This is a genomic window from Hymenobacter busanensis, from assembly GCF_008727865.1.
Lineage (GTDB): Bacteria > Bacteroidota > Bacteroidia > Cytophagales > Hymenobacteraceae > Solirubrum > Solirubrum busanense.
This window is the reverse complement of record NZ_VTWU01000007.1, coordinates 57672-288357: the sequence shown is the minus strand read 5'-3', so window position 1 is coordinate 288357 and position 230686 is coordinate 57672. Positions and strand designations below refer to the sequence as shown.

Below are 230686 nucleotides of genomic sequence, written 5' to 3'. Positions count from 1 at the left end.
GCTTTACCCTTGTCGCACATGGAAAAGCCCTCGGTTTTCTTTTCAATTAGCCCGGACAACCACATTATAACTACTGATCACTTTTTTGTGATCAGGGATGGATACCCGGTTAGCCCCGGGCATTCTCTAATTATCACCAAGCAACTGCGCAGGGATTATTTCGAGCTTAGCGAAGAAGAACTACAGGAGTTGCCCGCCGTAATCAAGATGGTAAAAGCGAACATCGAAGAAAGCCACCGCCCCGACGGCTACAACTTGGGAATGAACTGCGGGCAAGCTGCTGGGCAGACGGTTTTCCACTTCCACTGCCATGTCATTCCTCGTTATTTGGGGGACATGGAAAGTCCTAGGGGTGGGGTACGGCACTGTGTAGCCGGGAAAGGCGATTATTAGAGGGAAGCACGTAAGCCTTGCCCTTGCAAACAGATGTAGCCTCAGCCTCCGCCCTGATGCTGCGAACAAGCCACTTGTCACCGCCTTCGTAAAAGCTCTTACCCAACAACAAGAAACCGCCTGTTTGCGGATAGTATTCGCCCATCCTAGGGAGCCAAGCAAGACCGGAAAGAGTAGAAAGCTAGGCCGCCCAGCTTTCTACTCTTTCCGGTCTTGCTCATGACCTAGCTAGGATCATTAACCTCAGCACTTGACAGGACACGCTCTGCGTCTGCAACGTACTCGTTCAATACCAATTCCAGACGTTTCAATACCTGCACAAATCCAGCAAGGTCAAAGTTACCGTCGCCACCATCGGCAAAAGCGTTTTTGACAACGGCCAGCGTAGACGTGTCGCCTGTTCTGTACTTGTCTGGTTTCACAAGGGTAAGCTCGTGCTTCACTGCGTATGGCTGCAACTCCGCAACAATCCGGTAAAGCGTATCAATAGTGGGCTCCCAGTCGCCAATCTTGACAACCACTTTGATGCCGCTATCAAATCTATTCTCGATCTGGATGTAGAGGCTATAGTCGTTGGTTTCTGCCCAGTTGTACCAGAAACCCAAAAATCCCCCCGTGGGGTTGGATACATACCCCCAATCGCTCCATTTACCTAACTGCTCTTGCAATTGTAGGTAAAACCCCTCTGCTGCTCTCCAATCGGAAATGATATTCTGAATGGTGCTGTAAGTCTGGGTTTGGTTTTCGATGGTTGCGAGATATTCGACGAAATCGACGAATATCTCGTTGTTAACGCCCTTGGCCTGTAACACGCCCAAGATGGCCTTCCGGCCGATTACAGTATAGCCCTTGTCCGTTATTTTCTTCAAGGTTGTAAGGCTTTCGTTGCCGGTCTTCAAGTAGATGAAAACAAGCTTAAAACCAGTTTCCTTGTAGTGTTCTTCAGCAGCTCTCTTGTACTTCTCCAGTTGCTCGGAATGCTCACCGGTTGTCGTCTTGTCTTCGATGGCAATGAAATATTCCCCATTGACTTCCGCCCATACATCGATGTTCTTCCACTGCCGCCCCGCTTGGACTTGGTTCACAATGTAGTCGCTGGACTCGCCCAGAAGAAGCTGGACAAAAGCTTTGGCTACTTGGTGAAGCTGTTGATCGAATGAGGCTGCACTTTGGTCGGCCCATTGCAACAGCCAGGTGAAAAAGGCATCCTGAGACAGCTCTTTGGTGGCAAGGCTGAAGAGATTTGGTTTGGTGTTCATGGGAATGACAGGTAAATACAGCTTAAGCCAAAACAGAATTGGCGAGTTGATACAGGCGCTCGACTCGCTCCGTTTTAGCCTTTTCGATCTCGTTCACAAAAGCGATTACAGCTTCTCTTTTCAGTCCTTTGGTTTCAAAACCAATGCGGGTTCCGCCATCCGAGGTGATACTGACGATGTGCCTTCTGGTAGACAAATAGGCTACGATTAGTACGAGGCCTAATACAATTGCCAGCACACCAAACAGCTGGATAGTCCCCCCTGCAAACAGGGCCATGCCTCCCAGGATAGCGAAAAGCGAGCCGATAACCCACAGTCCGGGTTGACTTTCATAGCGAACCTCGCACGAGCTGACCTTATCCAGCATCATCGAAACGAGGCGAGAGTGGCTGGAGTTAGCTGCGCTGTACCGTAGCCGGTGCGTTGTCAGCACGACAACGTTGTTCGGTGTGTGCCTGATTAATTCTTCACCGTCAAGTAAAAAGTTTTCCATGCAAGCGGGTTAATGAGTGTCTAGCGAATCCACTACACCAGCGCCTGGGCAAGCATCTTGAGTTCTAGAGGGCAGGTTCAATGTGCGACTCAAGCTGATCGAGTAGCCAAGCTGTCGTAGAACTGGCTAGTTGTTAATGCGCCGGGAGCGGGGTAACAATGTACAGTACTTCCCGACTGGAAACCAAGGAAAAATAAACGCCTACTTCCGACTCATGGGCTGCTGCCCTTACGGCAGAGCTGATGTAGGATCAAATCGGCTCCTGTATCGCATTCTGTCCTCTAAGCAAGCAGAAAGGCTAGTCCAGGCATCCGGGCTCAACAGACGAGCCGAAATGCGTGCTTAATAGTGTTTTAACCGGCTCAGAGCGATTCAGCAGCTCTAAACCGAGCGAGAAGTAACTCGACTAGAAACTTAACAAGCACAAAAAAGCCCTGTAAGTACTTGACTTACAGGGCGTTCTGTGATTCCGCTGGGATTCGAACCCAGGACCCGTACATTAAAAGTGTACTGCTCTACCAGCTGAGCTACAGAATCATTTCCTTTGCGATTCAGCGACTAGTTGTTGTTGAATTGCGGGTACAAAAGTAGCGGGCTGAAGCATTGATGCCAAACTTTAGACAGAAAAAAATCACGTTTTTTTTAGCGCTACTAGCGTTTTTTACTCAAATTGCTCAAGCTCAAGAAACTAGCAAAGCACTGCTTCGAGCAGATTCTTTGACTACACACGGACAAGCTGAGCGGGCTTACCCCCTTTACCGGAAGATCCTCAAACACCAGCAAGCAAGCCCGCGGATGTTATTGCGAATGGCTGCTACCCAAGAAAGCCACAACCGTAGTGCTTCGGCGCTGTACTACTTAAGCCTATACCAAGCCCGCTACCCCACTTGGGCTGTGTGGCGCAAAATGGTCGAGATGGCGCAAAACCGTCAGTTGACAGGCTATCCGAGCACTTGGCAGCAGCAGTTGATGGTTTCGGTGAGGCGCTATTACCCGGTTGTGCTACAAAGCCTGCTCACCGTGGCCGTGGTAGTGGGCATGCTATTGCTATTGCGGCAACGCCGGGTGGGGCGTGGTTGGTGGGTGGTATATGGTTGCTACCTGCTGCTGGTGGGAGCATTTATGGAGTTGCTGGCTCCGCCGACTGCAGGCTTGGTTTGCCAACCTCATGCAGCACTTATGGCAGCCCCGAGCGCTGCTAGCGACTGGCTGACTACCGTAGCCAGCGGGGACCGGCTCTTGGTAAGAGGCAAGCGCGACATCTGGTACCAAGTGGTGTGGCGCGGCCGCATGGCCTACATCCGTCAGCACGATTTGCTGCTGGTCCAGTAATAGCCTTCCATGAGCCTGATGCCACTGAAGCCCATTAGGCTGGCTCAGTATCCAGCAGAATAGGGACCCGGCGGTTCAAGTTTGGCCCGTTGAAGCCATGACCAGAGCATTACCAGCAACGAGGCATAGACACAAGTGAGGAACACCTAAAGCCAAGCCGCAACGGTGCTGACGGAAACCATCAGCCGCGCAGCCCGGCCATGGACTCATAATGTCTACTAGTCGATGGCCGGGGCTCAGAGGTAGTTAGGGACGTTGCATACAAAGGCTGCTGCGTGGCCACCTTTGTTACTTTACTTACCTACTCCACCTCTATTGCCTCGACCTAAACCAGCCGCTTACTGGCTGGGGGCGGGCTTGTGACCAACCGGCGAATTTTTCTCTTTTTGAAATTCGTTGAGCACGAGGCGGTCCATTATACTGGCGGGCAGCCACTTGTTGAGAAAGACCGTCAACCTGCCCTTGCCCGTCAGCACCAGTGTGGGCTTGCGGGTTTGCACGGCGTGCAGGATATGCCGGGCCACCTCCTCGCTGCTCATCATCTGGTTTTCGTCGCGCGGCGACTCGCCTTGCTGGGAGCCGTCGGCGGCCAGGGCGGTATTGCGGATGTTGGAGCTGGTGAAACCCGGGCAGGCCGTCAGCACGTGCACGCCCTGCGGGTGCACTTCGGTGCGCAGCGCTTCCAGAAAGCCCTGCATGGCAAATTTGGAAGCCGAATACCCGGTGCGGCCCGGCAAGCCGCGGTAGCCAGCAATGCTCGACACGCCCACGACACTACCCCGCGCCGCCAGCACGTGCGGCAGGGCGTATTTGGTGGTGTACACGGTGCCGAAAAAATTGGTTTGCATCAGCCGCTGAATTACCTCCAACTCGGCATCTTGGAACAGGGCGCGCATAGAAATGCCGGCGTTGTTGAGCAGCACGTCGAGGCGGCCAAACGCCTGCACAGTTTCCTCCACGGCGCGGCGGCAGTCGGCTTCCGAAGCCACGTCGGCCCGAATGGTGCGGGCGTCGATGCCCAAAGCGCGGAGTTGCTCGGCGGTTTCGCGCAGGCGCGCTTCGTCGCGGCCGGTAACGGCAACGCGGGCGCCCGCCTGACCAAAGGCTACGGCGCAGGCGCGCCCAATGCCCGAGGTACCACCCGTAATCAAGACTACTTTTCCTTGCATATGCTGGATCAATTGGAACGCGCAACCCTGCGGCTGCGGGCCCGCAAAGCTACGGGCTTTGGAAACGGCGGCCCAATCGGGCGCGCCCATACGATTAATCACATAAGAGGTTGCATTGTCGGTATGGTTGATTGGATTTAGTCGCTACCTTTAACGACCCGAATTCCCCACTCTCACTGGGACTTTCTATGCCACACATGCTACCCCTACGGCGCTGGGCGCCGGCTATTTTACTGCCTTTGTTGACGTTGCTGGCACCTGCAGTGCAGGCGCAGTGCCCAGTGGCGGCGTGCGTGCCGGGCTCGGCCCCGGCGGCAAACTACCCCTTTAACATGGGGATTCTGAACGTGACGCTCAACACGATCAACAACACCACGGCGGGCGTGCGCGACGGCTACAAGGATTATTCCTGCGCCGTGGGCCCGGTACCGGCCGTGGCCACCACCCTCACCGTGGGTGTGGACTACGTGATGCGGGTGACGACCAACGCCGGCGCGGCCGAGAACGTGCGCGCCTGGCTCGACCTCAACAACGACGGGCAGTTCAACACCAGCACGGAGGAAATCTTCGCCTCCTCGGGTACGGGCCTGCAAACGCGCACGGTGCGCATCGGGGCCGGGGCGGCGGTGGGCGTGCCGCTGCGCCTGCGCGTGGCCGCCGACTACAGCCTGACGACCCTTCCGGGGCCCTGCACCACGTCGCAGTACTCGCAAACCGAAGACTACGCCGTGACGCTGCAGGCCAGCACGGCCGCGCCCGTGGCCGCTTTCGTGGGCGACCAGCCGCTGACCTGCTCGGGCTGCGTGCAGTTCACCGACCAAAGCCAGAACGCGCCCACGTCGTGGCTCTGGAATTTCGGCGACAACACCACCAGCACCCAGCAGAACCCGCGCCACTGCTACACCACGCCCGGCACCTACACTGTGACGCTGACGGCCACCAACGCGGCCGGCAACAACTTGAGCACCCGCGCGGGTTACATCACCTACAACACCCAGGTGCCGGCCCCGGCCGCCGCCACCTGCGCCGCGGCCACCGTCAACTACTGCTGCGGCTACGGCATCACCGGCTTCGCGCTCGGCTCGCTCTCCAACTCGTCGGCCGACGGCTCGGTGGGCTACCAGGATTTCACCTGCACCAAACGGGTAAGTTTGATAGAGGGCAACAGCTACACCGTTAGTGTACAGACCGGCAACACCAACGCCCAGGATACGCGGGTGTGGCTGGATTTGAACAACGACGGCACCTTTACGAGCAACGAGCTGCTGCTGACGGCCCTGAACCGTACCACGAACGTCTTCGCTACCCTTACCATCCCGGGAAGCGCCCTCAAGAATACGCCCTTGCGCCTGCGCGTCATTTCCGACTTCGCCGGCTCTATCGTCAGCCCTTGCGGCAGTGTGCAGTTCGGGCAGGCCGAAGACTACTCGGTGACGGTGCTGCCCAACACGCAGCCGCCCATTGCCAACTTCACCTCGAACTACTCCAGCACCTGCGCCAGCACGGTGCAGTTCACCGACCAAAGCCAGAACGCGCCCACGTCGTGGCTCTGGAATTTCGGCGACAACACCACCAGCACCCAGCAGAACCCCACCCACGCCTACACCACGTCGGGAGTATACACTGTGACGCTGACGGCCAGCAACGCGTTTGGTCAGAACATTTCGACCAAAGCCAACTACATAGCCGTAGCCGTGCCGTGTATCACGTACTGCGCCTCGACTTCCTCCGGCACCACCGCGAACATCTGGATTGCCAACGTAACGGTGAGCGGCTCGACGTTGCCCACACCGTTTTCCAACAGCTCGGCCGCCGAGGCCAACGGCTACGGCGACTACACTACCAAGGTCATGTCGCTGCGCCAGGGAAGCACCTACAACATGTCGGTGGTGTCGGGCACCACGTTCAACCGCACCACCACGGCCTGGATTGACTACAACCGCAACGGGGTGTTCGACAACGCCAGCGAAATCCTATACAACACGCAGTCGGGGGCCGCGCTCAGCGCCAATTTCACCGTGCCCAACCTTGCCAGCGTGGTTGGCTTCACCCGCATGCGCATCATCACCCGGCTGAACAACAACGCCCCGTTTGCGTGTCAAGTCAACCAGGCAAACGCCGAAACCGAGGACTACTCGGTGAATATTACCCCGCTGCTGTCGGCGCAGGAAGCGCGCAGCCTAGCTAGCCTGAGCGTGTACCCGAACCCCACCCCCGACGGTCGTGTGCACCTGCAGCTGGCCGAGGGACGCGCCACCGACACCTACGCCCTGACGGTGGAAAACACCCTGGGTGCCGTGGTGCTCCGCTCGCAGGTGCGCCTGGTGCCCGGCACCGCCGCGGCTGTCGACCTCTCGACCCTGCCGCGCGGGCTGTACCTGCTGCGCCTGCAAGGCACCGACGGCCAGCCGCTGGTGCGCCGCGTGCTGCGCGACTAACTCTCCTTGCCGTGGCCGGATGCTGCTCGCGGGCGAGCGGCGTCCGGCCATTTTTCCTTGCTTTTCTCCTCTGCTTATATGCGAACAACTCTACTCCGCAGCTTGCTGGTGCTGCTTGCGCTGTTGGGCCTTGCCACGGGCCAGGCAGCGGCTTCCCACTTAATGGGCGGCGAAATGACGTATCGTTACCTCGATGCCAACGGCCCGGCCGCCGCGCCGTTCCGCTACGAAGTGACCGTGACGATTTACACCGATAACGTCCGGGGGCTGGGGGTAGGCGGTATCAACGGGACCCGCCCCGCCGTGGAAGTGGCTATTTACAACCGCTCCCAGGGCAACGTCCGCATTCCGATGACGGCCGTGAACGGGCCGACCTGCAGCCCGGCACCGCCGAACATGGCCGTCGACAATGCCAACGACCTGTGCATTGCCCGGGGTGCTTCGGTGGTGGCCTTGCCGCCCACACCCAGCGGCTGCACCATTCCCAACGGCAACATTCCGGTGCGCATTACGCGCTACACCACCATCGTGAACCTGCCGCTCTCGTTTGCCGGCTACTACGCGGTGTATTCCGACAACGCCCGCAACGATGGCCTCGAGAACATTGCCAACTCGGGCGGCACCCGCATGACGCTGTACATGGAAATGGCCCCGCCGCTGATTCCCAACAGCTCGCCCACGTTTGCCGATACCGCCGTGGCCATCATCTGCCAGGGCGACACGAGCCTGGTGCTCAACAACGCCGTGGATGCCGACGGCGACCGTCTGATTTACTCGTTTGGTACGCCTTCGGGCGGGGTTATTCCGCCCGGTACCTTCACGCCTCCTCCTACCCCGGCCACCTACAACACCGGCTTCAGCGCGGCGCAGCCGTTCGGCCCCGGCGCGGGCAGCTACGCTTCGCTCAATGCCAGCACCGGCCTCTCGAAGTACGCCGCTCCGCAGATTGGCGAATACGCCGTGGCGGTTGACGTGCGCGAATACCGCCGCATCAACGGCACGGAGGTGTTAGTAGGCGTAACCAGGCGCGACGTGCAGCTGGTGTCGCGAACATGCCCGCCCAACAACGCCCCGCAGCTTACGCCCGCCAGCACTAGTCAGCGCACCTTTACGCTGGAAGAAGGCGAAACCATCAGCTTCCCCGTTGCCGCGACCGACGCTGACGGCAACAACCTAAACCTGCGCGCCGGCAGCGTCCTGCTCGATGGCGCCGGGGGCTTCAACGCAACGTTTAACAACCAGGAAGGCGTAGTTCCGGCAGGCAGTAGCGTCGGCAACGCTTCGGTTACGGGCACGGGCGGCAACGTCAGCGGGGTATTCCGCTTCACGGCCCGTTGCGGCGACGGCCGCCCCACGCCCTACGACGTATCGATTACGGCTACCGACAACGGCTGCCCGATTAAGCTGGTGGCCGACGTGTTCCAGATTTTCGTGAACAAAGCCGCCGCGCCCACGCGCATTAACGGCGACACCACCATCTGCGACCGGACGGTGGTGCGCACCTACACCGCCGTGGGGCCGGTTCCCACGGGCGGCTACAACTGGCGCGTAACGGGCGGCACCATTCAGGGCCCCGCCACCGGCAACAACGTGCAGGTGTTGTGGAGCAACACCGGCCAGGGCCGCATCACGCTCAAGAACGTTTCCGCATTCGGCTGTTTGAGCGACTCGGTAAGCCGCGACATTCAGATTCAGCCGGCCAGCACCCTGGCCGTGAGCGGCAACACCAGCATCTGCCTGGGTCAGTCGGCAATTCTGACGGTAACGGGCGGCAGCGGCACCTACGTGTGGACCGCCGGCTCGCAAACCTTCACGGGGCCGCGCATCAGCGTTTCGCCTACTCAAACCACTACCTACACCGTAACCAGCACCACCGGCACCTGCACCGACACCCGGCAAATTACCGTAACGGTCAGCCCGGTAGCCGTGGCCAATGCCGGAGCCGATGCCACCGTGTGCTCGGGTACTTCGGTTACGCTTGGTGCAGCCTCGGTAGCGGGCCAAACCTACCAGTGGAGCCCGGCCACCGGCCTGAGCAGCGCCACCGCTGCCCAGCCTACGTTCAGCCAAACGCTGGCGCCCGGCTCGGCCCCGCAAACCATTACCTACACCGTAACCACCACCACGGGCCAGGGCTGCACCGCCACCGACCAGGTGACGGTGACCCTGAACCCCGCGGCCGTGGCCAATGCCGGCACCGACCCCAGCTTCTGCTCGGGCGCTTCGGCCCAATTGGGCGCGGCTCCGCAGCCGGGCTACTCCTATCAGTGGAGCCCCGCTACCGGCTTGAGCAGCCCGACGGTGGCCCAGCCCACGGTTTCGCTGATTAACACCACCTCTGCCACGCAGTCGTTTACCTACACCGTAACCGTGACTACCGCCGAAGGCTGCACCGCCACCGACCAGGTAACGGTGACGGTGAACCCGGCTGCCGTAGCCGAGGCAGGCTCAGATCTAAGTCTTTGCTCGGGTGCTACGGTCCAGCTTGGCGCCCTAGCTCGCGCGGGCTACCGCTACCAGTGGAGCCCGGCCACCGGCCTAAGCAACGCCACCATAGCTCAGCCCTTCTTCAGCCAGACGCTGGGTCCGGGTTCGGCGCCGCTTACGACGGTATACACCGTCACGGCTACGACGGCAGAGGGCTGCACCGCTACCGACCAGGTAACGGTGACCCTGAACCCGGCCGCTTCGGCCAACGCCGGCGCCGATGCCACGCTGTGCTCGGGTGCTTCGGCCGCCCTCGGCACGGCTGCGGCCTTTGGCCAGAGCTACCAGTGGAGCCCAGCCACGGGCCTGAGCAGCGCCACCGCCGCCCAGCCTACCTTCTCGCTCACGAACACAACCGGCACGGTTCAAACCTTTACCTACACGGTAACGGCGACTACGACCCAGGGCTGCACCGCTACCGACCAGGTGACCGTGACCCTGAACCCCGCCGCTGTGGCCGCTGCCGGTCCGTCCCGCGCGTTCTGCTCGGGCACCACCACGCAAATTGGCACACCCGCCTTGCCGGGCTACACCTACCAGTGGAGTCCCGCTGCCGGCCTCAGCAGCGCCACCGCCGCGCAACCGACGGTGACACTGACCACCGGCTCCACTCCCACCGTGCAGACGTACACCGTTACGGCCACTTCGCCGGAGGGCTGTACTGCCACCAGCCAGGTAACGGTAACGGTAAACCCGGCCGCCATTGCGCAAGCTGGCGCCGATGTGGCCTTCTGCTCGGGCGCTTCCGTCCAGTTGGGTACGGCAGCCACCGCCGGCTCTACGTATGCCTGGAGCCCGGCCACGGGCCTGAGCAGCGCTACTACGGCCCGCCCGCAAGTGACGCTGACCAATACCGGCACTACCCTGCAGTCGACTACCTACACCCTGACCGTAACCACGACCGAAGGCTGCACTGCCACCGACCAAGTGGTGGTGACGGTGAACCCGGCCGCTGTGGCCGCTGCCGGCCCCAACCTGACGCTCTGCTCGGGTGAATCCCGGCAGTTGGGCTCGGCGCCGCTGCCCGGCTACACCTACTCCTGGAGCCCGTCGACGGCACTTAGCAACCCGACCGTTGCGCAGCCAACCTTCTCGGCCACCACTAACCCCACCGGCGCCCCGCTGACGTTTACCTACACCCTCACGGCTACCACGGCCGAAGGCTGCAGCGCCACCTCCCAGGTAACCGTGACGGTGAACCCGGCCGCCGTGGCCAGCGCCGGCACCGACGCGACGTTCTGCTCGGGCGGCACCGCCCTGCTGGGCAACGCGGCCTCGGTAATAGCGGGCACCACCTATCAATGGAGTCCGACTACTGGCTTGGCTAACCCGACCTCGGCCACTTCGGCCGTTACCCTCACGCACGTCTCCAACGTCTCTACCGCGCCGCTGGTAACGAAGTACGTGCTGACGGCAACTACCACCCTGGGCTGCGTAGCGCGTGACACGGTAGAGGTAACCGTGAACCCGAAGGTGGTGGCTTTTGCCGGCACCGACAAAACCGTGTGTTCCGGCCAGAGCACCCCCATCGGCACCACGGCCTTGTACCCCACCGGCACCACGTTTGCCTGGAGCCCGACTACCGGCGTGGCCGGTCCCACAGCTTCGTTTACTTCTGTTACCCTCACCAACACTACCGCCAGCCCCCTTGTCTCCCGCTACGTACTGACGGCAACCACGCTGGCCGGCTGTGTGAGCCGCGACACAATTGATGTAACTGTGAATCCGGCCGCCGTAGTCAATGCCGGGGTCGACGCGACGCTGTGCTCGGAGAAGTCGACGCGCCTGGGCACGCCGGCACTGGCGGGCTACTCCTACCAGTGGAGCCCTGCTGCCAACCTGAGCAGCGCCACCGCCGCCCAGCCCACGTTTACGGCCAACGTGGCCACCGCTCAAACCATTACCTACACCGTCACCGCTACCAACCCGCAGGGTTGCACCGCCACCGACCAGGTACTGGTGACGGTGAACCCGCGCCCGGCCACGGATAGCATCCAGGGCAGCGCCTCGGTGTGCCCGCAGGTAACGGGCGTGGCCTACACCATCCGCAACCCGCGCAATACCGCCTACCAGTGGAAAGTAACGGGCGGCACCATCGTCAGCGGCCAGGGCACGCCCGCCATTACGGTGGACTGGCAGGGTGCTTCGACCACGGCCAAGGTGGAAGCCTTCCAATTGAACCAGTTCGGCTGCTCGTCCGACACGGTGGTATTCCCGGTGCGCATCAACCAAATTCTGGCTACCCAGAAACCGGCTGGTCCGCTGCAGGTGTGCCAGGCCGAAGGCCCCTTCACCTACCAGACCCAGTACACCAACGGCTCGGTGTATTCCTGGCAGATCATCGGCGGCACCCAGGTCAGCACCAACCTGGCCTCGGTGCAAGTGCAGTGGACACGTCCCGGCATCAACAAGATTGTGGTGACGGAAAACAGCTCTACGGCCGGCGGCACCATCCGCTGCTTGGGCGTATCCGATACGCTTTACGTAACGGTGAACCCCTCGCCGGTGCTGCAGCAGTTGGTGGGTCCCACGCGCTTCTGCACGGGTACCACGGCTACCTTCACCCTGCCGCGCGTCAGCAACGGCCTCTACCAATGGTCGTTGAACAACGTGGTAATTCCCGGTGTAACGGGCATCACCGTCTCGCTGCCGTCGTTGGCCCCGGGCACGTACCTGCTCACGGCCCGCGAAACCAACGCCGCGGGCTGCCAGGGCTTGGCGGCCAGCCATCCGTTTACCGTTGATCCGCTGCCTGCCGCCGCCACCGTGGTGGGTCCGCGTCAGCTCTGCCCCGAGTCCCTCAGCGGCCTGAGCTACACCATCAACAACGCCAGCAGCAGCAGCACCTTCCAGTGGACGGTAACGGGCGGTACCATCGTCAGCGGCAACGGCACGGGCAGCATCACGGTGAACTTCAACCCGACGGCCGCCTCGCGTACCGTGGTGGTGCAGGAAACCTCGCAGTTCGGCTGCGCCGGCCCGGCTACCACCATTACCCTGCCGCTCGACAACGCCACCGTGGCCCTGAACACGGCCTCCGTCGACCAGACCGACGACCGGAAAGTGGTGGTGGCCCTGAGCGTGCCCAACAACGCCGGCAACACCAACCAGGTGCGCATCCTGCGCCGCGACGCTGGCACGGGCACCTTCGCTCAGGTGGGCACGGCTCCGAACACGGCTACCTCCTTCACCGATACCGGCGTGGATGCCGATGCCAAGTCGTACGACTACCGCGTGGAACTGACCAACGCCTGCGGCACCCTGCTCAGCAGCACCCAGCACACCACCATCCGCGCCACCATCCAAAGCACCGAACCCGGCGCGGGCCGGGCCGAGGGCACGGTGAAAGTGGGCTGGAACGCCTACGCGGGCTTCCCCGTGAAGCAGTACGAGCTGTACCGCCAGGCCGACGGCGGCGCCCTGGAGCTGGTGAAAACGGTACCGGCTACGGCCGCTGCCACCTACACCGAGGAGTTTGCCTCGTCGCGAGCCGGCTTTGCGCAGAGCTTCCGCGTGAAGGCCATCAGCACCGACGCCCAGGCCCGCACGGCGTGGTCGAACGGGGCCGATGCCAGCTTCGAGAACAAGCTGGAGTTCTTCAACGTGATTACCCCCAACAACGACGGGCTGAATGAGACGTTCTACATCCGCAGCGTGGAGCTCTACCCCGGCAACACGCTCACGATTCTGAACCGCTGGGGCCGCGAGGTGTACAAAACCACCAACTACCTCAACACCTGGAACGCGCCCGACCAGCCGGCCGGTACCTACTATTTCCTCTTCAAGCAAGCCAACGGCACCGTAACCCGCGGCACGTTTGAAGTGGTGAAGTAAGAACCTCGCTATTCTAAAAAGGCCGCCCGGAGCTTCCGGGCGGCCTTTTTTTATGCCCGCATCAGCAACTCGCTCGAAGGCCCTTTTCTATACCGGGCTGGCAGGGACGAAAGCTGCTTAGAAGTGCGCGAAACCGTCTTAGAAGCAACAGAAACCTACTTAGAAGCCCCACAATGGATGTAGAACCAACCGGAGGCTTCTTGGTAACAACTGAAACGGTCTTAGAAGCGGCCGAAAGACTCTTAGAAGCTGCGAAACCGTCTTAGAAGCGGACAAGACCAACGTAGAAACACGCGAAACGGATGTAGAACCAATCGAAGCTACTAAAGCACCTTCTTACACGAGCGGAAACCCGTTTATAGCTTGTTCATCAGGTATACCAGCGGTTCGAGCAGCAGCCCGGGCCGTCCACAAAATCCGCGAAATCCAGAAAAATCCGCTCGCATCCGTGGTTTATCTTTGCACCCGTGAACGATGTAATGCCCAACCCGAAGAAAATCCCCGCGGAGGACCTCCGCGAAGTGGTCATTCAAGACATGGTCGCCGAAGGCAAGTGCCTGGTGCGCCACAACAACCTGGTCATCTTCGTCTCGGGCGTAGCGCCCGGCGACGTGGTCGACCTGCGCATCACCAAGTCGAAAAAGAGCTTCCTGGAAGCCGTGCCCGTGCACTTCCACAAGTACTCCGAGCTGCGCGTGCAGCCCTTCTGCATTCACTTCGGTACCTGCGGCGGCTGCAAGTGGCAGCACCTGGGCTACGAAACCCAGCTCCAGTACAAGCAGCAGCAGGTGAGCGACACCTTGCAGCGCATCGGCAAAGTGGAACTGCCCGACATCATGCCCATCCTCGGCTCGAAGGAGACGACCTACTACCGCAACAAGCTCGAATACACCTTCAGCTACAATGGCTGGCTGACCTCGGAGCAGATTGCGGACGAAACGCAGCAGTACGACCGCCGCGTGCTGGGCTACCACCTGCCCAGCCGTTTCGACAAGATCATCGACATCCAGCACTGCTGGCTGCAGCCCGACCCAAGCAACCAGATTCGCCTGGCCTTCCGCGACTACGCCCGCCAGAACAACCTGCGCTTCGGCAACCTCTTCAAGCATACCGGGCTGCTGCGCACGCTCACCATCCGCACCGCCAAGAGCACCGGCGAGCTGATGGTGGTGGCCGTGTTCTACCGCCAGCACCAGCTCATTCCCGTCATTCTCGACCACCTGCTGGAGCTGTTCCCGGAAGTCACGTCGATGAACTACGTGCTCAACGACAAGGGCAACGACTCGCTCGACGGCCTGGACGTGGTGTGCTACAAGGGCCTGCCCTACATCCACGAAGAGATGGAAGGCCTGCGCTTCCGCGTGGGGCCGAAGTCGTTTTACCAAACCAACTCCGAGCAGGCCTACGAGCTGTACAAAATCACCCGCGACTTCGCCGGCCTGACGGGTACCGAGCTGGTGTACGACCTCTACACCGGCGCTGGTACCATTGCCAACTTTGTGGCCAAGCAGGCCCGCGAGGTCATCGGCATCGAGTACGTGGAGCAGGCCATTGAAGACGCTAAGCTGAACTCGGAAATCAACGGCGTGCCGAACACCAAATTCTACGCCGGCGACATGAAGGACGTGCTCACCAAGGACTTCACCGACGAGCACGGCCGCCCCGACGTCATCATCACCGACCCGCCCCGCGCCGGCATGCACCCCGACGTGGTGCAGCGCCTCATCGAGCTGCGCGCCCCGCGCGTGGTGTACGTAAGCTGCAACCCCGCCACCCAGGCCCGCGACCTGGAGCTGCTGGCCGATACCTACCGCGTAACCCGCGTGCAGCCGGTGGACATGTTCCCGCACACCCACCACGTAGAAAACGTGGTGCTGCTGGAGCTGAAGTAGAACGGAAGCCAGCATAGAAGTTATTCGTCATCCTGAGGCGTAGCCGAAGGACCTTATGCCAGTTGAACGGCTGTCGTAAAGACGGCTCGGTTTACCATGAGAAGGTCCTTTGGCTACGCCTCAGGATGACAGAATTTATTTTACCGTCATCATGCCGTATTACGTGTACATCACTACTAACCCGGCCAAGTCGGTACTGTACATTGGCGTGACGAATAATCTGACCTCTCGATTGGCTCAGCACTACGAAAACCGAGGCCAGCCAGCAACCTTTGCCGGGCGGTATTTCTGCTACAATCTGGTTTATTTCGAAGTGCATCAGAGCAGCATGACGGCTATTGCCCGCGAGAAGGAATTGAAAGGCTGGACGCGCGCTAAAAAGGAGTTGTTGATTGATTCGCTCAACCCAGAACGAGAGTTCTTAATTGTCTAATTGTTTTCCAGTGACACGTGATAAGGTCCTTCGCTTCGCTCAGGATGACACGCTAAACACGATTAACGCACCCCACCCATGGATTATGCCAATGACCCCGAACTGAGCGGCAAATACCTCGGCACCATCACCAAGGACTTCGCCGTGGTATCGGATACGCTCAAGGAAGCCTCCTACCAAATCCGCAAGCGCGGCATCTCGAAGTACCCCATCTTCGTGTTTGCCCGCATGCCCGTGCCCTTCGGCTCCCTGCTCATCTCGCCCGATGAAATGGCCACCGAGTGGTACGTGCTGGCCTCTTACCTCGACATTTTCGTGCAGCAGGGTGGCATCGCACCCGAGCGCATCGACGACTTCCAGGCCGCCTACAAAGACCCCGACGAATTCTGCTGCCTCTTCGTCGCCGACGGCGAGTTCACGAAGTTCGTCTTCGTGCCCTACCCGGAGGATTAGGCCGGAAGCAGAACCAAACAGAAACGCTCGCGACAACTGCCGCGGGCGTTTCTGTTTTTCACAAGGTGCAGTGCCTATCTTCCGAAGTGCGACCAGCCCTGCGCCCGCAGTGGCACGGCGTTGCCGCCCTTCGCCGCCAGAATAGCGCCTTCCGATGCCTCGGTGATTTTGCCGATGATGGTCACGTCGGGGTGGTTCTTGAGCTTGTCGAAGTCGGTGAGCGGCACGGTGAAGAGCAGCTCGTAGTCTTCGCCGCCGTTTAGGATGCACATCACCGGGTCGAGGCGGAATTCGTCGGCCACGTTGTACACCTGCTGGTCGGCGGGCAGGCGGTCGGAGAAGATGGTGGCGCCCACGCCCGAGGCGGCGCAGAGGTGCATGATTTCGGAAGCCAGCCCGTCGGAAATGTCAATCATGCTGGTGGGCGTCACGTTCAGGTCGCGCAGCATGTGAATCACGTCCATGCGGGCCTCGGGGCGCAGCTGGCGCTGCACTACGTAGTCGTAGGCGTCAAGTTTGGGCTGCGTTTCGGGGTCGGCGAGGTAGGCCTGCTTTTCGCGCTCCAGAATCTGCAGGCCGAGGTAGGCCGCGCCCAGGTCGCCGGTCACGCAAATCAGGTCGTTGACGCGGGCACCCGAGCGGCGCACGGCCTGCCCGCGGGCCACCGTGCCCAGCGCCGTGACGGAAATCACGAGGCCACCGCGCGAGTTGGTGGTGTCGCCGCCCACCACGTCCACGCGGTAGGCCTCGGAGGCCAGGCGCACGCCTTCGTAGAATTCCTGCACCGCCTCCACCGAAAACCGGCCGGGCAGGGCCAGGCTCACGGTAATCTGGGTGGGCAGCGCGTTCATGGCCGCAATGTCCGACACGTTCACGGCCACGGCCTTGTAGCCGAGGTGCTTGAGCGGGCAAAACGAGAGGTCGAAATGCACGCCTTCCACCAGCAAATCGGTGCTGACGACGATGTCGTGCTCGGCGGGTGGCGCCAGAATGGCGGCATCGTCGCCGATGCCGAGCACCGAGCTGGGCTGGTGCAGCGTGATGGTATCCTGAATGAGGCGAATCAGGCCGATTTCGCCGACTTGATTGAGCGGGGTGACTTGTTCTGACATAGCAACGGACACTACGGTGAGCGGGGCGCAAAGGTAACAGCTGCGCCTGCCCAATATCACCCCTCAGCCTCTACCTCGATGCCGTTGGGCATAATACTGGCAATTCTGAGCGTCCCCGATTCCTCGACAACTTCGAAATCCAAGTAGCCACTGCTCGGAAGGTACAGCCGTACCCGAGTTTGCCCCTCTGGTGTTGCAGTGACTTCCGTTGTTTTCGCCCGCAAGGCATTGGCCAGTACTTTGCCAGGTTGAGGTGTGTAAAGCAGCCAACCGAACTCAAAGCCAACCGGTGGCCCGTAGGCCTGCCGGGTGCGGAAAAGAGTCGCGTTGCTGCGTTGAAATTGGGCTCGTTGGTCTGCCAGAAACTGGTTGCTGAACAACTTCGATTCTGCCAAGGTGAGTACGTAGCGTTCGGCCAACGCAAAATTCACCTGATAATGCGCGGTGTCTCCTTGACCCTGCTTGCTCACTGTCGCCGCCAATTGCGCCTCTAGTTGCGGCATGTGTACCTGATACCACTGCAGAAATTTACTTACCGCCTCTCTTGACCCTTTTTCCAAAGCCGGCTCAACTTCTTTAGCCGCCTTTGGATGGCTAATAAATGCATCAGCTCCATTATTTGTAGGCGAAGAGCCGGAATCGGAAGCACAACTGGCCAGCCCACATACCAAAAGCAATTGCGTACAGAACTTCATTTCTCAACATTAGAATCAGCCTGCAAACAACAAATAAGCAGGAATACTCCTTAGTTCTTGCCGTTAAATAGATGCCAACAAATTGTTGCTAACGAACGTTAGGAACCATACATTTGTTGGGACTTCAGCACTGTATGGAAACCGCCTCTCCCACCCTCTCGCGCAAGGCGCAAATCGACCAGACGGCCACCGCGCTGTTTCGGCGGCGCGGCTACGCGGCCACCAGCATGCGGGAGTTGGCCGCGGCGCTGGGCATTGAGGCGGGCAGCATCTACTCGCACATCCGCTCGAAGGAGGAAATCCTGCACCGCATCTGCTTCCGGCTGGCCGACGAGTTTATGGCCGGCTGGCGCAACGCCACCGCCGATGCCTCGGCGCCCGTGGCCACGCAGCTGCGCCGCGCCATCGAAAGCCACGTGCGCGTGCTCATTCACCACGTCGACGCGTCGGCGGTGTTTATGCACGAGTGGCGGCACCTTTCCGAACCCGCCCACGGCGAGTTCCTGCAGCTGCGCCACGGCTACGAGGTTGGCTTCCGGGAACTGATTGCCCGCGGCGTAGCAGCCGGCGAGCTGCACACCCCCGACCCCGCTTTTGCTGCCCTCACCCTGCTGGCCAGCCTCGCCTGGCTGCCCTCTTGGTACCGCCCCGATGGCAAGCTGGGCGCCGAGCAAATTGCCGAACGCCTCGCCGACCAATTGCTGGGCGGTTTGGCCAATTGATCTGCCCGTTCTCGTTTCCCCTCGACTTCCTACGCACTCCACACCACCAACGCCATGTACGGATCTGCCAGCACCCACGACATTCCGGCCAACGCCTCCACGGGCCTCGAAAACGAGGACCCGCAGCTGCTGGCCGCGTTTGAGGCCCGCATTGCCCGCGGCGAGAAAATAGAGCCCGACGACTACATGCCGGCGCTCTACCGCAAGCAGCTCATCCGCATGATTGAGCAGCACGCGCACTCTGAAATCATCGGCTCGTTGCCCGAGGGGACATGGATTACCCGTGCGCCCGGCTTCCGCCGCAAAATGGCCCAGATGGCCAAGGTGCAGGACGAAGTGGGCCATGCGCAGCTGCTGTACTCGGCGGCCGAAACCCTCGGCAAAACGCGCGAGGACATGATTACCGACCTCATCAACGGCAAGTCGAAGTACTCAAACGTCTTCAACTACCCCACGCCCACCTGGGCCGACTCAAACGTCATTTCCTGGCTGATTGATGCCGGCGCTATCGTCAACCAGATGGCCAACGCCAAGGGCTCGTATGGTCCCTACTGCCGCGCCCTGGAGCGGATTTGTGCCGAGGAGTCGTTTCACCTCAAGTACGGCCACGACGCCGTGGTGCACATGGCCACCGGCACGCCCACGCAGCGCCGCATGATGCAGGAAGCCCTTAACCGTTGGTGGCCGCCCATCATGACGTTCTTCGGCCCGGCCGACAAAGCCAGCCAGCACACCGAAATTCTGATGCGCTGGAAGGTAAAAATGGCCTCCAACGACGATTGCCGCCAGCAGTTCCTCGACATGTACGTGCCGAAGATTCTGGAAATCGGCCTGACCATTCCCGACCCGAACCTGCGCAAAAACGAGGAAACCGGCCGCTGGGAATACACCGAGCCCGATTGGGAGGAGCTGAAGCGCGTGATTAACGGCGACGGTCCCTGCAACAAGGAGCGCCTGGCCGTGCGCCGTGCGGCCGAGGACAACGGCGCCTGGGTGCGCCGCGCCCTCAAAGCCAAGCAGCAAGCTCCCAAGTACGTTCGCCCGCTGGCCTAAGCCTGTTGGCGACGGGTTGAATGAGCAACGAACTCGCGGCGGAAGGTTTTCCCCACTTTGGCCGCGGTTCGTTCGCTCGTTCTGCCGTTTCTCCCCTGCCCTTTCCCCGTTATGCTGACTTCCCTCGACCCGCGCATTGCCCGGCTCGGGCTGCCCGACTCGCAGCCGACCATCGAGCCCAAAGAGGCGCTGGACCAGTTTGAGACCTTCGAGGTCTTTCACCAGAAAAAAGACGGCACCGCCTACGCCTACGTGGGCCCGGTGCACGCGCCTTCGGCCGACGTGGCGTTTCTGTTTGCCAAAGAGCAATACAGCCGCCGATTCCCATGCACCGGCATGTGGGTCACGCCCACCCGCGCCATCAGCCTGACTAGGTACGTCGGCGATACCGAATCGGTGTACGACACGCTGACGGAAAGCCTGCCGACCCATGCTGGCGCGGCACCCGACGAGAGCATGCAGCAAGCCGAAGCCTATGCCCGCGGCGAAGAGGATTACGCCATTTTTCACCTCAAGAAGCGCGGCAAGGCACACGTGCACGTGGGCATGGTGCGTGCCGCCTCGCCGGCCGAAGCGCTGCTGCAAGCCAAGGCGGCTTTTGGCGAGCAGCGCCCGGTGGTGAACGTGTGGGTGGTGCGTTGGGCCGATGTGCTGACTTCCGACGAGGAGGACCGCGACATCTGGAGTACCACGCCCGAGAAGAAGTACCGCGACGCCATTGCCTATAAAGTGCAGGACCGCATCGACCGATTCAAGCAGGAACAAGCTGCCTCCCCTGCCAACTGATTTCTGCCTCCCCCGATGAACACCGACGCGCTCAAAGACCTGCTCTACCGCCTCGCCGACGACCAGCTCATCCTCGGCCACCGCAACTCCGAATGGAACGGCCTCGGCCCCATTCTGGAAGAAGACATTGCGTTTTCCTCGATGGCGCAGGACAAGCTGGGGCACAGCCTGCAGCTCTACGGCCTGCTGCACCAGCTGGGCGAAGCCGAGCCCGATACCGTGGCCTTTACCCGCAACGCGCCGCAGTTTCACTGCTGCCAGCTGGTAGAGCTGCCCATCGGCGACTACGCCTTCAGCCTCATTCGTCACTTCCTTTTCGACCACGCCGAGCTGTTGCGCTTCGAACTGCTGGCTACCAGCAGCTACGAGCCGCTGGCCCAGGTGGCCCGCAAGCTGAAAGGTGAGCTGAAGTACCACGTGCTGCACGCCAACACCTGGGTGAAGCAACTGGGTACCAGCACTGAGGAAGCCATTGGAATGCTGCAAAAGGCGCTGAACGACACGCTGCCCTACGCACTGGGCATCTTCGAAACCACGGCGCAGGAAGCAGCCATCATTGCCGAGGGTATCTTTCCCGGCGAAGACGCGCTGAAAGCCCGCTGGCAGGAAAGCATCACGAAAGTGCTGGCCCAAACCAGCTTGGAGCTGCCCGACCTGACCACGCTCACGCCCGTTTTCGGCGGCCGCGGCGGCGCACACACCGAGCACCTGCAACCCCTGCTCGACGAAATGGCCGAGGTGTTCCGCCTCGACCCTACCGCCGACTGGTAATTGGAATTGTCTGTTGCGGGTTACGAGTTGTCCGTTCGTTCCAAACTTACGACCACCTCAAAACTCCCAACTGGCAACGGGCAACCCGCAACTGGCAACTAAAATGGACAAGGCAACCGTACTCGACTGGCTCCTGGAAGTCAAAGACCCCGAAATTCCCACGATTTCGCTCGTGGATTTGGGGGTCATCCGCGACGTGCGTATTGCTGACACCGGCCACGTGACCGTGCGCATGACGCCGACCTTCTCGGGTTGCCCGGCCATGGACTACATGCGCCGCGACGTGGAGCGCGTGCTGCGGGAACACGGCGTGGCCGATTTCACCGTAGAAATGTCGCTGGAAGAAGCCTGGAGCAGCAACTGGGTGACCGAGCGCGGCCGCGAGGCCCTGCGTGCCCACCGCCTCTCGCCGCCGCCCATGCACCAGGGCATCGTCGATCTGGACATTCTGGAATACGCTGAGTGCCCCAACTGCGGCTCCCACAACACCACGCTCCGCTCGCCCTTCGGCCCCACGCTGTGCCGTGCCCTGCACTACTGCAACGACTGCCGCCAGGGCTTTGAGCAGTTTAAGCCGGTGTAGGCGCAGCCGAATAGGTTTGCTGCTGGTTTTGCCTTTTCTTCGCTAACTACGCTCGGTGCGGAATAATCTTGTGCGGCCCGGCGTTGTGCCTGTGTTATGCGTAAACTGCTGATCTACCTTCCGCTGCTGCTGTTGCTGGCAGCTGCCTCGTGCCGCAAAACGGCCGATACCCCCGTCCTACTCGACCCTACTTCCCCTACCGCCGCCCGCACCCAACTCAAGGTGCTGCGCGACACCGTGGAAGCCCGCTGGCGCGTGATGCGCGACAGCGACAACCAGAAGCTGGTGGCCACCAAGGCCGTGTTGCAGGAGTTGCGCCGCCTGCCCGGCAGCAACAAAGACCTGATCCGGCGCCTCGACAACGCCAACGACCAGTTGGTGGGCATCCGTTACGACCAGGAAACCATGGCGTCGTCTGAGCGCATTGATGCCTACGACTTGGCCCAGGATTCGGTGCTGCGGGCGGTGTACAACCTAGTGGAGCCCCAAGTCAATAAAAACAAAGACGTGGAGGCCCTGACCGCGGCCATTCGGGCTGCCGACGACGAAGTAATTGGCTACCGGGTGCGCTACGACCGCGCCGCCAAGATGTACAACAACTACCTGCAACTGCACGCCGAAACGCTCAAACAAGCCGGCCGCAAATACGCCAACCTGCAGCCGCTGCCGCTGTTCGAGTTGAAAAACTAAGCCTTGCCAACGCAGGTGTTCGAAAGCCGGCAATACAGCATTGCCGGCTTTTTTACGGCTGTTTCGCTACGGGATGCAACCTTACTCAACTCGTCCGCCATCTTCAAAGCACACCCAACCTGCTTTCGTTATGCGTCGTCGACTTCCGGTTCTGCTGCTCGTCATGGCTTGCACCCAATTTGCCTTCCAGTGCCAAACTATGTGCGGAGAAGGCGAAGAGCCCATTCCCGCCTGCACAACGGCCGCCACGGTGCGCAACCTCGCCGGCCTCGATGGCTGCGGCTACGTGCTGGAGCTGGCCGACGGCAAACGACTGGAGCCGGCCGGCGCCATGTGGGAGGCCTACCCCAAGCACGACGGCGAGAAAGTAACCATTGCCTACGCCGATGACCCACGCGGCAGCATTTGCATGGTGGGCACCACCGTCAAACTCAGCTGCATTCAGCAAGCCAACGGACAGACTCCCTCCGCCTCCAACTAGCCCATAAAACTAACCGTCAACAGCAAGGCCCCGGCCGGACAGTATCGTCTGGCCGGGGCCTTGCTGTTGTAGGCACTACGTCTATAGCTGAGCCATTTCTTCGCGCACGAAATCGGCGAGGCTGCGCAGGTACTCCGTGCTGAAGTCGAAGCGGATGCCCGCGGCCTCGTAAATCTCGCCGATGGAAGCCGTGTAACCCAACGCCAGGGCGCGCTTGTACGCTTCGAGGCCGGCTTTCGGGTCGTGGCGGAAGTTGCGCCATACGGCAATGGCGCCCAACTGAGCCATGGCGTACTCGATGTAGTAGAACGGCACTTCGTAGAGGTGCAGCTGCTTCTGCCACAGCCACGGCTTGTAGTTTTCCAGCCCCTGCCAGTTCACCGTGCGCTGATTAAACTCGTCGAACACCTCCACCCAGCGGGCTTGCCGCTCGGCCGAAGTATGCGTGGGATTCTCGTACACCCAGTGCTGAAACTTGTCAATGGTAGCCACCCAGGGGAAGGTTTCGAGCACTGATTCCAAGTGGGTTTGTTTGGCGCGGCGCAGCTCGTCGGCATCCTGGAAAAACACGTCCCAGTGGTCCATCGAAATCAGCTCCATCGACATCGAGGCCAGTTCGGCTACTTCGCTTGGCGGGTGCTTGTCGGCACCCATGGGCAGGCGGCGCGTCAGGAACGAGTGCACGGCGTGGCCGCCCTCGTGGAGCATCGTAATAACGTCGCGCAGCGAGGAGGTGGCGTTCATGAAAATGAACGGCACGCCGGTTTCGTCGAGCGGGTAGTTGTAGCCGCCGGGTGCCTTGCCCTTGCGCGATTCGAGGTCGAGGTGGCCCATGTCGCGCATCGTGGTCAGGCAGTCGCCCAAAAACGGGTCGAGGCGCTGAAACACGGTGATGGTTTTTTCTAGCAGCTCCTGTCCCGTGCCAAACGGCCGCAACGGCGCCTTGCCCGACACGTCCACGTCTAAGTCCCAGGGACGCAGGTCGCTCAGGCCCAGGTCGCGGCGGCGGTGCCGGTCCAGCTCGTCGATGAGCGGCACCACGGTTTCGTGAATGGCCTGGTGGAAATCGAAGCAGTCCTGCGGGGTATAGTCGAAGCGGCCGAGGGCGGCAAACATGTAGTCGCGGAAGTTCGGGAAGTCTGCGTTCAGCGCCATCTGGTGCCGCAGCTGCACCAGCTCGGCAAACAGCGCGTCGAGCGGCTGCACATCCTGGGCGCGGCGCTCCTGCACAGCCCGCCACGCCTCCTCGCGCTTGGCGCGGTCGGTGTCTTTGAGGCGGTCGGAGGCGCGCTGCAAGGTCATTTCCTCGCCGTCGAGGGTCACCGTCATGGCCCCCACGGCGGCGGCGTACTGCTGCTGCTTGGTGCTGATATCGGTTTTGAGCGGGATGTTTTCGGCCCGATAAATTTCCAGTGCCCGGCGCACGGAGCGGAGGAAAATGCGGTACCGCTCGGGGTCGAGGCCGGCAGCGTAGGGCGACTGCACCAGCTTCTCGTTCAGGGCGTGGTCGTAGGGCGCGGCGTTGGGCTCGATTTCGCTCACGAAATACTGGAAGGCCGTGCTGCGCTCCTCGTCCTGGGTGTCGCAGGTCATGCGGATGTAGCGCCAGGCCAAGTCTTCGCTCAGCACCGATTCCAGCTCCGAGCGGTCGAGCAGCCAGCTTTCCAGCTCCTCGGCCGAATTGATGGCCCGGTCGCGCAGCTCAATGAAATACGGTTCGATGGCTGCCCAGTCGGTAACAACAAAGGACTCGGGCAGGTACCGACGCGGCGGCCGGGCTTGGGTGGTTACGTCGGCGGTGAGTTCTGGTGTGGAGTAACTCATAGAAAGGAAACGACAGCGAAGACAAAGAAGGTTTTCTACGTAGAAAACGGCCGAGGGGCACAGTTTACACAGCAGAAAATCGGTTGCGGCTGGTGAATGTAAGAACTCTGGCGAAAAGCAACCGGTGGGCGCGGCCCCCAACGCAGAAGCCCCGCAGCGGCACAACCGGCGGGGCTTCGACAACGGTTGCCGAAAAAGGAAACACGGCAACGAGCCGCTTGGTTACCCGATTTCGATGACGACGTCGGAGGTGAGCGGGTGGCCGACGCACACGAGCACGTAGCCTTGCTTCAGCTCCGAGTCGGACAGGCCTTCGCGCTCGTCGAGGTGCACTTTGCCCGAAAGGCACTTGCCGCGGCAGGCGGTGCACAGGCCCGCCTGGCAACTGTAGGGCAGGTCGATGTCGAGGTCGAGGGCGGCTTCGAGAATGGTTTGGTTGGGCTGCACCTCCACCTGGTAGTCGGTGCCCTCGTACTGAATGGTGACGGTGCGCGTCGTAATGGCGTCGTCGTCGTCGGCCGTCACGGTGCCGTGGCCGTCGGGCTGGCTAGCCGCGGTTTCGGCCGAGTCGGCCGAGGCCACGAAACTCTCGCGGCGGATGTGGTTGGCGGGCACGCCCAGCAGCTCCAGCGCGGCGCGGGCTTCGGTCATCATGCCCTCGGGGCCACACATAAAGTACTCGGCCTGGGCGGCCGGAAACTGGTGGCGCTGCTCCAGAATGCGCAGCAGCATGGTGCGGTTCAGGCGGCCTTTGTGGGCCACGGCCGCCGGGTTTTGCGGCTGGCTGTACACGTGCTCTACCTGGAAGCGGCCCGCGTACTGTTGCTCCAGCGCCTGCAGCTGGTCTTTGAAAATAACGGAATCCTCGCTGCGGTTGCCGTACACCAGCAGCACGTGGCTCTGGGGCTCGGTGTGCAGCACCGATTTCAGAATGGACATGAGCGGCGTGACGCCCGAGCCCGCCCCGATAAGCACCAACGACCGTGCCGCGCCGGCTTTCGGCTCCACCGTGAAGTTGCCCATCGGCGCCATTACCTCCATTTGCTGGCCCACCTGCACGTTGTCGAGCAGGTAGTTGCTTACCAAGCCGCCCGGCACGCGCTTCACCGTTACCGAGAGGCGCGGGGATTCGTGGGGCGTGCTGCTGAGGGAATACGAGCGGCGCTCGGGGCGCGTGCCCGCGCCGCAGGGCACGATGAGCGTCAGGAACTGACCCGGCTGGCTGGCAATGGGCTGCCGGTCGGGGCGCTCGAGGTGGATGGTAACGCAGTCGTCGGTTTCGCGCGTCAGGTCGACGACGGTAAGGGTGAGGTACGGGCTGGTGCTCATGCGGTTCTCGGCCACTAGGGGCGGCGTGCGAAAACGGGGTTCGGTGGAACAGGGAAACAGACCGCCGGCCAAACGGTTTTTCTGCGCGGCCAACGGGCGTGCAAGGTACGGCAAAAGGGCTTGTCAGTTGTCAGTTGCCGGGGGCGAGTTGTCGGGTGCTTGTCGATTGGTGCGTCATCCTGAGCGTGAACGAAGGCGTTTTTCACCACGCAGCGAGTCGGGCTGGCGGAAGAAGGTCTTTCGCTGCGCTCAGGATGACGTTACTTTACTGCTAACTCGCAACCGACAACCACCCCCGCATGCTCCTTCCCGATCTGCTCCGCCGTCACCAAGCCGCTTTCGGCCCGGTTTTGCCCGTCGACCTGAATGCGCCCGAGGTGGCGCGGCTCGATTTCAGCGCCGCCAACCCGGTGGTGCGCGATGCCGACCTGCGCGACACCGCCGCTTTCGATGCGCTGGTCAACGACTTGCTGGCGGCTCAGCACGCCCGAATCGGCGTGGGGGGCTACCTCGAAAACCGCGTTATCTACCGCCGCAGCCCCGGCTTGTTTGGCGACCCAGCCGTGCCCGCCCGCTCCCTGCACCTCGGCGTAGACGTGTGGATGGCCGCCGGCACGCCGGTGCTGGCCTTTATGCCTTCGGTGGTGCACAGCGTAGCCGACAACGACAGCTTCGGCAACTACGGCCCCACCGTGATTCTGGAGCACGAATTGGAGGGCACTACATTCTATTCGCTCTACGGCCACCTCAGCCGCGCCGAGCTGGCCGCCGTGCAAGCCGGCCAGCGGCTAGCCCAGGGCGAAGCCTTTGCCACCATCGGCCCCTGGCCCGAAAACGGCGACTGGCCCCCTCACCTGCACTTTCAGCTAATCACCGACATTCAGGAACACCGCGGCGACTTCCCCGGCGTGGGCTTGGTTGAAGACCGGGAAAAATGGGCCGCTTTCTGCCCCGACCCCAATTTGGTGCTGCAAAGCCGCTGGCTGAATCCATAAGCCTGTCGTGGCAAGCGCAAACCGAACGAGCCTGACCAACCGAAAACAGATTCAGTTGGTCAGGCTCGTTCGGTTTCTAACAGAGAGGGTTGCTTCGTCGTTCCTCCTTGCAATGCCAGGCTTAGTTCTAGTCGAATTTGATAGCCACCACCGGCTTGATACGGGCAATCAGGTACGTGGGAATGAGCACGGCCAGCTGCGAGGTGACGAAGACGGCCAAGTTGATAACGCCGATGATAACCGGGTCCCAGAAGATGGGCACGCGGTCCATGTAATAGTTTTCCGGGTCGAGCGGAATGGGGTGCAGGAAGTACTGAATGGAGCAGAAGCCCAGCCCAATCAGGTTGCCCCACAGCATGCCTTTCAGCGTCAGGTTCAGGCCCCGGAAGAAAAACATGCGCCGAATCTGGTTGTCGGTGGCGCCGATGGCCTTCAGCACGCCAATCATGTTGGTGCGCTCCAGAATCATGATGAAAATGGTGGCCACCATGTTGAACGTGGCCACGAAGATGATCAGCAGCAGAAAGATGATGACGTTGCGGTTCAGCAGCTGCAGCCAGTCGAAGAGCTGCGCGTACTGGTCGGTGATTTTGTCCACCTTCAGGTCGTAGCGCAGTGTGTTGTACATGCTTTCGGCCGTGGCATCGAGCTGACGGAAGTCTTTCAGCACCACTTCGTAGCCGCCCACCAGCGAGTCGTTCCAGCCGTTCAGGTCCTGAATCTGGCGAATGTCGCCGAGCACGTACACTTCGTCGAATTCGTCGAGGCCGGTTTGGTACACGCCGGCCACCGTGAACTTGCGCACCCGCGGCGGGTTCTGGATGAAGTAAAACAGGGCGTCGTCGCCCACCTTCAGGCGCAGCTTGTCTGCCACCTTGCGCGACACCAGCACCTCGTCGGAAGCGGCCGAGTCGGCGAAGACGGGAAACTTGCCGGCCACCAGGTTGGCGCGCATCGGCGACGGCCCCGACTTCTCGTCGACGCCTTTGAGCACGATGCCCAGCACCTCGTCCTTGGTTTTGATGATGGCCGTTTTGCGGGCGAACGGCTGCGCCCCCTTGATCTGGGGAAACTTGCGCATCTCCTGCGTCAGCTCGGCCCCGTTGATGGGCTCCACTTCAAGGGAGTTATTGTTGTCGTACTTGCTGATGGTGAGGTGGGCGCCAAACGAGAAGATTTTGCCTTGAATCTCGTTGCGAAACCCTTCCAGAATAGCAAATGACACAATCATGACGGCCACCCCCAGCGCGATGCTGATGATGGCTATCTTTGTGACCGACGAGGTGAAAGAACCCGAGTCGGCCCCGTCGATCTTGTGGGATATGTACCGCGAGACGTTCACTGGGCGTAAAGCTACACGAACGGGGTCAGTTTCAACGCCCCACTCTGCTGATGGCCTCATACGTGATTCTCGCTGCTTGTTCGCTGTTTTTGTCGTTTTCGGACTGCGCCCGCCCCGCCCAGCCCGCCACCGACGCCCTCGCAACAGCCGCCACTCGGGCTGTTACCGCTTCGCAATCAGCGCCTAAACCGCCGGCCAGCCCGCTGCAAATGGGGGCCGACCAGTTTGAGAAATACCTGCCCCAGCTGCGCGGCAAGCGCGTGGGGCTGGTGGTGAATCAAACCTCGCGCACGGGGCCCAGTCACCTTGTCGATACGCTGGTGGCCCAGGGCATCACCGTCAAAGCCATTTTTTCGCCTGAGCACGGTTTCCGGGGCGAAGCGGCCGACGGGGCTACCATCAAAGACGGCAAAGACCAGCGCAGCGGCCTGCCGGTTCGCTCGCTCTACGGCGCCACCAAAAAGCCCACTCCCGACATGCTGGCCGACCTCGACGTGCTGGTGTTTGACATCCAGGACGTGGGCACGCGCTTCTATACATACATCAGCACGCTGCACTACGTGATGGAAGCGGCGGCCGAGCAGGGCAAAACCGTGCTGGTGCTCGACCGGCCCAACCCCAACGGACGCTTCGTGGACGGCCCCGTGATGGAGCCCAAGCATAAGTCGTTTGTGGGCATGCACCCCATTCCCATTCTGCACGGCCTCACGGTGGGCGAGCTGGCCCAGATGATCAACGGCGAAAAATGGCTGGCCGGGGAGCGGCAATGCGCCCTCACGGTGGTGCCGGTGGCGGGTTATACCCACGCCACGCCCTACGTGCTGCCCGTGCGCCCCTCCCCCAACCTGCCCACCGCCCACAGCATCACGCTCTACCCCAGCATCTGCCTGTTTGAGGGCACCGACGTGAGCGTGGGGCGCGGCACCGAGGCGCCATTTGAGTTCATCGGCGCGCCGACGCAGCCCCGCACGCGGCCGTTCAAGTTTACGCCCCGTCCCACGTCTGGCTCGCCCACCCCGCCCCAAAACGGCAAGGAGTGCTACGGCCTCGATTTGCGCCAGCTGCCCACCGCCCAGTCGGAAGGCCTCACGCTGCGTTACCTGATTGATTTCTACCAGCAGAGCACGGCCAAGGACAAGTTCTTCGGCAAGTACTTCGAGCAGCTGACGGGCACGGCCACCCTGCGCCAGCAGATCATCGAAGGCCGCTCGGAAAAGGAAATCCGCAAATCGTGGGAGCCGGCGCTGGGGCAGTACAAGCAGATGCGCAAGAAATATTTGCTGTACGCGGAGAAGTAAGGACTGGGCCCACGGAGCGAGTGTGTAACTCGCTTCTTGGCAACAAAACCGGCTGCAACAAAACATTTTGTGGAAGTCGGTTTTGTTACAGGCTCGTTGAAACAATTTTTTATGCAACAATTTCTTTTGTTGCATAAAAAATTGTTTCATGACCGATTCTATTCGGAAACAGCTAGGCCTCTCGCAGCAGCTTATGGCCTCTTGGCTGGGCATCAACCGCAATACGCTGGCGCAGGTAGAAACGGGCCGTCGTAACCTGCCACCAGGCAAATGGCTGCAGGAGTCGCGCCTGAACCTGGCCACAATGGGCTTGGTGATGCAGCCGCCCGGTGTACCCGACACCACGCCCCTCCCGGCTCCACCACCGCTACCCGCGCCCCCGGTAGACCGCCAACCGCTGCAGCGGCGACTGGACGACTGCCGCTACCACATCAAGCGTCTAGGCTTCGAGCTGCAGGACTTGCGTGCGAAGGCCGCTCACTACGAAGCCCGCTTACAGGTTCTGCCGGCCCTGCGGGCCTGGGCTGGACCCGTGTCTAACCCGGCCCGCGAGGAAAACTGGCTGGCCCTGATTGAGGGCGAAGCGCAGGACGGCCTGGAGTACGACTGCGGTACGAGGCCGCAGCGGCTGCTGGAAGCCCGCATCGCCGGGCTTGAGCGGGAGGCCGAGGTGCTGGCGGAAATCCTGGCTGAGTTGCCGCCCGCTTAGAACGTGGTTGGATTTTGCTGAAAACGTCATGCTGAGCCTGTCGAAGCATCTTTACCGCTTCGTTGCATGCTATCTAGCAAGGCGGTAGAGATGCTTCGACAGGCTCAGCATGACCCAAACCTGAAATCCACAACACGCTCTTAGCAGTTATGTAGCGGCCTAACCGCTGGCTTTCTACTTTTGCCCGCTCCTTTCCGCCTTGCTATGTCCGAAACCACCCCGCTCCGCATCGTTTTTATGGGTACGCCCGAGTTTGCCGTGCCCACGCTGGAAGCGCTGCTTAGCTGGCCCGGCTGCCGGGTGGTGGCCGTGGTGACGGCGGCCGACAAGCCGGCCGGGCGCGGACGGCAGCTGAGCGAGTCGGCGGTGAAGCAGGCGGCGGTGGCCCACGGCGTGCCGGTGCTGCAGCCCACGAACCTGAAGGCGCCCGATTTTCAGGATGAGCTGCGGGGCTACGCGGCCGATTTGCAGGTGGTGGTGGCGTTTCGGATGCTGCCGGAGGCGGTGTGGAACATGCCGCCGCGGGGCTCCATCAACGTGCACGCCTCGCTGCTGCCGCAGTACCGGGGCGCGGCGCCCATCAACTGGGCGCTCATTCACGGGGAGCGGGAAACGGGCGTGACGTCGTTCTTTTTGCAGCATGAAATCGACACCGGCAACCTGATTTTCCAGGACGTGGTGCCCATTGCCGACGAGGACGATTTCGGCACGCTTTACGGCAAGCTGAAGGTGGCCGGCGCGGCTCTGGCCCTGCGCACGGTGCAGGCCATTGCGGCGGGCACGGCGCCCAGCATTCCGCAGGTGGCCTCGGCCGAGCTGCGCAGCGCCCCCAAGATTCAGAAGGAAACCGGCCGCCTCGATTTCGCGCAGCCTGCCGCGGCATTGGTCAACCTGGTGCGGGGCCTCTCGCCCATTCCCACCGCCTTTGCCACCCTGCCCGACGGCCGCACGCTGAAGGTGTTCCGCGCCCAGGCCGTAGCTGACAAGGCTGCTGACCACGCAGCGGGCCAGTGGCTAACCGACAGCCGCACGTATTTGCGCGTACAAACCGCCGAGGGCCAACTGGACCTGCTCGACGTGCAGCTCGAAGGCAAAAAGCGCATGCCGGTGGGCGAATTTCTGCGCGGCTTCAACACGGCGGCTCTCAACCAACCCGGTTAACGAACAGCAACATGGTAGCATTGGTAGTAGCAGTGGCCGAAAACGGCGTGATTGGGCGCGACAACCAATTGCCCTGGCACCTGCCCAACGATTTGAAGCAGTTCAAGCAGGTAACCATGGGCCACCCCATCGTGATGGGGCGGCGCACCTACGAAAGCATCGGCCGGCCGCTACCGGGGCGCCGCAACATTGTGGTGACGCGCCAAAGCGACTGGAAGGCTGAGGGCTGCGAGGTAGCCCACTCGGTGCTGGGGGCCCTGGAGCTGGCCCGCCAGTACGACGAGCAGGTATTCGTGATTGGCGGGGCCGAAATCTACCGCCAGGCCCTGCCCGCCGCCGACACCGTGTACCTGACCGAAGTGCACCACACCGTGCCAGGCGACGCGGCGTTGCCGCCCTTCACCACCGACGAGTGGCGCGAGGAAAACCGCGAGCGGCACGAACCCGATGAAAAGCACGCCTACCCCTACAGCTTTGTGACGCTGCGGCGGCACTAAGGGGCTAGTCAAAAAAGCAAGGACCACGATTTTCTGTCATCCTGAGCGCAGCGAAGGACCTTGTCACGTTGGAACGATGTTGTCTCAACTCGCTCTATCCTGACAAGGTCCTTCGCTGCGCTCAGGATGACGTAGCTGGTTAACTGCTCATCGGCTTAAACCACCGCTCGTACACCCGTTGCGCCCAGCGACTGTTGGGCCGGATAACCCACCGCGTGAACAGGTAGGCGCTCAACAGTACCAGCGGCGCCGAGGCCAGCATAGTGGCGGCAAAGCTGAGGTGGTAGCCCAGGTGCGGCAGCAGCGCCAGAAACAGCCGCGACGAGAACGAGCCCAGCACCAGAAAGTGCATCAGGTAGAGGCCGAAGGACATGCTGCCTAGAAATAGCAGCCAGCGGGCCTGCAGCAGCCGTTGGAGGCGCGGCGAAAGCAGCACCGCCAGCAACAGCAATGTGGCGGCGGTGCAGTGGTAAAGCAGCTCGTTGTAGTCGGGACTGAGGCGCGGCAGCTGCAGGTAGCGGTAGGGCGAGGTAGTCATGCCCACAAAGTACGTGGTCGGGTACGTGGCCACTACCAGAAACACCAGCAGCAAGGCGACTACCACCAAGCCCCGCGCCCGCGCCGACCACCACTGCGGCCGCGGCCCGTGGTGGCGGAAATCGTTGATGGCCACGCCCACCACAAAGCACGCCAGCAGCGAATCGAAGGGCCCGAGGACGAGCAGCAACGCCGCCACGCCGTAGACCAAGCCGCGGTGGCGGAAGTTGGCAAAGAATGCCAGCAGCACAAACACCAGGAACGACCCTTTCAGCTCCAGGTGAAACATCCAAAGCACGGGGTTGTAGGCCGTTTCGCCGGCCAGCGGCAAATCCACCGCCAGGTCCTTGAGCAGCGTGGCTATTCCCGGCACCGTGGGCCAGGCCTTGTTGTACCACGCGGCCCCGCTCACGGCGGCCAACTCGTGGTTGAAAAACAAGCCCAGGCGCATGCATAGGTAACCCATCAAAGCCGACACGAACACCGGCAGCATCAGGCGCTGGTAGCGGGTGGCGGCTTTGGCTTGCAAGGTCTGGAGGGTGGGCTTGTTGAAATACGCTTCGCTCAGCACAAAGCCGCTCAGCACAAAAAACACGCAGAAGCCCACGCTGTTACCGTGTACCAAGTCGAGCGGCGTCCCGGCAAAGGCCATTTCCAGGTTGGGGAAGCGCGCAATGTGCCGCACGGCCGGGTCGCCGGTGATGAGGGCGGGATAAAACGCCGGCAGGTTGTGGCGGAGCATAATGGACAGCGCCACAAGCCCGCGCAGGCCGTCGAGGTAACGCAGGTGCCGTACCGGCGCGCTGGTAACGGGAGCCGCCGATGCCGCTAAGGCTTCGGGCGCGGTCGGGGGAGCAGCAGGAACAGGCGCGGCGCGCAACGGCATGAGAAGAGTCGTTTTCAGATGAGCCAGCCACGTAAACCGCGGGTACCAGCCCGGCAAAGGTAGCAGCAAACCCGCTGGACTAACCGGGCCGGAACCGGACCGGATGTGGACCAGCCGCGGCCGAAAAACAACGGGGCCACGGCGGCGTGCCGTGGCCCCGTTGGCCGTGGTTGGGAGTAGCGAGTTAGCGCAGCAGCACCAGCTTGCCCCAGTTTTTCTTGAAAGACCAGTCGGCAGCGGTGTTGCGCTGCTTGAACGTACCGTCGGGGTCGTCGAGCAGCACCCGGTAGAGGTAGGTGCCGTTGGCCAGCCGGTCGCCGTATTCGTCGGTGCCGTTCCAGGCAAACTCGGTGATGTTGTTGCCGATGCGCAACGGCCCCAGCTCACTCTGCATGATTTCGCGCACCACTTTGCCGGTCAGCGTCATGATCTGGATTTTCAGGTTGCGCGGCAGCTCCGAGCCCGTCAGCGTGAACACGAAGCGCGCCTTGCTGGTAATGGGGTTCGGGTAGGGATAGAAGTTGCTGATGGTCGACTCCTTCACGACGGTGAACGTGACAGCGTAGCGCTGCCCGGCCGCGGCGTTGCCGGCCATGTCGGTAGCCTGCGCTTCCAGCTTGTACACCCCATTTTCGAGGGAACCGGGCCGGTAGAGCACCTTGGCGCGGCCGGCGTCCTTATCGACCGCGAACGAGATGTTGCCACCGGTCATGAGCACTTTTTCGGGCGCCTGGCCGGGACGGGTCAGGTACAGCTCAATCTTGTTGGGGTCGTCGAGCGGGTTGCGCTTGTCCTCGTACTTCACGTCCACCAGAATTTCCGGGTTCGGCGACACGATGTCCCCGTTCAGAATGCGCGTGCCGTCGAAGGCCACGTCGACGGTGGGCGGCAGGTTGATGTTGGGCGCGGTGAAGGTCAGGTTCAGTTCGTTGTTGAAATAGAACTGCTCGGGCAGCAAGCCGGGGTTGACTTCCACCCGCACGCGGCCGTCGCCCTTCAGGCGGCGCACGTCGAGGCTGAAGCGGTACATCACCGTCGAGTCCGACTTCAGGGCCCGGGCCGATACCAGCTCCACCGGCGCGATGGTGCTGTTGTCGGCCATCTGCACCGAGGCGCGGGCCGTCACCTTGTCGGGGAAGTCTTCGGTCGACACGTTCTCGAAGTATACCGGGAACGTGAGCAGGCCAGTGCTGGCCACTTGTGCGCTGAGCTGCGCCGGGGCGTAGTCGTTGGGCTGGGCTTTGTCGCGGCGCACCACGCCTTCGGGCACTCCCTTGTAGGTAATCAGCCACTGCTTGAGCTGCGGCGCGGTGCGGTTTACCGAGTCCCACACCATCACCTGCAGGGCGAGGTACGGGTACTGCGTGGCCGACACGTTCAGCGGCAGGGCGCGGCTGGTCACGTTGGGGTCGAGCACCGTGGGCGCGTTGGTCGTTTTGTCGTAGCCGATGAGCTGCAGGCGGTAGTGGTCGGTGGCGTCGGGCAGCTTCACGGTGTGGTAGAGCGTCTGCCACTGCTGGGCCGGCCCGATGCGCGGGCTGATTATGGTGCCAGCCACGCCGCGCACCCGCAACGCCTGCGTCAGCGCCACATCCTGCGCGTTGCGCGGGGTGCTCGACGCCGGGTCGGCGGTGCGTTCCTGGGCGGCGGCCGGGTTGCCTTTCTGGGCCAGCAGCACGTATGGGTCGCCGTCTTGCAGCGTACCGATTTTCTGGGAGCCCAGCGCCGTCAGCTCCGCTTTCAGGGCGGCCGATAGGGTGCTGAACGCGACCCGGTTGGCACTTACGATGGCCACGTAGTATCCGGCCGGCACGTTCTGGAGCAGCGTAGTTAGTTGGGCCTGCCGGGCGGCGGCGTTGATGTTGTCGTTGCCCGTACCGCTGAAGAAGAAATACGTGTCGGTGCCCTGGCCGCAAGTTTGGAAGTTGCCGCCGGGCAGGCTGCTTTGGCCTTCCAGCGTGGTGGGGTTGAACACCGCCACCAGCAGGTTGGGCGCCGTCACGCCGCAGAGCGCACTCACCGGCGTGTTGTTGGAAATGATGCCGTGCGTAGCCGTTTGGAAAGTAGCCGTGGTGCCGGCCCCGCCCCCTATGGTGCGCAGCAACAAGCTGCGCTGCTGCTCGGGAAACTCCCACTTGCCCGAAGGCGCATTCTGCACAATGCCCGTTTTGGTGGCGCTGGCAAACTGCCCGTAATGGCTCTGCGACCAGCCGCCCTGGCTGTTGCGAATCAGGCGGAACGAGCTGGTTACCCAGTTGCCGTTTTCGTTGGGCTGCACCGTGGCCGGATCAAAGCGCACGCGCCAGTAGTACACCACCGAGTCGCGCCCCGCCGTGGGCGTGGGCAAGCCCGGCCGCCACTCGGCTACGTCCGTGGCCGACACCTGCCGCTGCATGAGCGGCGTGGTGAACGTGGAAGCCGTGTCCAGCTCAAACTGGTAGATGCGGGCCTGAGTTTGGGCGAGGTTGCTCTGGGCCACCAGCCGCACATCGGTTTTGCCGACGATGCTGAAGTTATTGGGCGCGAGCAGCGTAACGCCGCCCTGCAGGAAAGTGTAGTTAATGGTGGCCGAGTTGTTGGTTTCCGACAGCTCGTCGATTTTGTTGGCCGGGTCCACGTCGATGCGGAAGGAGTTCTGGCCGAACACCTTGGTGGCATCCAGGTTGCGCAGCGTCAGCAGCAGCACGGTGTCGCGCTGCGGTGCCAGCATCGGAAACAGCGTTACCTCGTCGGCCACGCCGGGCTTACCGAAGTTGCGGGTCACGCGCACGTAGAGCGAGTCGCCGTAGCAGGCGCTGCCGGTTTGCTGCAGCGGCACGCGGAGGTTGAAATTGGCCGTGGTAGCCAGTACTGTGCCGGTGGCCGGCGCAATAGGCTCCACACTGATGTTGCCGGCCGTAATGGCCAGGTCGGGCTTTTCGGGCGAGTAGAGCTTCAGCGCCGGGTCGCCCTGCCAGGTGGTCGACATGGCCGAAATAATGGCAATCCGGTCGTTGTTGCCGAAGTACTGCAGCACGCGCCGCGCCACCTCGGCCTGCACCACCGCAATGGGTTTGCCGTACCACGCGGGGTCGTTGAAGAGCGTGCGGTAGAGCTCGGTGCTGTATTTGTGCAGCTGCGGCCCGTAGCCAAAGTCGGAGCTGGCTAAGAAGCCGATAGCGCCCTTGCCCTGGGCTAGGGTCCACTCCTCGGCCGTGGTCAGGCCCGGCACAAACGAGCGGCCACCGGCACAACCGTTGTAGAACATGACGGGGTATTTGCCGCCGTTGTTGTAGCTGTTGGGGTCGCCCAAGTTCAAGTCGAAGGCGGTGTTGGAGCCGTGGCCGAAGTACGTAATCATGGCCACGCCGGCGTTCAGTTCCGGGCTGATGTCGATGGTAACCGGCAGCGACGTGTAGGTTCCGATGGTGGTGCGGGAATACGTCTTTACCACCTTGCCCGCAAAGCACGGCCGCTCGGCGTAGGCTTTGTATTGGTTTACGTAGCCCAAAAACTCGCTCTGCTCCACCGTCGTTTCGCCCCCCGACAGGTGCAGCAGGTTTTTCCGCCATGCTTGCTGCGAAGCCAGCGGCGTTTCGTGCTCTTTCAGTTTATCCAGGTAGTTGATTACCTGCTGCGGCGTTTGGGCCATAACGCGGCCCGTTGCAATCTGGGGAATGTAGTTGCTCTGGTCCCAGCGGGCCGAGAAAAAGATATCGGACGTGGCGCGGCTGCTGGGCGGTACCAAATCGGGTGTGGTGCTGCGCGCAGCGTTGGTGCGGTACACGAACTCCACCCCGGCGGCGTCTCGGGCTCGGGAATGCGTTTCCAAGCCTTTGCCAAGCAGCAACATGTATTTCTGCCGGGTGTTGTTGGCAACCATCCACAAGGCGAAGTGCCGAATACCCAACGCCGATTTCTCGCCGTAATGAAACTGGTCATACAGCTGTTGACTGGTCACCACTAGGGTATCGTACCGGCCACCAGCGGCCGAAGCCCGGTACGTAGCATAAGCCCGCACGGGGTTAGCTACGCTACCGGCAGGCTTCATCAGCACTTCACTGGTAATAATAAAGAAGTTGTGGGCCGCCGGCGAGATATTGCGGAAACGCACACGGCGCGGCCCCGCGGGCTTAAGTGGCAAAGTCGCGTCGGCTACGTGGTAGCGGTGGGTAGTAGGCAGGGCCGTGGTGCTGAATACCAGCAATTGCCGTCCCGCAGCTACCGGCTGACCCGGATAACGGCTAACTGCGAACGGGTTGGTAACGTCGTAGCCAACTGTTTGGGCAGGAGCATTATTCAGCTCAAAAGAAGTAACAGCGGTAGTAAGCGTCGAGTCGTTTTGAAAGGCATTGCTCGAGCCGGTCACCCACTGCATCGTTTGAGCATAGGTTACCCGGATGAAGCCAACCGTGAGCAGGTCGTTGGTGGGCAGCGGAAATACCGGGGCCGTAGTCACCAGCACCTGCACCTTGCCGTCGGCCGAAATGTCGTTTCTTTCCAGCGGCAGGTTGAAGATTCGCCCTTCGTGCGTATCAATGGTCACGACGTTGCCCAGTTGCCTGATCGTGCCGTTCGGCTGCCGCACCTGCAGCTTCACGTTGTGCTGCATGTACGACAGGCCGTGAACCATAATACTGATTCGCGGCACCGCCCCATTGGGCTCCACGTTCACCAGCGAATCAACCACAAAGGCCACACCCGGACTTGTTTCCGCACTGTTAACATAGCCTCGTAACGGTGATGCAAATCCTTCGCCCCGATCAAACCACGGGTAAAAGGATTCGGCATTCGGGTCGCCCCCTCCGTCGCCACCGCTCTGGTTACCGCCATTGGTTTGGCCGGCATAGGGAAACATGATGGTGCGCGTGGCCAGCCGGTACGGCTGGGTGGGCACGTTGGGCAACGTCTGGTTGACCGTTGCCATGCGCTTGTTGCCCGAGGTGGCCGTGTTCCACGTCAGGAAGTAGGCGGCCGTATCGGTGTACTGACTCAGAATCTTGTTTACGTGCAGGTTCGGGTCCTTGTACATTTCCCGGTCCAGCTGGCCGTCGTTGCGCTGGCCGTAGAACTCCACGTAGCTGGTGGCGTCCACGCTGGCGGTATTGCCGCCGAGGTGAATGGCCACTTCGCGCCCGCGCCGAAACAGCTGCAGCCGGGCCGGGTTGAGACCGGCCGGCACACCCGCCTGCTGCAGGTATTGGTAGTCGAGACGGTAGATGCCGTCTTTCAGAACCGGAATCTTGGCGTACTGCTGGCTGTAATTAATCCACTCGTTGCCGTACGGCCCCGACTGGGCTACCATGGGCAGCGCGCTCATCGTTAGGCCTACAGCGCCGACAAGCGCGGCCAGGCCCAGCCGTAATCGATGGTATACTTGTTTCATGTAGCGAAGCGAGTAGTAGTGATGGACCGGCAGCGGCTTGCGCAGTGCCTATAAATGCGTACTGCGCAAGCCGCTGCCGGTTATACGCGGATTAGTTGAAGCCGTAGCCGAGCGAAACGATAATGGAATTGGCCTGGGCACTCTGCCCCAGCGACTCCACGGCCAGCTTGGTCAGGGCCAGGTCGAGGCGCAGACCGTTGGTGGCCACGCCCACGCCCATGGTGGGCTGCACCCGCCATTTCTCGTTGCCGTCGAAGGCTTTCACTTGCTGCGCATTGGTCACGCCGCCGCGCAGAAACACCACGTTGCGGTAGCCAAGTTCCAGCCCGCCGTGGGGTGCAATGCTGATGAGGCCGGTGGAAACGGGTGCGTTGCGGCGGCCGTCGGTGGTCATTTCCAGATCGACGGCCGCCAGGGCCGAAAACTGGCCGGGCAGCTGCACGTAGCGGCCCACGCCCAGCACAAAGCGCGGCAACGACACCTCGGTGCTGTTCTTGGGCGTCTTGTCATCGGGGTCGGTGGTGGCTACGAATTCCTTGGAGTTGACCGACCACGAGTTGAAGGTGGTGGTAATGTCGCGGGCCATCAGGCCCAATTGCCAGTTGTTGCGCTGGTACTGCACGCCGGCATCGACGCCAAAGCCCCAGGCATTGGCAAACGAGCCCACGTTGCGGTAAATGACCTTGGCGCTGGCGCCCACCTGCAGGCCTTCGACGGCTTCGAGCTTGCGGGCATACGACAGCAGCAGGCCGTAGTCGGCCACCGAAAAGCGGGTGACTTTGCTGTAGTCGATGTAGCCGGTGTAGGGGTCCACGAGGCTGCGGGTATCGGCAATATCGTCGACCCCTACCCGCACGGCCGATACGCCAATGGCGCTTCGCTCGTCGAGGGGCATGGCAAAGGCCGCATAGTCGTTTTTCACGATGCCCGAAAACAGCTCCGAGTGCATCACCACGGCATCGTACTTCGCCTTTTGACGCAACAGGCCGGCGGGGTTCCAGTAACCGGCCGTGGCATCCTGGGCCAGGCTCACCTGCGTGTTGCCCAAGGCCAGGGCCCGCCCGCCCACGCCGATGTAGAGGAATTCGTTGACGTACTTGGGCGTGGTGTCGGTTTTATCGGTGGTTTGGGCCTGCGCAGCGCCCACCGTGCCCAGCAGGGACACGGCCAACGGCATAGCAAAACGACGCGGGAAAAGGTGTGGCATATACGAGGTGAAAAAGGAACCAACAGGTAAAGACGGCTCCACAACGCAAGTTATTTATTTATAGTGCGACACCGAGGAGCTACCGCGCACTTAAACTGGGCTCCACGCCCCAGCTCCGCTGCGCCTGCCCGCGTGTAGGCCTCACCTGACAACGGGGTTATCTGCCATTTCGAGTCAAAACCGGTGGGCAAAGACCCAGGTTTCATCGGTTATCGTTGGCCTTCCTCGGGACGAGACGATAATATCTGCATTTGTCGATAAAATTATTGTTCTGTAAATCAACACTATAAACAATATAAGCAGCAATACCAGTACTTATTTTGAAACAGTACCTTGCGTTGCAAAGTACCTGCCTTTATATTTGTACCATTCTTCACCGACTACCGCCGAAGCCAATGAAAGTCGAAAACACCCAAGTGCAGATGCGGAAGGGCATTCTGGAGTTCTGCATCCTGGAAATCATTGCGCGGGGCGAGGTCTATGCCTCCGACATGCTGGAAGAACTCACCGCCGCCCGCATGCTCGTGGTCGACGGCACGCTCTACCCGCTGCTGACCCGCCTCAAGAATGCCGGCCTGCTCGATTACACCTGGAAAGAGTCGTCGAGCGGCCCGCCCCGCAAGTACTACACGCTCACGGGCATTGGGCAGGAATTCCTGCACGAGCTGCGCCTGACGTGGGAGGAGATTGAGGACTCGATCCGCATCATCCGCACCAACCCCGGCCGCCCGGCCCCCGACGGCCTGTAGCGCCTGCCGGAGCATTCAACTTGACTCACCGCCACTTCTAGTTGCAGCATTGCGATGAAAAAGAATATCAGCATCAACCTGCAGGGCCTCATCTTCCACATCGAAGAAGACGGTTACGAGGTACTCCAACGGTACTTGCAGGACGTGAAAGCGCACTTCAATACGTACCGCGGACACGAAGAAATCGTAGCCGACATCGAGAGCCGCATTGCCGAGCTGTTTGCCGCTCGCCTCTCCTCCACCAAGCAGGTCATCACGCTCGAAGACGTGGACGCCATGGTGGCCAAAATGGGCCGCGTGCAGGAGTTTCAGCAAGACGGCAGCCTCGATGATGACGAGGATGTAGCCGACGTGAACAACTACGGCCGCCCCGTAGGCGCTGGTCCGGCCGCCCAGGCCGCTGGCTCGGGCTACCAGGCCAATGCCACCACGGCCCCCGACGCGGAGCCGCGCCGTCTGTACCGCGACATGGCCAACCGCAAAATTGCGGGGGTGTGCGCCGGGCTGGCCCGCTACTTCGGCATCGAAGCCCTGTGGGTGCGCCTGATTTTCCTGATCGGCCTGATTGCGCTGCCGATTTTGTTTGACAACATCGGCGCCGACCACCTGCAGGAGCACTTCGCCGGTTGGACCTTCCTGACCTACGTTATCCTGTGGATTGCGCTGCCCAAGCGCTACGACGGCGCTCCGGAATCGGACCAGGACCCGACCTTCAAGAAGCTGTTCCGCGACACCGACAACGGTAAAATCGGCGGGGTATCGGCCGGTCTGGCCGCCTACTTCCACCTCGATGTGGTGCTGGTGCGCATTCTGTTCATCGTATTCGTCTTTGCCGGGGGCTTCGCCATTCCGCTCTACATCGTGCTCTGGATTCTGGTGCCCGAGGCCAAGACGGTGGGCGACAAAATGCGGATGCGCGGCGACGCCATGACGCTGTCGTCGCTCGATGAAACGGCCCGCAACAACGCGTTTGAAGCCGGCTACCCCGGCACGGCCACGGCCAACCGCCCGGTAGGCACGTTTCTGGAAGAGCTGGCCCGCAACCTGCGGCCTCTGGTGAACGTGATTGGCAGCCTCATCCGCTGGTTTGCCGCCGCGCTGCTCATCGTCATCGGTTTCTCACTACTGGTGGGGCTGGCCGTACTGGCCGGCGTGGCCCTGGGCCTGATTCCCGAATCGAACACCGTGATGCTGGGCGATGCACCGGCCTACACCGTGCTGGCCGGGGTGCCCTGGTGGATGATTGTAAGCGGCTTCCTGGCCGCGGGCATTCCGGTACTGCTGATGCTGCTGCTCGGCATTGGGCTGGTGACGCGCCGCTCGATTGTGAGCCGCACCGTAGGCCTCTCGTTGCTGGGGCTGTGGCTGCTGGGTGTGGTGGGTTCGGTAATGGGCGGCGTGCGTATCAGCCACGACTTCCAGGAAGAAGGCACCTACTCTGCGGAGCGCACCTTGGGCCCGGTAAACTACTCCACCGTGCTGCTGCGCACCCACGAACTAGGCTCTGACTGGGACCTGCGCCCGGGCATTACCCTTGCGGCCACCGATAGCGGTTCGGCCATCCGCCTGAGCGAGGAATACTCGGCCCACGGTGCCACCGAGGCCGCCGCCGCTGCCACCGCCCGCACCACCATGCAGTACGGGGCGTCGGTCCGCGACTCCAGCGTGGTGCTCGACGACCAGTTCCGCTATAAGCCCGGCGCCATCTTCCGCGGCCAAGGCCTGGACCTGACGCTGCGCCTGCCCCGCGACAAGCAGTACCGCCTCACCAACGATTTTGCCTACTTCCTCGACGAGGACAACTTTTACAACAACCGGCGCCCCGACAACCCCGAGAAGCACCTGTACCGCCTCGTGGGCAACCAGCTGGCCTGCACCGACTGCACGCCCGACGAAATGGAGGCCCGCACCGACGGCGACGAAGACTCGGAAGGGGATTTTGACGTGAACGTGAACGGCGAACGGGTACACATTTCCCTCGGCGACGAAGACGACAACGTGGATTTCAGCACTTCGGCGGAGGAGTACGGCTCCGAGCGCCGCACGTTCACCGAGCAGGATTTCGACCGCATCGGCGTATCGGGGGCCTACCGGGTGGTGGTGCGCTACGGAGCCCAGTACAGCGTGCGGGCCGCCGGCAACGAACGCGCCCTGAAAGACCTGGAAGTGCGCCGCTCCGGCGACGACCTGCTGATTCGGTCCCGCCGCCGGGCCTTCTTCGGCAACTGGAAAAACAGCGACACCGACCGGGTCCTCATCGAAGTGGAAATGCCTACCCTGACCGCGGTTGACCTGTCGGGCGCCGTGCGGGCCAAAGTCGAGGGCTTTACCAATCTCGACGACCTGCGCGTAGAGCAGTCGGGCGCCAGCCACCTGCAGTTTGACGGTACCTGTCAGGCCCTGATCATGGACCTTTCGGGCGCCTGCCACAGCCGCCTCGAAGGCCAGGCCAACACGCTGCGCCTCGAAGGCTCGGGCGCTTGCCAGGTACAAGCCGCCGACTTCCCCGTGGAAACGGCCAACGTGGACCTGACCGGCGTGAGCAAAGCCCGCCTGAACGTAAAGCAGAAGCTCGACGCCGAGGTATCGGGTGCCAGCGAGGTTCGCTACAGCGGCAACCCCACCTCCGTACGGGCCGATGACTCGGGCGCCGGCCATGTGCGCCGCGTGGAGGCCGAATAGGAAATATATTCCGGCTTAAGCCCCCGTTTGGCCTAAATAATTTCTATTTTCCAGCAAGCAACTGCCGTCTACAGGAACGCATCTATGATGCAGTACCACGAGTTTTGGGTCACTTGGTGAGTGAATGGTTGACCCCGGGAAAGTGGGCTGTCCGGCCGAGCTGCAACAAGCCGCCAGCCGCTTTCCCGAACTCCGGCATACTAAAAAGGTTGTTTGCATAAAAGAAGGCGCACCCAGTGGGTGCGCCTTCCTTGTGTTGGGGCAGCTGCTTTTCAAAGCCGCGCCTGGCTTTCAGTGTTATGCCACGCCCGAGGCCGCCTGCGGCACCAAACCCTTGCGGCGACCCAGCTCGAGCAATAGGCCAAAGGCTTCCTCGTATTCGTTGCGCACTTTCCCGTCGAGAATGGCTTCCAGCAATGCCTCTTTCAGCTCGCCCACGGTGCGGGAGGGCGACAGGCCGAACGTCTGCATAATAACCTCGCCGGTAATGACGGGCTTGAAGTTGCGCAGGTGGTCCTTCTCTTCCACCTCTTTCAGCTTCTCTTCCACCCGTCCGAAATTGGTGAGGTAACGCGCCACGCGCTGGTGGTCTTTGCTGGTAATGTCGGCGCGGCAGAGCAGCATCAGGCGGTCGATGTCGTCGCCGGCTTCGAAGAGCAGGCGGCGCACGGCCGAATCGGTAACGGTTTCCTTGACCAAAGCAATGGGCCGCAGGTGCAGCTTCACCAGCTTCTGCACCATGCGCATTTCTTCGCCCAGGGGCAGTTTCAGCTCGGTGAAGATTTGCGGGGTCCACCGGGCGCCGCGGTCTTCGTGGCCGTGAAAGGTCCAGCCCACTTTGGGGTCGAAGCGCTTGGTGGCGGGCTTGGCAATGTCGTGCAGAATGGCCGCCCAGCGCAGCCACAGGTCGCCGCCGGCCGCTACCACGTTGTCGAGCACCTGCAGGGTGTGGTAGAAATTATCCTTGTGCGCGTGCTGCCCGCGTTTTTCCACGCCCTGCAGCTGAGCCATCTTGGGAAAGATGAGCGGCAGCAGCCCCGCGCTGAACAGCAGCTTGAAGCCGTAGCTCGGCTTTGGCGCCATGATGATCTTGTTCAGCTCGTCGGTAATGCGCTCCTGCGACACAATCTTGATGCGCTCCTTGTTGCGGCTGATGGCATCGAACGTGTCGGGGTCGATGTCGAAGTTCAGCTGCGTGGCAAAGCGCACGGCCCGCATCATGCGCAGCGGGTCGTCGGAGAAGGTAATATCGGGGTCGAGCGGGGTGCGAATGGTTTTGCGCTCCAAGTCGCCAATACCGTCGTAGCGGTCGACCAGCGCACCAAAATCCGGCGCGTTCAGGCTGATGCCTAAGGCATTGATGGTAAAGTCACGGCGGGCTAGGTCTTCTTCCAGCGTGCCGGCCTCTACCTCCGGCTTGCGGCTTTCAGCGCGGTAGCTCTCCTTCCGGGCTCCCACAAACTCCAGCTCAATCTCCGGCGTAGGCAGCATGGCGGTGCCGAAGTTCTTGAACACCGTCACGCGCGGCCGATTCGGCAGTTTCTGCCCCACGGCTTGCGCCAGCCGAATTCCGTCGCCCACGCATACCACGTCCACGTCCTTGCTCGGGCGACCCAGCACCAGGTCGCGCACGTAACCACCGATGACGTAGGCCGGGTAGTTCAACTCGGCGGCGGCATCGGCAATGGTGCGAAACAACGGCAAATCGGGCAGCGTGGGCGGCAGGTTCATGCGGGCAGGCAGGTGGTTGAGCCCGCAAAGGTAGCGCGAACGGGCGCGTATGTTGCAGCGCAGCGCCATGTAGCCCGGCGCTAATCGCGCAGCACCTCCAGCTGGCCGTTGGGCAGCACACGCACCACCCGCGAGGGCGCGGCGCGCGTTTCGTCGTCTTGGCGCAGGCCCACCACGTGGTCGGCACCGCGCACAATGACCGGCTCTATCTCCTTATAAATACCGGGCGTGGGCTGCCCGCTGACGTTGGCCGACGTGGAAACCAGCCCGTGCCCGAAACGGCGCAGGACTTTAAAGCAGAACTCGTCGTCGCGCACAATGCGCAGGCCCACGGTACCGTCCTCAGCCAGCAGGTTGGCCGCTACGTAGCGGCTGGCGGGCACTACGTAGGTGGTGGGGCGCTGTTGAGCGGCCAGCAGCTCGCTCAGGTTGGCGGGCACGGCGGCAGCGTAGCGGGCAAACATGGCTTCGTCGGCCACCAGCACAATGCACGATTTGCTGGCCGGGCGCTGCTTGAGTTGGTAGATCCGCTCTACCGCCCGCGGCGACTCCGCGTCGCAACCCAGTCCCCACACGGTATCGGTGGGGTACAGAATTACCTGCTGCAGGAGCAGGGCTTCGACGGCGGCTTCAACTTCTTGCTGGAAGTGTTTCATGAAATGGACGAACAAAAAAAGGCCAACGGCTGGAGTATACGGCTTCAGCCAGAATAATTAGTAAGATATTAACCTCAACTTTTGCCATCCGCTTGCAAGTGCTTTTCTTTAAGGAACAATAAAGCACTCAACCAAGATCTTTTACCTTTTTTCCACCCACACAGCCCTTACAGTATGCCCCACACTTTACGCGTTTCTCCTTCTGGGTCCGCACTAACATCCCCGCCGCGCTGGCGGGGCTGGCTGACAGCCCTGCTGTTGCTCGCAGCGGGAACGGCAGTAGCCCAGCCTACTACCTACTGCAATACCAACCTGGGCGACTGGTGCGGCACGGCCGACATTACCACCGTTGCCATTGCCAACACCTCGCTCAACAACGCCGGCACCACCTGTACCTCCACCGGCGGCAGTGGGTACACGCTGTACCCGGCCACGGGCAGCACCACGGCCACGTTGTCGCCGGGCGTTACCTACCAGCTGAGCGTAACGACAGCCGCGTCGGCCATCATTTCGGTGTGGCTCGACGCCAACCAGAACGGCACGTTCGAAGCTTCGGAGTGGACGCAGGTAACCACCTCTTCTACCGCCAACCAACCCGCTACAGTAGCTGTTACGGTGCCCGCCGCAGCTACCACCGGCCTCACGCGGATGCGCATTCGTTCCCGCTCGGCAGGCAACCCCAATGCCGCTACCGATGCCTGCACTTCCATGGGCTCGGGTGAAACCGAAGACTATGTAGTCAACATCGCACCGGCGGCGCCGTGCACCGCGCCGCCCACGGCCGGCACGGCCACGGCTAGTGTTACCAGCATTTGTGCTCCAACGGCCGTTATCCTTGGCCTGCAAGGCGCGTCGTTCGGCACGGGCCTGACGTACCAGTGGCAGCAGTCGAGCAACGGCACCACCTACACCAACATCACCGGCGCCACCAGCTCCACCTACACCACCCCGGCGTTGTCGGCCACCACGTACTTCCGTGCGGTCCTGACCTGCTCGGGCCAATCGGCTACTTCCGCGGCCGTGACCGTAACGCGCTCTGCGCCTACCTACGCGACCCTGCCCGTCAATGAAACGTTTGAAAGCGCTTGGATTAACGCTTGCGCCACCCGCGACGCGCCCAACAACAGCTGGCGCGGCACCCCCTCGCCGACCGACGCGGACGCCTCCTGGCGCCGCGACGACGACGGCACTTCGGCTGGCTGGCTCAGCCCGACGCTGGGGGCTTATACCCCGGCCGGTGCCGCGGGCAGTGCCCACTCGGCCCGTTTCCACACCTACAACGCAAGCACGGGTACCATCGGCTTCCTCGATCTGTACGTCAACCTGAGCACCCCTGGCGCCAAAGTGCTGACGTTCGACCACATCAACACCTCCGGTTCGGACACCCTCACGGTGCACCTCTCCACCGATGGCGGCGTAACGTTTGGCCCGGCCCTGTTGCGCGTGACCACGGCTGCGACCTGGACCAACCGCACGGTTACCTTGCCCGCTACCACTTCAGCCACGGCCGTTATCCGCCTGCGTGCCCGCTCCGACTTCAGCACCACCGACGTAGGGGTAGACAATGTGCAGATTGGCCTGAACACCACGGTGCCCAGCTGCGTGACCAACCTGTCGCCGGCCAACAACGCCACCGGCCTGCCCCGCCCGGTTACCATCTCGTGGGCTAGCGGCGGCGGTTTCCCCTCTGGCTACGATGTGTACTTCGGCACCACGGCCACGCCGCCGCTGGTATCGGCCAACCAAGTGGGCACTACCTACACGCCTACCGCGCTGGCTGCCAACACCACCTACTACTACCAGATTGTGCCCCGTAACGCCAACGGGGTGGCCACCGGCTGCACGGTTAACCAGTTTACGACCAGCGGCACGTTTGCTTACTGCAATACCAACCTGGGCGACTGGTGCGGCACGGCCGACATTACCCGGGTAACCATTGCCAACACCTCGCTCAACAACGCCAGCACCACCTGTAACTCGTCCAACGGCAGCAGCTACACTTCGTACCCGGCTTCGGGCAGCACCACGGGCACCCTTTCGCCCGGTTCTACCTACCAGCTGAGCGTAACGACGGCCGCGTCGGCCATCATTTCGGTGTGGGTCGACTACAACCAGAACGGCACGTTCGAAGCTTCGGAGTGGACGCAGGTAACCACCTCCTCCACCGCCAACCAACCCGCTACGGTAGCCATTACGGTACCGGCCGGTGCGTCGACGGGCCAAACCGGCTTGCGCATTCGTTCGCGTTCGGCCCTTAACCCCAACGGCGCGGGCGACGCGTGCACCTCGTTTGGCTCGGGTGAGGCCGAAGATTACATCATCACGATTGCACCGGCTGCTCCGTGCACCGCGCCGCCCACCGCCGGCACGGCCACGGCCAGCAACACCAGCTTCTGCACGCCTACTTCCGTAACCGTGGGCCTGCAAGGCGCGTCGTTCGGCACGGGCCTGACGTACCAGTGGCAGCAGTCGAGCAACGGCACCACCTACACCAACATCACCGGCGCCACCAGCTCCACCTACACCACGCCCGTACTGACGGCCACCACGTACTTCCGCGCTATCCTGACCTGCTCGGGCCAATCGGCTACTTCGGCAGCTGTAACCGTGGCGCTCAACGGGCCTACCTACGCGACCCTGCCGGTTACCGAGACGTTTGAAAGCAACTGGGTCGACGGCTGCGCTACCCGCGACCTGCCCAGCCTGAGCTGGCGCAACACCCCGTCGCCGACCGATGTAGACGCCTCTTGGCGCCGCGACGACGACGGTGCTTCGGCTGGCTGGACCAGCCCCACGTTTGGAGCTTACACGCCCACCGGCGCTACCGGCAGCGCGCACTCGGCCCGTTTCCACGGCTCCTACGGCACCAGCGGTACCGTTGGTACCCTCGACCTGTACGCCAACCTGAGCGCGGCCGGCCCCAAGCGCCTCACCTTCGACTACATCAACACGTCGGGCACCGACTCGGTGACGGTTCACCTCTCCACCGACGGCGGCGCCACCTTTGGCCCGGCCCTGTTGCGCCTGGGCGTAAGCGGTACGGTTGCGCAAGCTTTCCAGAGCCAAGCGGTAAACATCATCACCACGTCGGCTACAGCCGTCATTCGTTTCCGCGGACGCGCCGATTTCGGCAGCACCGATATCGGCATCGACAACGTGCGCCTCGAAACCACTTCGGGTTGCTTGTCGCCCACCAACCTTGCACTGGGCACCATCAGCGGTTCGTCGGCTCAAATCAGCTGGGCTTCGGCTGGCACGGGTACCTACGAAGTAGAGTACGGCCCGTCGGGCTTCACGCTGGGCACCGGCACCACCATTCCGGTTACCGGCACCTCCACTACCATCACCGGTCTGATCCAGGGCGTAACCTACCAGGCTTACGTTCGGCAAGTGTGCAGCCCAACTTCCAAGTCGGGCAATGCTGGTCCGATAACTATTTCGACCGGCGCTTGCCCCGTGCCCACGGCTTTGGGCGCTACGGGCATCACCAGCTCGTCGGCACTGCTTGAGTGGGCTGGTACCAGCGGCTCAACGGTAACCTTCAGTATCGAATACGGTATTTCGGGCTTCACCCAAGGTACCGGCACCGTGGTGTCGGGCCTGACGGGCACCACGACGACCATTTCGAACCTTGCAGCCAACACCAACTACTGCTTCTACGTGAAGCAGGTATGCGCCCCGGGTTCGGCCAGCACCAGTGCTGCTGCCGGTCCCTTCTGCTTCCGCACCAGCGCCGCACCGGCACTGAACGATGATCCTTGTGGCGCGCCTGCGCTGGCCCTCGGGTCGGTGGTGCAGAGCAACAACGCCGGGGCCACGGCCACGACGGTGGGCGGCATCCCGGCGCAGCTGCCGGCCTGCTCGCCGGCCAACGCGCCGCGCGACGTGTGGTACACGGTGACGGTGCCGGCCGGCGCCACGGGCCTGAGCCTGACGCTGACGGGCGCGGCCACGGGCATGGTGCGCCTCTACACGGCCGCCACGTGCTCGACCGGCTTCCAGCAGGTGGGCTGCCGCGCCGCGGCCACCAACCAGTCGGTGGGCACGGTCTCCTTCGCCGGCCTGACGGCGGGCACGACCTACTACGTGGCCGTCTCGGGCTTCGGCAACGCCGACACCCAGGGCGCCTTCACCATCAGCTCGGCCGTGCTGGCCGCTCGCCACGAGCTGGCCGTCGGCTCGGTCGACGTGTTCCCCAACCCCACCAACTCGGGCTCGGTTTCGGTACGCATCAGCGGTGCAGGCTCGGCCCGCAGCGGCAACGCCGTCCTCATCAATGCGCTGGGCCAGGTGGTACGCACCCAGGGTCTGACGTTGGTGAACGGCGCTGCGGAGCAGAAGCTTTCGACCACCGGCCTGAGCCGCGGTGTATACACGCTCCGCCTGCAAGTTGGGCAGGAGCTGATTACCCGTCAGGTAGTGCTTGACTAAGCCACTCCGCATTCCATCAAAAAAGGGCCGAACGTTTGTTCGGCCCTTTTTTATTGCCTGCTGACGAACAGGAATCCTTGCGGAGCTTACTCCACGTCCAAATCCGGCGACGACATTTCCTGACACAGTTCCACCAGCACGCCGTGGGCACTCTTCGGGTGCACGAAACACACCAGTTTGTTATCGGCGCCGCGCTTGGGCTCTTCGTTGAGCAGCGTGAAGCCCTGTTCCCGCAGCCGCGCCATGGTGGCCCGTATGTCGGCTACTTCGAACGCGACGTGGTGGATGCCCTCCCCTTTCTTGGCCACGAACTTGGTAATGGCGCTGTCGGGGGTAGTGCCACCGAGCAGCTCAATCTTCGAGCCGCCCACTTTGAAAAACACCGTATCGACCCCCTCGCTGGCTACGCTTTCGCGCTTGTAAGGCTCCATGCCCAGCAAGATGGTGTAGAGCTTGGTAGCCTCTTCGAGGTCCTGCACGGCCAGGCCGAGGTGTTCGAGGTTGGTAAACATGCGCGGTGGAAAAAGTCGCTGGGGCTCCTGCACCAACGTTGTTTAGATTGTGTCTACTTTTGTGCAGCAAAAGTAAACCTCCGACGGATTCTCGCTGTTCTAAGGGCGAATCATTCTCCGCTAGCTACCTTTACGCTGACGTTCACCAGCACCACGAAGCCCCATGCTGAAGCTGCCCATTTACCTCGACAACAACGCCACGACCCCTATGGATCCGCGTGTGCTCGAGGCCATGCTGCCCTATTTCACCGACCATTTCGGCAACGCGGCTTCGCGTAACCACCCCTTCGGCTGGCAAGCCGAGGAGGCTGTGGACTACGCCCGCGAGCAGATTGCGCAGCTCATCAACTGCGACCCGAAGGAGATTATCTTCACCTCGGGTGCGACAGAGTCGGATAACCTCGCCATCAAAGGTGTGTATGAGATGTACGCCCAAAAGGGCAACCACATCATCACCGCCACCACCGAGCACAAAGCCGTGCTCGATACCTGCAAGCACCTCGAGAAGCTGGGCGCCCGCGTCACCTACCTGCAGGTGAACGAGGAAGGCCTCATCAGCCTCGAGGAGTTGGAAGCTGCCATGACGCCCCAGACCATTCTGGTGACCATCATGTACGGCAACAACGAAATCGGCGTGTTGCAGGACATCCGCGCTATTTCGGCCATTGCCAAAAAGCACGGCGCGCTGTTCTTCACCGACGCTACCCAGGCCGTAGGCAAAGTTCCGGTAGACGTTATTGCCGACGGCATCGACCTGATGGCCTTTTCGGGCCACAAGATGTACGGCCCCAAAGGCATTGGCGCGCTGTACGTACGCCGCAAAAACCCGCGGGTGAAAGTAACCGCCCAGATGGACGGTGGCGGCCACGAGCGCGGCATGCGTTCGGGTACGCTCAACGTCCCCGGCATTGTGGGTTTGGGCAAAGCCTGTGAGCTGGCCCGCACCGACATGGAAGCCGATACCGCCCGCATCAGCGCGATGCGCGACCGGCTGGAGCGCGAGCTGCTGACGCTGGAGGAAAGCTACGTGAACGGTTCCCGGGAGCACCGCCTGCCGCACGTGACCAACATTTCCTTCAAGTACGTGGAAGGCGAAGGCCTGATGATGGGCGTGAAGGACTTGGCCGTGTCGTCGGGTTCGGCCTGTACCTCGGCGTCGCTGGAGCCCTCGTACGTGCTCAAGGCCTTGGGCCTGAGCGACGACCTGGCGCACTCTTCGTTGCGCTTCGGCCTGTCGCGCTTCACTACCGACGAGCAAATCGACTACGCCATCGGCCACGTAAAAGAAGCCGTGACCAAGCTCCGCGAGATGTCGCCGCTGTGGGAGATGTTCAAAGAAGGCATCGACCTCAACTCCATCGAGTGGGCCGAACATTAATAGTGCCTAGTGCTTGGTTGTTGGTGCTTGTCTCGTTCTGAGCCCCAACAACTGAGTACAGTTCTAAGCACTACGCACCAACAACTAAGCACTTCAACAAAAGCCATGGCTTACTCCGATAAAGTAATCGACCACTACAGCAACCCCCGCAACGTGGGCACGCTGGACAAGAGCAAGAAAAACGTAGGCACCGGCCTCGTGGGGGCCCCCGAATGCGGCGACGTGATGCGCCTGCAAATCGAGGTCGACGAGGTGACCAACGTCATTACCGATGCCAAGTTCAAGACCTTCGGCTGCGGCTCGGCCATTGCCTCGTCGTCGCTGGCGACGGAGTGGCTCAAGGGCAAGTCGGTAGACGAGGCCTTGAGCATCGACAACATGGAGATTGTGGAAGAGCTGGCGCTGCCGCCGGTGAAAATCCACTGCTCGGTGCTGGCCGAAGACGCCATCAAGGCTGCCATCAACGACTACCGCGTGAAAAACGGCCTGCCGGAACTGGAAGCCGCCAAAGCGCATCATTAATTGAAATTGCTAAATGGCTGAATGGTTAAGTGGCTGGTCGTTCTGATACCAGAACGATTGACCAGTTAGCAATTCAGCCATTTACCCATTTGCCCGATGGAAGTTTCCAACGACGTACACGTCGAAAGCGCCCGTATTCAGCGGCTGATTGAGGACACGCTGGGCTTGCAGCCCGGCAACCTGGTGTTCGATTTCCGCCAGATCGACGGGCAGGTGCGCCTGGATTTGATTACCGTCAACCCGCGCCACCAGCAGAGCTTCTTGTTTCGCTACGAAGTCGGCTACGACAAGCTCGACGCCCTGCGGAAGATGCTGGGCTACGTGCAGAACTTCCGCGACAGCGAAGCCTCCTACACCCTGCAGTGGCGCGCCCGCGGCGACAAAGAGCTGCAAACCTCCTACTTCCGTGCCCACAACGTGTACGAGGCCCTCGACAAGCTCTACTACGGCCGCGACCTGAACACCATCACCGTGTTCAGCGTGGTGCTGAATCCTTCTTCGTAAAAAGCTGTTCGCTACTAGCCGCTGGCTGTTAGCATCGTTCAAAGCTGATAGCCACCGGCCTTCAGCCAAAAACTACCGACATGATTACCGTTTCCGACAAAGCGAAAGAGAAAGTAGAGAAGCTCATGCACGATGCGGCTCTCACCGACGCGTTTCGTTTGCGCGCCTCCGTGGCCGGTGGCGGCTGCTCGGGCCTCTCCTACCAGCTCGATTTCGACGACGAAGTGCGCCCCATGGACCAGGAGTTCGAGGACAAAGGCGTGCGCGTGGTGGTCGACATGAAGAGCTTCCTGTACCTGGCCGGTACCGAGCTGGATTTCTCCGACGGCCTCAACGGCAAGGGCTTCTACTTCAACAACCCCAACGCCTCCCGCACCTGCGGCTGCGGCGAGAGTTTCTCGGTATAGCCCGTCGTAGGTTTTTCCCTTCGATTTTGGCCCCTTCAGCCCTGCGGCGGAAGGGGCTTTTTCCTGGGTGGCAGAGGACGTGGTGAACGATGCAAAAGCCGGTTGGGGGTTGCAAAGCTCGGTTGGGCACTGCAAAGGCCGGTTGAGCTGTGCAAAGGCCGGTTGAGCATGATGAAGCTTCGGCCACGGCTTGCAAAGCCGCGCGCATGCGTGTTGACGTGCCGGTTGAGCACAGCAAAGCCCCGGGAGCCACCTGCAACGGGGCGGGCAAGGCCTACAACGCGGCGGGCACCCGTGGCGAAGCGCCGGTACCGGGTTGCAAAGCCGCGGCTATGCCTGATTATGCTGCGCGCACCCGCGGGGAAGGGCAGTTACAGGCAGCCAAAGCGGGAGGTTGGTGGGAAACGGTGTTTTGGCTACCTTCACCCCAATCCTTACTGCTATTGCCGTATGAAAAATGACTTGGTAGAATCGCGCCTGCGCCGCGACACCGCCCTCGATGCTTTCTTGGCCGCCGAAGTCGACCATTACACCGACATCGAAGACGATGTAGCCCCTTTGCGGCAACAGCTGCACCAGGCCCTGGCGCAGGCCGATGCCCTCACCGATCAGGTGCTGAACGCCGATAACGACAACGCCCCGGCCCGCAAAAAGGGTCTGCGCAACCAGCTCACCCTGTTGCTCCGTCGCCTCACGGTAGCCTTGCAGGCCGTGGCATCCAGCACCAACGATAACCGCCTGCTGGCGCTGTCGGGCCAAGTCAGCAACCTTCGCCGCCTCTCCGACGCCTCGTTTGTGGAAGAAGCCCGCCGCCTGCTGAGCTTTGCCCCCGAGCGCAGCGGCCCGCTGAGCAAGCGCCGCTTTCTGCCTGACCACTACCAACAGGCCATGGCCCTCTACAACGAGCTGCGCCGCGCTGCCCCCGAAGCCCGCCTTACCGATGCCGACGGCAGTTCTGGCCGCCAGGCACTCGAACGCCTCATCAAGCAGAATGCCCGAACCATCGAGCAGTTGCGCACCTTTTTCCGCATCTACGAGCAGGACGAGCCCGAACTGTGGAGCCGGTTTCAGGCCGCGGCCAAGGTAGTGAAACGCGGCAGCGCCGAAGGCGCTACGCCGGCCTAGCGGGTGTCGGCTCGCTCCGCCACGTAGTCACGCAAAAGCCCCCTTCCGGCTGAACGGAAGGGGGCTTTTGCGTGGTAGCCGCGCTGTTTCGGCTTAGTTCTGGTGGATGATTTTCTGTACGGTGCGCTGGCCGCCCTGGGTCAGCTCCAGCAGATAGGTTCCCGCGGGCACTGTTTTCAGCTCGATGGGCGCTTCGGCGCTGGCGGTGCCGTGCCGCAGGCTGCGGCCCTGCAGCGTGAGGAGGCGCCACTGCAGGGGCTCGGTGCCGGCGGGCAGCCGGATGATCCCCTGCGAGGGGTTAGGGTAGCCCACTTCCGGGGCTTTGGCGGTTTTCACCAGCACCACGGCTGAGAGGGTGGCGGTGCCGTCGAGGTCGACCTGGCGCAGGCGGTAGTACTGCGCGCCGGCCGCCGGGGCTTTGTCGAGGAAGGTGTAGCTGAGCTGACTGCTGCTGCTGCCGGCTCCCTTCACCGTGCCAATGGTTTGAAACTCGCCTCCGTCGCGGCTGCGCTGGATATCAAAATGGTCGTTGTCTTTCTCCGAGGCCGTGGCCCACTTCAGCAGGTTACCACCGGCTTGCGCCGCCGCCGTAAACGAGGTCAGTTCCACGGGCAAGGTATTGCCGGGGTTGGCCCCCAGCACCACGTTGTCGATGGCCCAGGTTTCTTCTGCGTTGTTGTTTACCAGAACGAGTTGTAACGCTGCTTGGACAGTACCAGCGGGCAAGTTTACCCGCACGGTGCTATAGCCGGTGCCAATATTATTTCCGCCTGATGGTGCGGGAACAACCGCTGGGACATTATTGCCATTATAAGTGGTGGTGGCTGTTCCACTAGCAGTGTAAGTCCAGGTAACGTCGCGGTTGTTTCGGTTGCCACTTCCATCGCCCGTCCCGAAACCAGTAATTCGCAGTTCATCGGAGAAGGTACCTGCTCCCCCACCAGTCGTACTTACTCGTACGAGCACGTAATCGGTTTCATCCATGCCTTGGTTGCTGGTTCCGAGGGCAGCCAACCGAAACGTGATATACCCTCCCAGGCTTGGATTGGTGAAGGTGCGGTTCTGGAAGGTGAGGGTTTGGGTGCTGTTGTTTACACCGCCCCCATTTCCGCTAACGCCATACGTGGAGGCCACTGCCACGGTGCCGCCGCTGTAGGTATACTGCGGTGTACCGGCGGCCCGGTCGAAATCCTGGGTGGTGGTAGTTTGGGCTTGCGCGGCTAAAGGGCACAGGGCAATGACTGAGGCGATGCAGGCAAGCCGTAATCGAGGTGTGTGTGGCTGGTACATAGAAGAGCAGGTTGGGTAATCAAAAGGCAAACTTACGCTTGTAATATACAAATAATAAATTATATTATTTTGCATATCCCTATATACATCAGCTCAGGTTAAGCCGGCTATTGGCTACTGCTCCATTATATACAGCGTGGGTGTTGCTGAATAAAGTCAATTGAGTAGGCACAACATGGTTCTTGCGCAAAGCCCTCAAACAGCTCATTGATAGGAGTAGAATCAGCGCAGGTGCACAACCTTGTGGCTTTCGCGTTGGGTGCCGCGGCGCAACTCCAGGGTGTAAGTGCCCACCGGGAAGCGCGTAAAGCTGATGTCGAGCGCGCCGGTGGCGGTGCCCTGTTGTAACAACTGCCCTTTGGCGTTCAGCAGACGCCACGGCAGGGCTTCGGCGCCAAGGTCCAGGTGCATTTTGTCGTATACCGGCTCCGTTATGGGGTTGGCTGCCACCGCGCCGGCTTTGGGTACTGCTACCGAGGGCCAGAGCGTACTGGTGCCCTTCGTGGAAAGCAGGCGCAGGCGGTAGTACGCCTCGGCTGCGGGCGAGGCGGCGTCGTGGTAGGTGAAAACCGCCGAGGAGTTGCTTGCAGCGGGCACCACGCCAATGGGGGCAAACGTTTGGCCGTCGGCGCTGCGCTGCACCTCGAAGTGCCCCACGGCTTTGCCCGGCTCGGCTACCCAGGTAATCTGCACCCCGTTGGGATGCCGCGCGGCGCGTAGCGAAGTCGGCCCGGCCGCCGCAGCGCCCCCAGTACCTGCAGATGCGAAGGCCGTCACTCCCATTTCGGTGGCTTGCCCAAAGCCCAGCAACGGCACGAACAACAAGTGCATTGCCCATAGCTGAACAACGCGCAATACGGAAACAGCGAAAGTTGACATGGTGAAAGCGGCAGCTAATTCGACATAATAATACAAATAAATAACGATATAATTACAATATATTCTACAATTCTTTATTCTCCAAGTGCATTACACTATAGTTCCTGGTTAAGCCGCTGTTCACGCCAGCACATACCTGCTCGACGCACACAGCAACTCCCAGAACCATCAGCGCAGGTGCATGATCTGTTGCACGGTCCGCTGGCTCCCGCTGCGCAATTCCAGTGCGTATACCCCAGCGGGCAACGCGCTCATGTCTAACTCAACGGGTGCTGCAGTGCTGCCACTTCGCAGCAGCTGGCCGCGCACGTTCAGCAGGCGCCAGGAAAGCACCTGGCTGCCGGGCTGCAGATGCAAACTCTCAAATGCCGGGTTCGGATAAGCCACGGCATCCAGCTTGCCGGCAGCCGCTACTGCCACGGCCGCCGAGGTGGTGGCCGTGCCGTCGAAATCGACCTGGCGCAGGCGGTAGTACAGGAACGTAGCGGGCGCACCGCCGTCGAGCCAGGTGTAGGCATGCTCGTTGGCGCTGGTACCGGCGGCTTCTACGGTGCCCACGGTTGCAAAGTGCTTGCCGCCGTCGAGGCTGCGCTCGACCTCAAATTGGGCACTGTTCTTCTCCGAGGCGGTGGCCCACGCCACCCGCACTTGGCCGTGCTGGCGCACCGCGGCAAACGACTTCAGCACCACAGGCAGCGGGTTGCCACCGGGGGCTCCCGACGGATCGGTACTGGCCAGCACGAAGTTGCCGCCCGAGGTGAAGTTGACCGTGGAGAGGATATTGCCGGCTGGGGCGCTGTTGCCCGTGCCGCCCAAATCGACCCAACTTCCGTTCTGACTCTTGGCAATGCGCAGTTTGGAAGGGTCGTCTACTCCGTCTCCCACGCCGTAGTCGAGGCGGATGGTGGCGGTTTGCAGGTTATTGGGCTGGCTGCTGCTGATGGTGTAGTACCGAATGGACGATACCCGCTTGATGCTGCCCGTCATGGGCAAGGCGGGCGGCGCCCCTACCACAATGGCGGCCGTATAGGTGGTGTTGGCCGAGTTGCTGTGCGTCACAGTCAGCGTGAGCGGCCGGTAGCCTTCTATGCTACCGAAGGGAAACGTGAGCGTGGCAGTAGCGGTGGTGTTGATGGTGCGGGCTACGGGGCCGCGCACGTAGCTGGTGCTGTTGGCGGTAATCACCCCATCGAAGGGAATCGAGAGGATGTTGGTGGGGGTGGTGGCCAGCTGGCCGCTGGTCAGCGTCAGGGCGCGTTGCACCGTCAGGGGTACGTTCAGCTGCACACCGGCGGGATTGTTTATCACCAGCGTCACGTCCATGCCCAGCATCAGCGGGCTGATGCCGCTGATGATTTGCAGCGTGCTGCCGTTCAGGGTAAGCGTCGTTGGAACGGACGGGTTGAAATTCAGGTTGCCGCCGTTCTTTTTCAAATCGCCGCCAATGCTGACGCCGCCGGAAGAGTTGAACGCGCACGAAGCGGCATTGGCGGCAGTCAGCTCCAGGTTATTCAGTACCGTCAGGGTGCCGCTGCCGTTGAGGTTATTGAGGCTGCCGCTGGGGGCCTCTATCAGTAGGTTGCCGTAGGTGCGGCCCAGCACGCTGATGTTGTTGTTGCTGCTCTTGTAGTAGTAGGTGCTGCCGCTCTGAAACTCGACGGCCGGCGTGGCCCCGGTTCCGAAGGGATTAATCCCATCTTCCTGAATAAATGTAGAGCCGCTCTGAAAGACCGCCACGGTCCCGGTGGCCGGGCTGCCAAACGGGTAGCCGTCCGACCCGTTGGCCATTTGCAGCGTGCCACCGGCACCAAATAAAACGGACCCAGCCGGGCCCGTGATGCGGTGTTCAGAAATCTGGTTGTTGCCATTGCCAGCGGTATTCTCAAAGACTATGGTTCCATTTATGAGTCCGGTGGTACCGGTAGCCAGGTTGATTGTCAGCTCATCGTTGCGGGTAGTGGCATTGACGTGCACCGTGGCGTTGTTTTCCACCACCAGGTCGGGGCCGGTACTGCCGTTGATGCTAATGGTACGGTCGGCGCCATTCACAAAGAGCTTGGCGTTTACCCCGTTCTTAAACTGCAGCTGCCCCGCGTTTATCGTGACGTTGGGGTCCAGCGTAACGGTGGGCGTGGCCGTGACATAGCCATCAAATACCAGAACGTCGTTTGGGTTGGCTAGTGTCCGGACGGGACTCCAGCTCCCAGAAGCGCTGAAATTACCGGATGCGACATTCCAGGTGTAAGTGCCTTGCGCCTGGCTGGCCAGTGGATAGGCCCACATGGCAAACAAAAGAAACAGACTGGCAAATGGCGGATTGATGCGGAGGCGGAAAGTGCAAACCATAACTGCAAACGACTATGTGACAGATGCTTCTACTCTAAATATAACCTTAGCCGCAAAGTGAATCTTGTTATCACGTACAATTATTTATAAGAATTATATAATATATCGGTAGTGCAAACAAAAAAGCCCCGCCGGTTGGGCGGGGCTTTTTCTAACCCGGTTGAGAAACCGCAGTGGCTACTGCTTCACAAACTTCTGCGTGTGGCGCTGGGTATCGGTGCGGGTTTCGAGGTAGTATACACCGGCCGGCAGGCGCGTCACGTCCAGCGTGGTGGTGCCGGTAGTGGTGCCGTGCAGCAGTGCCTGGCCGAGGCCGTTGCGGATCTGCCACTGTACGCCAGCGGCGGTTTGCAGCGTGAGGCGGTCGGTGGTGGGGTTGGGGTACAGGGTTACCGGTGCCTTGCTCTCCCCTCCTACTACCACAATGGCCGACAGCTTGGCCGTGCCGTCGATATCGACCTGGCGCAGGCGGTAGTAGGCCGTGCCGCTGCTGGAGCCGATGCTGCCACCGAACTGCGGACGGGTGGCATCCACAAAGCGGTAGTCGGTGGGGCTGGCGGTGCTGCCCTGACCTTTTACCTCGCCGACGCGGCTGAACTCGCGGCCGTCGAGGCTGCGCAGTACTTCAAACCGGTCGTTGTTCTTTTCCGACGCCGTGGTCCAGCGCAGCAGCGTGCCCTCGGCGGTCAGCTCACCGGTAAACGATTTCAGCTCCACTGGCAGCGGGTTTTCCGAAGCGGCCGTAGCTACCGTAGCCAAAGCAAAGTCGCCCAGGGCCGTGATGGTCGAGGCAATGGTACCGCCGGCCGGAGCGCCCGTGGTGGTGGGCGTAGCGCTTACCTCGGTGAAGGCTCCACCCGACGACCGACCAATGCGCAGCGACGCCAGGTCCGTCACACCGTCGTTGGCGCCAAAGCTCAGCGTGAGCGTGCCGGTGGTGAACGTAGCGCCTTCGCTGCTCAGGGTGAAGTAGCGGATGCTGGAAGTACGCGTCAGCGGCGACGTAGCGGCGCGGGTTTCCGGCGACGTGCGGTCGATTTGGCGGGCGGTGTAGGCCGTAACCACGGCGGCAGCCTGCGTCAGGTCGAGGGTGAGCGGACGGAAATGGCCGCGCACGCTGCCCAGCGGGAAGGTGAACGAAGCCGTGGTTGCGGCAGGCGTCGTCAGCGTCAGCGCATTCACGAAGCTATTAGCGTTGCCACCAACAACCGTCGTAACAATGGCGCGTTCGGAACCCGAGAACAGCAAGGAGCCTTGCGTGAGCGTGAGCGTGCCAATGGTCAGGGTGCTACCAACCGGAATCAGAGTGTTGGCGCTACGGTTCAGGGTAAGGGCAGCCAAGGTACTGCCAGCAGTAGCCGTGAAGTTGAGTGTACCGATGTTACCCGTACCCGTGAAGACCAAGCTGCTGGAAGCGGATCCTTGAATTTTGGCTACAGCCGCCGCTCCAGTGGTGACCGTTCCGTTGATGGTGAGCGTCTTGCCGTTCAGCACCAAGGTGCCGGCAGTTAGGTTCAGGTTATTGACCGCCACGTTCGTGCTGCCCAACGTCAGTGTTGAGGCGAGGCCCGAGGGGTTAATCGTGAGCGTGCCCAAGGTTTCGCCGGCCCCCAGGTACAGTAGCCCAGAGTTTGAGGTATTCGTTTTGCTGATGATTACGGAACCTGTGCTGGTGTTGGTCAGCACGCCAGTACCCGAGAAAGAGGCGGAGCCCGTCAGCGTAACCGTGTTGGCGTTAATTGCCAGGGAAGTTCCGGAGTTCTGCGTCAGGTTGCCGCTCGTGGAATTGCCCAGCACCAGGTTGGTGCTGCCGCCCGTAGTCGATAGTACTGCGCCGGCCGTGTTATTGTTGATGAGGCGGAACAGGGTAATAGCGGTACCGTTGCCCGTCAGCGTTTGCACGCTGTTGCCATCCAACTGAAGCGTAAATAGGTTGGCAGTTGCAGCAAAAGTCACCGTGCCAAGCTGGGTGTAGTTGCCGTCGAGGCTGATGATGGTAAACGGAGTGGAGCTAGTGCCCCCCAAACCGCTCACGTTTTCTACCGTGAGGTTGCCGCGGACCGTGATGGTGCCGCCCGCAAACGTCTTGGTGCCGTTGGTCAGCTTCAGGTTACCGTAGCCGGGCGAAGCCAGCACCGGCACCACGTACGTAGCCGATTGCGCATAATTAATCGTGCTCGTCCCATCCACGGTGCCGAGGGTGTAGGTCGGGGCGGTATTGAGCACCGTCAGCAAGCTGCCGGCGTTCAGGTCCAGGGTACCGGTGTAGTTGGCCGCGGCCGGAATGATCAGTTCGGCACCATTGGCTACCGCCAGTTTAGAACCGGCAGCCGACAAGGTGAAGTTGCTGACAAAGGTGCGGCCGGTCCCTGTAACCACGTAGGTAATGCCGGGGGCCGTGAAGTCGTCGGGCGAGGAACCCGTACCGTCGGCGTTTTCGGCGTAGGTGGTGGCCAATCCGATGTCACCCGTCGCCTTGGCGTAGTACACCGTAGGCGCCACGCCCGTCGAGAAGGTATTGGTGCCGGGAATCGTGGTGAGGTAGTTCTCCAGGCCTGCGGTGCCGTTGTCGTTGTAGGCGTAGGCTTCCAGCGTGAAGTTGGTGCCCGAAGGCAGGCCCGTTACGGTGAAGGTATTGGGGGCCGAGCCAGTAGGGCCGGCGTAGACTACGTAGTTGCCCATGCCCGTTACCGAACCGGTGCCGGTGCTGCCGTACGTGGTGTTGCCCACGTAAGTATTGCCATCGGCGGGGGCTACTGCCGCCACCGAGGTAGCACGGAGCACCACCACCTGCTTGGCACCGTCGCCGCCGTTCACGCTCACATCGGCGCGGGTAAACAGGACGTTGGAGCTGCTAACCGTAGGCTGCGCAGTGGGTTCGGCCGCCAGCGTAGGCGCCGCGCCGCAGAACGCCGCGAAGTCGTCGATGTTCAACTGGTTCAGCGAAGGATCAGCGCTGCGTTCAAAGCGAATCAGCACGCTTGGGCGCAACTGGTAAGCCGCCAGGTCAACGGTCTTCTTTTGGAAAGAGGTAGAAATATCAGCCAAAACGAAAGTAGCCACAGTTGCGAAGGTCACGCCGTTATCCGTCGACGCTTTCACCAAAATGCCACGCTCGTTGAGACTGCTGCTGCGCGTGATGTAGAATTCCACTGACTTGGGATAGGCCAGCGAAGGGGTAGTCAGCGTTTGGCCCGGAGCTGAAAATTGAGCTGAACCGGCCGAGCTGTTGCGGGTAGTGCCGGTACCTTGAGTAACGCCGCTGGCCGACCAGCCCGAGGGCGGGAACGTGCCATCAAACGACTCGGCCAAGCAAGGTGCCTGCGTTACCGTGAACGTCAGCGCGGCGGAGGTGCCACCGCCCGGAGCGGGGTTGGTCACCGTCACGTTGTAGCTGCCCGGCGTCGTCAGCAAAGAAGCCGGCACCGTGGCAGCAATCTGCGTGCCCGACGACGCTGTGGTGGCCAGGGCCGTGCCGCCGAAGTTGGCCACCGACACCCCGTTAATAAAGCCCGTTCCCGTCAGATTCAGGGTGAAACCGGCGCTGCCGGCTACTGCCGTGTTAACGGACTGTGCGGTCAGCGTGGGCGCAGGGTTGTTTACGCTAATCACGGCCTCATTGCTCGTCACGGCGCCGCAGCCGGGGAAGTTAGAAACTGCCACCACGTAGTAGGTGCCAGTTGCAGCGAAACGAGGCGTGTAGGTAGCACCGGTTTGGGTCGGCGAGAAGTCAGCGTAGGGGCCGCCCTGGGTAGTCGAGAACTGCCACTTGCGCGAGGTGGCCGTGGGGGTTTCAGTGGTACCCAGCACCGTGCCGTTGGTATTCACCAGGATGGTCTGCGTGGTGTTGCCCGTGAGCGTAACCGTGGGGTTGCTCACGATGCTGAGCGAGGCCGAGGTACCGGAACTGGTGGTTACCGGGTCGCTGGAAATTACGCGCACTTTGTAGCCCGAGCCGGTGGGCGTGCCCGCCGGAATGGGCAGGGTCAGGGTTTGGGCCGTGGTGCTGGTATTGGAAACCGATACCGTGCTGACGGGCGTCGCGAACGAGCCGCTGGCGTTGGAGAGCTGCACCGTGAAGATGTTGCCCGCATTGAACGTACCCGACGCCGTGAACGTCACGTCTACCGAAGTGGCCGTGGTAGCGCACAATGTGCCGCTCGGGAACGTGGGCGTATTGATGGTGCCGCTCGGCGGAGGCGTTACCGTAATAACGGCTTCGTTGCTGGTTACGGCGCCGCAGCCGGGGAAAGTCGATACCTCTACCACGTAATAGGTGGCTGCCGAGCTGAAGTTCGGCGTGTAGGTAGTACCGGTTTGGGCGGGCGTAAAGTCAGCGTAGGGGCCGCCTTGGGTAGTTGAGAACTGCCACTTGTGGGCCGTAGCCGAGATTGGGCTATCGGTGTAGCCCAGCGCCGTACCGTTGGTATTTACCTGAATCGTCTGCGTAGTAGTGCCCGTCAGCGTAACCATGGGGTTGTTCACGATGGTGAAGGCCGACGAGGCCGAGCCAGTGACGGGCGTCCCGCCGTTGTCGTTTACTACCCGCACCTTGTAGCCGATGCCGCTGGTGGTGCCGGCCGGAATAGTGGCCGTGATGGACGAACCAGCCGTTTGGCTAACAGTGGTGAGTGTAGTTGGCGTGGCAGCAAAAACACCGCTGGCGTCCGACAACTGCACCGAATACGTGCCGCTGATGGTGCCCGAGGTTGTGTAATCTACAGTGATGTCGCTGGCCGAAGTAGCGCAGACGGGGGCGCCGGTTATGGCGCCGGTGGTGATAGAAGGTCCTGTAACTATGGCTGTACCGCTCAGTTTGAGGTTATCAATGCGGTTATTACTGGTTGCAGCAGTAGAACCAGTAAAAGTAATCCGGACCTTGAAATTAGCATTGTTGTTCGCTTGCGTAATGCTTGATAAGTCAACGGTTTGCGTAGCAAAGCTAGATGGCAATGAGCTTATAGAAGTGACGTTTGTAAATGTTGTTCCATCTGTCGAGTAGTCAATGGTATGGGTTGTAAAACCTGTACCGGTTCTTTGAGCAGCATATGTCAGAATCAAACTGTTATATCCCGTTGTCGGTATGCTCAGGGTAATTGACTTTCCATTGTTGACGTTTGACGTACCTCCTTGCGGGGAGAAAGTAAATCCTGCAACAACGCTGGGCTCTGCATTTGTGGTTGTGCCACCAAATGCATCAAGACCACTAGTGAAGTCATGTGTGAGGGTTCCGCTACCAGCGTCAGCTGTTAATGGAGAAGTCCATCTCGGTGAACTCGCAGAAGAAGGTGTATTAAAATTCCAGTACGCTAGCGTGGTCTGCCCCCACCCGAGCAGCGGCAGCAGCAACGCAAACAAAACCAACATCCATGCGCGTCCTGTTCGGCCAGAAAGGCGCAGCAAGCGAGTAAAACCTGTGTTCATGCAGAGTGGGTGAAGGGTGGGCAAATAGGTGGGCAAACGTAACGTAAAGGTACTGCCGAGTCTGGGCAGCGTCCTACAGCCTACTAATTACCTAATTGTTATGCACTCTGCCAACCCGACCCGGCGCAAAGTGCACATGCACAGCAGCAAGGGCGTTTTTTTGTTTTTAGCGGCTCGGCCACCCAAGGCTTTCTCCCTGCTTGCGGCTCCGGGCGCGGCAGGCCGCGGCGGGTTTGCGGCGCGCGGTGCCGGTAGCCCGGCACGCCGGGCATAAAAAAAGCCCCCGGCCAACGCGGCCGGGGGCTTTTTTGCTACGAGCCGCAGCGGGTTATTGCTTCACGATTTTGCGCGTCAGCAGCTGGCCGTTGCTTTCCAGCGTCAGCACGTAGGTGCCGGCAGCGAGGTTGGTCAGGCGCACCTCGCCGTTGGCGGGCAGCGGCTGGTCGAGCACCACGCGGCCGAGCAGGTCGCTCAGGCTCACGCGGGCACCGGGGGCCGCGTTGCGCAGCTGCACGTGCAGCACGTCGGTGGCAGGGTTCGGGTACAGCTCGGTGCGGGCAGCCAGCGCGTTGCGGGCGGCCAGTACCACGCTGCCGCTCACCGGCAGGGTTTGGGTGGTGGTGCCCGACACGTGGGTGATGTTGCCGCTCACCGTGCCGGGGCCGGCATTGGCCGCCACGCGCACATACACCGTGGTGCCGGCAGCCGGACCCGACGAAATCGAAACGCTGCTGCCAAAGCCCGTGGTGGCGCTCAGCGACACTTCAAAGCCGGCCGGCGCCGTCACCGTAATGGGCACGGCCAGGTTGTAGCCCGTTACCACGTAGCTGCGCACGGCTGAGGCCACGCCCGGTGCCGTGGTGAAACCCGTCAGCGTCGAGGGCGAGGTCAGGATGGTAGCCGTAGTGGGAGCCACGAAGTCGGAAATCGTCACGTCGTCCACGTTCAGGCGCGGGTTGGTGCCGGCCGTGGTGTTGGTGCTGCTGATGCGCAGGCGCACGTTGCCGGCGCGGTTGGCCGCGAAGGTGTACGAGGTGAGCGTGTTGCTCAGCAGCGGCGCGGTGCCCGTAATGTCGGAATACGTCGTGCCGCCGTCGGTCGAAATTTCCACCTTAATAGAAGCAGGCGCGTCGTTGCCGTAGAGGCCGGCGTTTACCGTCACGGTGCCGGCACCGTTCGTTTTGTCGAAGGCCATGGCAATGGAGCCGCCCCCCCGAATGCGGGCCGACTTGGTGCCGTTGAAGCGGTCGGAGCCGGCGGTGGTGCCGATGAGGGCATCGGTAAACAGCCAGTCGCCGCTGCTCAGCGTTACGGTGCCGGCCGTGTAGGACGCCTTCACACCGGCTTCAAAGTCTTCAAACAGCGCCGTGGGGCGCGGCGTTACGGTGAAGGTGCTGGCCGCCGAGGTGCCGCCGCCGGGGGCCGGGTTGGTCACCGTCACGTTGTAGCTGCCGGCCGTGGCCACGGCCGTAGCCGGTACCGCCGCCGTCAGCTGCGTAGCCGACACGAAGGAGGTGGTCAGAGCGGTGTTGTTGAAGTTCACCACCGAGCTGGCCAGGAAGTTGGTGCCGTTCACGGTGAGGGTGAAGGCCGCGCCGCCCGCTACCGCCGTGGCCGGGGCCAAGCTGGTAATGGTGGGCACCGGGTTCGGGGTGGGCGTTACCGTGAAGGGCGTAGCCGAGGTAGCGGTGTTGCTGCCTACCGTCACCGCAATGGGGCCGGTGGTAGCGCCCGCGGGCACCGTCGCCGTCAGCTGCGTAGCCGATACAAACGTGACGCCGGTAGCCGCCGTGCCGTTGAACGATACCGTGGCGGCGCTGGTGAAGTTGGTACCGGTGATGGTTACCACAGTGCCTACCGGACCGCTCGTGGGCGTGAAGCTGCTGATGGTGGGCAGGGCAACCGGCGTGGTCACAGTGAAGGTGCCGGTGCTGGTGCCCGTGCCGCCGGGGGTCGTTACGGCAATGGTGCCGGTAGTTGCGCCGGTGGGCACGGTAGCCGAAATCTGGGTGCTGTTGAGCACGTTGAAGGTGGTAGCCGTCGTGCCGTTGAACGTAACGCGGGTTGTGCCCGTGAAGCCCGTGCCGTTGATGGTCACGACCGTACCCACCGGGCCCGTCGTGGGCGTGAAGCTGCTGACGGTGGGAGCCGGCGCATTCACGGTGCCGCTCACGGCCACGTTCTGCGTAGCCGTGCCGCTGGTGTTGCTGATGTTGCCGCTGGGCGTACCCACCGTGCCGCCAATCAGCCGCACGCTGATGGTGGTGCTGGCGACGGTGCCGCCGGTTTGGGGCAGCGTGAGCGAGGTAGAAAACGTCGTGCCGTTGCTCGACACCTCAAAACCGCTCGGGGCCGTCACGGTAATGTCGGCGGCAAGGCTGCTGCCGCTCACGGTGTAGGTCTGCACTGCCGAGGGCGTGCCTTGCGTGGTGCTGAAGGTGAGGGGGCCGGTCGTAGAAACCGTTACGGCCGGCGAAACAGCCGTGCCGCAGCCGGCGTTCAGCGGCGCATCGGTAGCAGTCAGTTGAATGGGCGTGGCGCTGCCGCCCAGCGGGTTCACCGTCACGGCGCCCGAGGGCCAGGTGCCGTCACCGTCGGTGTTGCAGTTGAGCACCGAGCCGGTAGTTACCGAGCGTTCTTCTACCCGGCGCACGCCGTTGGGCAGTGTGTTCGGAATAATGCTGTTCCAGGAGCCGGCGGTAGTGCTGTAGCCCGTTACCGCGCTGCCAATCGTCACGCCAATGTTTTCCACCACGGCCACCGTAAGGGGGCGGCCGGTGCCGGCGGTGTTGTCGTACAGCGCCACCACGTTCTTGGGCGTCGCCGACGATGCTCCTTTAATAAAGGTGCCGCTGTTGGCCGTGCCGGCCGTGGCGCTGTAGGTCAGCACCGTAATGCCCTGGTCGAGGGCAAGCTTTTTCTCGATGACTGCGGGGGTGGCGTCTTTGGCCAGCGTCAGGGTCGGGTATACCACGTTGCCGCCGGTAAAGCGGGCGTTGCCGGTGTTCACGAAAGCAAACCAGCCGGTGTAGCTGCCGCTGGCATCGGTCGTGAAGCTTTCGTAGTTGCCGGCCGTGGTCAGGTTCGGCGCCGAGGTGTAGCTGTAGGTCGCGCCGTTGGGGCTAATGAGCAAGGGGTTGCCCGCGCCCGTGCCCGTACCGCCAATGTCGACGGTACCGCCGCCCGTGGTAGCGTTGGTGGCGCCCATCGAGTAGTAGCGGTACACGGTGCCGGGCGTCAAATTCGTTACCGTAGCCCGGTACACCACGGGCAGGCGCGTGGCGGTGGCGCTGCCCATGTACTGGGGCACTATCACGCCGGTAAAGTCGGCCTGGGTGAGGCTTTGTGCCCAGCTTGCCAAAGGCAGGCACAGGAGCATAATAGCAGTCAGCCATCGGCGGGAATGCCCCGCATAGCTGCGCAGTACGCGTGTAAGAGTGTGGTCCATAAGATGGAGTTGGAAAGTGAAGAAGCAGGTTATGTGGTGAGGGGAAACAAAAGTACAAGCTACGGAATGCGGCCGGTTTGCCTCAGTCGTTACGCTTTTATTACGCCCGGACGAAAACGGGTGACAAGCAAAAAGCCCCCTACCGTGAATGGCAGGGGGCTTTTTAGTTTACAAGTGAAGCAAAGCTTAGCGCTTCACCACTTTGCGCGTCAGCTTCTGGCCGCCGCTCACCACGTTCACCACGTAGGTGCCGGGCTTCAGGCTGCTCAGGTTCAACTGGCCGTCGGCGGGCAGCGGCTGGTTCAGCACAGTGCGGCCGAGCAGGTCGAGTACCGTTACCGTGGCATCAGCAGCTACGTCGCTCACCACGATGTTCAGCGTGGTTTCCACCGGGTTCGGGAACAGCGCCAGTTGAGCACCTTCGCCAATCACCACCGTCTGAATCGGCGAGAGGGTTTCTTTGCCGTCGGTGTCAATCTGCTTCAGGCGGTAGAACGACGTGCCGGTTACCGGCGTGTTGTCTACGTGGCTGTAGGCGCTGCGGCTAGCCGTAGTACCACGGCCCTCTTTGAAGGCGATGCTGCTGAAGTTGCGGCCGTCGCGGCTGCGCAGTACTTCAAAGCCGCGGTTGTTCTGCTCCTGAGCCGTTACCCAGTCGAGGTACACGCGGCCTTTGTTGGCCTTGGCTACGAACGACACCAGGTTAACCGGCAGCGGGGGCTGAATCAGCGGCAGGTTCGGCACCTTGTAGTTCTCAGCAGCCTGCACCTGGTCGTTGTTGTACTCGAAACCGAAGAAGTAGTAGTTCAGGTTCGGGTTCAGGTTGGTAACCGTCACCTGGCCGGCGCTACCGGCAAACACTACAAAGTTGCCGTTGATCTGCGAACCGAAGCCGTAACGCTCGTTACCCGAGTCGTAAGGCACACCGTCCTGCGGGAAGTCAGCAGCTTGGTCGAGAGCTTGACGAGTGGTGCTGGCAATTACTAGGCGGTTCTCACCGTAGCCGCTAGCTTCGGGGTTACCTGGAATCAGGAAGGTAATCAGGGCGCTGGTACGGTCGGCCGAGAACTGTACCGTAGCCTGCGACTGTACCGTGGGCTCCACGTCGATGGAGTTGCCGCGTACCGTGCTGTTCGGGTTCAACGAGAAAGGCGTGCCGTTGTTGAAGTTCGAGCTTTCAAACGTCAAGTCGGCAGCGGCCAGACCCACACGAGTCGGCGCGTAGCGGATGTACAAACGCGTGTCGCTCGTGATGCTGTCGTTGGTCGGGTTCGGCGTAATGGTTACGCTGTAGCCGAAGGGACCGGTGGGGCTCGTCGAAATCTGGAACTGCGGCGTGCCCGAGGGATTCAGCGGCGAAATAGCGTCGTTCGGTACACGCACGGTCACCGTAGACGACAGACGGGCACCGCGGATGCGCAGCGACTGAGCCTGCGGACCCGAAACCGTACCTTTTACCTGGTTACGAACCTGCACAAACGGGTCGCGCAGTTCGATTTCCGGGGCGCTCGAGCCGTTCAGCGACACAAACTGAGTGCGGGCCGGAGCGCTCGAAGCGGTAAGGAACACACCGCGGTCAATCTGAGCCGTGGGCGGGAAGTAACGAACGTAGATGGTCGTGAAGGCTACGTCACCAGCCGTTGAGCCGGTACCACCGATGCGGGGCAGTACAATGGTGTTGCCGGTAGCCGAAGCCGGGAAACCCGTCGGCGACAAAGCAATCTGGTAGTACTGGGGAGCCTGCAGGGTCAGGTCTTGCAGCAGGTTGGTAGCCGAGATGTTGAACGACTGTACAGCCGAAGGAACACCCGGCGACGTGCTGAACTCACGCAGCAGCGCACCGCTGACCGTGATATCCGACGTTTGGTTTGAGGGGTTGCTGGCCGTGATAGAAACCGTCTGCGTCGGGGCGTTGGTGCTGGTCAGAGTAACCGAGCCCGAGAAGGAAGGCGACGGAACCGTAGCAATCAGCTGAACTTCGATGGTGGTAGCACCTACGAAGCCCGAACCATTCGGCGTGAGCGAAATCGGGGAGCTGGTGAAAGCACCACCGGCCGAAGCGTTCCGGATCTGTACGTTAGCCGAAGGCGTCAACACCAACGGATCTTGCAGGTTGGTGCCCGAAGCCGTGAAAGTCAACGTTTGCGACGAACCGCTGTTGGTAACAGTACCGAAATTAAGCGTAGTAGGGTTGGCGGTAATGTTGGGCCCCGTAGGAGCCGGGGTGCCGGTACCGCTCACAAACACATTGCGGGTGGTAGCACCCGATGTAGCTACTTGAACGTTACCCGAGGTAGCACCCGTAGCTACCGGCACGAAACGCACGTCAACCTGCACGTTCGAAACCGTGCCGTTCGTGGGAGCAATCGTAATAGGCCCGTTCGAGAAGGCATTGGCGCCCGTCCGAATCTGGAAGCCCGTGGGAGCCGAAACCGTGATGTTGTTGGTGCCCAGGTTCTGGCCACTTACGGTAAACGACTGCGGCGACGAGGCCGCGCCTACCTGAACATTACCAAAATCAGGCAACGAACTGGCTGAGGTTTGCAATACCGGCTGAGCAGCCGTTCCTTGACCAACAACCTGTACGTTTCTGGTGGTAGCACCTGCGCTTACCAGCGAAATGAAGTCGTTGTAGTTAGCAACAGCCGTCGGGGCAAACCGAATATCCAGTTGCGTTGCGTTGATGGTACCGTCGGCCGTCGGCGTCAGGGTTACCGTCGTACCGAATGCATTGGCACCGGTGCGAATCTGGAAGCCAGCCGGAGCAGTAATTACCAAGTTCTGAGTCAGCCCTTGAGCCGAAACAGTAGTCGAGAGGGTGCTCGAAACTTGGTTTACTTCCGTGTTCGGGAAAATACGCTGATCGGGGTTGACGGTGATGTTCGCCGGAACCGTGCCGCTCAACACCACATCATCCACGCGGTACACGTTGAATGCCGTGGCAGTAGCCGGAGCGGAAGCCGCCGTGCGCAGAAAACGGATAGCCGCGAATTGAGTAGAGAAGCCAGCCGGCAAGCTTGCCACTGCAGTTCCCCACCGGCCACCGCTAGCATCTACCGTACCACCGGTGAAGGTGTAAGCCAAGGAGGTATATGCGTACGTAGTGCCGTCAGTTGAAGTACCGTACTGCAAACGGAACGGACCGTTGACTGCACCTGGAGTAGGCGCACCAGCAGGCTGGTACAAGCGGAACGTCACCTGCGCGTTGGTAATGGTTGCGGCGTTGATGTCCGTAATACTAAATAACGTATTAGTAGCCGCTGGCGGCGTAGCGTTGTTGAACGTGGGGTTGAATACCACGTTTACGCTGCCCGAACCCGGCGACGGATTCGTTACCGACATATCTGCGCTACCAGTGAAGGCGAAGGCGTCGTTGTCGAAACCACCTTGCGCGTCGTAGTTAGCGGGGGACTGGCCTTCGGTAGCCGTCGTGCCCATGGTTTCGGTGAAGCGCTGTGCCCACGTGCCGAAGGGCAACAGCAAGAAGATGGCCAGCATCGCGCACAAACGAGACCAACCGGCCTGTCGCGGAGCGATTTTGTAAGCGTTTTTCATATTTGGAGTGAGGAATGGTTACAAAGGAGAAAAGCAGGAAGCGTTCAGCTTGCCGTGTCGGGTGTGATTACGCAAGAGTCGAAAAAAGGATGGTTGTATGCTGCATTTATTGTTGCAATTTTTTTAGAGCAAACAGCACCGCTTCAACTTCGCTGAACGCACTCATTCTTCATATTTCGTGCCAGAAGCGCTAACTTTCTCTATACAAAAGTAAAAACACTTAGGTTATTGCTACATACGTGACGTCTTATGTATCCAGAACAGTTGTGAATTATAATATTCATATGAATTTATACTTTGTTTGTGCCCACAAATTTGCAGGGAAATTTTGTAAAAACGCCCATTGGGTTTCCCTTTGAGTAAAGCTGAAGCGGCTGGCTCGCACAATGCTTTTACTCGTTTGAAGGTTCGAAACCAGTCGAAAGAATCTTAAAAAATAAAAGCCGCCCCTGAAGGGGCGGCTTTGAGCATATTGTAGGCGGATTAGTTTCTACTTCCAATCAGGCAACGTGGCGTTCTGGAATAACTTGGTGCGGTTCCGGCCTTCCAAATCCATTGTCCATATTTCAGGCGGTGACTGGCCGTCGTTGGCTACATTTACAAAGATGATTTTCGCTCCATCGGGTGAAAAGCGCGGCTGAATGTCGTTGGTGCCGGCGGCTTTTTGGCTGGAAAGGTCAATTAACCCGCTGCCGTCAAGTTTTTGCAGGAAAATGTGGGCATTTAGCTGACGGCCTGTGGCGTCGTCGATGCCGGATACGTCGCGGGAGTAAACTACTTGGCGGCCATCGGCGCTGAAGCCCGGCGAATCGAGACGCCCGGTCTGATTGGCCAGCAGCAGCGTCAGCTCGGTGCCATCAGCGTTCAGGGTGTATACTTCCGCGTCGAAGACGTTGGCCCCAATGGTCTGCACGACTATCTTATTGCCAAACACCGTCCAATCCATTTCCCTGAAGTGCCGGCCCGCAGGCGCCGTTGCCAACTGCACAAGACCGGTGCCGTCGCGGTTGATGCGGTAGAGCTTGTCGTAGTGGGTGTAGAGAAGCTGGCTGCCGTCGGGCGACCAACAGAACCCTTGCCCGCCACTGTAGTATCCGTCGACGGAAATCATGGTAACCCGGCGGGTGTCCGAACCATCGCGGTTCATGGTATACAGTTGGTATTGCCCCGTCGCGTTGCTGGTGTATGCAATCCGGTCGCGCGTTGGGCTCAGTTGCGGGGCCGTTTCGGAGGTGGCACCCGAGGTCAAACGCATGATGGTACCGTTGGCCTGCCCATCGGCGGCGAAGATGTCGGTGTTGCCGTTATCGGTGCGGGCGAATACGTAGCGCAAAGTGGGAAAGGCCTTGGTTTGAAAGCTCCAAACATCCCCGTAAGCGGTTTCGCCGGCTTTGTCCCGCACGCTCACTTGCCAGAAATAGGTAGTGCCGTAGCTCAAGTCGCCCACGACGATGGTCGTGTCGCGGCTATTGGCTAGCACCACACGCTTGGCGGTGGAGCTACCAGTGTACAGCACTACATCGTAACGAAGCGAGTCGTTTTTATCGGCGTCGGTGGCCCGCCAACGCAGCGTAACGGTCGTGGGGAGTTCTACCGCGGCATTGGCCGGCTCGAACCGCACCGGGGCGGTGGGTCGCGTGTTGGCGCCGGCTTTGTCGAGAGCAAGGATAACCGGAGTGGCGGGTCCAGCCTCCACGGTCAGGTTTACCGTTTCGGTTTTGTATTCGGCTTTTTTTGCGGCCAAAGCATACTTGCCCGTAACCAGGTTCGGAAGCGAGAATTTTCCTTCGCCGTCCGTAGTAAACGAGGTAGTGGCCGGCGTGGTGGTAATGATGACGTTGGCCAACGGCTGGTTGGTGCGGGCATCGCGCACGATGCCTTCGATGGCGCCGTATTGCACCGGTTCCACGGTTGTTTCTTCGCAGGCAACCAAGCTGCTGCCCAGGGTGAGCCATAGCAGCCAAGCCGCAACAACGCGAATGGTACGAGCACTCATGTGGTGGAGGAAATGGAGGTGAAGAAAACAGCGCTGTCGGCGTGGCGACCGAATGGCGTGTTGGGACGGAACCGATGGGGCGTGACGCCGGGCTAACGCGCCGGTTGGTGCACGACCGAATCGGCGGCTACAACGGTGCCTTGGGCATCGAGCAGCCGCAAGTGCACGCGATAAAAGTCTCTGGGGTCGAGGTTGATGGTCGTGCGTGAGAGGACGACGTCCTGGCCGGGCGCTACCTCTACCCCACCCGACTGCGCGTTGCGTGACGAGCCGCTACGGCCGCGTTTTTCGGTCAGCAATTCATAACGCAAATGCGCCGCTTGGTTGGTAGCGTTCTGGCAATGGCCGGCAATGGTTAGGTTGAGGCCAGTCTGGATTAACTCCAGCCGTGCGTGGCAAACGGGCGTTGACGAATCGGTGGCGGCAAGCAGCACAAGCAAAAAGGGAATGTGAAACATGATTGGTAAGGTTAGAGCGCCTGCAACAGGGTTTCAGTGGTGCAGGGGAAGGCTACGGCAGCACGCGTCCCTGCTCAATGATGATGCGAATGCCGTTTCCGCGCATTTGCACTTCGTAGCCCGGCGTAGTAGTGCCGTTTTCTCGCTGAATCAATTGGTTGTTGCGCCCGGTCTGCTCGACGGTATAACGGCGGTTGTCGACGTCCAAATCCTGCTCGACGCGGTTGTTGGCGCCCGTTTGCCGAATCTGGGACTCGGTATTCAGGCCGTTGATGTCGGATTCGACCCAGTTGTTGGTGCCGTATTGTTCCACCGAGGTACGGGTGGCCGCTCCGGCCTGTTCGATGGTGGCGGCATTGCCGCTCCCTACTTGCACCAGATTTACCAAGTTGCCCAGCGAAGCTCCGCTCGTTCTCATTTGCTGAATAGAGGCAGCGTTCTGATTGCCCTCCTGCACCAGGATGGCGCGGTTAGCATCAGAAAGTGCAGTTAGCACGTCCAGGGGCAGCCGCTCGGGGCCCAACTGCTCGGCCAGAGCCTGCTCGGCCCGCTGGGAGTCGTTGGATTCCCGCTGTTGGGCATTCGCTGTTATTGTCCAGCTAATCAAGCAAAACACGATTAGAACCAGCTTTTTCATAGGAGGTTTTTATTTGCTTAAACTGAAGACTTATTACGCCCTAGCAATATACATAATTATATTATTTATGAAAATAATTATAAAAATAGTACAATAAGTATCGGTGTTGCACTTTAGCGACTTACCAGCCCCCGTATGCCAAGAGGTGGCATACAGGAGCTGGTACCTGCGCTAAGGGCGTCGCCCTTACGGATGATCTTGGTGCACAGTAGCTACATTGCTGTCGCCCACCTGCGAAATGATGCTGGTCTGGCCGCTCAGGCCCTGCCATACCTGCGCCCTGTTGTCGTCGCCGATTTGGGTCTGTCGGGCCAAATGCGCGTCGCCGTCTTGGTCGGCATACGCCAAGTTGCGGGAGCCTTGCTGGTATTGGTACGAGCGGTTATCGTTGCCGTCCTGCTCGGACACGGCCCGGTTGTCGTCGCCTACAATGGTTTGCTCGGCGCGGTTGCGGTTGCCCATTTGCTCGGCACGAGCCACGTTATCGTTCGAGCCCAGGATGCCAATGTTCTGCAACGCCACGTTGTCGCTGCCGTTCTGGTCGGCCACCGAACGGTTCCGGTCGCCAATTACGCTTTGCTCAGCGCGGTTACGGTTACCGATCTGGTGAATCGTAGCCCGGTTGTCGTCGCCGCGCAGCATCTGGGTAGCATAGTTGTCGTTGCCGCCTTCTTGCGTTACCGAGCCTTCGTTACGGTCGCCGGTTTGGCCTTGGTACGAACGGTTGCGGCCACCAATTTGCTTGGCATACACGCTGTTTCGGTCGCCGAGCTGGGTCTGATAAGCTTTGTTGTCGCTGTCGAGCGGTATTCCATCACCCTGGATGATGGTGGCGTCGTTGCGGTTGCCGGTCTGGCGTTGCTCGGCAATGTTGCGGTCTTTGCGCTGGGTGGCGGTAGCCGTGTTGTTACGGCCATCCTGGTCTTGCAGCAGGGAGTTGCTGTTGCCCAACTGCGTACCAGTGGCGTCGTTGTTGCGGCCTTCCTGGGTTTGGGACGCCGCGTTCAGGTTGCCCACGGTTTGCAACGAAGCAGCGTTTTCGCGGCCGCGCTGGTCTTGCGAAGCGGTGTTCAGGTTACCTACCTGCACCGAGCCTGCTGAGTTGTATTGACCCACTTGCTTTTGGGTCAGTGTATTTACTATGCCGGACTGACCGCCGGCTGCGGTATTTCGGTACCCAGTCTGCGATACATCGGCATTGTTACCGGGTCCGATTTGCGTCAAAGTGCTGGTGTTTTCTTGGGCGTTGGCGTATCCTGCGGCCAGTAGAGCAGCAACCAGGAATGAATACTTTTTCATGGGGAGCAGATGGTTGGATGTTAGAAAGATGGGGAAGTGAGGTTCCCTCCGGAGGAACAGTACAAATATATAAAGGAAAATGACTATAAAAAGGAATCGTTAAATTATTTCCATGAATATTTATTAATACAATCCTATCAACTGTTTTCTAGGCATGCTTATCCCAACAAAACCGCTACTTCTCAGCACCTTACGCTAATAAATTGACTTATTTACAGAACATGTTTCATCAATAAGCACGAGAAAGTGGCTGTATGGTAAGCCATAGGCCAGAAACAGGCATGTAGCGCCCGGAGCGCAATGCGGTGCTCCGGGCGCTACATGCCTGTTTATTCTATCCGCGTCGTGCCCTACGGATGATCTTGGTGTACTGTGGCGATGTTGCTGTCACCTTCTTGCGAAATCACGCTGGTTTGGCCGCTCAGTCCCTGCCACACTTTGGCACTGTTGCTGTTACCAATCTGCGTTTGTTGGGCCATATGCCCATCCCCGTCCTGGTCGATGTAGGCCACGTTGTAGTAGCCGTTCTGGTACTGTTGCGCACGGCTGTTATTGCCTTCCTGTTCAATCGTCGCTTGGTTATCATCATTGATGATGGTCTGCTCGGCCCAGTTGCCGTTGCCCCGCTGCAATACTGTTGCCGTGTTGCGGTCGGACCCGCCTATACCAATGGTTTGCACGGAGCGGTTGTCGCTGCCGTATTGGTCTGCATTCGACGCGTTGTAGCCGCCAATCTGCGTTTGCTCGGCCCGGTTGCGGTTGCCCACTTGCTCGATATCGGCAATGTTCTCACGGTTCAGTTCGCTCACCCGGCGCTGCGACTGGCTGGCCCAGTTGTCGTTGCCACCGCGCTGCATGATGGTGGCTCGGTTCAAGATGCCGTCTAGCTGTTCCTGGTACGCCGTGCTGGTAGCTCCTATTTGGGTGGCCATGGCTTTGTTTTGGTAGCCCGTTTGTTTTTGCGTGGCGGTATTGTAGCCATCAAGCGGAATTCCGTCGCCTTGCACAATGCGGGCTTCGTTCAGGTCGCCGTATTGATCCTGGCTGGCCTTGTTGTGGTTGCCTGTTTGGGTAATATAGGCATCGTTGCCGCCTCCCGTACTTCCCAGTCCTTGCAGTTGGGTTGCCTCGTTGGAATTGCCTTGCTGTAGTACACGAGCAAACTGGCCCAAGTCGTTTTGCGTTTGCGACACCTTGTTCCAGTCGCCCGCCGTTGCCGATCTGGCATCGTTGCCAACGCCCGTTTGCTTCTGAACAACTTGGTTGTGGTCACCCACCACGGCTGCCTGGAGGGCGTTTACCCGCCCACTCTGCGTCTGCGCAGTGCTATTGTGGCTGCCCACCTGAAGCGAGGTTTGGGTATTCACATAGCCCAACTGGCTTTGCGTAAGGTTGTTTTCATTACCAGCCTGAACCCCAACGGCAGAATTGGTGCCTATTGATAAGGATGTCTGGCTCACGGTAGCAGTATTGCCCGAGCCAGTTTGGTCAAGGGTGCTGGTGTTGTTTTGGGCGCTAGCAAGGCCTGATACCATCAGGGCAGCGGCGAAAAAGGTCATGCGCTTCATTGACTAGAGGGAAATGGGGATGAAAAGAGAAGAATGGATTCCCGCCGGAGGGACACGACAATTAATAAAATTTTTGTTATATTTTTTATAAAATTGTTAATATATTTTTTACTGATAAACGTCAGCGGCTCTTTTATCAGAAGTTCAAGAGGCACTAAAAAACCTTAGCCCTCTTTGCTGCCACGGCTGTGGCAGCAAAGAGGGCTAGCGAAATAGTGCATTCAACTTGAATGGGTACTTATTCAAGCTTCGGTACTGAGGTTGAGCGAGCAGCGGGAATCGGTCCGGACTTGCGCCCTCCTATATATAGCACCACTCCGGCCCTGACCGACCAGTAATAGTCGTTGTATTTACCGTGGGTCATGCGGTCTAGGCGGTCCGATAAGTAGTAGTGGTTGTCGATGCCGAGGTGAATACCAAGCCGGTCGAAGGGCATTACCTCCATACCCATGCCCACCAGCATGTGCGGGAGCAAGTCGGTGCGGCCAAACGCGGGCTGACTGCGGGTGGTGAGGCCGCCGCCGGCCAGCAGATAGGGCGTGAATTTATCTTCGGGAAAGAGGCGCAGGTGCCCGGCCAGTTCGGCATAATTGAAGGTTTCACGGTAGAAGTCGCCAGCGCCCAACGTGCCCCGCCCCAAGTTTACCACGCCTACCAGCCGGCCGCTCCGGGCACCGCCGTAACGCAGCGTTAGTTCGGCACCACCTTGTACTTGCGGCCGGCTAAAGTCGCCGCTGTAACGCTGTGCGGCGCCAGTTAAGCCAATACCCAAGCTGCTGCGGCGCTCCTGCAGTGCACGGCCCAGCACGTCGATGGACTGGTTTTCTTGCTTTTCGCGCACGTATTCGGTGACAGCCCGGCCATTGCGGTCGGCTGGGTCGCGCGGCAGCCACAGCCCTTCCTGAATGCCTTCGATGACCAATGCCTGCACCGACTTCTCGATGGCCTCTTTCACCGCCATTTCAGATGGCTCGTTGTAGGTAAAGCCGGTTTCGGTTTCCAGCAGCCGCTTAAAGCTCACAAACTGAAACAGGCTGGCATCGACCTGCTGCGAGAGGATGGTTTTGGAGGTGTAAACGGTCTTCAGAATTTCCCCGTTGCTGGTGCTGATGGCCCGCAGGTATACCGTCACGCGGTCCTGCCGGTACTGCCCCGATGCCCCGGCGCCAAAATAGCGCAACCCCGCCCCACCGGTCAGCATGTTGGCATCGTAGGAGATGATGCCGCCTTCGAGGATAACGCCGGCGAAAAGCAGGGGTGGCAGCGCCGGCTCTTTTTGCCCGGTAGCATCAGAGTATTCGGCCCGGCTGCTGCGGATAATCTTCCGCTCGTTGAGCAGGTTGCCAAGGTTTTCGCGCTCAATGGGGTCAAACCAGCGCGACTCTTCCAGCGCCCGGAGCATGATGCTGGTGGCGCCCTGCGTCACGGCCGTGGAAAAGCTGGAGCCGTTGGCCGTGGGCTTGTACTGCCCCGTCTGGTCGCGAAACTTGTAGACGGCCACCACCACGCGTTCCTGCGGTGCCGGCAGGCTCCGCAAAATGGCGCTACCCCGCACCTCGGCCCCAAGGCGGGCTTTTTCGGTGGTCAAGGGCTGGTGAAAATAGGAGGCGCAGCTGCTAGTCAACAGCAAAGCCAATGGCGCCAGTAAACGCCGGGTGAAGACGGGGAAACGCATGGCGGTGGAGGTAGGGGCCGATGCAGCCGTGGCGAGCCGCGCCGACCCGGGATGCTAGAAAAACGGAATGACGACGGTGGTTTGGTTACCGGTACCGCTGTCTGTGATTTGCACCGAAATGCCGTTGTTGCCGGGCGTCACGTTGATCTGATACGCCCCGATGTTGTAGGTCCCCTCTTTGATACCCGTCTCGCCGAACTGCGAGGTGATGAGTTGACGCGACAACTGCGACAGAATTTGTTGGTTCATGCTCTGCTCGAATTCCTTGAGCGGGTCACGTTCCAGCAACGACTTGGTCGACTTGTCCTCGATCTTGTTCTGGGCCTGCGCCGAACTCAGCAGCCAAGAATAGTTGAAGGTATTGCCGCCCCCAAACGACGGATTTTTTGGTTCGTACACTAGGTCTTGGGCGGCGAGTGGCCGCGGTGCAAGCAGGGCCAACGCGCATAATGCGGCAAGCACCACAAAAGAATGGGAGAAGCGGAGGAGCGTCTTCATAACGGCACGTAACAAGGTGGAACAGTGGAAAAGCAGCTTCAAAAGATGCCCGAGCCGGATTGATCGGCGCCATCGAGTTGGCGGCGGATGGCTTCGTAGTTGGCGAGGTATTCCTGCACCGAGGCCACCGCATCCTGGGCCGCGGCTTCTACTACATCGAACTTGGGCTGCAGCGGCAGCTCCATTATTTCGGAATCGTTAACTTCTACCGAAACCAGCGTAGCTGTGCCGCGCGCCGGCTTTTCGTGAATTATAACCGTGAAGTCGGAAGCGCCGGGCGGGGCTTCCCAGCGGGTGTAAAACACGTCGTAGAAATCGTGCCCCACTTTGGTAATGGTTTGATCGACTACCAATCCCTCGATTTCCGTAGGTCGGAATTTTGCCCGCGTGGCAGCCGAATCGGGCTGCATCACGCGGCGCAGCGCATCCTCTACCTGCCGCGGCAGAGCAGCAGCAGGCTTGGCTTGGGCCAGACCGACAGCCGGGGCAGTCCACCCCAGCAGCATGCAACTGAGGCCCATTACCCAAGGGCGCCACCACAGAATCAGGACAGGATTCGGTGGTTGCGCTTCATTCTTTTTAGAACGACGCATCACGGTGGAGCAATATGATTGGCTGATGGCGCAGCCAGATAAGTAAGCAGTCAGCAAACGGCAAGCAGTTGACTCACTTGTTTACTTTTGCCCCATAAACATAAATATTTAAAAGAATAATACTATGATATAGATGTAATATTTTTAACTATTCATGCAAAAATTAAAACTATACCGATAAATAACAATTACGATTTTAAACTACTAATAGGTAAAATACTTTACTCCCATAGCGGATAATGCTCTAGATCAACTTCTTGTCCAAAAAACAGCCGCGTACTTTCTTCAAAAGACGGCGTGAAATCCGACACGTAGAAATGGTGTTTGGGCGGCTGCACCGTTGCCGGCGCGGTCAGGGCATGCGCTTGCAACAACGCCTGCAACGCTTGCGCTACCGTGTCGGATGGGTCGAGCACATCGGTTTGGCCTTGGTAGAACTCCACAATTTGCTCCCGAATAAGGGGGTAGTGCGTGCAGGCCAGTACCAGGGCGTCGATGCCGTCCAGCGCGGGGTCGGATAGGTAGTTGTTGACCACGCTCTGGCTGACGGCGTTGTGCACGAAACCCTCCTCGACCATGGGCGCCAGTAGCGGCGTGGCCAGCGCCTGCAGACTAATGCCTTGGCCGAGCGCGTCGATTTTCTTGCGGTACACGTTGGAGCCCACCGTTTGCTTGGTGCCGATGAGGCCCACGGTGCGCCCGGCGTAATGCTGGCCTACGTACTGGACAATGGGGTCGATGACGTTGAGCACGCGCGCTTTCGAGCCCACGTATTCGCGCACCAGCTCGTAGGCTGCCGCCGAGGCCGAGTTGCAGGCAATAAGAATGACCTTGCACTGCTGGCGCAGGAGTAAGTCGCAAATCTTGATGGAATAGGCCTGAATAGCAGCCGTGCTTTTGTCGCCGTAGGGCAGGTGGGCCGTGTCGCCAAAATACACGAGCCGCTCGTGGGGCAGCAGGTTGCGCACGGCGCGGGCCACCGTGAGCCCGCCAATGCCGCTGTCGAACACGCCAATGGGGCGCAGGTCGGTGAAAGCAGCGGGGTGGGCAGTGGCAGGTATAGACATGGGCCGAAGATAAATGGTTTTGGGCCTGCGCTGGGCTATCAAGCCGTTTTCGAAGCGCCTTCGACCGACGTTAAGAGCTTACAGCCAGCTTATTTATGGCTCCCGGCGCCTTTCTTTTCATTGCCCCAAACTACCCCTTGTCGGACCGTGGAAGAGCGCGCAGCGTACCCGAAAATGGCCGAGCTGCAACCTACCGTGGCGTGCACGTGTCGTGAAATGCGTATGTTGGCTCCTCCTTACTACCCTTCTTCCTGTATGTCCCGCAGCGTCATCCTTGACGAAATTGACCAAGCCCTTACCCATTTCGATGCCGCCAAGGGCCGCCCGGTGGCCATAGAACTCGGCGAGCGGAAGTACACGCAACTCGTCATTGATGTGTCGAGCCTGCACGGCGACGGCGGCGAGCTGACCACCAACACCGGCCGGCCGCTGGCCTACCGCGGCCTCGAAATCCTGCGCGACGACGTGCACGTGGACCGGGTGCGGATCATCTGAGTTGGCAGCTATTCCGACTCGCCTCGTTCGGACTCCAATGCCTGTTTGAGCTGGCCCATATGCTTATAGTTTGCCCGGGCATTAAACGGCGAAGGAACTCCTCCGCGCCCGAGCGAATAAAGGTTGGCATAGATGGCGCGGGGTGTTATCAGGATATACAGGTAGTTGTTCTTGGGTTCTTGCAGACACCATAACTGGTGCGTTTGCTGCTCCAAATACCAGTGCGGAAACTGCTTTTTGAGCCACAATTGCAGCGCAGGTTGGGTTAACGAACTTTCTATTCGGATGAGCCGATGCATCAGGCTTAGGCTACGACCATACCAAGCCCAAACAGCGGCCAACAGAACCAAGGCAACGAGCAGGTTCATGTTGGGGTAGCCCGTTGGAATGAGCCACGCCAAGAGAGTCACCGGCAACCACGTAAGGGGCAAGAATGCGTAAAAAAAGTATTCCAGCACGGCTCCCAAAGACCATTTTTGGAGCAGGTAACCTGCCTTGATGCTCTTATGGAAGTCTATCTGCAACGAAATAAAAAGTAGGTAGGCGCGGGCTTGGCGACGCTAGTTACGAAGGCGACTGTATTCTAGCAATTAGCCGCAGTACCTTTGCGCTATGAATCTGCTTTCTGGCGAAAATCTCTCTAAAAATTACGCGGACCGCTGGTTGTTCCGCGACTTGGGCTTCGGCCTGCAACAAGGGCAGCGGGTGGCGCTGGTGGGCATCAACGGCTCGGGCAAAACCACGCTGCTGCGCATTCTGGCGGGCCTGGAGCCGCCCGATACCGGCTTGGTGAGCGTGCGCAAGGGCATTCGGGTGGCCTTCCTGGGCCAGCAGCCGGTATTCGACGAAGAGCTGACGGTTGAGCAAACCATTTTTGCTTCGCAGAATGATACGCTGGCCGCCATTCGCGACTACGAGCACGTGGTGAACGACCCCAAACACAAGTCGGATGACTTGCAGCGGGTAATGGAGCAGATGGACGCACTGAACGCCTGGGACTACGAGGCGCAGGTAAAGCAGATTCTGGGCCGTTTGGGCATTCTGGGGCCGCTGCTGGAGCGGCAGGTGAAGCACCTCTCGGGCGGGCAGCGCAAGCGCGTGGCCCTGGCGCGGGTGCTCATCGAGGAGCCGGAAGTGCTGATTTTGGACGAGCCCACCAACCATTTGGACCTGGACACCATCGAGTGGCTGGAAAACCGGCTGGCCTCCCCCACCCTCACCCTGCTGATGGTAACCCACGATAGGTACTTCCTAGATAAGGTGGCCAACGAGATTGTGGAGCTGGACCAGGGCCGCGTGCACCGCTACCAAGGCAACTACTCCTACTTCGTGGAGAAGAAGGCCGAGCGGGAGCAGATGGAAGTAGCCGAGGTGGAGAAAGCCCGCAACCTGCTGCGCAAGGAGTTGGAATGGATGCGCCGCCAGCCCCAAGCCCGCGGCACCAAGCAAAAGGCCCGCATCGACGCCTTCTACGAAACCCAGGAAAAGGCCAAGACCAAGATTGGTGGTCCGCAGCTGGAGCTGAGCGTGAAAACCACGCGCCAGGGCGGCAAAATCATCGAAGTAGAGCACCTGCACAAGCATTGGGGCGACAAGGTGGTGCTCGACGACTTCAGCTACGTGTTCAAGAAAAAGGACCGCATCGGCCTGATCGGGCCAAACGGCGCGGGCAAGTCGACGCTGCTGAACATGCTCACGGGCAAGATTGCGCCCGACTCGGGCGTGGTGGACGCGGGCCAGACGACCGTATTCGGCTACTACACCCAGACGGAGTTGGAGTTCGACGAAACCCAGCGCGTGATTGACATTGTGAAGGAAGTGGCCGAAGTGGTGGAAATGGCCAACGGCGACGTAGTAACGGCGTCGCAGTTTCTGCAGCACTTCCAGTTTCCGCCAGCCCAGCAGTACACGCTGGTGAGCAAGCTGAGCGGGGGCGAAAAGCGCCGCCTGCAGCTGCTGCGCGTGCTCATCAAGAATCCGAACTTCCTGATTCTCGACGAGCCGACCAACGACCTCGACATCATCACGCTCAACATCCTCGAAGACTTCCTGCTGAATTTCACCGGCTGCCTGCTCATTGTGAGCCACGACCGGTACTTCATGGATGCCTTGGTGGAGCACGTGTTTGTGCTGGAGCCCGGCGGGCAGATTCGGCAGTTCCCCGGCAACTACACCGACTACCGCGAGTGGCAGAAAGAGCACGAAGCCGAGGAATATGCCCGCCAGCAGGCCCGCAGCGCCAAGGCCGCGGCCGGGGTGGCGCCGTCGGCTGAGACGAAGGCCGCACCGGTGCCAGCAGCGGCTTCCGCGGCTCCAAAGCGCAAGGCCACGTTTGCGGAAAAGAAGGAGTACGAAACGCTGGAAAAGGACCTGGAGCGCCTCGAAGCCCAGAAGCAGGAGCTGATCGGCAAGCTGAACTCGGGCGCCGGCTCGCACAAAGAGCTGGCCGACTGGGCCGCCGAGCTCAAACGCACCGACGCCGAGCTGGACAGCAAGGGCGAGAGGTGGCTGGAGTTGGCGGAATTTATGGACTAAGCGCGTCCGAATGCGTTTGCGTTGAGCGGGGCATTGGCAGGATTCTGCTGGTGCCCCGTTTCCGTATGCAGGCCCACTGCCTACCCGTTTGCCTGGGCTTTCATCGTTTCCATAAAGCCCTTGCGGTACACGTCGCCGATGGGCAGCGTGACGCCTTCGACGGCGAGGCTGGCGTGGTCGTACTCGCTGATGTGGGCCAGGGCCACGATGTAGGACTTGTGCACGCGCATGAACGTGGCGCCGGTGAGCAGCTTCTCCACGTTGGTCATTTTGTCGGTGGCCACCAGGGTGCGGGCGCCGCGCAAGTGAATCTTCACGTAGTTGCCGTAGCCCTGTAGGTAAAGCACGTCGGCCAGGGCCACCTTCACCACGCGCCGGTCGACTTTGAAGAACAGGAACTCCGGCTCGGCGGCCGGTGCCGGCGGGGGCGCGGCGGTGTCGCGCGGGTCTTTGCCGCCCACGGCGCGGTTGACGGCCAGCAGAAACCGCTCGAACGAAAAGGGCTTCATCAGGTAGTCGGTCACGCCGAGGTCGAAGCCTTCGAGCGCGTACTCGGAAAAGGCCGTGGTGAGGATGATTTTGGGCGCGCTGCTGAGCGAGCGGGCCAACTGCAGGCCCGACAGCTCAGGCATTTTGATGTCGGTAAAGAGCACGTCGATTTTCTCGGAATGCAGCACCTGCAGGGCTTCCAGAGCGTTGTCGCACTTCTGCACCAGTGACAGGCTGGGCACCAGGGCAATGAACTTGACGAGCACCTCCTGGGCCAGCGGCTCGTCGTCGACAATAAGGCAGCGGAATTTCATAGGGCAAGTTGCAGGCTCACGCGGTAGGTGGTGGCCTCGTCGTCGATGCTGAGCTGGTGGCGGCCGGGAAAGAGCAGGGCGAGGCGTTTCTGCACGTTGGGCAGGCCGGTGCCGGCGTTGGCCGGTGCGGGCTCGGCATGGGCGGGCTTGCTGTTTTCGACCACCAGAAACAACTCCCGGCCCTGCAGCGCCACATCAATAGTCACAAACACGCGCCCGGTGGCGGCTTCGACGCCGTGCTTGAAGGCGTTTTCCACGAACGGAATCAGCAGCATGGGCGGCAGCTGCTGGCCGTCGAACGGGCCCTGGGCGTTGAACTCGACGACGGCCCGCTGGCTCAGGCGCAGCCGCTCCAGCTCTACGTAGTGCCGCAGGTGCTCCACTTCCTTGCTCAGCGGCACGTGCTCCAAAGGCGCCGTGCTGAACATGTAGCGCATGAGCTCGGCCAGCTGCAGCACCACAGCCGGCGACTGGGGCGAGTTGTGGAGGGTGAGGGCGTAGAGGTTGTTGAGCGTATTGAAGAGGAAATGCGGATTCACCTGGGCTTTCAGCAGGCTGAGCTGCATGTGGGCGTGCTCGGCGGCCAACTGGTGCAGGTGCCGCTCCTTGCGCTGGTTTTCGAAGTAGGCGTCAATCATGGCGAAGATGAAGCCCAGGAAGTAGAAGCGCGTGATGAGGCGCACGAGCGAGTCGCGCCAGCCGAAAAAGACCTCCGTGACGTATACGCCGGCCCAGCCGTAGGCCAAAGCCAGCACGCCGGTACTCACCCAGTAGGCCACGCGGTGGCCGCACCCGAGCAGCCAGGGCCGCAGCAGAAACCGGTCGAAGTAGATGGCAACGGCAAAGTAGAACAGGTAGCTGCCCTCCATGAGCAGGGCACTGCTGGCCGGATACTCGCTGTGGTAGCTGAGCACGGTGGGCAGGAAAAAGAGCGTCCAGACCAGCAGGTGAAACCACACCACCGGCCGCACCACGCGCAGCATCTGCCCTAGGTTTGTCATTGCCCCAAAATACGACGCCGGCCCCGGCCGTAGGCTGCACAACCGGACGAACGGCCCGACTTTCGGGACCAACGCCGTTTGGCCCGGCCGGAAGCAGCCCGTTGGGCCCCTTGGGGCGGGCGGCGGGTGCGGTGCGGCTGGGTCAACGGCATTGGTCCGGCCAAACGGCGCGCTTGCCCGCGCCTGCGCCGCTTGGTCATTTTAGTGGGCACGGCAGCCGGTGCGGCAGCTTCTTGGGATGGTATTCAACTTCCTCGGCCATGCTGTTGCGACACCTTTTCCCCTTGCTCACGGCCGGTGCGGTGGCGTGGGCCATCTACGCCAGCCCGGCGCCCCCGGCCGCTTCGGCGGCTTTTAGCTACCGGCTGCTTCCGGCTGCCGGCGCCACCATCGGCTACGAAATCAGCCAGCAAAACCGCCCGCTCATTCGGCAGCTCACCGTGCCGGGCCGCGGCGGCACGCAGGGGTTTCGCTCGGCCGCCGACGCCGACGCCGTGGCCCGGCTGGTGGTGACCAAACTGGCGCGGGGGCTGATGCCGCCGGCCGTAACCGCCCACGAGCTGGACAGCCTGGGCGTGGCGCCCTGACCTCACTTTTCACTCCTTTTTCCTCGATGCCATGAACCGACCTCTACTGTGCGCTGCGCTGCTGAACGGGCTGCTTCCTGCCGCCGCGTTTGCCCAAAACACCTGGCAGCAGAAAGCCCCGTTGCCTCTGCCCGGCCGCGAAACGGCCGCCTGCTTTGCCCTGAACGGCAAAGGCTACCTGGTGGGCGGCTGGACCAGCCCCACGCAGGTATACAACGACCTGTGGGCCTACGACCCCGCCACCAATACCTGGGCCCAGCTGGCCGACCTGCCCGTAGCGGGCCGCCACAACGCCGTGGGCCTGGCCATTGGCGGCCAGGGCTACGTGGGCACCGGCCGCAGCGCCACCAACGTGCGCCAGCGCGACTGGTGGCAATACAGCCCCGCCACCAACCAGTGGACCCGCAAGGCCGACGTGCCCGGTGCGCTGCGTGCCAACGGCTTCGGCTTTGCCGTGGCGGGCCTGGGCTACGTGGGCGCCGGCTACAGCGGCAATGCCGAGCTGGTCGATTTCTACGCCTACGACCCGGCGACTGATACCTGGACGCGCCGCGCCGACTACCCCGGCGCAGCCCGCACCTACGTGGGCACTTTCACGCTGAACGATGCTATTGGCTACGCCGTGGGCGGCTACAACGGCTTCACCACTGCCTCGTCGGCGGAAACCTGGGCTTTCGACCCGGCGACTAACACCTGGACACGCCGCGCCGATTTGCCGGCCGGCCGGGCCACGCCGGTGGCCTGGGGACTGAACGGTCGCGGCTACGCCGGCTCGGGCCTAAGCGTCAACAATACCACACCCCACGCCGACTTCTGGACCTACGACCCAGCCGCCAACACCTGGGCCGCCGTTGCTTCTTTGGGTGGCGGGCCCCGGGGCTGGGCCAATGGGTTTGCGGTGGGCGGCCGCGGCTATTTGCTGGGCGGCAGTGGCCCAAGTGACGTACTGCCGTCGAGCAACTTGTGGGAATACGTGCCACTGGCCACAGCTGCCACAAGGACCAAAGCGCACCAGCTGAAGCTGGAGGCTGCCCCAAACCCTACTTCCGGCCGGCTGCGGCTCACCAGCCCGCAAGCCGGCCTGCTGCGCGTGTACTCGGCGCAGGGACGCCTCGTGCGCAGCCAAGCGCTGCCCGCCGGCAGTAGCACCGTTGACGTAAGCGGCCTGGCCGCCGGCCGGTATACGTTACGCCTGGGCAGCGCCGTCGGCCAGGTACTGATTCAGCACTGACACTGCCCGAATTCTTTTGCTGCGCACAGCAGTTTCCTATGAACACGAGTAGCACTGGGGTTCGATATTTTTTATCGGCCGCGGTGCTACTTTTTCTGTTTTTCTGCATCCTTTTCTATAGCTCCTTCCGCATCCGACGACCGCACCCCACCACCGCTATGAAAGAACCGAACCTCGACCAGTGGACCACCGGCTTTGCGCTGGTGGCATTTCTGGGCTTGTTTATGGCCCCGCTGCTCTATAGCCAGGCCGGCCAACGCAAGGGCCAGATTGGCTACGTTGTGGCTATTCTGGCGCTGTTTTCGGCCGTGCTGCTGTACTACGTGCTGTGGTGGAGCAACTACCTGACCTACTTTCCCTTTCTGAATGGGTTTGTGGAGCTGTTCACTTTTCTGTTCGGCCCGCTCTTCTACCTGTACCTGCGCAGCCTGGCCGAGAAGCAGCCGCTTGGCGCGCAGCGGTGGCTGCATTTTCTCCCGTTTGTCGTGTGCCTGCTGCTGAGCTTGCCGTGGCTGGTGCTGCCCCCCGAGCAAAAGCGCCAAGTAGCCGAGGCCGCTGGCCCCGGCAGCTTTTTTGCGCTCTACCACCGCAGCCTGCCGTGGCTGGCGCTGGTACAGCTGCTGGGCTACGCCGTGGCGCTGCTGCGCCTGCAGCCCGCCTTCAACGCCCTGCACCACGTGGGCCGTTGGGCCCGCTGGCTGACGGCCAGCTATTGGGGCTTCGTGCTGGCCAACTGGTCGTACTACCTGTTGGTGCAGCTGCCGTTTTTCAATCGGCAGTGGGATTACGGCGTTTCGCTGGCCATGTCGGCGTTTATCTTTCTGGTGGCAGTGCTAGCGTATGTGCAGCCACAGGTGTTCCAAACCAATCAGTCGCCGGGCTTCTCGCCGGCGCCGGAACTGGCCGCAGCTCCGGCCCCAGCGGAAACAGCAGTGGAAGCCGAGGCAGCAACCGCCACCGATGCGCAACCGGTCCCGCCGGCGCCGCGCTACCAGCACTCGGGGCTGCCGCCGCGGGTGGCCCAGGAGCAGGCCCACCGACTCGAGCAGCTTATGCGCGGCGAGAAACTGTACCGCAACAGCGAACTGCGCCTCGATACGCTGGCCGATCGGCTGGGCCTGAGCCGGCACCATTTGTCGCAGGTGCTCAACGAACAGTTGGGCGTAAACTTCTTTGAGTACATCAACGCCCTGCGCATTGCCGAAGCGCAGGAGTTGCTGCGTAACACCTCGCGCCAGCAGCTCAACATTATTGAGGTAGCGTACGAGGTGGGCTTCAACAACAAAGTATCCTTCAACAAGGCTTTTAAAGCCACTACCGGCCTCACGCCCAGCGAATACCGGCAAAACCTGAACGGCAATACCGATAGGGACTTACGCTTGGAAGCGGAGCCTGAGCTGGAAAAAGGGTAACGTTTATCGGGCTTTACTTGCCCGCGCATGGAACCGGCCTCCTTTGGGTAGATCAACCCCAAACGGCCCATGCACCACTTCGTACTCGGCTTGCTTGCCTTGCTTCCGCTGTTGCGGAATGCCGGGCCACGCGTTGCCTATGCAGCCGCTACGGTGGAGGCCTTTGCGCCGCCGAGCGGCTTTCCAAAAGCGGCTTCGAGTCTCACCCCCGCCGACCGTTGCCGTGACGCCCCGCTCTTCAGCCACGACAAGCTGAACCACTACCGAACGACCAACGGCGCGGGCTGCCGATTCGGGCTCGTTCAGGACCCTTCCCCTGATAGTCTGGTGCTCTTCCGGCTGTATCCGCCGCCCGGCCGGGAGCAGCTGGTGCTGGAGCTGAACGCCGCCGTGCCGTTGGCGGCCGCGCAGTTTCGGCTGCTCGACGGGGATGGCCACGAGCTGCTGAAAGTGCCCCTGCGGGCCCGGCGCCTCAACCTCGACCTGAGCCGCCACGCGGCCGGCACCTATGTGCTGGAGGTGCGCAGCGCGGGCCAGCTATATACCCAAAAAGTAGTGCATGAATAGCCGCTACGCTGTTGCAAAGCCCTTTTTCAGCGTCCTCGATTCCTCTCTTCTTACCCCGGTCTGCCGGGGCTTTGGCAAGGCGGCGGACTGACATCCGCTGGACCCGTCGGCCGGGGTTGCAAGTCCGGCCGACGCGAAAAGTCTCTGTTGGTGAGTGCGGAGACTTGGTGGTAAGCCCACCCAGCCCAGCTGCTCAGCCCGCCGCCACTGCCGTAGCGCCGCACCCCCACGCGGCGCCATTGCCGGTCCAACTCATCACCCTCAAACACCCACACTACCCATGAAACGAACGATACTCCTCAGTTTGGCGCTACCTCTGCTCCTGGTGGGGCAAGCGGCGGCGCAGAGCCGCGCGGTGACCGGCAAGGTTACTGACCGCCAGACCGGCCAGGGCCTGCCCGGCGTAACGGTGCTGCTGAAAGGAACCACCAACGGGGCTTCGACCAACGCCGACGGCATTTTCTCGCTCAGCGTGCCTGCCGAGGGCGGCACGCTGGTGTTCAGCTCCATTGGCTACAGCAGCGTAGAGCAGGCCATCGGCAACCAGGCCACCATCGACGTGACCCTGGCTACCGATACCCGCCAGCTGAGCGAAGTGGTGGTAACGGCCCTGGGCATCGAGCGGGAACGGAAAAGCCTGGGCTACGCAGTAGAAACGCTCGAAAACAAGGACATTACGCGGGCCAGCGAGCAAAACCTCGTGCGCTCCTTGCAGGGGCGCGTGGCCGGCGTGCAGATTTCCTCGGCCTCGGGCGCGGCGGGCGGCGCCACGCGCATTGTCATTCGCGGGGCGCAGTCGTTTACCGGCGACAACCAGCCGATTTACGTGGTCGACGGCAACGTCATCAGCAACAACGCGGCCACCAACCTGAGCACCGCTACTCCGCGTGGCAACGGCGATGACCTCAACAACGGCGTGGACTTGCCCAACCGCGCCGCCGACATCGACCCGAACAACGTGGAGTCCATTACGGTGCTGAAGGGCCCGGCCGCGGCGGCTTTGTACGGGGCGCGGGCCGCGTCGGGGGCCATCATCATCACCACCAAAAAGGGCGCGGGGCTGAAAGGCCGCTCGCAGATTACGGTGAACAGCGCCGTGACGCTGGACCGCGTCAACCGCCTGCCCAAGTTCCAGAACACCTACGGCTCGGGCACCGACGGCGTGTACGACCCGCAGAACAACGTGAGCTGGGGCCCGCGCATGGACGGCCGCCTGGTGCCCGATTGGCGCACCTACACCCTGGCCGACCCCAACGCGACCCAAGTTGACTCGATTCCGCTCACGCCCAAGCCCGACAACGTGCGGGACTTCTTCCAGACCGGCGTGACGACCAACAACTCGATTTCGTTTGCCGGCTCCAACCAGGCGTCGAACTTCTACGTGTCGCTGGCCGACGTGCGCACCAAGTCGTTTATTCCCAACACCAACTACAAGCGCACCAGCGTGAGCCTGAACGGCGGCACGCAGCTCTTCAGCAAGGTGACGACCAATGCCACGCTCACCTACGTGAAGTCGGGCGGGGACCGGGGCGTGCAGGGCCAGTCGCGCTCCAACATCCTGCAAACCATTCTGAATACGCCGCGGGATATTTCCCTCACCGAGCAGAAAAACTACAACGACCCGCGCTACGACCTGAACGGCTACTACCTGGCCGGCTTCCGCAACAACCCCTACTTCCTGCTCGACCGCAACCTGCTGACCGACGACGTGGACCGCCTGCTGGGCACGGCCTCGGTGAGCTACGACCCACTGGAGTGGCTGAACCTGACCTTCCGCCAGGGCGTGGACGTGTACACCGACCGGCGCCGCCAAACCATTTCGCAGGGCACCATCAACAACCTGGCCGGGCGCTACCTCGAAGACAACAACTTCGGCCGCAACCTGACCACCGACGCGCTCATCAACGTGACCCGCCGCTTTGCCGAGGATTTCACCATCAAGGGCGTGTTCGGCACCAACTACCAGGAGCAGCTGACCTCGCGCGCCGTGGCCGACGGCGTGGGGCTGGTGATTCCCGATTTCTACGACGTGAGCAACGCCAGCGTGGTAACGAACACCAAGGTGGACACCAAGCAGCGTATTCTGGGCGTGTTTGCCGACCTGCAGCTGGCCTACCGCGACTACCTCTACCTGGGCCTGACCGGCCGCAACGACTGGACCTCGACGCTGCCCAAGGCCACACGCTCCTTCTTCTACCCCAGCGCCAACGTGGGCTTCATTTTCACCGAGGCCTTCAAGCTCGAAAACAACCTCCTCAGCTTCGGCAAGGTGCGGGCCAACATTGCCTCGGTGGGCAAGCCGCCCATACCCTACCAAATCGACCCGGTATTTGTGCGTAGCACCGTAGACAACGGCTTTCAGGCGCAGTACGTGTTTCCCTTGCAGAGCGTGGCCGGTTTCCGGGTGGGCAACGTGCTGGGCAACCCGGGCCTGAAATCGGAGCTGACGACGGCCTACGAGGGCGGGCTAGAAATGCGCTTTCTGCAGAACCGCCTGGGCTTCGATGCCACCTACTACCGCTCCATCAGCAAAGACATCATCGTGAACGTGCCGGTGCCGGGCACCTCGGGCTTCACGGCCCAAACGGCCAACGCCGGCACTATGGAAAACCGCGGCATTGAGCTGGCCCTGAACGCCACGCCAGTGCGGCTGGAAAACAGCCTGACCTGGGACCTGAACTTCACCTTCACCCACAACCGCAACCGCGTGACGGAAGTCACCAACGTGACGCCCAATATTGGGGTGGGCGGACTGGGCTCGGTGGCGCTGGAAGCCCGCGTGGGGCAGCCCTACGGCAGCTTCTTCGGCACCCAAATGCTGCGCGACGGAGAAGGCCGCGTGGTTATCGACCCGGTTTCGGGCTTCCCGCGGCTCGACCCGGTGCTGACTACGCTGGGCAACATTCAGCCGAAATACCTGGCCGGGGCTTCCACCACCGTCAGCTTCAAAGGGCTGGCTCTTAACGTGCTGTTTGACACCAAGCAGGGTGGCAAGTTTTTCTCCAATACCATCAACCAGCTCTACTTTGCCGGGGCGCTGCGCGAAACCACCGCCAACGACCGGCAGCCGTTTCTGTACCCCAACTCGGTTATTCCGAATCCCGACGGCTCGGGCACGTTTGTGCCCAACACCACGGTGCTGACGGACGGCGGCTTCAACTACTGGCGGCAGGTGTCGACGGCCGGCGAAAACACGCTGTTTGATGCTTCCTACGTGAAGTTCCGCGAAGCCTCGCTGAGCTACTCGCTGCCCACCGAGCTGGTGAGCAAGGTGAAGCTGACCGGCATTCAGGTGTCGCTCATCGGCCGCAACCTCGCGCTCTGGACGCCCAAGTCGCAGCCCCACCTCGACCCCGAAGTCAGTTCCTTGGGCTCGGGCAACAACCAGGGCTTCGAGTTCTACGCCTACCCCACCACCCGCTCCCTGGGGGCCAGCCTGCGCCTGACGCTCTAACCCTCTCACCGCAACTTCTACGGACATGAAAAAGCAACTTTTCCGACTCGGGGCGGTGCTGGGCCTGCTGCTGGGCAGCTCGGCCTGCGAAAAAGACTTCCTCGACATCAACAAAGACCCCAACAACTCCACCACGGCCGACATCAACCTGGTGCTGCCTTCGGGGCAGGCCTTCGTGAGCTTCATTGTGGGCGGGCAATACAACGTGGTGGGCGAAATTCTGGCCCAGCACCTGGGCATTGCGCAGGGCGGCAACCAGTACCGCGCCTGGGACCAGTTCAGCATTCCCACCAGCACCTTCGACGGGCGTGAGTTTTCGGGCGGCATCTACGCAGGTGCCCTCGATGATTTTCAGTACGTCATCAACGCTGGCACGCCCGCCGGCGAGTGGCGCATGGTGGGCATTGCCAAGATTCTGCAGGCGCACGCCTACCAGGTTACCACCGATTTGTACGGCGACATACCGTTCTCCGAAGCCCTGCAGGGCTCGGCCAACCTCACGCCCAAGTACGACCGGCAGCAGGACATTTACGCCGGCCTGCAGCAGTTGCTCGACGAGGGCATTGCCGACATAGCCAAGCAGCAGGGCCGCTTCCCCGGCACCGCCGACCTGAACTACCGCGCCACTACGGAGGCCGACATGCAGAAGTGGGTGCGCTTTGCCAACACGCTCAAGCTGCGCCTGTACCTGCACATGAGCGAAGTGGACCCCACCACGGCCCGCAACGGCATTCAGGCCCTTTACAACCGCAACGCCAGCGCCACCGACTTCAACTTTATGCGCAGCGGCGACAGTTTCCAGTTTGCCAACGGCACGGCCACCAACACCGAAAACCCGTTCTACCAAACCAATTTCCGGTTGCAGAACAACCTGGCCGTGAGCAGCAACATCGGCGACACGCTGGTGCGCTATCAGGATCCGCGCCTGCCCGTCTACGCTCTCGACGCCGACCTGACCACCACGCCCCAGGAGTTTCTGTTTGTGCGGCCGGGCCAGAACGCGCCCTACCCCAACAACTTCACCACTTCCACGGGCGTGCAGACGGTTCGCCTGTCCTACCCCGGCACCTATTTTATCGGGCAGGCTTTCACCAACGTGAACCGCGCCGGCAGCACCTACGCCGGCATCACGGCCACCGACGCCCCGGCTAAGTCGCGCCCCACGCTGCTGCTCACCTATGAGGAAAGCCAGTTGCTGCGGGCCGAAGCTGCGGTGCGGGGCTGGGCGCCCAGCGGCGAAAACGCCCAAACGCTCTACGAAAACGGCGTGCGCGCCTCGCTCACCCGCTTCGGCGTATCGGCGGCCGACGCGGCTACCTACCTCACCCGGCCGCAGGTGAGCTGGGCGGCGGCCACCACGCCGGCCGCGCAGCTGCGCAACATCTTCGTGCAGAAGTGGCTGTCCTTCTTCGGCACCAACGGCGCCGAGGCCTGGACCGAAGTGCGCCGCACCAACCAGCCCCGCCTGCAGGCGCCGCTGGTGAACCTGCTCGGCGGCGGCCGGTTTGTGAAGCGCCTGCCCTACCCCGACTCGGAGCTGCAGCGCAACCCCAACGTGGCCGCCACCGGCCTGACGCCCGGCGACATTACCACGCCCGTGTGGTGGGACGTGAACTAACGCGGTGAAAATCAAACCCAGAACCGGTTGTGTAGCGCGCCTGGCCCGCTGCACAGCCGGTTTTGCTTGCTCCACCAAGCCCTTCTGCCCGCCCGTGCAGCCCCCTTCGCGAAATCGGTTACCTTTTAGGCGTCATTCTCTCTTCAACCCACTTTTCCCATTCCCATGAAAAACACCCGTGCATTCCGCTTGGTGGCTTTGCTGTTCAGTTTGCTGCTGTGGTCGGCGGCCAGCCAGGGCCAAGACAAGCCCGCCCCGGCCAGCCCGCCCGCCACGGCCACCGGCAAAGTAGGCAAGGCCAACGTGACAGTGAAATACAGCAGCCCGGCCGTGAAGGGCCGCAAAATCTGGGGCGAGCTGGTGCCCTACGGCCAAGTGTGGCGCGCCGGCGCCAACGAAGCCACGACCTTCAGCACCGACCAGCCCCTGACCGTGGAAGGCAAAGCGCTGCCCGCCGGCACCTACAGCCTGTTCGCCATTCCCACCGACAAGCAGTGGACGATTGTGTTCAACAAAACCGCCAACCAGTGGGGCGCCTTCAAGTACGACGAAAAGCAGGACGCCCTGCGCGTGATGGTTACGCCGCGCAAAGCCGCCAGCATGAACGAGCGGTTGGCCTACGAGGTAACCGGCAACGGCCTGGTGCTGCGCTGGGAAAACCTAGAAGTACCCGTGATGATGAAATAGGCTGGCATCAGGCCCTTCTACTTGACACAAAGCAGGTAGAAAGCCCGAGTTGACGCCCTGAAAAAAGCCCCGCCGAAACCAATCGGCGGGGCTTTTTCTGTTTGTTGATCCAGCGGCTACCGCGGGCTGCCAGCCGTTGGTGCGGCCGGGCTTTGCGCCGCGGCTGTCGGTGGCGGTGGCGTCAGCGGGCGGCCGTTCGGGGTGAAGCGCGTTTGGATGAAGTCGCCGGCCAGCTCGTGGCCGGCCACCGGCACCACCACGCGCAGGCGCGTGGCCGCGTCTACGTACCGCTGAAAACGCACGCGGCCGCGGGCAGCGTAGCCGGGGTTGAGGGTGGTTTTGCGCAACAGGGATTCTTCGGCCGCCGCCAGCTGCTCGCGGGTGGCTACGGCCTGCACGGCCTGGGCCGTGCGCTGCTGCTCGTGGCGGGCTTTTTCGGCTTGGTGGGCGGCATTGCGGGCCTCGTATTGGGCGGTGGTTTCGTTGCGCCGCTTGGTGGTGAGGTCGGCCAGGGTATTGTTCACGCCCGCCAGCACCTCCGCGGCCGGCAATGCGGTTGACTGCTTTTCGTGCTCGGCGGCCTTTTGCTGCAGCGTCTCGATGGTGGTTTCGGGATTGGTAGCCGGCAGCTGTTTCGGGCTGGGGAAGTCAGGGTAATAGGCCAGCAGGTAGAACTGCTCCGGGGCCACCAGCACCGGCCGGCTGCTGCGGTTGCGCACCGCCACGTCGAACTCCAGAAACTCGCCGGCGGTGGCGGCTACGCCCATGCGCACTTCCAGGCTGTCGGCTTCTGTGGTTACGAGTTCCAGTCCATCTTCCCAGCGAGTGGCGCCGCCAGCGGGTTTTACGTGAACGTAGTACGAGGGCATGCAGGCAGCCACGACACACGTCAGCAAACTCCCGGCACCGAGGCGCAATAACAATGAGCGAAATGCAGTATGCATAAACAAAGAAGTATCAGCTGAACATACGTACAGGCTGGTAATCCGCAAAACGCGTTTCGCATCCGCCTATTGCCACCAGCTTGAGCATTTCTTGCTGCTTGAGGTTGTTCTTGCCCCAAGGCGCAATAATGATGTTGCCCAGCTTGAGCTCGTCGGCCGAAAAGTTGACGTCGCGGTCCTTGCCGCCCGTAAACTGCACCACGGCCCCGGCGCCGCGCAGCACGTACAGGTCCTGCCCGACGGAGTGGATGTTGTCTTTCATGCTTAGTGCAGAATGCGAATGCCGTTGTAGTGGGTCAGCAGCTTGATTTTGACGGCGAAAGGCTGCCCGGTGGTGTCGTTTACCAACTGCAGCACGCCCTTGTGCTTGACCTGGTAGCCGAACTTGCTGGCGCCGGCCCTCACGCCGCCGGGTACCACATGGCCGCCCTTCCGGACTCGGGCCTTGCTGCCCTTCGTGCCGTCGGTTTTGTAGTAGCCGAGGGAGAAGACGTGAAGCCGCCCGTCCCGCTCGTACTGGTCGATTTCGGCCAACACCGTGGCCCGTTTGATTAGCTGCATGGAGGTGCTGAGTTTCCTCCAAATTGTCGCGTGGGCCGGCCGGCGCATAGGACGGAAAAGCAACCGCCCCGTTTTATTGCGGGTTTTGCGCGAACTACGCGCAGAATCAGCCGCTTAGCGCGGAAATTTCCCGAAATTTTATGGCGGCACACACGCGGCACACCGCGCCCTTTAGCGAATGGCAATTACCCGGTTATATAAACGGAGATTACGGCACGTACGGGCAATAAAAAACCCTGTTCCCAATATGGAAACAGGGTTTTAATTGGCAATTGCCATTCAGTACAAGGTCTGAGGCCAAGCTAACTGGGCTTGGTGAACTTACGTTGCACCTTATGTCAGTAGCTACATCTCATTTTACTACAAACCTGCTCATTAGTCTACCCGCAAGGTAAAGGGGGCGCTTCCGGAATCGGACGTGGCATCACTGGTTTGCCAAATGGAAATGTTGGGGGACTGCGAGCTAGAATTGTACCCAAAAGCAGTGGACGGGGTAGAGGCGGGTGAGAAGTCCCACGCAATGTAGTATCCCCTGCACCCACCGTTGCACCTCACACCGATGGACCGATAGTTATCGGCTCGGCGGGCGCTGGTCCAGGAGAAGGTCCCACTATATGTGCCCGGAGGCAGATTCAGCGTGAAAGTCTCGTTGCCACATCCTGCAAAACCATACGGATGAGAGCCACCGCCGCCCGTCGGAGATGCCAGCGTCATGGACATGGTTTGTGCCGCTTGGGGAGCGTTGCCACACGCGGTTGCCATCATTTGCCAAGTAAACGTAATCGGAACGGGTGGCAGTGTGGGGGTAGTGGCCGTAGCGGCAAACTGTATGGGGCTACCGGGCAATGGTTGCCCACCGGCATCCAGGCTGGTTGCGACCAAGCTTTGCGGGCCTGCTGTGGCCCCGAGTGTCCACGTGGCCTGCGCGTACCCGTTGGCATCCGTAGTGGTTGCCGAAGGCGAAGCACTACCGCTGCCACTGGCCGGGGTGAAATTGACGCTTACTCCGCTGCGCGGTTGCCCCGCGTCGTTGAGTACTCGCACACGCACCGGGTTCGGCAGAGCCGTGCTTTTGACTGCGGTTTGTCCATTTCCCGATACCAGTTCTAACCGCAATGATGCACACGGGCCAACAGAATTGGCGGTTGCCAAGAAACACGTGTCCTGCGCTGCTGGGTACGCCATCCACCCAATTGTAAGCACCCCTAAGTTCATGGAGTTACCAATGCGCTTGGTAGTGACATCTAAGAACTTAATGAGTTTACTAGTGTACTCACTAAATTTTATAATTGCCTGTTCGTCAGCACCTTGACAGCTTTTAAGCAGGGCGGTTGCGTCTTTGATAATGCCGTAGGTGATTTTCCCGATCACCAGACTGGCTTCAGTGGCAGTCGTGATGCTCGTAATGTTTTTGAAGTTGTTGGCTTGGTTTATCGCCGTGGTGGCCAGCTTCTGAGCGCATTCCTTTCTACCCTTGAATTGGGGCAGTATTCCGCTGACAATTAAAATAGCGCCTTGGGCCAAGTTGTGACCTAGGGCATTAAGTTGCTCTGGACCATTGGCGCCCGAGCCGGGCTTGCCTGTACGGATACGGATGTCAAACTTGCCGTCCCCGACCATCGTGTAGGAAGCCGTGGAAGGTGAAGGTCCGTTGATGGCTGCCTCCAGCGCACCACCAAGCGAGGAGGCGAAGAAGTTCTGTCCCTCTACATTAAGTTGGGTAACCTGTTGGCCGTCTTTGTAAACGCCGACAATATTGGTGAAGGGTACCCCTGCATTGGCAAAGGTTATTTCCCTGCCTGAGCGAAAAATAGAAACGGGTCTGGAAGGCAGGCCGTTTAGCCGCTGCGATACGCTGGTGAACACGCTGCTCACATAGCCCTGCAACACGGAATTGGTGGTGTCCAGCAGCGACTTATTACTGCGTAGCAAACGCTCAACTTCTTGGGTGGCGGCAGCAAACCCTGGATCAGCTTGAATTTCGGCAATGGCTAGTTGCTTGCCTGCTGGAGAAAGCGAGTACGCCGCTGCGCTGTTCATTAGCAGCGCCAAGACAGTGGATTGGGTACTCAAGTCAAGGGTATTTTGCCCAGGGTGCCGGAATCCTAGCAGCACCGGCTCTCCGGCCGCATCAGCAGCAGCCACGGTGGTGTATTCATCCTTGATGGTGGAAAGCTTGTAGCGCGTGCCCGTGACGGTTCCCTCGGCAATAGGTGACACAACCGTCAAAGCACCGGTCGTGTACTTAGTACCTGTTGGCAGCACGATATTACCTTCTAGCAATTCAGAACCCGCCGGCTGGGCCGGCGCAATGGGGTCCTTTGTTTTGTTGCTGTCACAGGTGAACAACAGGGACGCTAGCAGCAAGAGCAGCAGATTCCCCGATAGACGTTGGAACATAGGGAGGTGCGTTGAAAAGGCGGTGGTTCAACCTACAAATTAACGCTGATAATATATATCTATACCAATGTATTCTTGGCTTTTGCTTACAATCATTACATATTTTCACCTACTGTCTGTGGCCCAGAAAGCGTAGTTGATACGGGGTGTCGTCCACACCATAAAGGTGGCTGAACTTGCGGTTCACGATGTTGTCGAAGCAGTGGCTGAGGTGGGTGGCCAACTCCTAGCGTACCATGTTCTTCTCGCTGCGCTTGTCCTTCTTGAAGTCGGGCGTCATGGGCGCATTGCGCATGGAAATGCTCAGGAACTTGCATCCGTCCTTGTGCATGCGTACGCGGAGCAGGCGCGGATCGGCCTCCTTCATGGCGTTAATCATCATGTGCTTGAGGCGATGGTCGGGGTCGAGACCTTCCACTATCAGCACCGCTTGCCACCCGTGCTAGGTTAGCTCCTAGATGATCTGATGATAGAAGGTCAGGTTGCTGTTCGTCTGCTTGTTGTTGCCGTTTCGGTTACCATAGATGAATAACTTCTTGGCGGGGTAGCCCTGGCAGGCGTCGCAGAACAGCTTCACCAGCGCGTCGAGCACATTGGTATCAGACTCTTGTCTTAGCACAGCGGTTCCGGCCCCGGGCTTAGCCGCCCAATTCCGTCGGCAGCGAAAACCGGCCGTCGGCAGCTGCGGCGAAGGGCCAAGAGCGCACCACGGCAGCCAGTGGAATGGGCCCAAACACGTGCGCGAAATCCTGCTGGCGGCTGGCCACAAACTCGCGCTTTACGACCACACCCGCGGCCTGGAGCGCATCTTCATCCAGCTCCAGCAGCACCAGACCGAGGCGGCCGGCATAGTAGCGGGCGGCGGTTTCCAGCACCTGGTACAGTTCAGAGGTATGAATGAAGCCCTCGGCCTGCAGGTCGGCGCTGGCGAAAAAGCCGGTTTGCCGGGCTTCCTGCCAGTCGGCAGCCTCGGCAATGCGGTAGAGCATATCAGTTGCCTGTTGCGAGTTATCAGTTATCCGTACAGACAGCCGAGCTGTGGGTAGGCTGGAACAAAGTATGCGTTGCCCTAAAGCGCAGTTGCCAGCTACCGGCCTCTCGACCGACAACTGGCAACTGGCAACTGGCAACTGGCAACACACATTATGCCTTCCAGAGCTCGTGTTGCTGGCCTTTGCCGGTGTTCAGCACCAAGCGCGTGGGGTTGGGCAGCAGCACCAGGCGCACCTGCTTACCGGGGTACTTCTCCGAATCCACCCACACGCCGTCTTCGGCCACGGGCTGGGGGTTGTTGGGCAGGTAGGCCGTGGGCAGCAGCACGTCGGTATCGGAGCTCAGGTCGCCGTGCACTTTCTCCAGCGCCTTCTCCAGGTATTCGCCGTACTCCTCGTTGAAATCGTCTTCGAGGTCGTGGAGTTCCTCCTCCATGTCGTCGTAGCGGGCGTCGCTGTAGGCGAGCTGGTGCAGTTCGTGTTTTTTGGCTAGCAGGGCCACCAGGGCCGCGTTCAGAGCGTTGGTATCCATAAAGAAAGTAGGTTGAGCCAATGCGGCAGCTACAGCGGCAAAGTTGGGAAAAAACCCCAAACCATTCCGCACTTCGGCGGCTTGGGCACTAATTACGCTGAAACCGTATTTTTACCGGAGTATTTCCTCCTGAGTCGCGAATTTTCCACCCCCAGCTTCCCCAATCATATGGAAACGATGACGCCGGCCGCCGCGGCCACCCCTGCCACCGCCGATTTCCTGCCCCTCAACGGCACCGACCACCTCGAATTCTACGTCGGCAACGCCAAGCAGTCGGCTTACTTCTACCAGGCCGCATTCGGCTTCGAGCTGGTGGCGTATTCGGGCCCCGAAACCGGCGTGCGCGACCGGGCCAGCTACGTGCTTCAGCAGAATAAAATCCGGCTGGTTCTCACCACCTCGCTCCTGCCCGATTCCGACATCACGCGCCACGTGGCCAAGCACGGCGACGGGGTGAAGGTGATGGCGCTGTGGGTTGATGACGCCCGCAAATCCTTCGAAGAAACCACCAAGCGCGGCGCCAAACCCGCTTTCGAGCCCTACACCATTTCCGACGAGCACGGCGAGGTGACCATGGCTGGCATCTACACCTACGGCGAAACCATCCACACTTTTGTGGAGCGCTCGAAGTACAACGGCCCGTTCCTGCCCGGCTACGTGGCTAAATCGAGCAATATTCCGCAGGGCAACCCGGTGGGCCTGCAGTACGTGGACCACTGCGTGGGCAACGTGGGCTGGGGCCAGATGAACCAGTGGGTGAAGTTCTACGAAGACGTGATGGGCTTTAAGCTGCTCATCACCTTCGACGACGACGATATTTCGACCGAGTACTCGGCCCTGATGTCGAAGGTGGTGTCGAACGGCAACGGCTTCGTGAAATTCCCCATCAACGAGCCCGCCGAAGGCAAGAAAAAGTCGCAGATTGAAGAGTACCTCGACTTCTACCACGACGCCGGCGTGCAGCACATTGCCATCATCACCCACGACATTCGCACGACGGTGGCCGAGCTGCGCCGCCGCGGCGTGGAGTTCCTGACGGTGCCCAACACCTACTACGAAGACCTGCTCGACCGCGTGGGTGCCATCGACGAGGAGCTGGGAAGCATCAAGGAGCTGAACCTGCTGGTGGACCGCGACGAAGAAGGCTACCTGCTGCAGATTTTCACCAAGCCGGTGGAAGACCGCCCCACGGTGTTCTTCGAAATCATCCAGCGCAAAGGCGCCAAGTCGTTCGGCAAAGGCAACTTCAAAGCCCTGTTCGAAGCCATCGAGCGGGAACAGGCCCTGCGCGGCAACCTGTAGGCGCCGCAGTCGTTTTAAGCTTGCACCAAGCGTAGCTAACCGCCCCGGCGTTAGGCCGGGGCGGTTTTCTTTTGGGCTCGGGCCATGCGGGTGCCGTACTGCCCGGCCGGGCCCAGTTCACTGGGGCAACCTTGGCCTGTGCTAGGCTATTGGCGCTTGGCACTTTCGAGGTGTTTGTAAAATATTTTTAGCCGGATCGAAAAAAATAAGTCCGCCTCATTGCCAGCAAACGCGCATTGACTTTCAAAACGGCGCGTAGCCGGGTGCGAATCGGTGCGGCTACGAAAAACAAGCTGACCCTTTTTCCTGACTTTATTGTTCACCACGCATGTCAACACCAACAAAACGCTCCCGCGCGAAATCCGCCGAACCCGCTACCCCCGTTTTTGTATCCCACGCCGAGCAAATGGCGTCGTTGCAGGCCCGTGAGCAGGGCAAGACGGTGATGTACAAGCAGGACGCCTGGGGCCACATTGAAACGCGCTTCGTGCGCACCCAGAACGTGAAAATCTGGGAAGAAAAAGGCTTCGTGGTGCGCTAACGCGCATTTCCGACCGCCCCATACGCTTTCCCAAAAAGCTAAGCGACGAGTCGCCCCGGTTTCGCGGGCGGTACTCGTCGCTTATTGGTGTGTCCGGCCGAGTCGTGTGGAAGACGACGGGCTAGCCTCTCACCCGCTTGCCCGGCATGGCTTTGGCGGCCGTGGTAGTTGTTAGCTCTTGCGTGAGCATCTGCTCCATTTCGGTTACCCGGTCCTGGCTGATGTTGTCGTTGACGAAGACGACGATGCCCAGCTGCTGTGCGGGGTAGAGCGCACACCGGGTATGGAAGCCGACATTCCGCCCATTGTGAAACACCCGCTTCTGGTCATCGGGGTCGGTGTCAAGCATCCAGCCCAAGCCAATGCCGTTGCCCCAGGCGGGTTGGTGGGCCAGCTTCAGGGCCGGCTCCCGCTCGGCCAAGTTGGCTTGCGCGTAGGTCAGCAGGTCGGCGGGCGTAGAGCTGAGGGTGGTGCCGCCCCAGTAGCCGGTGTAGTTGCGGTGCTCCTGCCGCTGCTGCTTGTCGTCGTAGCCAATGGCGTAGCGCTTCTGCTCGGCGGCCGACAGCACCCGCTTGGTGTCTTTCATGCCGAAGCGCGTCTGCACGTACTTGGTCACGAGCTGTTCGTAGGGCTGCTGGTAGGCGCGCTCCAGCACCAGCTGCAGCACCAAAATTCCGAGGTTGTTGTAGCGGTAGGTGGTGCCCGGCTGGCTGGTCAGCTGAAAACTGTGCATGTGGTGCAGCAGGCTGTCGGCCGTAAAGCGGTTGTAGTAGGCCGTGTAGTCCTGCAGGTTCAGGGCTTTGAGCTGGGCCTGGTTGGCGGCGGTGTAGTTGCGGGCGCGGCCGGGCAGGCCCGAGGTGTGCGTGGCCAGATCCACGAGGCGTACCGGGCGGCCATCCACCTGCAGGTTGGGGTAGTCGCCGGGCAGGTAGCGGCGAATGTCGTCGGTTAGCTGCACCTTTTTGTCGAGCACGGCCTGGGCCAGCAGCGTCGTCACGAAGGTTTTGGCCACCGAACCCATGTCGTAGTAGGTGCGGGCCGTGGGCAGGCGGCCGCTGCCTTTTTCCACCTCGCCGTAGTTGTAGAAGTACTGCTTGCCCTGCCAGTACACCCCAATCGACAGGCCCGCGGCATCGGGGTGCTGCATATAGAGCGCGGCGGCGTGGTCCACGGCCCGGTCCAGCGGCGTTTGGCGGCGGTTGTCGGTGCGCACCGGCGCGGTGCGGGCGTTGGGCTGGGCAATGAAGTCGGAAATGAAGTAGTTGTCGAGCGAGCCGGGCACCGCCGACACCCAGCGCACCCGCAGGTTCTGCTTTTCGCCGCGCCAGGCAAACACGTGGCTGTTGGGCTTGTCGGCCAGCAGCTCGGTGGCCACAATGCGGCCGGTTTTGGCCTGCAAGCCCTTGAGGTAGCCCGACATGGCGCCGGCGGCCTCAATCTTTTGCAGCGCCGGGCTGCTGTAGGCTTCCATCGACTTGAAGTCGCCGCGGTTGAAGCGGGCCACCAGCGTATCGTTGAACTGGGCAAACGAGGCGAAGCGCGGGGTTTGGGCCTGGCTGGCTGTGCTGGATAGCCCGAGAGCAGCCAACGGCAGCGCAGCTGCCACACGGATAAGATTGCGCATGAAACGGAACGGGGAAATAGCGGACAGAAGAATGCAACGCGGGGAAACGTTCGGGCCATGTGCCCAACGCGCCACTACATGATCTGTCAAAAGTATTTCGGGGGGCAGGCTCCCGCCAAACTATTTCTTCGCCGCCGCCGAGCAGCTGGCCAGAACTCCGCAGCTTGGGGCGGTCCGGTTAAGCAGCCAAGAGGCATTGTATCACACGAATATGTTATTGTTCTCTGGCGGGGAAGCGCGTTGTTTTGGGGGGCATTTCGTCTTCCCGGCTGCCCGGCGCCCGTGGGCGGTCCACCGGCTGCGGGGCGGCATTTCGGAGGCTTTCACGCTGGTCTTTTCGCATCGATTTCACCCCTACTCCTTTCCGCTATGTCTTCCTTCTTTCGCAAAGCCGGGTTGCTGGCCCTGCTCGGCTCCGGCCTTAGTCTCAGCAGCTACGCCCAACGGGGCGGCAATTTCCTCGGCTTCACCAGCACCGAAGCCGACCAGGTAACGGTGCCGAACTTCGCCCTGCCCGCTACGGGGCCCTTCACCCTCGAAGCCTGGGTGTACTACAGCGGGTTTTCGTGGGCCGGCTCGGGCAGCTACAACACCGTCATCGAATTCGGCAACGACGACCCGTGGTTTGGCGTGAACGGCAGCGGGCGGGTGGAGCTGTACTCCGACCTGGAGGGCGGCACGGTGCCGGTGCGCACCTGGGTGCACCTGGCGTATAGCTGGGACGGCACCACCGGCACCCTGTACCTCGACGGCGCCCCCGTGGGCACCTCCATCCTCGCCCCGGCCCGCGGCGGCTCGGGCATGGGCATTGGCTACAACAGCAGCGACACCGGCTGGCAGGGCTACATCGACGAGGTGATGGTGTGGAGCACGGCGCGCTCTGCCGCCCAGATCCAGAGCGACCGAACCAGCGGCCCGCCCGTGGCAGCGCCGTTTCTGCTGGCCTACTTTAAGTTTGAGGAAGCCTCGGGCCAGACGGTCACGAACCTGGCCAACGCGGCTTTCAACGGGGTGCTGGGCTCCACCAGCGCCACCGAACCCAACGACCCGATTCGCACCAGCACCGTGGTCAACAGTGCCCGCCAACAGAGCGCGGCCACCGCGGCCCGGCTGCTGCCCAACTACCCCAACCCGTTTGGGGGCGCCACCACCATTCCCTTCGAGCTGCGCCGCGCTGGCCGGGTGCGCGTGGCGGTACTCGACCTGGCAGGCCGCGAAGTAGCCACGCTGCTCGAAGAAACCCGCGCCGCCGGCTCCTACACCCTGCCTTTCCAGAGCCGCCACCTGGCAGCCGGCGCGTACCTCTGCCAGCTCACCATCGACGGCCAGCGCACCACGCAACGGATGCTGCTGCGGTAGCAACTACTCATTTCTTCTAAACGCAACATGCCCCGGCCGTTTGGTCGGGGCATGTTGCGTTGCAGGCGGCACCCTTTAGTCACTCACTTACCTGGGCGCCGTACCTGCATCAGTTATTTGGAGCCCACCAGCACGCCGCTCACGAAGTAGTTGCCGGTTTCGGTGCGCAGGTTGTACACGATGCCGGTGCTGCCGGCGGGCTGGCGGTCGGCCAGGTGGGTGGTTTCTACGCCCGCGACGGCGAGGCGCAACAGGTCGTCGGAGGGGCGCAGCTCGTCGGCGCGCAGGGCCTGGCCGTCGGCGGTCAGCACGGGGTGGTTGGGCGTGAGCAGCAGCTCGGTGGCGTCGGTGGCGGGAGCGGCCGGCGTGGTCAGGCCGGCGTAGATGGCGGGGGCACCCACGGTGAGCTGCACGAGCTCGTACTTCCGCTCGTCGTGGATGTCGAGGCGGGTAACGCGGGTTTTCACCGTTTGGCCGGTGGCGGCGTTGTAGCCCAGCACCTCGTCGCCGGGGCGCACGCGGCTGATGGCTACCTCGCGGCCGTCGGCGAGCATGACGCGGGCGGCGGCCGGGAAGCAGGTGGCCAGCTCGCACTGGAAGGGCTTGTCGTAGGCTTTTTTCAGCTCGCAATATTCCTGGTTCAGGTCGTAGAGCACGTCGGAGTAACCCATCAGCTGGCTTACTTCCTGCAGCATGAGCTGCTGCCCGCCGGCCAGGCTGGCAATGACGTTCTTCTCCTCGGCCCGCTTGATGTCGTCGCCGTAATGAATCTTGGCCAACTCGGTGTGGAAGGGCGTTACGCGGTTTTTCAGCACCGATTTGTGCGCCGCCCAGGCCGTGCTGAGCTGGCCCATGTAGCGCGTCATCAGGTCGAGGCGCCGCTTCATGTACTGGCGCTGCTGCTGGTAGTTCAGCTCCTGGCCGCGGCAGTCGCCTTCGCGGGCCTGCTTTAGTGGGTGGGCCTGCTGGTCGAGCTTCACGGCTTCGAGGTCGGCCTGCAGCTGCTCGTGCAGGCGGCGGAAGGCGTCGGGGTTGCTGGCTTCTTCGGCCACCGTGCCCGACAGCTTGCTCATGGCTTCGAGGGCGGGGGTGGCCACCAGTGGAGCCAGCGGCGCGGCTTTGGGCTGGTTGCCGGCAATGGCTTTCATGCGGTTTTCGTCGAGTCCGTGCTTGCGCATAAGCTGCTGCATGTAGGCGTCCTGCTCGGCTTCCGATTTCTGCTGCCAGGCTTTGCTGAAGGCCGGGTTCTTCATCTGCTGCATAAACTCGGCCTGCGCGGCCTGGAAGGCCGGGTCGCTCACCATGCGCTGCTGGGTGCTGCCGGGCGCGGCCATCATCTTTTGCATGTAGGCCGCCTTTTCCTGGTCGCTCATCTTGGCCAGTTTGGCCTGAAACGCGGGGTCCTGCATCTGCTGGGCCAGGTTCACGGCCTGGGCGTTGTAGCCGGGCATGCCGGCGCCGTGCTGCTGCATGTAGGCCAGCTTCTGCTGGTCGGTCATCTTGTCCATGCCTGCGGCCTGGGCCTGCTGGCCCAGTTGCTGGTAGGCTTTTTCGTCGCGGGCCTGCTCGGCGGTGCGGGCGCTGCCAATGGCCTGGCCCAGCTGGGCCAGCTGCTTTTCGAGGGCGGCAAAGCCGGCGGGGCGCTGCAGGTTGCAGTTGGGCGCGGCGGGCGGCGCGGGCACTTTGTCGAAGAGCGGCAGGATTTCCGCCTTCACGGGTTTCTGCGCAAGCGCCACGGCTACGGGCACCAGCAGGATGAGCAGCAGGGCTACCAGGAACAACAGGGCACTGACGAGACGGTGAGGAGTTTGCATGAGAAGCTGGGAAACGGTTACTTACAGCGGAGGACGCGGCCACTTTTGCCCGCCGGCCGGGCCACTGCACGCAGGGCGGCCGACGTTCGGATTTGCCGCTGCAAGTGCGGAAAAATCCGGGCACGGTTCAATCGCATGATAATGTGAGCGTTACTCCCCCGCCCGCGGGGCTTGTCTCAACTTCCCTTTTCTTTGGCGGATAAACCCGCTCCATCGACCCTCCTGGATATGTCTTTTCCCGACCACGTTCAACAGAAAATCAACACCTGGCTCAGCGGCAACTACGACGACGCGAGCAAAGCTGAAATCCGCCGCCTGCAGGAGGCCGGCGACACCGAAGCCCTCAACGACGCTTTCTACCGCGACCTGGAGTTTGGCACCGGCGGCCTGCGCGGCGTGATGGGCGTGGGCTCGAACCGCATGAACCGCTACACCCTGGGCATGGCCACCCAGGGTTTGTGCAACTACCTGCTCAAGTCGTTTCCCGGCCAGGAAATCAAGGTGGCCGTGGCCCACGACTCGCGCCTGAACTCGCGCCTGTTTGCCGAAACCGCCGCCGGCATTTTCTCGGCCAACGGCATTACCGTGTACCTGTTTGAGGCCCTGCGCCCCACGCCCGAGCTGTCGTACACCATCCGCCACCTGGGCTGCCAGAGCGGCGTGGTGGTGACGGCCTCGCACAACCCCAAGGAGTACAACGGCTACAAGGTGTACTGGAACGACGGCGCCCAGGTGGTGGCCCCGCACGACAAAAACATCATCCGCGAAGTCAACGCCATTCAGAGCGTCGACGCGGTGAAGTTCGAAGCCGATCCGTCCCGGATTCACCTCATCGGCCAGGAAATCGACGAGGCCTACCTGAGCGAGGTGCAGCAGCTCAGCATCAACCCCGCCGCCATCCGGCGCCAGCACGACCTGAAAATCGTGTACACCCCGCTGCACGGCACCGGCATTACCATGGTGCCCAAGGCCCTGGCGCGGTTTGGGTTCGACAACATCCACATCGTGCAGGAGCAGGCCACCCCCGACGGCAACTTCCCCACCGTGAAGTCGCCGAACCCCGAGGAGAAAGTGGCCATGCAGATGGCGCTGGACCAGGCCAAGCAGCTCGACGCCGACCTCGTTATTGCCACCGACCCCGACGCCGACCGCGTGGGCATCGGCGTGAAAAACACCCAGGGCGAGTGGGTGCTGGTGAACGGCAACCAAACCGCCGCCCTGCTCACCCACTACCTCGTGTCGGCCCGCCAGCAGGCCGGGCAGCTCAATAAGGAGAAGGATTACATCGTGTACACCATCGTGACGAGCGACGTGCTCGGCGACGTGGCCCGGCACTACGGCATTCGCTCGTTTCAGACGCTGACCGGCTTCAAGTACATTGCCGGCATCATCCGCGACCTAGAAGCCCAAAACAACGGCCAGCACTACATCGGCGGCGGCGAGGAAAGCTACGGCTTCATGATCGGCTCCTTCGTGCGCGACAAAGACGCCGTGTCGGCCTGCTGCCTGATTGCCGAAATGGCCGCCGTGGCCAAAGACCAGGGCCGCACGCTCTACGAGGAAATGGTGCAGATGTACCGCACCTACGGCCTCTACAAGGAAGACCTCATTTCCTTGACCAAGAAAGGCCAGCGCGGGGCCGAGGAAATCCAGGAAATGATGGCCCAACTGCGCCAGAACCCGCCCGCCACGCTCGGCGGCTCGCCCGTGGTGCAGCTGCTCGACTACCAGCAGCAGGTGGCCCGCGACCTGCGCACCGGCCAGCAAACCCCGCTCGACCACGAAAAGTCCAACGTGCTGCAGTTCCTGACCGCCGACGGCTCCAAGGTGTCGGCCCGCCCCTCGGGCACCGAGCCCAAAATCAAGTTCTACTTCAGCCTCAAGCAGCCCGATTTCGGCAACGGCCAGTCGTTTGAACAGGCCCAGGCGCAGCTCGACGGCCGCATCCAGCAGATCATCCGGGAAATGCAGCTGGCGTAGCTCCTATTGCCGCGTTTGTAGCAGGCTCCCCCGCTTCGCAGCAGTTCCGCGAAGCGGGGGAGTTTTTTTGGCTGTTTCAATTTTGAAGCCTTCTTATCCTGCTATGGTTTACAGCGTTATCATCACCCCGCGCCGGCTCTCCAGGGGGTGGCTGATGTTGGTCTTTGGCCTGTTGATTTGCTTGAAAGCGCCGCCGTTGGCCGCGCTCTGCATCGGGTGGGCCGTTGCGCTGAGCTTTTCCTACGAAGGCATCGAAGTCGACCTGTCGGATCGGCGCTACCGTCATTTCACCTGGCTGCTGGGGCTGGCAATCGGCAGCTGGCAGCCCCTGCCGCCCGTGCAGCGCGTGGTGCTGAAAGCGCATTCCGATATCATAACTTCCTCGACCGGCTCCCGCACCAACTATACTTCGGAGCGCTACCAGCACCTGACCTTGCTGCTCTCCGTCCCCGATTCGATTATCGGTGAAGTCATCCGCGAGTTTGGTACCGGCCAGAATGCCCAGGCCATTGCGGTAGGGCAGCAGTTGGCCGATGTGCTGCAAGTGCCTTTCGTCGTCATGCCCGATGTCTGACCTCCACCTTGCCGTCACCCGCCCATAAGCTGGCTACCCAACACCCGGCGTGCTTCGGTGGGGCTGCCGCGGCCGGGGGCTAGCGGTTTTGTACCCCGAACCCGAATGACGCAGTACCACCCCGGCCCTGCCCAACCTAACGGTTTTTGCGCCCAGCAGAAAAACCGTTAGGTTGGAGCTACCTAACGGTTTTTAGCGCGCGGCCAGAAACCGTTAGGTAACCCTACCCCCACCCGATGACGTCGGCCCACCAGCTGCGCGAGGTGCGCGCCCATTTCGATTTTCCGCAACCCGCCCTGGGGTCTTGGCTAGGGCTCAGCCGCTCGTTCCTGGCCCTGGTAGAAACCGGCCGCGAGGCGCTGCCGGCCCACGCCCGGCCCTGGCTGCGCCCCCTCGCGGCCGCCCTGGCCCTGCCCGACGACCCGACCCTGGCGGCCCCGGCCCCGTTTCCCGAGGCCCCGCCCCTGCCCACGGCCGGCCCGGCCGCCGTGCTGGCCCGCCTGCGCGAGTGCGACTACCAGGCCCGGCGCCTGCACCAGCAGCAGGCGGCCCTGCTAGCGGCCCAGCGCACCGCTGCCCGCCGCCTGGCCGCCGGCCCGCTGCTGCTGGCCGCCCTCCCCGCCCCCGCCCCCACCGAACTCACCGCCCTGGCCCTGCGCCGCCGCTGGCTGGCCCGCCTGCTGGAAGCCGCCGCCGATGCCCTGGCCCCTGCAGCCCCGGCCGGCCCCGTAGCCGCCGCCCTGCTCGACGCCCGCCGCCGCGCTTGGCTGCACGAAGCCACCTGCCTGCGGGTGTGGCTAAACGACCACCCCCCGACCGATGCCCGCGCCGGGCATCTCTCCGCTGCGCCCCGCCCCTGACCGAGAGGTGCCCCGCAAACGCCCGCGCCCCGACCTGCTGGCCGGGGCGCGGTGGAATAAGGCACTACCCGCTACAGACTCTACCTACTGGCGCAGCAGGCGGGCGAAATGGGTGGTGCCGCTCTGGCCGGTGAAGCGCAGGGCGTAGAGGCCCGGCGGCAGGCCCGTCAGATCGATGGGGGCGCCGCCGTCGGCCGTGCGCCGCACCGTTTGGCGGCGCACCACCCGGCCCAGCGCGTCGCTGAGGGTCAGCGCGCCCGCGGCCTCGGGCAGCTGCACCCAGGCCGTGGCGCCGCCGGCCGGGTTGGGGTAGAGTTGCAGGGCCCCGGCGCCGGCCTTCGGCGCGCCCGCCGCCAGCACCGGCCGCGGCACCAGTTTGTAGCGGCCCACCCAGGCGGCGTAATTCGTGCTGCCGGCCCGTTCCAGGCTGCCGGCCACCACCACCGACGAGTCGGCCAGTAGCTGCCAATCCCAGACCCGCAGGTACTGGGCCCCAGACACCAAAAACTCCTGCTGGTGCAGCACCTGCCCCGTGGCCCCCGACAGGGTGGTGACGTAGAAATAGGCGTTGGCGTCGGGCAAGTCCCAGCTGAGCACCTGCAGCGTGCCGTCGGGCTGCTCGCGGATGCGCGTGGGCTGCACCGTGTAGCCGTAGCGGTTGCGCCAGCCGGGCAGCCGGCGCGTCCAGGCCACGTTCAGGGCCGTGTCCACCCGCGCCACGTAGCCCAATTGCGGGCCGGGGGCCCGGTTGTCGATGGAATCCACCAGCCCGCACACGGCGTAGCCGTTGCCGTTGTTCAGCACCACCGTACTGGTGAAGTTGCGGTCGAGGGTGGTCTGGCGCCGGGGGCCGAAGAAGGGCACAAGGCGGCTGCGCAGCAGGGTGCCCTGCGCGTCGGTTTCCACGAACCAAGGGTAGTACACACCCACCCCCAACCCGCTCACCCGCTGCGAGGCCATGCCCGTGAGGAGGTAACCGCCGCGGGCCGTGCGCACCACGTCGTTGGCGTAGACGAAAAACCCGGGGGTGGGATTGGGGTAGGCGCGGGCCCACTTCACCCCGCCCAGCGTGTCGAGCCGGGCCAGGATATAATCGGTAGCCACGGTGTAGGAGGCGCCGCCCACGCTGCCGAAGCCGCCCAGGGTGAAGCCGTCGGGCTCGGCCAGCAGGCCCACCGCCCGGCCCTGCACCGCGCCCACGGGCAGATCAGCGGTGCGCAGCGAGTCGCCCGTGCCCGCGTCGAGCCACTGCACGAACAGCGGCTCGGCGGTGCTGTTGACCACTCGCCGCGTGGCCGCCACCGCGTAGCGCCCGCGCCAGGCCAGCAGCGCCTGCTCGCAGGTGCGCATGATGCGCCCCGGCCGCTGCCACAGCGCCTGCCCGCTGACCGCGTAGCGCCCGCTCACCATTTGCCAGTTCGGCACCGAACCGCAGCCGCAGGTCACATACCCGCCGTTAGCTAGCGGCAGCAGCCGCAGAAAGACATCCCCACTGGCGTGGTGGGGCAAGTCGTAGGTCTGCTCCCAAAAGACATGCGTTTGGTGCGTGGCCTGGGTTTGGGCGGCGGCGGGCGTGGCGGCCAGCAGCAGGCCCGTCAGGATGGCAAGTAGAAAACGCTTCATACCGGCTTTGCTACCCTTGCTTCTGTAAGCCTGCCAGAAAACCATCTATCAGCGGGAAGCGCGGTGCAATCGGGCACATATGAGCGAGGACTAAGAGGATTGAATACGCGATAATACTACTCGTTTTCCCCGGCGTTTCCTACGGCTCTGCCCGGTGGCGGCGGGGCGGCGGAGGCCAACGGAGTACGGCAGCACGCCTCGCGGCGGCGCGTCCCGGCGGCAGGCCAAAAAAATAGTTAAGCTCCACTATACCAGCCGGCCAGCCCCGGCGCGTTCTAGTCGCGCTGCTGCGGCAGCACCGCCTTTATCTTCCACCTTACTCCGTTTACCGCCATGAATTACCCCGTAGAATTGCTCACCACCCGCGCCGAGTGCAACGGCGTGAAGGCCGACACCCAGGCCGACATCGACCGCACCCAATTCCGCATTACGGCGGCGCTGCGCTCGGCCACCCTGCAAACCAACGAGGCCACCGAAGACTCGGCCAAAATCGGTTCCCTCACCGACCAGATTACCCCGCTCGAAGCCCGCATTGCCACCATGCCCGCCGGGGACGCCCGCACCCGCGAAGAAATCCGGCTGCGGGGCCTCAAGCGCGACCGGGAAGCCTTGGAAGACGAGCAGCTCGGTGGTCAGGGCGGCCGCGGCGCCTTCCGCCGCCAGCGCGAGCTGGACGCCGCCCAGCGCCAGCTCGCCGGCTACCAGGACTGCCTGGCCCAGGTGCAAGCCCGCCACGACGCGCTGCCGGCCTAGGCGCCGCGCCGTATGCTGCCAGTACATGACAAAAAAGCCTGACCAGTAACGGTCAGGCTTTTTTCGTGGGCGCAGTTTGGCTAGAGGTCAGGGGTGGTTGGCCTACTCCTGAACAACAGAAAAAGGCGGTCATGCAGAGCGTAGCGAACCGCAGGAAGGCGTAAGCCAAGCATCTCGCGTGCTGATGTTGAGTTTACTATTCGACTAAACACGCGAGATTCCTCGGCTTCGCCTCTGCATGACGTTCTACTAGCATTACCACCCCCTACCCCCCAGCCCCGGCCCCTGGCGTTGGGGTGCCGGCCTTAGCCGGCGAGGGTTTGCAGGGCGTAGTCGCTGAGGCTTTTCCACTGCTCCCGGGCAATGTTGAAGCGGGTTTGCTGCAGGTGGTACTTGAAAGTGGTGCCCTGCGCTTTGGTCAGGGCGCTTTCCAGGCCCCGGTACTTGCCCACCGTGGTCAGCAGCTCGCCGGCCAGCTGGGCCACGGCCTCGTGGGCCTGGGTGCACTCGGCCACCACCTGCCGCAGCGCCGCGGCCGTGCGCCGCAGCCGGTCGATTTGCAGCTGCCCCGATTTCTGCAGAATCGGCGCCAAACCCCGGGTCAGCGGGTTCAGGGCATACTGCAGCATCAGGTCCTGCATCTTCTGCTGGAGCGCGGCGGCGGCGGCCGATACGCCGGCCACTTCCGCGCCCAGGCTGCCCTGGTCTTCGGCCAGCAGGGGCAGCACGTTGGCGTAGGCCGTATTGGCCTCCACCAGCAGCTGCCGGTCTTTTTCCAGCGTACTGATGAGGCCCGCAAACAAGCTCAGCACGGCCGTGCGCTGCTCGGGCGTAGGCCCCTCGTTACCTATCTGGCTGTAGAAGCCCGTGAGCTGGGTGCTGGCGTGGTCGAACAGGGCCTGAAACTGCATGAGCTGAAACGCCCAGCGGAACAGGATGACGGTGCCGGCGGGGTAGCTTCGGGCCCTGGCCTGCGCGCGTTGCAGGGCCGCCTGGGTGGCAGGAAAGCCCTCCAGCGGCGCCGGCAGGTGCACCGTCAGGCCGTCGGTGGTCACGTCCTGGGGGCCGAGGGGAATGGCTTCCACGTCGGAGGCGTAGCTGGCCAGCGCCACGGCCCGGGGCCGCCAGGCGGCCAGGGCGGCCTTTACCTGCTCCAGGGGCGGCAGCACATCGTATTCGGTATCGGTAGTGCTCATCCGCGGTTAGGCAAGGTCCTGGCGCAGCAGCTTCAGCTTGATGCGCAGGGTGTGGAGGCCCGACAGGTCGCCGGCCTGCTCGATGGTGGCCAGCCAGGTGGCAAAGGGCGAGGGGCGCATGTAGTTGTCTTTGCTGCGGCCGGCGGGGCGCCAGTGGGTAAAGGGCGCGGCGTCGCGGCCCTGGGCGGGTGCGTAGCCGAAGTTCAGGCCCAGGCCCTGCGCGCTGAACTGCGCCGAGGGCTGCCCCCCGTAGCCGTTCTGGTAGTTGCCGGTGGTAGCCACCCGCAAGCCAATGAGGCCGTCGGCGTTGGGCAGGGCGCCGTCGAGGTAAAACCAGGCCTCCTCGATGAAGTAGGCCGAATATTGCCCCGGGCTGAGCCAGGCCCGGAAAGGCGGCTGGTCAAGCGGCATCGACCAACTCAGCAGCGGCTTGGCCCCGGCGGCGGCGGGCAGGGTGAGCACCGCGTGCCCGGCCGGCGCGGGCTGGGCAGACGAGGCCCGCACGACCGGCAGCTCGAAGTAGCCGGTATCGACCTCCTGGGCCAGCCGCGGGGCCGCGAAGAACTGGGCAATGTCCTGCTTGATCGACGTGAACTCCTGGTTGAGGGCGTTGTAGTCCATCGACAGCCGCAGGCGCATGGGCGGGTCCGTCAGATTGTTGTAGGCGTAGGCGGCACGGTAGCCCTCGGCCATTACCAGCAACGAGCGTTTCGTGTTCAGGGCCGCTTCCTGCAGCAGCGACTTGCCCAGGCTCAACTGCTCTTCGGCAGTTTTGGCCTCGGCGCGCAGCCGCTCCCACCGCTCCAGCGCAAAGCGGGAGGCGGCGCGCTGGGCTTCTATTTCCAGGGCGCGGGCTTGCAGGCGGGCCAGGGCCACGGTTTTGCGGCTCAGGGCCTTGCCGTATTCCGCCAGCGCGTACAGGCTCAGGTAGTATTCCTTGGCCCCGGACACCGGCGGGTTGGTTTCGCCGTTGCCGTTGATGCTCTCGCGCAGGGCCAGTTCGGCCTGGGTAATGAACAGGTTCCAGTCCAGTTCCGGGTCCAAGGTAGCCATGTCAGCCAGGTCGGGCAGCGCCACGGTGCTGCGGGCTTCCATTTTCTGGGCGTTGGCAATCTGTACGGCTTTTTTGCCGGCTTCGGCCGCGGCGGCAGCTATTTTCGCCATTTTCTCCAGGCTGGCTTTCAGCTTCATCACCCGTTCCAGCAGCTCCTTCTTGATGGCGTCGAGCACCATCTTCTCCAGCGACTGCGCCGTGATGACGACCTGCGCGGCTTCGGACTTGGCGGCGCCGGCGGCGGCCTGGGCAGCTTTGGGGTCGGGCACGCCCGCACCGAAGTACGCCCCGGCCATCTGGCCCGCCAGGTTCACGATTTGCAACACCGCACCCAAGGTTTTGAGTGTGGCGGCGTGGTCGAGCCCTCCTTTAAACACCAGGAAGGCCAGGCGCACGGCGTGGGTCTGGGTTTCGTAGGTCCACAGTAGCTCGTGGTACTGCTTCCAGGTGGCGGCCGTTTCCTGCTCATTCAGCTGCGCGCTGGTGGCCAGGGCCCGCTCGTCGGCGCCGGCCACGTCGCGCAGGGCCTGCGCCACCGACTCGACGGCCTGCTGCACGTCGGTGCGGATTTCCAGGCCCTGAATTTTGTTTTCGTAGCCCTGTAGCACCGCCAGCAGCTGGTTGATGCGGGTTTTCAGGTACTCCTCGCTCCACACCGGCACGTAGCGCGCCGTGCCGGCGCCGCTGGCCAGCAGTAGCAGGGCCGCGGCCTGGTAGTTGAGCTGGCTGGCCTCGGCTGCCAGGGGGCCCGGCTCGGCGGCCAGCGCGCGGGTGCACAGCGCCACCCAGTGCAGGGCGGCCAGCCCGGCGGCCCGTTGGGCGGGCACGTCCAGCCACTCGCTGGCGGCGGCAAACTCGGCCTTCAGGATGTTCCACACGTGGGGGTTGCGGGCCACTTCCGCCACCTGCGCGGCGGCCGCCGATACCTCGTGCTTGAAGAGGGTAGCGTCGGCGGCGCACACAATTACCTGCGGCACCTGGGCGGCGTTGAAGGTGGTCGGCACCGTCCACTCCCGGTTGCTGCTGGCCGCCACGGTCAGCCCGCCACGGATTTCCTGCGTCAGAATCTGCAGGCCGGCCATGTGCAGGGCGTTGTCTTCGGGCATCACGAAGGGAAACGACCCGGCTTCTACTACCCGCGCCACGATGGTAATCATGGGCGCGTCGAAGAACTGGTCGTCGAGCACGAAGGTATCGGCGCAGACGTACAGGAAAGAGTCGCGGGCCAGGCCGCGCGGGTCTCGCTCGCGCAGCAGCTTGTTTACCTCGCTGGCCTTCACGTGCATGCGGGCCACAATGAGGTCTTGTTCGGGGGCAATCTGGACGAAGTCGTAGGTGGCCGCCGAGGCGGTAGTGCCCACGAGGGCACCGGCAGCCGTGGGGGCTACCGGGGCAGAAAGTGATTCGCTCATGATGGGCTGCCTAGCGGATTTCCACGAAAGCCTTGGCCGTGAAGGCCGACGTCATCTGGGCCGTCAGCGCCCATTTCTCCTGACCTTGACGAATGCGCATGGCCTGCGTGATGGCGGCTATGTCTTTCAGGGCATCGGGCGAGGTGTTCTTCACGATGTAGTCGAACTTGCCGGCTACCTCCGTCCACACGCTGGCAATGCCGGCGAGGCTGTCGCTGACTTTGCGCAAGTAGCTTTCGATGGGCCCGATGTCGGCGTTCAGCGCGCTGACGTCGGCCACGAGCTGGGTTTTCTTCCGGCCTTCCACGCCCAGCGAATTCACTTCGGCTTCGACCTCGTTGGCGCGCTTGCGGGCTTTTTCGGCCAGGTCGCCGAGCACGCCGCCCAGAATGGCCGAAACGGGCCAGCCCACACCCATCGTAAACACAAACACGCCCACGGAGCTGGCCGTAGCGGCCGCCACGTACTTGATGTACTCCTCGCGCACGCTGCTGAGCTCAGCCTGGGCCAGCACCAGCCGGTCGGCAATGGCCTTGTTTTTATCGACGGCTTCTTTGTAGATGTCGGAGCTTTCGCTGAAGTAGGTGTTGACCGGCGCCTTGATGCGGTTCATGTCCTCTAGGTACTTCAGAATGGCGTTGCGCAGGTCGGTGGCCTGCTGGCCCATGTTGATGGCCTCCGTGGCCAGGCCGCCCTCGCCGGTGAGCAGCTCCTTCAGGATTTCGTAGCGGGCCTCCTTGCTGTCGGTCGACTTGAGCGCGTCGGTCAGCTCCTTCATCGTAAACGAGAAGGTTTCGGCGGTATTGGCAATCTGCTGGGCCAGCCACACGATCTGCCCGTAGAGCATGGTGGGCTTGGCGCCGTTGGCCAGGCTCTGAATTTCCGTAACCAGCTTGGCGGGGCTACCAAACGTGAGGCAGTGCGCGTTCAGGTCCTTGAGGGCGGTAATGCACTCCGTAACCTTGGTCTTCTTGGCAAACGTGCCGTATTTCTGGTCGAAATCGGCTTCGGCAATCGGCAGCGTCAGGGCTTTGGCCGTGGCCAGCTGCAGCTTGATAAAATCGGAGGAGAACAGCGCAAACTTGGCCGTGGGGGCGGGCTCGTCGGCGCGGAGCAGGGCGCGGCCGGCGGTGTCGGCCTGGCTCTTGACGAAGGCGCGCAGTTCGGCGGATAGGGGCACCACCGGCAGGATGATGCCGTCGGCAGGCACGAAGGAATACTGGTCCTCGCTCGACAAGGTCGGCGCGGCGGAGGCGGAAGCGGATAGCATGGTTTGGTAGGGTTTGGGAAGAGAAAGAAAAACGGGTGTTAAATGCCGATAAGGGGAAGGGCCGGGCAGTACGCACCGGACCCAGCGGGATAATGCAGGGTGTCAGCCTGGAAATGGCCCACTCCGCATTGCCGTAAAGGTGGGCTACTCAACTATATCCTGTTGTCGCATTTTCATGCGACAAGCACTATTTTTTTGGACTCGCCTTAGGTGCGGCCCGGGCGGTGGCGGGCCAGCAATTCGGCCTTCGAGTTGACCTGCAGCTTGTCGTAGATGCGTCGGATGAAGGTGCGCACGGTGTTGATGCTGATGCCCAGGCGCTCGGCCACCAGCCGGTAGCTCAGCCCTTCTTCAATGGCCTGCACCAGCTGCAGCTCGCGGGCCGTGAGAATTTCCGAGGGCGAAGGAGCGGGCTGGAAATGGCGCACGATGTGGCGGGCAATGGCCGGCGACATGGGCGAGCCGCCGTCGAGTACTTCCAGCAGGGCCGTTTTCACGTCGCGCAGCATGGTGCTCTTGAGCAGGTAGCCCACCGCGCCCGCGCACAGAGCCTGAAACAGCCGCTCGGGGTCGGCATACACGGTGATGAGCACAACCTCGGCCTTGGGCAGCACCCGCCGGATGCGCCCCACGCCTTCGATGCCCGTGAGGCCCGGCAGGCCGATGTCGGACAGCACGAGGCGGGGCGGCTGGCGGGCCGAGGGCAGCTCTTCCAGGAATTCCTCGACCGAGCCGGCCACCAGCACGCAGTCGAACTCGGGCTGGGCGCAGAGGTACGTGACGTAGGACTGCCGGATGGCGGGGTCGTCCTCGATGATGGCCAGGGGGGTAGAAACGTGCATTCCGTAAAAGTACCGGCTGGCCCCGGCAGGCCATAGCGCATGTTGATGCGACAAGACCGTTGCCGGTTGCCAGTTGCCGGTTGCCGGTTGCCGGTTGCCCGTTGCCCGTTGCCCGTTGCCCGTTGCCCGTTGCCCGTTGCCCGTTGCCAGTAAAGGAACGTCATCCTGAGCAACGCGAAGGACCTTTTCAGATGAGAACGAATTATTATTTCGACGGCCCTTCAGTAGTGAGCAGGTCCTCCGCTCGGCTCAGGATGATAGGCGCGTGATGGAGCCTTGGTAACCGACAACGCGCAGCCAACAACCGACAGCTACGTCAGCGGTACTTGCACCCGAACGGCAAAGCCGCCGTTGGGTGCGGCCTCGGCCGTGGCGTGGCCGCCCAGCGCCTGGGCGCGGGTGCGAATGTTGCGCAGCCCGTGGCCGGAGGCGCGCTCGGTTCCGGGCGGCACCAGCGGGCCGTCGTTGACGACTTCCAACACCAGCAGCGGCCCTTGGCGGTGCAGCGTCACGGTCACGGTAGCGGTGTCGGCGGTGTGCTTGAGGATGTTGTGCAGGGCTTCTTTGTAGATGAGGTACAGCTGGCGCCGCACCGCCGCCGACAGCGGCGTGCCGCTGGCCGGTGGGTCGGCTACGAAGCGCACGTCGCGGCCAGAGGGCACCAGCACTTCGTGGGCATAGTCGCGCAGGCGGTTGAGCAGGTCGGGCACGGTGTCGTTCTGCGCATCGAGGCCCCACACCACGTCGTTGAGCTGGCGCACGGCCAGGCGGCTGCGCCCTGCTACCTCGGCCCATTGCAGCGGCTGCTCTTCGGGCGAGGCCAGACCTTCCTGCAGCAGATCGGTTTGCAGGGCAATCTGGGTGAGCAAGGTGCCCACGTCGTCGTGCAGGTCGGCGGCCAGCTGGCGGCGCAGGGCCGCCTCGCGCCGCTGCTGGCGGCGGCGGTACACCCACCACCCCAGGCCCAGCCCCAGCGCCAGCAGCAGCAGCCCCACCCCTACCGCCACGCGGGTGCGCAGGGTCTGCTGGGCCCGCTGCAGCTCAATGATGCGCCGCTGCTGCTCCAGCGTGCGGATGCGGGCATGCTGCTCGGCTACGTTAAAACGGGCCTGCGCCTGGGCCACGGCCTCGGTGCGGGCGCGGCCCATCAGCGTATCCTGCAGCACCAGAAACCGGCTCAGCGTGTCGAATGCCGCCGGCTGCCCCAGCGCGTGCATGGCCCGGGCCAGCACCAGGGTGTTGTCGGTTATCTGCGAGAAGTTGCCGAGCTGCCGGGCCAGGCGCATGGCCTGCTGGGCATAAGCCAGCGCGACCCTGGGCTGCCCTTGCGCGAGCGTGGCGCTGGCGAGGTTGGCGGTGGCAAAGCTTTGGGCCCGCCGGTTGCCCACCCGGTTAGCCAGGGCCAGTTCGTGCCGCCAGGTAGCCACGGCCGAATCGAGGTGCTGCTGGTGCTGCTGGAGCATGCCCACAAGGTCGAGCAGGTTGAGCACGGCGGCGGCATCGACGGCGGGCGTCACGCGGGCCAGCGCCTGCCGCAGCGGCCGCTCGGCGCGGGCCGGCTGACCGGTCTGCATGTAGGTATTGCCGATGTTGGTGAGTACCAGTACTTCGTAGCGCGGGTTGACGGGCTTGCACTGCGCATACCGCGCCCGCGCCCGGTTGAAATACTCGATGGCGCCCTGCACATTGCCAAGGGCCTGCGCCACCAAACCCATGCCATTGTATGCCCCGGCTTCCTGGTCGCACAGGCCCGCGCGGCGCGTCAGATGCACCGCCGCTTCGTAGGCTTGGCCGGCAGCCACGTAGCTGCCCGCGTTGTAGAGGTCGTTGGCCACAGCGTGCTGGGCCCGCGCCTGTCCTTCCCGGAAACCGATGCGCCGGGACAAGGCCAGGGCCTGCCGGTCGAAGCGCAAGGCGCTGTCGATGTTGGTGTAGCGCATCTGCTTTCCGCGGGCCAGGTACCCGCGCACCCGCGCCGTGTCGGGCAGGGCAGCGCGCGGCGGCTGGCGCGGCACCGAATCGGGCCGTGAAAAAACCGAGGGCAGTTGGCTTGGGCGGGCAGACTGCCCCTGCAGGGTGCCCCACAGCAGCGCAAGCGCCATAAGTAGCAGATAGCACATGAATGGTATAAGCGTTGGGTGTAGCGCGGGCAAGGTCGTTACAAAAGCTGGATTCGCGGCCCGAGCGTCGTTGTCTGTGCTTATCTTGCCCGAATTAGTCGATCCTCACCCCTACTTGATTGGCGGCTTTCTACTCTTTTCTCAGCCGGTACGCCGGGTTTGTTTTTCTGTCGTCGGCCGTGGCGCTGGCGGTTGTGCCGGGGGCGGTGCAGGCCCAGCGCGCCGCCACGGGCTACGTGGTTACCGCTGCCGGCGACACCATCCGCGGCGTTGTGTCCCAGAAAGCAGCCGAGGCCCGCGCCCAGCAGGTACGCCTGACCCCAGCCAACGGCCCCACCACCACGTATGCAGCGGCCGAGCTGCGCAGCTACAGCGCCACTCGCCAGGATTTGCTGCTGAGCAAGTCTGTTGGCCCCAAAGCGCAATTTGTCAAGCCGCTGGTGCTGGGCTACGCCAGCCTCTACACCGGCGTCAACCCCGCCGGCGACCTGCGCTTCTACCTGCAAGCCCCCGATTCGACCGGCCTCCAAGAGCTGACGCCGGGCCAAGTACAGCTTCAGCTGCACCGGACTCTGGGCGGCTGTCCCTCCCTCCACTTCGGCGACGACGAAGCCATGCGCCGCTACCCGCACACGGCCCGCGGCCTCACGCGTGCCGTGCTCGAGTACAATAGTTGCCGGCGCCCCGGGCAGCCCAGCCGGCAGCCCCGGGTGACCAGCGGCTGGCGCGCTTCGTACGGCCTGAAAGCCGGGCCGAATGTTACGGGACTCTTCTTCTCCTACTACCAAGGGCTGTATTATTCACAGATTTTCGACGACTTCCACCTTAAATCCACGCGGCCCGGGTTGGGGTTTCAGGCGGGTCCCTACGCCAACATCGCGTTCCGCAACCATGCGTCGGTGCAGGTGGAACTGCAGTACTCCATCGTGCGAGCTTCGTCGCCGGTTCGCGGCGTGTACACGGGTACGACCCTCTACACGGCCACCGAGGAGGGTACATACCGTCTCACCCAGCTCTACCTACCGGTACTGGCCCGCTACACCTTTGGCACGGGCCAGTGCCGACCATTCATCAACGTGGGGCCCAGCTTTGCAGCCGGGCTGAGCCATTCAACCGTGCTGACCTATCGTCGCTCCGACCGCCCCGGCACTGAAACCTTGCCCGTTTACCTGCCCGGCTCCAGCACACTGGGCATTGCCGCGGGCTTGGGCCTGGTGTGGGCCCGTTCCACCGGCGCGCTGTTGGCCCTCGAAGCCCGCCACGACGAAGGCATCATCGGTTTCGGAACCAGCTTGTACACGCGGGTACGCACCGTGCGGCTGGATCTGAGCCTCGGCTTCTAGGCCCAACGTACTCGGCTATTGGTTCGCAAAAACAAGGAGCAAATGCCCCCTTTCCATGACTCACGGCATCAAAACAGGCCCTTACTACTGGGGCCGAGCACTGCCGCCGTTGGGGTTTGGGCTGGTGTTTCTGCAGCACCTGCCGCTTCTCGCGGTCGGGTGCTTTGCGTTTGCCGCGCTGGTTGCCAGCAGCTACAGCGGCCTGGAAATAGACCGCCGAAACCACCGTTACCGTAATTTCCTGCTGCTTTTCGGCATCCGTTTTGGCAGCTGGTATGCCCTGGCCCTGGCTACCCGCGTCGTGCTCAAAGCCCATTCGGATACCATCAGATACCACACCCGGCGCGGCGTTGCCCGTCCATGGAAACGCTACGAGCACCTCACCCTGCTGCTGTCGATTCCCGATTCCATCATCGGCGAGGCAATGGAAGAATTTGCCCTGCGCGACAGGAAGTACGCCCTGCAGGCCGGTCAGCAGCTGGCCGCTGCGCTACAGATACCTTTCGTGGTGATGGATGATGTGTAAGCGCCTCGCGCGCGGTTGCGGTGCCCGACTGACTCCCATCCAGGCCCTGAACAAACGGTATGAGGGTTGCCAAGCTGTATATTATTATTTCACTATATTTATTTAAGCCCTGTCGCGGCGAGGCGCCCCTCACCTGGGCACGGGCAAGCACCTTCTAACCCCAGCCCGCCATGAAAATCTCCCTCCTCACGCTCGCCTGCAGCCTCGTTGCTTCGGTAGCGGTGGCGCAGCAACCTGCGGCCTCGGCCGCCGGAGCCGACAAAACCAAGGCGGCCCTCATTCAGCTCGACCGGGATTGGGTGGCGGCCGACATGCGCAACGACGTCGAGTTTGTGAAGCAGAACGTAGCCGACGACTGTCTGTTTACCGAGGCCGACGGCAAAGTGTACACCAAAGCCGAGCTGCTCAAGGAAATGGCCGCTGGCACCGACAAAACCACCTCCAACCAGCCCTCGGAATACAACGTGCGCCTCTACGGACCCGACATGGCGGTATTGCGGCACAACACCACCTACGCCGGCACCTCAGCCGGCAAAGACGTGAGCGGGGAATTCCGGCGCATGCACGTGTTTGTGCGCCGCAACGGCCGCTGGGTAGTGGTGGATAGCCAGTCGGTGCGCGTCGGCCCCGTGACGATGGCCACGAAGTAGTTGCCCGTTGCCCGTTGCCAGTTGCCAGTTGCCAGTAAAAAGAACGTCATCCTGAGCAGCGCGAAGGACCTTCTCACGTCTGAACAAGTCGTTGGTACGACTATCTTTCAAACGTGAGAAGGTCCTTCGCGTTGCTCAGGATGACAATTCCCGCAACTCGTACCTGGCAACCGGCAACTGATTACAGCCGCACCCCAATGCCCGGCCCAAACATGAAAAACGGCTTGCCAAGCGTCATCAGGTAGCCGCCGCCGAGGTAGAGCGGGAAAGTGAGCTTGGCGTCGCGGCGGGTGGGGTATACCGAACCGAGGATGACCACGCCCAAGTCGCGGCGCACGTTGTTGCTGGCACTCAGGTTGAAGGCGTTCAGGGCCACGAAGCCCGCCCCGATTTTGTAGGGCCGCAGGCGGTTGATTTTTTCGGGGTGGTAGAAGCTGAACTGCGCCAGCGTGGCCAGCGAAATGCCCCCGAAATCGGTGTAGCTCGACTCGCCGGCGCGCTTGGTGAGCAGGCCGCCGGGAAAGCTCACGTCGATGTCGAACTTGTACTTGCGCTGCAGCACCAGCTCCACGGTCTGGGTGAAGGCAGGGTCGGCGTATTGCCCGGCCTGGTGCTTCACCGTCACCAGAATGCGGCTCCACTCGTCCAGGTCGTAGGTTTTGCGGGAAAGCAGGCTGTTGAGGCTGATGGGGTCGGTGCGGCAGGCTTTGTCCTGGTAGAAGGCGGCACGCGGCGAGTTGTCGCCGGGGCAGATGACCACGTTGTCGACGTTGCGGATTTCCACCAGCTCGCCCTTGGCGTTGAGCGTGCGAATCTCGAAGCTCAGGAACTGCTTGCCGTAGAACTGCTTGTCGGTGTCGATGCCGTTGGGGTTAAACTGGAATACCACGTCGCGAATGGTGCGCGGGTAGAGCACCGGCCCGCCCAGGCGCGTGATGGGCCGGGCGGCGTCGCCGTAGGTCACGGTCACAAAATCGAGCGGGTGCGGGCGCTGAAACTCGCGCACGCTCAGAGCAAAGCCCGTCGACTGGCCCGCGTTCAGAATGGCGCTGCGGCGCTTGTCGAACGTGACGGGCACCTGCACGCGCAGCACCACTCGCGTGTCGGTCCGCACCGACGAATCGGAGGGAATAACGCGCAGGTCTTCCAGGTGAAACCGCGCTTTCTGCAGCGCCTCGCCCTCAATGCGCACGTCCACGGTTTCGCCGGGGCTCACGTTGGTCGAGCTGGTCCAGTCGCCGCCGCGGTGCAGCACCTGCACGCCCGAAATGGTGGTCTTGGGCGTGATGTCGAGGTTGGTGACGTAGCGGGCCTGGTCCTGGTCTTTGATGTAGAGGTAGCCCTCGGTCTGGCGGTGGGTGTTGTAGGGGCGCAGGTAGCACAGCACCCGGTCGTTGGTCAGGTACTGGCGCGTAAACAGCTCGGCAATGAGCGCGCCGCCGGGCTCTTCCTGGTCTTCGAGGCGGTAGGTGCGGCGCAGCTCAAACGAGCGGCCGTTGTCGAGCACCAGTTCCACGCCGCGGCGCCGGCTTTGCTCGTCCAGCGTTACCGTGCGCTTGTCGGGACTCAGGAACCGCAGGCGGCTGGCCTTCACCGTCAGTTCCTGCTTCAGCGGGGGCAGCTGGTAGCTGAGCTTGCCGCCCGGCAGCAGCGTGGGCCGCTCGGCCAGCAGCTTCACCGTGAGCGTGCGGCGCCCGAGCTGGTTGGGCAGCACGTGCAGGCGCAGCGTGCCGTTCTGCTCGCTGGTCAGGCGGTAGTCGAAATCGGCCCCGCGCACCCACTCGCCGGTGGCGCGCACGTTGCGCGGGTTCGAGCTGTTGATTTCAAAAACCTTCTCTTCCCCCACGTACAGCTCCTCGTCGGCGGCGCGCAGGCCCACCGAGGTGCGCGACACGGGCAGCAGCGGCACCACGTCGCGCTGCGGCTCTTGGCCGGCAGCGGCGGCGGGCTGCTCCACCACCAGGCGCACAAACTGCGAGCTGGTAAGGTCCTTGAATTTGAGCCGCGTGCGGTAGGTACCGTCGGCTTCGCGGGTGAGCGAGTCGAGCTGCTGGTAGTCGGCGGAGCGCAGCAACCGCAAAGGCTTTTCGCCGACGGTTTTTTCAGGCGTGAGGCGCAGCTCCACCGTCTCGTCGTCGCGCCGAAACCAGAAGAACAGGGTTGGTTCGCCCTGCAGCACCACCGTGTGGCGGCTGAGCTGGTAGGTGGCCGTGTCGGTGCGCAGCGCCACGTCGCGCAGCAGCGGCACCTGGGCCTGGGCAGTAAAGGGGAGAAAAAGCAACACGCTGGCTACCGCCGCCAGCCCTCGAAACGCAACAGAAACACGCACAGTGCAGAACCCAAACGCCGGCCCGGTTTTCCGAGCCAGCCGATGAGGCAGCAAAGTTCAGCCCCCGGCGCCGGAGCTGCAACTTAAATTTCCCGGAATTGGCCCGCTGCTACGGCCGTTCCCGCCGAATGGTGAGGATAAACAACACCATCAGCCAGAAGCCGGTGGCCCCCAGCCCCCACCACGTTACGCCCGGCAAACCGTGGTAGTAGGGCATCTGCCCGGCCGGGTAGCGCCCCAGCAGCGTGAGGCCCGAAAACAGCAGAAACGCCACCGCCAGCATGGTAATAATGCCCCGCGACACCAGCCGCTCGGCCGTGCGCAGCAGCGGCGCGTAGCCGCCCAGCTGCGCCTGCACGCGTAGGTCGCCCTTCGAGAGCTTGCGCACAATCTGGCGCAAATCGGTGGGCAGGGTGTAGAACAAGGCCAGCAGCTGCTGCCCGGTGTGCTGCAACTCGGTCGTCACGTTGTTGACGGAGTACTGCTCCAGCACCAGCCGCCGCCCGTAGGGCCGCACAAACTCGAAGGTGTTGAAGGCCGGATGCAGCACCTTCCCAATGCCCTCCAGAATGACCAAAGCGCGCAAAATCAGGAACACCGAGCCCGGCACCTGCAGCTTGAATTTGTAGATAACGCCCTGCAGCCGCTCGGCCAGGGCGCTCATACTCATTTCCTTCACGTCGAGGCCCGCGAAATCGTCGATGAGCTGCTGCAGCTCGGCCTCGAACGCGCGCATGTCCTGAATATCCGAGGTCAGGGCCAGGCGACGGAAGTTCAGGGCCATGCCGCGTGCGTCCTGCTGGCCCATGCTGATGAACACACCCGCAAACGCGTACTTCTGCTGCTTGGTGAGGCGCCCCACCATGCCGAAGTCGATGAGCACGATGGTGCCGTCGGGTCGCACGAGCACGTTGCCGGGGTGCGGGTCGGCGTGGAAAATCCCGAACTCGAAAATCTGGGTCAGGTAGATATCCATCCCCGTTTCGGCCACAATGGCCGGATCGAGTTTCCAGCGCAGCAGCTGCTCCTTGTCGGTAATCTTGCAGCCGCTCACAAACTCGATGATAAGCACCTTGCTGGTGCTCATCTCGCGGTACGGCCGGGGCACGTAAAACGTCTGGTAGTCGGCATAGAGCTTGCGAAACTGCTCCATAGCCCGGGCCTCCGAGCTGTAGTCCAGCTCCTGCATCATGCTCCGCTCGAAGGCCTCCACAATGTCCTGCGGGTTGCCCAGGCCGTGCTTGCGCAGGTAGCCGCCGGTCAGCTTCACCAGTTCGCGCAGCAAGGCTAGGTCGGTGGTAATCTTCTCGCGGGCCGTGGGCCGCTGCACCTTCACCACCACATCGGTGCCGTCGAGCAGGCGGGCCTTGTGCACCTGCCCGATGGAAGCCGAGCCCAGCGGCTCGTCGTCGAACTCGCTGAACACCTCGGCCAGCGGCTGCCCAATTTCGGCTTCGATGATGCGCTTGGCTTCGTCGGAAGGAAACGGCGGCACGTTGCTTTGCAGCTTCTCAAACTCGGCCACCAGCTCGGCGGGCAGCAAATCGGCGCGGTTGCTGAGCACCTGCGCCAGCTTGATGAACGTGGGCCCCAACTCTTCAATCACCATGCGCACCCGCTCCCAGCGCGACATCTCAAACACGGGCTGGTCGCCGTGCTGCCAGGTCTGGCGGCGGCGGTCGGGCACCAGCCGGCGCAGGGCCGTGCTCGTTACCGCGTCCTCAAAGCCGTAGCGCAGCAGCACCTCCACCACTTGGCGGATGCGCCCCAGGTTGGTCATCGTGTTTTTGAACATTGCGGCCAAAGTCGGAAAAAATCAGGCGTGGCGCACGGCGCGCACGAAACGCCCCGCGCCCACCGGCAACAGAAAACCCCGCCGACGAATCCGCCAGCGGGGTTGTATCAACCGAAGAGCTGAGACTACGCGTTGCTGGCCGACGAGCCGCCTTCCGACGCACCAGCCGCAGCCGGTTTCTTGCCCGAAGCCGCGCCGCCTTTGCTGCCGGCCGCCGATTTCTTGGCCGCCGTAGAAGCGGCGCCAGCTGCTTTGGCCGCAGCCTTGGGCGCTGCCGCTGCCTTACCCGCCGCCGACGAGCTGCTGCCCGACGAAGCCTTTTTGGTGCCGCCCGTGCTGCTGGTCGCCGTTTTCGAGGCCGCAGCCGACGAAGACGATTTGCTGCCGCCGCGCACGGCCTTCTTCAGCTCAGCCACGTCCGAGTCGGACGCCACGCCCATGCCCTTCATCACGCGCTTGGCAATGCTGCTGAGCTGCGTTTCAAACTCCTTGCGCTTGGTGTCGGTGTTTTTCATGAGTTCACTCATGATTTTTTCGCCTTCCGACTGCGAGAGTTTGTTCTCCTTCACCAGCTGGTTGATGGTGTCCTGCACACGGTCGTTGGTGCGCGAAACAAAGCCCACGCCGGCGTAGATGAACTTTTTAAAGAGGTCTTCCATGAGCTTGAAGAAAGTTGAGAGTGAGAGGTACGCGGCAAAACCAGCCGGGCCGCCCGGCAAGCGCAAATATAGTATGCATGCCGAACATTCGACACAAACCTACGAAAAGGTATATATACGTGGGCAGCTGACGGCCAATTTTTTGCAGAAAATATTTTGAAGCGAACTGTAGCCGCGGATGGAGCTAAGAACGAGCCCGCACAGTTGCCCGAACTGCAGTCGTGGTTGCGGCTTTGCGGTTCCGGCGCGCCGCATTCACCAACGCCTGGGCTTCGGCCTGTGCTTGCCACACGCCTTGCACAAAGCCGGCTGCTTGCGCCAGCGCGGCCTTGGCTTCGGGCACGGTGCGCCAAAACAGGTGCCACCAATGCACCAAGCCCTCGAAGGTTTGCACCGTAACGGGCACGCCGGCCGCACGGGCTTTGGCGGCCAGGCGCAGCGTGTCGTGGTAGAGCAGCTCCGCGTCGGAAACTTGCAAGAGCAGCGGCGGCAGGTCGTGCAGCTCGGCCAGCAAGGGCGAAAGCAGCGGGTTGTGCAGGGGGGTGTCGCCGGCGTACTGGCGGCCCCAGGCCCGGATTTCGAGGGCTTCCAGCAGCTTGGCTTCGTCGGGCAGGGTGGTGCTGGCGTAGGCCTCGATGGCCGGAATAGTGAGGTCGGTCCAGGGCGAAAGGCAGAGGGCAGCGGCGGGCAGTGGCGCTTTTTTGTCGCGCAGGTGCAGCAGCAAGGCCAGCACCAAGCCGCCACCGGCCGAGTCGCCGGCCAGCATAATGTCTTGCGGGCAGTAGCCTTGGTCGAGCAACCAGTACCAGGCCGCTAGGGCGTCGTCGAGGGCAGCGGGAAACGGGTGCTCGGGCGCTTTGCGGTAGTCGGCGGAGAGGGCGCGCAGGCCGCAGTGCTGCGCCAGCGCCCCGATGAAGCCGCGGTGGGTGTTCAAGGAGCCCATGACGTAGGCCCCGCCGTGCAGGTACAGCAGCACCCGCTGCTGGTTGGCGCCTTTCGGCTCAATCCATTCGGCCACGAGGCCTTCGTCGGCAGGCACGCGCTCGAAATGCACGTTCCAGGGCATGAATTGCAACAAGGTGCTCAGCTCCAGCCCCAGGCGCAGCGAGTTGAGCGTAGGCCGGCGACGGGCAATGGGGCCGGCCGCGGCCGTAAGCAGGGTTTTGACCAGCTGGTGCTGAAACGAGGGCATGGGGAAACAGGCGGGAGCGGAGAAAAGGCACGGCATGGGACCGGCCAGCGGGGCAGCAGGCAAGCCATCAGGCTGCGCGTCAGGCACGTACTACCTAAACGCAGGCGCGGGCTACAGGGTTGATAAGATAGGAATTTCCGGCGGCGTTTGGGCTTTTCGGGTAGGCGGGCGTGTCGTTCGGCATTGGGCCAAAGCACGATTTGCGCCGCGCAGTGCCTTGCCAGAGCTATTGGCCGGGCAGCTTCTCCCCTATCTGGTTTTTGTGGTAGCCGCGAATGGCAATGGGCACCCAGCCAAGCAGCGGAATGAAAAAACTGATGACGAACGGATTACGCCAGATGAGCTTCAGCGTGGTGCCCAAGCCAGTGAGCTTAAGTGGCAGGCCGCGCCCGCCTTTTTTCGTGTACAACCGGTCGAACTCGTGAAACATGAGGGGCCAGAACGCGGGCAGGAAAAACGGGAAGTAGCGGAGGTTCTCCTTGATACGCTGCCACAGCTCCCCAGCGCGGTAGGGCTGCTGTCCGTACTTGGCCACGGCGGCATCGAGGTCTTCCTGAAACTGCACGCGCACCTGCTCTGACAGGGCCGCGTATTCTTCGCGTGAAATCTGGTCGTGGGGCTTGTCGGTGAGGTCGGAGGGGCGGATGCGGCGGCCGAGCACAAAGGTGAGTTTGGCCGGAAAAGCCATGTAAAACAGCCACGGCTGCAGCAGAATAGGAATCAGCAGCCAGGTGATGGGGATGAAAGGAATGCCGATTTTCTTGCTCTGCCGGTTGAGCCAGTCCCAGCTGTAAGCGTGCGGGTTGAGGTATTCGCCGTTGACGGTGGAAAAGAACACCAGGTCGGTGCGGTGCTGTAGACCCAGGCGAATCATGCTGGTGGCCAGGCGCTGCAGGCGGTACTTGTTGTTGAACCCCTTGCCAATGCCCGGTACACCCTCGGGGTACAGCATCAGGTTGTGGTCGTTGTAGTACATCATCGTCTCGAAATTGAGCGTGGTGGCGTCTACACAACCGCAGCGCTTCCAGAAGTTGCGCAGCACAAAGGGATTCATGAGGGCCGACTGCGACAGCAGCGGCGCCGATAACGGCCGGGGCAGGTCCTGCGGGTTGGGCAGGCGCCGGTACATGTGCGAGAGGGCCACCATGGCATCCCAGGGGAAAGCCATGCCCGAGTGATTGGAACAGAAAATGAGGGGCCGCTCGGGGTTGTTGCGCTGCGGAAAGTTCTCGGTAAACCCCACCAGTTCGGAGCGAAACCACACCCGCTCCAGCAATTGCAGCACGTTCTCGTCGAGGGCGCGCACGTACTCCTCGTCGAAATGGTCGGAGTAGATGTGCTGATTGGCCAGAATGGCCGCCGGCGGGGGCGGCAAGGGCGGCGCAGTGGAGGAAGAAGCCAGAGACATGGAGAAACGCGGCAGTGCAAAACGGACTTGACAGCCCGTTACGGGTCGGTTTCTAAGGTATGGGTTTTGCGCAGATTCGCTGTGCGGGAGGCGTAGTCGCACGTTAAGCCTTGCTCTGCGGCCGGTTTAGATCTGCCTTTTCAGGGTCAGGCGCGTGGCAATCATTTCGCCGTTGCGCCGCACCAGCAAAAACAGCTGGCGCCCATCGGCCGAGTGCAGCATGCGGCTGATCTGACTCAAGGTCATATTGCCCACGGGCATGAGGTTGATGGAAAGGATTTCGTCGTTGGGCTGCAGGTTGGCCTGTGCGGCCGGCGACCCGGCCTCTACCCGGTGCACCACGTAGTTGCGGAAGTTGGTGCCGGTGGCCAGCAAGTCGAGCCCGCACATGTCGTGCTCGAACGGGTCGCGAAACTGGGCGTTGGGCCGCAGCAGCAGCGCGTTGTGCGGGTAGTCGATGATGATGTGAAAGCGCTTGAGCAGTTCGAAGCCCAAGTTGCCGTTGCGCGGCACCGACACGCGGGCCCGCACCGAGGCGTTATCGGGAAACGAGGTGAGCAATGCGCTGAGCTGGTAACGCCCCAGGCGCAGGCTCTGTACCCGCCCCAGGTAGCCGTGCACGTCGCCGCTGAGGCCGCGCCCGAGGTGGGTGCGCAGGCGTTGGTCGGGCAGCTTGATGCGGGCATCGGAGCCGGTTTCCAGCGACAGCGCATGGCCGGCGCCGGTATCCAGAACCAGCTTCAGGGGCACTTCCGTCGAATCGGAAAGGCGGGCCTGGGTTTCCACGTAGGCTTTCTCGCCTTCGATGATGATGGGCAAATGGGCCCACTTCTGGCCCGTGGGGGCTTTAAACTTATCGGGGCGGCGAAAAATCAACTGGCGCGACTCGGGCTCGATTTCGACCACAAAATGGCGAAAAACGTCGCCGCCCAAAATGCCGTGAATGGGCATGCCCACGTAGGCCGACAGGTCGAATACATCGTTGGAGAGCAGCAGCATCGGCAGCGCAGCCGCTGCAATACGGCCCTCCGCCAGTTCCACCCGCACACTGTCGCTCTGGAAGGCCACTACCGGAGCTTCTTCACCCACGCCCGCCACCAAATATTGCTGCCCGATGCGCAACCCCAGGGAGTCGCGCAAGGTGGGGTCGGTGATGATGGACGTGCCCACCCCGGTATCAAGCATGAAGTTGTAGGGCCCGTAGCCGTTGAGGCGAGCCTGGATTACGACCAAGTTGCGCTCCAGCTGAAACGAGGTGCGCACGGAATTGCGCCAAGCCGGCTTGAACTGAAAGAGGGCCTGCGCATACCCGGCTTCGGCCGTGAACAGCAGCACCAGCACGGTCCAGATAAGCCGCTGCCAGGCATGGTTGGCGCACAGACATCGGAACAAGGCGAGCGGGGCCATAGCAGGCAGGCGAACAAGGCAAGAATTAGCGGAATAAGATACTAAAAGTATTGGCGGTTTCCGCTTTTTCGCCCGGTTTTCACAATTCCCAAGGCAAGGCCGGGCGGTAATGCAGGGCCCCATCCGCCACTTGCAGTGGCGAGGCCACGTTGTTGTGGTAGAGCTGCCCCGTACCCAAACCCTGGGCCATGCCGAGCAGGTCGTACTGGGCCGTGAACTGGCTGATGGCATTCAGGCCAACGTTGGATTCGAGGGCCGAGGTAATCCACCAACCGATACCGCGCGCCGCCGCCAGCTCTATCCAGTGCCGGGTAGCGGCCAAACCGCCGAGCAGCGTGGGCTTAAGGACCACGTAGGCCGGTTGCGTGGCATCCAACAACGCCGCTTGCTGGCGCGGGTCGGTCACGCCAATCAGCTCTTCATCCAGGGCAATGGGCACGGGCGAGGTGCGGCAGAGCGCGGCCAACGCCTCGGGCTGCCCGGCTCGAATGGGCTGCTCGATGGAATGCAGGGCGTACCGGGCGAGACGCGCCAGTTTCTCGGGTGCCTCGGCCGGGGCGAAAGCGCCGTTGGCATCTACCCGCAGCACCAGCTCGGCGGGGCTGGCCACGCGCCGGATGTGGTCGAGCAGCGCGCATTCGGTGGCAAAATCGAGCCCGCCGATTTTCATTTTCAGGCAGCTAAAGCCTTCCGCTAGCTTTTTCTGGATCTGCTCGCCCATAAATACTGCGTCGCCCATCCACACCAGGCCGTTGATGGGAATGCCCGCCTCGCCGCGGCTGAATGCGTTGTCGAACAGCTGGTGCCGCCCACCGCCGGCCCAGTCAAGCAGCGCGGTTTCGAGGCCGAAGCGCAGGGCGGGCCATTCCGGCTCCACCCAGTCGGCGGGGTTCACGGCGGTGGCATCCGTCAGCTGGGCGGCCGAAAAATCGGCACACAGCCGCTGCAAACGCGTCTCGAAGCCGGGGTGGTAGTCGGGGCTGAGCCCGGCAAGCGGCGCGGCTTCGCCCACAGCTTGCTGGTCGGGATATGCCGGGTCAGTCAGGTGCAAGTACCAGGCCACGTGCTCGGTAAGGGCGCCGCGCGAGGTGCGGGCCGGGAAGTTGAACTGCAGGGCGCGGCGGGAATAGTGCAGGCGAAGTGGCATCGGCGGCGAATACGGTGGGCGTAAAAATAGCGCCGCCGGGCGGGCCGCTCAATCAAGGGCGGCCCGCCCGGCGGCGGCTTCAGAAAATGTACTCAACTAGTCGGTTACCGGGCCGGTAGTGGCTTCGGGGTTGCGCCCCAGCGGCGAGGACTCGGCTTGGGCGCTGTTGGTGGCTTGGGCCTCGATGGCAGGCACGATGGGTTGCTGGCCCTGGGCTTGCTGCTCGCGCTGCAGGGCATCGAGCAGCGAATCGTCGGTTTGGGTCGACATGCCGCTGCTGCTTTGGCTGCCGGGCCGCGTCATGGCCTGGAAGTCTTCTTGTTGCTCGGCACCGTTTGCTGGTTGCTCAGCCATAATGGGAACGTTTACGGACAGAAGATAGCGGCTGCGCCGCCGCTCCGTTTTGGAGCATTGATGCATACGCCAAAAGCTCGGCCGGCGTTATCGGGCGTCGCCAGTGCGGCCCTGGCCCGACTTGCTGCCCTGCCGCTCGCTGCCTTTGTCGGAGGGCGGCGTCATGCCGGTGCCGCGGCTCATGCGGGGGTTTGCGGGGTCGTGCATGTTGTCGGCGTGGTGCCCGTCGCCTTCGCCGTGGGGGCGGCTGGCCTGGCCCGAGAGGCCGCTACGCACCGACCGGTCGCCGTCGATGGAGCCGGCTTGCTGGGCCTGCGCCGACGATTGATTGCTTTGGCTCTGGCCGCTGGCGTTTTGGTTTTGCGCTGCTTTCGGGTCGCTTTGGCTGCGTTGACCCTGCTGTTTGTTTGCCATGATCTAGGGAGAAAAAAGTGGAACAACCGCCCCAGGCCCACGCCACTTGAAGCTCATCTATAAGCAGTTGCGCAGCCCCAGGACGTGTTTCAGTACGCCGCACCGAGCGGCAGGTTGAGTTTTTAATCCGGCTTGCGCACTTTTTTCGTCTCCGATAACAATCTTCTCCGGTAAACATTTAGGTAGTGGCGCCGAGCATAAAGTCCCGCTCATACCGGCTTTTGTTTGCGCAGATACGTAGTTTTCCCACCGTTCCGCCTTCCTTGCCGCCATGCTCGATTTCGCCCCTGCCCCTGCCCCTGCCCTAACCACAGCCCCGGCTGCCTCGCGAGCTGCCCGCTACGCCGCCGTGCGCCGCCAAACGGCCGACATCTGCCGGCCGCTGCTGCCCGAAGACACCGTGGTGCAGCCCGTCATCGACGTGAGCCCGCCGAAGTGGCACCTGGCGCACACCACGTGGTTTTTCGAGACGTTTTTGCTGCGGGAGCACCTGCCCGGCTACCGCGTGTTTCACGAGCAGTACGCGTTCCTGTTCAACTCCTACTACAACTCGCTGGGCAGCCGCGTGAACCGTGCCGACCGCGGCACCCTCTCGCGCCCGCCACTGGCCGATGTGTACGCCTACCGCGCCTACGTCGACGAGCACATGCAACGCCTGCTCGCTTCTTCCGACGGCGACCCGGCCGTGCCGTTTGCCGACGTGTTTGAGCTGGGCCTGCAGCACGAGCAGCAGCACCAAGAATTGCTGGTCACCGATATCAAGTACATTCTGAGCACCAACCCGCTGGCGCCTGCATATTGGCCGGAAACACCCGCCGAACCAAGCACGACGGCCGCCGCACCGGCCGCGTGGCTGCCCGTGCCGGGTCAGTTAGGTACCATCGGCTACCAGCCCGCGGCCGGCGACCCAACCGGCTTCTGCTTCGACAACGAACTGCCCGCCCACCGCGCTTACGTCGACAATTTTCAGCTGCAGAACCGCCTCGTGACCAACGGCGAGTACCTGGAATTTGTGCGCGCCGGTGGCTACCAGGACTTCCGCTACTGGCTGGGCGAAGGCTGGGATTTGGTGCAAAGCCAGCAGTGGCAGGCGCCGCTGTACTGGGTGGAGCGCGACGGCCGCTGGCTGCGCTACACCCACCACGGCTTGCAGCCGCTGAATCTGGCCGCGCCCGTCACGCACGTGAGTTTTTACGAAGCCGACGCCTACGCCCACTGGACTGGGGCGCGTCTGCCCACCGAGGCCGAATGGGAACTGGCGGCCCGGCATTTTGCCCCCGCTACCGCCGCTGGCAACTTCCTCGAAAGCCAGCGGTTCGACCCCGTGCCGCTGCCCGCCGACGCGGCGCCCGACCAGTGCCACCAGCTGCTCGGCGACTGTTGGGAGTGGACGTACTCGGCGTACCACCCCTACCCCGGCTACCAGAAGGCGGCCGGCGCCCTGGGCGAGTACAACGGCAAGTTCATGGTCAACCAGCTGGTGCTGCGCGGCGGCTCGTGCGCTACGCCCGCCAGCCATATCCGGGTTAGCTACCGCAACTTCTTCCACGCCGACAAACGCTGGCAGTTCACCGGCATCCGTTTGGCGAAGTAAGACTGCAGGCGCACCGGCTGCCGGTCTTGTTCACACGCTTTTTCTGCCCCAATGCCCTCCTCTCCCGCTATTTCACCTACGTTCGCCGCCTTGCCCACTTCCCCCGCAACCACACCCGATACCCAGGCCCTACAGGAGCACGTGCGCAGCGGTCTTACGCGCACGCCCAAAACCCTCTCGTCGATGTATTTCTACGACGAGGTGGGCAGCCGCCTGTTTCAGCAGATTATGCAGCTGCCGGAATACTACCCCACCCGCACCGAGTTCGGGCTGATGACGGAGCACCGCCACGCCATTGCGGCGGCCCTCATGCCCGCCAATGGGGTTCCCCTACACTTGCTGGAGCTGGGTGCCGGCGACGGCCTGAAGACGAAGATTCTGCTGCGTGAACTGCTGAGCCAGCAGGCTAATTTCACGTACGCGCCCGTCGATATTTCGCCCTCGGCCCTCGATGAGCTGCGCCAGAGCCTCGAACAGGAGCTGCCGGAACTGCGCGTGCAGCCCCTCACGGCCGAATATACCGCCGCCCTGCCCACCTTGCGTGAGCAGCCGGGTCGCAAAGCAGTGCTGTTTTTGGGCTCCAACATCGGTAACTTCCTGCCCGCCGACCGCTTGCAGTTCCTGCGGCAGCTGGCCCAGCCCCTGGCCCCCGACGACCGGCTGTTCGTGGGCTTCGACTTGCGCAAAGACCCGCGCGTCATTCAGGCCGCTTACGACGACGCGCAGGGCGTGACGGCAGCTTTCAACCTGAATCTGCTCCACCGCCTCAACCGCGAGTTAGGGGCCGATTTTCAGGTGGACCAGTGGCAGCATTTTGCCCAGTACAACCCGCTCGACGGCGCCATGCGCTCCTTCCTCGTCAGCCGCCGGGCCCAGCAGGTGCACGTAGCCGCCCTGGGTCAGTCGTTTGCCTTCGAGGCCTGGGAAGCCATTCACACCGAAAATTCCTACAAGTTCACGCTGCCGCAAATAGAGGCGCTGGCAGCCGAGGCTGGCCTGCAGGTGCTCGAGGTGTTTACCGACGAGCAAGCCTGGTTTGCCGACGTGCTGCTGGCGCCGGTTGGCAAGTAGTAGACCTGGAGCAATGTTGTGGCCCTGAGTAGCGCTAAGGGCCCTTTCGCGCGTAAATGAGTCGTTCCGCATGATGGTCTATGGGCAAGGGCAAGCTGCCTTTCCCCCGGGCATCATGCGGTACGGCTCAGTTCCGCCCACCGACATCCGGTACCTTTGCGGCCCCATGGCACTTTCCTCCCTTCGTCCGCACGTTCGCCCCACCCTTTTGCTGGCCTATCCGGTCGTGCTGAGCCAGCTCGGGCACATTCTGGTAAGCGTGTGCGACAGTGTGATGGTGGGCCAAACGGGCACGGTGCCGCTGGCGGCCGTGTCGCTGGGCGTAAGCATCACCACGGTGGTAATGATGCTGGGCCTGGGTTTGTCGATGGGCATTACGCCGCTGGTAGCCGCCGCCGACGGGCAGGGTAACACCAAGCATTTGGGGGAATTGCTGACGAACGGCGTGGTGCTGTGCGCGGTGGCTGGGGTACTGCTGGCTGGTTTAGGCTGGCTGATTGCCCCGTTGCTGCGCCACCTCGACCAACCCGCAGCGGTGGTGCAGCTGGCGCTGCCGTGGGCACGGGTGGTGTTTCTGTCGCTCATTCCCCTGATGGTATTTCAGGGGTTCAAGCAGTTTGCCGAAGGCCTGGGCCTTACGCGCCAGGCCATGCAGCTGTCGGTGCTGGCCAACGTGCTCAACGCCGTGCTCTGCTACGTGCTCATTTTTGGGAATTTCGGGGCGCTGCGGCTCGGCATGATGGGCGCCGCCTGGGCCACGTTGGTAGCCCGTACCCTCATGGCCATCCTCATGGCGGCCTACGTGCTGCGGGCGCCGCGCCTGGCCGTCTACCGTGCAGCAGCAGGGCACTGGCTGCGTCCGGTGGGCGCAGTGCAACGCCGCTTGCTGGGCCTGGGCCTGCCCATTGGCGTGCAAATGATATTCGAAGTCGGGGCCTTTGGCTTCTCGGCCATCATGGTTGGCTGGATTGGGGCCACGGCCCAGGCGGCCCACCAAATTGCCATCAACGTGGCCTCGGTTACATACATGGCGGCCAGCGGCATTGGGGCGGCGGCTACCATTCGGGTGGGCAACCTGCTGGGCCTCGGCGACCGGGCCGGCGCGCGCCACGCCGGCTACACGGCCTACCTGCTCACCTTCGCGTTCATGAGCACCATGGCCCTGCTGCTGATTGCAGGCCGCGCCTGGGTGCCGCAGTTCTACAACCACGACCCCGCCGTGGCCGCCCAGGCCGTTACGCTGCTGCTCATTGCGGCGCTGTTTCAAGTGTCCGATGGCCTGCAGGTGGTGGGGCTGGGCGCTTTGCGCGGCTTGCACGACGTAAAAATCCCCTCGGTGGTCGCGCTGCTGGCGTACTGGGCGGCGGCCTTGCCGCTGGGGTATTTTCTGGGTTTTGTACTCGGCTGGGGCGCCACAGGCGTTTGGATCGGGCTGTTGGTGGGCTTGTCGTTGGTGGCGGGGCTGCTGCTCTACCGCTTTGGGCGCCTGAGCACTACGTCGGTAGCACCGGCCCGGTCCGTGAACGAACCGGCCGGTATTCTGCGTTAGCCCAACAACTTTACGGCTTGGTAAACCGCTTTTTCTCGTTGCTATGCAATCGTTGCTGCTGATTTTCTTGCTGCCGCTGCTCACGGCCGTGCAGCCGCCCCAAACCACGCCAGCCACCAAAGCCGAGCCCGAGCTGCTGGTGTGGTCGGCGCGGCGGCCCCTCACTTGGGCCGACTTCAAGGCCAAGCCCGCCGCCGGCGACCCGCTGCACGCCCTCACCACGGCCAACATCGGTGCCAAGGTGGGCTGCCAGGATTTCGTGTTTTCCTCCACCGTGCAGGCCACGTTCACGCCGTCGCAGTCGTGGGTAAAAGCGCCCCAAACGGCTTCGGCAGCCCTGCTGCGCCACGAGCAAACCCACTTCGACCTCACCGAAGTATATGCCCGGCGCATGCGTCAGCGGCTGAAGGCCACCACGTTTGACTGCGAGCATCTGCAGCCGGCGTTCAACAACCTCATGAAGCTCACCATTTCGGAGTGGCAGCGCGAGCAGCAGCGCTACGACGTGGAAAGCAACCACGGCCTGAACCAGGTGCAGCAGTTGGCCTGGGAGAAGAAAGTGCAGACCCGTTTGGGCGAATTGCAGGCGTTTGCCCTGGCCGAACCCGCCGACTAAACCGCCCGGCCGCCTACCTTGCGGCCATGTCTACCACCCCGCTTTCCTGGGCCGAGTTCGAGCGCGTTGAGGTGCGCGTCGGCACCATCCTGGAGGCCCGCCCGTTCCCCGAGGCCCGCAAGCCGGCCTACCAGTTGCTCATCGACTTTGGCCCCGAAATCGGTCAGCGCAAGTCCAGTGCCCAAATAACCGACCTCTACACGCCCGATTCGCTGCTGGGCCGGCAGGTGCTGTGCGTGGTCAATTTTCCGCCGAAACAAATTGGGCCGTTCCGCTCCGAAGTCCTCGTGACCGGCGCCCCCGATGCCGAGGGCCGCATTGTGCTGGCCACGTTGTCGGCGCCGGTGCCCAACGGCAGTCGGCTGGCGTGAAAACGCCGGCGGTGCCGCGGCAATGACGCTCCGACACCGCCGCTGTATATCCAATCTTGGGGGGGGCGAAACGGCAGCCGAGCTACTTATTCTGCAGTCGGAATTCGCGCTGTTCGAGGCTGTCGATAACCACCTTGTAGAGCTCTTCGAGGTCTTTGTCGTGAATGGCGTAGTACTCGTAGCTGGCCCGGAACACCTCGGGGCTGACTTCCTGCCGCCAGTACAGCTCCTGTAGTTGTTGATCGAACAGAGCCGTGGCAGAGTCCTGCATCAAGTTGGCTGCTCCCACGCGCGACTCCAGCAAGTGCACGTCAATCAACATGCTCACCATCTTGTCGCGGGGCAGCAGGTTGGCGGGCGGTGTGGGGTCTTCGGGGCGGCCGCACTGGCTAAACAGGCCCAGCAGCACGAGCAGAAACGCAAACAGCGGAGTTTTCACCCCGCAAAGGTAATACCTTGGCCGTCGGCTGCCCGAATTGAGAGCAGCGGCGCAGCTGTTTTGCCCCGAAAACCGACCCGATGGGGCCTGGTCAGGCCGGCCCGCGTATTTTAGCTTTTCCGATGAACGCCCCCGCCCCCGAAACGTCGCTGCAACAGCTGATTCGCCGCCTGCGGCAGCTGGAAATCCGCATCCGCAAGGTGGTCGACGCGCAGCTGCAGGGCGACTTTCACTCCGTGTTCAAAGGCACTGGTTTGGAGTTCGACGACGTGCGCCTCTACCAGTACGGCGACGAAGTGCGGGCCATCGACTGGGCAGTATCGGCCAAAGGACACGGCACGTTCGTAAAAACCTACAAGGAGGAGCGCGAACAGTCGGTGCTGCTGCTGCTCGACGTGAGCCGCTCGCAGCTGGTGGGCGCCGAAGGCCACCGCAAGCTCGACGTGGCCCGCGACATTTGCGGCATTCTGGCCTTGTCGGCGGCCCGGCAGGATGCGCAGCTGGGCGTGCTGGCGTTTTCCGACCAGAAAGAGCTGTACCTGCCGCCGGGCAAAGGCATCCGGCACGCCTACGCCCTCATCAAGTCGGTTTTTGGCTTACAGCCGACCAGCGCGGGCACCAATGTGGCGGCGGGTATTCGGCAGGCGTTGGCCCTGCTCAAGCGCCGCACGCTGGTGCTGCTGCTTTCCGATTTTATCGACGTCGATTTTGAGCGGGAGCTGACCATGCTGGCCCGCAAGCACGACTTGGTGGTGGTGCAGCTGCTCGACCAGCGCGAGCGGGAATTTCCGCCGTTGGGCATTGTGCCGCTGCGCGACCAGGAAACCGGCCGCACGGTGTGGGTCAATACCTCCTCGAAGGCCTGGCGGGCCCGCTACCGCCTCACCTACGAGCAAAACCGGGACCGAATCGGGCAGATTTGCCGCCGCCAGAAAACCGCCTTCCTTTCCATTTCGACCGATACCGATTACGTGCCTCAGCTCGTGAACCTGTTTCGGCTCCGCAACCGCCGCGGCCCCGCCCGGTCCAGCTCCTGATGCCGCGCCTGCTGCTTCACGTTGGGCTGGTGTTGAGTCTGGGACTGAGCGGCGGATGGGCTGCGCGGGCGGCCACCGCCGTGCCCGACACGCTGCCTCACGGCCGGTTCCTGCGGCCGGCTGTGCGCATCGGTGAGCTGATTGACTACGAGCTGGTGTACCGGCACAATCCGGCACTGAACGTCGTTTTCCCCGATTCCACGGCCGATTTCAAACCGTTTGAGTACGTGAAGCGGCGCTACTGGCCCACCCTCACACGCCAGGGCGTCAGCCTCGACCGTTGCCGGTACACGCTGCGCACCTTCGCTCTCGACTCGACGCTGCAACTCGGCTTGCCCATTACGCTGCTGCGCGGGCAGGATACGCTGCTGCTGCGCACCCCGCCGGCGCTGGTACGGGTGCAGTTTTCCGCTCCTGCCCTGCCCCCGGGCGCCGATTTGCCGCCGCTGCGCCAGAACACCACCCCGCTGCCCGTGCCGCCGCGCTTTAACTACCCGTATTGGTTGGCGGCGGCGGCGCTGCTGCTGGTGGTAGCCGCTATCGGCTGGTGGAGCTTCGGGCGCCGCCTCAGCCGCCGGTTTCAGCTCTACAAGCTGCGGCGCAACCACGTGTACTTTCTGGCCCAGTACGCCCGCCACCTGGAGCGCTACGAGCTGAGCCGGTCGTTGGCCAACATGGAGCGGGCCATTACGCTCTGGAAAAACTACCTCACCCGGCTCGAAGAAAACGCCCTGAATACGCTCACCACGAAGGAAATTGTGGCGCACTACGAAAACGACCCCGACGTGCGCACCGCCCTGCAGCTCTCCGACCGCGTGATTTACGGCAACCAGCTCCCCGACGAAGTAGCCGACCAGACCGACCAGGCCCTGGAGCTGCTGCGCCGCTTTGCTGACCGCCGCTACGCCAGCGTGGCCGCTGCCTTCCTGCACCGCCCGGCCGAGGCCTCACCGGTCAACGCCCGCCCGTAAGGCTGCTGGGCGCGGCTCCGTACCTTTGGCTGCGTTTTTCCGCATTGCCGCCCATGCAGCAGCTTTGGCACCAGTTTTTGGCTCCTCTCTTCGACGGCCTGCGTTACTCCACGCTGGCCGGCTACGAGTGGGCGCACCCGCGGGTACTGCTGCTGTTGCCGGCCGTACCACTGCTGTTTCTGCTGCGCGAAGCCCTGGCCCAGCGTTGGCGCGGCAAGCTGGCCGTGGCCTTTGTGCGGGGCCAGGTACGCGGCCACTGGAGTGCTCTGCTGCGTTTCATCCCTGACTTGGTTCTAGCCCTAAGCTTGGCTTTCGGCATTTTGGCCCTGGCCCGGCCGCAGCGCACCGACGAACGTATTGAGCAGAGTGGCTTGGGCATCGACATCGTGCTGGCGGTCGACGTATCGGCCTCGATGGAGCTGGGCGACCTGCTGCCCAACCGCCTCGAAGCGGCCAAGCGCGTGGCCCGCGACTTCGTGCGCGGCCGCCGCGGCGACCGGATCGGGCTGGTGGCGTTTGCGGGCGAAGCCTACTCGGTGCTGCCCCTGACCACCGACTACGAGCTGCTCGACGACGAGCTGAGCAACCTGCGCCTGGGCATGGTACCCGCCGACGGCACCGCCATCGGCACAGCGCTGGGCGTGGCCACCAACCGCCTGCGCGACTCGCCCGGTCGTTCCCACGTGTGCATCCTGCTTTCCGACGGCGAAAACACGGCCGGCAACCTCGCCCCGCTCACCGCCGCGCAGCTGGCCCATGCCTTCGGCCTGAAGCTCTACACCATTGGTCTGGGCCGCGACGGCACCGTGCCTTACGGCAAAGACGAGCTGGGTCGCCCGCGCTTCGTGGAAACCCAGCTCGACGAAACCACCATGCGCCAGCTCGCCGCGGCCGCCGAGGGTCAGTTTTTCCGCGCCACCGACGCCCGCGCCCTGCAGCGCATCTTCCAGCGCATCGACCGGCTCGAAAAGTCTGAAGTTCGCCAGACGCGCTACCGCAACACCCACGACTACTACCGCTACTACTTGTACTGGGCCTTGGCCATGTGGCTGCTGTGGCTGGGGCTGAAAAACACGTTCCTTACCAACGCGCTGGAGGACTAGTTTAGCAGTTACTCCAAGTCCTACTCTGCTTGCATTTCGCTGGCAGCTTTCTCTTTTCCGTTTCTCTAGCCTCCCCGATATGTCCATTGCAACCACCCTCAGCCACTTTCACCAAGAACTAGCGGGCACCAACTGCCGGTTGGTAGCGGTGTCCAAAACGCACCCGGTGGAGCTGATTCGGGAGGCGTATGAGGCGGGGCAGCGCCTGTTCGGCGAAAACCGCGTGCAGGAACTAGCCGCCAAGCAGCCTGAGTTGCCGGCCGATATTGAGTGGCACCTCATCGGGCACTTGCAGACCAACAAGGTCAAGTACATTGCTCCCTTCGTGCACACCATTCAGAGCATCGACAGCCTGAAGCTGCTGCTGGAAATTGAGAGGCAAGCGGCCCGGCACAACCGCGTCGTCAACGGGCTGCTGCAGTTTCACATCGGGCAAGAAGCCACCAAAACCGGCCTCGATTTCGCCGAAGCCGAAACCCTGCTGGAAACGCTCCGCCAACAGCCGCTCCCGCACGTGCGCCTGACCGGTGTGATGGGCGTGGCCACCAACACCGACGACGAAGCCCAGCTGCGGCAGGAGTTTCGTGAGTTGCGCGGCTACTTCGAGCAGCTGCGCCAGCGGTTTTTCGCCGACGATGCTGGCTTCCGCGAAATTTCCATGGGCATGAGCAGCGACTACCACCTCGCCATCGAAGAAGGCAGCACGTTGATTCGCGTGGGAAGCGCCATTTTCGGCAGCCGGCCCTACCCCGTCTAGCCCCGGCCCACCGGCCTTCGTACCTTTGCCCCGTCCTTTCCCACCCGATTCCCAATGACTGCTCGCCTTATTCTGCTGATTGCCGCCGTACTGGGCGCCCTGGGCGTTTCGCTCGGCGCTTTCGGCGCCCACGCCCTGCACGATTTCCTAGCTAAAGCCGGCCGCCTCGATACGTTTGAAACCGCCGTGCGCTACCAGTTCTACCACACCCTGGCCTTGCTGGCCCTCGGCATTCTGCGCCTGGTGCGGCCCGACCTGCCTTCGTTGGGCACTATCGGCTGGCTCTGGCTGGCGGGCATTGTGCTGTTCAGCGGCTCGCTCTACGGCTTGTGCTTCACATCGCAGCGCTGGTTTGGGCCCATCACGCCCTTGGGCGGGCTGTGCTTTATCATCGGCTGGGTGATGCTGGCCGTGGCCGTGGTGCGCATGGCGTAGCAAACGGCAACTCCCGAACGCAAAACCGCCCGGCTGGAAGCTCCAGCCGGGCGGTTTTTTGTGGGGTGGCACCTCTGCAAAGAAGCTTACGACTTCTTGGCTTTGGCTTTTACCTTGACGTCGCCGTCTTTGGCTTTCACTTTGTCGGCAGCCACCGGGGCCAGATCAGCCGCCGTAGCGGTAGCAGGGTCCAGCACTTCGCCCACCAGCGACACGGTGGTGTTGCCACCCACGGCATTCGACTCGATGGTCAGCACCTTGTTCTGCATGCCCATTTTGCCGGCCGAGTTGAATTTGGCCGAGATGGTGCCGGATTTGCCGGGCATCACGGGCTCCTTCGTCCAGTCGGGGGTGGTGCAGCCGCAGCTCACGCCGATGTTGCTGATGACCAGCGGCGCCGTGCCGGTGTTCTTGAACTTGAACACGTGCTCTACGATGTCGTTCTGCTTGATCTTGCCGAAATCGTACTTCATTTCGGTGAACGAAATCACCGGACCGTTGGCCTTTTCTTTCGCGTTGGCGGGCTGAACAGCCGTTTGGGCTTGGGCAGCCATGCCAGTCAGCGCGAGCGACAGCGCCAGGACGAGTGCTTTTTTCATGGTATGAGTGGGATTAGAGACGTTGAGGGTCAACAAATTTAAGGGTTTTGCACCGCTAGCCAAGAATCGGACCAAGCAAGTGAAGGCTGCATGAACGACGGGGTTTCGGCGTCAAAAAATACGCACCATTTTGGGTTTGCGGTGCTTGCGGGCGTAGCGCTGCGGGTCGGGGCAGTGCTCGTAGGCCGCGCGGTCTTGCCGCGACATGGTGGGGGCGTGCGGTGCGGCTACCTGCGGCACGTTGCGCCAGGTGCTGGGCGCGGCAGGCAGCGTCACCGCCGCGGGTGGCTTCGTGTGTTTCCGGGCGCTGAGCTGGGCGGCGGCCGGCGCTACAGCTCCAATCAAAAGCCACCCCAGCAGCAGGGCAGCGCCTACGTTTCGCATGCAAAATCAGCTCGTATTTCCCACCGCAACACCGGCGCGGGCTTAATCATTCACCGGTTCGTCGTCGAGTAGCTTGGCGTTGAAATTCAGCAGGAACAGCTTTTCGGAGGCGCGGGTAACAGCCGTGTAGAGCCAGCGGGCAAACTCGGCGTTGATCATGTCTTCCTTCAGAAAGCCGTGGTCGACGAAGACGGCGGGCCACTGGCCGCCCTGGGCCTTGTGGCAGGTGAGGGCGTAGGCAAACTTCACCTGCAGGGCGTTCAGGTACGGGTCTTGGCGTAGGGCCTGGGCCTTTTCCTTTTTGGTGGGTAGGTGGGCATAATCGGCCTGCACGGCTTCGTAGAGGGCCTTGTTGTTGGCGGCCGGGAAGGCTGGGCTTTCGGTGTGCAGTGTATCGAGCAGCAGGCGCGCTTCCAGCTCGGGCTCGTCGGGGTAGTCGACGAGGCGCAGGCGGGCGTCGGCGAAGCGGCAGCCGAACTCCTCGATGCGGCGCACGATTTTGGTGACTTCCACGAAGTCGCCGTTGGCTAGGAAGCCGGCTTCCGATTCGGGCGGCAGCCAGGTGTAGTTGTTGCGCACCACCATCAGGTAGTCGCCAGCCTCAATCTCGTCTTCGGCCTCAAAAATGACGCGCCGGATGAGCTGGTTGTACTGGTTGGCGTTCTTGTTGGAGCGGCAGATGATGGTGGTATTCTCGTGGCCGAAGTGCTTGTAGGCCCAGCGCAGGCCGTCTTCGAGCTTGTCGCCGCCCATCTTGTAGATGTCGGGGTAGCCCTTGGTCACGAACTTGATATCGGGCATGGCCTGGGGCGTGCCTTCGGGGGCTTCCTGGGCCGCGCTCAGCTCTTCGCGCAGCACGGTGGCGTTCATCAGAATGCCGGAGGCTTCGGCCTGACGCATGACCTGGCGCAGCTCCACCATGCTCACGTGGCAGCGGTAGGAACTGGCCATGACGCCGGGGTCGAGGGCGGGGCTGATGCTCTGGCCTACGGGCGGCAGCTGGGCCGTGTCGCCGACGAGCAGCAGGCGGTTGGTGGTTTTCTCGAACACGTAGCCGAGCAGGTCGTCGAGCAGGGCGCTTTCGCCGAACGACTTCTCGTTGGTTATCATCGAGGCCTCGTCGACGATGAAGATGGTTTCGCCGGCGCGGTTGGGCTGGCGGGTGAAGGCCATGTTGCTGCTTTCGGAGCCGCCGGCCTTGCGGTAGATGCGCTTGTGAATGGTGCTGGCCGGCACGCCCGCGTACTGCGCCATGACTTTAGCGGCGCGGCCGGTGGGGGCCATCAGCACGTATTTGCGGCCCATCTTATCGAGCCATTTCACCAGGGCGCTGACGACGGTGGTTTTGCCGGTGCCGGCGTAGCCGCGCAGCATGAACACCTTGCGGCCGGGCAATTGGTCTTTCAGAAACCCATCGAGCTGCCCGAAGAGGGTGGACTGGTCCTCGGTGGGGTCGAAGGGGAAATAGTTGCGAACAGAAGGTATGCGGGTGGTAAGCATAGTAGGCGCAGGAAAATCATCTGTCATCCTGAGCGCAGCGAAGGACCTTCTGCCCGCTAAACCAGTCGTTGCTACGGCCATCGTTCTTCGGGGACAAGGTCCTTCGGCTGCGCCTCAGGATGACAGCCAAATGTATAGAAACCATTACTGCGGCTCTATCACGGCCATGGTGGCGGTGGCTTTGGCAATCAACAATCCGTCCTCGGGATTGGCTCCCCCAAAGGCGCGGACTTCGGCTTCGCAGAAGTGCAGGCGGCGGCCGGCTTTGAGCACCCAGCCGGTGGCCACAAGCTTGGTGCCGAGGCCGGGGTGCAGGTAGCTGGTTTTCAGCTCCACGGTCACCATGCCGTGGTCATCGGGGACGAGGGTGACGGCAGCAAAACCGGCCACGAGGTCGGCCATGGTGGCTACGAGGCCGCCGTGGGCGAAGCCGCGCTGCTGCTGGTGGCGTTGCTCCAGGTTGAGTTCGGCCTGCACGCGGCCGGGCTCGATGGTGGTGAGGTCGGCGCCGATGAGGTGCATGAAGTGCTGGCGCTGCAGCTTGCGGCGGATGCGACTGGTGAGGTCGGCGGCGGATTCGGTGGCGGGAACAAGTGACATTGGAACAAAGGTACCCCTTGCGAGTCGGGCGGGGCAAGCTGCGGGCTGCTGAGAATGTGCGGGCAGGAGTTGCGCCAACGTACAGGGGTGTTTTTATCCAGCCGGATCGTGTTTTGCTCCGGTCGTGGGGTGTTTTCGTTCAGTCATGAAGTGTTGCGCAATGGTCGGGAGGTGTTGCGCAATGGTCGGATGGGGTTGCGCGTCGCTCGGGAGGTGTTGCACAACAGTCGGGAGGTGTTTTGCCTTGCTCGGGGGGTGTTTTCGATTCCGCGTTGGGTGTTTGGGCCAGAAGATGAGCGGAAGCTTTTCACGGAGGCCCAAGTCAGTAAGTCGTGTATTATTCTCAGTCTGTAATGCTGAGCGCAGCGAAGAACCCTGTCTGCTCTGAACGATAGCAGCAACAACGACTTGTTCAGCGAGGGAAGATGCTTCGCGGTGCTCCGGATGCCAGTTCCGTCAAATCTTTAGGAAAGCGGCCGGGCAACGACTATCGACTGGGCTTCGTGCGTATGGGCCAGAGACATACCTTCGGGCCATGAATCCATCCGACTACTTCCTTTCCGGCGCCCTAGGGCTGGCGCTGGCCGCGTGCAGCGGCTTTCGGGTGTTTGTGCCGCTGTTGGCGGCCAGCATTGCCTACCGCACGGGGTTTCTGGCGCCGTCGGCGGGGTTTGCGTGGCTGGGCTCGTGGACGGCACTGGGGGTGTTGGGCACGGCCACGCTGGCCGAAATGCTGGCTTATTACTTCCCCGTCGTCGATAATTTTCTGGATTCGCTGACCACGCCGGCCTCCTTTATTGCGGGCACCTTGCTGATGACCTCGGCGCTGCCGGAGCTGAACCCGGTGCTGCGCTGGGGCTTGGGCGCGGTGCTGGGCGGCGGCACGGCGGGCGTCATTCAATCGGGCACGGCGGTGTTGCGGGCGGGCTCTACGGTGGCTACCGGCGGCCTGGGCAACCCGGTGCTGGCCACCGTGGAAAACGTGCTGGCGGTGGTGGGCACGGTGCTGGGGTTGCTGCTGCCGCTGCTGGTGGCCGGCGTGGCCGTGGCGCTGGTGGTGTACGTACTCAGCCGGCTGCGGCGCTGGCGGCAGCGGCGCCGAGCCCGTACTGCCGCCACGGGCGAAATGCCGCCCGCTCGTTGAGGCGCTGGACAACCGGGGCACAGTTGCTACGTTTGTCCCCGTGCGGACCACGCTGCTATGCCGTGTTGCCCCGCGTTGCGCCCCTACCCCACACCTTACGTTAGTTATCCTTGCCGAACTCTGCCTCTCTCCTTGCGGCCTACGCCGAACGCGCCCGGGTGCGCGTCTGCGGGCTTTTGGTGCACCGCGGCGCGCTGCTGCTCACGGCGCACCGGGGCCTGCTGCCCAACAAGCAGCCGTTTTGGTCGCCGCCGGGCGGGGGCTGGCACTTTGGCGAAACCCTGCGCGAGGGCGTAGCCCGCGAGTTTCAAGAGGAAACCGGCCTGCACGTGACGGCCGGGCGCTTTCTGCATCTGCACGAATACCACGGCGACAAGCTGCAGGCCATTGAGCTGTTTTTTGAGGTGCTGCCCGTGGATGCGGCCCAACTGGAGGCCGATTTGCAGCTGGGCCACGACCCCGAGCACGCGCCCGACCGGCAGCTGCTCACGGCCCTGGCCTGGCGCACCCCGCGCGAGTTGGTGACGCTGCCGCCCCAGCAGGTGCACCCCATTTTGCGCGACTTGATCAGCGCCGACGACGCCTACATTCCCCAGCTTCGGCTAAAATAACGCCGGGCCAGTTGCGCCCCCCGTTGTACCTTTAGCGGCTCACCACCCAGCTGCTCCTCCGTGACTCCTGCCGCTTCCGTTGCTGCCTCTGCCACGCCTGCCCCGGCCCTGCTGCGCCTGCGCGACGAAACCCTCGACGCCGAACAGCTGGCCGGTTACAACCTCTACCTCACCGCCGGTGCCGCCGGCGTGCGCGTAGGCGTGGCCGATGTGCGCCGCAACAAGTTTGTGCTGCTCGAAGACTACGCCCCGCAGGCCGCCACTTCGCTGGCCGGGCAAGTACAGCAGCTGGCCGCGCACCACGACCTGGTAGGGCTGCCGGGCTGGAACCGGGTGCGGCTGGCCGTGCAAAACCGCCATTTCACGCTGCTGCCTGCCCCGCTTTTCCGCGACGGCGACGAGGCCCGCTACCTGCAGCTGCACCACCACGCCGATGCCCAGCACGAAGCCGTGCGCCGGTTTCATCACCCCAGCTTGGATATGGTGAGCGTGTTTGCGGCCGAAAAGTCGTTGGTGGAATGGTTTGAACGCACCTACCCCGGCCAGAAGCTGCTGCATCAAACCAGCGCCCTGCTCGAAGGGGCCGTGCACCAAAGCGAGCGGCAGGGCCCGCCCCGGCTGTACCTGAGCGTGGGGCCGCACGAGCTGACGGTGGTGGTGGTGCGCGACAAACGGCTGGAGTTCTGCAACGTTTTCGCCTTCAGCACGCCCGAAGACTTCATCTACTACACCATCCTAGTGATGCAGGAGCTCGGCCTCAACCCCGACGAAGACCACGTGACCGTGTGGGGCGACCTGCTGCACGACTCGGTGCTGTTCAACGTGCTGCGCAAGTACATCCGCCACGTGCGCTTCGGCAACCGTCCCTACGACCTTGGCTACAGCTACCGCCTGAACGACGTGTTCGAGTACCGGTATTTTGAGCTGTACAGCCTCCACTTGGTGGAGTAGCACAGCTGTATGAGTTTCGAATGGACAGCTTTTGACGGGGGCAAGACCATTGGCATGGCTGGCTCCGAGGAAGGCCTAATTCGCTTAGACGAAGAGCTTGTGAATGCAGCACGCATTACGCTTGAACAGGGCGGATTTGCCCCTTTCTCCATCACGCTCGGTATCTATGGCCTCATGTTTCACACCATCTTCTGCAGCAATGAACCCGCTGCAAGGGAAATGGTGCGTACTGCCAAACTGAGGATAGCACGTATTCTCAGCCTTACCAGAAACCAAGAAGAGTTGCAGCAGCGCTTGGTAGAAGAGCTTGCTCAACTATAGTCCCTTCACCTCTTCTCTTATGAGAATTGCCCTCTTTCCCGGCTCGTTCGACCCGTTCACCAACGGCCACCTCGACGTGGTGCGGCGCGGCACCGAACTATTCGACCACATTATTGTGGCCATCGGCAACAACAGCAGCAAAACGCGCTATTTGCCCGTCGAGCAGATGACGAGCATCATCGAGGAAGTATTTCGCGACGAGTCGCGGGTGTCGGTGCAGTCGTACAAGGGCCTCACGGCTGATTTTGCCCGCGAAACAGGTGCGCGGTTTTTGCTGCGCGGGCTGCGCAACACCACCGATTTCGAGTACGAAAACACGATTGCGCAGGCCAACCGCCACGTCAATCCGCAGCTGGAAACCGTGTTCCTGATTACCTCGCCACCGCTGGCCGCCATCAGCAGCACCATCATCCGCGAAATTCACCGCTTTGGCGGCAGCGTCGACGATTTTGTGCCTTTCACGATGCCTCCGGTAATCAGTAACCAATAGCTACTTCCGCGCTACCACCCGGATGCCGGTGATTTTTGCGGGGTCGGTGGGGTTGTTGACGGGCAGTACCACGTAGTCTGGGCTGACGAGGCTGAGGTTGCCGCGGCGCATCAACTCCTCTTCGTTGGAGCCAATTAGCACCAGGTCGCGCACTTTGCGGGTGCGGGCATTAAAGGTGGCCACCACGGTCGAGCCGCTGTATTCAAAGGTATTGATCCATCCTTCGCCCTTGGTCGACTGCATTTGGGCGGCCGTGGGCTCCATCCCCACACTCGACTGGGTGGACTCGACCGGCGGCCCCAGCACCTTCCGAATCTGGTCGATGTTGCGCCCCACCAAGGAAGGCATGTTCACCTTCACGGCTTCAGAGGAGCGCCCACCCTCGCTGCCGGGGCTGGCTTTTTCGCTGGATGGGGTGCTACGGGTGCACGAAGCCGAAGCACAAACCAGTGCAACGAGCAACAATAAGAGGGACGGGCGTACGATGCGCATGGGGAGGAGAAACAGGGTCAGTACGCCCGCAGGGCCCACTCGGTTACTTGGCTTCGGCGGGCGCGCCGGCCATTTCGCTTAGGTAGTGGCGTACCACCAACGCAATGGAGGCGTAGGATTCTTCCAGTGCTTTTAAGGCCTCTTGGGGCTGCATCCAGCGGGCCTCTTCGATGTACTCCTCGGCCTGGGGCTTCATCATGGAGTCGTCGAGGCACTGCATCACGTACCAGTTGGTTTTCTTCAGCATTTTGTTGCCGTTGTAGGCGTACGAATGCCAGGTGCTGGGCAGCTCTTCGGCCAAACTCACCTTGATGCTGCATTCCTCCTCTACCTCGCGTAGGGCGCCCTGGGCGGGGTCTTCCTCCTTCTTGAGCTTACCCTTGGGCAAATCCCACTTGCCGAGGCGGTAAATCATCAGCACCATGCCATCTTTCACCACCAAGCCACCGGCGGCTTTGGCAATGCGGAACTGGTCTTTGAGGTGCAGGATGAGGGCTTTTTTCTTCCGCGCCATCAGCGTGAGCGAGGTCAGCTTCTTGAGCTTCTTGACCTCCATGAGCCGCAGGAGCCGGTCCAAGAAACCGGGAGTCACGTCGCGCACCAGCACGTCGCCCACCAAGTCTTTGGATGTAAACTCATCTTCCGCCGCCAGAATCAGGTCGTAGCGGTGCTTGTAGACCTTTTCGGAGGTCTTCTTGATGATAATCGGAATGTCGTTGATGAAGACGTTCATCGCGGCAAGTCGGGAGGAAAATGAAGCCGGTTTGGATACAGCAGGGCTGCAAAACACAGCATTAATTTCGGGATACGAAAGCACAGGCCCGGCGACGGACAAGTGTGGTGTGGAAGCCCGTCAGGCGGCATACGGCTGCGGGCAGGAAAGGTAACACCGCCCCGCGAAATCCGCCGCGTTTTCGGCCCGCTACGGCGCGCGTTGTACCTTGGCGGCCCGCTTATCAACTATCTATCCGACCCTCTCTCCTCTTTTCTCATGCGCATCGGCCTGCTTTCCGACACCCACAGCTACCTCGATGAGCGCATTCTGCACCATTTGCAGGACTGCGACGAAATCTGGCACGCCGGCGACGTAGGCGACGAAAAAGTGCTCGACCAACTGGAAGCCCTGGCCCCGCTGCGGGCCGTGTCGGGCAACATCGACGACCGAGCGGTGCGCCTGCGCTGCCCCGAAACGCAGCTCTTCACGGCGAACGGCTTGAAAGTGCTGATCCACCACATCGGCGGCTACCCCGGCCGCTACGCGCCCCCGGCGAGGGCTTTGCTGCTGCGCGAACGGCCGGGCTTGTTCATTTGCGGCCACTCGCACATTTTGCGCGTCATGCCCGACCGGCAACTGGGTTTGCTGCACCTGAATCCCGGCGCCGCCGGCCGCCACGGGTTTCATCACATGCGCACGCTGCTGCGTTTCCGCATCGAAGCCGGCAAAGTGCTCGACATGCAGGCTGTGGAACTGGGCCCCCGAGCCACCAAGGAATAGCTTTGGCGGCCGCCGCTAGCGAAAGGTACGGGCAACAAAAAGCGCCTTCTCCGCCGGCAAAGGCAGAAAAGGCGCTTTGAGTATGCTATGGGCAGCAGCCGACCGGCCGCGGCTCAGGGCTTAGAGAGCAATTTCCGGCTTGGGATGCTCGCCAGCCTGGCCTTCCTCGGTTACGGGCTTGGTCACGGCCTCGGCGTCGTCAAACGCGGCAGCGTTGTCGGCAGCCGTAGCGGCTTTGGCAGCTTTGGGGGCTTTCGCAGCAGGTGCAGCAGCGGCGTTGCCGCCTTTGTTGAAACCAGCCTTCAGCTCTTCGATGTCCACATTCTTGAGAACGGGCGTACGGAGCAGGTCCTTGATTTCTTGCACTTTGTTGTTAGCACGGGCAATGTTCTTGCGGTGCTTGCGCTTGAGACGGGTAACGGTCATGACGCGGTCGGTTTGAGTCTATTCAGCAGAATTGAGCGGGCAAAGGTAAGGAAAAGTTTGGCAGATTTTGCCCCTCGCCGCGTGATTGTTACGCCGATGCCCGCCGAACATGCAGCGCGGACGCCGCCGTGTCCGTAGTTTGGCAGCCGGAAGCGTGAGGAATGGGCCACAACCCGGGCGCGCAGGCGCAGGCCGGAACACCGCAGTAGGCCCGTTGCAAGGCAAGCCTGACCCTGTCCGAGCTTTAAGCATACGCTCTCCTCTTTCTGCTCATTTGCCGGCTTTTCCAGTTTTTTCCAATGATTGACCTACGTTCCGATACTGTTACCCGGCCCACAGCGGCCATGCTCGAGGCCATGTTTCGCGCCCCGGTGGGCGACGACGTATACGAAGAGGACCCCACCGTGCGCGACCTAGAACAGGAATGCGCCCGCCGTTTTGGCATGGAAGCCGGCCTGTTTTGCCCCTCCGGCACCATGACCAACCAGATTGCCATCAAAGGCCACACCGAGCCGCTGTCGGAGGTGATTTGCGAGCAGACCTCGCACATTTACCTCTGGGAGGTGGGCGGCATTGCGTTTCACTCGGGCGCGTCGGTGGCGCTGCTGGCCGGCGACCGGGGCCGCGTGACGGCACAGCAGGTAGCGGCAGCTATCCGGAGCGAAAATGTACACTACCCCACCACGCGCCTCATCAGCCTCGAAAACACCCACAACCGAGGCGGCGGCAGCTGCTACGATTGGGCGACGCTGGAAGAAATTGCGGCCCTGGCCAAGCGCCAGGGCATTCCGCTGCACCTCGATGGGGCCCGCATTTTCAACGCCCTGGTGGCCACCGGGCAGCGCAGCGAAGATTACGGCCAGCTGTTCGACACCATTTCCATTTGCCTGAGCAAGGGCCTGGGCACGCCGGTGGGCTCGGTGCTGGTGGGCAGCGCGGCGTTTATCCACAAGTGCAAGCGCATTCGGAAGGTGATGGGCGGCGGCTGGCGCCAAGCCGGGTACCTAGCTGCCGCCGGCCTATACGCGCTGGAAAACCACGTGGCGCGACTGGCCGACGACCACCGCCGCGCCAAGCAGCTGGCCGAGGCGTTGGCCGAAGCGCCGTACGTCGACTTTGTGTTGCCAGCCGAAACCAACCTTGTCATTTTTCGGCTGAAAGACGGGCTGACCGAAGACCAGTTCCTGGCGCATCTGGCCAAAAACGACATTAAGGCGTCGGCATTTGGCCCGCAGATGGTGCGCTTCGTCACCCACCTCGATGTGGACGACGCAGGCATTGCGCAGGTGCTGGCGGCGCTGCAAACCGTGGCGGCGTAGCCCTTGCCACGGCGGCCAAGGTCCTGTATTGAAATCCAATACCCGGGGTGAAAGACAATGTTTCGGTCCTGGATGTCAGGCTTCCGCACCGTCATCCGGCCTTTCCAATTCGGGCGGACGGCCAGGGGCCAGAATGAGTATGCCCACAACGGCCGACGCCGCCGAGCCAAGCAGCACCGCCAGCTTGGCCACATCGACCTCGGCTGGTTGCTGAAACGAGAGCGTGGCAATGAAAATAGCCATGGTGAAGCCGATGCCGGCCGTGAAGCCCAACCCAATAAACCGGCGCCAACTCACGCCCACGGGCAACTCGCCCCAGCCCAGGCGCACCAGCCCGGCCGTCACGCCTACAATGCCCAGCGGCTTGCCCAGCAACAGGCCTGCACCCACACCCCAGGCCAGCGGTGAGGCCAACGAAGCGCCCACATTGCCGGTGAGGACAATGGCCGTGTTGCAGAGTGCAAACAACGGCAGCACCAAGTAATTGACGGGCCGCTGGAGCGCGTGTTCGAGGCGTTCGAGCCGCCCGACGGGTATGGCCAGCGCCAGCAGCACGCCGGCAATTGTGGCGTGAATGCCCGACTCGAGCACGCAAAACCACAGCAGCAGTCCCAACAGCAGGTAGGGCGCGAGGCGGCGTACGCGCAATCGGTTCAGCAGCAGGAGCAGCGCAAACACCCCGGCCGCCGCCAGCAAATACAGGACGTGCAGGCCGGCGCTGTAGAAGACGGCAATGATGATGACGGCCAGCAAGTCGTCGATGATGGCTAGGGCGGTGAGGAACACGCGCAGGCCAAACGGCACGCGGTTGCCGAGCAACGAGAGGATGCCCAGGGAAAAGGCAATATCGGTGGCGGTGGGAATGGCCCAACCCGCGCTAGCTGCGGTGCCGCGGGTGAAACTCAGAAACAGCAGCGCGGGCACGGCCACGCCGCCCAGCGCGGCCAGCGCGGGCACGAGGGCTTGGCGCGGCTGGGCCAGCTCGCCGTAGAGCACTTCGCGCTTGATTTCGAGGCCAACCAGCAGGAAGAAAATGGCCATCAGTCCGTCGTTGACCCAATGCGCCAACGACTTCTGCAGCAGGCCGTAGCCCACCTCGGTTTCCCAAAAGGCGCGGTAGGCGGGCCCGACACCGCTGTTGCTGACGAGCAACGACACCGCGGTGGCGGCAATCAGGAGCAGACCGGCCAGTTTGCCCTGCTCGGATAGTTCACGGATGGGATGCAGCAGGCGGCGAAGAGGCATGGCGAAGGCGGAAAGCGTAATGGCTAAGCGCCAAGTAGCGGCGGATATTGGGCAAAAGTGTCCATTTTCGCTTCCATCTCCATTTCCAGCCTATGCTCGCTACCGTTCCTGTCTTCCGCGCCTACGAGGCTATCCGCGACGAAGAGGCGGTGTTGCAGCTGTTTCGCAGCAACCTCGCGCCTTATTTCGTGCCCGAAGAAGAAGCCGACCTCCTGGCCTTTCTGCGTGGTGAAGTAAGCACCGACGGCCTGCCGTATTTTGTGGCCGAGCTAGCCGGGCACGCGGGCTTGGTTGCGGCCGGCGGGTATGCCCTCAACCATCCGTACGCGGTGCTGACGTGGGGTATGGTGAACCGTCAATTGCACGGCCAGGGCCTGGGTCGGGCGTTTACGGCGTTCCGCATTGCGCAGTGCCGGCAAGCCTATCCCGGCAAAAGCATCGAAATCAAGACCTCGCAGCACACCGAAGGCTTCTACGCCAAACTAGGTTTCCGCACGCTGGCCATCGAGCCGGATAAATGGGCACCGGGCCTGCACGAGGTACACATGCTGCTTGAGGTATGAGTTTTCAGGATTCTTCTTACCACTACCAGCGCCCGTGGCTGCCGCTCCGCTCGTGGGTCGGCCCCAAGAGGTGGACCTCGATGCCGCAAGCGCTAGAGCACGCCCACCAAGTGCGGGAGTTGTGGCTGAGGCACCACTACGATTTGATGCCATTGAAAGAGCAATTTGCCCGTTTGAAGCACCTGCAAAACTTGTTCTTGCAGGGGCCGGTAGACGAGTCGATGCCTTTTGCCTTACCCCCAACCATTGGCCAGTTGCCAGCACTACAGGAACTGCTGCTGCTCAATCACCCGCTGCGGGAAGTGCCCAGTTGGCTACCCGGGCTGACCCGGCTCCGCTACCTCATGATTCGCGGCACTGACATCACGGAGTTGCCAGTCGATGTCGGCCGCCTGCGGCAGTTAGCGGTATTGCGGATCGAAAACGGCCAATTTCCGCTCCGCACCTTGCCGGCCTCCCTGCGGGAAATGACGAAGCTCAAACAGCTGAGCCTGCGCGACACGCGGGTAGTGCACCTGCCCGTGGAACACTTACCGCCTGGCCTGCAGCGGCTGGATTTGAGCGATTCAGCCCAGCAGGGAGGCGTCGATGTTGCGGCGCTTCGCCAGCGCATGCCCAACCTGCACGTCACTATCAGCGGCGGCCGGTAAGTTTGCGCCATGACTGCTCCCGCCGATAACCCTTACGACCACGCCGCAGCCCTTGCGCACCTCAGCCAAGCCGATCGGGTGCTGGCGGGCATCATTGCGCACGGCCGGCCTATTGTGCCTTCGCCGCACGAAGACCTGTATCTGGCGCTGTTGAAGGCCATTGTCAGCCAGCAGATTTCGACCAAGGCGGCCGCGGCCATCTGGCGCAAGCTCGAAGCCCTCTTCAAACCCGAGGGCTACCCCGAACCGGGCGTGCTCGTTACGATGACCGACGACGAGCTGCGCGTGGCGGGCATTTCCAAGCAGAAAGCGGGCTACCTGCGCGCCATTGCCGAATTTCAGCTGGCTGGCCAGTTCGACCACGCCCACCTCAGCCGCCTCGACGAAGACGCCTTCACGCGCCACCTCACCGCCATCAAAGGCGTGGGCCGCTGGACGGCGCAGATGCTCCAGATGTTTGCGCTGGATCAACCCGACGTGTTTGCCGAGGGCGACCTGGGCATTCAAAACGCCATGCGCAGGCACTACGGCCTGCCGGAAACCGGCCGCGCCCTGCTCAAGCGCATGACGGAAATTGCCGAGCCGTGGCGCCCGTACCGCACCCTGGCCTGCAAGTATTTGTGGCAGTCGTTGGACAACGCGCCGGCCGGCTAGCTGCGCCGCGCGGCTTCGCGCTCCTCGGCTTTATGCTCGCGGTACACCACAATCATGGCAATGAAAATCGACACGTAGGGCAGCACCAAACCGATGATGAACCAGCGCCAGAACGGCCGGCCCTGGGCAATGTACGTGGTGAGCAAGGCGCTGAGCAGCGTGATAACCACGCAAATGCTGAGCAGAATCAGGTCGGGCATGAGGGCAAGGGTTGAGGGAGACTACCGCACTTTGCCGCGCTTCACCAAGTAGGCGTACAGCACTTTGTCGAACGGCTCCCGAATATCGACGGGCACGAAATCAATCTTGTACTGGCCGCAGCGCAGGGCCAGTTCCTGGGTGTAGTCGTGCATGGCCTGGCGGTACTGCTCGCGCACTTGCGACGGGCTGAGCTTCACCTGCTCACCGGTTTCCACGTCTTCGAACACGTACGGGCGCTCGGCAAAGTCGAACTCCTGCTCGGTGGCGCGGTCCATCACGTGAAACAACAGCACCTCGTGGTGCTGGTGGCGCAGGTGTTGCAGCGCCGCCAGGGTCTCGCCCTGCTCCTGCTGGCCGCGGCCCAGCATGTCGGAGAAGAGGACGACCAACGAGCGTTTCGGGATTTGCTGGGCAATCTGGTGTACCACACCGGCCACATCGGTGCCGCCGTGCTCGGCGGGCGCGGGCCGCTCCATCAGCTGCTGGAGTTGCAGCAGCAGCGTGTGGCGGTGGGTGCTGGTAGAGCGCACCGGCGTTTGCAGCTCTATCCGGTCGCCAAAGGTGACGAGGCCCACGGCGTCGCGCTGGCGTTGCAGCAGCGTGGCCAGGGCTGCGGCGCACAGCACCGCGAAGTGCAGCTTGTCGTGGCTGGGGCGCGGGTAAAACATCGACGGCGACACGTCGAGCAGCAGGTGGCAGCGCAGGTTGGTTTCCTCCTCGTAGCGCTTCACAAACAGCTTGTCGGTGCGGGCCAGCACTTTCCAGTCGAGGTGGCGGGTGCTTTCGCCGGGGTTGTAGAGGCGGTGCTCCGAAAACTCCACCGAAAAGCCGTGATAGGGCGACTGGTGCAGGCCGGTGATGAACCCATCGACGAGCTGCCGGGCCAGAAATTCCAGGTTCTCAAAGGAGCGGACGGCGGCGAGGTCGAGCGGTTGGGCCATGCGGGTGGTAGCAAACTGCGGCGGAAGGACTGCGAAGGTAACGCCGCGGTTGCGGGCGTGGTGCCCGCGGGCTTCGGGAAAAACAGAATTGTACTACACCCGGCGGCGTCTCCTCCTTTTTGAACTTAGCCAGACTCAATTTCTTGCTAAAAAATTTTTATCTGAGGCGCCAAAAAGGTAGTTTTAGCCGGAGATTTTTCAATCATCCGGAAATAACCCAACCCCTCCTTCATTCAAACACTTTTACCAGCTGGACCCCGTGGAAGACCGCTACGAACAGGAAGAGATTTATTCCCAGCGCATCAAAGCCGGCAAGCGCACCTATTTTTTCGACGTGAAAGCCACCCGCGGCCAGGACTACTACCTGACCATTACGGAGAGCAAGCGTCGGCTGCGCGACGACGACACCTTCTCCTACGAGAAGCACAAAATCTTCCTCTACAAAGAGGACTTCCTCAAGTTCGCTGAGGCCCTGCAGGACGCCATCGGCTACGTGCGCGAAGAGCTGCTCTCGCCCGACGAAGTGGCCGAGCTGGACCGCCCCCGCCCCGAGTTCAACGACCCGAACCGCTACGACGGCCCCGATTTCAACAGCGCCAACAGCACCGGCGCCGACAACGGCACCTACTAGCCCCGCGTTTTCTTCAATTTTCTGGCAACGCGCTGCCTGCCTGGCTTCGGCCAGCGGGCGGCGCGTTGTTGCGTAGGCCTAGCTATACCGATGAGCACTCGGACCAACAAACTCTTGCTGGGCAGCGGCTTTCTGCTGCTGCTGGCGTGGGTGGTAGCGCACAGCGTCTGGATTGCCCGCGACGGGCTGCGCGACACCGCCCAGCCCGCCGACTGCATTCTGGTGCTGGGCAACAAGGTAAACGAAGATGGCACGCCCTCGGCCCGCCTGCAAGCCCGCCTCGACAAAGCCCTGGCGCTGTACCGAGCCCGCCTGGCACCGCGCATTGTGGTGAGTGGCGCCCTGGGCACCGAAGGCCACTACGAAGGCTGGAGCATGCGCCAATACCTGCTGCGGCAGGGTGTGCGCCGCGCCGATATTCTGGTGGACAATGCAGGCAACACCACCTTGGCCACGGCCGCCAATTTCGGCCGCATTGCGGCGCAGCGGCACTTTCGCTCGGTTATCGTGGTGTCGCAGTTCTACCACCTCACCCGCGCCAAGCTGCTGCTGCAGCAAGCGGGCAACTGGCGCATCTTTACCGCTCACGCAAGCTATTTCGAGCTGCGCGACATCTACAGTCTGCTGCGCGAGTTTCCGGCTTACTACGTTGCTAAGCTTCGCTAATTGCCAAATGATTAATCGTTCTACCTGTGTCTGATTACGAACTACATGCCCTTGCACATTCACCCGCTGAACTCACGGCTGAGCAGTTCGTTCTCATCTTTCAGGCTGTAGGTGCACGTGGCGACGTTATGATTTATAAACACGATGGCCTCCGGTCCGCAAACCGCTTCACCATCTTAGCCATTATCTCGGGGCAAGAAAGTCCGTGTCGTGCCGATGGTGATTCAATGGGCACGTGCGTGCAAGACTGTTTACGTCAATACTTAACGGCTAAGGCTGATTTGCCGCAGCCATAACTCAGCCGCTGTGTCGAGGCACTTGGGCGCTCCGCTAGATAAATACCCGCTGGTGTTTCACGCCCCGAGGCTTTGTACCTTTGCAGCCGAATTGCGCGCTGCGCCAATTCCAGCATTCAGCACTTAACATTCAGAATTAACAAGCATGGGTCTTCGCTGCGGTATCGTCGGGTTGCCTAACGTGGGCAAATCCACCCTGTTCAACGCGTTGTCGAACGCCAAGGCCGAATCGGCCAACTACCCGTTCTGCACCATCGAGCCCAACGTGGGCGTGATTACCGTGCCCGACCCGCGCCTGCAGGTGCTGGAGGAAATTGTGAAGCCCGAGCGCGTGGTGCCCACTATCGTGGAGTTCGTCGACATTGCGGGCCTCGTGAAAGGCGCTTCCAAAGGCGAAGGCCTCGGCAACAAATTCCTGGCCAACATCCGTGAGGTTGACGCCGTGATTCACGTGGTGCGCTGCTTCGACGACCCCAACATCGTGCACGTGGCCGGCGGCGTCGATCCGGTGTTCGACAAGGACGTTATCGATACCGAGCTGCAGATCAAAGACATCGAGAGCGTCGACAAGAAGCTCCAAAAGTCGGAGCGCTCGGCCAAGGGCGGCGACGCCAAGGCCAAGAAGGAAGTAGCCGCGCTGCAGCGCTTCAAGGAGCACCTGGAAAGCGGCCAGAACGCCCGCGCCCTGGTGGCTTCGGAGGAAGAGCTGGAGGCCGTGGAAGACTTGCAGCTGCTCACCATCAAGCCCGTGATTTACGTGGCCAACGTGGACGAAGCCAGCATTCCGGCCGGCGGCAACAAGTACGTGGACGCCCTGCGGGAGCACGTGAAGGACGAAAACGCCCAGATTGTGGTGGTGTCGGCCGCCATCGAGTCGCAGATTGCGGAGATGGACGACCCCGAGGAAAAGGAAATGTTCCTGGGCGAGTACGGCCTCACGGAATCGGGCCTGAACAAGCTCATCCGCGCCTCCTACGAAATCCTAAACCTGATTACCTACTTCACCGCCGGCGTGAAGGAAGTGCGCGCCTGGACCGTGCACCGCGGCGACAAAGCCCCCGCCGCAGCCGGCGTTATCCACTCCGATTTCGAGAAGGGCTTCATCCGCGCCGAGGTCATCAAGCTCGACGACTACGTGCAGTACCGCTCGGAAGCCAAGATCAAGGAAGCCGGCAAAATGGCCGTGGAAGGTAAGGAATACGTCGTGCAGGACGGCGACATCATGCACTTCCGCTTCAACGTGTAGCGCCACGCTAACAGAACGTCATGCAGAGGCACAGCCGAAGCATCTCGCTCGGTAGTAACTTCAACGCCCCCGCCGGTATTCGGTCGGGGCGTTGTTGATTGTGCTGTTTACGAACTCACCACGATGAAATGGGAAGACCTAAAGGTTTACAGACCTTTGCCGAAAGAAGAATTAAGACAGGCTTTCAAGCCCTTTACAGCTGCTGTGGCAGCGCATCTAGCTCCATACGGGTTCATATTATTAGGTCGCAAACTCATTCGTGCAGTCAATGACGTAATGCAAATAATCCATATCGATACTCGCGGTAGTTGGATGGGTATCAGCGCAACTTATGAGACAGGGGTTGCTGTAATACCTTACTGCTCAGATTTTTTTCGCTTAACGTCATCCAGCGAACTGCTTTGGCAGAAACCTATAGAGGAAATTGTGCCCGGCATTAAGAACCATTACCGCATTACTGCCGAGTATGTGTTGCTTGCTGAATACTTGGCCGGTAGAATAATCCGTGACGTACTCCCCTATTTTAACAGTATCAATACCTCAGCTCAAATTCTCTCCCATTGGGAAGACCTTTTACCCAAACGCAGATTATTTCCTGGTGAAGCATTTGCCTATGATATAGTCTTACTTTACTGTTCCCTCAAGAACAACAAACCTGATGCTGCCATACCACTGTTATCAGCGCTACGTCAACACTTAGAAGGGAAATCAGGCAACCGGGCGGAAAAACTCGGTAATGAGTTGGACGAGTACAGGCAGCTGGTAGAGCAGGACGACTGGAAAGCTATACACGAAAAACTACTTGCTGCTGAGCAACTGGAGCTTCGCAAATGCAAGCTGAAGCTGTAAATGTCACATTCCCATAAAAAGAATCGGTCGGCTAAGCTCCTGTAGCGGAGCAAAGCCGACCGATTTCATTTTTGTTACTGCCTTACTTCCCCACAATCTTAAACAACTGCCCACTGGTCAGCTTATCCGATGTTTTCATGCCGTTCAGAATAGCCATTTCCTCGTAGCGCGACGACGGCACGCCGTTGGCGGCCAGGGCCGAGGCCAGCGTCTGGCCGGCTTTGGCCGTGCGAATGTGTACCTTCTCGGGCTGGCGGTTCAGCTTGCTGGCGTCGGTGAGGCGGGCGAAACCCTGTGCGGTGCGCTGAAACTGCGGCGCGTAGGTTTCGAAAGCGGCCGGCGAGGTGAGGCCCACAAGGGCGTAGATGGTTTGCCCGTCCTGAATGACGTAGCTGAGCGTGCGGGCCGTGATGCCCTGCTGGCCGGTTTGCTGGTCCTGCCCCACCTGGTCGCCCTGAATGGCAATGGCCGGGAAGCTGTTGATGGTGGTGCGGCTGGCCTGCGCCGATTGGATGTTCAGCTGCTTGGCCAGGGCCTCGGCGGCGGCATCGAGCGTGGCGCCGCTGCCGCCGGCCGGAATGAGCACGATGACGGCTTTGCCGTTGGGCTCGGCCATCTGAAACTGCGTGGGCGAGTTCTGCGACTTCCAGCCCGAAGGAATGGGGAAGCGGAACTTCAGATCGGGGTGGTAGAACACGCCGCCCTCCACGAAGCCCTGGCGCGGGTCGTCGCCGAAGGGCAGGCCCTCGAGCAGGCGCAGGTACTGGTCGCGGTTGACGGCCAGCTGCTTGCCGGCTTGCTGCTCGGCCTGCACGGCCAGCTTTTTCACGTTCTGGTAGCGGTCGGCCGAGTTGGGGTGCGACGACAGGAACGTGGGAATGGTGGCCGCGCCGCTGCTTTGCTCGGTGCGCTGCAGCGTGAGGAAAAAGTCGGCCATGGAAGCCGGGTCGTAGCCGATTTTGCTGGAATACTTCACGCCCAGCTTGTCCGACTCGTTTTCGTCGTCGCGGCCGTACTTGAGCAAACCCAGGCCCACCACCTGCGAGGCCGGCTGCGCGATGGAGGCCACGCGCTTCGAGAGGATGGAACCCAGAATGAGGGCCCCGTTGGCAATGGTGGAGCGCGTCTGCTGCTTCTGGCCGTGGCGGGCCGTAATGTGGCCGATTTCGTGGCCGAGCACCCCGCTGAACTGCGCTTCGTTGTTGAAGTACGCCATGATGCCGCGCGTGAAATACACGTGGCCATCGGGCGTGGCAAAGGCGTTGATGATGGGCGAATCGACGATGGTAAAGCCCTTGACATCGGCGGGTCGGTCGGAAATGCGGCCCATGGCCATGCCTTTCTGGTCGATGTAGCTCTGCAGCTTGGCGTTTTCAAACAAGCCAAACTGGGCAATTACCTGCGGATCGGGGTTGGCGCCCTGCACCGGCACTGCTGCGGCGGCTTTGGGCGGGTCGAGTTTCGGGGAAGTAGAGCTGGCCAGGGGCAGCAGCAACAGCAGCAAAGCACTGGCTTGGGCGCTGCGACGGAAGGTAGGGTTCATGGCGAGGAAACAAAGTGAGGCCGCGGCGGACGCGGCGCGGGGTATGCCTGCAACGGACGAGGCTAGGCCCAGGGTTACGCAGGGACCGTGCCAGCATGGCGCGGCCCGCCCTGCGCGAGGCAGAGGCTACTTCTCCACTACTTTGATGAGCGAGCCGGCGTTTACCTGCTCGTTGAGCTGCATGCCGTTGAGAATAGCCATTTCCTCCAGCCGGTTTTCGGGCACGTTGTAGGTGCGCAGGGCCTTGTCGAGGGTGCTGCGCAGCTTCAGGGTTTTCACCCGCACGCGCTCAGGCTGGCGGGTGAGTTTGTCGCGGTCGGTGAGGCGCTGGAAGGCTTCGGCCACGCTGCTGAACTGCGGGGCGTAGCCGGGGAAATCGGAGGGGGCTGATACGCCCAGCAGCGCGAAGATGGTTTTGCCGTCCTGAATGAGGTAGCTCAGCACGCGCACGCCCGCCACCGGCTGGCCGGTTTGCGGGTCTTGCTGCACCTGGTCGGCCGCGAAAGTGAGGGCCGGAAAGCTGTTGATGGTAGTGCGGCGCGACTCGGTGGGCTGCAGGCTGAGCTGCTTGGTGAGGGCCTGAGCGGCTTCGTCGAGCGAGGCGCCGGGGGCCAGCATCAGCATCAGCAGGGCCTTGCCGGCGGGGTCGGCCATCTGAAACTGCTGGGGCGTGTTCTGGTGCTTCCAGCCGGCGGGCACCGGAAACTGAAACTTCAGCTCGGGGTGGTAAAACGTGTTGTTTTCCACGAAGCCCTGCTTGGGGTCTTCGCCGTACACGATGCCGTCGATGAGCTTAAGGTATTGGTCGCGGTTGATTTTCAGGTTCGTGGGGTTGCCGTTTTGCTGCTTCCACTGGTCGGCCAGCTGGTGCACACGGTTGTAGCGGTCGGCGGGGTTGGGGTGGGTCGAGAGGAAATCGGGAATGGCCTCGGCGCCGCTCTTTTCCTGCTCGCGCTGCAGCGTTTGGAAGAAATCGGCCATCTGCGAAGCGTCGTAGCCGATTTTGGAGGAGTACTGCACGCCCAGCTCGTCGGACTGGCTTTCGTCGTCGCGCCCGAACTTGAGGAACAGCAGCTGCATGCCCTGCATGGCCTGCTCGCCAAACTGCGCGATGCGCGGCGAGGCAATCATGGCCCCCATCAGCCCCACCTGCCCGATGATGGCGTTGGTTTGCTGCCGGGCCGAGTGCCGGGCCGTCACGTGGCCGATTTCGTGGCCCAGCACGCCCGCAAACTGCGCTTCGTTGTTGAAGTGCGCCATGATGCCGCGGGTGAAGTACACGTAGCCGCCCGGAATGGCGAAGGCGTTGATGATGGGCGAGTCGACGACGCGGAAGTTATAGGCCAGCTCGGGCCGGTGCGACACGGCGCCCATCTGCTTGCCTTTCTCGTTGATGAAGTTCTGCAGCTTCTGGTCGGGGTACAGCCCAAACTGGGCCGTTACGGCGGGGTCCGACTGCTGGCCCATGGCCAGCTCCTGCCCTTCCGAGACGAGCATGACTTCGCGCTTGCCCGTGACGGGGTTGGTGGCGCAGGAAGCCGCAATCAGCAGCGCGGCGGCCGAAAAACCGGTTCGAAAGTAGTTACGCATGGCAGGAAGGAGTTTGGGGGAACAGCGCGGGCGCGCCGGTTTGCGGGGAATGTAGACAAGCTACGTACCGCGCCGGGCAATGGCTGAACTTGCGGCCCTCCCCCTGCCCCGCGCGGGGAATGTTCGGGTTCCTGCCGTACTTGCAGCCGCAAACTCAGCTATGGACATCCAGCACATCATTGCGCACTTCGAGCAGCTCAGCGAAGAAGAGCAAACAAAGGAAATTTACGCGCACTACGGGCTGGCGCTGTACTTCGGACAGGCCGCCGAGCAGCAGGTGGCCCACATGCTCATCTTCGACAAGCTCTTTCAGGTGAAGCCCGAAACCGGCGAGCAGTACACCGCTTTGTTTGAAGAATACGCCGCGGCCACCAAGCCCGCCGGCCTCCTCGCCATCGAAGCGCAAATGGCCTACCAGCTCGCCGATGCCGACCGCGACGAGCTGCAGCAGGTGCTGATGCTGCGCGAATATCTGGCCGGCAGCTACTTCAAGATTCACGCGGCGCTGGTGCTGCAGCCCGAGGGCAAGCGCCGCCTGCTTTCCGATTTCACGGCCGTGCAAAACCGCTCCCGCGCCCTGCACGCCCGCTTGCAGCAGTACCAGCGCGAGTACGTGGAGCGCACCGGCGTGGAGCCCGAGCTGATGCAGCAAACCTGGGCCACCGTGGTGCGCGACGCCCAGCGGGTGCTGGCCGCGCAGGCCGGCGTGGCCTGATGCGCGCGGCGCGCTGGCTGCTGACTGCCCGTTCTTCCCGACTTATTTGCCCCTGCCGCGTTTCGCCTTGCCTGGCCGGCGGCTTCTCCTTCATCGTATGCGTTTCTCTTTCCTCCGCCTTTTTGCTCTGACCGCGCCGGCGCTGGCCCTGGTGGCCTGCCACAAGCAGCCCATCGGCCGCAGCCAGCCCGCCACCAAAACCCACGTGGTCGACGGGCAGCCCTACGAGTGGGCCGACTCGCTGCGCCTCGACGCGGCCAGTGGCCTGCAGTACCAAGTAGCCAACGACGCCCGCAACGTGTACCTGCGCCTGCGCGCCACCGATGCCCCGCTGCAGGCGCGCCTCGTGTACCAGGGCCTCACCGTGTGGCTCGACAGCGCCGGCACCCACCGCCAGCAGTTTGGGGTGCAGTTTCCGCTGGGCGGCGGCTTTGCGCCGGTGCGCCCCCAACCCAACGCTTCCGCCGCCGACCGCCTGGCCATTATTCAGCAGGTGCTGGCGGGCACTCACGAAATGAAGCTGCTGCACTACAAAGGCAATCTGGAGCCCGTTCTCACCGAAACCCGCACCCTCATTGGGGTGCAGGCCGCGGCCGCCGTAGATGCCGCCGGCGCGCTCAACTACGAGCTGGCCGTGCCGCTGCGCCTGCTTTACAAGCGCGGCGCGGCCTTCGCCAACGGCCGGCGCCCCACCATCGGCCTCACCTTTGCCACGGGCCTGAACACAGCCGTATCCGGCACCTACGGCACCGGCACGGCCGGCGACAAAAACGTGATTCCGCGCGGCAGCAAAGGCAAAGGCGACGCCCAAACGGTTCAGGCTGGAAAGGGCAAGCCGGTCAATTTCAAAGCCACCGCGCTGCTGGCCGTGCCCAAGTCGTAAGGAGTTCCAGCAGCAACAGCCACACGCAAAACCGGGCCGCCCTGTCGTAGCAAACGATGGAGCGGCCCGTGGCTTTGTACGATTCGCCTTGGCTGGTTTTAGCGGAAGAGGCGGCCGCGGTTCAGCTGCACTTCTTGGCCGTTGGCCACCAGCGCGCGGTAGCCCACAAGCAAATCGGTGCGGGTGCCGGGCGGGCGGTAGTACACCAGCACGTCGTACTGGTTTTCGGTGAGCTGGTAGCTGCCCTCGAAGTAGGCGGCATCGGGCGGGGTGGGCGCCTGCTGCCCCACCACGTAATAGTAGTTGTAGTAGCCTTGCTTGAGCAGCACGCGGCCGGTGTACAGTTGTTTTTCGGCGTTGTAGGTCAGCTTGAAGTCGTTTTTCAGCTTCCAGTCTGATAATGCGCCGAACACATACACCGGGCCGGGCGCGGGGCTTTCGGCGGCCAGCTGGAAGGTAGCCCACACGTAGTCGGCGTTGGTGGAGCCGCTGCCGCCAAAGTCGCGGCTTTCGAATACGCGCTGGCCGTCGGCGTCTTCGTACTGCGAGTAGGCGCGGCCGCCGCGGCCGGGCTCGGGGTTCAGCAGCAGCTCCCGCGGCGAGGCCTGAACGTTCAGCGCAGCCACACCCAGCCCGTTGGTGCGCAGGCTTCGCAGGTCGACGGCGCGGAACTCGTTGAGGGCCGGGAAGGCGTTTTCGTAGTTGAAAAATTGGTAGTCGAGCTGCTGCTCGGCGTCGCGCACGAAGGTGGGGCGCAGGCCGTACTTGGCGTTGTCCCAACGGAAGTTCTGGCGCAGCACCACCTTGGCTTCCACGGCCGGATTCACCAGCGGAAAGGCGCCGTAGCGAATCACGAAATCGACCTGCTGCATGGTGTAGCGGGCCGAGCCGCCGGGCGGCAGCCCCAGCTGCGCCTGCACGTCGAGGCGGTTTTCGTACACCAGTAGCCGGCGCGAAATGAGTGGCTGGCGGCCCTGGTCCTGCACCACCAGCAGGTAGTTGCCCGATAGCTTTACGCCCGGCACCGGCAGGCGGTAGTGGTAGTAGGGTACCTGGGTGCCGGTGGAGGTGTAGTACTGGGTGAGGTTGAACTCGTTGATGTCGTTGAGAAACTGCAAATCGGTGAGGACCGAGGGCGTCCAGTCGGCGTTGCAGTGCACGAGGCGGGCGGTGAGGCGGCGGCTCTGGTTACCCAGAATATCAAACTCCAGCACGATGTTGCCCTGCCCCAGCGGCACCACCGGCGGGTTGAAGATTTCGGTGGGCTGCCCGCTGCTGGCGTAGCACTGCACACTCTGGATGTCCTCGTCGTAGATGGCGTCCTCGAAGCGCAGCTCCCGGTTGGCCCGCGGCGCCTGCACGGCGCTGCTCTGGCCGGGCTTGCCGGCGTTGGGGTCGGTGATGGGCGTGCCCAGCGGCACACAGGCCGGCGCGGCGAATATGGCGAGTAGGAGGGCAACGTTGGATAGGCGCATGTTGCGAAGGTACGGGCGGGCGTGTATCTTCCCAGGCCGAGTGTTGCTTCTTGGCCAAGCAGTAGGGTTCAGATAGTTGATGGGACGGGTACATCACTTTTCACGACATTCAATGTCTGTCCGCCTATAACGGCATCAAAACCCCTGAAATCGACACCCATGTCGCCCAGCGCAACCGCCCAGCTTCTCCCCTCGACACCCTGGGCCTGTAAGCACTCCTGCTTCGGTTATAGCACCACCGTTCTACATATAACCGAAACTCCCCTGCGGGCTAAGTAGATATAACCGAAACTCAAAAGCTGTTGCCACTTTCGGCAATAGAAATGTTGTACGCAAGCTCATCACCGACATCAGCACATTACTCATAATGAATCCAGCTCTGTTATTAATTATTGCAACGACAGGACTTCTTTCCTGTAAACAAGGTGATAAATCAACGCCACAAACTGTCAAGACCGAAACTGTAAATTCAGCAAGGAAATATGTGTACGCTGATTCTATGGGCAAACTCCTCATCATAGAAAACGGCGGCCCCAAAGGCGAAGGATACACTGACCCAACTGGGAAGGAATATTTTAAAACCATATTTTGGACGAGGATAACCAATGAAACAGACAATTCTCTGGTATTGAATATTAACTTTCCTGCAGACTCGTATGAACTCCCATCTTCCCCTGGCAAGCACTTTAAAATACTGCTTCCTTCCGACACGATGACGTTTAACAACTTAAACGGACATAATCATGGCCTCGAGGACTTAGAGTCGTTTCTGGATAATGCTATTCGAAAATCAGCATCGTCAAGAAGAACAATTCATTCAAAAGAATCAAGTGGTTTTTATGTCGTAATTCTCTTTGACAAAGGGTTCGGTGGACCATTTCGAACAGGACTAAGCCTTAAGGGGCAAAATCTTGTTTATCGAATTTCACGATTCAGTGGGCCATCAAACTCGTTAACTGACGAGAAAGAAATCGATTGTGGGAATATTAATTTAAAGAATTTGGTGCTACAAAAATAAGCAACAAGCCAGCGCACAACAGTGCATTGGCAATATGGCGGGCGCGACTAATATATTCGCAGCTTTTGTTCGCAATTCAGCTTCGATTTCGGCAGAAGAATAGTACCGAGCAGCAGAATAAACAATGAGCTTTTATATCTTTAACCAGTATAGGCTCTGGGCAGACGTAACACAGAATACCGCCACATCGCCAATACTTTAACGTTGGCTACACCGCGTCTCAACTCCGAATAACAAAAGCCCCGCCAGAAGCTTTAGCATCTGGCGGGGCTTTTTGCTGCCGGCGGCGGCCGGTTAGAGCTTGCCTTCCAGCTCTTCTACCTTCTCGGCCAGCTCGGCCCACTGGTCGTTGGCTTTGCTCAGCTCCTTTTTCACCTGCTCAAACTTCACCGTGGCGTCTTTCAGCTGGGCGGCGTTGTTGTAGATGTTTGGGTCGCCGAGCTGCTTTTCGTAGCCGGCCAGCTCCACTTCCAGCTTGCTCACACGGGCTTCGGCTTCCTGCAGCTGCTTGCTGGTTTGCTTCAGCTCGCGCTGGGCGGTTTCGCGCTCGGTCTGGCTGAGCTGCTTTTTCACTTCCGGCTTCGGGGCGGCTTTGGCCGGGGCCGGCGCGGCGGCGCCTAGCTTCTTGGCGTCTTTGGCGCGCTCCTCCTGCCACTGCTCGTACTCGTGGTAGGTGCCGGGGTACTCCTTCAGCTGGTAATCCTCGATGTACCAGATCTTGGTGGCCACGTTCTCCACGAAGTACCGGTCGTGGCTGATGACCAGGAAAGTGCCCTCGTACTGCTCCAGCGCCTGAATCAGGATGTTCACCGACTGCATGTCCAGGTGGTTGGTCGGTTCGTCGAGCAGCAGGAAGTTGGCCTCCGAAATCAGCGTTTTGGCCAGCGCCACGCGGCTTTTCTCGCCCCCGCTCAGCACCTTGATTTTCTTGAACACCGCGTCGCCGGTGAACAGGAACGAGCCCAGCACTGTGCGCAGCTCCATTTCGGTGCGCTTCGAGCCGGCCTGCACCATCTCCTGCAGCACCTCGTTGTCCACGTTCAGGCTTTCGAGCTGGTGCTGGGCGTAGAAGGCCATAATCACGTTGTGGCCCAGCTGGTGGGTGCCGGCGGTGGGCGCTTCGGAGCCCGAAATCAGGCGCATCAGCGTCGACTTGCCCTTGCCGTTGGCTCCGATCAGGGCAATCTTGTCGCCCCGCTCGATGTGCACGTTCGTGTCGCGGAAGATGAGCTTCTCGCCGTACTTCTTCGTCACGTGCTCCATGCGCAGGATGTGGCGGCCGGGCTGCACCGAAAAGCGGAACGAGAAGTTCACCTTGGCCGCCTCGGGCGCTACCGAGTCGATGCGGTCCATCTTGTCGAGCATCTTCTGGCGGCTCTGGGCCTGCTTGGCCTTCGAGGCCTTGGCCTTGAACCGCTCAATAAACCGCTCGGCCTGCCGGATGGCGGCCTGCTGGTTTTCGTAGGCACCCTGGTGAATCTCGTCGCGCAGCACTTTTTCCTCCTGGTAGAAGGAGTAGTTGCCGGCGTAGGGCACCAGCTTGCCGCCCGTCACCTCCACCGTCATGTTGGTGGTGTTGTCGAGGAATTCCCGGTCGTGGCTCACGATGATGACCGCGCCTTCGTAGCCGGCGAGGTAGTTCTCAATCCACTTGATACTCGGCAAGTCCAGGTGGTTGGTCGGTTCGTCGAGCAGCAGCAGCGAGGGTTCCTGCAAGAGGATTTTGGCCAGCATCACGCGCATGCGCCAGCCGCCCGAAAACAGTTTCAGCGGCTTCTGCAGCTCTTCGGTGGTGAAGCCCAGACCTTCCAGAATTTCCTCGGTGCGGGCCTGCATGGTGTAGCCGCCCAGGGCCTCAAACCGCTCTTGCAGCGCGGCCAGCTTGTCGACGAGGTCGTCGGTGTAGTTCTGTTCAAACTCCAGCAGCACCTCGTCAATCTTCTTCTGCAGGTCCAGCGCTTCGGCAAAGGCCTGCATAGCCACCACCAGAATGGGCTCGTGCGAGTCGTAGCTGAGCAAATCCTGGTTGAGGAAGCCCAGCGTCACGTCTTTGCTCATCGAGATGCTGCCGCCGTCGGGCTTGTATTCGCCCACTAGCAGGCGTAGCAGCGTGGATTTGCCCTGGCCGTTGAGCCCAATAAGGCCAATCTTATCCTTGGGCTTGATATGGAGGTTGGCGCCGTCGTACAGCGTGCGGGCACCAAAGTGGAAATCGAGGTCGGAAATGGAAATCATGCAGCTACTACCTTGCGGGAAGGAACGGCAAAGGTACGGCGTTTGGGTATCTTACTTCAGCTACCTTCTGCTTTCCGCTTTCTAGCCCCTTCACTTGGCTGCTGTGCGTCTCACACTTGTTATATCTCTCTGCGCAATTTTTTCCTCTTGTAGCAATGACTCTCTGAATAATGCAGAAGTCAAAGTGGATAGAGGCTACATCATCTATCGGAATTTCCCCGAGACAGGCGAAAGGATTTCCGAAGGCTACTTTGTCTTTACGGACAGCGTATTATGCCCCGGCAATGAAAGCGCCTTAAGGTTTTTGAGGAACAGGCGAGCATTCTTTTTCCAGGTAACTCCCAAGATAAAGCATGACTTACGCTATATGGACTTTGATACAATCAAGAATAGAAATTACACAAGTGCCATCCGCAAGCACAGCTGGCCTCCTGAATTGTATACGCCAGCCAGAATAGTGTACGAATACACTCCGAATACTTTCGACGATGACATAAATACAAATGGCCGCGACCGAACCATTACACTTTCTGGAGACACCATATCCTATTCATATCACCTTCGTCCTGTTGAGGTACTTAAGATTTCTACCATTCACTGCCAATGACTGAACTGCACCCGTCTCTTACCCGAGCCTTCTACGAGCACCTCGAACACGCTATTTCCGCCGCCCTCCGCCACTCCCGCGACAAAAGCCTCCGCCGCTACTGGTGCGACGGAATCCTGGAGCCAGAATGGCCCAAAGATTACCAGCCTGAATCCGTGCGCACCTCCGGTCACATCGTGTTGCGGGCCTGGATTGACCAAGGGCCAAGCCAAGGCGGCGGCTCGGGTGCCCAGTCGATTTGGCAGCTCGTTGTGAAGCTCGGTCTGCAGGCGTACCAGGTCTATCTGCAGGGCCGCAGCTTGGAGCCCTGCGTGCCCGCCTCCGACTCCGACGATTGGATTCTGATTGACCCAGAGAACCGGATGCTAGAAGTGCAGTTGTTGTAAGCAAAACCAGCATGCCCCTCTCCCCCACCCGCTGGATGCAGCGGCTACTCGTTGCCCTAGCGCTTTGGCTTGCTCTCTGCTTCGCCCTGGGCTACCGCCTGCCCTGGTTCGACCGGCACCCGAGCTGGCCGGAAGTGCCCTACCTCGAGCCTTCGGAGTTTCGCCGCGTGAGCAACCCGCGCATCGCGGTGCAGTGGCTGCCCGATTTTCCGCAGCGCTACGGCCACCGCTTCCGCTTCCCGGGCCAGGCCGAAGACAGCAGCCGGACGTTTTTCACCGACGTGTACCGCCGCAACCTCCGCGACATTCGCTACCTGGGCCGCCAGCGCACCGACAACGAGTTCGAAAGCTATTTCCGCCCGTATATCTACCCGGGCCCCCGCGACCCCGGCGTGCCCAGCATCGGCCGCAAGGGCATGTGGTTCGACCAATACGGCTACGAGTACTACCAGCTGCGCATCGGCCCGGAAACCGGCGGCTTCAAGATTCACGCGCCTTACTACGGCTCTGACAGCGCCTCCGATACCCTACTGCTCGACAACTTCTACCAGTACAACTCGCCCCGCAGCGCCCGCGACACCCTGTTCTTCCGCTACGATGGCCTCGACTACCGGGCCTACGTGCGGCGGTAACCCAGGGCCCATCCCGCTACCGCCGGCACCCGATGCGCGCCCTGCAACCTGCCCAACCATGCCAGGCGCGCTACCCCGCATCCGTAGCGCGCCGGCCCGCCGGTAATGCCACCCCGTCACCGGCCGTTGTCACCTCGGCACAGCCCATTGACGCCCTGACACCGGCCATTGACGCCTTGACACATGCCATTGACAGCTCGACACCGGCCATTGACGCCTTGACACAGCGCAATGTCACCCCGCCACCGGGCTTTGACGCCTCGTCACCGGCCATTGTCACCCCGTCACCAGCCGTTGTCACCTTGGCACCGGTCATTGACGCCTCGTCAGCGGCCATTGCCACCCCGACTCGCTTCATATCACGCCCGACACGGGGCATAACGCGCTTGACACAGGGCGTTGCGCACCCGTCACCGCCCATTGCAAGCTCGCCACTGACCGTTACAGGCCCGCCACATGCCATTGCAAGGTTGACACCGACCATTACAAGCTCGGCACATGCCATTACAAGCCCGGCACAGCCCGCCCGCGCTTCAGCGCAGCAGCGGCGCCACGCGCGTGCCCAGCAGCTCAATGGCCCGCAGCAGCTCGGTGTGCGGCAATGTGGCCACGTCCATCTGAAACGTGACCCGCGTGATGCCGCCCAGCGCCTCGGCGTGGCGCAGAATCTTGGCGGCCACGTCCTCGGGGCTGCCGACGAGCAGCGCGCCCAACGGCCCGGTTTGCGCATCGAATGCCGCCCGGGTAACGGGCGGACCGCCCCGCTCCTTGCTGCGCGCCGAAAACGTGCGGGCGTAGCCGGGGTACATGGCCTCAACGGCTTGCGCGGTGGTGTCGGCCACGTAGCCCAACGAGTGCAGTCCTACTTGCAGCTGCTCGGGTGCGTGCCCGGCCCGGCGCCCGGCTTCGCGGTACACATCCACCAGCGGCCGGAAGCGGTGGGTGTCGCCGCCGATGATGGCCACCATGAGCGGCAGGCCCAGCATGCCGGCCCGCGCAAACGACTGCGGCGTGCCGCCCACCCCCAGCCAAATGGGCAGCGGCTGCTGCACCGGCCGCGGGTAAATGCCCTGCCCCGTGAGGGCCGGCCGAAACTTGCCCGACCACGTCACGCGCTCCGCGTCGCGGATTTTCAGCAGCAGCTCCAGCTTCTCGGCAAACAGGGCGTCGTAGTCGTCCAGGTCGAAGCCAAACAGCGGGAAGGCTTCGATGGACGAGCCCCGGCCCACCACCATTTCGGCGCGGCCCTGCGAAATCAAATCGAGCGTGGCAAACTCCTGAAACACGCGCACCGGGTCGGCGGCCGACAGCACCGTTACGGCGCTGGTGAGCCGAATGCGCTTGGTGCGGGCGGCCGCGGCGGCCAGAATCACGGCCGTGGCCGAGTCGAGGTATTCCGGCCGGTGATGCTCCCCAATGCCAAACACGTCGAGCCCCACTTCATCGGCCCGCTCGATGCGCGCGAGCAGCTCGGCCATGGCCTGCTGGCCGCTCAGGGTGGTGCCGCTGCTGTTCGTGAGCAGGTGCGAGGCAAAACTGTCGATTCCGATTTGCATGGTGGTTTCCGTGTGGGCAGGTGCGCGTAAATGTCTTCAACCGCGCAGCCGACCAAACGGCTGCGGCGCCGCGGCAAAATAGCAGCCCGTCCCGACAAGCACGCCCCGCTCCCGCTCGGCCCGCCCCTTTTTTCCACTTTGAAACCAGCGGCATACGGCCTTTGCTTTCCCGCAATGCAACCTCCCTTTCCGCAACGCCGTACGCGGGCTGGAACCTGAACCGTGCCGCGAGAACAAATGCCTGTTGATAAACGCCTCCTTATCCCGCCGCATGATAAGGACCGCACCCACGCCCTGGCCCGCTACCGCATAGCGGACACCCCGCCCGAACAGCTATTCGACGACTTGGCCCGGCTCATTGCCCGGCTCTTCGACATGCCCATTGCCCTGGTGTCGTTGGTGACGCAGGACACCGTGTGGTTCAAGGCCAATTTCGGCCTGCCCGGCGCCATCCGGGTACCGCGCGAAGACAGCCTGTGTTCGGTAGCCGTGCTGCACGGCACCCCGGTGGTATTCGAAAACCTCACCCAAAGCCCCTGCACCCTCACCAACCCCGACGTAGCCGAAGCCCTAAACCTGCAGTTTTACGCCGGCGTGCCGCTCAAAACCGCCGACGGCCACAGCATCGGCACCGTCTGCGTCATCGACCGGGAGCCACGCACGTTTTCGGTGGCCGAGCAGGCCCTGCTGGGCCGCATGGCCGAAGTGGTGATGCACACGCTGGAGCTGCGGCTGGCCGCGCTCCAGGACGGCAGCCAGAGCAATGCGCAGCTGCAACTGGCCTTCGATTCGCTTCGCTATTCCCTCGACCGCCTAGCCGACGCCGAGAAGCTGGCCCGCCGATCCGGTGGGCGCTCCGCAGCCGAAACCGCCGACCTCTACCGCGTGACGGGTGAAATTGTCGACTACGTGAACAGCTTCGTGGGAGGCACGCTGAAGTTGGTGTAGCCGGGCCGGGTACCGCGGCTGGTCCTTATCCTTTGCGCGGCCGGCTGCGTACGTACACCGCTGAACTTCACCATCGGAAAGCATGCGCTCTGTACTCCGGCTTCTCGCCCCTGCTCCGGCAGCCGGGCGCCCTCTACTTTCGTTGCTGGCGCTGCTGACGGGCTTGGGCCTGCTGCTGCCGGGGTGTGCAAAAGACGACGACTCGCCGCCCGTGGAAGTCCGGTTCAGGCAGCCCAACCTGTACCCCGAGGGTGTGCAGTACGACGCCCAGCATTTCCGCTACCTCGTCGGCTCCGAAACCAGCGGCACCGTGGGCACGGTATCCGACAACGGCATCTACACCGCTTTTTCCAGCGACCCGGCCCTGGTGTCCAGCATCGGCCTGCACCTCGACGCGGCCCGCAACCGCCTGCTGGTGGCTGTGTCGGACCCCGGCTACAACCCCGCCCGCACCTCGGCCGCCACATTGCGCAAGCTGGCCCGCCTGGTGGTGCTCAACCGCGACAACGGCCAGCTTCTGTCTTCCATCGACCTCGGCGCCCTGCGCCCGGGTGCCGGCCACTTTGCCAACGACCTCACCATCGACGACGGGGGCAACGTGTACGTTACCGACAGCTTCTCGCCCATCATCTATAAGGCCGATCTGCAGGGCACGCCCAGCGTGTTCCTCGAAAACAGCCTGCTGTCGGCCGATGCCGGGCAGTTTGGTCTCAACGGCATCGTGTTTCACCCCGATGGCTACCTGCTGGTGGCGAAGTCTGACGTGGGCGCTATTTACAAGGTGCCGCTGAACAACCCCGCCGGTTTCAAGGCCGTGGCCACCGGCCAAACCCTGCGCGGCGCCGATGGCCTGCTGCTGCAGGACGAAAAAACGCTGCTGGTGGTGTGCAACAGCCAGAACAAAGTCTACCGCCTCGGCACCGCCGACAACTGGGCCACGGCCAACACCACCGGCACCTTCGATACGCCCGCCGTGTACCCCACCACCCTCGCCCGCCGCTCCAACGCCGACACCTACGTGCTGTACTCGCACCTGAACGAGCTGCAAGCCAACAAAACCCCGCCGCAGGCCGAGTACAGCATCAAACGGGTGAAGTTTTAAGCGGCTTTTCGGCGCCTTAGAAGAACACGGAGCGCAGCCGCCAGAGGCTCCAGATAATTACCATTGCGCCCACGCCCACAAACATCCAGCGCACCGGCACGCGGCCGGCCAGCTGGGCGGCCAAAGGCGCCGCCAGCACGCCGCCTACAATCAGCCCCAGCACCACCGGCCAGTGGGTGATGCCCAGCACCGACGCAAACGTGAGGGCGCTGGCGAAGGTGAGGAAGAACTCGGTGAGGCTGACGGTGCCGATGACGTATTGCGGTGTGCGGCCGCCCGCAATGAGCGTGCTGGTAACCAGCGGCCCCCACCCGCCCCCGCCAAACGAATCGAGGAAGCCGCCCGCCGCGGCCAGCCAGCCCACGTGGCGCACTTTGCGGCGCACGGCGGGCGCCTGAAACGCCTTGGTCAGGATGCGCAAGCCCAACAGCAGCAGGTACACCGCCAGCACCGGCCGCACCCACGAGCCGGGCGGGTTGCCGCTGAAATGCGCCAGCACCAACGCCCCGGCCACGGCCCCCAGCACGCCCGGAATGATGAGGGCTTTGAACAGGCGGCGGTTGACGTTGCCAAGCCGGTAATGGTGAAAGCCCGAGGCGCCGCTGGCAAACATTTCGGCGGTATGAATGCTGGCGCTGACGGCCGCCGGGTTCATCCCCAGCGACATCAGGCTGATGGCCGTGACCACGCCGTAGCCCATGCCCAGCAGCCCATCGATGAGCTGGGCCACAAAGCCCACCAGCACAAACTCGTAGAACGTGGTGGAGGTGCTCAGTTCCCGCCACAGCATCGCCCAGGCCGGGCGCGGCACCCAGCAAGCCGCCACCACCGCCGCCAACGTCCCAAGCCACCCAACCAGCTGTGCAATTTTGGCGCGTCGCGTCATGGGTGGGGTTTCTGAGCTGCGTTGGTGGCCTAAAATAGTCAAGGCCACGCAATGCGCGGCCTTGGCAGGTGGTTTCATTTTGGCGGCAGCCGCTGGCGCGGCTAAGCGGCCCTCAGCACATTGGTCGGTTTGGGCGCACGCAGCCGAATAACGTGCAGCTTATCAAGCGTCCAGATGACGGGGTACGTCGGGTCAAACTCCCACCACTTCACGCCGAAGTTGGCGCGGCTGGAAAGCTTGTGGTGGTTGTTTTGAAACAGCTCGCCGCCGGTCAGAAAGTCGAAGAACAGGGAGTTGCGCGACTTGTCGTGGTTGTCGAAGTTCTGGTAGCCGTATTTGTGCCCGCCCCAGTTGACGATGGCGCCGTGCACCGCGCCCATCATGAAGTGAATGGGCAGCAGCAGGTACATCCACCACTCGGTGGCAAAGGCTACGTAAAAGGCCACGTACACCGCGCCCCACAGCACGCGCACGTACCACAGGTGGGCCAGGTTTTCCAGCGCCACCCATTCGGGGTAGTTGCCCTCGAAGCGGGCAGCCACGTTGCTGCGGCCCAGCCACACATCCTGGTACACGTTGCGCGTTTTCCACATCATGGTGAAGGCGTTGGCGGTGTAGTGCGGCGAGTGGGGGTCCTGTTCGGTGTCGGAGTAGGCGTGGTGCATGCGGTGCAGCAGCGCGTAGCCCCGCGGCGACATGAACGACGAGCCCTGCATCAGAAACGTGAAGACAAAGAAAAACCGCTCCCACAGCGGGTGCATGGTAAACATGCGGTGCGCGGCGTAGCGGTGCTGGAAAAACGTTTGGGTGAAGAGCGACAGGTACCAATGTGCCACGAAGGCAACGAGAATAAGCATGACGAGCGGCGGCAAGAAGGTTGGCGAAACAGGTAGGGAAAGGAAACCTGGAAACCTTCAGAGGAGTGTCGGCTCGGGTGCTTCAGATTCGGTAGCTGCTCCTAAAACTACGAATAGTTAAGCTGGAAAGTTCATCCGCCCACTGCGGTGGGCCCTACCCAGCTGGCCCTTTACTCCTCGCTGATGGACTTGGCCATCTTGCCCGGCAGCCCAATGCTGTTGAGTGTGCCGCTGATGAGCCCCTGCTGCCAGAGCGCAAACACCGAGTAGTGCGGATTGCGGCGGCTGTCCATTTTGCCGGGTTGCAATTCCCCTTTGCGCGGGTTTTCGTCGCGAATCACAATGCCGTTGACCAATGACGTTTTGGCCCGCGTGAGCAGCGTTTTTCGGTTTTCCCCGCCTCCTTTGCGGCTCAGAAATTCCAGCTTGAGGTCGGAGTAGCGCGCCCGCATGGTGCCCGTGGCGCCTTGTTTGTCGAAGGCGGCTTCGAACCGGATGCCCTGTACCTGCCCGCTCTTGAACCGCACAAACCGGGTCGGCTCGGTGATGCTGTTCAGGATGCGGAACGGTGCCGGTCCAAACGTGCCCACAATGCGGTGCTGCCCGTTGCCCCGCAGCGGCAGCCAGCCGGTAGCCTGCACGTAGCACCGGTTTTGCAGGTAGCCCGTGGCGTGCAGCACGGCCGGGTGGGCGGCCGTCATGCGCTGCGGGTCGTTGCTGAGGTTGGTGGCCGTGCCGTTCATGCGGTTGATCTGAACCGTACCAACGCTCGTCGCCTGCTTGCCCATGAAGCGGAAGTACATGTTGCAGTTGGTCACGCGCAACCGGCGAATGTCGACGCGGAACGGCAGCTGCCCCACCTGCTCGGGCGTGATGACCGACAAACGCGGGTTGACGCGGTACTTGGCGTTGCCGCGAATGTCGAACCGGGGGCTGTTGAAGGCAATCGACTGCAGGCGCAGGCCTTTCCCCCGCGTAAGAACGCCAAAATTGAAACCCGTGGCCTGCACCTGGGGAACGCGCAAGGTAATGTGCGACACCTGGTGGCCCTTGCGCTGCGCCAACGTGTGCAGCGGCATGGTGGGCTTCAGCAGCACGTCGGCCAGCCGTACCGAGCCGGGCTTGCTGGCCAGCTGCAGGCTCTGGTAGCGCAGGCGGTAATACGGCGCATCCACCGATGCCTCGGCGGGGCCCGTGCGCACGTTCCAGGCTTGGGCGTAGAGCACGCGCGCCGCGTCGCGGTAGCCGGCCGTGTCCACCTGCACGTTGTCGCCGTCGATGTCGATGGCCTGTACCGTGGGGGCCAGATCCAGGTTCCGCAACCGCAGCCAGCCACCAACCACGCGCAAGTGCCCGAGCTGCACGTGGCGCAGATACGGCGCCAGCACCTCGTGCAAAGGCGGTGGGGCTTTGGTGGGCAGGGTGAAGGTGAGCTTGGGCTGCGCAAACCGCAGGGTATCGGCTCGCAGCTGCCGGCGGCCCAGCAGCTCGGTATGCAAGCCGTTGAGCGACAACTGCGGCAGCCACAACGCTACCTGGGCGGCGCCCAGCACACGGCCCTCAGCGCGAGGCGCCACCCGCAACGAATCCAGCGTCAGCACGCGGTTGGCGGAGGAGAACCGGCCGGCTCCCAGCGAGAGGGCATGGCCGGGCACCAAGGCCTCGAAACCGGCGGCGCGCATTTCCAGGGCGGCGGCGTAGCCGATGCGGCGGCCGTCGGCGGCACCTTCGCGGCTGAGTAGGATGTCGGTGGCCCGCAGCTTGCCCTGGCGGAGCTGGGTGGTGGGGTGCCGCGCCGGGCCCGAACTCACCCGCACGTCGTCGACCAGCAGGTGCGCCAGCCGGATGCCGGCCAAGCGCTTTGGCAGCTGCTGGTGCAGCGGCCCGCCTTTGTCCAAATCATCGGGCGTGTTGAGCACCCGCGCCCGCACGGTCTGTATAGCCAGCGAATCGACGGGCACTACTTCGTGGCGCAACACGGCCCCAAGGCCAATTCCGCCCACGTGCAGGCGGCCTACGTCGAGCACCAGCCAGGGCGCGGGCAAGGAATCGGCGGCGCGGCCGGCCACGGGGCGCAGCTGGATATTGCGAAGGGTAATGCCGCGCCGGCGCAGGTTGGTGCGCAGGCTACCGATGTGCAACTGGTAGCGGCCGTGCGACTTTTCGGCCACCTGCTTTTCCAGCGTGCGGCGCAGCCAGGGGTCGAGCTGCCAGAGGGCTACGGCTACCAGCGCCGCCAGCACCAGCAGCACCCCGCCCACCCACCACAGCCAACGACGGCGGCGGGGCGGGGCGAGAAGCTCGGCTGGGGTCGATGCGGTAGGCTGAGGCGGCACGGCGGCAGAAAACAGATGTGCTCTTAACGGGAAAACCACGCAATCGGCCGAAAGGCTACCGGAGTTTTGCAGGCCGCGCATCAACAGGCCAGCCTGAACTGGTACCAACCGTCCGCCTGCCCGCGCCTTGGTACCGCCGATGCCCCGCGGGGTGGTACATTTGGCCGCCGCTGCTCTTTCTTTGCCTCCGACTATGTCCGTTTCTCAACCCGATGCGCTAGCCCCTGCCCTGTTGGCTACCATCCGCCGCAGCTTTGTCAGCTACCACAGCCTCACCGAGCGGGCCCTGGCGCAGCTCAGCCCCGAAGAATGGCTGCACTGCCCCGCGCCGGGGGCCAACAGCGCCGCCGTAATTGTGCAGCACCTGGTGGGCAACCTTCGCTCCCGCTTCACCGATTTCTGGACTTCCGACGGCGAGAAGCCCGACCGCCACCGCGACCAGGAATTTGAGGAGCCCGACTCGGTGGAAGCCGTGGCGCACTTGCAGCAGCAGTGGCAGGCCGCCTGGCCCATTCTCTGGGCCGTGCTCGACGAGCTGGCCGCGCACCCCGAGCGGTGGCTGCAAACAGTTACCATCCGGCAGGAGCCGCATTCGGTGCTCGATGCCCTGGAGCGGCAGGTGGCCCACTACGCCTACCACACCGGCCAGATTGTGCAGCTGGCCAAGCACCTGCGCGGCGAGGCCTGGCAAACCCTGAGCGTGCCGCGCGGCCAGAGCGAGCAGTTCAACGCCGCCATGCGGGCCAAAGCAGCCCCGACCCCCGACAACCCCAATGCCGGTTCGGCGGTTTAGGGCGCTATGCTGGCAATTACCTCCCTGTTGAATCCGCAAAACGCGGCCCGCATCAACGGCATCATCCAAAGTCTCGAAGACGAATTCGGGCTCGACGACGTGCAGGCCACGCCCGACCCGCACATTACCTACCTGCTGGCCGGCGTGAGCAAGCACGAGGTGCTGAAAGAAGTGCTGGCCGATATTGCGGCCTCCACGCCCCCGTTTGCGGCCTACACCACCGGCCTGGGCTTGTTTCCGGGGCCGAACCCGGTTATCTACATTCCGGTGCTGCGCTCGGTAGAGCTGAATGCCCTGCACCAGCGCCTGGTAGCGGCCACCGCGCCGCTGTGCCTGCGCACCGACCGGTTCAGCCAGCCCGACCTGTGGCTGCCCCACATTTCCCTGGCCCTGCACGACACCACGCCCGACTTGCTCGGCCCTGTGCTGCAGTACCTCAACGAGCAGACGTTTAACCTGCGCCTGCGCATCAGCAACCTCGCCATTCTGCGGCAGGAAGGCGAACAGTTTGTGCCCGAGGAAATCTACTCCCTCGAAGGCGACGAGGACACCTGACTGCCCGACGCCCGCCTTTTTGCCCGCCGCGAGTAGGTTTTTCGCGGGCGGTTCCCACCTTTGCTCCCTCACCAACCCGCTGCTTATGTCCTCTGCTTACTCCATCGTGCTGGCCCTGCACTCCTGGACGCGCTGGCTCGTCCTCCTTTTTGGCCTGATTGCCCTCTTCCGCGCCCTTTCGGGCTGGCTGGGCCGCAAGCCCTACACCGGCGCCGACAACGGCATGGCCGCCTCCTTCGTGGGCTCCATGCACCTGCAGCTGCTGCTGGGCCTCATTCTGTACTTCGGCCTCAGCCCCTTTGGCCTGAAAGCCATGGAAACGGCCGGCGCCATGAAAGACCCCACCACCCGTTTTTGGGGCGTGGAGCACATCATGGCCATGATCCTAGCCGTCGTCTTCGCGCAGGTGGGCCGCTCGCTCTCCAAAAAAGCCGCCGACCCGGTGCTCAAGCACAAGAAGGCCGCTATTTTCTTCGGCCTTGCCCTGCTGCTGGTGCTGCTCATGATTCCGTGGGGCATCTGGAACCCGGCGCGGCCGTTGTTCCGGTTCTAAACGCCAAGCCAACCTGCCTCCAGTGCCCCGGTTGCCCACGCAGCCGGGGCACTTCTTTTTACCCCTGCGGGTTCAGCCTTCGCCGGCCTCCATTCGCTATTGCCTAAATTGTGGGGCTTTTCCCGTTTGCTATTTACCCCCTGTGCTATGCTCCGCTCTGTCTTGGCCGCTGCGTTGTTGTTGACCCTTGCCGGCTGCTCCGGCAAGAAAGACGATTTTGAAACCTGCCCCGATGCCACCGGCCCCGCTCCGGCCGGCTACAAGGTGATTCTGCGCCTGCGCGGCGGCACCAACGTGCAGGGCGTACAGTCGCTGAACCTGATTACCGAAGACAACGAGAAGTATCCCTGCATCAACTACGCGCTGCAAACGACCCTCACCCACAAAAACAACGACCTAACCCTGCGCGTGTGCGGCACCACGCCCGCCGCCACCTGCAAACCCGATACCACCGGCCCGGCCAACAGTTCTACCTCCGTGCTGGGCCTGGTAGGCGGGCGCTACAACTTGGTGGTGAATGTGCGCGGGCGCCGCACCACCGGCGTGCTCGACCTCAGCGGCTCGCTCTTTACCCTCACCACGGCCGATAGCACCGTGGCTGCCGTGCGCCGCCGCTAGGCAGTATGCTTGCGCCATTTTCGGTGCCGTTTTCGTATTTATGCACGGCTGTAGCTACACCCGGTATACTCCTGGGCACGCTATTGCTTTCTTTCCCTCGTTTCCATGCCTTCGCCTAAGGTTCCGCGCTATAGCCGAGACGAGTTTCTGGTGCTACTCGACCAGCGCCTGCGCCAGCTCGAAAGCCAGCAGGAAGCCCAGCGGCAGTACAGCACCCTGCTGACCGCGCTGCGGGGGCAGTTCGAGTCGTACCTGAAAGAGAAAACCCGGTAGGCACGCCGGGTTTCCCGGCCTCAGCGGGCATACAACGCACCCGGGGTTTGTGTATCTTTCCGCTACCGCGCTGTGTTTGCCCGCGGCTGTGTCATGGAAACGCTTGCCCCAGCTTCTTCACCTATTTCGGTGCCGGCTACTGCCCACGCGGCAGTGCATTCTGCCCCGCACGCCTGCTTAAACTGCGGCCACCCCCTGAGCAGCCGCTTCTGCCCCGACTGCGGGCAGCCGGCCAACACCCACCGCATTACCACCGCCCACCTGCTGCACGACATTCCGCACTCGGTGTGGCACGTCGACCGGGGGCTGCCCTATACCATCCGGGAAATGCTGCTGCGGCCGGGGCGCACGGTGCGCCGCTACCTGGCTGGCGAGCGGGTCGATTTTTTCCGCCCCTTTGCGTTGGTGCTGCTGCTGGCGGGCATCCTCTCGTTTCTGATACTGGCCTCGCACATTCAGCTGGTAGACGAGCTTACGCCTTCTACCGACCCGCACCGGGCGAAGATGGTGGAGGCCAACCGGTTTGTGTTTAAGTATTTTGCCTGGTTTACGGTGGCCATGGTGCCGGGCTACGCGCTGTTTTCGTGGGCTTTGCTGCGCCGCCTGCGCTACAACTTCGCCGAGCACGTGGTAGCCAATGCCCTGGTGATGGGCGCCATCATCTTCATTCAGATGCTGTGCGTGCCGCTGCTGGTCTGGGCCTCGGGCACGCCCTACTTCAAGCCCGTGTACTACGCCGAGTCGTTTACCATGCCGCTGTTTCAGCTCTGGGCTTTCGGCAACTTGGCCGTGGGCGGCTACCATCTGGGCGGGGCCCTGTGGCGCAGCTTCGTCATTGCGTTTGTGGGGCTCATCATCAACAGCCTGCTCATTACCTGGGTATCGGAAGCCGCGGTTAGCTTTAAGCACTGACGCCTGTTGCCGCTGCCTTACTCCCCGAACACCTTTGCTATGGAAACACTTGCTTTCCCCGCCCTGGCCGATGCTCCACCAGCCGTGCACCCCGCCCCGCACGCCTGCTTGAACTGCGGCACGACTCTGCACGACCACTTTTGCGCCCGCTGCGGCCAGTCCGCCGATACCCACCGCTTCACCACGCGGCACCTGCTGCACGAAATACCCCACAGCATCTGGCACGTCGACAAAGGACTGCTTTACACGCTGCGCGAGATGCTGCTGCGGCCCGGTGCCGCGCTGCGCGGCTACCTGGCCGGACAGCGCCGCCCGCACTTTGCGCCGCTCTCCTTTATGCTGCTGCTGGTGAGTATTTCCACCTTCCTTATGTCGGCGCTGCACATCGTGCCCTTCGATATGAGTGACGCCAGCGTGCCGGCGGCCACCCGGCGCATGCAACTGGAAATGTTCGGCCCCCTCATCAAGTACATGAGCTGGTTTTTCGTGTTGGGGCTGCCCCTCACGGCGGCCCTCACGCGGCGCGTGCTGCGGCGGGGCGGGTTCAACTACGCCGAGTGCATCCTCATCAATGCGTTTGTGATAGGCGCCACCACGGCCGTTACCATGTGCTTCATTCCGCTGATGCGGGTGTTCAGCGGCTCGGCCGGCATTGTGCTGGTTACGTGGGCGTCTTCGCTGACAATGTTTGCCTTGCAAACGCGGGCCTATGGCCAACTTCTCGAGCATACCGGGCTGAGCCCCGCCGGCCGCTACCTGCGCGGCTTGGTAGCCAGCGTGGGCGGCTACTTTCTGATGCTCTTGTTTATCGGGCTGATTATCGTGGGCGTGGCTTTCCCGCGCATCATGCAGCAGACCCGTGAGCAGATGCAGGCCCAGCGCGCTGCCCAGGCGGCTCTGCACCCGGCCCGCTGATACCCGCGGGGCGGCCGGGCCAAGTCGGGTGGCGTGTTGCAGGCGACAGATGCCGTTCGAAACCGGTCGGGGAGCATCTTGCGCCTGTGACACGCTCCTCGAAACCGCCAGGCGAAGAGTTTCGGACGAAAGATGCCGTTCGAAATGCTTTGGAACCTGGTTTACAGGCGAAAGATGCCGTTCGAAAGGTTTCGAACGGCATCTTTCGTTTTGGTTGCCAATGCCCTTGGCCTGTTGCAAAAGGCCGCTAAATTGCCAAGATTCCACCATTCCTTTTTCCCGATGTTTTTACCCTTTCTCAAGAACCCGTTCCTTTCCACGACCCTCAACCGCGAAGATTTTCGCGACCTGATGGAGGGCCACCTCAGCCGCTTGCAGGGCCGAAACCAGGACGGCCGCCTCACCGCCCAAATTGCGGCCCTGCAGCCCCACTACGATACCTACGCCACATTCCTGCGCAACCAGAGTGAAAACGTGGGCGAGCGACAGGGCAGCACCGATGCGGTAGAACGGTTGCTGGCCGCGTTCAAAGGCTTTGCCAAAGACGAGTTGCTGGTGGACGCCGAGTACCATTTTAAGCGCAAAAGCCCCGACGCCAAGGCTCTGGAAGAGTTTTTACCCCGCGGCCGCAAAGAGTACAGCCAGGCCACGTTGCTCACCCTTCCCACCCTGCTCGAGCGCACCGCCAGCCTCACCCAGAAATACAAAGCCGCCCTCGGCCAAGAACTAGCCGACCGCGCCGCTACGCTACTGGCCGAGTTCAAAGCCGCCCGCCAAACCCAGAGCGCCAGCAAAGGCGACGTGCAGGACGACAGCAAACAGGAAAAGAAGCTGCGCAAAGCGGCAGCCCGCCAGCTCAAGCTGAACCTGCTGGAGCAGTTGAAACAGCACATCGACGAGCCCGAAGCCGTGCAGGCGCTGTATGACCCGAAGTGGTTTGCGAAGCCGGGAAAAGGGGATGCGGAGAAGCAATAACAATCGTGCGCCGCACCGTTGACTCCTACCCTTTCTCAATTCCACCGCATGTCATCTGAAGGCTTTACCATTGAGGGCGAATCCAATAGTTTTTTGCGTGTAACCTTTGAAGAGGTGTACGGATTTCCTAGATCAACTTCTCCCTGGGGTGGTTACGAAGTGCGCGCCCGGTTGGAAATAGCCTCCCATAAGTTTTCTGTTGGAGCCGAGTTTTGGCTATCTACTGGTGAGGTATTTCAACTTTATCAGCAACTTCAGCAGTGCCAGCAGGCGCTGTCAGGCAGTGCTACTTACGCCTCCTACGAACACACTCTCTCATTTACGGCAGCATACAATGAATTCACTGGTCATGTAGTTGTCACGGGCAAGTTTGAGGAGCAGAAGGGTCGAGAAAACACCGTACAATTTGAGTTTTACACCGACCAGTCCTTCATTCAGGCAACCCTAACTCAGCTTAGAGAGGTCGTGGACAAATACGGCCACATGGAAGGCATTCATTGATATTTACTTCATAGCTCTTTACAAACAAAAAGCCCGCCGCTGAATCCAGCGGCGGGTTTTTTGTTTATGCTGTGCGAGCCGGCCAGTAGCGCGAACTTTGTAGTTCGCGTACCGGAACGACTATCGTTGCAACGGCGCGGGGTACGCGAACTACAAAGTTCGCGCTACTGCCCGAGCACCATGGCAAACACGAGCGGCGCCACGATGGTCGCGTCCGATTCGATGATGTACTTGGGCGTGTCCTGGCCCAGCTTGCCCCAGGTGATTTTCTCATTTGGCACGGCGCCGGAGTACGAGCCGTAGGAAGTCGTCGAGTCCGAAATCTGGCAGAAGTAGCCCCACAGCGGCACCGAGGTGCGCTGCAAGTCCTGGTGCAGCATGGGCACCACGCAGATGGGGAAGTCGCCGGCAATGCCGCCGCCAATCTGGAAGAAGCCCACTTTGCTCTCCTCCTTGGCGTTCTGGGTGTACCACTCGGCTAGGTAAATCATGTACTCGATGCCGGTGCGCACCGTGTGCACGTTCTTGATGTCGCCCGAAATGACGTGGCCGGCGAAGATGTTGCCGAGCGTGGAGTCTTCCCAGCCCGGGCAGATGATGGGCAGGTTTTTCTCGGCGGCGGCCAGCATCCAGGAGTCCTTGGGGTCAATCTGGTAGTACTGCTCCAGCTCACCCGACTTCAGGATCTGGTAGAAGAACTCGTGGGGGAAGTACTGCTCGCCGGCCTTGTCGGCCTTTTCCCAAAACTTGAGCACCGAGTGCTCGAGGCGGCGCATGGCCTCTTCCTCCGGAATGCAGGTGTCGGTTACGCGGTTCATGTGGCGCTCCAGCAGGGCTTGCTCGTCGGCAGCCGTCAGGTCGCGGTAGTTGGGCACGCGCTCGTAGAAGTCGTGGGCCACGAGGTTGAAGATGTCCTCTTCCAGGTTGGCACCGGTGCAGCTGATGATCTGCACTTTGTCCTGCCGGATCAATTCGGCCAGCTGAATGCCCATTTCGGCGGTGCTCATGGCGCCGGCCAGGGTAATCATCATCTTGCCGCCGTCGGCCAGGTGCTTGTTGTAGCCCTCGGCCGCGTCGATGAGGGCGGCGGCGTTGAAGTGGCGGTAGTGGTGCTTGAGGAAGTTGGTTACGTTCATTTCTGCGTGTGTTCTGTACTTGTGGTGTCAGTTTTCTATCAAAAAAAAGGCTTGAATCGTTCAACTAGACTGCCCAATATCGAAGATTCTGAATAGCGTGCTAACGGGGCTGAGTTGCTCACAACAACTGGCCTAGGACCGAAGCTGAGCGGCGGCGCTTTGCTTAAGAATGTACTCCAGCAGCTGCTCCGGGTTAAGGTCGACACCACTCAAGTTGATGGAGAGCGGCGTGAATCCCAGTGCCGCATTAGCACCCGCCAACTTGCGTTTCAGCGGCGACAACTGGCCGGTGTAAGCCTGTTCATCGCGCACCTCCAGACAAATAAAAGACTCTTGGTTTATCGACCGCACGTAGGCATCCGTGATGTCAGCCCAACGAATGAGGCCCACGCCCAGTGTGCGGTCCAGGATGCCTTCGTCGGTGATGCGCAGGCGCGGCCGGGTGTCGAGAAACTGCCAGATTCCTACCGCCGCGCAGGCCCCGAAGAACACAATGGTCGTCAGCCCAAGGCCCCAGTTGCCATCTGTCGCAATCATGAACACCCCCATAGCGACAAACGCTAACCCAACCAGAGTCAACAGCGCATGGCGCTTGCGCGAGTTGTAGTAAATGAGGTCTTCAGTCATGAGACGCGGGAGCGACTTAATTCGGTTCTTCGATAATGAGGTTGTGGTTGGTGTAGATGCAGATGTCGGCCGCGATGTGCAGGGCTTCTTCCACCATTTGGCGGGCCGTGAGGTGCGGCGCGTGCTTCTTGAGGGCCAGCGCGGCGGCCTGGGCATACATGGCGCCGGAGCCAATGGCGGCCACGTCGGAGTCGGGCTCCAGCACGTCGCCGGTGCCGGCAATGATGAGCAGCTCGTCGGCGTCGGCCACCACCATCATGGCTTCGAGCTTGCGCAAGTACTGGTCTTTGCGCCAGTCCTTGGCCAGTTCGATGGCCGAGCGTTTCAGGTTGGCGCCAAACTGCCCCAGCTTTTCCTCGAAGCGCTCCAGCAGGCTGAAGGCATCGGCCGTGGAGCCGGCAAAGCCCGTGACGACCTTGCCGCCGTGCAGCTGCCGGATTTTGCGCACGTTGCTTTTGGCCACGTGCTTGTCCATGGTGGCTTGGCCGTCGGCCCCCACGGCAATCTGGCCGTTGTGGCGCACGCCGAGGACGGTAGTGGAACGAATTCTTGTCATAGGAAACGGGGCGCCGCTAGGGCAGCCGGGCCGCAAAGCTAGCGGCTCGGGCGGAAAACTTGCTGCGGCGGAGCAAACTTCCGCGGCGGATGCAGGCCCTCACATGATCGGGTGATAAGCGCAACCTTTCGGGTGGGTGCCCGCATCTTTGCCCCGAACCCGACAACTCCTCTCCGTTTGAACCCGCGCCTCTCCTTCCTTCTGCTCCTGCTCGTTTCGGTTGTGGCCCTTAGCGGCTGCGCCAAGGACCAGCCCACGCCCTCGCACACGAAAGCCTGGCTGCGCCAAGCCGATGGCGACCTGCTCACGTTCCGCAACCCTGCTACCGGCGCCACCGAAACCATGCTGGCAAAAGTGGAAGACGTCACCGTTACCTCGGCCGGCAAGTTCGATTTCAAGAGCCACGATTACCAAACCATCACCCTCACCTACACCACCCAGCGCCCCTCCAGTGCTGGCCTGCGGGTGGTGTTCAACGGCGACGGCGAGGTAGCCATCAATCCGCTGTCGGAGTGGCCCGAGTCGGAGGTGACCATCATCACCCACAAAAAGTCCCACAAGGAACACGTCATCAGCTCCAACCGCTCCAGCGCCTTGCTCGACGACAATGTGTACCTGAACGGGCGCACCTACCCCACCGTCGTCAGCGGCCGCTTCAACTTTTTTTCCGGCCTGCCCAACGTGCCCAGTTCAGGCAACAGCCTGGAATTCTTTTGGTATTCCAAGGACGACGGCTTGGTGGCCTACACCCTAACCGACGGCCAAACCTGGTACCGCGTCTGGTAGAAGCTGCGGGCCCTCTACCAACCAAACGGCCCGGCCTGCAGTGCAGGCCGGGCCGTTTGGTTGGCCGGGTGGCTAGGCTCAGATGAGCATGCGCATAGGGTCTTCCAGCAGGCCTTTCAGCGTTTGCAGGAAAGCGGCGCCGGTGGCACCGTCCACTACGCGGTGGTCACACGAGAGGGTCACTTTCATCACGTTGCCGATGACGATTTGACCGTCGCGCACCACGGGCGTTTGCTTGATGCCGCCCACGGCCAGGATGCAGGCATCGGGCGGGTTGATGATGGCCGTGAATTCCTCGATACCGAACATGCCCAGGTTGGAGATGGTGAAGGTGCTGCCTTCCCACTCGCTCGGCTGTAGTTTCTTGCTCTTGGCTTTGCCGGCCAGGTCTTTCACCTCGGCAGCAATCTGCGAAAGGCCCTTCTGGTCGGTGTTGCGGATAACCGGCACCAGCAACCCTTCGTCGACGGCCACAGCCACGCCGATGTTGATGACCTTGTTCTGGCGAATCTTGTCGCCGAGCCACGACGAGTTGATGGCCGGGTGTTGCTTGAGAGCGGCCGCCGCCGCCTTGATGACGAGGTCGTTGAACGACAGCTTTATCGGCGAAAGTTCGTTCAGGCGCACGCGGGCTTCCATGGCCTTGTCCATGGAAATTTCCATGGTCAGGTAGAAGTGCGGAGCCGTGAACAGGCTTTCGGAGAGGCGACGGGCAATAACCTTGCGCATCTGCGAAACCGGCGTATCGGTGTAGGTGCCTTCGGCTGGGCTGCTGGCCGCTGGTTGTTGGCTGCTGGCAGCGGGGGCTGGTGCAGGAGCGGCTGGCTGCGAAGCCGGAGCAGCAGCTTGCGGTGCTGGTTGCGCCTGCGGCGCGGCGCCAGGCTGGGCGTTTTCCAGGTCGCGCGACACGATGCGGCCATTTTCGCCCGAACCCTTTACAGCGCCGAGGTCGATACCTTTATCCTGCGCAATGCGTTTGGCCAGCGGCGAGGCGAAGATGCGGCCACCAGCCGAGGCCGTGGCGGCACCAGCGGCCGGCGCGGCGGCAGCAGCATTGGCCGGGGCGGCCTGCGGTGCGTTTGTTGCCGGGGCAGCTTCGGCGGCCGGGGCGGCAGCGGGAGCCGGCGCGGCACCGCCCGACTGGCCGCCGAGCAGCGCGTTGATGTCGGCGCCTTCTTCGCCGATGATAGCCAGTACGCCGTCAACGGCTACGGCTTCGCCTTCTTTCGGACCGATGTAGAGCAGCGTGCCGTCTTCGTAGTTATCCAGCTCCATGGTGGCCTTATCGGTTTCCACTTCGGCCAGCACGTCGCCCGACTTCACTTTGTCGCCTACTTTCTTGAGCCACGAGGCAATGGTGCCTTCCGTCATCGTGTCGCTCATCTTGGGCATCCGAATGACGGTGGCTTTTTTGCCGTTGCCGGCAGGCGCGGCGGCCGGCGCAGCCGCTGGAGCCGGTGCGGCAGGAGCTGGAGCAGCAGCCGGAGCCGGCGCGGGGGCGGCCGCTTGCGGTGCTTCAGCCGGGGCGGAAGCCGCAGCAGGCGCCGGGGCAGCACCGCCGCCCTGCACCTGGCTCAGCAGAGCCGAAATGTCTTCGCCTTCTTTGCCCACAATGGCCAGTACACCGTCGACGGGCACCGATTCACCGTTTTTCGGACCGATGTAGAGCAGCGTGCCTTCCTCATAGTTATCCAGCTCCATCGTGGCTTTGTCGGTTTCCACCTCAGCCAGCACGTCACCGGATTTTACTTTGTCGCCCACTTGCTTGAGCCACTGCGCGATGACGCCTTCGGTCATCGTGTCGCTCATCTTGGGCATTTTTATGATTTCGGCCATTGCAAGTCGTCAGTTGTGTTCAGGGGGTCAAAAATAGACCGGAATTCTTGGGGGTACAAACCCGATTTACGCAAACGATGCCACGGCAAATACCCGGCCCCAATCCGCTGCCTGCGGGCCTAACGCACGTTAGCCCAAATGCTGGGTATCGAGAAACGACCGGATGCTGAACATGGAACCCGTGTAGTGCACGCGGTACAGGCACAGGTTGCGGTGCTCAAACAGGTCCATGGCGCTGAGCGGGTAATTGAGCAGCTGGCACAGCAGCACGCGCATGGCCCGGCCGTGCATGCACACCAGAATTGTGTCTTCATCGGGGCGCCCGCGCAGCACTTCGTCGATAAACGGACGCTGCCGGGCGGCCACTTGCTCGGGACTTTCGCCGCCGCGCAGCGCCAAGTGGGTTTCGCCGCGCTGCCAGGCCCGCAGCAGGCCGTGGTACTCAATGTCTTCTTCGGGTGTGATGCGCGTGCCTTCGCGGTGGCCCCAGCTAATCTCGTCGAGGGCGCGGTGCTGCTCCTGGGGCAGGCCGGCATCGAGGAAGGGTTGCACCGACTGGTGGGTACGCATGAGCGTGGAGGTGTACACGCGTGCAAACGGCATATGGCCGTAGGATGCGTGAAACTGCGTGGCCTGCTGGTGGCCGGTTTCGTTGAGCGGCGCATCGACGCCGCTGCCTTGCACGATGCCGCGCACGTTGAAGTACGTCTGGCCGTGGCGAATGAGGTAGATTTTCTTGACCACGCTGGTTTCCGACGTAGTTTTGCGCTTCAGGCCCCGAAAGTAGGCTTTACGGGCCGATTCCGTTAATCGTTTCTTTTGCTGCCATGTCGCTGCCCGCTTCCCTGCCCACCCCCGCCGACCTCAACGCGTGGTCGAAAAACACGATGGGCGCGCATTTGGGGATAGAAATCCTGGAAGTTGGGGAGCGTCACCTGGTGGGCCGCATGCCCGTCGACCACCGCACGCACCAGCCCATGGGCCTGCTGCACGGCGGCGCCTCGGTGGCCCTGGCCGAAACCCTGGGCAGCATTGCCGCCACCTTGCAGGTCGACCGCACGAAACAAGCCTGCGTGGGCCTCGAAATCAACGCCAACCACCTCAAAGGGGTGCGCTCGGGCTTCGTGGTGGGCCGCGCCGAAGCTTTGCACATCGGCCGCAGCACGCAGGTGTGGGAAATCAAGATTCGCGACGAGCAAACCGACGCGCTGGTGTGCGTGAGCCGCATCACAATGGCCGTTATCGACCTGCCCGCCGCCAAACCCGCGCAGGCGTGAGTACCACGTTTTCGGCCCCCGAACGACCGGCTGCCTTGCGCCGGCTGATGGCACTGGCCCTGCGGCACGGCGGCTCGGTGGCGCTCTGGCGCCTGCCCAACGCCGAGGCGCCCACGCTGCTGCTGAGCCTGCAGCCGCTGCTGCTTTCGGGCCTGCCGCCCGCCATTGAGGCCACGGCACCGGCTGGTTTCGCCTTCTACCCGTTTCAGGACGGCGACACGGCCGAGGCCATGCTGCTGCCCGCCGACGTGGTATTCGACGGCCAGCAACTGACCCTGAGCCCGACTCTTTCGCCTGAAGCCGTAGCCGCCGCGCACCGCGTGCTGGCCGAACCCGATGCCCCGACCGATCTGGCGTGGCACGTGAGCCCGCAGCCCGTGCCAATCACCGCCGACCGCGCCGCCTACGAGGCCCTGGTGGCCACGGGCGTGGCCGCCATTCAGGCCGGGCAGGTGCAGAAAGTAGTATCGAGCCGGGCGGCGCGGCGGCCGTTGCCTGCGGGGTTCGATACTTTGCAGGCCTTTGAGGAGCTGTGCCGGCAGCACCCGCGGGCGTTTGTCTCGCTGGTGAGTGCACCGCTGGCCGGTACCTGGCTGGGCGCCACGCCCGAGGTGCTGGTGGAGGTCGACGGCGCGGAGTTTCGCACAATGGCGCTGGCCGGCACGCAGCCGCTCACGGCCGACGTAACGGCACACACGGCCATCTGGCGGCAGAAAGACATTGAAGAGCAGGCCCTGGTGTCGCGCTATATTGTCAACTGCTTCAAGCACTTCCGCCTGCGCGACTACGACGAGACCGGTCCGCGCACCGTGGCCGCCGGCAACCTGCTGCATCTGCGCACCGATTTCCGCATCGACCTGCGCCGCGTGGCCTCGCCCACCTTTGGCACCGATATGCTGCGGCTGTTGCACCCCACTTCGGCCGTGGGCGGCATGCCGCGCCAAGCCGCACTGGATTTTCTGCAGCGCCACGAAGGCTACGACCGCACGTACTACAGCGGCTTCCTGGGCCCAATAAACCTGCCGGCCGGCGCCTCGCGCCTGTTCGTGAACCTGCGCTGCATGCAGTTGCGCCCCACCGAAGCCGTTCTGTACGCCGGCACCGGCCTCACCGCCGAATCGGACCCGGCGCGCGAGTGGGAAGAAACCGAGCTGAAGCTGCGTACCGTGGGCTCGGTGTTGGATTAGGGAGCGAGCCGGTCATTACAAGCGAAGCAAGCTGGCCAATCAGCTCGGCCAAACCCACAAGGCGGCGGGCTTGTTACCTTTGCCGCGCCCCAATTCTGCCTGCCTTTGTCTCCCCTGCAGCCCGTTCACAACATCGCCGAAATCTGCGCCCGGCACGGCATCACCGACGTGGTGTTGTCGCCCGGCTCGCGCTGCGCCCCGCTCACCATTGCCTTTGCGCGCCACCCCGAGGTGCGCACCCGCGTCGTGCCCGACGAGCGCGCCGCGGCCTTCATTGCCCTGGGCCTAGCGCAGGCCCAGCGGCGGGCCGTGGCGCTGGTGTGCACCTCGGGCACGGCCGGCCTGAACTACGCCCCGGCTGTGGCCGAAGCCTATTTTCAGCAGGTGCCGCTGGTACTCTTCACCGCCGACCGTCCGCCCGAGTGGATTGACCAGCTCGACGGGCAGACCATCCGGCAAACCGACCTCTACGGCGGCCACGCCAAGGGCGCCTTCGAGTTTCCCGCCGACCTCACCCACCCCGACGCCCGCTGGCACGCCGCGCGCATGGTGTCGGAAGCCATCAACCTCGCCCAGCAGTTTCCGGCCGGGCCGGTGCAGGTGAACGTGCCGTTGCGCGAACCGTTTTACCCGGCTGTAGGCGAGGAAATTCGCTACGACAAAGTCAACATCACGCAGGAAACCGGCGGCAGCCCGCAGCTGACGGCCAACGAGCTGGACGAATTGCGCCAGCAGCTTCGCCAGACGGCCCGCGCTTTGGTGGTGGCCGGCCAGCACCCCGCCGATGCGCCCCTGCTGCTGGCATTGCGGAAGCTGGCCGCCGCCTACCAGATTCCGGTTGTCGGCGACTTGATTGCCAACGTGCACCTGCCCGTAGGACCCGACTACGACCTCCGGCACGCCCCGCTGGGCCGCCAGGACGTGTTTATGGCCGTGCCCGAAGCCGGCTTGAAAGAGGCCCTGCGGCCCGAGTTGCTCATCACCTTCGGTCAGTCGCTCATCTCGAAGGCACTGAAAAACTACCTGCGCGAGTATGCGCCCACGCAGCACTGGCACGTGCAGCCGGCCGGGGCCGTGGCCGATACGTTTAAGTCGCTGACCCGCGTGATTCGGATGGAACCGGCGGCGTTTTTCGAAGCGCTGCTGAGCGAGACTCCCGCGGCAGCCAAAGGCCAGAAACAAGCCGCCAAGAATCAGCAAACCCGCCTCGTCTGGCAAGGCACCGGCTCGGCCCGCGACGAGGCCGCGGCACCCAAGGACGCTTTTGCCACGCCCTGGCAGCGCGCCAACGGCTGGGCCACCGAGTTTGTGGCCGAGTTCATGCAGCAGCCCGAGCAGCCGTTCAACGAGTTTTCGGCCATTTACCGCGCCCTGCAGCTCGTGCCCGACGGCGCCGCGCTGCACTTGGCCAACAGCATGGCCGTGCGCTACGCCAACATTCTGGGGGTGCCGGCCGGCCGGGCCATCGAGGTATTTGCCAACCGCGGCACCAGTGGCATCGACGGCTGTACCTCTACCGCCGTGGGCGCGGCCCTAGCCCAGCCCGGGCGGCCCGTGGTGCTGCTCACCGGCGACGTGGCGTTTTTCTACGACCGCAACGCCCTCTGGCACAACTACCCGGTGCCCAACCTGCGCATCATCCTCATCAATAACCACGCGGGCGGCATTTTCCGGCTCATCGACGGGCCGCGCCAGCAGCCCGAGCTGGAGGAGTTTTTTGAAACGCACCAGCCGCTGACGGCTGAAAACACGGCCCGGGATTTTAACCTGCGCTACCGCGCCGTGCGTACGTTTGAGGAGCTGGATAAGGCGCTGCCCGCTTTCTTTGCGCCCTCGTCTAAAGGCAGCGCGGCACTGCTGGAAATTACCACCGACTCGGCCGCCAACGCCGCTTTCTTTGAACACTACCGCACCGCCGTGCGCACGTCTTTTTCCTAATCTTTCATCGCCAGGCCGTCCTGCTTCGGCAAGCTCAGCAGGACGGCCTAGTTTCTTCCCACTTTATGTCCCAGCAAGTAACCTGGACGCCCATCAAGGAATTCAAGGAAATCCTGTTTTCCGAGCACGAGGGCATTGCCAAAATCTCCATCAACCGCCCGCAGGTGCACAACGCCTTCACCCCGCTTACGGTGCAGGAAATGATTGAGGCCATGGACATCTGCCGCAACCGCACCGACATCGGCGTGGTCATCCTCACCGGCGAAGGCGGCAAGGCCTTCTGCTCGGGCGGCGACCAGAGCGTACGCGGCCACGGCGGCTACGTGGGCCAGGACACCGTGCCCCGCTTGAACGTGCTCGACCTGCAAAAGCAGATTCGCTCCATTCCCAAGCCCGTTATTGCCATGGTGGCCGGCTGGGCCATCGGCGGCGGCCACGTGCTGCACGTGGTCTGCGACCTGACCATTGCGGCCGACAACGCCCGCTTCGGCCAGACTGGCCCCATGGTCGGCTCGTTCGACGGCGGCTTTGGCGCTTCGTACCTCGCCCGCATCGTGGGCCAGAAGAAGGCCCGCGAAATCTGGTACCTCTGCGACCAATACGACGCCCAGGAGGCCCTCGATATGGGCTTGGTGAACAAAGTGGTGCCGCTGGAAAAACTGGAGGAAACCACCTTGGCGTGGTGCCGCAAAATTCTGCAGAAAAGCCCGCTGGCGCTGCGCATGCTCAAGTCGTCGTTCAATGCTGAACTCGACGGGCAGGCTGGTATTCAGGAGCTGGCCGGCAACGCCACGCTGCTCTACTACCTGAGCGAAGAAGCCAAGGAGGGTAAAAACGCCTTCATGGAGAAGCGCCAGCCCGACTTCTCGAAGTACCCCAAGTTTCCGTAAGCAGTTGCCGAAACAGCCTACCAGAAGAAGCCCGCGCAACGCTGTTGTGCGGGCTTCTTTATTATGGCTTTGCACCACTCATTTGGCTCATCCTGGAGGGTTTCAGAGTTTTTATCTTGATACTAAAGCAGTCTACAAATCAATCATTCAGCTACTTATCACCTCTTCATGTGATTGTGCCGGGGGGCAGCATGTGCCACCTTTGCTGGGCGCTTGGGTGACACCCGTACCGGCCGCGGGGCCAACCGAAGCGCGCACCTGCCAACCCCAAACCTTTCCCAACGCTATGAAAATGACCTTCCCTCACATCATCGAGAACGGACTCGGTGAAAAACTGATTTTCCACGCGCTGGAGCACGAGCCCGACGGCGACCGGCTGGTGGGCGAGAATTTTGTGGTACCGGGCAGCGGACCGCCCATGCACACGCACTGGCTGCAGGACGAGTCGCTGACGGTGGTGTCGGGGAAGCTGGCCTACCAGGTGCAGGGGCAGCCGGTGCAGTACGCCGGCGAGGGCGAAACGGTGGTATTCGGGCGCGGTCAGGCCCACCGCTTCTGGAACGACGGCGACACCGTGCTGCACTGCACGGCCTGGATCAAGCCGGCCCACAACTTTGCGTTTTTCATCACGGAAGTATTTGCCTCGCAGCGCGCCGCTGGCCGCCACCAGCCCGAAGCCTTCACGGGCGCCTACCTGCTGACGCGCTACGCCAGCGAGTTTGAGATGCACGACATTCCGCCGTTTGTGAAGAAAGCCGTACTGCCGGCCACGGTGTTGGTGGGCCGGGCGCTGGGCAAGTACACCTGCTTTCAGGATGCTCCGCCCGCCGTGGTAGCGTAGCCGCGCTTCGTTGGCCTGACCATTTGGTGCGCTGCGCTACATGTAGGTCAGCCCAACCCCGCCGCAACAAAAAAGCCCCAGATTGGGGCTTTTTTGTTGCGGCGGGGTTGGGTTCAGGCGGTTGGGGGCTGCTACCGGTTGGCAGCCGTCCCCAGAGTGGCGCCGTTGCTGTCTTGCTGGCGGATGCTGCTCAGGGGAAGCGAAATGAGCGTGATAACCGCGTTGTTGTTGGTCGAGCTTTCGTCGTAGCGGAGCAGGGCTTTGGTACCGCGCCAGGTGTAGCGCTGCTGGCCGCTGTTTTTCTGCTCGCCGGGGCCGTATAGGGCTTGCAGGCGGGCCAATACGGCGTGGCTGTTGGCAGCTCCCTTGGCGGAAAAAGAAAGGCTCAGGAGCTTGCCGCGGTAAAACGAATAGGTAGTGGGACTGATGGCCGCCGTGCCCAGCATGAGGCTGTCGGTGTCGCGGTGGCAGAGGGAAAGGCCGTTGTCGCGGCGGTCAAAGGCGAGACCTTCCACGGTTAGGCTATCGGCTTCGAGGGCCACGCCCCGAAAACCGTAGTGCAAGTCGAGTTTCTGGGTAGAGGGCGGGATGATAACGGGTGCTGGCGGGGCGGCAACTACGGCCTTGACCGGTGTCGGCTTTTTTGCACTTGGCGAATGTTGGGCGGCAGCAGGCAGTGCTACCAAAATCGAGAACAGTAGGCAGTACAGACGCATAAGAAACTTGGTAAGAGTAAGTAGGAAAACGTTTTGAAGCTAGGACGAAAAAAAGCCCAACGCAACGCCTTAGCTAATATTTAACATGAAAACCGGATGATTACCCCATAATTCATTCCAAAGCAAAACACAATCACAGCAGTATCCTGTTTCCTCTATCTACTGGGGTTTCACTAAAACCACGACTATGATTAGGATCAATATTTTATTGACTTTTACCATTATACCATCTTATCATGAAAGCACCGAAATGGTATCAGGCTTGCCAAACTTTGGCCGGCCTTTGCAGGGGTTTCGGTCCGTTGGTCTAGCCCATCTGGTATCGGTAGGGAGTGGTACTTTTCGCCTCGCGCAGCACTTGCAGGCGGGTGTTGCGTATGGATGCCTGTTTGCCGCACACCGCTACGCCTTTTCACTTATGCCCGCTACTCCCCTGCCCGATTCGCTCCTGCTCAACGGCCGCCGCTACGCCTACCGTGACATTCAGCAATACCCCGGCCACGCCGGCGGCGACATCAACGGCTACGAGGCGCGCGTGCTCGATTTCTGCCGCCAGTGGCTGAACGGCGTGCAGGAGTTTGTGCTGACTACCTCCGGCTCGACCGGCCCGGCCCAGCCCATCACGCTCAAGCGCAGCCAGCTGCTGGCCAGCGCCCGCCGCACCGTCGATTACTTCGGCCTGGGGCCCGGGCACCGCATGCTGGTGTGCCTGAACTGCGAATTCATTGGCGGGCTGATGATGCTGGTGCGGGCCCTGGAGCACGGCATGCACCTCACCATTGTGGAGCCCGTGGCCGACCCGTTTGCGCTGCTGCCGCTCGAGGCCGACTTCGACTTCGGTTCCTTGGTGCCACTACAGCTGCGGGCGGTGCTGGCGCAGGGCCATGCCCCGCGCCTGGAACGCATGCGCGCCATTCTCATCGGTGGGGCGCCGCTCGACCACGGCTTGAGCCAGCAGGTGCAGGCCCTGCAGGTGCCGCTCTACCACACCTACGGCATGACGGAGACCTGCTCCCACGTGGCCCTGCGCCGCCTCAACGGCCCCGAGGCCTCCGAGTTTTACCGGGTGCTGCCCGGCCTGCACGTAGAGCAGGACGCGCGCGGTTGCCTCGCCATTCGGGGCGACGTGACCTTGCAGGAGCTGGTGCAAACCAACGACCTCGTGCGCTTCCTCGAACACGACCACAGCCAGTTTGCGTGGCTGGGCCGCGCCGATTTCGTCATCAACTCGGGCGGGGTGAAAGTGCCGGCCGAAAAGGTGGAGCTGGTGCTGGAAGTGGCCTTGGTGGAAGTGGGCCTCTCGGGGCGCCGCGCCTTCGTGGCCGGCCTGCCCGACGAGCGACTGGGCCAGCAGGTAACGGCCATTGTGGAAGGCGACGCGCTGCCGCCGGCCGAAGAAACCCAGCTGCTGGAGCTGTTGCGCCAACGCCTGGGCCGCTACGAGGTGCCGCGGGCGGTGCACTACGCGCCGCAGTTTGCGCAAACGGCCAGCGGCAAGCTCAACCGCCGCGCCACCTTGCAGGCCCTGGGGCTGGCTGCCAATGAGGGGAAACTGGCCTAGAAGCGTCTAGACCGGCTTTCTGACGGTTTCGGGTAGCGTTGCAACGGTCCGGAGTCGGCTTGCAACGCTTCCGAGCTGCCTTGAAACGTACCGGAGGGGTTTTGAAACGCTTCTGAGCCGGCTTGAAACGTTCCCGAGCTGCTTTAAAACGTGTCAGAGCCGGTTTGCGACGCCATCGAGGTGTTTTGAAACGGTCCCGAGCCGGTTTGCGACGCTCCCGAGCAGGCTTGCGACATACCCGAGCTGTTTGCAACGCTCCCGACTTGCATTGCAAAGCAGCGGAGTTGGATTCCACCGATGCGGCGTATCGTTGCGACGCTCCCGCGCCAGACCACCACGCAGCCGAACAGCACCCCGATTGGTACCGAAAACAGCTCCGCAGGATTTATGTGCGTTGTCGGCAAGGCCGGGCCGTGTGCACCGGCGCAGCTTTGTACCTTCGCGTCTTCCCCACTGTCTTCTCTACGTTCACTTTTCCGTTGATGACCCCTACTTCGTTACGCCCGGCTGCCGCCGCTCTGCTGCTGGCCGCGGGCCTCAGTGGCTGCGCCGGCTCGGCCGCCACTACCACCGCTACCGATACTGCCACTGGCGCCCTCACCAAAGAAACCGTGCAGGCCAAGCCGCCGGTGGCCGCCGAAATGATGGCCGCCCCGGCCGAAACCGCGACGCCCGAAGCGTTCCAAGTGGTGAGCGAGCAGTTTGCCGACCTGCGCGTGTTGCGCTACCAGGTGCCCGGCTTTGAAACCCTCGCGCCCAAGCAGAAAGAGCTGCTGTACTACCTCTACGAGGCGGCACTGAGCGGCCGCGACATCAGCTACGACCAGAACTACCGCCACAACCTGCGCGTGCGCCGCACCATTGAGGCCCTGTGGAACGCCAACCAGGAGCGCCGCACCGGCACCTCCAACACTCAGCAGGTAGAACAGGCCCAGAAATTCAACGTGTACGCCAAGCGCTTCTGGTTTTCCAACGGCGTGCACCACCACTACAGCACCCGCAAGTTTGTGCCCGAATGCTCGCGCGAGTATTTCGCCACGCTGGTGCGCTCGGTCGATAGCAAAACCCTGCCCCTGCTGCCGGGCGAGTCGGTCGACCAGTTTCTGGCCACCATCACGCCCGTCATCTTCGACCCCACCCTGGACGCCAAGCGCGTGAACCAGGAGGCCGGGCAGGATTTGGTGAAGACTTCGGCCAACAACTTCTACCAGAACCTCACCCAGAAGGAAGTCGAGGATTACTACGCCAAGAAAATCGACAAGAAGGACCCCAAGCCGGTGTCGTATGGCCTGAACTCGCGCCTGGTGAAGGACAAGTCGGGCAAAATTGTGGAGCAGCCCTGGAAAGTGGGCGGCCTCTACGGCCAGAGCATCACCCAGATTGTGTACTGGCTGGGCAAGGCTGTGGACGTGGCCGAAAACCCCGAGCAAAAGCTGGCCCTGCAGAAGCTGGTGCAGTTTTACAGCACCGGCGACCTGAAAACCTGGGACGACTACAACATTGCCTGGGTGCACGACACCAAGTCGCGCACCGACGTGGTGAACGGCTTCATTGAAGTGTACGGCGACCCGCTGGGCTACCGCGCCAGCTATGAGTCGGTGGTGTCGTTCAAAGACCTGGAAGCCTCCAAGCGCATCAAGGCCATTGGCGACCAGGCGCAGTGGTTTGAGAACAACTCGCCCATTCTGGCCCAACACAAGAAGAAAAACGTGGTGGGCATCACGGCCAAGGTGATTACCACCGTGGTGGAGTCGGGCGACGCGGCCCCGGCCACGCCCATCGGCATCAACCTGCCCAACGCCAACTGGATTCGCAAGGAGCACGGCTCGAAATCGGTGAACCTGGGCAACATCGTGGAAGCCTACGACCAAGCCTCGGCCGGCGGCTCGCTCGACGAGTTTGCCTTCGACGACGCCGAAAAGCAGCGTGCCCGCCAGTACAGCTCGCTCGCGGGCAAGCTCCATACCGACATGCACGAGGTTATCGGGCACGCCTCGGGGCAGATCAACCCGGGCGTGGGCACGCCCAAAGAAACCCTGAAAAGCTACGCCTCGGCCATTGAGGAAGGCCGCGCCGACCTGGTGGCCCTGTACTACGTGATGGACCCCAAGCTGGTGGAAATTGGCGTAATGCCGAGCCTGGAAGTGGGCAAGACCGAGTACGACAGCTACATCCGCAACGGCCTGATGGTGCAGCTCACGCGCCTGCCGCTGGGCGAAACCGTGGAAGAAGCCCACATGCGCAACCGCCAGATGGTGGCCAAATGGGCCTACGAAAAAGGCCAGAAAGACAAGGTGATTGAGAAGGTGACGCGGGACGGCAAAACCTACTTCCGCATCAACGACTACCAGAAGCTGCGCGGCCTGTTTGGCCAGCTGCTGCGCGAAACCCAGCGCCTGACGAGCGAAGGCGACTACAACGCCGCCAAAAACCTCATCGAAACCTACGGCGTGAAGGTAGACCCGGTGCTGCACAAGGAGGTGCTGGCCCGCTACCAGAAGCTCAACATCGCGCCCTACCAGGGCTTCATCCAGCCCAAACTGGTGCCCGTGGAGCAGGAAGGCAAGATTGTGGACGTGAAGCTGGAATACCCCTCCGACTTCGCCCAGCAGATGCTGGAGTACGGCCGCAAGTACTCGTTCCTGCCGAACGTGAACTAAGTGCTTCGGACCTGCCGCAAGCAGTAAAACGCCGGTTGCCAGCGCGCAACCGGCGTTTTTGCGTTTATTCGCCTTTCCGCGCCAACTCCACCGTTCATGAAATACCCCTCTACCACCTTCTTATTGCTGTTGCTGCTGGTCGCCGTAGCCACGCCCAGCGCCCACGCCCAATCGGGTAACACCCGCAACCTGGCCACGCCCTCGCCCGAAGCCGTGCGCTATGAGTACTGCGAAGTGCGCGTGGTGGGCAAAGACGTGTACGCCGACTTCGGCTACGGCCCGGAGAAGCTGGGCGGCCCCGAGCTGTCGAAGCTGGAAGTGGGCAAGCTGCAGGTGTTTGCCACGCCCATCAGCGCCCTGAATTACATGGGTTCGTTGGGCTGGGAAGTCATTCAGGGCGTGCAAAGCAGCCCCTTCGACATCAGCAAACAGGGCCCCAGCGGCAACCGCTACTACGTGCTGCGCCGCGTGCGCTCTTCCACGGGCGTGAACGTAACCCGGTAGCCGGGCCCGATTAGGGCCGGGGCTGATGGTCGCGGCGGCGCAGGCCGCGCTGCGAAAACAGCCGCTCGTGGCCGCGCACCACTTTGATGAAGTCGCCCAGAAACAGCTTCACGCGGCCGTAGAACACCACCCCGCTGATGTCGTCTTCGAGCTTGTCGGCGGTGAGCAGGGCCTGGCGGTAGCCCACGCCGGCCCCCAGCCCCACCCACCGAAACACGCGCATGTGCCCGCCGATGGTCGGCTCGATAAGCCAGATATTGCGCTTGGGCGTGCGGTAGAAGGTGCCGTCGGGGTATTGGTAGCGAATGTAGTAGCGGCCCAGGCCGGCCTGCACGGGCAGGCTTACCTCCCAGCGCGGCGTGCCCACCACCACGTACTCGCCGTAGAGGGCGGCGTAGCGGAAACGCACTTTGTCTTCGGTACCGGGCGGAATAAACTCTGGCACGGGCGCGTTGGTGGGCACGCCGGTGCTCAGGAAATACAGCCCAAGGCCGGTGCGCAGCCGTCCGCGCCACTCCACGCCCAGCTTCAGCCCATTGATGCCCACCGTTTGGCCCTGCAGCAACGAATACCGCTGGTCAAACTGAAATACGACGCGCCGGTGCGCCTGCCGCACCCGGCTGCTGTCGGGCGGTGCCGTAGTGGGTTCGGCTACAGCCAGCCCGGCCGCGCCCAGCAGCGCCAGCACCAACAGCAAACAACGAACGAAAGGCAGCATAACGAATAGCAGTCGGTACGGGAGTACCCTGGAGCATTTGCGCGCCAACGAGCGGGGGCCGGCCTCGGCAGGGGTTGTTCCCGAATGCGCTACAACAGCTACCACGCCCCAAAGGTACAGCCGCCGCCCGATTTGGGGTTGCGTCGGTAGCTCGGCCGCTGCGGTTCACCCAAGGACTTGGCTGGTTCCCCGGCGCCATTTGTCGCTTCACCACACATGCCCCTGGGCCTGAAGCCAACCGCGCGTAGTTTTGAGCATCACTCTTCGCTCAGCTTCGGTATGGCCGCTTCCCTCACCCCCGAGTTCCTGTTTTCGCTGGCCAACACGGCCGTGCTGCCCGCGTGGCTGCTGCTGGCTGTGGTGCCGCGCTGGGTGGTCACGCGCAAGGTGGTGCGCAGCGGCGCACTGCCCCTGCTGCTGGCCGCCGGGTACGCCGCCCTGCTGCTGGTGCACTACCTCGGCCCGCACGCTACCGAGGGCGGCTTCAACTCCCTCGGCGATGTGGCCGCTTTGTTTCGGGACCCGTGGGCGCTGACCGCCGGCTGGGTGCACTACCTGTGCTTCGATCTGCTGGTGGGCATCTGGGAAGTGCGCGACGCCGAGCGGCGCGGGCTGCCGCGCATTCTGCTGCTGCCGGCCCTGCTGCTCACGTTTCTGGTCGGGCCGTTTGGGCTGTTGCTCTACGCCGGTTTGCGGCAGTTGCGGCCGGCTCCTGCCGTGCCAGTAACAGCTTAGGGCTGTTTCGTGCTGCCTTGCTTTATTGGTTTTGTTTGCCTCTTCCTTCACCCTGCCATGAAAACGACGCTTCACCTTGCTTCGCCGGTCTCTACCTCGGCTGCTTCTTCGGTTTCGCGCGCTACGGTACGGCCCGAATGGCTGCGCATCCTGCACGCCTGCAACCCGCCGCTGGTGTGGGTGGGGTGGCTGCACGTGGCCCTGCTGGTGCTGGCCCTGCTGCTCTGGCCCTTCGACGAGCGCACCGTAACGGGCCTGAACGTGTGGATCAAGCCGGCCAAGTTCAGCGCCTCGGGCGTGCTCTACCTCTGGACGCTGGCGTGGCTGCTGGCCGATTTGCCGGCCGCCGCCCAACGGCAGGTACGCTGGCTGAGTTGGGGCGTAGCGGTGAGTATGGCCGTCGAAATCCTCTCGGTGGTGGTACAAGCGGCTCGTGGTACTACTTCCCATTTCAACGTCGGCTCGGCCCTCGACGGCATGATCTTTAGCCTGATGGGCGTGTTCATCATGATCAACACCCTAATGCTAATGTGGGCATTGGGACTCCTGCTGCGGTACCGGCCGTTTGGTTCGGCGGCGTGGGTGTGGGGCATGCGGCTGGGGCTGGGGCTGTTTCTGGTGGGCAGTGCGGTGGGCGGCAGCATGGTGTCGCACCTGGGCCACACCATTGGGGCCGCCGACGGTGGCCCCGGCCTGCCGTTGCTGGGCTGGAGCACCCGCCACGGCGACCTGCGCGCCGCCCACTTTCTGGGCCTGCACGCCCTGCAAGCCCTGCCGCTGGTAGGCTGGCTCCTGACGCGGTATGCACCGCAGCTGCGGCCAGCGGCTCAGACCCTGGGCGTGGTGGTGTTTGCCGGGCTCTACGCCGGTGCCATCGGCTGGCTGTACTGGCATGCGCTGAGCGGCTTGCCGCTGCTGCGGGCCTAACCCGGTTTCTTCGGCTAGATTCGTTGGTGCGCGGGGCGGCTTGCGGCCCCGCGCCCGTTTGCTTTTTGCGCTATGAACGACCGTCGTTTCCGTCTGCTGGGTATTCCGCTGCTGAGTTTGCTCATCGTGCTGCTCAGTGGGGCCGAGCAGTTGCATTCGTGGCCCGATTTTTTGGTCAGCTGGGGCATTTCCCTGCTCTTCACTACGGTGTTGTGGGTGGGTACGCTGGCCTTGTGGAGCACGCTACGCCAACGCTTCCCCGATGTCCGGCAAACGGCGCGGCGCCTGTGGTGGGTGGCGCTGGCCACGGTGCTCTACACCGCCGTGGGCACCACGGCCCTGACGGCGCTGCTGCAACTGGCTATGCCGCAGTATTTCTCGCTGCGCCCCTGGCGGCTGCTGAGCCAGATTGAGTTCAACCTGATTCCGGCCGTGTTTGTGCTGCTGGTGTACGAAAGCCGCTATTTCTTCGAGCAATGGACGCTGAACGTGCGCCGCGCCGAGCAGTTGGCCCGCGCCCACGAACGCGCCCAGCTCGAAGCCCTGCAGCAGCAGCTCGACCCGCATTTCCTCTTCAACACGCTCAACACGCTGTCGGCCCTCATCGAACCCGGCAACGAGCCCGCGCAACAGTTTGTGGAGCAGCTTGCCGACGTGTACCGCTACGTGCTGCTGAGCCGCGAGCGGCCCACCGTGCCGCTGCGCGAAGAGCTGGCCTTCGTGGAAGCCTACGTGGCGCTGCAAAAAGCCCGGCTGCGCGACAACCTGCAGGTGCACGTGGCGGTGCCAGCGGCGCTGCTCGACCAGCACATAGCGCCGCTGAGCGTGCAGCTGCTCATCGAAAACGCCCTCAAGCACAACGAAGCCTCACGTCAGCACCCGCTGCACGTGCAGGTAGGCGCTACCGCCGACGGTTGGCTACGGGTGCGCAACGCCCGCCGCGCCCGCGGCCTTAGCCTGAACCCCAGCACCGGCTTGGGCCTGCGCAACATTCGCGAGCGGTACGCGCTGCTCGCGCCCGCTCAGCCGGTGCAGGTACACGCATCCGACCACGAATTTGCCGTGCAGCTGCCGCTGCTGCCTGCCGCCACCCTGCCCGGTACGCGCACCGCTGTGGCCAATCCCTATTCGCTAACTACTTGATTCCGGAGCCCGATGAACGTGTTGCTGCTCGAAGATGAGTACCCTGCCGCCGAGCGCCTGCAGCGGCTGCTGGCCCAAGCCGCGCCCGACGCGCAGGTGGTGGCGCAGCTCGATACCGTGGCCGCGGCGGTGGCATGGCTGCAAACCAATCCCGCGCCCGACCTCATTCTGGCCGATATTCACCTCGCCGACGGGCTGAGCCTCGACGTGTTCGACCAGCTCATCATCGGCAGTCCGGTCATCTTCACCACCGCCTACGATGCCTATGCGCTACGGGCCTTCAAGGCCAACAGCGTGGACTACCTGCTCAAACCCGTGAAGCTGCCCGAGCTGCAAGCGGCACTGCAGAAGCTACGCCAATGGCGCAGCCCTACTCCCGCGCCCAACGAAGTAGCGCAGCGCCTGGAGCGGCTGCTCGACAGCCTGCCTGCCCGGCCCGGGCGCGCCGCCAAAACGCGCTTCCTGGTGCGCCACGGTGAACAGCTGCTGCCCGTGCTGACAACCGACGTGGCGTGGTTTCAAAGCCGCAACGAAACCGTGACGCTGGCCACGCACGCCGGGCAGCGCTACCTCGTCGATTACACCCTGGAACAGCTGGAGCACCTGCTCGATGCCCAGCAGTTTTTTCGCCTGAACCGGCAGTTCCTGGCCCAGCTGCCCGCCGTGCAGCGCCTGCACCCGTGGTTCAACGGCAAGCTCAAGCTCGACCTCACGCCCACGCCCAGTGAGGACGTCATCGTGAGCCGCGAGAAAGCGGCGGCCGTGAAGGCGTGGCTGGAAGGTTAAGGCCGTGCCTCACTTCCGGACAGCCCGGCCAAGTACTGCACCACGTGGCTCAAGTCATCTACCGTCACGAAATCAACACCCACGAGCTGCTCGGCGGGCACTTCCTCCATGACCCAGGTGGTGTGGTAGGGCACGTGCACGGCGCGGGCGCCCAGCCGCGCCACCGGCAGAATGTCGGATTTCAGGGAGTTACCGACCATCACAAAGTCCTCTGGGCGCACGCCGTAGCGGCGCAGGATGCGCTGGTAGGTGGCTTCGTTTTTCTCGCTCACGATTTCCAGGTGGTCGAAAAACGGACCGAGGCCGGAACGGGCCAGCTTGCTTTCCTGGTCGAACAGGTCGCCTTTAGTGAGCAGCATCAGGGGCACGCCGCTTTCCTTTAGGGTGGTCAGCACTTCGGCCGCGTGCGGCAGCGGCTCGATGGGAAAGTCGAGCAGCCGCTTGCCGTGGTCGAGCACCTGCTGGATTTCGGCGCCGGTTACGGCCCCGTTGGTCAGGCGAATAACCGTTTCGATCATGGAAAGCATGAACGACTTGGCGCCGTAGCCGAACAGGGGCAGGTTTTCGCGCTGCACCGCGTTGAAGTTCTGCGCCAGCGTGTCGGCGTCGGCATAGTGCGTGAGCAGGGCGTAGAGGCGGGCTTCGGCGGCGTCAAAATGCGGCTGGTTGGGCCACAGGGTATCGTCGGCGTCGAAGGCAATAAGGGCGGGTACGGGCATGGCGGGAATCGAATCGGCCGGGCAAAGTTACCGAACTTGCCGCCCCATGAAGCAACTGATTGACCTTTCAACTTGGAACCGCCGCGAGCATTTCGCCTTTTTTTCAGCCTTCGACGAGCCTTTTCACGGCGTGGTAGCCGAGGTCGACGGCGCCCGGGCCTACGCGCAGGCCAAGGCCGCGGGCGAGTCGTTTTTTCAGCGCTACCTGCACGCCGCCCTGCGGGCCATCAACCAGCTAGAGGCGCTGCGCTACCGCATCGAAAACGGCCAAGTGGTGTGCTACGACCAGATTCACGCCTCGGCCACCCTACTGCGCCCCGACCACACGTTCGCGTTTTCATTCGTGCCCTTCGCCGAGCAGGCGGCCGATTTTGCGCCGGGGCTGCAGCGCGAAATGGCAGCCGTGGAGCAGTCCAGCGGCTTGCGCCTGAGCCCTGATTCGGCCCGGCTCGACGTGATTCACTTCTCGGCCCTGCCCTGGGTGCAGTTCACCAGCCTCAGCCACGCCCGGCACTTCGCCCACCCCGACAGCGTACCGAAAATTTCCATCGGCCGCTACTGCCGCCAGGGCGAGGCGCTGCTCCTGCCGGTATCGGTGCACGTGCACCACGGCCTGGCCGACGGCTACCACGTGGGGCTGTTTCTGGAGGCGTTTCAGCAGGAGCTAGACAGGGAGTAGATACTCAGGCCGGCGCCAGGTATTCCCAGCCAGCAAGCAGGCCCGCGGCCCCTAGTCCCAGGAAGGCGCCGGCCAGCAGCTCGGGCGCGGTGTGGCGCCCCAGCACCAGCCGCGACGCGGCTACCAAGGAGGCTACTGCCAAGGCCACACCCGCCGCCAGCGGGCCGCTCAGCAGCGTCAGGCAGCCGGCTAGAAAAAACGACAGCGCCGCGTGCAACGACACTTTCAGCCGGAAGTTGAGCAGGTAGCACAGCGCCAGGAGCCCGGTAGCCGCCACCAGCCCCGGCCGCAGGAACTCGGTCCCGCTCAGCCCGCCGACCAGCAACGTGGCCCCGCCCAGCAGGCCCAGCAGCGGGGGATAAATAGAGTAGCGCTGCTCCCGCACCGACACGTCGAAGTTGGTGTAGTGGCCCCGGCGTACCTGCCAGTAGCTCCACGCGGCCACCGGCAAGACCACACCTCCGGCCACCAGGCCCACCACCCAGACCGCCGGGCCGTCTTCCAGTCGCCGAAATGCCGCAAAGCCAACAAACCCCACCGCCGTCAGCAGTGGGTGGCCCAGGCCCGAAACGGCAGCGGCCAAGCGCCGGGTCTGGGGGCTTGACGATGTAAACCAACGGCTCATGCAGCCACGGTAGAAGAAGGGGATATTTCCGAATCAAGATACTTGCTAATCTTGACTGCGCAACGGGGCTAGGGTTGATTTCTCTTCTCAGCTGAGGAGCCCCCGTGTTAGCGGCTAGCTTCTATTCCAGCACACGCCGGGTGGCGAGCAACCGGCCGCTACCGCTCCAGCCAGGCGCGGAAGGCCGACACCCGCTCGCGGCTCACGAGTACGTCGCCCTCGGGGCCCACGGGCTGGAGCACGGTTTTCAGGCGCGAGTTGGTGTAGTGAATGATGTCCTGAATGGCGTCGTGGTGGACGAGGTAGGCGCGGTTGAGGCGGAAAAACTGGCGCGGGTCGAGCAGTTTTTCGAGCTGTTCTAGGGTTTGGTCGAGCACGAAGCGGCGGTTTTCGCGCGTCTGCACGAAGGTGGCTTTTTCGAGGCTGAAGAAGTAGCTGATCTGCTCGACGGGAATCACCTTCAGGTGCTCCCCCACCTTCACTACAAACTGCTTTTTGTACTGGTTTTGCGGTTGCAGCTGCTGCAATACCTGCGTGAGCAACAAGGCATCGAAAGCCGGAGCGCCAGCCGGCGTGGCGCCGTTGCCGCGCAGGTCGCGCAGCTTTTGCAGGGCCGCTTGCAGCTCGCCTTCGTCGATGGGTTTGAGCAGGTAGTCGATGCTGTTGACCTTGAAAGCGCGTAGGGCGTACCGGTCGTAGGCGGTGGTAAAAATGACCGGGCAGCGCACCGTGGTGCGCTCAAACAGCTCGAAGCTCAGCCCGTCGGCTAGGTGGATATCCAGAAACAGTACATCGGGCGGCGTGGCGGCCGATTCCAGCAGCGCCACGGCCGCTTCCACCGAGTCGGCGGTGGCTAGCACTTGCACCGAGGGCTGCTGCCGGCGCAGCAGCTCGGTCAGGCGGCGGGCGGCCAGCGGCTCATCTTCGATTACAAAAGCATTCATAGGGTTAATGTGCTGCGCTTCGTGCCAATGTGGAACATGTGGGCAATGTGCTGATGTGGAGAATGTGCTAATGCAGGTCTTACTCATTAGCACATCAGCACATTCTCCACATCAGCACCTTAAACAACCAGTTCCAGCACCGGCAAGGTTACCACAAATTCCTGCTCGTCGCGGGCAATGAGCACTGGTTCTTGAGTGAGGTGGCGGTAGCGGGCCGTGAGGTTGTGGAGGCCAATACCGGTCGATTCGTCGGGGGCGAGGCGGCGGGCACGCAGGGTGTTGCGCACGCGCAGGTGCTGGCCGCTTTCGTCCAGCTCGATGCGCAGGTGCAGGGGCTGGCTGGCGCTGGCGGCGTTGTGCTTGAGGGCGTTTTCGAGCAGCAGCTGCAGGCTCAGGGGCGGCACCACGGCCTGCGGCGGCACGCTCTCGGGGGCGGGCAGCTCGGCCTGCAGGGCCTCGCCGTAGCGGATGCGCTGCAGAAACAGGTACGACTCGGCAAACTCCAGCTCTTCGGCGAGCGGCACTACGTCGCGGCCGCGGGCGTCGAGCACGTAGCGGTACACCTGCGAGAGTTGCCGGATGAAGCGCACCGCCAGCTGCGGTTCTTCTTCGACCAGCGACGTGAGGGCGTTCAGGGCGTTGAACATGAAGTGCGGGTCGAGCTGCTGGCGCAGGGTTTCGGCTTCGGCCTGGGCCATTTCCTTCTGCAGCCGCTCGTTGCGCACCACGGCCTCGCGCCAGCCCAGCAGGAAAGAGCGGCTGTGGAGCACCAGCGAAATGATGGATGTGAACAGCAGCGGAAACACGTAGCGCATCCACGCGCCGGGCGCCCACATTTCGGCCGGCGAATAGCCGCGGTAGAGCACCAGAAAACAGAAGTTGATAGCAATAATGACCAGCAGCGAACCGCCCAACGACACCACGATGGTCAGCAGCAACCGCTTGAGCGGCTCCCGCTTCCAGTTCACGTACCGGTCGAGCCAGTCGACGGCGTAGCCGTTGGTAATCCAGAGCCCGAAGGTGTAGGCCGTGGTCATCACAAAATTGATGAGCATGCGGTGGCCGTCGCGCCAGCATTCGGGGCAGGTGGTGGCGGCAATGCTGACGGAAATGACCAGCATGGTGAGCACCGTGCGCACCCACCGGCGCCACAGGCGCAAGGGCGGCATGGTGGGCTCGTGGCGATACTCGGCGGGAGCTGACATGGAAGAGCAGGCCGGCGCGGCCCAAGGCAAAGTAGACACGGCAAGATAAGGCAGAAGCGCAGTGGCTACCCGGCCGCGCTCGGCAACACGGGCAGCGGCCAACCGGGCCGCAGGGCGTAGTACAGCCCAAAACCCAGCACCAGCCCGAGGCCCAGCGCCGACGGCCCAAACTGGCTGTAGGGCTTGTACTGCGGCAGCACCGTGCCCGTGAAGGCCGACACCAAAGCAAAGTAGGCGCTGATCATCTTCCAAAGGTGGTCGTAGCGCCAGAGCGTGCGGCGCCACACGGGCACGAAACGGAAGCGGGCCAAATCATAGAGCGTCATCAACACCAAGGCACCCAACGTGGAATAGATGATGCCCGGCGTCCAGACCAAATCGATGAAGCGCAGGGCCAGCACCAACCCCACGCTGCCCGCCAGAAACCCGGCCGCCACCCAGCCGTCGAGGCGCGTGGGGCCGGCGGCGCGGGTGCGCACCGCCCGGTAGCCCGACCACGCTTGGTACACGCTCAGCAGCACAATGCCCACCAGGTAGCCCCGGAAGTTGAACACCGCCAAGCCCAGCACCGCCGTCACCAACACGCCGGCCGTGGCCACCAGAAACCAGCGGCCAAAGCGCCGGTGCACCGCGCCGCCCTTGCGCCCCAGCATGGGTACCAGGCCGAGCAGCATGGCCAGCGAGCCGCAGAAAATATGCTGGCCGATGTTGAAATGATGAAGCAGGGCCATAGGCAAGCAGAAGGTAGGGAAACGCCCCAGCCGCCGAAAGCAGAGGCGCTTCCTCAACTTGGTTACTTGGCAGCTTGGGCGTCGGCGGGCTTGGCGCTATAGGCCGCCAGACGGCCGTTCAGCTGCCGCTCGCCCCAGTTGGGCGCCAGCGGGCCGCTGGGCTTGAAGGCGGCGAAACGGGCCTTGGCTTCGTCGTAAAGGGGCTTGGCGGCTTCGGGGCCACCGCCAAACATCTTGGGCGTGTAGTACACGTTGTTGGCCTCCACCAGATAAGCGCGCGGGTTGGCTGGGTCCAGCTTTTTGGCGGCCGCCAGCGTCTCTTTCACTTTGGCCGAGTAGGTCATGGAGCGGGCCATGGGCGAGACGCCGAGGCGGGCCTGGTAGATGTAGCCTTGCAGCACGAGCAACTCGGCTTCGTCGCCGCCGAGCTTGCGGGCCTGCTGCAGCGCGGTTTCGGCCTGGTCGAGCAGCAGGTCCTTGGCGTCGCCGCTTTCCTTGGAGGTGAAGCAGGTGATGAGGCGGCCGTAGGCTTGGTAGTAGCGCGGCAGCCAGTCGGCGGGCGCCACGGCGGCGGCGCGCTCAAACTTGGCGGTGATTTCCTGCAGCTGAGCCGGGTCGCCGGTGCTCATGAGCTCGGTAATGGTGGCCGCCATCATGTCGGTATAGCCGGCCGGCGCGGCGGCAGTGGCGACCGGGGCGTTATCGGCCGTTTTCTTCTGGGCCGGGGCCGTGAGCGAGGCAGCAACGAGGGCGAGAACGAGGAGTTGGGTTTTCATGGTAGTCGGGGGTCAGAAGAAGAAGTGGGAAGTAGCGGTTGAGTGCTTCAAAGGTGCCCCGGGGCGGCCGGGGCCAAAACTTTCTATTACCGAAGCGTCGGTTGGCCCCGATGAACCGTGCGGTGGCGGGTGCGAGTCGCGGGCGTGCCGGGCAGTGTTCCGCATTTCGGAATGGCTGCAACGTGGCGGTAGCACGAACCTTCAGATGGCGTATTGAGGAACGACGAGACGTCAGCAACGACCCGCGAACCGAAAATTCGCGCTACAGCCGGGCTTAGTCGGGTGCCGTTTCGGTGTCGGCGGGGCGGTGCTTGTTGATGGAGATGAGCAGGCCCACGAACAACATGCGCGGGGCCGAAGGCGTGACGGCTACGCCCTCGTAGCGGCCGGCGGCATCGGGCGTGGCGGCATAGCGGTAGCCGTACACGTTGTTGCGGCCCAGCACGTTGGAGCAGGAGGCGTACACGATGGTCAGGTTTTTCCGAATCGTAGTCAGGTAGCTCACGCTCAGGCTTACGTCTTGGTAGCTGGGCGTGCGACGCTGGTTGTAGCCCGGCCGGTTGGGGTCGAAGTAGGCCCGCGGCGAGCCGTAGCTGTAGGTGCCGCTCACCTGGGTGTGCAGTTGGCTGATCCAGTATTTGCCCACCACCGAGAGGTTGTGGCGCGAGGCAAAGGTGGGCACGGCCAGCACCGGGTCGGTGCGCTGCTGGCGGCGGGTGTCGAGCAGGCCGTAGCTCACCCAGTAATCGGTTTTCTTGAAGGTCTTTTTGTCGCGCCAGAAAAGGTCGAGGCCGCGGGCATAGCCGGTACCGGTGGTGTGGTAGGCTGTGGGGTCGAAGGGCGCGGCGGGGTTGTAGCGCGTCAGGTGGGCGTAGTCCTTGTAGTATGCTTCGGCGCGCAGGGTGCGGTCGTCGTGGCTGCGCTGGTAGGTGAGCAAATAGTGCGTGGCGCGCTCAAACCGCAGGTTGGGGCTAGAGTGCGCGGCGCGCAGCAGGTCGTTGGCGGGCGTTTGGTAGAACAGCCCGAACGCGCCCGACACCTGCGTGCCCTCGCCCAATTGGTAGGCCAGGGCCAGGCGCGGAGCGGCGTTCCAGCGCCCGAGCACGGCCGAATATTCGGCCCGCACGCCGGCGCGGGCCACCAGCTCGTTGCTCAGCGAAATGTCCGATTCGGCGAAGGCGGCGGCACGCTGCTCCGTGAAGCCGGATTGCAACGCGGCCGTTTCGGGCGTGGCCTGGTAGCGCATCTGGTAGCGTTGGCCCAGCAGCTCGGTGCCCAGCTTCAGGTTCCAGTAGGCGCTGGCCGAGTCGTTGGTAACCACCACGCGGCCCAACAGACTTTGCTCCAGCTCGTGCACGCGCTGCACGTCGGGGCGCACGTCCTGCTCGTCGCGGGTGCCGGCCAAGCCGGTTTGCAGGCTCCAGCCGCGTTTCAGCGGGCTACGAAACGAGGCATTCACGTATTCGTTGTTGCTCAGCAGGGCCACCGGCCGCTGGCCGCCGGGGTAGCCGGGGTCGGCCTGGGTGAGGGCCATTTCCTGGCGCGTGAAGGCGCCGTACAGCTTCAGCATGCCCAGCTCGCCGGTGCGCTGGCGCACGGCCACCGAGCCACCCAGACTTTGCGGAGCCACCCGCCAGCCAAAGCGCTGCGGCACCAGCCCGTAGTAGGGCTGCAGGTTGATGTAGTCGCCCGTGACGGCTACCGAGCTACGCTCCCAGCGCTGCTGGTGCGAGAGGCTGAGGCCCACGGAAAGCAGCGAAATGCCGGTTTGCGTTTCCGCGGGCAGGTCCGTTGAGTTCAGCCCCACCACGGCCGACAACGCCTGTCCGAACTCGGCCGAGTAGCCGCCGGTGCTGAACACGGTGCCTTTGAAGAGCATCGGCGAGAAGCGCCCCCGCGAGGGCACTCCCGACACGCTGGCGTTGTAGGGACTTTGCAGCGGCAGGCCGTCGAGGTACTGCCTGGTTTCGCCGGCCGCGCCGCCGCGCACAAACAGCTTGCCTTCTTCGCCGTTGCGGGTGGTGCCGGGCAGCGTGTTCAGGGCCCCGCTCACGTCGGCCAGCGCGCCGGCCGTCGTCACAATGTCGAGCGGCTTGAGCACCGTGGTGCGGCTTTCACTGGCCTCGAAGGCCCCCGCCGTGATGGTCACGTCGCCGAGTTGGTTGCGCACCGGCTTGAGCACCAGGGTCAGGCGCCGGGCCGAGCCGTCGAGCACCACCGGCTGCTCCTGCGGCTCATAGCCCAGCAGCGTAACGACCAGCGGCAGCGTACCCGTTTTGCGGGTGCTGAAGCGGAAGCGGCCCAGCGAATCGGCCGTGGCGCCGTCGAAGGTGGTCTTCAGGAACACGTTGGCGCCGGGCAGCGGCTGGCCGGCCGCGTCGCGCACGGTGCCGCTGAGGGTGGTGGCGGGGGCCGCCGTCTGGGCCGATAGCCGCAGCGCGGCGGTCAGCAGGCAGAGCAGGAGTAGCAGGCGTTTCATGGGAGGTAGCAGCTAGGTGACGGCTCAAAAGTGGCCGGCTGCTGCCCCTGCGGAAACTAAAGCTTACCGAAGCGTCGGAAAAGCGGGATGAAGTGCGTGGCGCCGTGGTTGTGCGGGAGGCGCGCGGTGGGGATTGGTGCACCAGCCGGCACTTTCGCTCACAGGATCTACTCGAGCACTGGCCTGCCCACCCGGCGGCTTTCTACCGCGTGATGGGACCTGCTTTAAGCCACTGCCGCAGGCGCCTGGCACAACGCGCCGGGCGGGCCCTCGTACGTCAAGGGTGCCTACCTTTGGCCCGGCGTTTCCCGTTTTCGCGCCGCTTTTCTTCCGTTACCCCATCCTTTTCCGTGTTCCTTCACCACGTCGCCGCCTACCTGCCCCATACCGTTGTTGCCAACGACCACTTTACCCGTCGCAATGGCCTTTCGTCCGATTGGATCATTGAGCGCACCGGCATTCGGGAGCGACGCCGCGCGGCCCCCGGCGAAAACACCAATACCATGGCCATCGAGGCCACCAAGCGGGTGTTGCGCGAGGCGCCCGGCATCGACATGGCGGAAATCGACCTCATCGTAGGGGCTACATACACGCCCCACGACACCATCGTGACCCTGGCCCACGCCGTGCAGCACGCCATTGGGGTAGCCGATATTCCGGTGGTCAGCATTTCGTCGGCCTGCTCGTCGCTGCTGAACGCGGTGGAAATCGTGCAGGGCTACTTCGCCTTGGGCAAAGCCCGCCGGGCGCTGGTCGTCACCTCGGAGCACAACACCGCCTACAACAACGAAGACGATACCGTGGCCGGCCACCTCTGGGGCGACGGCGCGGCCGCGCTGCTGTTTTCGGCCGAGCGCCTCTCCCCCACCGATTTGCTTGTGCGCGACGTAATTACGGCCGGCGCGGCCACCGTGGGCAAGGCCACCACCGCCGTGGTGCTTCAGCCGCTCGACCGCAGCATCATCATGCCCCACGGCCGCGACGTGTTTCAGTATGCCTGCCAGTACATGACGCGCGTAACGGAGCAGATTCTGGACCGCCACCGCCTCACCGTGGAAGACGTTACGTGGCTGATTCCGCACCAGGCCAACCGCCGCATCAGCGACGTGGTGCTGCGCAACACCGGCCTGCCGCCCGAACGCCTTGTGTCGAACGTGGAAACGCTGGGCAACACCGGCTGCGCGGGCGCGGCCATCGGCCTGGCCGATACCCTGCCCCTACTGAAAGCCGGCGAACGGGTGGTCGTCACGGTGTTTGGCGGCGGCTATAGCTACGGTGCTATGCTGCTGGAGCGCGAAGCCTAGCGCTATGCCCTGGCACTACATCGGCTCGTGCCCCGACGGCGAGAGGTTTTTGCTTGACGGCGTGAACGTGTGGGACGCGCCCTGGCACGACACGCGCCGGCACGCCCGCATCTTCGACCCGCTGTATCAGCAACCGATGGTGTTCGGTGTGTACGAGCTGCGGCTGCCGGCCCGCACCATCACTTTTGCAGCGGGCGAGTTTTCCAACTGCGTCTGGGGTTTCTTCCGCGAGGCTTTATAGCGCACAGCAATGCCGCAGGCTGATGTTCGGCCGAACGCCACGCGGGTGGTTCTGCGTATAGCCGCCAAACCGCTACGCCCATGCTCACCCGCCCTATTCCCGCTACCCAGGAGCCACTGCCGGTTATCGGCCTGGGCACCTGGCAAACGTTTGATGTGCCGAACGCAGCTGCCCAAACCGGGTTGCTCGAAACGCTGCATACCCTCCACGCATCCGGGGCCCGCGTCATCGATTCGTCGCCGATGTACGGGCGGGCCGAACAGGCGGTGGGCGAACTGACCGAGGCCCTGCGCCCGGAGCTGCCCGCAGCGGCGCCGTTTTTCGTGGCCACCAAAGTCTGGACGCAGGGCCGCCAGGCGGGCATCGCGCAAATGGAGGAATCGATGCGCCGCCTGCGCCGCCCGGTGCTCGACCTGCTGCAGATCCACAACCTGCTTGATTACCAAACCCACCTGCCCACGCTGCGCGAATGGCAGGCCGCCGGCCGCGTGCGCTACCTCGGCATCACGCACTACGTCGATGGCATGCACGCCGAGCTGGAGCGCGTGCTGCGGGCCGAGCCGGTGGAGTTCGTGCAGTTCAACTACTCCATTCTCGACCGCCACGCCGAGCAGCGCCTGCTGCCCGCGGCCGCCGACCTGGGCGTGGCCACGCTCATCAACCGCCCGCTCACCGAGCACAATTTGCTGGCCCGTGCCGCCGGCAAGCCGCTGCCGCCCTGGGCCGCCGACTGGGGTATTGGCAGCTGGCCGCAGTTTTTCCTAAAATTTATTCTGGGGCATCCGGCCGTTACGTGCGTCATTCCGGCCACCCGCAACCCTGCTCACCTCGCCGACAACCTGCAAGCCGCGCACGGCCCGCTGCCCGACGCGGCCACCCGCGACAAGATGGCCGCGCTGGTGCGGGCGTGGTAACGCACGGCTCCGCCAACCGCCGCCGTACTTTTGTCGCCGCTACCACCATCTGCCATGACGCTAACCTGGACCAGCAAGCCCTACGCCGCCCTTGCCCTCGACGAACTGTACGCCCTGCTGCAACTGCGCAGTGAGGTATTTGTGGTGGAGCAGGCCTGCGCTTTTCAGGACATCGACGGGCAGGACGCCGCGGCCCACCACCTGCTGGGCCTCGCTCCCGATGGTCGCTTGGCCGCCTACGCCCGGCTGTTTGCGCCCGGCGCGTGCTATGCCGAGGCCAGCATCGGCCGCGTGGTGGTGTCGCCGCAGTTTCGGCGCTCGGGGCTTGGGCAGGCACTCATGCGGGAGGCGTTGGCGCAGTGCGAGCGGCTGTTTGGCACCGGGCCCATCAAAATCGGGGCGCAGCAATACCTGCTCGACTTCTACCAAAGCTTTGGTTTCGAGCCCAGCAGCGCCGTGTACCTCGAAGACGGCATTCCGCACCTCTCCATGCGCCGCCCCTGACGAGTCGACTCCGCCGGCTTAGTTCAGCGGCAGCGTAATTACGAATTCCGTCCCCTCGCCTTCCTGCGACTCTACCACCAGCGTGCCGCCGTGCCCGGTACTCACGATGTCGTGGGAAAGCGAGAGGCCGAGGCCGGTGCCTTCGCCCACGGGCTTGGTGGTGAAGAAGGGCTGGAAGATTTTGGCCTTCACGCTCTCGGGAATGCCCGTCCCGTTGTCGCGCACCCGAATGGTGACGGTGTCGAACGCGCGGCGGGTAGTGACGGTAATTTCAGGGGTGTAGCCGGGCTCGTTGCCCTGCTGCTGGCGCTGGCGCACGGCGTAAAGGGCATTGGTGCACAGGTTCAGCAGCACGCGGCCCAGGTCCTGCGCTACCACGGGCGTAGGCGCCAGGTGCTCGTCGAAATGCGTGGTGAGCGTGGCGTTGAACTGCGGGTCGTGGTTGCGCAGGCCCTCGTAGGCGAGGCGCAGGTTTTCCTGGGCCAGCGCGTTCAGGTCGGCGGCTTCGCGCTGGGCCGTGCCGGTGCGCGAGTGTTCCAGCATGCCCTTGATGATGGCCGTGGCCCGCTGCCCGTGCTGGCTGATGTTGAGCAGGTTTTGCTTCAGTCCGTCGAGAATTTCGCGCTCCAGCTTTCCGTCGCGGGCCAGGCGCTGCGCCCCGTTTATCTCGTCGATGAGGTCGGTGCTGACGGCCGCAAACTGCTTCACAAAGCCCAGCGGGTTTTGCAGCTCGTGGGCCACGCCAGCCGTCAGTTCGCCCAGAAACGCCATTTTCTCGCGCTGCACCAGTTGAAATTGCGTCGCTTTCAGCTCGGCCAATGACTCCTGCAGCGCGGCGTTGGTTTGGCGCTGCTGCCGCTCGTGCCGCGCCAGCAGCCCCACCAGCAGCAACAGCGCCACCACCCCGGCCAGCAGGGCGTAGGTGCGGTAGCGGGTTTTCAGAGCGGCCTGGTCGGCGGCGGCTTGCCGGGCCCGCTCGCGGGCGTTGTAGTCGATGCTTTGCAAGTGCATGACTTTCTCCTGCCCAAACAGCGTATCCTTCATGGCCAGCACCAAGCTCTGGTACTTGAGGGTGCTATCGGCGGGGCCTTTGGCCTGGAAGTTTTGGGTGAGCAGGGTGCTGGCATTCAGCACCCCGCGCAAAAAGCCATTCGACTGCGCGGCGCGGCAGCCCAGGCGGGCGTAGTAGATGCTGGAATCGGGGCGGCCGAGCTGCTGGTAGAGCGTGGCCAGCCCCACGTAGGCAAAATTGGCGCCGCGCTCGTGCCCGATTTGCCGCGACTCGGCAATGCTGCGCCGGTAGAAATCGAGGGCTTGCGCGGTGCGGCCCTGCTTGCGGGCTACCTGGCCCAGTCCGTAGAGAATGTAGTTGGTGGGCGTGTGCAGGCGCTGGGCCAAGGCATACGCCTGCTCCTGGTAGTAGCGCGCCGAATCGACCTGATTAAACAAATCGTAGCCCAGCCCGATGTTGCTCAGCTCGATAACCATGCGGCGCTCATCTTGCAGCGCCTGCCCAATGCGCAAGGCCCGGAAGTAATAGGACATGCCCTGGTGCCGGTCGCGCAGGTACACGTAAATGATGCCGATGCTGCGCAGGTTTTGGGCCTGCAGGGCACGGTCGTGGATGCTTTCGGCCACGTGCAACGACTGCTGAAACAGCTCCAGCGCCTGGGCCAGGTTGCTTTCGCGCAGGGCGGCGCCCAGGCGGTTGAGGGCTTCGCCTTCGCCGTGGCGGTAGTGGATGCGCCGCGCCAACGCCAGCGCCCGGCGGGCGTAAGCCCCGGCCGAGTCGGTGCGCAGGGCCCAGTACTGGTCGCTGATCTGGCAGAGCAGCAGCACGCGGCTGCTGTCGGGCATGGGCAGTTGCGCTTGCCGCATCAGCTTGTCGAGGGGCTGGCTCTGCGCAACGGCGCGGCGGCCCATGCCCGACAGCAACACCACCAGCAAAATCAGCAGACGAAACCAGGCGGGCATGCGGCGGAAAAACAACGGAAACAAAGGGAAGTGAAGACAGTCAACCGGAAGCGCGGCGTGCGGTTTCGAACCTGCGAATATCTGCCTATTTTCTTTGATTTCCCGCATCAGCCCGGCCACGCTTTCTGCGCCACGTCCGCCAGCTTCTTTCTTGACCCGCGCATGCGTTGCTTCTGTTAGTCAGCTCAATGCAGCAAATCAAGTCGCACGAAACCAAACCGGGGCATGCGCTTCGTCCGGCCACTCGGTCCAAAATAATCAAAAACCGCTATATTAAAGTACGCCGGCTGCGGCTGGCGGTGCTTTATGTTCAACCTTCTACGCTGGTATGCCCATGCGCCCACTACACTCCACGCTCCTGTTTCGCTGGTTCGATGAAGTTTGGAACCAGGACCGCCCCGATGTCATACCCGCACTGGTGCACACCGAAGCCACCATTCGCGGGCTGGTACCCGACGACGACGCCCGCGGTCCGGCCGCTTTCCGGGCCTTCTACGACCAGTTCCGCGCCGACTTCCAAGACATTCACATCGAGGTGGAGAAAGTCGTGTCGGAAGACGACTACGAGGTGGCGCTGTGCGCCGTGCGGGCGCAGCACCGCACCAGCGGCACGCCCGTGTCTTTTTCGGGCCTGTGCATGGTGCACCTGCAAGACGGCCAGATTTACGAGGGCTGGAACCACTTCGACTTTGGCAAGCTGCAGGAACAGTTGGCCCCGGCGGCGGCCATGGCTTGACCCGTCGCCAGCCCCACAAAAAAGCCCCGGCCTGCTTCCAGGTCGGGGCTTCGTGTTTACCAAAAGCTATTCGCTCCGGTCGCGCAGTTTCTTTTTCTCCTCCTTGGCCGCTTTTTTCTCCTGCGGCGTTTTGGTAGGCTCTTTCTTTTTTTCCTTTCGGGCGTCCTGGGCTTTGGCCATGGCGGGTTAAAATTTTAGGTGAGTAACAGCACGGTTTGCTAACGCCCGGCCGTTGGCGGGGGTTGCGCGGCGGCGGCAAGTAAGAAAATTCTGGCGTGCCAAAATAGAACCGGGCCCGTAAAAGAACCCGACCACCGTTTTCGTAAATCCCGTACCTTCCTTGTCCGACGACCACCCCGCCCCGTAGGCGGGTTTTGCATTCCGCAGCGCCCGCGCCGCGGCCCCGGTGGACCCGCCGCAGGGCGGGTCAGTAGCAAGTGCCTCTTATGCGCCCCGCGCCACGCTGCGGGGCAGTGCCTTCTCATCCTTCACCTTCTGACCCCATGGTACGTTCCCCTCATTCCGTCATTGGTTTGTTCAGCAACCCACGCACGGCGCAAGAAGCCGTCGAGCAGCTCACCGCCAACGGCTTCGCGCCCGACCACGTGGACATTTCCGACCACGACATCGTGACGACCGAAAACCCCACCGGCGAGTTTCCCGAAAATGACTCCCTCCACCATTTCATGCGGCGCCTGTTTACCAGCGACAGTGAGGAGCAGCTGGAGGCCGAAGCTTCGCACCGCGGCGGCGTGGTGGCCGTGCACCTGCAAACCCACCGCGAAGCCGAGCACGCCCGCGAACTGCTGAACCAGTACGGCGCCGTGCGCATCCACGAGCTGGGCATTGGCGACCGGCTTTAGACCGGCTTTGCAAGCCGTTTTTTGAAAAGCGCGGAGCCCTCTCCGCGCTTTTTTCGTGTCGCACTCCGGCTACCCAGCCCGTACCGGCACCAACTACTTGCTGGCGGGCAAGTAGCAGGACATTCCGGTTACGAAGGCCCCAACGGCGGGTAGTTTTAACTGCCGCGCTAAACCTTTACCTCGGCCCGAGGTTTTTGGGCCTGCGGTTTCGGTCGTAGCTTTACCCCTCCCCCAGCACCGCCCGCGCAGGGCCGCGCCTCATTTGCTTTCCTGCTTCGCTTCCTTGCCAACGCTATGGCCGATTTTATGTCTCCGGACTATCAAAAGCTATTCCGGGCCCTGCCCGATAACTTTCTGCTGATTGCGCCGAACCCCGAGGCCACCATCGTCGACAACACCGATAGCCACGTGGCCGTGTCGCTCAAAAGCCGCGAGGAAGTTGTGGGCAAGCCTTTTTTCGAAGCCTTTCCTTCCGCAAACCAAAACGAGGGCGACGTCATCCGTAACTCACACGAGCACGTGCGTCGGCACCTTGAGCCGCACACCATGCCCCTCATTCGCTACGACCTGAAGGTACCGGACGAGCAGGGCGGCGGCTTTGAGGAAATGTATTGGCAGGCCACGCACTTCCCCATTCTCGACGATGCGGGCCAGCTGCAGTACATTTTGCAGCGCACCCAAAACGTAACCGAACAGTACCACGCAGCCCAGCAGCGGGCCTTGATGGAAAGGGAACTGGCCGACAGCCAGGAACGCACGCGCTTTATCCTGGACTCGTTACCAGTACTGATCTGGACGGCCCAGCCCAACGGCCAGCGCGACTATTTCAACCCGCGCTGGCTGCAGTTTACGGGCCGCACCGTCGAGGCTTCCCAAGGCCAGCAATGGGCCGACGACATTCACCCCGACGACCGGGCGCGCGTGCTCAGCACCTGGCAGCAATGCGTGGGCACCGGCGACACCTACCAGGTGGAATACCGCCTGCGCCGCCACGACGGCCAGTACCGCTGGGTGCTGGTGCGCGGCGTGGCGCGGCGCAACGCCGAGGGCGCCATTACCATGTGGGTGGGCGGCGCCACCGACATTCACGACACCAAGCTGATGGTGCAAGAGCTGCTGGAAGCCAACGAAGCCCAAGCCGCCGCCGCCGAGCAGGCCTACGAGGCCTACCAAATTGCGGCCACCCAGCGCGAAGCCTTGCACACGCTGCTGATGGAGGCGCCGGCCATGATATGCATCCTGCGCGGCCCCGAGCACCGTTTCGACCTGGTGAACCCGCTCTACCAGACCCTCTTTCCGCACCGCCAGCTACTGGGCCGCACCGTGGCCGAGGCGCTGCCCGAAGTGGTGGGCCAGGGCTTCGTCGACATCCTCGACAAGGTGTACACCACCGGCGAAACGTTCTTCGGCAAGGAAGTAGAGCTGCAGCTAGAACGCGACGCCAGCGGAGCGCTCCAAACCACCTACTTCAACTTCACCTATCAGCAGTTCCGCGAGGGCAACGCCGTGGCCGGTATTCTGGTCTTTGCCTTCGAAGTAACCGACTTGGTACGGGCCCGCCGGGCCTTGGGAAACGATACGCCGGATGTTCGTGGCTAAGCCCCTTCTGTTTCTTCTTTCGGCTATTTTCCGCACCGTATCATGGTGATAACCAGCCTGGATTTCCAGCAGGCCCGCATCAAGCAGGTGCTGTTCAAATCGCGGCTGAGGTCGGTGCTCTATGGCGTGCGCGAAGCCGACGCCGAGCTGTTCTCGCTTCAGCACAACCCTTTGGGCCAGTGGCTGCAAACGGTGGTGAAGCCCCACTACAGCGGCCGCCCCGAGGTGCGCGAGCTGGAGCGCGCCCTGCAACGCATGCTCGACACCGGCCGCGAACTGGCCGACCAGTACCGCCGTGGCCAGCTCGAAGAAGCCCGCGCCGGCCTGGAGCGCATTGATATCCACGCGGCGCAGATCGAGGAGCTGCTGCAGCGGCTGGAGCGCAACGCCAGCTAGCCCTTGCCCGCGCCCTGCACGCAAAGCGCCCCGACCGTAACCTACAGTCGGGGCGCTTTGCGTGCGGGTATGGCCTTGCTGGTTAGCGGTAGTCGGAGTTCTGCTTGAACTCCTCCTTGTTGGTAATGGCGTCGAGCTGGCGCTGCGGAATGGGGCGCACCACGTGGTAGTTCTGGATGCTGGCGCCGGCTTCGGGGTTGTTGGCGCGCACACGGTCCACCAGCTTGCCGGTGCGTTTGAGGTCAAACCACCGGAGCTGCTCGCCGGCAAATTCGCGGGCCCGCTCGTCGAGAATAAAGTCCAGGGTAACCTGGGCGGCGCTGATTTCCATGGCCGTTTGCTGACCGGGCTTGGCCGCGCGGCGCCGCACAGCGTTGATGAGCGGCACGGCCGAGCCGGTGTTGCCGAGCTTTAAGTACGCCTCAGCCGCAGTCAAGTACATATCCGAGAGGCGGATGACGTAGGCGTCGCGCGAGCTTTGGGCCTCGTTGAACGTGGCGCGGGTGGGGTCGTCGAACTTCTTGAGCGTGACGTAGTGCAACCGGTCGCTGGCGGCCCGCCCGGCGGCGTTGTACACCCTGTTCACATCCCAGATAACGTACTTCTTGGTAGCAGCCACGGCGGCCGGAATGGCGCGCTTGGTGGCCAGAATGGCGGTGTCGCCTTTGGCCAGCTTGCCGGCCACGGGAGCATTCGTGTACCACACGCTCTTAAACGAGGCGTCGTAGCGGGCGTCCTTGGCGTCGTCGAACAGGTTCAGCAGGAAGCGTGTGGGCATGAAGCGGTTGAACGGCCGTCCGTTCTCGGTGTCGCGGGTCATGCCGGGCTGGTCGTCGTACTTCATCAGGAACAGCAGGTGGCCGTTGTTGCTGCCGCGCGGGTGGCCGCCGGGGTAGAGCGAAGCGTCCAGCAGGTCGTTCATGCTCAGGTCCTTGGAGTAGTTCACAGCCCACACTACCTCCTTGTTCTGCAGGTTGCTCATGGTCCAGAGGTCGGCATACACGGGTTGCAAAGCCAAACCGTAGGCGCTGATGACGTGCTCGGCCAGCGTGGCGGCTTTCTGGTTGTGCAGTTGGGCATCGGGCATGCCGGCCTCGCCGCGCGTCAGGTGCATTTTGGCCAGCAGGGCTTCGGCAGCGGCTTTGTTGGCGCGACCGTAATCGGCGGGCGGCGTGGCGGGCAGGTTGGCCACGGCAAAGTCGAGGTCCTCGAATATCTGCTTGTAGAAGCCGTCCACGGAGGTGCGCTGGGCCGTGGTTTGCACGGTGGTGGTGGGCGACGTGCTCAGGTGCACCCCACCCCACTGCTCTACAATGTGCCACAGGTAGAAAGCCCGCAGGAAGCGCAATTCGCCTTCGCGCACCAGCTTGCGGTCATCGGGCAAGCCCGATTTGCCCACGTAGGAAATGCCCGCATTGCACACGTTCACGGCGGCGTAGAACTGGGTCCACAGCTCGGTAACGGCCCGCGACGACGACTGCAGCGTGGCGTAGTCGGTCAGGTCGGGGTTCACGTCGCCGGCACCGCGCAGCCACAGGTCGGTGCCCATTTCCGACATGCTGTAGCCGTCTTCTTTGCCGTACCACCAGCGGCTGTAGGAGTAGGCGCCGTTCACCAGGCTTTCGAAGCCGGCGGGCGTGGTGTACACGTTTTCGGCGGTGAGGCCGGAGGGGTTGTATTCTTCCAGGGCTTTATCGCAGCCCGGCAGGGCCAGCAGCAGGCCGCTAGCCATCAGAATCGGACGGAGTTGACGAAGGTTCATGGTCGTAGGGTGCGAGCCGCGTTAAAAGGAAAGGTTCAGGCCCACCGTTACCACGCGGGGGATGGGGTTGGAAAGCGGCGAGAGGCCCACGGCAAGGCCCGACGAACTGGCCGCGGAGGTAAACACCTGCTCGGGCGCCGAGGTAGCAGCCGAAGCGGCACGCTCGGGGTCGTAGTTCTTGATGTGGCTCAGCACCCAGAGGTTTTTGCCCTGCACGTATACCCGCGCCGTGCCGAAGCCGATTTTCTGGAGCACGCTCGTGGGCAGGGTGTAGCCCAGCGTGACGGCGCGCAGCTTCAGGTAGGTGCCGTCGCGGTAGGCCAGGGTATTGCCGTAGAGGCTGTTTTGCAGGGTGCTCTTCGAGAGGCTGGCGTCGGGCCGCGGGAAGCGGTTGGTGGGGTTTTCGGGGGTCCAGTAGTCTTGTTTCGACGAGTTTTCGACGCCCTGCGGGTCCCACAGCTGGTCGTACTCGTAGCGGATGGTCTGGCCGTAGCGCACAAACCACTGCATCGAGAAGTCGAAGCCATTCCAGGTCACATCGGAGTTGAGGCTGCTGCTCCAGCGCGGCAAAGCCGAGCCCAGGATTTTGCGGTCGGCGGCGGCGGTAATCTTCCCGTCGCCGTTCTGGTCGCGCACCTTAATCTGGCCGGGCTTCTGGTTGTAGCGCATGGCCTCGTCGGCTTCGTTGAGCTGCCAGATACCGATTTTCTCGTAGTCGTAGAACACGCGCGTGGGGTGGCCCACAAACCAGCCGTTCAGCAAATCGTCGCTTTCGGTGGCCAGCTGCAGAATTTCTTCCTGGTTGGCAAACCAGGTGCCGCCCACGTTCCACTGCACCTTGCCGTTGTCGACCACGCGCCCGTTCAGGGCCACTTCGATGCCGCGGTTGCGGGTGCGGCCCACGTTCTGGGTTATCACGCCCACTCCCGAAGTAGCCGGCAGGAACCGGTCGATGAGCAAGTCGCGGGTGCGGGTTTCGTACACGTCGACCGAGCCGCTGATGCGGCCCCGCAGGAAGCCGAAATCGACGCCTACGTTCTTGGTAGTCGATTTTTCCCAGGTCAGGTCGGGGTTGCCGATGCGCGAGGAGTACACGTAGCCCGGGGCCGAGGCGTCGCCGTAGGCAAACGGAATGCGCGTGAGCAACGACTGCGACGAATAGGCCGGAATGTCGTAGTTGCCGGCCAGCCCGTAGGAGGCGCGCAGCTTCAGGTCGCTCACAACGGTTTGGTCGGCCAGAAAGCCTTCGTCGATGAGGCGCCAAGCCACGGCGGCCGAGGGAAAAAACGCGCCCTTATGCCCGGCTGCCAGCTTCGAGGAGTAATCCTGCCGGCCGGTGAGGGTGAGCAGGTAGCGGCTCTTGTAGCCGTACTGCACGCGCCCGGTAAACGAAATCAGCTTGCTGTTGACGTAGGCGCTGTTGATGCCCATTTGCTGGTTGGCGTTGGCCAGCGCGTAGTAGAGCTGGTAGCCCAGCAGCTGGTTGCGGCCCTGCGCCGTTTCCTGCTCGGTGTTGAAGGTGAGCAGCGACGACACGGCCGTGGCCGTGATGGAATGGTCGCCGAAGGATTTGTTGAAGTTCAGGATGTTTTCCCAGCTCCAGTTGGTGTTGAAATCGACGCCGTAGAACGACTGCGGCGTGGAGCCGGCAATGTCGATGGTGTTGGAGCCGCGGTAGATGCCGGTGCGGGCGTTGGCCAGCGTCAGGCCCAGGTTGGAGCGCAAACTCAGGCTGGGCAGAATCTGGTAGGCGCCGAAGGCGGTGAGAAAGGTGCGCGTGGTGCGCACGTTGTTCTGGTAGTTGCCGGGCTGCTCGTCGGCCAGCGGGTTCACGTCGCGCCCGTTCTGCAGAATCGACAGAAAGTTGCCGTTGGCATCGGTGGGCGAGGTGAGCGGGTCGATTTTGTTGGCCAGGTTCAGCGGGTCGCGCCGCGCGTTCTGGTTGTAGTAGGTCAGCTGGCTTTGCAGGCCCACTTTCACCTTCGTGTTCAGGGCGTGCTCCAGGTTGAAGCGCGTGGTGTAGCGCTTCAGCTCGTCGAGCCGGAACACGCCTTTCTCGTTGAAGTAGTCGAAGGAAAGGTAAAACTTGGTTTGGTCGCCGCCGCCCGCAATGCCCACCTGGTGGTCTTGCTGCATTCCTTTGCGCAGCAGCAGCTTGGGCCAGTCGGTCCAGGTGCCGTTGGCCAGTGCGGCCTGCTGGTAGGCCGCGCCAAAGATTTTGGGGTCGTCGGCGGGGCTGTTCCACAGGCCGGTGGTGCGGTTGGCCTGGCGTTTCTGCTCAATGTACTCGGGCCCGGTCAGCACGTGCGGGTAGTTCACCACCTCGCTCTGCCCGATGTAGGAATTCACCGTCACCCGCGTCTTGCCCGAGGCTCCTTTCTTTGTCGTCACGATGATGACGCCGTTGGCACCGCGGGCTCCGTACACGGCCGTGGAAGCGGCATCCTTGAGCACTTCCATGCTCTGGATGTCGTTGGGGTTGATGTCCTGAATGGAGTTGTACTGCACGCCATCCACGATGAACAGCGGGCCGTTGTTGGCGGTGAGGGAGCGGTTGCCGCGCACCGTAATGTTGACGCCCGCGCCGCTGGCCCCGCTGGCCCGCGTGATGTCGACGCCCGGCAGCCGGCCCTGCAACGATTCCATTACGTTGGTGGTCGGCAGCTTCTTCAGGTCCTCTTCCTTTACCGACACGATGGCGCCGGTCACGTCGCTTTTCTTCACCTCGCCGTAGCCGATAACCACCACCTCGTCGAGGGCTTTCTGGTCGGTTTTCAGGCGCACGCTCAGGTTGCTTTGCTTGCCGGCGGCCACGGTTTGGGGCAGGTAGCCCACGTAGCTGAACACCAGCGTCACGGCGTCGCCCTCGGGCACGTTCAGCGAAAATGCCCCGCTTTCGTTGGTCACGGTGCCGATGCTGGTGTTCTGCACCACCACGTTCACGCCCGGCAGGGCCTCCCCGCTCGCGCTGTCCAGCACCTTGCCGGTCAGGGGGCGGGTCTGCTGCGCGGCCGCCAGCGTGCTGATGCCCGCCAAGGCCGCTGTAAGTAGTACACCGTGTTTCATGGAGGAAGAAGTTTGATTTTTCGAAGAAAGGCCCGCCACCGCAGTCGGCCCTTGCCCAAGCCAAGTTGCCGGTAAATCGCGCATTACATAGTTATAGAGCCATATTATTTGCGCAATCGTTACCGGGAACGTTGCCAAAGAAGATGGACTTACAACAGCCTGACGCGCACCTATTGGACGCAATTCGATTGACAGCACAAACCGGGTACAGTTGAGGCAGCCTGGGGTGCCGCGCAATTGC

Annotated in this window: 202 protein-coding genes and 1 tRNA gene; 109 read left to right on the top strand and 94 right to left on the bottom strand. The window is 62.4% G+C overall.

Going from position 1 to position 230686, the window contains the following annotated elements:
- Positions 1-18 precede the first annotated feature (18 nt).
- Positions 19-393, top strand: coding sequence for an HIT family protein (locus F0P96_RS18510; RefSeq protein ID WP_151080456.1), 375 nt, complete (start codon positions 19-21; stop codon positions 391-393).
- Positions 394-617: 224 nt separating this feature from the next.
- Here the strand turns inward: F0P96_RS18510 and F0P96_RS18505 are convergent, their stop codons facing one another.
- From F0P96_RS18505 to F0P96_RS18495, 3 genes are all read right to left on the bottom strand, one after another.
- On the bottom strand, positions 618-1652 hold the full coding sequence (locus F0P96_RS18505; protein WP_151080455.1) for a PD-(D/E)XK nuclease family protein: 1035 nt from the start codon (positions 1650-1652) through the stop codon (positions 618-620).
- Positions 1653-1674: 22 nt separating this feature from the next.
- Entirely contained in the window at positions 1675-2145 is a 471-nt protein-coding gene (locus tag F0P96_RS18500) for a hypothetical protein (RefSeq protein ID WP_151080454.1), read from the bottom strand.
- A gap of 464 nt (positions 2146-2609) precedes the next feature.
- Positions 2610-2682: transfer RNA gene (locus tag F0P96_RS18495), tRNA-Lys, on the bottom strand.
- 270 nt (positions 2683-2952) lie between these two features.
- Here F0P96_RS18495 and F0P96_RS18490 point away from each other — a divergent pair.
- Positions 2953-3477 carry a hypothetical protein gene (locus tag F0P96_RS18490; protein ID WP_151080453.1) on the top strand — a complete coding sequence of 175 codons (525 nt, stop codon included), beginning with the start codon at positions 2953-2955 and terminating at the stop codon, positions 3475-3477.
- Between the two features lie 338 nt (positions 3478-3815).
- Here F0P96_RS18490 and F0P96_RS18485 read toward each other — a convergent pair whose 3' ends face one another.
- The gene (locus F0P96_RS18485) at positions 3816-4646 is read right to left on the bottom strand and encodes an SDR family oxidoreductase (RefSeq protein ID WP_151080452.1); all 831 of its coding nucleotides are present in this window, start codon (positions 4644-4646) and stop codon (positions 3816-3818) included.
- A 332-nt stretch (positions 4647-4978) separates the two neighbouring features.
- Here F0P96_RS18485 and F0P96_RS18480 point away from each other — a divergent pair, with 332 nt between their 5' ends.
- The 5 genes from F0P96_RS18480 to F0P96_RS18460 all read left to right on the top strand — a co-directional run bounded on the left by F0P96_RS18480 (position 4979) and on the right by F0P96_RS18460 (position 16183).
- Complete coding sequence (locus F0P96_RS18480; protein WP_160619858.1) at positions 4979-7084, top strand: GEVED domain-containing protein; 2106 nt, start codon at positions 4979-4981, stop codon at positions 7082-7084.
- A 78-nt stretch (positions 7085-7162) separates the two neighbouring features.
- The gene (locus tag F0P96_RS18475) at positions 7163-13405 is read left to right on the top strand and encodes a T9SS type B sorting domain-containing protein (protein WP_151080450.1); all 6243 of its coding nucleotides are present in this window, start codon (positions 7163-7165) and stop codon (positions 13403-13405) included.
- A gap of 479 nt (positions 13406-13884) precedes the next feature.
- The gene (gene rlmD / locus F0P96_RS18470; RefSeq protein WP_151080518.1) at positions 13885-15297 is read left to right on the top strand and encodes a 23S rRNA (uracil(1939)-C(5))-methyltransferase RlmD; all 1413 of its coding nucleotides are present in this window, start codon (positions 13885-13887) and stop codon (positions 15295-15297) included.
- 109 nt (positions 15298-15406) lie between these two features.
- Positions 15407-15730: a GIY-YIG nuclease family protein gene (locus tag F0P96_RS18465; RefSeq protein ID WP_420840980.1), complete on the top strand. Its 324-nt coding sequence runs from the start codon at positions 15407-15409 to the stop codon at positions 15728-15730.
- Positions 15731-15808: 78 nt separating this feature from the next.
- On the top strand, positions 15809-16183 hold the full coding sequence (locus F0P96_RS18460) for a hypothetical protein (RefSeq protein ID WP_151080448.1): 375 nt from the start codon (positions 15809-15811) through the stop codon (positions 16181-16183).
- 74 nt (positions 16184-16257) lie between these two features.
- Here the strand turns inward: F0P96_RS18460 and thiL are convergent, their stop codons facing one another.
- Together thiL and F0P96_RS18450 are read right to left on the bottom strand one after the other, a co-directional pair.
- Positions 16258-17295 carry a thiamine-phosphate kinase gene (thiL, locus tag F0P96_RS18455; protein ID WP_151080447.1) on the bottom strand — a complete coding sequence of 346 codons (1038 nt, stop codon included), beginning with the start codon at positions 17293-17295 and terminating at the stop codon, positions 16258-16260.
- Positions 17296-17351: 56 nt separating this feature from the next.
- The gene (locus tag F0P96_RS18450) at positions 17352-17990 is read right to left on the bottom strand and encodes a hypothetical protein (RefSeq protein WP_151080446.1); all 639 of its coding nucleotides are present in this window, start codon (positions 17988-17990) and stop codon (positions 17352-17354) included.
- Between the two features lie 134 nt (positions 17991-18124).
- On the opposite strand from F0P96_RS18450, the gene F0P96_RS18445 reads away from it, so the two are divergent.
- The 7 genes from F0P96_RS18445 (at position 18125) to F0P96_RS18415 (ending at position 23076) form a co-directional block, all read left to right on the top strand.
- A complete protein-coding gene (locus F0P96_RS18445; RefSeq protein ID WP_151080445.1) occupies positions 18125-18712 on the top strand; it encodes a TetR/AcrR family transcriptional regulator in 588 nt (195 codons plus the stop codon).
- A gap of 54 nt (positions 18713-18766) precedes the next feature.
- Positions 18767-19765: a 1,2-phenylacetyl-CoA epoxidase subunit PaaA gene (gene paaA / locus F0P96_RS18440; protein WP_151080444.1), complete on the top strand. Its 999-nt coding sequence runs from the start codon at positions 18767-18769 to the stop codon at positions 19763-19765.
- Between the two features lie 111 nt (positions 19766-19876).
- A complete protein-coding gene (locus F0P96_RS18435; protein ID WP_151080443.1) occupies positions 19877-20551 on the top strand; it encodes a phenylacetic acid degradation b in 675 nt (224 codons plus the stop codon).
- Positions 20552-20566: 15 nt separating this feature from the next.
- Positions 20567-21322: a 1,2-phenylacetyl-CoA epoxidase subunit PaaC gene (gene paaC / locus F0P96_RS18430; protein ID WP_151080442.1), complete on the top strand. Its 756-nt coding sequence runs from the start codon at positions 20567-20569 to the stop codon at positions 21320-21322.
- Between the two features lie 103 nt (positions 21323-21425).
- A complete protein-coding gene (gene paaD / locus F0P96_RS18425; protein WP_151080441.1) occupies positions 21426-21905 on the top strand; it encodes a 1,2-phenylacetyl-CoA epoxidase subunit PaaD in 480 nt (159 codons plus the stop codon).
- Positions 21906-22001: 96 nt separating this feature from the next.
- The gene (locus F0P96_RS18420) at positions 22002-22595 is read left to right on the top strand and encodes a hypothetical protein (protein WP_151080440.1); all 594 of its coding nucleotides are present in this window, start codon (positions 22002-22004) and stop codon (positions 22593-22595) included.
- Positions 22596-22725: 130 nt separating this feature from the next.
- Entirely contained in the window at positions 22726-23076 is a 351-nt protein-coding gene (locus F0P96_RS18415) for a hypothetical protein (protein ID WP_151080439.1), read from the top strand.
- 81 nt (positions 23077-23157) lie between these two features.
- Here the strand turns inward: F0P96_RS18415 and F0P96_RS18410 are convergent, their stop codons facing one another.
- Together F0P96_RS18410 and F0P96_RS18405 are read right to left on the bottom strand one after the other, a co-directional pair.
- Positions 23158-24900 (bottom strand): M3 family oligoendopeptidase, encoded by a 1743-nt coding sequence (locus F0P96_RS18410; protein WP_151080438.1) that lies wholly within the window; start codon positions 24898-24900, stop codon positions 23158-23160.
- A gap of 222 nt (positions 24901-25122) precedes the next feature.
- Entirely contained in the window at positions 25123-26229 is a 1107-nt protein-coding gene (locus F0P96_RS18405; protein ID WP_151080517.1) for a ferredoxin--NADP reductase, read from the bottom strand.
- A 299-nt stretch (positions 26230-26528) separates the two neighbouring features.
- On the opposite strand from F0P96_RS18405, the gene F0P96_RS18400 reads away from it, so the two are divergent.
- Positions 26529-27224 (top strand): peptidoglycan DD-metalloendopeptidase family protein, encoded by a 696-nt coding sequence (locus F0P96_RS18400; RefSeq protein WP_151080437.1) that lies wholly within the window; start codon positions 26529-26531, stop codon positions 27222-27224.
- Positions 27225-27351: 127 nt separating this feature from the next.
- Here the strand turns inward: F0P96_RS18400 and F0P96_RS18395 are convergent, their stop codons facing one another.
- Entirely contained in the window at positions 27352-28566 is a 1215-nt protein-coding gene (locus F0P96_RS18395; RefSeq protein WP_235917523.1) for an ABC transporter permease, read from the bottom strand.
- A gap of 50 nt (positions 28567-28616) precedes the next feature.
- Here F0P96_RS18395 and F0P96_RS18390 point away from each other — a divergent pair, with 50 nt between their 5' ends.
- The 4 genes from F0P96_RS18390 to F0P96_RS18375 all read left to right on the top strand — a co-directional run bounded on the left by F0P96_RS18390 (position 28617) and on the right by F0P96_RS18375 (position 32231).
- Positions 28617-29864 (top strand): exo-beta-N-acetylmuramidase NamZ family protein, encoded by a 1248-nt coding sequence (locus tag F0P96_RS18390; protein WP_151080435.1) that lies wholly within the window; start codon positions 28617-28619, stop codon positions 29862-29864.
- A 148-nt stretch (positions 29865-30012) separates the two neighbouring features.
- A complete protein-coding gene (locus F0P96_RS18385; protein ID WP_151080434.1) occupies positions 30013-30573 on the top strand; it encodes a helix-turn-helix domain-containing protein in 561 nt (186 codons plus the stop codon).
- Positions 30574-30777: 204 nt separating this feature from the next.
- Entirely contained in the window at positions 30778-31734 is a 957-nt protein-coding gene (gene fmt / locus F0P96_RS18380; RefSeq protein ID WP_151080433.1) for a methionyl-tRNA formyltransferase, read from the top strand.
- Between the two features lie 11 nt (positions 31735-31745).
- Positions 31746-32231 (top strand): dihydrofolate reductase, encoded by a 486-nt coding sequence (locus F0P96_RS18375; protein ID WP_151080432.1) that lies wholly within the window; start codon positions 31746-31748, stop codon positions 32229-32231.
- A gap of 139 nt (positions 32232-32370) precedes the next feature.
- Here the strand turns inward: F0P96_RS18375 and F0P96_RS18370 are convergent, their stop codons facing one another.
- The 3 genes from F0P96_RS18370 to F0P96_RS18360 form a co-directional block, all read right to left on the bottom strand.
- Positions 32371-33654: an acyltransferase family protein gene (locus F0P96_RS18370; protein WP_151080431.1), complete on the bottom strand. Its 1284-nt coding sequence runs from the start codon at positions 33652-33654 to the stop codon at positions 32371-32373.
- A 184-nt stretch (positions 33655-33838) separates the two neighbouring features.
- Positions 33839-39019 carry a putative type IX secretion system sortase PorU2 gene (gene porU2, locus F0P96_RS18365; RefSeq protein WP_151080430.1) on the bottom strand — a complete coding sequence of 1727 codons (5181 nt, stop codon included), beginning with the start codon at positions 39017-39019 and terminating at the stop codon, positions 33839-33841.
- A 91-nt stretch (positions 39020-39110) separates the two neighbouring features.
- Entirely contained in the window at positions 39111-40226 is a 1116-nt protein-coding gene (locus tag F0P96_RS18360; protein WP_235917521.1) for a putative type IX sorting system protein PorV2, read from the bottom strand.
- 395 nt (positions 40227-40621) lie between these two features.
- On the opposite strand from F0P96_RS18360, the gene F0P96_RS18355 reads away from it, so the two are divergent.
- Together F0P96_RS18355 and F0P96_RS18350 are read left to right on the top strand one after the other, a co-directional pair.
- A complete protein-coding gene (locus F0P96_RS18355; RefSeq protein ID WP_151080429.1) occupies positions 40622-40975 on the top strand; it encodes a PadR family transcriptional regulator in 354 nt (117 codons plus the stop codon).
- A gap of 54 nt (positions 40976-41029) precedes the next feature.
- Positions 41030-43657, top strand: a complete 2628-nt coding sequence (locus F0P96_RS18350) for a PspC domain-containing protein (protein WP_151080428.1) — start codon at positions 41030-41032, stop codon at positions 43655-43657.
- A gap of 297 nt (positions 43658-43954) precedes the next feature.
- Here the strand turns inward: F0P96_RS18350 and F0P96_RS18345 are convergent, their stop codons facing one another.
- Both F0P96_RS18345 and F0P96_RS18340 read right to left on the bottom strand, forming a co-directional pair.
- A complete protein-coding gene (locus F0P96_RS18345; protein WP_151080427.1) occupies positions 43955-45388 on the bottom strand; it encodes a CCA tRNA nucleotidyltransferase in 1434 nt (477 codons plus the stop codon).
- A gap of 80 nt (positions 45389-45468) precedes the next feature.
- Positions 45469-46044, bottom strand: coding sequence for an L-threonylcarbamoyladenylate synthase (locus F0P96_RS18340; protein WP_151080426.1), 576 nt, complete (start codon positions 46042-46044; stop codon positions 45469-45471).
- A gap of 174 nt (positions 46045-46218) precedes the next feature.
- On the opposite strand from F0P96_RS18340, the gene F0P96_RS18335 reads away from it, so the two are divergent.
- The gene (locus F0P96_RS18335) at positions 46219-50475 is read left to right on the top strand and encodes a beta strand repeat-containing protein (protein ID WP_151080425.1); all 4257 of its coding nucleotides are present in this window, start codon (positions 46219-46221) and stop codon (positions 50473-50475) included.
- A gap of 86 nt (positions 50476-50561) precedes the next feature.
- Here the strand turns inward: F0P96_RS18335 and mce are convergent, their stop codons facing one another.
- Positions 50562-50987 carry a methylmalonyl-CoA epimerase gene (mce, locus tag F0P96_RS18330; RefSeq protein ID WP_151080424.1) on the bottom strand — a complete coding sequence of 142 codons (426 nt, stop codon included), beginning with the start codon at positions 50985-50987 and terminating at the stop codon, positions 50562-50564.
- Positions 50988-51150: 163 nt separating this feature from the next.
- Here mce and F0P96_RS18325 point away from each other — a divergent pair, with 163 nt between their 5' ends.
- The 5 genes from F0P96_RS18325 to F0P96_RS18305 all read left to right on the top strand — a co-directional run bounded on the left by F0P96_RS18325 (position 51151) and on the right by F0P96_RS18305 (position 54923).
- A complete protein-coding gene (locus tag F0P96_RS18325; protein ID WP_276529398.1) occupies positions 51151-52365 on the top strand; it encodes an IscS subfamily cysteine desulfurase in 1215 nt (404 codons plus the stop codon).
- 105 nt (positions 52366-52470) lie between these two features.
- Positions 52471-52887, top strand: a complete 417-nt coding sequence (gene iscU / locus F0P96_RS18320; protein ID WP_151080423.1) for a Fe-S cluster assembly scaffold IscU — start codon at positions 52471-52473, stop codon at positions 52885-52887.
- Positions 52888-52983: 96 nt separating this feature from the next.
- On the top strand, positions 52984-53391 hold the full coding sequence (locus tag F0P96_RS18315) for an ATP-grasp domain-containing protein (protein ID WP_151080422.1): 408 nt from the start codon (positions 52984-52986) through the stop codon (positions 53389-53391).
- 80 nt (positions 53392-53471) lie between these two features.
- Positions 53472-53798 (top strand): HesB/IscA family protein, encoded by a 327-nt coding sequence (locus F0P96_RS18310; protein ID WP_151080421.1) that lies wholly within the window; start codon positions 53472-53474, stop codon positions 53796-53798.
- Between the two features lie 450 nt (positions 53799-54248).
- Complete coding sequence (locus F0P96_RS18305) at positions 54249-54923, top strand: hypothetical protein (RefSeq protein ID WP_151080420.1); 675 nt, start codon at positions 54249-54251, stop codon at positions 54921-54923.
- Between the two features lie 93 nt (positions 54924-55016).
- Here the strand turns inward: F0P96_RS18305 and F0P96_RS18300 are convergent, their stop codons facing one another.
- From F0P96_RS18300 to F0P96_RS18285, 4 genes are all read right to left on the bottom strand, one after another.
- Positions 55017-56213, bottom strand: coding sequence for a T9SS type A sorting domain-containing protein (locus F0P96_RS18300; protein ID WP_160619856.1), 1197 nt, complete (start codon positions 56211-56213; stop codon positions 55017-55019).
- Between the two features lie 222 nt (positions 56214-56435).
- Positions 56436-57044: a T9SS type A sorting domain-containing protein gene (locus F0P96_RS18295; RefSeq protein ID WP_151080418.1), complete on the bottom strand. Its 609-nt coding sequence runs from the start codon at positions 57042-57044 to the stop codon at positions 56436-56438.
- Positions 57045-57260: 216 nt separating this feature from the next.
- Positions 57261-59438, bottom strand: coding sequence for a T9SS type A sorting domain-containing protein (locus F0P96_RS18290; RefSeq protein ID WP_151080417.1), 2178 nt, complete (start codon positions 59436-59438; stop codon positions 57261-57263).
- Between the two features lie 177 nt (positions 59439-59615).
- Entirely contained in the window at positions 59616-64118 is a 4503-nt protein-coding gene (locus tag F0P96_RS18285; RefSeq protein ID WP_160619852.1) for a T9SS type A sorting domain-containing protein, read from the bottom strand.
- Between the two features lie 46 nt (positions 64119-64164).
- On the opposite strand from F0P96_RS18285, the gene F0P96_RS21085 reads away from it, so the two are divergent.
- Positions 64165-64440, top strand: a complete 276-nt coding sequence (locus F0P96_RS21085) for a hypothetical protein (RefSeq protein WP_160619850.1) — start codon at positions 64165-64167, stop codon at positions 64438-64440.
- Positions 64441-65190: 750 nt separating this feature from the next.
- Here F0P96_RS21085 and F0P96_RS18280 read toward each other — a convergent pair.
- The 11 genes from F0P96_RS18280 to murI form a co-directional block, all read right to left on the bottom strand.
- Positions 65191-68310, bottom strand: a complete 3120-nt coding sequence (locus tag F0P96_RS18280) for an IPT/TIG domain-containing protein (RefSeq protein ID WP_151080415.1) — start codon at positions 68308-68310, stop codon at positions 65191-65193.
- A gap of 186 nt (positions 68311-68496) precedes the next feature.
- Positions 68497-71808, bottom strand: a complete 3312-nt coding sequence (locus tag F0P96_RS18275; RefSeq protein WP_160619848.1) for a T9SS type A sorting domain-containing protein — start codon at positions 71806-71808, stop codon at positions 68497-68499.
- 547 nt (positions 71809-72355) lie between these two features.
- Complete coding sequence (locus F0P96_RS18270; protein WP_151080413.1) at positions 72356-73861, bottom strand: carboxypeptidase regulatory-like domain-containing protein; 1506 nt, start codon at positions 73859-73861, stop codon at positions 72356-72358.
- Between the two features lie 92 nt (positions 73862-73953).
- Positions 73954-74319 carry a curli-like amyloid fiber formation chaperone CsgH gene (gene csgH, locus F0P96_RS18265; protein WP_151080412.1) on the bottom strand — a complete coding sequence of 122 codons (366 nt, stop codon included), beginning with the start codon at positions 74317-74319 and terminating at the stop codon, positions 73954-73956.
- 52 nt (positions 74320-74371) lie between these two features.
- Positions 74372-74956 (bottom strand): hypothetical protein, encoded by a 585-nt coding sequence (locus tag F0P96_RS18260; protein WP_151080411.1) that lies wholly within the window; start codon positions 74954-74956, stop codon positions 74372-74374.
- A 186-nt stretch (positions 74957-75142) separates the two neighbouring features.
- Positions 75143-76072 (bottom strand): hypothetical protein, encoded by a 930-nt coding sequence (locus F0P96_RS18255; RefSeq protein ID WP_160619846.1) that lies wholly within the window; start codon positions 76070-76072, stop codon positions 75143-75145.
- Positions 76073-76605: 533 nt separating this feature from the next.
- Positions 76606-77823 (bottom strand): hypothetical protein, encoded by a 1218-nt coding sequence (locus F0P96_RS18250; RefSeq protein WP_151080409.1) that lies wholly within the window; start codon positions 77821-77823, stop codon positions 76606-76608.
- Positions 77824-78061: 238 nt separating this feature from the next.
- Positions 78062-79498 (bottom strand): CsgG/HfaB family protein, encoded by a 1437-nt coding sequence (locus tag F0P96_RS18245; protein WP_151080408.1) that lies wholly within the window; start codon positions 79496-79498, stop codon positions 78062-78064.
- Between the two features lie 54 nt (positions 79499-79552).
- Positions 79553-79996: a curli production assembly/transport component CsgF gene (locus F0P96_RS18240; protein ID WP_151080407.1), complete on the bottom strand. Its 444-nt coding sequence runs from the start codon at positions 79994-79996 to the stop codon at positions 79553-79555.
- 38 nt (positions 79997-80034) lie between these two features.
- On the bottom strand, positions 80035-80589 hold the full coding sequence (locus F0P96_RS18235; RefSeq protein ID WP_151080406.1) for a CsgE family curli-type amyloid fiber assembly protein: 555 nt from the start codon (positions 80587-80589) through the stop codon (positions 80035-80037).
- A 221-nt stretch (positions 80590-80810) separates the two neighbouring features.
- Complete coding sequence (gene murI, locus F0P96_RS18230) at positions 80811-81656, bottom strand: glutamate racemase (protein ID WP_151080405.1); 846 nt, start codon at positions 81654-81656, stop codon at positions 80811-80813.
- A gap of 255 nt (positions 81657-81911) precedes the next feature.
- Between murI and F0P96_RS18225 the strand changes: the two genes are divergently transcribed.
- Positions 81912-82151, top strand: coding sequence for a hypothetical protein (locus F0P96_RS18225; protein ID WP_151080404.1), 240 nt, complete (start codon positions 81912-81914; stop codon positions 82149-82151).
- An 8-nt stretch (positions 82152-82159) separates the two neighbouring features.
- Here the strand turns inward: F0P96_RS18225 and F0P96_RS18220 are convergent, their stop codons facing one another.
- On the bottom strand, positions 82160-82675 hold the full coding sequence (locus tag F0P96_RS18220) for a hypothetical protein (RefSeq protein ID WP_151080403.1): 516 nt from the start codon (positions 82673-82675) through the stop codon (positions 82160-82162).
- A gap of 88 nt (positions 82676-82763) precedes the next feature.
- On the opposite strand from F0P96_RS18220, the gene F0P96_RS18215 reads away from it, so the two are divergent.
- Complete coding sequence (locus F0P96_RS18215; RefSeq protein ID WP_151080402.1) at positions 82764-84686, top strand: ABC-F family ATP-binding cassette domain-containing protein; 1923 nt, start codon at positions 82764-82766, stop codon at positions 84684-84686.
- Between the two features lie 80 nt (positions 84687-84766).
- On the opposite strand, the gene F0P96_RS18210 is transcribed toward F0P96_RS18215, so the two are convergent.
- Positions 84767-85489 (bottom strand): LytR/AlgR family response regulator transcription factor, encoded by a 723-nt coding sequence (locus tag F0P96_RS18210; RefSeq protein WP_151080401.1) that lies wholly within the window; start codon positions 85487-85489, stop codon positions 84767-84769.
- Positions 85486-86490 (bottom strand): sensor histidine kinase, encoded by a 1005-nt coding sequence (locus F0P96_RS18205; RefSeq protein ID WP_151080400.1) that lies wholly within the window; start codon positions 86488-86490, stop codon positions 85486-85488. Before F0P96_RS18205 ends, F0P96_RS18210 begins: the two co-directional genes overlap by 4 nt.
- A 260-nt stretch (positions 86491-86750) precedes the next feature.
- Between F0P96_RS18205 and F0P96_RS18200 the strand changes: the two genes are divergently transcribed.
- The 7 genes from F0P96_RS18200 (at position 86751) to F0P96_RS18170 (ending at position 96046) form a co-directional block, all read left to right on the top strand.
- Positions 86751-87077, top strand: coding sequence for a DUF4907 domain-containing protein (locus tag F0P96_RS18200; RefSeq protein WP_151080399.1), 327 nt, complete (start codon positions 86751-86753; stop codon positions 87075-87077).
- Between the two features lie 31 nt (positions 87078-87108).
- Positions 87109-88308 carry a T9SS type A sorting domain-containing protein gene (locus tag F0P96_RS18195; protein ID WP_151080398.1) on the top strand — a complete coding sequence of 400 codons (1200 nt, stop codon included), beginning with the start codon at positions 87109-87111 and terminating at the stop codon, positions 88306-88308.
- A 158-nt stretch (positions 88309-88466) separates the two neighbouring features.
- Positions 88467-89720 carry a helix-turn-helix domain-containing protein gene (locus F0P96_RS18190; RefSeq protein WP_160619844.1) on the top strand — a complete coding sequence of 418 codons (1254 nt, stop codon included), beginning with the start codon at positions 88467-88469 and terminating at the stop codon, positions 89718-89720.
- A gap of 69 nt (positions 89721-89789) precedes the next feature.
- Positions 89790-90287 carry a T9SS type A sorting domain-containing protein gene (locus F0P96_RS18185; protein WP_151080396.1) on the top strand — a complete coding sequence of 166 codons (498 nt, stop codon included), beginning with the start codon at positions 89790-89792 and terminating at the stop codon, positions 90285-90287.
- A gap of 280 nt (positions 90288-90567) precedes the next feature.
- Complete coding sequence (locus tag F0P96_RS18180) at positions 90568-93741, top strand: SusC/RagA family TonB-linked outer membrane protein (RefSeq protein WP_151080395.1); 3174 nt, start codon at positions 90568-90570, stop codon at positions 93739-93741.
- A gap of 25 nt (positions 93742-93766) precedes the next feature.
- Positions 93767-95359 (top strand): SusD/RagB family nutrient-binding outer membrane lipoprotein, encoded by a 1593-nt coding sequence (locus F0P96_RS18175; RefSeq protein WP_151080394.1) that lies wholly within the window; start codon positions 93767-93769, stop codon positions 95357-95359.
- A 165-nt stretch (positions 95360-95524) separates the two neighbouring features.
- Complete coding sequence (locus F0P96_RS18170) at positions 95525-96046, top strand: DUF2911 domain-containing protein (RefSeq protein WP_151080393.1); 522 nt, start codon at positions 95525-95527, stop codon at positions 96044-96046.
- Between the two features lie 116 nt (positions 96047-96162).
- Here F0P96_RS18170 and F0P96_RS18165 read toward each other — a convergent pair whose 3' ends face one another.
- From F0P96_RS18165 to F0P96_RS18135, 8 genes are all read right to left on the bottom strand, one after another.
- Positions 96163-96915 carry a hypothetical protein gene (locus F0P96_RS18165; RefSeq protein ID WP_151080392.1) on the bottom strand — a complete coding sequence of 251 codons (753 nt, stop codon included), beginning with the start codon at positions 96913-96915 and terminating at the stop codon, positions 96163-96165.
- A gap of 88 nt (positions 96916-97003) precedes the next feature.
- The gene (locus F0P96_RS18160) at positions 97004-97252 is read right to left on the bottom strand and encodes a hypothetical protein (RefSeq protein WP_151080391.1); all 249 of its coding nucleotides are present in this window, start codon (positions 97250-97252) and stop codon (positions 97004-97006) included.
- Between the two features lie 2 nt (positions 97253-97254).
- Entirely contained in the window at positions 97255-97551 is a 297-nt protein-coding gene (locus F0P96_RS18155) for a hypothetical protein (RefSeq protein WP_151080390.1), read from the bottom strand.
- 375 nt (positions 97552-97926) lie between these two features.
- Positions 97927-99951, bottom strand: a complete 2025-nt coding sequence (locus F0P96_RS18150; RefSeq protein ID WP_151080389.1) for a hypothetical protein — start codon at positions 99949-99951, stop codon at positions 97927-97929.
- A 226-nt stretch (positions 99952-100177) separates the two neighbouring features.
- Positions 100178-100369, bottom strand: a complete 192-nt coding sequence (locus tag F0P96_RS18145; RefSeq protein WP_151080388.1) for a hypothetical protein — start codon at positions 100367-100369, stop codon at positions 100178-100180.
- 36 nt (positions 100370-100405) lie between these two features.
- Positions 100406-100570, bottom strand: coding sequence for a hypothetical protein (locus tag F0P96_RS21080; RefSeq protein ID WP_160619840.1), 165 nt, complete (start codon positions 100568-100570; stop codon positions 100406-100408).
- A 19-nt stretch (positions 100571-100589) separates the two neighbouring features.
- On the bottom strand, positions 100590-100940 hold the full coding sequence (locus F0P96_RS18140) for a DUF952 domain-containing protein (protein WP_151080387.1): 351 nt from the start codon (positions 100938-100940) through the stop codon (positions 100590-100592).
- Between the two features lie 154 nt (positions 100941-101094).
- Positions 101095-101475 carry a hypothetical protein gene (locus tag F0P96_RS18135; protein WP_151080386.1) on the bottom strand — a complete coding sequence of 127 codons (381 nt, stop codon included), beginning with the start codon at positions 101473-101475 and terminating at the stop codon, positions 101095-101097.
- 168 nt (positions 101476-101643) lie between these two features.
- Here F0P96_RS18135 and hppD point away from each other — a divergent pair, with 168 nt between their 5' ends.
- Positions 101644-102777 carry a 4-hydroxyphenylpyruvate dioxygenase gene (gene hppD, locus F0P96_RS18130; RefSeq protein WP_151080385.1) on the top strand — a complete coding sequence of 378 codons (1134 nt, stop codon included), beginning with the start codon at positions 101644-101646 and terminating at the stop codon, positions 102775-102777.
- Between the two features lie 328 nt (positions 102778-103105).
- A complete protein-coding gene (locus tag F0P96_RS18125) occupies positions 103106-103318 on the top strand; it encodes a hypothetical protein (RefSeq protein ID WP_151080384.1) in 213 nt (70 codons plus the stop codon).
- 121 nt (positions 103319-103439) lie between these two features.
- On the opposite strand, the gene F0P96_RS18120 is transcribed toward F0P96_RS18125, so the two are convergent.
- Positions 103440-104942, bottom strand: coding sequence for a serine hydrolase domain-containing protein (locus tag F0P96_RS18120; RefSeq protein ID WP_151080383.1), 1503 nt, complete (start codon positions 104940-104942; stop codon positions 103440-103442).
- Between the two features lie 369 nt (positions 104943-105311).
- On the opposite strand from F0P96_RS18120, the gene F0P96_RS18115 reads away from it, so the two are divergent.
- A complete protein-coding gene (locus F0P96_RS18115; protein ID WP_160619838.1) occupies positions 105312-106301 on the top strand; it encodes a LamG-like jellyroll fold domain-containing protein in 990 nt (329 codons plus the stop codon).
- A 113-nt stretch (positions 106302-106414) separates the two neighbouring features.
- Here the strand turns inward: F0P96_RS18115 and F0P96_RS18110 are convergent, their stop codons facing one another.
- Entirely contained in the window at positions 106415-108115 is a 1701-nt protein-coding gene (locus tag F0P96_RS18110) for a Hint domain-containing protein (RefSeq protein ID WP_151080381.1), read from the bottom strand.
- Positions 108116-108343: 228 nt separating this feature from the next.
- Between F0P96_RS18110 and F0P96_RS18105 the strand changes: the two genes are divergently transcribed.
- The 3 genes from F0P96_RS18105 (at position 108344) to F0P96_RS18095 (ending at position 111529) form a co-directional block, all read left to right on the top strand.
- Complete coding sequence (locus tag F0P96_RS18105) at positions 108344-110095, top strand: phospho-sugar mutase (RefSeq protein ID WP_151080380.1); 1752 nt, start codon at positions 108344-108346, stop codon at positions 110093-110095.
- Positions 110096-110198: 103 nt separating this feature from the next.
- Positions 110199-110669, top strand: coding sequence for a hypothetical protein (locus tag F0P96_RS18100; RefSeq protein ID WP_151080379.1), 471 nt, complete (start codon positions 110199-110201; stop codon positions 110667-110669).
- Positions 110670-110905: 236 nt separating this feature from the next.
- Positions 110906-111529: a hypothetical protein gene (locus F0P96_RS18095; RefSeq protein WP_151080378.1), complete on the top strand. Its 624-nt coding sequence runs from the start codon at positions 110906-110908 to the stop codon at positions 111527-111529.
- Positions 111530-111613: 84 nt separating this feature from the next.
- On the opposite strand, the gene F0P96_RS18090 is transcribed toward F0P96_RS18095, so the two are convergent.
- The gene (locus F0P96_RS18090; protein WP_160619836.1) at positions 111614-113152 is read right to left on the bottom strand and encodes a T9SS type A sorting domain-containing protein; all 1539 of its coding nucleotides are present in this window, start codon (positions 113150-113152) and stop codon (positions 111614-111616) included.
- Positions 113153-113485: 333 nt separating this feature from the next.
- Between F0P96_RS18090 and F0P96_RS18085 the strand changes: the two genes are divergently transcribed.
- Complete coding sequence (locus tag F0P96_RS18085; RefSeq protein WP_151080376.1) at positions 113486-113905, top strand: hypothetical protein; 420 nt, start codon at positions 113486-113488, stop codon at positions 113903-113905.
- A 305-nt stretch (positions 113906-114210) separates the two neighbouring features.
- On the opposite strand, the gene F0P96_RS18080 is transcribed toward F0P96_RS18085, so the two are convergent.
- From F0P96_RS18080 to F0P96_RS18055, 5 genes are all read right to left on the bottom strand, one after another.
- On the bottom strand, positions 114211-115101 hold the full coding sequence (locus F0P96_RS18080; protein ID WP_151080375.1) for a hypothetical protein: 891 nt from the start codon (positions 115099-115101) through the stop codon (positions 114211-114213).
- 6 nt (positions 115102-115107) lie between these two features.
- On the bottom strand, positions 115108-117567 hold the full coding sequence (locus F0P96_RS18075) for a hypothetical protein (RefSeq protein ID WP_151080374.1): 2460 nt from the start codon (positions 117565-117567) through the stop codon (positions 115108-115110).
- A gap of 10 nt (positions 117568-117577) precedes the next feature.
- Complete coding sequence (locus tag F0P96_RS18070) at positions 117578-118837, bottom strand: hypothetical protein (protein WP_151080373.1); 1260 nt, start codon at positions 118835-118837, stop codon at positions 117578-117580.
- A gap of 206 nt (positions 118838-119043) precedes the next feature.
- Positions 119044-119679, bottom strand: coding sequence for a response regulator transcription factor (locus F0P96_RS18065; protein ID WP_151080372.1), 636 nt, complete (start codon positions 119677-119679; stop codon positions 119044-119046).
- A 311-nt stretch (positions 119680-119990) separates the two neighbouring features.
- Entirely contained in the window at positions 119991-121781 is a 1791-nt protein-coding gene (locus F0P96_RS18055) for a tetratricopeptide repeat-containing sensor histidine kinase (RefSeq protein WP_160619834.1), read from the bottom strand.
- Between the two features lie 137 nt (positions 121782-121918).
- On the opposite strand from F0P96_RS18055, the gene F0P96_RS18050 reads away from it, so the two are divergent.
- The 3 genes from F0P96_RS18050 (at position 121919) to F0P96_RS18040 (ending at position 124318) form a co-directional block, all read left to right on the top strand.
- A complete protein-coding gene (locus F0P96_RS18050) occupies positions 121919-123142 on the top strand; it encodes a porin family protein (protein WP_151080370.1) in 1224 nt (407 codons plus the stop codon).
- A 55-nt stretch (positions 123143-123197) separates the two neighbouring features.
- The gene (locus F0P96_RS18045; protein WP_151080369.1) at positions 123198-123668 is read left to right on the top strand and encodes a hypothetical protein; all 471 of its coding nucleotides are present in this window, start codon (positions 123198-123200) and stop codon (positions 123666-123668) included.
- A 170-nt stretch (positions 123669-123838) separates the two neighbouring features.
- Positions 123839-124318 carry a nuclear transport factor 2 family protein gene (locus F0P96_RS18040; RefSeq protein ID WP_151080368.1) on the top strand — a complete coding sequence of 160 codons (480 nt, stop codon included), beginning with the start codon at positions 123839-123841 and terminating at the stop codon, positions 124316-124318.
- Positions 124319-124499: 181 nt separating this feature from the next.
- Here the strand turns inward: F0P96_RS18040 and F0P96_RS18035 are convergent, their stop codons facing one another.
- From F0P96_RS18035 to F0P96_RS17995, 9 genes are all read right to left on the bottom strand, one after another.
- Positions 124500-126647, bottom strand: coding sequence for a hypothetical protein (locus F0P96_RS18035; RefSeq protein WP_151080367.1), 2148 nt, complete (start codon positions 126645-126647; stop codon positions 124500-124502).
- Positions 126648-126756: 109 nt separating this feature from the next.
- Complete coding sequence (locus tag F0P96_RS18030; RefSeq protein ID WP_151080365.1) at positions 126757-128442, bottom strand: ABC1 kinase family protein; 1686 nt, start codon at positions 128440-128442, stop codon at positions 126757-126759.
- Between the two features lie 125 nt (positions 128443-128567).
- On the bottom strand, positions 128568-129101 hold the full coding sequence (locus F0P96_RS18025) for a phasin family protein (protein ID WP_151080362.1): 534 nt from the start codon (positions 129099-129101) through the stop codon (positions 128568-128570).
- Between the two features lie 184 nt (positions 129102-129285).
- Positions 129286-130293 carry an alpha/beta hydrolase fold domain-containing protein gene (locus tag F0P96_RS18020; protein ID WP_160619832.1) on the bottom strand — a complete coding sequence of 336 codons (1008 nt, stop codon included), beginning with the start codon at positions 130291-130293 and terminating at the stop codon, positions 129286-129288.
- A 226-nt stretch (positions 130294-130519) separates the two neighbouring features.
- Positions 130520-131701, bottom strand: coding sequence for a lysophospholipid acyltransferase family protein (locus tag F0P96_RS18015; protein ID WP_235917520.1), 1182 nt, complete (start codon positions 131699-131701; stop codon positions 130520-130522).
- Between the two features lie 126 nt (positions 131702-131827).
- Complete coding sequence (locus tag F0P96_RS18010) at positions 131828-133108, bottom strand: aspartyl protease family protein (RefSeq protein WP_160619830.1); 1281 nt, start codon at positions 133106-133108, stop codon at positions 131828-131830.
- Positions 133109-133187: 79 nt separating this feature from the next.
- Positions 133188-134255 carry an o-succinylbenzoate synthase gene (locus F0P96_RS18005; protein WP_151080353.1) on the bottom strand — a complete coding sequence of 356 codons (1068 nt, stop codon included), beginning with the start codon at positions 134253-134255 and terminating at the stop codon, positions 133188-133190.
- A gap of 96 nt (positions 134256-134351) precedes the next feature.
- A complete protein-coding gene (locus F0P96_RS18000) occupies positions 134352-134609 on the bottom strand; it encodes a hypothetical protein (protein WP_151080349.1) in 258 nt (85 codons plus the stop codon).
- Between the two features lie 87 nt (positions 134610-134696).
- A complete protein-coding gene (locus F0P96_RS17995; protein ID WP_151080346.1) occupies positions 134697-135023 on the bottom strand; it encodes a hypothetical protein in 327 nt (108 codons plus the stop codon).
- Positions 135024-135294: 271 nt separating this feature from the next.
- Here F0P96_RS17995 and egtB point away from each other — a divergent pair, with 271 nt between their 5' ends.
- From egtB to F0P96_RS17970, 5 genes are all read left to right on the top strand, one after another.
- A complete protein-coding gene (gene egtB / locus F0P96_RS17990) occupies positions 135295-136617 on the top strand; it encodes an ergothioneine biosynthesis protein EgtB (RefSeq protein ID WP_167291237.1) in 1323 nt (440 codons plus the stop codon).
- 51 nt (positions 136618-136668) lie between these two features.
- Positions 136669-137688 carry an L-histidine N(alpha)-methyltransferase gene (gene egtD / locus F0P96_RS17985; RefSeq protein WP_151080343.1) on the top strand — a complete coding sequence of 340 codons (1020 nt, stop codon included), beginning with the start codon at positions 136669-136671 and terminating at the stop codon, positions 137686-137688.
- Positions 137689-137854: 166 nt separating this feature from the next.
- Positions 137855-139237, top strand: coding sequence for an MATE family efflux transporter (locus F0P96_RS17980; RefSeq protein WP_151080340.1), 1383 nt, complete (start codon positions 137855-137857; stop codon positions 139235-139237).
- A gap of 43 nt (positions 139238-139280) precedes the next feature.
- Positions 139281-139853 (top strand): DUF922 domain-containing protein, encoded by a 573-nt coding sequence (locus tag F0P96_RS17975; RefSeq protein WP_151080338.1) that lies wholly within the window; start codon positions 139281-139283, stop codon positions 139851-139853.
- A gap of 26 nt (positions 139854-139879) precedes the next feature.
- Positions 139880-140224: a tRNA-binding protein gene (locus tag F0P96_RS17970; protein ID WP_151080337.1), complete on the top strand. Its 345-nt coding sequence runs from the start codon at positions 139880-139882 to the stop codon at positions 140222-140224.
- An 82-nt stretch (positions 140225-140306) separates the two neighbouring features.
- Here the strand turns inward: F0P96_RS17970 and F0P96_RS17965 are convergent, their stop codons facing one another.
- A complete protein-coding gene (locus tag F0P96_RS17965; protein ID WP_151080335.1) occupies positions 140307-140663 on the bottom strand; it encodes a DUF4296 domain-containing protein in 357 nt (118 codons plus the stop codon).
- Between the two features lie 122 nt (positions 140664-140785).
- Here F0P96_RS17965 and F0P96_RS17960 point away from each other — a divergent pair, with 122 nt between their 5' ends.
- From F0P96_RS17960 to F0P96_RS17940, 5 genes are all read left to right on the top strand, one after another.
- Complete coding sequence (locus tag F0P96_RS17960; protein ID WP_151080333.1) at positions 140786-141700, top strand: DUF58 domain-containing protein; 915 nt, start codon at positions 140786-140788, stop codon at positions 141698-141700.
- Positions 141700-142671 carry a hypothetical protein gene (locus tag F0P96_RS17955; RefSeq protein WP_151080331.1) on the top strand — a complete coding sequence of 324 codons (972 nt, stop codon included), beginning with the start codon at positions 141700-141702 and terminating at the stop codon, positions 142669-142671. The genes F0P96_RS17960 and F0P96_RS17955 overlap by 1 nt, the downstream gene beginning before the upstream one ends.
- Positions 142672-142724: 53 nt before the next feature.
- Positions 142725-143774 carry a VWA domain-containing protein gene (locus tag F0P96_RS17950; protein ID WP_167291236.1) on the top strand — a complete coding sequence of 350 codons (1050 nt, stop codon included), beginning with the start codon at positions 142725-142727 and terminating at the stop codon, positions 143772-143774.
- 79 nt (positions 143775-143853) lie between these two features.
- A complete protein-coding gene (locus tag F0P96_RS17945; RefSeq protein WP_151080330.1) occupies positions 143854-144531 on the top strand; it encodes a YggS family pyridoxal phosphate-dependent enzyme in 678 nt (225 codons plus the stop codon).
- Between the two features lie 54 nt (positions 144532-144585).
- Positions 144586-144966 (top strand): DUF423 domain-containing protein, encoded by a 381-nt coding sequence (locus tag F0P96_RS17940; RefSeq protein ID WP_151080328.1) that lies wholly within the window; start codon positions 144586-144588, stop codon positions 144964-144966.
- Between the two features lie 86 nt (positions 144967-145052).
- Here the strand turns inward: F0P96_RS17940 and F0P96_RS17935 are convergent, their stop codons facing one another.
- The 4 genes from F0P96_RS17935 to F0P96_RS17920 form a co-directional block, all read right to left on the bottom strand.
- A complete protein-coding gene (locus F0P96_RS17935; protein WP_151080326.1) occupies positions 145053-145565 on the bottom strand; it encodes a DUF1573 domain-containing protein in 513 nt (170 codons plus the stop codon).
- Positions 145566-145676: 111 nt separating this feature from the next.
- Positions 145677-145949: a hypothetical protein gene (locus tag F0P96_RS17930; RefSeq protein WP_151080324.1), complete on the bottom strand. Its 273-nt coding sequence runs from the start codon at positions 145947-145949 to the stop codon at positions 145677-145679.
- A gap of 42 nt (positions 145950-145991) precedes the next feature.
- Positions 145992-147449 carry an ATP-dependent DNA helicase gene (locus F0P96_RS17925; protein WP_151080322.1) on the bottom strand — a complete coding sequence of 486 codons (1458 nt, stop codon included), beginning with the start codon at positions 147447-147449 and terminating at the stop codon, positions 145992-145994.
- Positions 147450-147593: 144 nt separating this feature from the next.
- A complete protein-coding gene (locus F0P96_RS17920; protein WP_151080320.1) occupies positions 147594-148049 on the bottom strand; it encodes a PaaI family thioesterase in 456 nt (151 codons plus the stop codon).
- 535 nt (positions 148050-148584) lie between these two features.
- Here F0P96_RS17920 and F0P96_RS17915 point away from each other — a divergent pair.
- From F0P96_RS17915 to coaD, 5 genes are all read left to right on the top strand, one after another.
- Positions 148585-149193 carry a DUF4126 domain-containing protein gene (locus F0P96_RS17915; RefSeq protein ID WP_151080319.1) on the top strand — a complete coding sequence of 203 codons (609 nt, stop codon included), beginning with the start codon at positions 148585-148587 and terminating at the stop codon, positions 149191-149193.
- Between the two features lie 110 nt (positions 149194-149303).
- Positions 149304-149804: an NUDIX domain-containing protein gene (locus tag F0P96_RS17910; protein WP_151080317.1), complete on the top strand. Its 501-nt coding sequence runs from the start codon at positions 149304-149306 to the stop codon at positions 149802-149804.
- A gap of 60 nt (positions 149805-149864) precedes the next feature.
- Positions 149865-150755, top strand: a complete 891-nt coding sequence (locus tag F0P96_RS17905) for a DUF3822 family protein (RefSeq protein ID WP_151080316.1) — start codon at positions 149865-149867, stop codon at positions 150753-150755.
- Between the two features lie 9 nt (positions 150756-150764).
- On the top strand, positions 150765-151076 hold the full coding sequence (locus F0P96_RS17900; protein ID WP_151080314.1) for a hypothetical protein: 312 nt from the start codon (positions 150765-150767) through the stop codon (positions 151074-151076).
- A 19-nt stretch (positions 151077-151095) separates the two neighbouring features.
- Positions 151096-151566 (top strand): pantetheine-phosphate adenylyltransferase, encoded by a 471-nt coding sequence (gene coaD / locus F0P96_RS17895; RefSeq protein WP_151080312.1) that lies wholly within the window; start codon positions 151096-151098, stop codon positions 151564-151566.
- Here coaD and F0P96_RS17890 read toward each other — a convergent pair whose 3' ends face one another.
- Both F0P96_RS17890 and F0P96_RS17885 read right to left on the bottom strand, forming a co-directional pair.
- Positions 151567-152058: a hypothetical protein gene (locus F0P96_RS17890; RefSeq protein WP_151080310.1), complete on the bottom strand. Its 492-nt coding sequence runs from the start codon at positions 152056-152058 to the stop codon at positions 151567-151569. It lies immediately after the preceding gene.
- A gap of 43 nt (positions 152059-152101) precedes the next feature.
- Complete coding sequence (locus F0P96_RS17885; protein ID WP_151080309.1) at positions 152102-152791, bottom strand: NUDIX hydrolase; 690 nt, start codon at positions 152789-152791, stop codon at positions 152102-152104.
- A 258-nt stretch (positions 152792-153049) separates the two neighbouring features.
- On the opposite strand from F0P96_RS17885, the gene F0P96_RS17880 reads away from it, so the two are divergent.
- Complete coding sequence (locus F0P96_RS17880) at positions 153050-153553, top strand: metallophosphoesterase family protein (protein WP_151080307.1); 504 nt, start codon at positions 153050-153052, stop codon at positions 153551-153553.
- 120 nt (positions 153554-153673) lie between these two features.
- Here F0P96_RS17880 and F0P96_RS17875 read toward each other — a convergent pair whose 3' ends face one another.
- Positions 153674-153979 carry a hypothetical protein gene (locus tag F0P96_RS17875; protein WP_151080305.1) on the bottom strand — a complete coding sequence of 102 codons (306 nt, stop codon included), beginning with the start codon at positions 153977-153979 and terminating at the stop codon, positions 153674-153676.
- A gap of 299 nt (positions 153980-154278) precedes the next feature.
- Here F0P96_RS17875 and ltaE point away from each other — a divergent pair, with 299 nt between their 5' ends.
- A complete protein-coding gene (ltaE, locus tag F0P96_RS17870; RefSeq protein ID WP_151080304.1) occupies positions 154279-155298 on the top strand; it encodes a low-specificity L-threonine aldolase in 1020 nt (339 codons plus the stop codon).
- A 75-nt stretch (positions 155299-155373) separates the two neighbouring features.
- Here ltaE and nhaA read toward each other — a convergent pair whose 3' ends face one another.
- Positions 155374-156543, bottom strand: a complete 1170-nt coding sequence (gene nhaA / locus F0P96_RS17865) for a Na+/H+ antiporter NhaA (protein WP_151080302.1) — start codon at positions 156541-156543, stop codon at positions 155374-155376.
- Positions 156544-156635: 92 nt separating this feature from the next.
- On the opposite strand from nhaA, the gene F0P96_RS17860 reads away from it, so the two are divergent.
- The 3 genes from F0P96_RS17860 to F0P96_RS17850 are packed head-to-tail and all read left to right on the top strand — an operon-like array spanning position 156636 to position 158410.
- Complete coding sequence (locus tag F0P96_RS17860) at positions 156636-157106, top strand: GNAT family N-acetyltransferase (protein ID WP_151080301.1); 471 nt, start codon at positions 156636-156638, stop codon at positions 157104-157106.
- Positions 157103-157756 (top strand): leucine-rich repeat domain-containing protein, encoded by a 654-nt coding sequence (locus tag F0P96_RS17855; RefSeq protein ID WP_151080299.1) that lies wholly within the window; start codon positions 157103-157105, stop codon positions 157754-157756. The genes F0P96_RS17860 and F0P96_RS17855 overlap by 4 nt, the downstream gene beginning before the upstream one ends.
- Positions 157757-157765: 9 nt before the next feature.
- Positions 157766-158410: a DNA-3-methyladenine glycosylase family protein gene (locus F0P96_RS17850; RefSeq protein ID WP_151080297.1), complete on the top strand. Its 645-nt coding sequence runs from the start codon at positions 157766-157768 to the stop codon at positions 158408-158410.
- On the opposite strand, the gene F0P96_RS17845 is transcribed toward F0P96_RS17850, so the two are convergent.
- Positions 158407-158610: a hypothetical protein gene (locus tag F0P96_RS17845; RefSeq protein WP_151080295.1), complete on the bottom strand. Its 204-nt coding sequence runs from the start codon at positions 158608-158610 to the stop codon at positions 158407-158409. The genes F0P96_RS17850 and F0P96_RS17845 overlap by 4 nt on opposite strands.
- A 21-nt stretch (positions 158611-158631) precedes the next feature.
- On the bottom strand, positions 158632-159552 hold the full coding sequence (locus tag F0P96_RS17840; RefSeq protein WP_151080293.1) for a DUF58 domain-containing protein: 921 nt from the start codon (positions 159550-159552) through the stop codon (positions 158632-158634).
- 259 nt (positions 159553-159811) lie between these two features.
- Here F0P96_RS17840 and F0P96_RS17835 point away from each other — a divergent pair, with 259 nt between their 5' ends.
- The 4 genes from F0P96_RS17835 to F0P96_RS17820 all read left to right on the top strand — a co-directional run bounded on the left by F0P96_RS17835 (position 159812) and on the right by F0P96_RS17820 (position 163240).
- On the top strand, positions 159812-160183 hold the full coding sequence (locus tag F0P96_RS17835) for a DUF3276 family protein (RefSeq protein WP_151080291.1): 372 nt from the start codon (positions 159812-159814) through the stop codon (positions 160181-160183).
- Positions 160184-160273: 90 nt separating this feature from the next.
- Positions 160274-160849, top strand: a complete 576-nt coding sequence (locus tag F0P96_RS17830; RefSeq protein WP_151080289.1) for a YdcF family protein — start codon at positions 160274-160276, stop codon at positions 160847-160849.
- A 441-nt stretch (positions 160850-161290) separates the two neighbouring features.
- Positions 161291-162391 carry a redox-regulated ATPase YchF gene (gene ychF / locus F0P96_RS17825; protein ID WP_151080288.1) on the top strand — a complete coding sequence of 367 codons (1101 nt, stop codon included), beginning with the start codon at positions 161291-161293 and terminating at the stop codon, positions 162389-162391.
- A gap of 123 nt (positions 162392-162514) precedes the next feature.
- The gene (locus tag F0P96_RS17820) at positions 162515-163240 is read left to right on the top strand and encodes a hypothetical protein (RefSeq protein ID WP_151080286.1); all 726 of its coding nucleotides are present in this window, start codon (positions 162515-162517) and stop codon (positions 163238-163240) included.
- Between the two features lie 82 nt (positions 163241-163322).
- Here F0P96_RS17820 and F0P96_RS17815 read toward each other — a convergent pair whose 3' ends face one another.
- The gene (locus tag F0P96_RS17815) at positions 163323-164783 is read right to left on the bottom strand and encodes a M48 family metalloprotease (protein WP_151080284.1); all 1461 of its coding nucleotides are present in this window, start codon (positions 164781-164783) and stop codon (positions 163323-163325) included.
- Positions 164784-164909: 126 nt separating this feature from the next.
- On the bottom strand, positions 164910-166373 hold the full coding sequence (locus F0P96_RS17810; RefSeq protein ID WP_151080283.1) for a M48 family metalloprotease: 1464 nt from the start codon (positions 166371-166373) through the stop codon (positions 164910-164912).
- A gap of 160 nt (positions 166374-166533) precedes the next feature.
- On the opposite strand from F0P96_RS17810, the gene F0P96_RS17805 reads away from it, so the two are divergent.
- Together F0P96_RS17805 and F0P96_RS17800 are read left to right on the top strand one after the other, a co-directional pair.
- On the top strand, positions 166534-167088 hold the full coding sequence (locus F0P96_RS17805) for a hypothetical protein (RefSeq protein WP_151080281.1): 555 nt from the start codon (positions 166534-166536) through the stop codon (positions 167086-167088).
- 97 nt (positions 167089-167185) lie between these two features.
- Positions 167186-167971 carry a hypothetical protein gene (locus tag F0P96_RS17800; protein ID WP_151080275.1) on the top strand — a complete coding sequence of 262 codons (786 nt, stop codon included), beginning with the start codon at positions 167186-167188 and terminating at the stop codon, positions 167969-167971.
- Positions 167972-168069: 98 nt separating this feature from the next.
- Here the strand turns inward: F0P96_RS17800 and F0P96_RS17795 are convergent, their stop codons facing one another.
- Positions 168070-169446, bottom strand: coding sequence for a type IX secretion system plug protein (locus F0P96_RS17795; protein ID WP_151080274.1), 1377 nt, complete (start codon positions 169444-169446; stop codon positions 168070-168072).
- A gap of 367 nt (positions 169447-169813) precedes the next feature.
- Here F0P96_RS17795 and F0P96_RS17785 point away from each other — a divergent pair, with 367 nt between their 5' ends.
- The gene (locus F0P96_RS17785) at positions 169814-170464 is read left to right on the top strand and encodes a hypothetical protein (protein ID WP_151080273.1); all 651 of its coding nucleotides are present in this window, start codon (positions 169814-169816) and stop codon (positions 170462-170464) included.
- 294 nt (positions 170465-170758) lie between these two features.
- Here the strand turns inward: F0P96_RS17785 and F0P96_RS17780 are convergent, their stop codons facing one another.
- On the bottom strand, positions 170759-172699 hold the full coding sequence (locus F0P96_RS17780; RefSeq protein WP_151080272.1) for an ABC-F family ATP-binding cassette domain-containing protein: 1941 nt from the start codon (positions 172697-172699) through the stop codon (positions 170759-170761).
- 603 nt (positions 172700-173302) lie between these two features.
- Here F0P96_RS17780 and F0P96_RS17775 point away from each other — a divergent pair.
- Both F0P96_RS17775 and F0P96_RS17770 read left to right on the top strand, forming a co-directional pair.
- Positions 173303-173692, top strand: coding sequence for a hypothetical protein (locus F0P96_RS17775; protein ID WP_151080271.1), 390 nt, complete (start codon positions 173303-173305; stop codon positions 173690-173692).
- Positions 173693-173703: 11 nt separating this feature from the next.
- Complete coding sequence (locus F0P96_RS17770; protein WP_151080270.1) at positions 173704-174324, top strand: hypothetical protein; 621 nt, start codon at positions 173704-173706, stop codon at positions 174322-174324.
- A gap of 533 nt (positions 174325-174857) precedes the next feature.
- Here F0P96_RS17770 and F0P96_RS17765 read toward each other — a convergent pair.
- Positions 174858-175880, bottom strand: a complete 1023-nt coding sequence (locus F0P96_RS17765; protein WP_151080269.1) for an LLM class flavin-dependent oxidoreductase — start codon at positions 175878-175880, stop codon at positions 174858-174860.
- Between the two features lie 237 nt (positions 175881-176117).
- Between F0P96_RS17765 and F0P96_RS17760 the strand changes: the two genes are divergently transcribed.
- Both F0P96_RS17760 and F0P96_RS17755 read left to right on the top strand, forming a co-directional pair.
- Positions 176118-176828, top strand: a complete 711-nt coding sequence (locus tag F0P96_RS17760; protein WP_151080268.1) for a GAF domain-containing protein — start codon at positions 176118-176120, stop codon at positions 176826-176828.
- A gap of 82 nt (positions 176829-176910) precedes the next feature.
- Positions 176911-177930, top strand: a complete 1020-nt coding sequence (locus F0P96_RS17755) for a gluconolaconase (RefSeq protein WP_151080267.1) — start codon at positions 176911-176913, stop codon at positions 177928-177930.
- Between the two features lie 16 nt (positions 177931-177946).
- Here F0P96_RS17755 and F0P96_RS17750 read toward each other — a convergent pair whose 3' ends face one another.
- The 3 genes from F0P96_RS17750 to F0P96_RS17740 form a co-directional block, all read right to left on the bottom strand.
- On the bottom strand, positions 177947-178816 hold the full coding sequence (locus F0P96_RS17750; protein WP_151080266.1) for a sulfite exporter TauE/SafE family protein: 870 nt from the start codon (positions 178814-178816) through the stop codon (positions 177947-177949).
- A 101-nt stretch (positions 178817-178917) separates the two neighbouring features.
- Positions 178918-179673: an acyl-CoA desaturase gene (locus tag F0P96_RS17745; RefSeq protein WP_151080265.1), complete on the bottom strand. Its 756-nt coding sequence runs from the start codon at positions 179671-179673 to the stop codon at positions 178918-178920.
- Positions 179674-179843: 170 nt separating this feature from the next.
- Complete coding sequence (locus F0P96_RS17740) at positions 179844-182009, bottom strand: AsmA family protein (RefSeq protein WP_151080264.1); 2166 nt, start codon at positions 182007-182009, stop codon at positions 179844-179846.
- A 193-nt stretch (positions 182010-182202) separates the two neighbouring features.
- Here F0P96_RS17740 and F0P96_RS17735 point away from each other — a divergent pair, with 193 nt between their 5' ends.
- The 9 genes from F0P96_RS17735 to F0P96_RS17700 all read left to right on the top strand — a co-directional run bounded on the left by F0P96_RS17735 (position 182203) and on the right by F0P96_RS17700 (position 188104).
- Entirely contained in the window at positions 182203-182802 is a 600-nt protein-coding gene (locus tag F0P96_RS17735) for a DUF1572 family protein (protein WP_151080263.1), read from the top strand.
- Between the two features lie 6 nt (positions 182803-182808).
- A complete protein-coding gene (locus F0P96_RS17730; RefSeq protein WP_151080262.1) occupies positions 182809-183357 on the top strand; it encodes a 2'-5' RNA ligase family protein in 549 nt (182 codons plus the stop codon).
- Between the two features lie 85 nt (positions 183358-183442).
- The gene (locus F0P96_RS17725) at positions 183443-183910 is read left to right on the top strand and encodes a hypothetical protein (protein WP_151080261.1); all 468 of its coding nucleotides are present in this window, start codon (positions 183443-183445) and stop codon (positions 183908-183910) included.
- A gap of 147 nt (positions 183911-184057) precedes the next feature.
- Complete coding sequence (locus tag F0P96_RS17720; protein WP_151080260.1) at positions 184058-184528, top strand: hypothetical protein; 471 nt, start codon at positions 184058-184060, stop codon at positions 184526-184528.
- A gap of 105 nt (positions 184529-184633) precedes the next feature.
- Positions 184634-184801, top strand: coding sequence for a hypothetical protein (locus F0P96_RS21075; RefSeq protein ID WP_160620474.1), 168 nt, complete (start codon positions 184634-184636; stop codon positions 184799-184801).
- A 93-nt stretch (positions 184802-184894) separates the two neighbouring features.
- Positions 184895-185713, top strand: a complete 819-nt coding sequence (locus F0P96_RS17715) for a DUF3667 domain-containing protein (protein ID WP_151080259.1) — start codon at positions 184895-184897, stop codon at positions 185711-185713.
- Positions 185714-185752: 39 nt separating this feature from the next.
- Complete coding sequence (locus F0P96_RS17710) at positions 185753-186628, top strand: DUF3667 domain-containing protein (RefSeq protein ID WP_151080258.1); 876 nt, start codon at positions 185753-185755, stop codon at positions 186626-186628.
- Between the two features lie 282 nt (positions 186629-186910).
- Positions 186911-187603, top strand: coding sequence for a hypothetical protein (locus tag F0P96_RS17705; protein ID WP_151080257.1), 693 nt, complete (start codon positions 186911-186913; stop codon positions 187601-187603).
- Positions 187604-187651: 48 nt separating this feature from the next.
- Positions 187652-188104 (top strand): WapI family immunity protein, encoded by a 453-nt coding sequence (locus F0P96_RS17700; protein WP_151080256.1) that lies wholly within the window; start codon positions 187652-187654, stop codon positions 188102-188104.
- A gap of 164 nt (positions 188105-188268) precedes the next feature.
- Here F0P96_RS17700 and F0P96_RS17695 read toward each other — a convergent pair whose 3' ends face one another.
- The 3 genes from F0P96_RS17695 to hslV all read right to left on the bottom strand — a co-directional run bounded on the left by F0P96_RS17695 (position 188269) and on the right by hslV (position 190423).
- The gene (locus F0P96_RS17695; RefSeq protein ID WP_151080255.1) at positions 188269-189240 is read right to left on the bottom strand and encodes a deoxyhypusine synthase family protein; all 972 of its coding nucleotides are present in this window, start codon (positions 189238-189240) and stop codon (positions 188269-188271) included.
- 132 nt (positions 189241-189372) lie between these two features.
- On the bottom strand, positions 189373-189867 hold the full coding sequence (locus tag F0P96_RS17690) for an STM3941 family protein (RefSeq protein ID WP_151080254.1): 495 nt from the start codon (positions 189865-189867) through the stop codon (positions 189373-189375).
- 16 nt (positions 189868-189883) lie between these two features.
- On the bottom strand, positions 189884-190423 hold the full coding sequence (gene hslV, locus F0P96_RS17685) for an ATP-dependent protease subunit HslV (RefSeq protein ID WP_151080253.1): 540 nt from the start codon (positions 190421-190423) through the stop codon (positions 189884-189886).
- Positions 190424-190600: 177 nt separating this feature from the next.
- Here hslV and F0P96_RS17680 point away from each other — a divergent pair, with 177 nt between their 5' ends.
- Positions 190601-191209 (top strand): hypothetical protein, encoded by a 609-nt coding sequence (locus F0P96_RS17680; RefSeq protein ID WP_151080252.1) that lies wholly within the window; start codon positions 190601-190603, stop codon positions 191207-191209.
- Positions 191210-191287: 78 nt separating this feature from the next.
- Here F0P96_RS17680 and F0P96_RS17675 read toward each other — a convergent pair whose 3' ends face one another.
- Positions 191288-193045, bottom strand: coding sequence for a pyruvate dehydrogenase complex dihydrolipoamide acetyltransferase (locus tag F0P96_RS17675; protein WP_151080251.1), 1758 nt, complete (start codon positions 193043-193045; stop codon positions 191288-191290).
- Positions 193046-193174: 129 nt separating this feature from the next.
- Positions 193175-193789, bottom strand: a complete 615-nt coding sequence (locus F0P96_RS17670; protein ID WP_151080250.1) for a histidine phosphatase family protein — start codon at positions 193787-193789, stop codon at positions 193175-193177.
- Between the two features lie 83 nt (positions 193790-193872).
- Here F0P96_RS17670 and F0P96_RS17665 point away from each other — a divergent pair, with 83 nt between their 5' ends.
- The 5 genes from F0P96_RS17665 to F0P96_RS17645 all read left to right on the top strand — a co-directional run bounded on the left by F0P96_RS17665 (position 193873) and on the right by F0P96_RS17645 (position 199178).
- Complete coding sequence (locus F0P96_RS17665; protein WP_151080249.1) at positions 193873-194322, top strand: hotdog fold thioesterase; 450 nt, start codon at positions 193873-193875, stop codon at positions 194320-194322.
- Positions 194319-195509 carry a chorismate-binding protein gene (locus F0P96_RS17660; RefSeq protein WP_235917519.1) on the top strand — a complete coding sequence of 397 codons (1191 nt, stop codon included), beginning with the start codon at positions 194319-194321 and terminating at the stop codon, positions 195507-195509. Before F0P96_RS17665 ends, F0P96_RS17660 begins: the two co-directional genes overlap by 4 nt.
- 105 nt (positions 195510-195614) lie before the next feature.
- A complete protein-coding gene (menD, locus tag F0P96_RS17655; RefSeq protein ID WP_151080248.1) occupies positions 195615-197447 on the top strand; it encodes a 2-succinyl-5-enolpyruvyl-6-hydroxy-3-cyclohexene-1-carboxylic-acid synthase in 1833 nt (610 codons plus the stop codon).
- Between the two features lie 65 nt (positions 197448-197512).
- Positions 197513-198337: a 1,4-dihydroxy-2-naphthoyl-CoA synthase gene (gene menB, locus F0P96_RS17650; protein ID WP_151080247.1), complete on the top strand. Its 825-nt coding sequence runs from the start codon at positions 197513-197515 to the stop codon at positions 198335-198337.
- Positions 198338-198623: 286 nt separating this feature from the next.
- Positions 198624-199178: a cupin domain-containing protein gene (locus F0P96_RS17645; protein ID WP_151080246.1), complete on the top strand. Its 555-nt coding sequence runs from the start codon at positions 198624-198626 to the stop codon at positions 199176-199178.
- Between the two features lie 131 nt (positions 199179-199309).
- Here F0P96_RS17645 and F0P96_RS17640 read toward each other — a convergent pair whose 3' ends face one another.
- Complete coding sequence (locus F0P96_RS17640; protein ID WP_151080245.1) at positions 199310-199894, bottom strand: hypothetical protein; 585 nt, start codon at positions 199892-199894, stop codon at positions 199310-199312.
- A gap of 418 nt (positions 199895-200312) precedes the next feature.
- Here F0P96_RS17640 and F0P96_RS17635 point away from each other — a divergent pair, with 418 nt between their 5' ends.
- From F0P96_RS17635 to F0P96_RS17625, 3 genes are all read left to right on the top strand, one after another.
- Positions 200313-201455, top strand: coding sequence for an AMP-binding protein (locus tag F0P96_RS17635; RefSeq protein ID WP_151080244.1), 1143 nt, complete (start codon positions 200313-200315; stop codon positions 201453-201455).
- Positions 201456-201937: 482 nt separating this feature from the next.
- Positions 201938-204115: a dipeptidyl-peptidase 3 family protein gene (locus F0P96_RS17630; protein ID WP_167291234.1), complete on the top strand. Its 2178-nt coding sequence runs from the start codon at positions 201938-201940 to the stop codon at positions 204113-204115.
- Between the two features lie 96 nt (positions 204116-204211).
- A complete protein-coding gene (locus F0P96_RS17625; RefSeq protein WP_151080243.1) occupies positions 204212-204619 on the top strand; it encodes a hypothetical protein in 408 nt (135 codons plus the stop codon).
- A 10-nt stretch (positions 204620-204629) separates the two neighbouring features.
- Here the strand turns inward: F0P96_RS17625 and F0P96_RS17620 are convergent, their stop codons facing one another.
- A complete protein-coding gene (locus F0P96_RS17620) occupies positions 204630-205337 on the bottom strand; it encodes a hypothetical protein (RefSeq protein WP_151080242.1) in 708 nt (235 codons plus the stop codon).
- A 279-nt stretch (positions 205338-205616) separates the two neighbouring features.
- On the opposite strand from F0P96_RS17620, the gene F0P96_RS17615 reads away from it, so the two are divergent.
- The 4 genes from F0P96_RS17615 (at position 205617) to F0P96_RS17600 (ending at position 208928) form a co-directional block, all read left to right on the top strand.
- A complete protein-coding gene (locus F0P96_RS17615; protein ID WP_151080241.1) occupies positions 205617-206072 on the top strand; it encodes an ABA4-like family protein in 456 nt (151 codons plus the stop codon).
- A gap of 57 nt (positions 206073-206129) precedes the next feature.
- Complete coding sequence (locus tag F0P96_RS17610) at positions 206130-206999, top strand: hypothetical protein (RefSeq protein WP_151080240.1); 870 nt, start codon at positions 206130-206132, stop codon at positions 206997-206999.
- Between the two features lie 72 nt (positions 207000-207071).
- Positions 207072-208142 (top strand): sensor histidine kinase, encoded by a 1071-nt coding sequence (locus F0P96_RS17605; RefSeq protein ID WP_151080239.1) that lies wholly within the window; start codon positions 207072-207074, stop codon positions 208140-208142.
- Positions 208143-208154: 12 nt separating this feature from the next.
- On the top strand, positions 208155-208928 hold the full coding sequence (locus F0P96_RS17600) for a LytR/AlgR family response regulator transcription factor (protein WP_151080238.1): 774 nt from the start codon (positions 208155-208157) through the stop codon (positions 208926-208928).
- Here F0P96_RS17600 and F0P96_RS17595 read toward each other — a convergent pair.
- Entirely contained in the window at positions 208925-209647 is a 723-nt protein-coding gene (locus F0P96_RS17595) for an HAD family hydrolase (RefSeq protein ID WP_151080237.1), read from the bottom strand. The two genes, F0P96_RS17600 and F0P96_RS17595, sit on opposite strands and share 4 nt — an antisense overlap.
- A gap of 46 nt (positions 209648-209693) precedes the next feature.
- Here F0P96_RS17595 and F0P96_RS17590 point away from each other — a divergent pair, with 46 nt between their 5' ends.
- Positions 209694-210326: a CatA-like O-acetyltransferase gene (locus F0P96_RS17590; protein ID WP_151080236.1), complete on the top strand. Its 633-nt coding sequence runs from the start codon at positions 209694-209696 to the stop codon at positions 210324-210326.
- Positions 210327-210330: 4 nt separating this feature from the next.
- On the opposite strand, the gene F0P96_RS17585 is transcribed toward F0P96_RS17590, so the two are convergent.
- The 6 genes from F0P96_RS17585 to F0P96_RS17560 form a co-directional block, all read right to left on the bottom strand.
- A complete protein-coding gene (locus F0P96_RS17585) occupies positions 210331-210951 on the bottom strand; it encodes a phosphatase PAP2 family protein (protein WP_151080235.1) in 621 nt (206 codons plus the stop codon).
- A gap of 158 nt (positions 210952-211109) precedes the next feature.
- Positions 211110-211895 carry a LytR/AlgR family response regulator transcription factor gene (locus F0P96_RS17580; RefSeq protein ID WP_151080234.1) on the bottom strand — a complete coding sequence of 262 codons (786 nt, stop codon included), beginning with the start codon at positions 211893-211895 and terminating at the stop codon, positions 211110-211112.
- Between the two features lie 119 nt (positions 211896-212014).
- Positions 212015-213100: a sensor histidine kinase gene (locus F0P96_RS17575; protein ID WP_151080233.1), complete on the bottom strand. Its 1086-nt coding sequence runs from the start codon at positions 213098-213100 to the stop codon at positions 212015-212017.
- A 65-nt stretch (positions 213101-213165) separates the two neighbouring features.
- Positions 213166-213831 (bottom strand): DUF2306 domain-containing protein, encoded by a 666-nt coding sequence (locus F0P96_RS17570; protein WP_151080232.1) that lies wholly within the window; start codon positions 213829-213831, stop codon positions 213166-213168.
- Positions 213832-213893: 62 nt separating this feature from the next.
- A complete protein-coding gene (locus tag F0P96_RS17565; RefSeq protein ID WP_151080231.1) occupies positions 213894-214607 on the bottom strand; it encodes a hypothetical protein in 714 nt (237 codons plus the stop codon).
- A 274-nt stretch (positions 214608-214881) separates the two neighbouring features.
- A complete protein-coding gene (locus F0P96_RS17560; protein ID WP_151080230.1) occupies positions 214882-217086 on the bottom strand; it encodes a TonB-dependent receptor in 2205 nt (734 codons plus the stop codon).
- A 350-nt stretch (positions 217087-217436) separates the two neighbouring features.
- Between F0P96_RS17560 and F0P96_RS17555 the strand changes: the two genes are divergently transcribed.
- From F0P96_RS17555 to F0P96_RS17540, 4 genes are all read left to right on the top strand, one after another.
- A complete protein-coding gene (locus F0P96_RS17555) occupies positions 217437-218390 on the top strand; it encodes a 3-oxoacyl-ACP synthase III family protein (RefSeq protein ID WP_151080229.1) in 954 nt (317 codons plus the stop codon).
- Positions 218391-218394: 4 nt separating this feature from the next.
- Entirely contained in the window at positions 218395-218631 is a 237-nt protein-coding gene (locus tag F0P96_RS17550; protein ID WP_151080228.1) for a hypothetical protein, read from the top strand.
- An 80-nt stretch (positions 218632-218711) separates the two neighbouring features.
- On the top strand, positions 218712-219545 hold the full coding sequence (locus F0P96_RS17545) for an aldo/keto reductase (protein ID WP_151080227.1): 834 nt from the start codon (positions 218712-218714) through the stop codon (positions 219543-219545).
- A gap of 54 nt (positions 219546-219599) precedes the next feature.
- The gene (locus F0P96_RS17540; protein WP_151080226.1) at positions 219600-220049 is read left to right on the top strand and encodes a GNAT family N-acetyltransferase; all 450 of its coding nucleotides are present in this window, start codon (positions 219600-219602) and stop codon (positions 220047-220049) included.
- Between the two features lie 18 nt (positions 220050-220067).
- Here the strand turns inward: F0P96_RS17540 and F0P96_RS17535 are convergent, their stop codons facing one another.
- Positions 220068-222023 (bottom strand): tetratricopeptide repeat-containing sensor histidine kinase, encoded by a 1956-nt coding sequence (locus F0P96_RS17535; RefSeq protein ID WP_160620470.1) that lies wholly within the window; start codon positions 222021-222023, stop codon positions 220068-220070.
- Positions 222024-222357: 334 nt separating this feature from the next.
- Here F0P96_RS17535 and F0P96_RS17530 point away from each other — a divergent pair, with 334 nt between their 5' ends.
- The 4 genes from F0P96_RS17530 to F0P96_RS17515 all read left to right on the top strand — a co-directional run bounded on the left by F0P96_RS17530 (position 222358) and on the right by F0P96_RS17515 (position 225617).
- A complete protein-coding gene (locus F0P96_RS17530; RefSeq protein ID WP_160620468.1) occupies positions 222358-222759 on the top strand; it encodes an ester cyclase in 402 nt (133 codons plus the stop codon).
- A gap of 503 nt (positions 222760-223262) precedes the next feature.
- Entirely contained in the window at positions 223263-223622 is a 360-nt protein-coding gene (locus F0P96_RS17525; RefSeq protein ID WP_151080223.1) for a general stress protein, read from the top strand.
- A 294-nt stretch (positions 223623-223916) separates the two neighbouring features.
- A complete protein-coding gene (locus F0P96_RS17520; protein ID WP_151080222.1) occupies positions 223917-225221 on the top strand; it encodes a PAS domain-containing protein in 1305 nt (434 codons plus the stop codon).
- 42 nt (positions 225222-225263) lie between these two features.
- The gene (locus tag F0P96_RS17515) at positions 225264-225617 is read left to right on the top strand and encodes a hypothetical protein (RefSeq protein ID WP_151080221.1); all 354 of its coding nucleotides are present in this window, start codon (positions 225264-225266) and stop codon (positions 225615-225617) included.
- A gap of 82 nt (positions 225618-225699) precedes the next feature.
- Here the strand turns inward: F0P96_RS17515 and F0P96_RS17510 are convergent, their stop codons facing one another.
- Both F0P96_RS17510 and F0P96_RS17505 read right to left on the bottom strand, forming a co-directional pair.
- Entirely contained in the window at positions 225700-227379 is a 1680-nt protein-coding gene (locus F0P96_RS17510; protein WP_235917518.1) for a RagB/SusD family nutrient uptake outer membrane protein, read from the bottom strand.
- A 21-nt stretch (positions 227380-227400) separates the two neighbouring features.
- Positions 227401-230445, bottom strand: a complete 3045-nt coding sequence (locus tag F0P96_RS17505) for a SusC/RagA family TonB-linked outer membrane protein (RefSeq protein WP_160620466.1) — start codon at positions 230443-230445, stop codon at positions 227401-227403.
- Positions 230446-230686 lie beyond the last annotated feature (241 nt).

Bases quoted from the DNA above. Each gene is read 5' to 3' on its own strand.
- F0P96_RS18510 (WP_151080456.1), top strand. From the start codon at position 19: ATGGAAAAGCCCTCGGTTTTCTTTTCAATTAGCCCGGACAACCACATT.
- F0P96_RS18505 (WP_151080455.1), bottom strand. From the start codon at position 1,652: ATGAACACCAAACCAAATCTCTTCAGCCTTGCCACCAAAGAGCTGTCT.
- F0P96_RS18500 (WP_151080454.1), bottom strand. From the start codon at position 2,145: ATGGAAAACTTTTTACTTGACGGTGAAGAATTAATCAGGCACACACCG.
- F0P96_RS18490 (WP_151080453.1), top strand. From the start codon at position 2,953: ATGGCTGCTACCCAAGAAAGCCACAACCGTAGTGCTTCGGCGCTGTAC.
- F0P96_RS18485 (WP_151080452.1), bottom strand. From the start codon at position 4,646: ATGCAAGGAAAAGTAGTCTTGATTACGGGTGGTACCTCGGGCATTGGG.
- F0P96_RS18480 (WP_160619858.1), top strand. From the start codon at position 4,979: ATGGGGATTCTGAACGTGACGCTCAACACGATCAACAACACCACGGCG.
- F0P96_RS18475 (WP_151080450.1), top strand. From the start codon at position 7,163: ATGCGAACAACTCTACTCCGCAGCTTGCTGGTGCTGCTTGCGCTGTTG.
- rlmD (WP_151080518.1), top strand. From the start codon at position 13,885: ATGCCCAACCCGAAGAAAATCCCCGCGGAGGACCTCCGCGAAGTGGTC.
- F0P96_RS18460 (WP_151080448.1), top strand. From the start codon at position 15,809: ATGGATTATGCCAATGACCCCGAACTGAGCGGCAAATACCTCGGCACC.
- thiL (WP_151080447.1), bottom strand. From the start codon at position 17,295: ATGTCAGAACAAGTCACCCCGCTCAATCAAGTCGGCGAAATCGGCCTG.
- F0P96_RS18450 (WP_151080446.1), bottom strand. From the start codon at position 17,990: ATGAAGTTCTGTACGCAATTGCTTTTGGTATGTGGGCTGGCCAGTTGT.
- F0P96_RS18445 (WP_151080445.1), top strand. From the start codon at position 18,125: ATGGAAACCGCCTCTCCCACCCTCTCGCGCAAGGCGCAAATCGACCAG.
- paaA (WP_151080444.1), top strand. From the start codon at position 18,767: ATGTACGGATCTGCCAGCACCCACGACATTCCGGCCAACGCCTCCACG.
- F0P96_RS18435 (WP_151080443.1), top strand. From the start codon at position 19,877: ATGCTGACTTCCCTCGACCCGCGCATTGCCCGGCTCGGGCTGCCCGAC.
- paaC (WP_151080442.1), top strand. From the start codon at position 20,567: ATGAACACCGACGCGCTCAAAGACCTGCTCTACCGCCTCGCCGACGAC.
- paaD (WP_151080441.1), top strand. From the start codon at position 21,426: ATGGACAAGGCAACCGTACTCGACTGGCTCCTGGAAGTCAAAGACCCC.
- F0P96_RS18420 (WP_151080440.1), top strand. From the start codon at position 22,002: ATGCGTAAACTGCTGATCTACCTTCCGCTGCTGCTGTTGCTGGCAGCT.
- F0P96_RS18415 (WP_151080439.1), top strand. From the start codon at position 22,726: ATGCGTCGTCGACTTCCGGTTCTGCTGCTCGTCATGGCTTGCACCCAA.
- F0P96_RS18410 (WP_151080438.1), bottom strand. From the start codon at position 24,900: ATGAGTTACTCCACACCAGAACTCACCGCCGACGTAACCACCCAAGCC.
- F0P96_RS18405 (WP_151080517.1), bottom strand. From the start codon at position 26,229: ATGAGCACCAGCCCGTACCTCACCCTTACCGTCGTCGACCTGACGCGC.
- F0P96_RS18400 (WP_151080437.1), top strand. From the start codon at position 26,529: ATGCTCCTTCCCGATCTGCTCCGCCGTCACCAAGCCGCTTTCGGCCCG.
- F0P96_RS18390 (WP_151080435.1), top strand. From the start codon at position 28,617: ATGGCCTCATACGTGATTCTCGCTGCTTGTTCGCTGTTTTTGTCGTTT.
- F0P96_RS18385 (WP_151080434.1), top strand. From the start codon at position 30,013: ATGACCGATTCTATTCGGAAACAGCTAGGCCTCTCGCAGCAGCTTATG.
- fmt (WP_151080433.1), top strand. From the start codon at position 30,778: ATGTCCGAAACCACCCCGCTCCGCATCGTTTTTATGGGTACGCCCGAG.
- F0P96_RS18375 (WP_151080432.1), top strand. From the start codon at position 31,746: ATGGTAGCATTGGTAGTAGCAGTGGCCGAAAACGGCGTGATTGGGCGC.
- F0P96_RS18370 (WP_151080431.1), bottom strand. From the start codon at position 33,654: ATGCCGTTGCGCGCCGCGCCTGTTCCTGCTGCTCCCCCGACCGCGCCC.
- porU2 (WP_151080430.1), bottom strand. From the start codon at position 39,019: ATGAAACAAGTATACCATCGATTACGGCTGGGCCTGGCCGCGCTTGTC.
- F0P96_RS18360 (WP_235917521.1), bottom strand. From the start codon at position 40,226: ATGCCACACCTTTTCCCGCGTCGTTTTGCTATGCCGTTGGCCGTGTCC.
- F0P96_RS18355 (WP_151080429.1), top strand. From the start codon at position 40,622: ATGAAAGTCGAAAACACCCAAGTGCAGATGCGGAAGGGCATTCTGGAG.
- F0P96_RS18350 (WP_151080428.1), top strand. From the start codon at position 41,030: ATGAAAAAGAATATCAGCATCAACCTGCAGGGCCTCATCTTCCACATC.
- F0P96_RS18345 (WP_151080427.1), bottom strand. From the start codon at position 45,388: ATGAACCTGCCGCCCACGCTGCCCGATTTGCCGTTGTTTCGCACCATT.
- F0P96_RS18340 (WP_151080426.1), bottom strand. From the start codon at position 46,044: ATGAAACACTTCCAGCAAGAAGTTGAAGCCGCCGTCGAAGCCCTGCTC.
- F0P96_RS18335 (WP_151080425.1), top strand. From the start codon at position 46,219: ATGCCCCACACTTTACGCGTTTCTCCTTCTGGGTCCGCACTAACATCC.
- mce (WP_151080424.1), bottom strand. From the start codon at position 50,987: ATGTTTACCAACCTCGAACACCTCGGCCTGGCCGTGCAGGACCTCGAA.
- F0P96_RS18325 (WP_276529398.1), top strand. From the start codon at position 51,151: ATGCTGAAGCTGCCCATTTACCTCGACAACAACGCCACGACCCCTATG.
- iscU (WP_151080423.1), top strand. From the start codon at position 52,471: ATGGCTTACTCCGATAAAGTAATCGACCACTACAGCAACCCCCGCAAC.
- F0P96_RS18315 (WP_151080422.1), top strand. From the start codon at position 52,984: ATGGAAGTTTCCAACGACGTACACGTCGAAAGCGCCCGTATTCAGCGG.
- F0P96_RS18310 (WP_151080421.1), top strand. From the start codon at position 53,472: ATGATTACCGTTTCCGACAAAGCGAAAGAGAAAGTAGAGAAGCTCATG.
- F0P96_RS18305 (WP_151080420.1), top strand. From the start codon at position 54,249: ATGAAAAATGACTTGGTAGAATCGCGCCTGCGCCGCGACACCGCCCTC.
- F0P96_RS18300 (WP_160619856.1), bottom strand. From the start codon at position 56,213: ATGTACCAGCCACACACACCTCGATTACGGCTTGCCTGCATCGCCTCA.
- F0P96_RS18295 (WP_151080418.1), bottom strand. From the start codon at position 57,044: ATGCACTTGTTGTTCGTGCCGTTGCTGGGCTTTGGGCAAGCCACCGAA.
- F0P96_RS18290 (WP_151080417.1), bottom strand. From the start codon at position 59,438: ATGGTTTGCACTTTCCGCCTCCGCATCAATCCGCCATTTGCCAGTCTG.
- F0P96_RS21085 (WP_160619850.1), top strand. From the start codon at position 64,165: ATGTCGCTGGCCGAAGTAGCGCAGACGGGGGCGCCGGTTATGGCGCCG.
- F0P96_RS18280 (WP_151080415.1), bottom strand. From the start codon at position 68,310: ATGGACCACACTCTTACACGCGTACTGCGCAGCTATGCGGGGCATTCC.
- F0P96_RS18275 (WP_160619848.1), bottom strand. From the start codon at position 71,808: ATGCTGGCCATCTTCTTGCTGTTGCCCTTCGGCACGTGGGCACAGCGC.
- F0P96_RS18270 (WP_151080413.1), bottom strand. From the start codon at position 73,861: ATGAGTGCTCGTACCATTCGCGTTGTTGCGGCTTGGCTGCTATGGCTC.
- csgH (WP_151080412.1), bottom strand. From the start codon at position 74,319: ATGTTTCACATTCCCTTTTTGCTTGTGCTGCTTGCCGCCACCGATTCG.
- F0P96_RS18260 (WP_151080411.1), bottom strand. From the start codon at position 74,956: ATGAAAAAGCTGGTTCTAATCGTGTTTTGCTTGATTAGCTGGACAATA.
- F0P96_RS18250 (WP_151080409.1), bottom strand. From the start codon at position 77,823: ATGAAGCGCATGACCTTTTTCGCCGCTGCCCTGATGGTATCAGGCCTT.
- F0P96_RS18245 (WP_151080408.1), bottom strand. From the start codon at position 79,498: ATGCGTTTCCCCGTCTTCACCCGGCGTTTACTGGCGCCATTGGCTTTG.
- F0P96_RS18240 (WP_151080407.1), bottom strand. From the start codon at position 79,996: ATGAAGACGCTCCTCCGCTTCTCCCATTCTTTTGTGGTGCTTGCCGCA.
- F0P96_RS18235 (WP_151080406.1), bottom strand. From the start codon at position 80,589: ATGCGTCGTTCTAAAAAGAATGAAGCGCAACCACCGAATCCTGTCCTG.
- murI (WP_151080405.1), bottom strand. From the start codon at position 81,656: ATGTCTATACCTGCCACTGCCCACCCCGCTGCTTTCACCGACCTGCGC.
- F0P96_RS18225 (WP_151080404.1), top strand. From the start codon at position 81,912: ATGTCCCGCAGCGTCATCCTTGACGAAATTGACCAAGCCCTTACCCAT.
- F0P96_RS18215 (WP_151080402.1), top strand. From the start codon at position 82,764: ATGAATCTGCTTTCTGGCGAAAATCTCTCTAAAAATTACGCGGACCGC.
- F0P96_RS18210 (WP_151080401.1), bottom strand. From the start codon at position 85,489: ATGAAATTCCGCTGCCTTATTGTCGACGACGAGCCGCTGGCCCAGGAG.
- F0P96_RS18205 (WP_151080400.1), bottom strand. From the start codon at position 86,490: ATGACAAACCTAGGGCAGATGCTGCGCGTGGTGCGGCCGGTGGTGTGG.
- F0P96_RS18200 (WP_151080399.1), top strand. From the start codon at position 86,751: ATGCTGTTGCGACACCTTTTCCCCTTGCTCACGGCCGGTGCGGTGGCG.
- F0P96_RS18195 (WP_151080398.1), top strand. From the start codon at position 87,109: ATGAACCGACCTCTACTGTGCGCTGCGCTGCTGAACGGGCTGCTTCCT.
- F0P96_RS18190 (WP_160619844.1), top strand. From the start codon at position 88,467: ATGAAAGAACCGAACCTCGACCAGTGGACCACCGGCTTTGCGCTGGTG.
- F0P96_RS18185 (WP_151080396.1), top strand. From the start codon at position 89,790: ATGCACCACTTCGTACTCGGCTTGCTTGCCTTGCTTCCGCTGTTGCGG.
- F0P96_RS18180 (WP_151080395.1), top strand. From the start codon at position 90,568: ATGAAACGAACGATACTCCTCAGTTTGGCGCTACCTCTGCTCCTGGTG.
- F0P96_RS18175 (WP_151080394.1), top strand. From the start codon at position 93,767: ATGAAAAAGCAACTTTTCCGACTCGGGGCGGTGCTGGGCCTGCTGCTG.
- F0P96_RS18170 (WP_151080393.1), top strand. From the start codon at position 95,525: ATGAAAAACACCCGTGCATTCCGCTTGGTGGCTTTGCTGTTCAGTTTG.
- F0P96_RS18165 (WP_151080392.1), bottom strand. From the start codon at position 96,915: ATGCCCTCGTACTACGTTCACGTAAAACCCGCTGGCGGCGCCACTCGC.
- F0P96_RS18160 (WP_151080391.1), bottom strand. From the start codon at position 97,252: ATGAAAGACAACATCCACTCCGTCGGGCAGGACCTGTACGTGCTGCGC.
- F0P96_RS18155 (WP_151080390.1), bottom strand. From the start codon at position 97,551: ATGCAGCTAATCAAACGGGCCACGGTGTTGGCCGAAATCGACCAGTAC.
- F0P96_RS18150 (WP_151080389.1), bottom strand. From the start codon at position 99,951: ATGTTCCAACGTCTATCGGGGAATCTGCTGCTCTTGCTGCTAGCGTCC.
- F0P96_RS18140 (WP_151080387.1), bottom strand. From the start codon at position 100,940: ATGCTCTACCGCATTGCCGAGGCTGCCGACTGGCAGGAAGCCCGGCAA.
- F0P96_RS18135 (WP_151080386.1), bottom strand. From the start codon at position 101,475: ATGGATACCAACGCTCTGAACGCGGCCCTGGTGGCCCTGCTAGCCAAA.
- hppD (WP_151080385.1), top strand. From the start codon at position 101,644: ATGGAAACGATGACGCCGGCCGCCGCGGCCACCCCTGCCACCGCCGAT.
- F0P96_RS18125 (WP_151080384.1), top strand. From the start codon at position 103,106: ATGTCAACACCAACAAAACGCTCCCGCGCGAAATCCGCCGAACCCGCT.
- F0P96_RS18120 (WP_151080383.1), bottom strand. From the start codon at position 104,942: ATGCGCAATCTTATCCGTGTGGCAGCTGCGCTGCCGTTGGCTGCTCTC.
- F0P96_RS18115 (WP_160619838.1), top strand. From the start codon at position 105,312: ATGTCTTCCTTCTTTCGCAAAGCCGGGTTGCTGGCCCTGCTCGGCTCC.
- F0P96_RS18110 (WP_151080381.1), bottom strand. From the start codon at position 108,115: ATGCAAACTCCTCACCGTCTCGTCAGTGCCCTGTTGTTCCTGGTAGCC.
- F0P96_RS18105 (WP_151080380.1), top strand. From the start codon at position 108,344: ATGTCTTTTCCCGACCACGTTCAACAGAAAATCAACACCTGGCTCAGC.
- F0P96_RS18100 (WP_151080379.1), top strand. From the start codon at position 110,199: ATGGTTTACAGCGTTATCATCACCCCGCGCCGGCTCTCCAGGGGGTGG.
- F0P96_RS18095 (WP_151080378.1), top strand. From the start codon at position 110,906: ATGACGTCGGCCCACCAGCTGCGCGAGGTGCGCGCCCATTTCGATTTT.
- F0P96_RS18090 (WP_160619836.1), bottom strand. From the start codon at position 113,152: ATGAAGCGTTTTCTACTTGCCATCCTGACGGGCCTGCTGCTGGCCGCC.
- F0P96_RS18085 (WP_151080376.1), top strand. From the start codon at position 113,486: ATGAATTACCCCGTAGAATTGCTCACCACCCGCGCCGAGTGCAACGGC.
- F0P96_RS18080 (WP_151080375.1), bottom strand. From the start codon at position 115,101: ATGAGCACTACCGATACCGAATACGATGTGCTGCCGCCCCTGGAGCAG.
- F0P96_RS18075 (WP_151080374.1), bottom strand. From the start codon at position 117,567: ATGAGCGAATCACTTTCTGCCCCGGTAGCCCCCACGGCTGCCGGTGCC.
- F0P96_RS18070 (WP_151080373.1), bottom strand. From the start codon at position 118,837: ATGCTATCCGCTTCCGCCTCCGCCGCGCCGACCTTGTCGAGCGAGGAC.
- F0P96_RS18065 (WP_151080372.1), bottom strand. From the start codon at position 119,679: ATGCACGTTTCTACCCCCCTGGCCATCATCGAGGACGACCCCGCCATC.
- F0P96_RS18055 (WP_160619834.1), bottom strand. From the start codon at position 121,781: ATGGCGCTTGCGCTGCTGTGGGGCACCCTGCAGGGGCAGTCTGCCCGC.
- F0P96_RS18045 (WP_151080369.1), top strand. From the start codon at position 123,198: ATGACTCACGGCATCAAAACAGGCCCTTACTACTGGGGCCGAGCACTG.
- F0P96_RS18040 (WP_151080368.1), top strand. From the start codon at position 123,839: ATGAAAATCTCCCTCCTCACGCTCGCCTGCAGCCTCGTTGCTTCGGTA.
- F0P96_RS18030 (WP_151080365.1), bottom strand. From the start codon at position 128,442: ATGTTCAAAAACACGATGACCAACCTGGGGCGCATCCGCCAAGTGGTG.
- F0P96_RS18025 (WP_151080362.1), bottom strand. From the start codon at position 129,101: ATGGAAGACCTCTTTAAAAAGTTCATCTACGCCGGCGTGGGCTTTGTT.
- F0P96_RS18020 (WP_160619832.1), bottom strand. From the start codon at position 130,293: ATGCCCTCGTTTCAGCACCAGCTGGTCAAAACCCTGCTTACGGCCGCG.
- F0P96_RS18015 (WP_235917520.1), bottom strand. From the start codon at position 131,701: ATGTCTCTGGCTTCTTCCTCCACTGCGCCGCCCTTGCCGCCCCCGCCG.
- F0P96_RS18010 (WP_160619830.1), bottom strand. From the start codon at position 133,108: ATGGCCCCGCTCGCCTTGTTCCGATGTCTGTGCGCCAACCATGCCTGG.
- F0P96_RS18005 (WP_151080353.1), bottom strand. From the start codon at position 134,255: ATGCCACTTCGCCTGCACTATTCCCGCCGCGCCCTGCAGTTCAACTTC.
- F0P96_RS18000 (WP_151080349.1), bottom strand. From the start codon at position 134,609: ATGGCTGAGCAACCAGCAAACGGTGCCGAGCAACAAGAAGACTTCCAG.
- F0P96_RS17995 (WP_151080346.1), bottom strand. From the start codon at position 135,023: ATGGCAAACAAACAGCAGGGTCAACGCAGCCAAAGCGACCCGAAAGCA.
- egtB (WP_167291237.1), top strand. From the start codon at position 135,295: ATGCTCGATTTCGCCCCTGCCCCTGCCCCTGCCCTAACCACAGCCCCG.
- egtD (WP_151080343.1), top strand. From the start codon at position 136,669: ATGCCCTCCTCTCCCGCTATTTCACCTACGTTCGCCGCCTTGCCCACT.
- F0P96_RS17980 (WP_151080340.1), top strand. From the start codon at position 137,855: ATGGCACTTTCCTCCCTTCGTCCGCACGTTCGCCCCACCCTTTTGCTG.
- F0P96_RS17975 (WP_151080338.1), top strand. From the start codon at position 139,281: ATGCAATCGTTGCTGCTGATTTTCTTGCTGCCGCTGCTCACGGCCGTG.
- F0P96_RS17970 (WP_151080337.1), top strand. From the start codon at position 139,880: ATGTCTACCACCCCGCTTTCCTGGGCCGAGTTCGAGCGCGTTGAGGTG.
- F0P96_RS17960 (WP_151080333.1), top strand. From the start codon at position 140,786: ATGAACGCCCCCGCCCCCGAAACGTCGCTGCAACAGCTGATTCGCCGC.
- F0P96_RS17955 (WP_151080331.1), top strand. From the start codon at position 141,700: ATGCCGCGCCTGCTGCTTCACGTTGGGCTGGTGTTGAGTCTGGGACTG.
- F0P96_RS17950 (WP_167291236.1), top strand. From the start codon at position 142,725: ATGCAGCAGCTTTGGCACCAGTTTTTGGCTCCTCTCTTCGACGGCCTG.
- F0P96_RS17945 (WP_151080330.1), top strand. From the start codon at position 143,854: ATGTCCATTGCAACCACCCTCAGCCACTTTCACCAAGAACTAGCGGGC.
- F0P96_RS17940 (WP_151080328.1), top strand. From the start codon at position 144,586: ATGACTGCTCGCCTTATTCTGCTGATTGCCGCCGTACTGGGCGCCCTG.
- F0P96_RS17935 (WP_151080326.1), bottom strand. From the start codon at position 145,565: ATGAAAAAAGCACTCGTCCTGGCGCTGTCGCTCGCGCTGACTGGCATG.
- F0P96_RS17930 (WP_151080324.1), bottom strand. From the start codon at position 145,949: ATGCGAAACGTAGGCGCTGCCCTGCTGCTGGGGTGGCTTTTGATTGGA.
- F0P96_RS17925 (WP_151080322.1), bottom strand. From the start codon at position 147,449: ATGCTTACCACCCGCATACCTTCTGTTCGCAACTATTTCCCCTTCGAC.
- F0P96_RS17920 (WP_151080320.1), bottom strand. From the start codon at position 148,049: ATGTCACTTGTTCCCGCCACCGAATCCGCCGCCGACCTCACCAGTCGC.
- F0P96_RS17915 (WP_151080319.1), top strand. From the start codon at position 148,585: ATGAATCCATCCGACTACTTCCTTTCCGGCGCCCTAGGGCTGGCGCTG.
- F0P96_RS17900 (WP_151080314.1), top strand. From the start codon at position 150,765: ATGAGTTTCGAATGGACAGCTTTTGACGGGGGCAAGACCATTGGCATG.
- coaD (WP_151080312.1), top strand. From the start codon at position 151,096: ATGAGAATTGCCCTCTTTCCCGGCTCGTTCGACCCGTTCACCAACGGC.
- F0P96_RS17890 (WP_151080310.1), bottom strand. From the start codon at position 152,058: ATGCGCATCGTACGCCCGTCCCTCTTATTGTTGCTCGTTGCACTGGTT.
- F0P96_RS17885 (WP_151080309.1), bottom strand. From the start codon at position 152,791: ATGAACGTCTTCATCAACGACATTCCGATTATCATCAAGAAGACCTCC.
- F0P96_RS17880 (WP_151080307.1), top strand. From the start codon at position 153,050: ATGCGCATCGGCCTGCTTTCCGACACCCACAGCTACCTCGATGAGCGC.
- F0P96_RS17875 (WP_151080305.1), bottom strand. From the start codon at position 153,979: ATGACCGTTACCCGTCTCAAGCGCAAGCACCGCAAGAACATTGCCCGT.
- ltaE (WP_151080304.1), top strand. From the start codon at position 154,279: ATGATTGACCTACGTTCCGATACTGTTACCCGGCCCACAGCGGCCATG.
- nhaA (WP_151080302.1), bottom strand. From the start codon at position 156,543: ATGCCTCTTCGCCGCCTGCTGCATCCCATCCGTGAACTATCCGAGCAG.
- F0P96_RS17860 (WP_151080301.1), top strand. From the start codon at position 156,636: ATGCTCGCTACCGTTCCTGTCTTCCGCGCCTACGAGGCTATCCGCGAC.
- F0P96_RS17855 (WP_151080299.1), top strand. From the start codon at position 157,103: ATGAGTTTTCAGGATTCTTCTTACCACTACCAGCGCCCGTGGCTGCCG.
- F0P96_RS17850 (WP_151080297.1), top strand. From the start codon at position 157,766: ATGACTGCTCCCGCCGATAACCCTTACGACCACGCCGCAGCCCTTGCG.
- F0P96_RS17845 (WP_151080295.1), bottom strand. From the start codon at position 158,610: ATGCCCGACCTGATTCTGCTCAGCATTTGCGTGGTTATCACGCTGCTC.
- F0P96_RS17840 (WP_151080293.1), bottom strand. From the start codon at position 159,552: ATGGCCCAACCGCTCGACCTCGCCGCCGTCCGCTCCTTTGAGAACCTG.
- F0P96_RS17830 (WP_151080289.1), top strand. From the start codon at position 160,274: ATGAGCACTCGGACCAACAAACTCTTGCTGGGCAGCGGCTTTCTGCTG.
- ychF (WP_151080288.1), top strand. From the start codon at position 161,291: ATGGGTCTTCGCTGCGGTATCGTCGGGTTGCCTAACGTGGGCAAATCC.
- F0P96_RS17820 (WP_151080286.1), top strand. From the start codon at position 162,515: ATGAAATGGGAAGACCTAAAGGTTTACAGACCTTTGCCGAAAGAAGAA.
- F0P96_RS17815 (WP_151080284.1), bottom strand. From the start codon at position 164,783: ATGAACCCTACCTTCCGTCGCAGCGCCCAAGCCAGTGCTTTGCTGCTG.
- F0P96_RS17810 (WP_151080283.1), bottom strand. From the start codon at position 166,373: ATGCGTAACTACTTTCGAACCGGTTTTTCGGCCGCCGCGCTGCTGATT.
- F0P96_RS17805 (WP_151080281.1), top strand. From the start codon at position 166,534: ATGGACATCCAGCACATCATTGCGCACTTCGAGCAGCTCAGCGAAGAA.
- F0P96_RS17800 (WP_151080275.1), top strand. From the start codon at position 167,186: ATGCGTTTCTCTTTCCTCCGCCTTTTTGCTCTGACCGCGCCGGCGCTG.
- F0P96_RS17795 (WP_151080274.1), bottom strand. From the start codon at position 169,446: ATGCGCCTATCCAACGTTGCCCTCCTACTCGCCATATTCGCCGCGCCG.
- F0P96_RS17785 (WP_151080273.1), top strand. From the start codon at position 169,814: ATGAATCCAGCTCTGTTATTAATTATTGCAACGACAGGACTTCTTTCC.
- F0P96_RS17780 (WP_151080272.1), bottom strand. From the start codon at position 172,699: ATGATTTCCATTTCCGACCTCGATTTCCACTTTGGTGCCCGCACGCTG.
- F0P96_RS17775 (WP_151080271.1), top strand. From the start codon at position 173,303: ATGACTGAACTGCACCCGTCTCTTACCCGAGCCTTCTACGAGCACCTC.
- F0P96_RS17770 (WP_151080270.1), top strand. From the start codon at position 173,704: ATGCCCCTCTCCCCCACCCGCTGGATGCAGCGGCTACTCGTTGCCCTA.
- F0P96_RS17765 (WP_151080269.1), bottom strand. From the start codon at position 175,880: ATGCAAATCGGAATCGACAGTTTTGCCTCGCACCTGCTCACGAACAGC.
- F0P96_RS17760 (WP_151080268.1), top strand. From the start codon at position 176,118: ATGCCTGTTGATAAACGCCTCCTTATCCCGCCGCATGATAAGGACCGC.
- F0P96_RS17755 (WP_151080267.1), top strand. From the start codon at position 176,911: ATGCGCTCTGTACTCCGGCTTCTCGCCCCTGCTCCGGCAGCCGGGCGC.
- F0P96_RS17750 (WP_151080266.1), bottom strand. From the start codon at position 178,816: ATGACGCGACGCGCCAAAATTGCACAGCTGGTTGGGTGGCTTGGGACG.
- F0P96_RS17745 (WP_151080265.1), bottom strand. From the start codon at position 179,673: ATGCTTATTCTCGTTGCCTTCGTGGCACATTGGTACCTGTCGCTCTTC.
- F0P96_RS17735 (WP_151080263.1), top strand. From the start codon at position 182,203: ATGTCCGTTTCTCAACCCGATGCGCTAGCCCCTGCCCTGTTGGCTACC.
- F0P96_RS17730 (WP_151080262.1), top strand. From the start codon at position 182,809: ATGCTGGCAATTACCTCCCTGTTGAATCCGCAAAACGCGGCCCGCATC.
- F0P96_RS17725 (WP_151080261.1), top strand. From the start codon at position 183,443: ATGTCCTCTGCTTACTCCATCGTGCTGGCCCTGCACTCCTGGACGCGC.
- F0P96_RS17720 (WP_151080260.1), top strand. From the start codon at position 184,058: ATGCTCCGCTCTGTCTTGGCCGCTGCGTTGTTGTTGACCCTTGCCGGC.
- F0P96_RS21075 (WP_160620474.1), top strand. From the start codon at position 184,634: ATGCCTTCGCCTAAGGTTCCGCGCTATAGCCGAGACGAGTTTCTGGTG.
- F0P96_RS17715 (WP_151080259.1), top strand. From the start codon at position 184,895: ATGGAAACGCTTGCCCCAGCTTCTTCACCTATTTCGGTGCCGGCTACT.
- F0P96_RS17710 (WP_151080258.1), top strand. From the start codon at position 185,753: ATGGAAACACTTGCTTTCCCCGCCCTGGCCGATGCTCCACCAGCCGTG.
- F0P96_RS17705 (WP_151080257.1), top strand. From the start codon at position 186,911: ATGTTTTTACCCTTTCTCAAGAACCCGTTCCTTTCCACGACCCTCAAC.
- F0P96_RS17700 (WP_151080256.1), top strand. From the start codon at position 187,652: ATGTCATCTGAAGGCTTTACCATTGAGGGCGAATCCAATAGTTTTTTG.
- F0P96_RS17695 (WP_151080255.1), bottom strand. From the start codon at position 189,240: ATGAACGTAACCAACTTCCTCAAGCACCACTACCGCCACTTCAACGCC.
- F0P96_RS17690 (WP_151080254.1), bottom strand. From the start codon at position 189,867: ATGACTGAAGACCTCATTTACTACAACTCGCGCAAGCGCCATGCGCTG.
- hslV (WP_151080253.1), bottom strand. From the start codon at position 190,423: ATGACAAGAATTCGTTCCACTACCGTCCTCGGCGTGCGCCACAACGGC.
- F0P96_RS17675 (WP_151080251.1), bottom strand. From the start codon at position 193,045: ATGGCCGAAATCATAAAAATGCCCAAGATGAGCGACACGATGACCGAA.
- F0P96_RS17665 (WP_151080249.1), top strand. From the start codon at position 193,873: ATGTCGCTGCCCGCTTCCCTGCCCACCCCCGCCGACCTCAACGCGTGG.
- menB (WP_151080247.1), top strand. From the start codon at position 197,513: ATGTCCCAGCAAGTAACCTGGACGCCCATCAAGGAATTCAAGGAAATC.
- F0P96_RS17645 (WP_151080246.1), top strand. From the start codon at position 198,624: ATGAAAATGACCTTCCCTCACATCATCGAGAACGGACTCGGTGAAAAA.
- F0P96_RS17640 (WP_151080245.1), bottom strand. From the start codon at position 199,894: ATGCGTCTGTACTGCCTACTGTTCTCGATTTTGGTAGCACTGCCTGCT.
- F0P96_RS17635 (WP_151080244.1), top strand. From the start codon at position 200,313: ATGCCCGCTACTCCCCTGCCCGATTCGCTCCTGCTCAACGGCCGCCGC.
- F0P96_RS17630 (WP_167291234.1), top strand. From the start codon at position 201,938: ATGACCCCTACTTCGTTACGCCCGGCTGCCGCCGCTCTGCTGCTGGCC.
- F0P96_RS17625 (WP_151080243.1), top strand. From the start codon at position 204,212: ATGAAATACCCCTCTACCACCTTCTTATTGCTGTTGCTGCTGGTCGCC.
- F0P96_RS17620 (WP_151080242.1), bottom strand. From the start codon at position 205,337: ATGCTGCCTTTCGTTCGTTGTTTGCTGTTGGTGCTGGCGCTGCTGGGC.
- F0P96_RS17615 (WP_151080241.1), top strand. From the start codon at position 205,617: ATGGCCGCTTCCCTCACCCCCGAGTTCCTGTTTTCGCTGGCCAACACG.
- F0P96_RS17610 (WP_151080240.1), top strand. From the start codon at position 206,130: ATGAAAACGACGCTTCACCTTGCTTCGCCGGTCTCTACCTCGGCTGCT.
- F0P96_RS17605 (WP_151080239.1), top strand. From the start codon at position 207,072: ATGAACGACCGTCGTTTCCGTCTGCTGGGTATTCCGCTGCTGAGTTTG.
- F0P96_RS17600 (WP_151080238.1), top strand. From the start codon at position 208,155: ATGAACGTGTTGCTGCTCGAAGATGAGTACCCTGCCGCCGAGCGCCTG.
- F0P96_RS17595 (WP_151080237.1), bottom strand. From the start codon at position 209,647: ATGCCCGTACCCGCCCTTATTGCCTTCGACGCCGACGATACCCTGTGG.
- F0P96_RS17590 (WP_151080236.1), top strand. From the start codon at position 209,694: ATGAAGCAACTGATTGACCTTTCAACTTGGAACCGCCGCGAGCATTTC.
- F0P96_RS17585 (WP_151080235.1), bottom strand. From the start codon at position 210,951: ATGAGCCGTTGGTTTACATCGTCAAGCCCCCAGACCCGGCGCTTGGCC.
- F0P96_RS17580 (WP_151080234.1), bottom strand. From the start codon at position 211,895: ATGAATGCTTTTGTAATCGAAGATGAGCCGCTGGCCGCCCGCCGCCTG.
- F0P96_RS17575 (WP_151080233.1), bottom strand. From the start codon at position 213,100: ATGTCAGCTCCCGCCGAGTATCGCCACGAGCCCACCATGCCGCCCTTG.
- F0P96_RS17570 (WP_151080232.1), bottom strand. From the start codon at position 213,831: ATGGCCCTGCTTCATCATTTCAACATCGGCCAGCATATTTTCTGCGGC.
- F0P96_RS17565 (WP_151080231.1), bottom strand. From the start codon at position 214,607: ATGAAAACCCAACTCCTCGTTCTCGCCCTCGTTGCTGCCTCGCTCACG.
- F0P96_RS17560 (WP_151080230.1), bottom strand. From the start codon at position 217,086: ATGAAACGCCTGCTACTCCTGCTCTGCCTGCTGACCGCCGCGCTGCGG.
- F0P96_RS17550 (WP_151080228.1), top strand. From the start codon at position 218,395: ATGCCCTGGCACTACATCGGCTCGTGCCCCGACGGCGAGAGGTTTTTG.
- F0P96_RS17545 (WP_151080227.1), top strand. From the start codon at position 218,712: ATGCTCACCCGCCCTATTCCCGCTACCCAGGAGCCACTGCCGGTTATC.
- F0P96_RS17540 (WP_151080226.1), top strand. From the start codon at position 219,600: ATGACGCTAACCTGGACCAGCAAGCCCTACGCCGCCCTTGCCCTCGAC.
- F0P96_RS17535 (WP_160620470.1), bottom strand. From the start codon at position 222,023: ATGCCCGCCTGGTTTCGTCTGCTGATTTTGCTGGTGGTGTTGCTGTCG.
- F0P96_RS17530 (WP_160620468.1), top strand. From the start codon at position 222,358: ATGCGCCCACTACACTCCACGCTCCTGTTTCGCTGGTTCGATGAAGTT.
- F0P96_RS17525 (WP_151080223.1), top strand. From the start codon at position 223,263: ATGGTACGTTCCCCTCATTCCGTCATTGGTTTGTTCAGCAACCCACGC.
- F0P96_RS17520 (WP_151080222.1), top strand. From the start codon at position 223,917: ATGGCCGATTTTATGTCTCCGGACTATCAAAAGCTATTCCGGGCCCTG.
- F0P96_RS17515 (WP_151080221.1), top strand. From the start codon at position 225,264: ATGGTGATAACCAGCCTGGATTTCCAGCAGGCCCGCATCAAGCAGGTG.
- F0P96_RS17510 (WP_235917518.1), bottom strand. From the start codon at position 227,379: ATGAACCTTCGTCAACTCCGTCCGATTCTGATGGCTAGCGGCCTGCTG.
- F0P96_RS17505 (WP_160620466.1), bottom strand. From the start codon at position 230,445: ATGAAACACGGTGTACTACTTACAGCGGCCTTGGCGGGCATCAGCACG.